This is a genomic window from Nitrosophilus kaiyonis, assembly GCF_027943725.1.
GTDB lineage: Bacteria > Campylobacterota > Campylobacteria > Campylobacterales > Nitratiruptoraceae > Nitrosophilus_A > Nitrosophilus_A kaiyonis.
This window is the reverse complement of record NZ_AP025696.1, coordinates 230,685-461,370: the sequence shown is the minus strand read 5'-3', so window position 1 is coordinate 461,370 and position 230,686 is coordinate 230,685. Positions and strand designations below refer to the sequence as shown.

Below are 230,686 nucleotides of genomic sequence, written 5' to 3'. Positions count from 1 at the left end.
AGAAGCTGTTTTTTAAAACTATCTTTATACTCTTCCCACTTTATCCCTTTTTGTTTTAGTATCTCTTTAAATTCATATAACGAAAGACCTTTTTTTTGTGCAAATTTTTCTATCTCATTTTCTAGTTCAAAATCATCAACAGTAATTCCCAGTTTTTTTATCTGTGCCTCTTGAAGTCTTTCATCAATTAAAAGCTCAGCTGCCTTTTTTTTGCTAATGTTTAAAGTCTTTGCAGTTTTTAATATCTCTATCATAGTTATTGGTTCATTGTTTACGATAATTGCTATACCATCAATTAAGCCAGCAAAAATAGTTGGTATAGTAAATATTAAAATAAATAATATTTTTTTCATAAATATGCCTTTTTTAAATCTCTAATTACTAAATCAAGATTTTACCAGCTTTTAACTAAGAATAGATTAAAATTAAAAAAAAATTTAAAGGGTTAAAATGGTTGTAACAAGATTCGCACCAAGTCCAACAGGGTTTTTACATATAGGAGGACTAAGAACAGCACTTTTTAACTGGCTTTGGGCAAGAAAAAATGGTGGAAAATTTATATTAAGAATTGAAGATACAGACCTTTCTAGAAATTCACAAGAGGCAACAGAAGCAATTTTAAAAGCTTTTGATTGGGTTGGATTAGATTATGATGGAGAGGTGGCATATCAATCAAAAAGATTTAATATTTATAAAAAATATATAAATAAGCTTTTAGATGAAGGAAAAGCATATTATTGCTATATGACTAAAGAGGAACTTGACAAATTAAGACAAGAGCAGCAAGAAAGGGGTGAGAGACCAAGATATGATAGAAGATATAGAGACTTTACAGGAACACCTCCTGAAGGTGTTAAGCCAGTTGTTAGGATAAAGGCTCCTCTTGAGGGAGATATCATATTTGAAGATGGTATAAAAGGAACTATAACTATTAGAGCAGAAGAGTTAGATGATTTTATTATTGCAAGAAGTGATGGAACACCTACATACAATTTTGTTGTTGCAATTGATGATGCTTTAATGGGAGTAACAGATATTATTAGAGGAGATGATCATCTTTATAATACACCAAAACAGATCATTGTTTATGAGGCTTTGGGTTTAAAATTGCCTAAATTTTATCATGTTCCAATGATTTTAAATGAGCAAGGAAAAAAACTTAGTAAGCGTGATGGTGCAATGGATGTGATGGAATATAAAAAAATGGGGTACCTTCCAGAGGCACTTTTAAATTTTCTTGTTAGGCTTGGATGGAGTTATAAAGATCAAGAGATATTTACTCTTGAGGAGATGTTAGAGCTTTTTGATCCTAAAGATATAAATAAATCTGCTTCAGCATATAATCTAAGCAAACTTGATTGGCTAAATTCTCACTATATAAAAAATAGTTCAAATGATAGACTTATAAAATTATTAGAAGATTATGATCTATTTTTGGAAAGCCATGATAAAAAAGAGATACTTCTTGATGCATTAAAAGAGCGAGCAAAAACAATAAAAGAGTTAGCCGATATGGCAAAAGAGATTTTAGAATCTCCAAAAGAGTATGATGAAAAAGCGGTAAAGAAAGCTTTAAAAGGTGAATATAAAGAGATTCTAAATCTCTTTTTAGATAAGCTAAAATCAATTGATGCTCATTTACCTGTAGATTTTCATAAAATAATAGAAGAAGTTGTAAAAGAGAAAAATATAGGATTTGGAAAAATAGGTCAGCCTTTAAGAGTTGCTTTGGTGGGAAAATTATCTGGTCCAGACCTTTCAGATATAATGGCAATAATAGGAAAAGATGAGACAATTAATAGAGTAGAAAAATTATTAGAAAACTTTTAAAGTTCCTTTAAATAAGAAGCAGAGACAAAGAATTTACAATATATGTAATTACATATAGATTTTGGTGTTTTTTAGTGCAAAAGTTTTTTATCTCTTTTAAAATATTTTCATAATTTTCTATCTCTGAAGATAGATATTTTTTAAAACTATTTTCAATATTTTCATCAGCTCTTGTATATACTAAAACTCTTTTTGCAAGTTTTACTACAAAAAATTGCAAGAGCTGTTCAAGCTGGAATTTTACCTTTTTTTCATATTCCAAAAGAGGTTTATACTCATTAATAATATTAAGAATCTCATTGATTTTGAAAAAATCTATAATTAAAAAGAAAAGTTTTGCAACATCTTTAAAACTGTGTGGAGTTTTCTCTTTAATCTCGATTGCTGCAGCTAAGAATTTTAAATATTCTAAATATGAATAAAAAAGATTTATTGATTTATTGTCTTTTATATACTCTTTTATTTTTATTCTTTTTTTGCCTCTTTCTAAAATTTCATTTAATTCATGTTTGTATCCTAAAATAAAAATAGGATCAATATTTTTTTGATGTTTTATCATCCAATTTACACTAAAATTTATAGAATTTTCTAATTCTAAAAGAAGTTTATATTGAATATTTGAGTCTATTTTTAAATCACTTCTATATAATTCAAATCTAATATCATTTGCATTTAGTAACTGATTTATAACAAGATATGATTCAATTTTTTTAACAAATTTTTCTTCTTTTAGGTTTTCAAAATCTACGATAAAACTGCTACCAGCAAAATTTATTATTTTATTTGCTATAACTGTTGCAGTTATCTCTCTTTTTAGTGGATGGTTTTCTATTTCATCTTCATATACAGATACAAAAGATTTTGGAAAATATTTAAATAGATAATGCCTAGCAAAAGCCGAATCTAAAAAATCACTTTTTAATAAAATCTGTTTTATAAAAATTTTAGAATAAGAAAGAAGTATTCCAAGTATTGGCCTAACAATTGCTCCATCTTTTGTTAGAATAGTTTCAAAATCTGTTGGTTTTGGTATAGAAAAGTCTCTTCTTTTAAATATTTTTATATTTTTTTCTAAAACCTCAACAGTTTTTATAAATTTCTCTAAATCCTCTTTTGACCTTTTCTCATCAAGAGTAATAGCAAGAGGTTGAAGGTAATTTGTCCAGTAAACAGAGTTTAAAACTTTATCTGTTAATGATTTTAGTGTATTTATTCTTTCATTTTCATCTATTATATTTTTATCTTTTAAGCTATTTAGAACTATTTTGAGATTTACTTCATGGTCAGATGTGTCAACACCTGCTGAATTGTCAATGCTATCAAGATTTATTTTTCCACCATTTCTTGCATACTCTATTCTTGCTTTTTGAGTAAATCCTAAATTTCCACCTTCACATACAGCAAAACATTTTAACTCATTTGCGTTTACTCTTACACCTTCATTCTCTTTATCACTTAGATATAGATTGATTTCATCGCTTGATTTTACATATGTTCCAACTCCACCGTTGTATAAAAGATCTACTTTTAAACAAAGAAGTTTTTTAGCTAACTCTTCTCCATTTAATTCGTTTTTATTTATATTTAAAAGTTTTTTTATTTGTGGTGTAAGGGTTATACTTTTTGCATCTCTTGAAAATACCCCTCCACCTTCGCTTATTTTACTTTTATCATACTCTCTCCAGTGTGCACCTTTTTTAAATAATCGAAGTCTCTCTTGAAAAGAAATTTTTGGATTTGGATCTGGATCTATAAAAATTTCATTATGACTTATGGCTCCTAATAGCTTTATGTTTGAATTTATGAGCATACCATTTCCAAATACATCCCCTCTCATTGAGCCAATTCCAACAACAGTAATGCTATCTTTATAGATATCTATATTTTTTTCTATGAAAAATCTTGAAACACTTTTCCATGCTCCCTTTGCAGTAACTCCAAGCTCTTTATGGTTATATCCTTTACTTCCTCCACTTGCAAATGCATCTTTTAGCCAAAAATCTCTTTTTATAGCGATTTCATTTGCAACATCACTCATAGATGAGGTCCCTTTATCAGGAGCAACAACAAAATAGAAATCATCTTTATCATAAGATATAATTTTTCTATTCTTTACAATTTTGTTATCTTTTTTATTATCAATTAGGTCTAATAAAGAGTCTATGAATAAAGAATAGAAGTTTTTAAATTCATCAAAACTAAGTTCGCTTTTTTCTTTATAAATAACAAATCCACCCTTTGCACCAGATGGAACGATGATTGCATTTTTTGCCTCTTGAGTGCTCATAAGAGATTTTATCTCTTCTCTATAATCATCATATCTATCGCTCCATCTTATTCCACCTCTACTTACTTTTCCCATTCTAAGATGTACACCATTAAATTTATTATGGTATACAAAAATTTCTATTGCTGGCTGGATTCCAAGAAGATAATTTTCTAAAGATTTTGTATCAATTTTTATACTGATTGTCTCTTTATTTAAAAAGAAGTTTGTTCTAAGAGAGTGGTCAACAATTCTATATAATATTCTAATAATTTTATCTTCATTTATATTTCTTATCTCTTTTAAAAGATTTTCAATCTCTTCTTTTTTATTTTTTATTCTGTTTTTTCTATTTTTAATTGTTGGGTCGAATTTAATAATAAATAGATCAACAAGTGCTTTTATAATAGAATGATTTTTTAAAACCGTTTTAGTGATAGCTGTTTCATTAAATTCAGTAACTATTTGATTTTCATATCTAATAAGTGCTCTAATTAATACTATCTCTTTTAAGTTTAGATTTTCTTTTAATGTTAAAGAGTATAGTTTGCATCTAAAAATAGTCTCTTTCTTTAAGGCTTTTTCAATTATTTCAGTAATATTTTCTTTTGCTTTTATTAGGTTTTCTTTATCTTTGATATCTAAAAGAAATCTAATAATAAAAATTTTTTTGTTGTCAATATCAATATCGTAAGTGACTTCATCAATTATTATAAATCCAATATCATGTAAAAGTGGAATAATTTCAGAAAGAATGAGAGGTTTTTGAGAGTATATTTTTAAGAAAAATTCATTATCTTTTTCGTAAAATGATGCTAAATATTTTTTTTCATTAAGTTCATTTAATATTTTATCTGAAATTTTTAAATCTTGTGATGAGAGAATCTCTTTACATGTACTTAAAAGTTTTTCTTGCATAATTCATCCTTAATTTCTGGGCAAGGCTTAGCCAAGTAAAATCCTTGTGCATAATCTATACCAAGCTCTTTTACTTTCTCTAAAACCTCTTTTGAATGAACAAACTCAGCTATTGTTTTAATATTTGCTTCATCAGCAAAATTTTTTATTGTTTTTACAATAAGCTCTGCATGAGGATTTTTGGAAATATCTTTAATTAATGACCCATCAATTTTGATATAGTCTATATTTAAATTTAAAATATGCTCAAAATTTGAAAAACCGCTTCCAAAATCATCTATTGCTATTTGTGATCCCATGCTTTTTACAATAGATACAAAATCTCTAACTGCATCATAATCAGTAATAGCAGCACTTTCCAAAATTTCAAAAGTTACTTTTTTTGCGATATCTGGATATTTGCTAAATAGATTTCCTAAAAATTTGAGCAGTGATGGATTTGATATATCTTCCATCGATATATTCAAAGAAAAAGGCAAATCTTTATTTTTAAAAAAATCAAAACTTTTTTCAAATATAACTTTTGTAAGATTTTCATAAAGCTTTGTCTCTTTAGCAATATCTAAATAAGGAAAAATTGACTCAATTTTATCTCCGTTTTTTATTCTCGCAAGAACTTCATATTTGATGATTTCATTTTTATATGGATCAAAAATAGGCTGAAAATATGTATAAATTTCATTGTTTTCCAAAGCATTTTTTAATATTTTTGTTTTTTTTATATTTTCTTCAATTTTTTGATAAAAGCCAATATGTTTGTTATATATAAAAAATGATCTTCTAATATCTTTTTTTATATATTTTAGTGCCATATCTGCTGTTTCTATAATTGGTCTTTCGTAAGTTATACCAATGCTAACAGACAGATGAATATCGATATTTTCATACATAATTTTATGATTTTTAAAATAGTTAATAATTTTTAGTGCAAGATCTTTTATATCTAAATGATCTTTTTCCATTAAAATTCCAAAATCATCTCCTCCTATTCTATAAAATTTTGGATTTAAATCTTTTGGTACAATCTTTTTTAGAGATTTTGCCACCTCTTTTAAAATAAAATCTCCAGCTTTAATTCCATAAAAGTCATTATAGTGCTTAAATCCATCAATATTTACTATTAAAAATAGTGGATTTTTTATTTTTTTCTTATCAATATCTAAAACTCTTCTATTTAATAATCCAGTAAGTGGATCAATTGTTGCCATTCTCTCTAATTTTCTTTGCATTCTTTTTAAAATAATATTTTCTTTATCAAGAATCATAATCAAATATATAATAGCTATAATTGAGCCGATATAAAAGATAATGAGAGCAATATATAAATTTGTTAAAAATTTTAACTTTTTATTGGCTGAATATAGAAATGATTTTATTGTTTCTTGAAGTTTTATTTTTGAATCACTATTTAATATATTTTGCAAAAAATTTGTGTAGTAGGGGAAATTTTTAATGAAAAGATTTAAATGTGAAAGAAAAACAGAGTGGAAATTTTTTATCTCTTCATCTTTAAATTTATATTTTTTTAGTTTTTCAAAATTGTTTTTAATCTCATTTAAAAAATCTTCATCAAAACTATTTTTTGCTAAAAATATGGACGATATTGTATTGATTACAAGTTTTTCATAATTTTCAAATTTTTGAGATTTTTTGTTATCTATAATTATTGGAATTTTACTAATAAGAGTTGAAAGATACATAGTTGAGTTTTTTATTGTTGAATTGATACTTTCAAAATCATTTATTAACTCTATTTTATGCTGTATGCTTTTTTTATAATCAAGCAATTTTTCATAAACTTCTGGGTGATTATTTTTTAGTTCTATATTATTAAGTAGTTTATTTAAGATATTTTCGATTTTTTTTTGAGTATTTGTAATTTTGTCAAAATTTTTATATAAAAAAAATGAACTCTCTAATACCTCATAATCTAAAGTGGTTTCTTGCATTTTTAGATTATTAAGATTAAACATAACTTCATTATTTTTAATAAAATAATCTCTTGTAAAATTTTCAAAAAATACTAAAAGAAAAATAGCTATTACTCCAAGAAATGAAGCAGTAACTATTTTTTTATTAGGTTTAATTTTCATCTATTTTCTTTCAGTATTTTTGGTTTTTCTCCAGTTAAGGTATTTAAAAAAGCAACTATTGCTTCTTTCTCTTCTTTGCTTAGTTTAAATCCTAGATTGTGATATGCCATTTTGTCTACCGCCTCTTCTAATGTTTTTGCACTTCCATCATGAAAGTATGGTGCAGTTAAAACAATGTTTCTTAAACTAGGTACTTTGTATCTATATCTATCAAACTCTTTTTTTGTTATTTCATATCTATCACCAACTGGTTTTTTAGGATATGGATTTATAGCCCCAATTTTTTGAAAAGAATTACCACCTATATTTATACCATTATGGCATGTTATGCATCCAAGTTGTTTAAAAAGCAGGTACCCCCTTTTTTCTAAAGGAGATAGTTTTATCTCTCCCCTTAAAAATCTATCAAATTTTGAATTTGGAGTAATCAAAGCTTTTTCAAATTCAGCAATTGCATCTAAAACCATTTCATATTTAATTTTATCAGTCTTATATACTTTTTTAAAAAGCTTTTTATAAAATTGATTAGAATTCAATCTCTTTTCAATCAATTTTTGATTCATGGCCATCTCATTTGGAGCATGGACAGGGCCATTTGCCTGATCTTTTAAATCTTTTGCTCTTCCATTCCAAAATTGCCTAAAATTAAAGTATGAATTGTACACAGTTGGAGCGTTAACTTTGCCTTTTTTACCTCCCACACCAATAGAGACTGGTCTTGGGTCAGCCCCTCCATGATTAAAATCATGACAGCTTGCACAGCTTATAGTTTTATCTTTTGAAAGAATTGGATCAAAAAAGAGATATTTTCCCAGTATTGCTTTATCTTTATTATATTTAATATTTTGAGGAATTGGAGATATAGGCTCTTTTGAGTATAAAATAGAAATTATAAAAAAAAATAGCAAAAAAAGTTTCCTCATAAATAGCCTTTGAATATATTTGAATCAGATATATTTTATCTTAGTTTGTTTTAACTCTTCTTGAAAGATAAATAAATTTTTTTAATGATTTTTCTGCTTTTTTATCAATTTTATACTCTATTAAAGATAAATAGTGAAGTATCTCTTTTTGAGAAAGGGAGCTTCTTTTTACATACTTTTTTAAAATATATTGAGGGATTTTTAAGTGAGAGTTTAAAAATTTTTTTTCAATTTTTTTATTGATTTTTGGATTTTTTTTATAACAAAGCCTTGCAAATACAAAGGGGAGTTTATATTTTTTATACCACTCTTTAGCTAAATCAACACATGAATTATCAATTTTTCTTCTTTTTAAAGCTTTATCACCTATTAAAACCTCGCCCTTTAAATTTAAAATTTTTGCCAATACATTTGATGTATTTGATTCAATATCATCTTTCTCTTTTCCATTGCAAACTATAACGCTTAATACCTCTTTTTTTGCAACTATGCCTAAGTTTGTACATTTTTGATTATATGAGTATATGCTTGAAATGAATGCTGCATCAACTCTATTGTTTTTGAAATCTTGATTTATTTTGGAAGGAACTCCTTTTTTATGAAAAAGTGCAGCTCTATCAGAAGGGTTTTTAAGATATCTTTTTAAAAAAACATAAAATGGTAAAAGGTTTATATAATCAATCTTGGCAAAAATCATGGGCAAATTATAGCATAATGCGTTTTGGGCATTGGACATTAGTTATTAGTTATTGGTAATTGGTATAATAGATATGATTTTTACCAATAACTAATAACCAATACACCAATTGCCATTTTCTAACCTACTAACCTATTTTTTTAAATCTCTTTTGATATAATAAAGCAAATTTTTTGGAGAGTGAAAATGGTTACAATAGAATTTTTGGGTCCTATAAAAAAAGAGCCTATAAAAGTGGAAGCAAAAAATCTAAAAGAGGTAGCAAAAAAATTGCAAAATGATGAAGAAGTTTCAAAATGGCTAAAAGAGTGTGCTGTTGCGGTAAATGATAAAATTGTACAAGATTTAGATGTGAATTTGAAAGATGGAGATAAAATATCGCTGTTGCCGCCGGTTTGTGGAGGATAATATGATAGAGTTATATGATGGACCATTAGATGTTGATGCTATTTTTAGTAGCTGGAGAAGATGGGGTGAAGATAAAAATTTTGGTGCATTTATAACTTTTGTTGGAACTGTAAGAGAAGAAAATGACATTGAAGCTTTAAGTTTTGATGTTTATAAGCCAATACTGAAAAGTTGGTTTGATAATTGGCAAGAAAAGGCACAAAAAAGAGGTGCTTTTTTAAAAATGGCTCACTCTATTGGTGATGTCCCTGTTCATACCTCAAGCTATATGGCTGCTGTTTTTAGCCCGAAAAGAAGAGTAGCACTTGAATTAATTGATGAGTTTGTAGAAGATTTTAAAGCAAATGCTCCTATTTGGAAATATGATGTTATTAACAAAAAAAGAGTTTATGCAAAAGATAGAAGCCAAAAGATAAAAGGGGCAGGTATATTAGACATTGGTCATTAGACATTAGAAATTAGTGGAATTGGGGTATAGCTCGATAGTGGAAGAGATAAGGATGAAGGGAGAAGGATTTAGTAATAGTGGATAGTAGTAGTTAACACTAACACCAATACTAATTCCTAATTTCCAATCCCTAATGACCAATGACTAATGTCAAATAAAGGAAAGTAATGATTAGTTTTGAAGAGTCTATGAAAATTTTAAACTCACTAAGTTTTAAAGAGGTTGGAGTTCAAAAACTATTTTTAACAGATACTTTAGATAGAGTTTTAGCTGAAGATATAGTTGCAACTTCAAACTCTCCTGAGTATGAAACAGCTGCTATGGATGGATATGCTATTAGATATGAAGACCAAAGTAAAAAAAGAATAAAAATCTTAGGTGACAATCCTGCAGGAAGTGAAAAAAAAGTTAAAATCAAAGAGGGAAAGTGTATAAAAACATTTACTGGTTCACTAATGCCAGAAGGAGCAGATACTCTTATTCCTATTGAAAATGTAGAAGTTAATGATAATGAGATTATTATAAAAGAGCCAGTAGACAAAGGTTTTAGTGTTAGAGAGGTTGGTGAGAATTACAAAAAGGGTGAAATTTTAATAAAAAAAGGCTCTCAAATAAGCTTTGCTGAAATTGGAGTTATGGCAAGTTTGAATATTGTTATGCCAAAAGTTTTTCAAAAACCAAAAGTTGCTATTTTAGCTACTGGTAGCGAAGTTTTAGAAATTGGACAAGAAAGAGAAAATAGAGCTCAAATTAGAAGTTCAAACAATTATACTTTGGAAGCTCTTGTAAAAATGCATGGAGGAGAGGTAATTGAGCTTGGAGCTGTAAAAGATGATAAAAAAAGCATTATTCAAGCTATGAAAGAAGCATTACAAAGTGCAGATATTGTTGTTACAACTGGAGGAGTAAGTGTTGGTGATTATGATTTTGTAAAAGATGTTGTAAAAGATGAAATTGGAGCTGATGTAGCCTTTAAAGGGGTAGTTATAAAACCAGGACAACATATTATGGTTGCGAAAAAAGAAAATAAGGCTATTATTGCACTTCCAGGATTTGCATATTCAAGCACTGTTACTTTTATGCTTTATGCCCTTCCAGTTTTATATAAGATGAAAGGAAGTGTTTATAAACCAAAAATAGTAAAAGCGACTCTAAAAGAAAATTTTGTAAAAAGAAGTAAAAAAACAGAGTTTACTGTTTGCAATATATATCTTGAAGATGGAGAATATTTTGCAGATTTTAAAGGTAAAAAGGTAGGAAGTAGTGCTATTTTAACCAATATGTTGGGAGATGTTGGATTAATAATTACATCTCCTGAAGAGAAAAATAAAGAGATAGGTGAAAAAGTTGATGTATGGCTTATCAAATAAAATAAAGGAGATTTAATGTTTAAAAAAATTTTATTGGCAACTATATTTTTAGTTACTCTAACTTACGCACAAAATGTAAAAAATTTTGTTTTATCAACAATGGAAGGTGAAAAAATTCATATTGAAGTAAACGATGATGGTATAAAGGTAAAAGAGTATCCAAAAAAGGTAATAATTTTAGATTTTTTTGGAAAAAATTGTCCTCCTTGTAGAGCAGAAATGCCAATACTTGGAAAAATTCAGAAAAAATATAAAAACACTCTTCAAATTATTGGTCTTCATGTTCAAGAACCTCTTGATATAAAAGATTATAGTATGATACAAAATAGAGGTGTTAATTTTCCTATAGCTGATTATATGCAAGGAAATCAAGAGTTTGTAGAGTATATATCTAAACTCACAGGTTGGAGAGGATCAATTCCTTATTTACTATTTTTCGATGTAAATGGTACATACAAAGGTTATCATCTTGGTATGATGGATGAGGCTACTATGGGAAAATTAATTGAGAAAATGAGTAAAAAATAATTGATATATTAGAAATTTGGAATTGAATGTTCTGAAAAATTACCAAATTTCACTCAGGCGAGTTGAAATTTTTAGTTAACTAACGCTTAAAAATTTTATTAAAAAGTGCAAACGCAAGCGCCCTTAGGGGTAAGTGCACTTTTTTGGCCTAAAGGCCAACATAAAATTTTCAAGCTAAAATTTCAAAGCCTTCGTTCAATTTGTAATTTTTCAGAGATCTCAATAATGTCTAATGCCTGATGTCAAATTAACTTTACTTTTTCAAAAACTCTTTTATTTCATTTTCATCAAGTTTTTCTTTATCATATTTAACAACAATAATTTTTTCTGTTTCATTTACATAAAAATCTGTAACTCCTTCCATAACTTTTAATCCAGGTAGCTTTTCCTTATCATATTCTTCAAAATTTAAAAAAAGATTTGCTCTGACTCCTGGATTTCTCATTCCTACTATCCAATATATCCAAAAAACACAAACAATTAAAACAGCTATAGCAACTGCTACTTCTTTTCCATATTGATACAAAATACCACCGATTGCACCACCTAAAAATATTCCTATATAAGCAAAAGTATTTGCTACTCCTAAAGCAGCTCCTTTTTGATGAACTTTGGCAAACTTACTAACAAAACTTTGAAGAAGTGGCTCAAACATATTAAAACCGATAAAGAAAAATACTGCACCTATTGTAAAAAGTAAAAATGAACTGCTAAATCCCATTAATGCAAATGATGCTGCAATAAATAAGATAGATACAATAAATACCTCTTTTCCTTTATGATATTTTTCCCCAAAAACTGCTGCTGGACCCATGGATAAAATACCAAATATTACTGCTGGCAGATATACTTTCCAGTAATGCTCAGCTCCCATATTAAATTTTTGTTTCATTAAAATTGGAATGATAAAAAATGCTATTGCCATAGTAGAAGAGTGAAATAGAAAAGTAATATACATTCTAACTAAATCTTTATCTTTAAAAACCTGTTTTATTTTTGCTTCCTCTTCAGAGTAGTGGTGAACTATTTTTGGTGGTTCAGGAACTGCGGTAAATAAAATAGTCAAAGCTAAAATAGCTAAAATAGCTGTAAGCCAAAATAGTGCACTTACACTATAAAGACCACCAATGATAGGTCCAATAATCATAGCCGCTGCAAAGCTCATAGCTATAACCATACCCATTACAGCCATTGCATGTGCTCTTTCATCTTCTCTAACATAATCTGCAATCATTGCAGTAACAACACTTCCTATTGCGCCTGATCCTTGTAAAAATCTTCCAAGAAGTAAAATATAGATATTATCTGCAACTGCACATATAACCGAACCTATTGCAAATAGCAAAAGTCCTATAAGGATGGTTTTTTTTCTGCCTATTTTATCGCTTAAAACACCAAAAGGAACCTGTAAGATTGCTTGAGTGAAAGCATATCCACCTACTGCAACCCCAGCTAAAAATGCAGTTCCTCCTTTTAGTGTAAGTGCATACTGACTTAAAACAGACAAAACTATAAACAGACCAAAAAATCTAAGAGCTACAATTAGACTTAAAGGTAGAACCTTTTTTGCAATCTCTTTCAATTACAATCCTTTATGATAGAATTTCGTTTTAGGATACTTCTAACGACTATTTATAGTTCATAGCTTTGTCAGCTTGTTCATAGGCAAGGCGCAGCTACGTAGGCTATGTAAAGCATAGTCAAGAAGCTGCAACACAGCATATGGATAAGCTGACAAAGCCCATAGAGAAGGCAAATATAGCACAATCTTTGGCGAAAAATTTTATCAATTTAGCTATTGCTAAACCTCAAAAATTTTTCATCCAAATCTTATAATATCTTTGCCTTCTATGAGCTATAAATAGTTATTAGATGTATCCTTTGTTATTTTACGACTAATTTTCAAATAAAAGGCAAAAAAATGAAAGTTATTTTAGCCACTTCAAATAAAGGAAAGATTAAAGAGATAAAAGAGATTTTGAATATTAAAAATATTATCCCATATAAAGATATTTTGGGAAATTTAGAAATTGAAGAAAATGGAAAAACATTTAAAGAGAATGCTCTAATAAAAGCAAGAACAATATATGAAAAAATAAAAGATAAATATCCGAATGCAATTGTTATATCTGATGATAGTGGTATAAGTGTTCCAGCTTTAAATAATGAGCCAGGAATTTATAGCGCAAGATATGCTGGAGCTAATGCTACAGATAAAGATAATCTATATAAACTTATAAATGAGCTTAAAAAAAGAGATATAAAAAAGACAAAAGCCTACTATACCGCAGCTGTTGCTATTGTTTCAAAAGTTGGAGAATTTGTTGTTCATGGCTGGATGCATGGATATGTAATAGATGAAGCAAGAGGGGATAAAGGTTTTGGATATGATCCAATGTTTATACCAAAAGGCTTTGATAAAACTCTTGGAGAGCTTGATAATGAGATAAAATCTAAAATTTCACATAGAGCAAAAGCTTTGAAGCTTGCAAAGATGATTTTAAAGGTCATTAGTAAAAGTGGAATAGGGGTATAGTTGTATAGTGGAGAAGATATAAGGTTGAAGGTTGAAGGCTGAAGGAAAAATCAATTCCTAATGACCAGTGACTAATGACTAATGTAAAACAAAAAGGAAATAATTTGAAAGAAAAGTTTTATAAAGATTTACAAAAACTGTATGAAATAGTAGAAAATGAGCAAAAAGAGTTAGAGAGATTTTATGATATTTTTGATACGAAAAAAAGCATAATTGATACAAAACTTATCGATCTTGAAATAGTTATTGATGAGTTTTTAACCCTTTTAAATCTTCCTATAGATAATCAATCAAGATTAGCTGCTGTTTATAGAATAGTAAATTTAAGAGAAGATAGTTTAACTATTGTTATGAAAGATAGTGGATTTGATGAGGAAGATATTATAAAAGCTAAAGAGAAAGCCTATCTTTGGGTAGCAGATTTTTATATAAAAAGATTTGAGAAAATTATAGAAAAAATAGAAAAAGAAAATCTTTTAACAAAATTTTATAGAGCTATAATTTATCATACCCATCAAGTTGGTAAAGAGATGAGCTCTTGGCAATCTTCTTGGATGGCTCAAATTGTAAATGGAGTTAATAGAGAGCTTTATAGACTTTTTAATGGAGATGAAGAAAAAATATTTGAACTTTTAAATGAAAAAAATCTATTGGATATGGGACATGAGGGTGAAATTGGTGATAGATCTTATTCTGTTTTGAGAATCAATAATGGCAAGTTTGAAAGACTCTCTTATGCAGAGGCTTTTGAAGATGAGGTTAAAAATGTAGTTAAAAGAATAGATGAATTTATATATGAGCTTAAAAAATTAAAAGATGAAATTTTTGGATTGGAAGATGAATGGGTAGATTATTTAATAAAAATGAAAGAAGCCTTTTTGGAAAAAGACCCAGATAAACTTATCCCTAAATGGGCTGAAGTTGATAGAGCTTGGATGAAGATAACCTCTCCTATACAGATAGGTCATCCTCTTGAATATTATGAGGATCATTATAGAAAAGCGGTAGCGTTAGAGTGGGATATAAGAATTATAAATCCAAAATTTAAAACAAATAAAAGAAAAAACTATATAGAGGCTGCTTTTAAAAAACTCTATCTTGATACAGATAAGCAAAATGAATCTATTTTTAAAAATAGTCTTGAAAATTTAAATCGTGTTCAGCTTTATATTGGAAGGCCACTATTTTGGTATGGAGCTGAATTTAATGGGCTGTTTAGCGCACAAGTTGTACCAAATGATGAAAAAGTCTCAAAGGAGTGTGGAAAAAAGATTTTTGCATATGCTGATATGATATATGAGAGCCAAAAATCCAAACCTCCAATGAAAATAACAAAAGAGGTATTTGGTAAAGAGTTAACAAAAAAATTTAGGCAGATTTTGAAAAATGAAGATATTTGGCATAAAGTATATGATATTACAACTATTGGTCATGAATATGGACATATTCTTTGGATGGATGAAAATAGTGAAGCTTTGATGAATAGATCCGGACAATTTAAAAATGTTGAAGAGTTTAAAGCAACAACAGGGGGACTTATATCATTTTTTATGTTTGAAGAGGAAGATTTATGGGAATATGTTCTTCAAGATAATATTCAAAGAGCAGTTTCACTTATATCTTGGAGAGAGACACCGGAGGTGTTGCCATATTATATTGAAGCGCTTTTGCATCTTCAAGCTCTTTTTGATACTAAAATTTTTGAATTTGATAAAAAATTAAAAGTTAATATTACAAAATCAAAATATGAAGATTTAAAAGAGTGGTATTTTTCAGTTTATAAAGAACTTGTAAGAGATTTTTATCTTGAAAAAAGAGACCCAAAAGATTTTTTGGATAGATTTGTGATTAAAAAAGGAAATTTTTATACATCAAAAGATAAAAAAGTTGCAATGTTTGTTGAATATTATTGGAATCTATACAAAAAGATAGGCAGAGTTATAGAAGAATAATTAAGTTTATAAAATATAATAAACTTGACAATAATAGACTAAACTTGATATAATTACATTGACTAAATTATAAAAAGGAGGTGACTATGTTACCAATGATTGATCCATTCAAAGAGTTAAGAGATATTGAAAAAAGAATCTCTAGTATGCTTGATTTAGAAAGAGCAGCAGTTCCAGCACCTACAAAAGAGACAGTTTGGGCTCCAGCAGTTAATGAAAAAGAGGATGAAAAAGCTTATTATGTAGAAGTTGATCTTCCTGGTGTTAAAAAAGAGGATATTAAAGTAGAAGTAAAAGACAATGTTTTATCAATTTCTGGTGAGAGAAAATTTAAAAAAGAGGAAAAAGATAAAGGTTATATAAGAACTGAAAGCTTCTTTGGTAAGTTTGAAAGAAGATTTACACTTCCAAATGATGCAGATGCTGAAAAAATAGAAGCAAAAGTTGAAGATGGTGTTTTACATCTAACAATTCCAAAAGTTGAAGAAAAAGAAAACGTTAAAAAAATTGAAGTTAAGTAAAGAGCTCTTGCTCTTTGCTTAACTTCCCACTTAACCTACTAACTTTTTAAATCTTCATAAACACAATTTAATCCTTCATTTGATATACTATCTTGCTTTATGTGTAATTTTTTTATTAAAAGGAAAAAAATATGCTTCTTTTTACACCAGGTCCTACTCCTGTTTTAGAAAATGTTAGAGCTGCAATGGCAAAAGAGACTATACACCATAGAACACCTGAATTTACAGAAATTTTTAAAAGCACAAGAGAACTGCTTTTTAATCTATTAAAAACAGATGAGGTTTTAATGTTTGCCTCAACTGGAACTGGGGCAATGGAAGCTTGTGTTACAAATCTATGTCATAAGAAAGCTTTAACAATTAATGCTGGTAAATTTGGTGAAAGATTTTCAAAAATATGTTCAGCTTTCAATATCCCTTTTAAAGAATTAACTTATGAGTGGGATACGCCAGCAGATGTAGGTGAAGTTGTAGAAGCAGTTAAAAATGATAGCAGTATTGATGCACTATTTGTTCAAATTTGTGAAAGCTCTGGAGGGCTTAGACATCCTATTGAAGATATTGCAAGAGAAGTAAAAGCAATTAGACCAGAGATTATGATAGTAGCTGATGGTATTACTGCAGTAGGAGTTGAGCCTATAGATGTAACAAATATTGATGCTTTAATTACTGGAAGCCAAAAAGCATTGATGCTACCACCAGGACTTTCAATTGTTGGATTAAGTAGCAGAGCTATTGAAAAAATAGGCAAAGGAAAAGGGTTTTATTTTAATATGGCAAGCGAATTAAAAAAACAAAGAGAAGGAACAACTGCCTATACAGCAGCAACTACATTAATAATTGGCCTAAAAGAGATGTTAAATAATATTTTTGAATTAGGTCTTGATACACTTTATGATTTAACTGATAGAAGAGCTACAGCTACAAGAGTAGCTTTAGAAGCTATTGGATTAAAAATATATCCTAAAAAGCCTGCAAATGCAATGACTGCTGTTATTGATGAGGATGCAGAAAAAATAAGAAAAATTTTAAAATCAAAATATGAAGTCAATATAGCTGGTGGCCAAGAACATTTAAAAGGAAAACTCTTTAGAATTAACCATATGGGAATAATTAAAGCATATGAAGCTGCTTGGGTAGTCAATGCTATTGAGTTAGCAATGAGTGAATTAGGAAGAATTGAATATACAGGCAAAGCAAATAAAATTTTTAATGAGCTATATTTTGGGGAATAATTTATGATTTATGAACATGAGATACCAAAAGGGAGTAGATTATATTTTGGTAAAAGTGCAAAATTAAAAAGAGATATAGAAAATAGAGCAAGTGAAATTTTATATAAAAATGGATATGAAGAGATAGTGACTCCAATCTTTTCTTATCATCAAAATTTTAGTATAGAAGATAAAAAAGAGCTTATTAGAATAAATGATGAGTTTAACAGAGATATCTCATTAAGAGCTGATTCAACAATAGATGTGATAAGAATCATAACAAAGAGACTTGGAAGAAGTACTACACATAAAAAATGGTTCTATATTCAAAGCGTTTTTAGATATCCAACATATGAATATAATCAAATAGGTGCTGAGCTTCTTGGAAGCTCAAAATCTCAAGAAATTTTAAAAATTGTACTCTCTTTGTTTGATGAGTTAAAAATCAAACCACTTTTGCAAATATCAAATATTAAAATTGCAAAAATATTAAATGAAGATTATAACATTCCTCTAGATGTTTTAAAAAGCGCAAATATTGAATATCTTTTGTCTGTTGGTGAGGAGTGGATAAAAAAACTAATATATATTAAAAAGCCAGACCAAATTGATGATTTAATAGGTGAAATTCCTCAAAAAATTGAGGATGAACTTTTAAAAATGAAAGAGCTTTGTGATTTTATAGAGTATGAAAAAATTATTATCGCACCTTTATATTATGCAAAAATGAGATATTATGATGATCTATTTTTTAGATTTATTGAAAAAAATATGACTCTTTGCAAAGGTGGAAACTATAAAAGTGAAAATTTAGAAGCTGCAGGTTTTGCGCTATATACAGATAATTTAATAGAAATTTTAGAGGATAAGGGCATTAAATGAAAGCAGATTTGATTGTTGGAATTCAATGGGGAGATGAGGGAAAAGGAAAAATTGTAGATCTACTTGCACAAGATTATGATATTGTATGTAGATATCAAGGTGGTCATAATGCAGGGCATACAATAGTTGTAAATGGGAAAAAAATAGCTTTACATCTTATACCATCTGGTATTTTAAATCCAAAAGCTACAAACATTATAGGAAATGGAGTTGTTGTAAGTCCAGAGGCACTTTTAAAAGAGATGGAGCAGTTTGATGATCTTGATGGAAGACTTTTGATAAGTGATAAAGCTCATATTATTTTTAAATATCATGAACTAATAGATAAAGCAAGAGAAAAACTCAGAGGCAAAAATGCTATTGGTACTACTGGCAGAGGTATTGGCCCAGCATATAGCGATAAAATCAGTAGAAATGGCCATAGAATTGGAGAATTAAAAGATATAGATAAACTTTTAGAAAAGATTGAAGACTATTTTAGGGCAAATGAAGCCTATTTTAAAGCTTTAGATATCAAAATTCCATCAAGTTTGGAATTAAAAAAAGAGTTAGAAGAGTATAGAGAAAAACTGTTGCCATATGTTGCAGATGTTACAAATTATTTATGGGAAATTATGGAGTTAGATGAGCATAAAATTTTATTAGAAGGTGCTCAAGGAAGCATGCTTGATATCGACCATGGAACTTATCCTTATGTTACAAGTTCAAATACTATTGCTGCTGGGGCTTGTAGTGGACTTGGATTATCTCCTAAAGATATAGGAAAAGTAATAGGTATAGCAAAAGCTTACTGTACAAGAGTTGGAAATGGGCCTTTCCCTACAGAAGATTTTACAGAAGATGGAGAAAAGTTAAGAAAACAAGGAGCTGAATTTGGTACAACTACAGGAAGAGCAAGAAGATGTGGCTGGTTTGATGCGGTGGCGGCAAAATATGCTTGTAGATTAAATGGTTGTGATGAATTAGCTATTATGAAACTAGATGTATTAGATGGCTTTGAAAAGATTAAAATATGCACAGAGTATGAGTATGAGGGTGAGAAAATAGATTTTGTTCCAAGTGATTTAGAAAATGTAAAACCAATTTATCAAGAATTAGATGGATGGGAGAGTGTTGAAGGTATAAAAGATTTTAAAGACCTGCCGATTGAAGCAAAAGAGTACATTGAAATTATAGAAGAGTTAACTCAAACTAAAGTTTCTATTATTTCAACAAGTCCAGATAGAAAAGATACTATTTTAAGATAAAAAATCTATTAAGGGCATTTCTAAATTAATATATAGGAGTTTTTATGAGACTTAGACTGCCTCATGCGCCATATGTAGCCAATAAAATTGCTATTGATTTAGCAAAAAGCGGTTTTGTAACTTTAACTAAAGGGGTTGAGCCAGTTGCAAAAGCCGCACAAGAAGTTATAGAAGAGGATCTTAAAAAAGAAAAAGCTTTAGAGGAGCATGTAAAAGAGATAATAGAAGAAAATGAAGATGAGATAGAATATATGCTTGCAGATCCAAAGCAGCTCTTTTGGATGATTAAAAAAAGATTGGCTCCAGAATATGATGTTATTTTAAATTTTGAGGATAGATTTAACCATTTGGCGCATAAAATATTGGATAAACTTTATGAAGAAGATCTTATTAGATACAATGTACCAGAAAATAAAGTTAAAAATATAATATATAATGCAATTGTTGATTATATAAAAATGTTTGAAGAGATAGAAGATATAGTACTTGAGAGAATTTCTCACTATAAAAGAAAACTTATTCCAGGTTCTGAAGAGTTTGAACTTGTATTTCAAAAGATGTATGAAGAGGAACTTAAAAAAAGAGGAATGCTGTGATTAAATTAAGTCATTAAGTCATTAGTAGGATTTAGCAAAAGTGTTACTTAAAAATTTAGCGCTTTACTAATGACTAATGACCAATGACTATTGACCAACATAACAAGAAAGGGTAAAAGTTGAAAAAAGTCTGGATATATCTTGAAAATGGAATCTTTTTAGAGGGAAAAAGTTTCGGAAGCATTGGAACTAAAGTTGGTGAGATTGTTTTTAATACTTCTATGACAGGATATCAAGAGATTATTACTGATCCAAGTTATGCAGGACAATTTGTTACTTTTACAATGCCAGAAATCGGTAATGTTGGTGTTAATGAAGAGGATATGGAAAGTGTCAGTGCATATGCAAAAGGAATCATAGTTAGAAATTATCAGAAAAGATTTTCAAATTTCAGAGGAAAAGAGAGTTTAGATGAACTATTAAAAAGATATGATGTTATGGGTATTTGTGATATTGATACAAGATTTTTAACAAAAGTATTAAGAGATAGTGGCAATCAGATGATGATAGCCTCAACTGAGATTAATGATAAAGAGGAGTTAAAAAAGATTTTAGAAAGCTCACCAAGAATAGAAGAGATAAATTATATAAAAGAGGTAAGTACTAAAAAGTCTTATATTCATAATCAAGGCATATATGATGCAAGAGTTTTTTCATACAATCCTGCTCCACCTTCAAAAGCTAAAATTGTGGCAATTGACTTTGGAGTAAAAAGAAATATTTTAAATAATCTTTGTGAAGCTGGTTTAGAAGTAGAAGTTATTCCACAAGATTTTGATGAAAAAGATTTAATAAAAAGGTATGAAAACAAAGAAATTGATGGAATTTTTTTATCAAATGGTCCAGGAGATCCACTAATATTAAAAGATATTCATGAAAAAATAAAAAAACTTATTGAAGCTAAAATACCAATGTTTGGTATCTGTTTAGGGCATCAGCTTTTATCAATCTCTCATGGATATCCAACATTTAAACTAAAATTTGGTCATCATGGGGGAAACCATCCAGTTAGAAATGAAAAAACAAAAAAAGTAGAAATAACAGCCCAAAACCATAATTATAATGTTCCCCAAGAGATAAGCCAAATTGCCGAAATTACACATAAAAATCTTTTTGATAATACAATTGAAGGATTAAAGTATAAAAATACTCCAATTTTTTCAGTTCAGCACCATCCAGAAGCAAGTCCTGGACCTCATGATAGTAGATATATCTTTAAAGAGTTTGTTGATATGATTTTAGAACATAGGAATAGATCATGAAAAATTTAAGAGTAAATTTTAACGAAAAACTAATATTGTCTGATGAGATGTTTAAACTTTATGATAGATTAAAGTTTCTTTTATCAAATTATGTTGAGATACTTTTATATAGATTGGAAGATTACAATATTGGCTTTAGTTTAGTTCTTGTTGAGTCAGAAAATCCTGATATGTTTTCTTTTTTGAAAGATAATAAAAGAGATACAGATATTTTAATGAGAGTTTATGATAACAAAAATCTTCATATTCTTATTTGTCAAGATACTGATATTGAAGGAGCTTTTGCATTTTCAGGAAGGCTTGTTAAATTGATTGAAAAAAATAGTATATTTGTTAATACATCAAAAGTATCTATAGTAAATTGTGAAAATTTTGAAGATGATACAAAAAAAGTTATATATAAACTTATGGATGAGTACCATAAATTAAAAAGTTCAAATACTAGTCGTTGGGTAACAATGGCAAAAATATAAGGAATAGTTATGCTTGAGTTTATTAGAAAAATGACAGAATGGGTATTAGAAAAAGAGGAAAAAGCTGCAAAAAATTGTGCTATACCTTTAGAGCAAATTGAAAAGCAGATAAAAATTTTACAAGAAAAAAAAGAGAATTTAAAAAAAGAGTGTGAAAAAAATATAAAAGAGCTAGAACTGCTTGAAGAGAGACTTCAAAATATAAAAAGCATAGAACTTCTTCGTTGCAAAAAAGATTAAATTCTACTTAAAAATTTAATTAATACATATTTAACACTCCTATGGAATAATTTTACAAATTATTTCTTAGGAGTGACTAATGAAAAAAGCTTTTTATCTTTCCCTTGTTTTATCTTCTTTTCTTTTAGCAGAAACAATACAGGTAGAAAAGGTTACTATAGAAGAAGAGATAAGAACAGAAGTGCCTAAAAGTAGCGAAGTTGACAAAAGTGAAGTAAAATTTACAAGACAGCAAGATTTAGGCGAGATTTTGTTTGAAAATATACCTGAAATCAATCTTGTTAGAGCAAGTGCTATTGGAAATGATTTGATTTTACGAGGATTTAAAAAAGATGATGTAAATGTTTTAATTGATGGAGCTAAAATTTATGGAGGATGTCCAAATAGAATGGATCCTCCAGCTATGCATATATCTGCTGCACAAATAGAAAAAGTTAGTATAAAAGAGGGGCCTTTTGATGTTGAAAATTTTGGAAGTATGGGTGGAAGTGTTGACGTTAAAACAAAAGATCCTAAAATTGGAAAAAGTGCAACATTTTCTTTGATAGGTGGAAGTTATGGCTATAAAAAGGCTAGCTTTATAGGTGAGGCTGGAGATGAAAAGATTAAAGCTTTAATAGGGATAAGTGGAGAGGAAAGTGACCAATATAAAGATGGTGATGGAAAAACATTAGTAGAGCAGCAGTGGGATCAACTATCACAGACAGATAAAAATAGATATAAAAAAGAGTACAAAGACAAAAAGGCATATGAAAGAAGAAGCTTATGGACAAAATTTTTAGTAAATCCTACAGATAATCAAGAATTAAGACTTAGTTTATATAAAGATAAAGCAACCGATGTGCTATATCCTGCATTTCAGATGGATGCACAGCTTGATGAAACAACTATGGCAAATTTAGAATATTCAATTTTAAATATTGCAAAATTTTCAAAAAAACTTACTTTAAAAACATACTATTCAGATGTTAAACATGATATGGGAACAGAATTTAGGGAAGCTTCAAATAATCCTATGCTTTATAGGACTCATAGAGTAAGAAGCAATATAAAAGGTATAAAACTTGAAAATAGTTTTAATGCAGCTGATATTTTATGGAAAGTTGGAATTGATGGAAGTCTAAGAAATTGGGATGGAAAATGTTTAAGAGAACCAGATGAGACAGTTAAGCAGGTCAGAATTCCAGATGTTGATACAAAAAATAGAGCCATTTTTGTAAAGGCAGTTAAAAAGATAGATAATTTAACTTTAAAATTTGGAGCAAGGTATGATAAAACTAATGTAAAAGCAAACAATTTAGATGATCCTACTATTGCTTCAAATGCAGCGATACAAAACTATTTTAAAGATAAAGATGAAAATGATTTTAATAATTTTAGTGCAAATATTGTTGCAAAATATATGATAGATGATGAATCATCTATCTATTTTGCTATTGGACAAGGTATAAGAGTACCAGATGCGCAAGAGCTTTATTTTATTGCATACAATCCTTCAAAAGGTGGTTGGGTAAGACAGGGAAATCCAGATTTAAAAGAGACAAAAAACAGAGAAGTAGATCTTGGATATGAAAGATTAATAGGTGATACATCTATTAAAATTACTGGATTTTATAGCGATTTAAAAGATTATATATATGCTTATAAAATATCTAATGGAGGTGGCGGGAGTAAATTAACATGGGCTAATATTGATGCACATATTTATGGTGGCGATATTTCAATAATGAGTATGTTAACTGATGAGTTTAGCTTAGAAGCAGGAGTAGCTTATCAAAGAGGCAAAAAAGATACTCAACCAACTGATACCCAAAAAGATAAAGATTTGGCACAAATACCGCCTCTTAAAGGTAGAGTTGCTTTAAATTATGATAATGGTGAATATTTTGCAAGAGTTGAAGTTTTGGCTTCAGCTAAATATAAAAACTATGATGAAGATAATGGTGAAAGAGAGATTGGAAGCTGGGGAGTTGTTAATTTAAAAGCTTCAAAAAGTTTAAAAGAAAATATAGATTTAAATATTGGAGTTGATAATCTTTTTGATAAAACTTATGCTGTTAATAATACATATGCAGGAAGGTCATTAATTGGGGGTGCAACTCCACTATTGATTAATGAACCTGGTAGATTTATATATGCTAATTTAGATTTTAGATTTTGATATAATAAAAGCGTTAAGTAGTTAAAAAGGTTAAAATAGTTGAGTAGTTGAGCTGTTAAACCACTCAACTACTTAACTAACTAACAACTTGACAACTTAACCACTCGACCACTTAACTTTTTTAACTAAGGATAAAACATAGAAACAATTGATGTTTTAAGTATTATAACTGTGGCTTTTTTAGGGAGTCTTGGTCATTGCATAGGTATGTGTGGAGGTTTTGTTATAGCTTATAGTACTGCTAAGATTGATTCTTCTTTTAATAAAACTACTCAGCTTATAGCTCATCTTGTTTATAACTTTGGTAGAATTTTTTCATATATGATTATTGGAGCAGTTTTTGGACTTTTAGGTTCAATATTACTAATTTCAAAAACTACTCATGGAAGTTTATATATTTTAGTTGGAATTTTTATGCTACTAATGGCAATTTCATTAACCGGTAATTCAAAATTTCTAACTTCGATAGAGATCTCATTAACAAAATTTCAATTTTTTAGAAATCTTTTTTCAAAATTAATTCACTCAAAAAGTTTACCAAGCTTTTTCTTTTTAGGTATGTTAAATGGTTTTTTGCCTTGTGGGCTTGTCTACTTTTTTGCAGCAAGTGCTGCAGCAACTGGTAGCCCTTTTTGGGGTGCAATAGTTATGCTTATTTTTGGGCTTTCAACTATGCCTGTACTTTTGGGTTTAGGAACAGTTGCTGGTTTTTTAAATAGTTCTACTTTTAGAAAATATATGGTTAAATTAGCTTCTTTTGTTATTGCATTATATGGTATATATATGATATATAAAGGATATTGGTTTATATTTGATCCAAATGCATCAATACATACATGTCATTAGAAATTAGTCATTAGTCATTGGACATTGGACATTAGACATTAGTATGTTAATAGTTGATAATGGATTAGTGAGATATGTGGTAAAGGGTGAGGCTGTAAAGCTGAGAATCTATGAAGTGAATGAGGTCAAAGCAAAGATTTTCGGTTAATTTTGAAGTTGAAGGAAAACTAGTTATCAATACCTAATGTCAAATTTACTTATCACTTATCTCGTATTACTAATTACGAATTACTAACTTTATGGCCAATGACTAATGACCAATGACTATTTTTAAAGAGCGTATCATGAAATTAGATAAAAGTTTTAATTATACAAACATAGGCAAAATAAAGTTTAAAAATCTTCCATTAAAAAAATTTTCTATTTTGTATGTTGAAAATTCATTGCTTGATCAAAAAAGATTAATACCTATATTGAAATTTTACTCTTCGCATCTTTACATTGCTTCTGATGGAAAAGAGGGGTTAGAGCTTTTTAAAAAATATAATCCAGATATTATTGTTACAGATACTAAAATGCCAGTTTTAGATGGTATTTCAATGTGTAAAGAGATTAAAAAAATTTGCAGCGATATACCTATAATAATAACAGGAGAAAAAAGTAGTGATTGCCTTTTAGAGGCTATTAATATTGGTGTTGAAAAATTTTTAATTAAACCAGTTGATAAAGAAAGATTAAAAAATGTATTGGATGAAGTTGAAACAAATCTTTTTTTAAAAAAAGCAAAAGAGTATAACATTTTTATGCTTCACCAATATAAAAACGCCATAGATAGTAGCAACATTGTTTCAAAAACTGATATAAATGGAATTATTACATATGTTAATGAGGAATTTTGTAAAATTTCTGGCTATACAAAAGATGAGCTTATTGGACAAAACCACAATATTGTAAGACATCCAGATGTTCCCAAAGAGACTTTTGAGAGATTTTGGAAAACTATTCTTGCTAAAAAAATATGGAAAGGCACAGTAAAAAATAGAGCAAAAAATGGTAAAACATTTTATGTAAATACCACTGTTATTCCTATTGTTGATTGGAATGGCAAAATTGTCGAATTTGTTGCTATAAGATATGATGTTACAAAAAGTGTTCTATTACAAGAAAAACTTCAAAGAAAAGAGAAAGAGTTAGAATCATTAAATAAAGATTTAGAAAGAAGAGTAGAAGAACAGACAAAAAAGTTAAGAGAGTTAAATCTCACATTAGAAAAAAGAGTAGAGAAAGAGGTTGAAAAAAATAGACAAAAAGATAGGATGATGTTTCAGCAGGCTCGTCTTGCTTCACTTGGAGAGATGCTTGGAAATATCGCTCATCAATGGAGGCAGCCTCTAATGGAGCTTGGAATTTTGTTTTATAAAATAAAAAAAGAGGCAAAAGATAATAAAAATATATTGGATATTTATAACATAGGAACTTCTATTTTAGAAAAAATGAGTCAAACAATATCTGATTTTCAAAGCTTTTTTAGACCAGATAAAGAAAAAGAGAAATTCAATATTTATGAAACTATTAAACAAAGTATATCTATTATTGAAGGAAGCTTGAAAAAAAGTGATATTGAAGTTATTTTATCAGATGGAAAAAGTTTAGAAGTTTATGGATATAAAAATGAGTTTTCACAAGTTATTTTAAATCTTATAAATAATGCAAAAGATGCTTTAAATCAAAATAGACTTTTTGACAAAAAGATATGGATAAATATCAAAAAAGAAAAAGATAATGTTTTGATTGAAGTCATTGATAATGGAGGAGGTATTAAAGATAATTTGATTGATAAAATATTTGAGCCTTATTTTACAACTAAACACTCTAAACAAGGAACCGGTCTTGGACTATATATGTCTAAGATGATAATTGAACAGAGTATGAGCGGGATTTTGGAAGTTCAAAATGTACAAGATGGAGCAAAATTTACCATAAAGCTACCTTTGTAAGTTAGATTAGTATGGTGAGTAAGAGAGTAAGAAAGTGAGAAAGTGAAAGAGTTAGAAAGTTAGGGGAAAAGAAGTGAAGTGGAATTCCCAATTCCTAATGTCCAATGTCTAATGCCCATTGTCCAAAATTAGGAGAAGTTTAAATGAGTAATTGTGAAAATATATTGAAAAATTTATCGATTTTATATGCTGAAGATGAAGATAGCATAAGAGAGATGCTAAAAGATGTATTAAAAAATGATTTTAAAAAATTTATAACTGCAAAAGATGGAGTTGAAGCACTTTCAAAATTTAAAGAATCAAAATTTGATATAGTAATTACAGATATTGAGATGCCTAAAATGGATGGTTTAGCTTTAGCAAGTGAGATAAAAAAAATATCAAAAAATACTCCAGTAATTCTTTTAACAGCTTATAGTGAAAAAGAGAGACTATTTAAAGCAATAGATGTTGGTATTACAAAATATCTTGTTAAGCCTTTTGCACCTGATAAGCTTATAGATATTATATGTGAAATTGCTAAGAAAGAGTTAGAGCTAGATAAAAAGCTAAAGCTAAATGAAAATCTTTACTATGATAAGATAAAAAAAGATGTTTTTACAAATGATGGTAAAAGAGTACATTTAACAAAAAAAGAGCTTCAATTTTTAGAACTTTTGATTAAAAATAGAAATAGAGTTGTTACTTTAGAAGAGATTGAAAATATTATATGGTCGGATGAAGCTTTTAGTGAAGCTGCTCTTAGAGCTTTGGTAAAAAGAGTAAGACAAAAAACCTCAAAAGAGCTTATCAAAAATTTTCCAGGTGTTGGATATCGTTTGGAAATAAAGAAATAGCTTCATAATTTATATATGCTTTCTTAATAAATCCTTAAATATAATTTGATAATTAAAAAATTATATCGTTTAAGGTTTATAACAACTTACATCTATTATAATTCATTTTTGTAGTAAAGTGTCAAAAGTGTGACAAAATCTTTAGGAGGTATTAAATGGCAAATTCTGCTATTGAGTATGATTATACCGTCGCAAAATGGTTTAGCTATTTAGCCATTTTGTTTGGTATTTTAGGTATGGGTATTGGCGTTTTAATTGCCTTTCAGTTAGCTTTTCCTGAGTTAAACTATATTGCTGGCCAATATAGTCTTTTTAGTAGGTTAAGACCAATTCATACAAATGTTGTAGCTTATGGATTTACATTAAGCGGTATCTGGGCTACTTGGTATTATGTTGGTCAAAGAGTTTTAAAAGTATCTTTAAAAGAGTCTCCATTTCTAAATGGTTTAGCAAAACTACATTTTTGGCTCTATTTTTTAACAGCTCTTTTAGCAGTTGTATCTTTACTTTTAAGATATACAACTTCAAAAGAGTATGCGCAATTTGAATGGCCACTTGATATTTTAGTTGTTCTTATCTGGGTTATTTGGGGGATCTCTATTTTTGGTCTTATAGGAATCAGAAGAGAGAAAACTCTTTATATATCTATGTGGTACTATATTGCTACTTTTCTTGGTGTTGCAATGTTATATCTTTTTAATAACATGGAAGTACCAACATATCTTGTAACTGGCATGGGCGATCCACTTCACTCAGTTAGTATGTATGCTGGAAGTAATGATGCATTAGTTCAATGGTGGTTTGGACACAATGCGGTTGCATTTGTTTTTACAGTTCCTATTATTGCAATGATTTACTATTATCTTCCAAAAGAGTCTGGCCAACCAGTTTATTCATATAAACTTTCACTTTTATCTTTCTGGGGATTAATGTTTGTTTATTTGTGGGCTGGTGGACACCATTTGATCTATTCAACTGTTCCTGATTGGATGCAAACAATGGGTTCAATCTTTAGTGTTATTTTGATTTTGCCTTCTTGGGGTAGTGCTCTAAACATGCTTCTTACAATGAAAGGTGAATGGGGACAATTAAAAGAGAACCCACTTATTAAATTTATGGTTCTTGCATCAACATTCTATATGCTAAGTACACTTGAAGGACCAATTCAATCAATCAAATCTGTAAATGCTCTTGCACACTTTACAGACTGGATTCCAGGACACGTACATGATGGTACTCTTGGTTGGGTTGGATTTATGATTATTGCTGCAATTATGCATATGGCACCAAGATTTTATAAAAGAGAAATTTACAGCAAAAAACTTCTAGAAATGCAATTCTGGCTTCAAACAACAGGAATTGTTCTTTATTTCTCAAGCATGTGGATTGCAGGTATTACACAAGGTATGATGTGGAGAGCAGTTGACCAATATGGTAACTTAGCTTATTCATTCATTGATACAGTAACAGTTCTACATCCATACTATACATTAAGAGGTATAGGTGGATTATTCTATTTTATAGGTCTATTTATGTGGGCATATAATTTTTATAAAACAATGACTGCGGCGAAAGAAATTGAGAAAGAACCTCAATTTACTTCACCGATGGCAGCGTAAGGAGGCGTGAATGTTTGGATGGTTAGAAAGAAACCCGTTTTTCTTTGCAGTCGGTGTATTTGTAGTGATTGCATTTGCAGGATTAATTGAAATAATTCCAGATTTTGCTCAAGCTTCAAGACCAGTTGTAGGTACTAAGCCTTATAGCCTTCTTGAGCTTGCTGGAAGACAAGTATATATAAAAGATAGCTGTAACGCTTGTCACTCACAGTTAATTAGACCTTTTAAAAGCGAAACAGATAGATATGGTATGTATAGTTTAACTGGTGAGTATGCATATGATAGACCATTTTTGTGGGGTTCAAAAAGAACAGGTCCAGATCTTCACAGAGTTGGTAACTATAGAACAAGTGATTGGCATGCAAACCATATGTGGGATCCAACAAGTGTAGTTCCAGGATCAATTATGCCAGCATATAAGCATATGTTTACAAATGTTGCTGATCTTGAGACTGCATATGCAGAAGCTTTGACTGTTAAAAAAGTATTTAATGTTCCTTATGATACAGATATTGATGGTGATGGAAAAATAGATGTTCCTCTTGGAAGTTTTGAAGAGGCTAAAAAAAGAGCACTTGATTATGCTTTAAAAGTTGCGAAAGAAACAAAAAGAGAAGACCTTGTAAATATGGTTAAAGAGGGTAAAATTCCTGAAATTGTTGCTCTTATAGCATATTTAAATAGGTTAAAATAATGGATATTAGAGAAGTACAAGGTTACCTTTACTTCTTTTTTATCGTTATATTAACTCTTGTTTTGTATGGTTATATCGTACATCTATATAGAAGCGAGAAAAAAGGGGAGAGGGATTATGAAAAATATGGCAAGATGGCTTTGGATGATGAGATAACATCCAAGCCAGTTGAGCCAATTGAAAAAGATGAAAATGCTAAAGAAAAAAAGGAGCAGTAAATGAATTGGTTAAGCGATAATGTAAACCAGCTCGCTTTGCTTGGTGCTGCTGCAATTTTGATCTTAACTATAGGTGTTGCAGCAAAATATTTTAAACAGATTAAAGAAGGAAAAAGCGAAGGTGAGCTGAAAGAGGAAAATTGGGATGGAATTGGTGAATATAAAAACAACTCCCCTATAGGATGGTCTTTAGCTTTTGTAGGAACTATTATTTGGGGTGTTTGGTACTGGTTTGCTGGATATCCATTGAATGCATACTCTCAAATAGGTGAGTATAATGAAGAAGTTGCTTCTCATGCTGCTAAATTTGAGAGCAAATGGGCAAATCCTACAAAAGAGGATCTACTTGGTATGGGTGAAGGTGTTTATCTTGTTCAATGCTCACCTTGTCACGGTATAGATGCTACTGGTATTGAAGGAAAAGCTCAAGATTTAACAAAAAGATTACTTAAAAAAACTGTTCTTGCTGTAATTGAGCAAGGTTCAGCTGCTCTAGGTGATAAAGCAATGGATGGAAAAGGAAGATTTGGTTATCAAATGGGAGAAATGCCTCCAGGATTAGTAAGTGGAGCAGATGCTGAAGCAGTTGCTGAATATGTAGCTAATGGCTTTAGCGGAAATGATAAAGGTGCTCAAATTTATGCAAATGCTTGTGCTAGTTGTCATGGACCAGATGGAAAAGGTATGGGAGGAATGGCTCCAAATTTAAGAGAATATGATGATGCTTTAATCAAAGCTGTTCTAAATAATGGTAAACAATCAGTTATTGGAACAATGCCGAGCTTTAAAGGAAGACTTACAGCAGTTCAAGAAAAAGCTGTAGCTACATATATACGCAGTTTGAGCGAATAAGGAGAGTGGTATGAATGAAAATAGAGCTCTTTGGGGATTACATGGATTAACAGGATATTTTATAGCTGTTGTTTTATTGTTATCAATACTTGCATTTTTAACTGCTGCAGCTATAAAAACACAAAGTGCAACAGCACATCAAGCATATGAGATAAAAAATCCTCAAGCAATCAAAAAATTTGGTCCAGATTTAGAAAATGAAAAACAGGTTGTAATATATGGTTCTCCAGTAGGTGGAGATAAATTGCACAAATATGAGTTCAAGCAAAAATAAGGAGCCATTATGGTAGATAAATTAGAAGCAATAATTGCCTGGATGCTGCTTGGAACAGCAATAATAACATTGTGGGCAGTAGCAACTCCTTTTCACGCATATGTTGGTTAATATAAAAAATAGGGGGCTAATTGCCCCTATTTTTCTTTTCTTTATATTTATAACTTCATTAAATGCTTCTTTTGTTATAAAAAATGACAATATTCTGCCCGAAAAGACAGTCAATAAAATAGAAGAATTAGGAAATGAGCTTTTTAAAAAAACTGGAGTTTCAGTATATTTAGCTGCTATTCACTCACTAAATGGAAAAACAATTAAAGAGTATGAAGAGAATTTGAGCAAAAACTTAAATAAACCTTTTATTTTATTAACTATATCTATAAATGATAAAAAAATAGATATTATAAATTCAAAAGAGTTAAATAATAAATTTGATAAAGAACAGGTTTTGAGTCCTTATCCTTGGAGTGGAACAATTTTACCTTTATTGACAGCAAAGAGTAAAAACCCAAAAGCAAACATTGAAGCTGCGTTATTAAACGGATATGCTGATATTGTAGAACAAGTTGCAAATTCATACAATGTTAAATTAAAATCAGCTATTGGAAGTCAAAACAAAATAGTTTATGAGATATTAAAAATCCTTTTTTATGGAATAATTCTTTTAGTTTTAGCAAAATATATGTATGGGAGAATAAAAAGAAAATGACAAAATCTAAAGAAAAAAATTATTGGCCTCATTTTATAGTTGCATTAGTCTTTTTTGCAATTGGATTGGGTGTTTGGACAATAAAAGCTGCAATAGATAATCCGGTAGAATTAGATAATAGTTATATGTTAAATTATCATGCAGTAGATGAAGATATAAATGATATATTAAAAAAACAGCATATTTTTGAAAAAAATTATGATTTAAATCTATTAACAAACAAAATAAATGTAGGGAAAAACAAACTTGAGATAGTTTTAAAAGATAAAAATGGCAAAGTTGTAAAAAATGCAAAAATAGATATTTTAGTTACAAGGCCAGATACTACAAAATATGATAAAAAAGTCACTGCTAAATTTGAAAATAGAAAATATGTTGCAGATGTAGATTTAGAGCATGAAGGTAGATGGAATATCATCATAAAAGCAAAAATAGATGATGCACAAGGTTTTAAAACATTTAAATTAACAACTCTTCAATGATTTTAAAAGTTTTTCCAACTGCAAGATCCCTTAGAAATTATAGAGATACTCTATTAAAAACAGACTCTTTTTTACCAAATCTATTAACAATTGGTGATTTTGAAAAAAAAGCAGTAGTTGTTAAAGATAGAGTTTTAATAGATGATGATACAAGAGTTGTTTTATTAAAAAATGCTGCAGATTTTAAAGAGTTCAAAAATTTAAAAATAGAGGATGAATTTTTCTCATTTATAAAAAATAGTGACTATTTTTTTAGATTTTTTGAGGAATTATCTCAAGAGAGAGTTGATATTGAAAAACTTTTTGAATTTGATGTATATGCAGAATATTATGAACATTTAACTATTTTAGAAAAACTTCAAAAAAGATATATAAAAGAGTTAGAAAAAAATGGCTTTTATGACAAGATTATATTACCGAAAATTTATAAAATAAATGAAAATTTTATAAAAAATTATGAAAGAATAGAGATTTTTGTAGAAGGGATTTTGACAAATTTTGAACTTGAGATATTGGAAAAAATTTCAAATATAACTGAACTCATTTTAATAGTAAAAACAAGCAAATATAATCAAAAAGCTATAAAAAGATTTGAAAAGTTTGGTTTTGAATTTGAAATTGATAAAGAGTATGAATTAAATATTACAAAAAAAGAGATAAAGGTTATTAAAGAGCTTTCTTCTCCAAAAGAGATAACTTCTATTAAACTATCAAATAGTGCTATGCAGGTATATTTCATTAAAAAAAAGATTTATGACTTTATAAATACTGGACTTCTTCCTGAGAAAATTGTTGTAATTATGCCAGATGAAAGTTTTAAAAACTATCTAAATCTGTTTGATGAGATAAACAATCTTAACTTTGCAATGGGGTTTGATTTTAAAAATAGAAAAATTTTTAAAATATTATCTCTATTTGAAAAATTCATATCAAATGATCATATAAGATACGGTTATGAAATAGAGAAATTTAATATAAATGAGCTATTTAATAAATGGAAAAAATATATATATGAACATATAGATTTTGAAACTTATACTAAATTTATTAATGATTTTAAAGAGTTTGGAGATGAAAAAGATATAGAAATAATAGATGAGAAACTATATGAATTTCAATATATATACAATTTTTTACATGATTATAGTTTTAAAAAAAAGTTACATCTATTTTTAAATAGATTAAAAGATGAAAAAATAGAAGACAATAGTGGGGGTAAAATTACTGTAATTGGTTCACTTGAGACAAGAGGTAGCCAATTCGATGGAGTAATTGTTGTTGATTTTAATGAGGGAAAAGTTCCAAAACCAAGTCAAAAAGATATATTTTTAGATTCTAATATTAGAAAAAAAGTGGGTTTACCAACTTCTAAAGATAGAGAAGATTTACAAAAATATTACTATTATGAACTATTTCGCAGTGCAAAAAAAGTATCTATCTGTTATATTGAAAATGATGTTGATACAAAAAGTAGATTTTTAGATGAGTTAGATGTAAAAAAAGAGGATTTTAATGAAGAGGGTATAAAAAGCTTTTTTATAAAAAAGTTTCAAAAAAAGGATAATTCTAAAGAGATTATTTTAGAGTATGATTTTAAAAAAACAAAGATATCTCCTACAAAACTAAAGGACTTTTTGGAGTGTAAAAGAAGATTTTATTATAAATATATTCAAAATATAGAGGATTTTGATATTCCATCATTGATTCCAAAAGAGAATGAGATTGGAAATATTATTCACAATATCTTACTAAAACTCTATAGCAAAAAAAGAAGATATTCTGACATAGAAACGATTCAAAAAAGTTTTTTTTCATTGATTGAAGATGAGAGTAAAAATAGAAATCTTTTTTTTAAACTTCATATGAATATATGGAATGAAAAGATAAAGAAAGTATTAGAAAATGATATAAAAAGATTCAATGAAGGCTTTAAAGTATATCAAGTAGAGAGAAAAAAAAGTATAAATTATAAAGGTTTTATACTTGAGGGGAAAATAGATAGAATAGATTTTAATGATGAATATTATCAAATTATTGATTATAAAACAGGAAAAATTGATAATAAAATAAAAAAAGATTTATCAAAAGTTAACGATTTTCAGCTTACATTTTATTATCTTTTATCAAAAGATTTAGGTGATATTGAAGGTGCTTATTATTATGATTTGAATGAAGCAGTTTTAAAAAAAGAGATGCAATTAGATGAAAAAATAGAAGAACTTGGAAAAATTCTAGAAAGTTTGAATAAAAAAAATATTAATTTTAGCAAATGTGAAGAGGAGAAATTTTGTAGATTTTGTCCATATAAGATTTTATGTGATAGAGATTGATAGGGGATTAGTGGAATAGGGGCATAGCGGGATAGTAGAGAAGGGATTAAGGTTGAAGGCAGAAGGTTGAAGGAAAACCAATTCCAATTTCCAATTACCAATGTCTAATATCCAATGTCCAATCAGATTTTTTAAAGGTTTTAAATGGAAAGACTCTTAGCTTATGAAGCAAGTGCTGGTACTGGGAAAACTTTTGCTCTTGTGGTTAGATATTTATCTCTTCTTTTTCTTGATGTAAATCCGTCAAATATTTTGGCTTTAACTTTTACAAATAAAGCTGCTAATGAGATGAGAGTAAAAATTTTAAATAGATTGAAAAATCTAAAAGATTCTGATGAACTAAAAATAATTTCTCAATTAACTAAAATAGAGACTAAAGATATTTTAAAAAAACAGCCACAAATTTATAAAAAACTTTTGGATTCGGATATAAAGATAACCACAATTGATAGCTTCTTTACAACAATTTTGAGAAAATTTGCAATGCATACAGGATTGTCTCCAGATTTTAGCATATCTTCCAAAGAGGATATAGAAAATCTCTATCTAAACTTTTTAAGTTTTGTATATAGATTTAATAAAGATAAAAATTTAGTTAATCTCTTTTTATTGGAAAGAAAAAAATTAAAAGATATCTTTTCTCTTTTTGAAAATCTTTATGAAAATATGGTTGAAATTGAGTTTGAAAGCAATGTTGTTTCATTAAAAGGATATGAAAAAGAGGTTTTTGCTTCATTTGAAAAAATAAAAGATTTTATTTTAAATTGTCCAAAAGCATCAAATAGAGCTCAAAAATCTGTTCTTTTAGAAAATATTGATGAAATTTTATCAAAGAAATGGCTTGAAAAAGATAGTTTAAGTGAATATTCAGATTTTAAAAAATGTTTTAGTGATGAACTCGATAGCTATTTTTTTGAACTGAAAAATGCTTTAAAGTCTTATATCTATGCAAAAGAGAGTATATATTTAAAAGAACTTTATGATCTATTTTTACTATTTAAAGAGGTAAATATTAAAATAAAAAAAGACAGTGACAGATTAACATTTAAAGATATTGCAGTTTTTGTTTATAGACTTTTACAAACTTCAGTTAACAAAGATTTTTTATATTTTAGATTAGATTCAAAAATAGATCATATTTTAATTGATGAATTTCAAGATACTTCAATTTTACAATATAAGTTATTGGAGCCTTTTATAGAGGAGATTGCATCTGGAGAGGGACAAAAAAAGAGTAGATCTTTTTTTTATGTTGGTGATGTGAAACAGTCTATTTATAGATTTAGAGGGGGATTTAAGGAACTTTTTTATTTTGTGGCAAATAGATTTCATATAAAAACAATCCCAATGGATACAAATTATAGAAGTGATATAAATATTGTTGAATTTGTCAATGAAATTTTTGAGCCAAAATATAAAGAGTTTTTTGGTCATTTTACAAAAGTTAAGCCAAATAGTAAAAAAAGCGGTTATGTAGAGGTAAGAAAATCTAAAGAGGTTTTAGATGATTTAGTTGATATGGTAAAAAAACTATTAAATGAAGGAGTCTTGCAAAGAGATATTGCAATTTTATGTTTTAAAAATGAAGAGATTTTGCAAGTCGAAGAAAAGTTAAAACAAAATATACAAAATATAAAGGTTGTAACTGAGACAAGTGCAAAACTATTAAATCAAAAAAATATATCCGCAATTGTAGAGTTTTTAAAATATATCTATTTTAAAAAAGATATCTTTTTGGAAAATTTTAGACATATTTTTGATATTAAAAATGAGATTGATATAGAAAACTATATATCTTTACAACACACTCCAGCTATTTTGGCAAAAAAAATTATAAAAGATTTTTCAATAGATTTAGATGAAAATATATTAAAACTGATCGATATTTTAAATGGTTATGAGAGTGTTGGAGAGTTTATTTTTGATCTGCAAAGAATTGATGAGAGTGTGATTTCATTTTATGAAGAGGGAATAAAAGTATTAACAATTCATAAATCAAAAGGTTTAGAATTTGATCATGTAATAGTTTTAGATAGATTAGGCGCACCTGGAGGTGGTGGAGGTAGTTTGGTTTATGATTATGATGGAATTGAATTAAAAAGAGTTTTTTTTAGAAAAAGTGGTAGAGAAAAGGTTGATAGTGAATATAGATTAGCATTAGAAAAAGAGAAAAAGTTACAAAAAGAGGATCTCTTAAATAGTTTATATGTAGCCTTTACAAGAGCAAAACACACTTTGATTGTTTTACAAAAGGAACAAAAAAGTGCATTTGAAATACTCAATTTAAAAGAGATTAAAACTGGAGAAATTGTTGCAAAAGAAGAAAAAAATAGTGAAAAATTGGATAAAAAATTTGATTTTGAAGAGAAATTTTATGGACTTCAAAATATAAGAACGAAAAAGAATAAAAAAATTTTTACAAAAGAGACACTATTTGGAGAATGCTTGCATTATATATTAGAAATGGTAGATTTTAGCAATCTTAACTCTATTGATAAAGCATTAAATGCTGCTTATAATAGATATGGAAGATTTTTAGAAAAAGAAGATTTTAAAGATTTAAAAAATAGAGTAGAAAATCTCTTAAAAAATGAACAATTTAAAAATTATATATCTTCGGCAAAAATATATAAAGAGATTCCTCTTTCATACAAAGAGGATATGAAAAGGTTAGACCTTTTAATCGAAAGAGATTTAAGAAATATCGTTATTGATTATAAAAGTTCAAAAGAAGGAATCTATTCTCATAAAAAACAGCTTAGAGAATATGTAGAGGCTGTAAAAAAAATAACAAAAAAAGATACTGATGGAATAATTTGTTATCTTCTTTTTGATAAAATTGAGTTTGAAAAGGTTTAATACTTAAAAAAAACTAAATTTAAGCTAACTTTAATAAAAAAATGAGTATCATCACACTCACTAAAAAGCTATAAAAGGTAGCCGAACATGAAATTTACAAGATCAATTAAACCTGAAGAGGTAAAAAGAGACTGGATTGTTATCGATGCCGAAGGGAAAACATTCGGTAGAGTTATAACTCAAATTGCAACTCTTTTAAGAGGAAAGCATAAACCTTACTATACTCCACATGTTGATTGTGGTGACTATGTTGTTGTAATCAATGCATCAAAAGTAAATGTAAGTGGAAATAAATTGCAAAATAAGATGTATCATAGACATACTGGTTATTTTGGAGGAGTTAAAAGCGAAAAGCTTGAAGAACTTCTAAATAAAAACCCAGAAAAACTTTTTAAACTTGCAACAAGAGGTATGCTTCCAAAAACAAAACTTGGAAGAAAAATGCTAAAAAAATTAAAAGTATATGCTGGAAGCGAACATCCGCATACAGCTCAAGTAAAGGGATAATAGATGGCTAAAGTATATGCAACTGGCAAAAGAAAAACATCAGTAGCCAAAGTTTGGCTAACAAATGGAAGTGGAAAAATAGTTGTTAACGGTATGAGTCTTGATGAGTGGCTCGGAGGGCATGAGGCTATTAAAAAAAGAGTTAAACTTCCACTTGCTTTAACAAAAATGGAAGGCAGTGTTGATATTGTTGCAAAAACTCTTGGTGGTGGTTATTCTGCTCAAGCTGACGCTTTAAAGCATGGAATATCAAAAGCTTTAGTAAGTTTTGATGAATCGCTAAGAGCTATCTTGAAGCCTCAAGGATTATTAACAAGAGATTCAAGAGTTGTTGAAAGAAAAAAATACGGAAAACACAAAGCAAGAAGATCTCCACAGTTCTCAAAAAGATAATTTTTCGGGCTTTTGCCCGCCCTTTCTTCAAGGAAAATCTATGAAAAGATTTTTAATACTACTATTTTTATTTTCAGGATTGCTAATGGCTGGTTTAAAAGATTTGACTCCAAAAGATGTTGAAAAACTAAAAAATGAAGGTGTTGTTATTATTGATATAAGAACTGCTCCAGAGTGGTCTCAAACTGGTATAATTGAGGGAAGCAAACTAATAACTTTTTTTGATATGTATGGAAATTATGATATTGATAAATTTATGAAAGAATTTTCAAAATATGTACCAACGAAAGATACAAAATTCATTCTGGTTTGCAGAACAGGAAGTAGAACAAAATCTGTTGGCGATTTTTTGGCAAATCAGCTCGGATATAAAAAAGCTATGCATTTAGCTGGCGGAATATATGCATGGATTAGGGAACAAAAGCCGGTAGTTAGGCATTAGTGTATTGGTTATTGGTGTATTAGTAATTGGTAATTTAATATTGGATATTGACTGTTTTTTTCTATACTTTTACTAATAACTAATTACCAATATACCAATAACTAAATTTAGGATTTTCAATGAAAAAAATTGCCCTTCTTTTAATAATTGCATTTTCTCTTTTTTCTTCTACCCTTCATTTATCTATAAGTGCAAATCCAAGTAGAATAAATCCTATTTTAGCAACAGATAGTGCAAGTGGAGAAATTTCAGGATGGATATTCAATTCATTAGTTAAATATGATAAAAATGGAAATATTGTTGGTGACCTTGCTAAAAATTTTAAATTTATAGATGATAAAACTTTAATTTTTAATCTAAGAAAAAACGTAAAATGGCACGATGGTGTAAAATTTAGTGCAAAAGATGTACTTTTTACCTATAAAACGATCACTTCTCCAAAAGTATTTACTCCATATGCAAGTGAATTTAGATATGTTAAAAATGTTGAAATTGTTGATGATTATACTATAAAAGTAACATATAAAAAGCCCTATTTTAAAGCTCTTGAGACTTGGATGATGGGGATATTGCCCGAACATCTATTAAAAAATGAAAAAGATATAATGACAAGCAGTTTCAATCAACATCCAATAGGTACTGGACCATATAAACTTAAAAAATTTAAAATTTCAGAAGATATTATTTTAGAGGCAAATGAAAATTATTTTGAGCATAAACCAAAAATTCAAAATATTGTTTACCATTTTATACCAGATCCATCTACCCAATTTCTTATGCTAAAATCAAAAAAGCTTGATGTTGGAGGACTCTCTCCGCTGCAATTAGAAAGGCAGATTGATAAAAGTTTTAAAGAGTATTATAAAATAATTGAACAACCATCTCATGGATATACATATCTTGGATTTAATTTAAAAAAGGAAAAATTTAAAGATAAAAGGGTTCGAGAAGCTATTAGCTTGGCAATAGATAGAAAAGAGCTTGTTGATATTTTGTTTTTCTCTCATGGAAAAGTTTGCACAGGCCCTTTTATGCCAAATACATTTGCATTTAATGAAAATATAAAAGCTCCAAAAAAAGATCTCAAAAGAGCAAAAAAGCTTTTAAAAGAGGCTGGATATGATAAAAATCATCCATTAGTTTTTGAAATAGCTACAAATTCCAATAATTCTATAAGACTTTATGCAGCACAAATTATTCAATATCAACTCTCAAAAATTGGTGTAAAAGTAAAAATAAAAGCTATGGAGTGGCAGGCCTTTTTAAATACAATAGTTCATCCAAGAAATTTTGATACTATTTTACTTGGATGGGGCCTTGGTTTAACTCCAGATGCATATCCACTCTGGCATAGCAAATCAGATAAGCCAGGAGGCTTTAATCTTGTAGGATATCATAATAAAAAGGTTGATAGATTAATAGAAAAAGCTGAAGTTACAGTAGATAGAAAAAAACTATCACAAATTTATAAAAAAATATTTGCAATAATTGCAGATGATCTTCCATATATATTTTTGTATATTCCAAACTCTATAACTGCTGTTAATAAAAATATAAAAAATGTAGAACCATCCATTGTAGGAATTTTTCATAATGAAATCGATTGGATTAAACCGTGAAAAAAACAACAATCCTTTTTGACCTTGATGGAACTCTTATTGATTCTACTGAGGCAATTTTAGAAAGTTTTGATTATGCATTTAAAAAAATTAATCTATCTACTCCATCAAAAGAGAAAATTTTATCTTTAATTGGCCATCCTTTAGATTTTATGTTTTTTCATCTTGGAATAAAAAAAGATATTGAAAAATTTGTAAAGGCATATAAAGAAAATTATAGAGTTATTTCAAAATTTAAAACAAAACTTTTGCCTTATGCAAAAGATAGTATTGAATATGCACACTCTTTTGCAAAGCTTGGAGTTGTTACAACAAAAACTGGTCTTTATTCAAAAGAACTATTAGAATATTTTGAAGTATCGAAATTTTTTGATGTTGTAATAGGAAGAGAAGATGTTATAAATCCAAAACCACATCCAGAACCAATTTTAAAAGCTATGCATTTTATGAACTCTTTAAAAGAGCATACATGGATGATAGGTGATACATGTTTAGATATTGAATCAGCAAATGCTGCTGATATTAAAAGCATAGCACTAACATGTGGATATGGCTCTTTAAATGAATTAAAAAGATGTGCAATCCATATTAAAAATGACTCATTTGAAGCAGTAAAGTTTGTAAAAAAGTGTGAAAAAAATTGAAAAAAATCTATATTAAATACACTTAACATACTACACTTATAACATAATAAAGCCTTATTTAAGAACAAAATGATTACAATTAAGCAACAAACTATATTTATTTTTTTATAAAAGAAGAGGAGTTATTATGTTAGAGATTAGATGGCATAGCCGCGCTGGACAAGGTGCTGTAACCGGAGCTAAAGGTCTTGCCGATGTTGTTGCAAATACGGGTAAATATGTACAAGCATTTGCGTTTTACGGTTCGGCAAAGCGTGGAGCAGCAATGACTGCATATAACAGGGTTGATGATAAACCAATATTAAACCATGAAAAATTTATGAGGCCAGATTATGTACTTGTTATAGATCCGGGTCTAACATATACTGCAGACATTACTGCAAATGAGAAAGATACAACCAAATATATAATCACAACACATTTAAGCAAAGAAGAGCTTATAAAGTCTCAACCAAAATTAGAGGGCAAAGATGTTTATGTTGTTGATTGTATGCAAATCTCTCTTGACACAATTGGAAGAGCAATTCCAAATGCTCCAATGCTTGGTGCTTTGATGAAAGTATCAGGTATGTTTGAACTTGATTATTTTCAAGATGCTATGAAAAAAGTTTTAAGTAAATTTCCTCAAAAAATAATAGATGCAAATATGGCTGCAATTGAGAGAGCCTATAACGAAGTTAAATAAAGGATAGAAAATGGCAAAAGATATTAAAGATTTAGGTTGGAATGAGCTAATTCCTGGAGCAGCTCTTTTCTCTTTTGAAGAGCCGGTAGAGGATGTTGTTGAGGTAAAACCTGAAGAGAGACCATATGCTCCAACAAACTCTCATGAATATAGTGTTGGTGATTGGAGGGTAGAAAAACCTGTTTTTAATAGAGATCTATGTATTGATTGTCAATTTTGCTGGGTTTTCTGTCCAGATATAGCAATACTTAGTAGAGATAAAAAAATGATAGGAATACAGTATGATCCATGTAAAGGGTGTGGTATTTGTGTTGAAGTTTGTCCAACAAATCCAAAATCTCTTTTAATGTTTCCAGAGCATATGGAAAATGAAGAGGCTTTAAAAAATTGGCCTAAAAAAGAAAAGAAATAAAGGAAAAGAAGATGGCAAAAAAGTATGAATTAAATGAAGTAGAGGTTTGGGATGGAAATATGGCTGCAGCTCAGGCACTTAGACAAGCTCAAGTTGATGTAGTTGCAGCATATCCTATTACTCCTTCTACACCGATAGTACAAAATTATTCAAAATTTTTAGCAGATGGTTATGTAGATGGTGATTTTATTATGGTTGAGAGTGAACACTCTGCTATGAGTGGTTGTGTTGCAGCAAGTGCTGCAGGAGCAAGGGCTGCTACTGCAACAAGTTCTCAAGGTTTTGCTTTAATGGTTGAAGTATTATACCAAGCAAGCGGTATGAGACTGCCTATAGTACTGACAGTGGTTAACAGAGCGCTTGCAGCTCCATTGAATGTTAATGGGGACCATTCAGATATGTATTTAGGTAGAGATGCTGGATGGATAAATCTTTGTTCATACAATCCTCAAGAAGCTTATGATTTAACTTTAATGGCTTTTAAAATTGGAGAGGATTTAGATGTTAGACTTCCAGTAATGGTACATCAAGATGGATTTATCTGTTCTCATACAGCACAAAATGTAAAACCTTTACAAGATGAGGATGCAGCAGCATTTATAGGTGAATACAAACCTGTAAATACGATGTTAGATGTTTCTAACCCTGTAACACATGGTGTTCAAACAGAAGAGGATTGGCATTTTGAACATAAAGCAAGACAGCATAATGATTTAATGAATTCAACAAAAGTGATAAAAAAAGTTTTTGAAGAGTTTAAAGATTTAACAGGTAGAGAGTATGATTTAGTGTATAAATATAAAATGGATGATGCAGATATTGCAATTTTTGCTCTTGGAACTACTGTTGAGAGTGCAGAAATTGCAGCTGACAAAATGAGAGAAAATGGAGTAAAAGCTGGTGTTGTAAGTCTTAGAGTTTTAAGACCTTTCCCATTTAAAGAAATAGCTGAGGCTCTATCAAATATTAAAGCAGTTGGTATTATGGATAGAAGTGCTCCAGGTGGAACTATGGGAGCAATGTTTAATGAAATAAGTGCAGCTATGCTTGCAACTGGAAAATCTCCAATTCTTTTAAATTATATTTATGGACTTGGCGGAAGAGATACAACAATTGAACAGTTGTTAGATATTTATAAACAGTTAGATGAATGTGCAAAAGCTGGTGAAGCTAAGTATCCATTACAGCAATTTATTGGGCTAAGAGGTCCAAAACTTAGCTTTTTTTAATCAAGCAAGGAGAATAAAATGACTAAAAAGATAAAAAATTTAAAAGAGTTTTCTCTTTCAAATGATAGATATGAAGGCGGGAACTTAATGTGTCCCGGGTGTTCGCACAATATTATAGTAAGAGAAGTATTAAATGCAACAAATGATCCTGTAATTGTTGCAACTGCAACGGGATGTTTAGAAGTTTGTACAGCTGTATATCCAAGAACAAGTTGGGATGTTAGTTGGATTCATATAGGGTTTGAAAATGCAGCAGTTGCTATTGCAACAGCAGAAGCAGCATATCAAGTATTAAAAAGAAAAGGAAGACTTCCTGAAGCTACAAAAAAGATGATAGAAGAGGGACGTGAGCCAAAATTTGTAGCATTTGGTGGTGATGGTGGAACATATGATATAGGATTTCAGAGTTTAAGTGGAGCATTTGAAAGAGGCCACAATTTTATGTATGTATGTTTAGATAATGAAGTATATGCAAATACTGGTGGTCAAAGAAGCTCTTCTACTCCTATTGGTGCAAGCACAACAACAAGTCCAGCTGGAACTGTCAGCTATGGTGAGAAGATGATGAAAAAAAGCATGGTTGAAATAATGGCTGACCATGGAGCTCCATATGTAGCACAAGTTAGTCCATCTAAATGGAAAGATTTAGTAAAAAAAGTTCAAAAAGGTTTTGAAGCAAAAGGGCCAGTTTATATTAATGCTCAAAGTGCTTGTACAACTGAGTGGAAACATGCTCCAGAAGATACTATAGAAGTTAGTGACCTTGGGGTTGAAAGCTGTGTATGGCCTCTTTATGAAATCATTAATGAAAGAGATGAGCATGGAATTATCTATAGTACAAAATTAAATATCACTTATAGACCTAAAAATAAAATACCTGTTGAAGAGTATCTTGCTGCTCAGCCAAGATTTAGACATCTATTTAAACCTGAAAATAGACATATTATTGACTTGTGGCAAAAAGCTGTTGATACAAGATGGGAAAATCTTCAAAGAAGAGAAGAGGCAGGAGTATAAAAATCGCAATAATGCGATTTGCCTCTTTTTTTATTTTAAATAAAAATTAATACTATTTCTTCATTTTCTGCAATCCTCGTTTTTTATTTATGATAAAATTTCAAAAAATATATAAGGATTAATTATGCCATTACTTGAGAGTTTTATGGTTGATCATACAAAAATGAATGCTCCTGGAGTAAGAGTAGCAAAGGATATGCAAACTCCTTGTGGAGATAATATAAGAGTTTATGATTTAAGATTTTGTAAACCAAATGTTGAAATCATGAGCGAAAAAGGAATTCATACTTTAGAGCATCTCTTTGCTGGTTTTATGAGAGATCATTTAAACAGTGAAACTGTAGAAATTATTGATATATCTCCAATGGGATGCAGAACTGGATTTTATATGAGCGTTATTGGAAAACCTACACAATTAGAAGTTGCACAAGCTTGGGAAAAAAGTATGAGAGATATTTTAGACCTAAAAGATATTAAAGATATTCCAGAGTTAAATATTTATCAATGTGGAAGTTGTTATATGCATTCATTAAATGGCGCTCAAAAAATAGCTAAACATATTATTGAAAAGGGTATAGGAATAATGGATAATAAAGAATTGGCTTTGGATTTAAGCAAGATTGATATCCATAAATGTGATGTAAATCCTGAAGAGATTATTGTAATAGGATAAAAATATGTTAGTTGTTATACCAGTTGATAAGAGTGATATAGAAGAGGCTAAGATAGTATCAATTAATAAAGCTAAAAGTTTTGCATTTATTGATACAGAAAGTGGCAAAATAAAAGATTATCAATTTAAAGATAGTTTTGAAAATGAGATGTTTGATTATATTATAGTTAACAGTAAAAATGAAGAGCTTGAGGATGTTTTTGAGCTTGGAGCGCGTGCACTTTTAGCAAGAGAAAATATGTATATAGAAGATATTATAGAAGCTTTAATGTTTGCAGAGCTTGATGAAATATTGTGAGGTGAAATATGGCAAAATACATTTTGTGGCATAATCCAAGATGTGCAAAAAGTAGAGAAGGATTTAAAATTTTAGAAGGTTTAGATGTAGAGGTTAGAAAATATTTAGATAATCCTCCAACTTGTGAAGAGTTACAAGAGGTATTGAAAAAATTAAATATGAAGCCAAGCGAATTGGTAAGAAAAAAAGAGAAACTTTTTCGTGAACTTGGACTCAAAGATGCTGACGAAGAGACAATTTTAAAGGCTATGTGCGAACATCCAAAACTAATTGAAAGGCCAATATTGATAAAAGGCGATAAAGCTGTTTTAGGTAGACCACCTGAAAAATTTAAAGAGCTTATTGATGAAAATAGTTAAAAGTTTAGATGGAACTTTTACAGCATACAGTGAAAATTTTGATGAGTGCTACCATAATATAAAAGATGGTGCACTTAGTGAATCATTAAAAAAGCATGTTGAAGTTGCATTTAAATTTTTTGAAAAAAAAGATGATATAACGATTTTAGATATATGTTTTGGTCTTGGTTACAACACTTTTTCTACTCTTTATTATCTAAAAAAAGAAAATATTAATAAAAAAATTCACATTATCTCTCCTGAAATGGATAAAGAACTGGTTCAATCATTAAAAAATTTTTCCTATCCAAAAGAGTTTGATTTTTTGAAAGATATTATTGAAAAAATAAGCAATGATTTTTATTATGAAGATGAAAATATTAAGATTGAAGTTAAAATAGGTAATGCAAGAGATATAATAAAAAAAATTGATAAAAAAATTGATATCGTTTATCAAGATCCATTTAGTCCTAAAAAAAATCCACTTTTATGGACGGTCGAATATTTTAAAGATATTTCAAAAATTTTAGATTATAATGCTCTTATAACAACATACTCTATTGCAACGCCAGTTAGACTTGCACTTTATGAAGCTGGATTTAGGGTATATGAAAGAGAAATAGAAGGGTTAAAAAAGCAGACTATTGCTTCTTTTAAATCTCTTCCTTTCAAAGAGATAAATATGAAAGAGAAAAAAAGAAGAAGCAGTTCTCAACCTTTAAGAGATAAAGATGTTAAAAAGATATAGTTTCTTATTTATACTTTTTACTATTTTTATAATTTTTGGATATGAAAATTTAAATAGTTTTACAAAAAACTTTGTAATCAACTCTTTTAGAACTGCAACAAAAGAGTTTGAAAACGAGATAGATAATAAATTAAAAAGTACCATGGCAATTAGCCTGACTTTAGCTAATGATCCACATTTATATGAAATTTTTAAAAATAAAAATTCTTTTCTAAATAAAATCAAAACTTTACCATCTCTTTATAAAAAATATACAAATTATAAAAATATATGGATTCAAATTTTTGATAAAAATGGTATCTCTATTTACAGAAGCTGGTCTAAAAGAAAAGGAGATAATCTATCTAATTGCAGAGATGATATAAAATATCTAATTGAAAATCCAAAATATTTAAAAACTATCTCTATTTGTAAATACACAATAGGTTTAAATGCTATCTCTCCTATTTATGAAAACAAAAAACTTCTTGGTTTTGTAGAGACAATTAGCCATTTTAACTCAATTGAAAAAAATATGAAAAAACTTGGATATGAAATAGTAATATTAGCCGATAAAAAATATAAAAACAGATTCAAATATCCAATATCAAAAAAATTTATTGATGGATATTATATTGCAAATTTTAATATAGATAATAATATTTTAAATACTATAAAAAATACAGATATTGAAAAAATTATAAAAAGTAGAAATTTTATAAAGAGCGAAAAATATTATATTTATAGCTATCCTATTAAAGATTTTCAAAAAAATATTGTAGGATGGGCTATTTTTTTAAAAGACAAAAATGATATTAAATCTGCTCTTTATCAAAATAGTATTTTTTTAAGAATTTTTATATTTTTTGCTGTTATTACAATTTTCATTGCTTTAATAATATTTATATATTCAAAAGATAAAGAGAGAGCATTAAAAGAGAGAAATATATACTACTTTAATATATTAGATTCTTTGCAAGAGATAATAATTTTAACAGATGGTAAAAAAATTAAATATGCAAATAGAAGATTTTTTGACTATTTTAAAGATTATAAAAATATTGAAGATTTTACCAAAAAACATAAATGCATATGTGATTTTTTTGTTGAGGAAGAAGGCTTTTTACCATCTAAAATTAATAATAAAAATTGGATAGATATTTTAATAGAAAATATAAATAGACCATATAAAGTAAAAATCGCTTATAACAATAAAAATTTTATTTTTTTAGTAAAAGCTTCAAAAATTAAAGAGAATGAATATGCAGTTATTTTTATAGATATTACAAAAAATTATAATTATGAACAAAAACTTCAAGAGATGGCAATAAAAGATAAATTAACAAACCTTTATAATAGGACTTTTTTTGAAAAAATTTCTAAAGAGCAAATAAAGATTGCTAAAGAAGAGAAAGAAGATTTATAGTTTGCCATTTTAGATATAGATAATTTTAAAAATATAAATGATACATATGGTCATCAAATAGGAGATATGGTTTTAAAAGAGTTTTCAAAAGTTTTAAAACATTCATTAAGAGGAAATGATCTTGTTTTTAGAATTGGTGGTGAAGAGTTTGCTATTATATTTTTAGGGCTTTCTAAAGATATAGTAGAAAATATTTTAAATAGAATCAAAGAAAACATTAAAAGGAAAAAATTTGATATTTTAAATAAATCAATTACTTTTAGTGCAGGAGTTGCAAAGCTAAAAGAAGAAGATGATTTTAAATCAATTTTTTCAAGAGCAGATAAACTGCTTTATGAAGCTAAAAAGAGTGGTAAAGATAAAATATTTTTAGAAAAGGAATAGTTATGGAAGAAAATCTAAAAAGAACTCTTTTAAATATTGCAAGAATTGCAATAAAAGAGGAATTTATTGGACACAAAGAGTTAAATGAGGATGTCAAAAAAAGACTTATTGATATGTTTCCTGAATTAAAAAAACCAGGTGCTGTATTTGTAACAATAAATGAAAGAAGCTCTCTTAGAGGATGTATCGGCTCTCTTGTGGCATATAGACCTTTAATTGATGATGTTATAGAAAATGCAAAGGCAGCAGCTTTTAGTGATCCAAGATTTCCTCCATTAGCTCCTGATGAATTTGACAAAATATCTATAGAGATATCTGTTTTAAGCGAGCCAAAACCTCTTGAATATAAAGATATTCAAGATTTAAAGAGCAAAATTAGGCCAAATATTGATGGTGTTGTTTTAAAATTGGATGGATATCAAGCAACTTTTTTACCACAAGTTTGGGAGGAATTGAGTGATTTTGATCAGTTTTTTGCACATCTATGTTTAAAAGCTGGCCTTAGACCAAACTGTTTAGAACTTCATCCTGAAATTTTTACATATCAAGTGGAAAAATTTAGTGAAGAGGATTTTAAATAAAATGAATTGCAAGCCAAAGAGTGCCTTCTTTGGTTTTTAGTAGTTTATGAGGAGTATTTGAAGGAATAAAAATATATTCGCCTTTTTTTATATTATATTTTTTATTATTCATTTCTATTTCAGCTTCACCCTTTAATAAAATCACCCATTCATTCTCTTTTTGCAAAAACTCTTTAGGTGTATCAATATTACTTGATACTATTCTTTGAATTTTTATATTTTTATTTTCAAATAAAGTGTCAAAATTTTCATCAATTATTGGTGTTTCGTAATCAAAAAAATTCATTTAAAACTCTTTTATTATAGAATATTTAGGACCTTTTGGTGTGAGTTCACTTTTAATTAGAGCTAACTTTAAATGAAGAACACCAAGTTTTCTATTTTTATATTTTTCAACCATTTCCAAAAATTTTTTTATTCCTTTTACTTTTTTTATTCTAATTAAAGTAATATGAGAGATAAAATTATCATCTATATCAAGATGTAGTTTTTTACATAATTTTTCATATAGCTTTTTTATCTCTTTATCATTTATATTTGCATATAAAATTTTTGGAGGTCTTCCAAAATATCCTAATCCTCTTATATTGATACTCTTTTTTTTAAATTTAATATCTTTTAATTTTAAAATAATCTCTTTTGGATCTTCTACATTTCCCAAAAATATATAGGTTAAATGAATATTTTCATCTTCTACCCATTTCCCTTCAATAATATTTGAAAAATCTTTTTTTATATTTTCAAACCCTTCAATTTTTGCAAAAGTTCCAAGAAAAAGTCGCATCTGTTTCCTTTTGTAATTTGGAATTAGGAATTAGTGTTTTTATATATCTTTTACTAATTCCTAATTACCAATTCCTAATATCAAAAAATAGCCTGTATTCTCTCAATCTCTTCCCAACTAATTTTTTTCTCTTTTTTAAACATATAATATAGATATCTAGCAAACATATCTGTTTCAATATTTACTCTTCTTTTTATTTTATATTTTCCAAAAAGAGTCTCTTTCATTGTTAATGGAATAATTGTTAATCTAAAACTATCTTCAAAAACATCATTTACAGTCAAGCTTACTCCATCGACTGCTATACTTCCTTTTGGTATTACAAATTTTATATAACTTTTTGGTATTTTTATATAAAAATCGTATGAATTAATTTTTTTTTCAATTTTTTCTATTACGCCAACACAATCGATATGACCTTGAACAATATGTCCTTCTAATCTATCGCTAAGTTTCATAGCTGGTTCAATATGAACTAAATCTTTATAATTTTCTAAAGCAACGATCTTTCTTGTTTCATCACTAACTTCAACTTCAAATCCATTATCAAAAATTTTAGTTACACTTAAACATGCTCCATTTATAGCTATAGAGTCACCTAAATTTGGTCTATATTTTGCTTTTAATCTTAAAAATTTACCATTAAAACTTTCAACTTTTGCAATCTCTCTTATAAGTCCTGTGAACATTTTATACCTTGATTTTTATCTTTAACTATTGTATAAATAGCATAAAATTATAGCCTAAAGAGGATTGAAATGAAATATGATGTAATTGTTATTGGAGGTGGACACGCCGGTATTGAAGCCAGTTTAGCTGCTGCAAGAATGGGGCTGAAAACATTAATGATAACAATTTTAGCTGAACAAATTGGTGCTGCGAGTTGTAACCCAGCTATTGGAGGTCTTGCAAAAGGGCATCTTGTAAAAGAGATAGATGCTCTTGGTGGGCAGATGGGGCTTACAACTGATAAAACAGGTATTCAATTTAGAATATTAAATGCTTCAAAAGGGCCCGCAGTTAGAGGAAGCAGGGCTCAAATTGATATGGATAGATATAGAATTTATATGAGAACAGTTGTTTTAAATACTCCAAATCTTGAAGTTTCTCAAGAGATGGTTGATGAAATTTTGGTAAAAAATTCAAAAGTTATAGGAGTTTTAACAAATCTTAAAAATGTATATCATGCAAAAAAAGTTATTGTAACAACAGGAACATTTTTAAAGGGGCTTGTTCATATAGGTGAGATAAAGCAAGAGGCTGGACGAGCAGGTGAGTTTCCATCAAAAAAACTTAGTGAATGTTTAAAAAGTTTTGGTTTAAAAATGGGAAGGCTTAAAACAGGGACTTGTGCAAGAATCGATGCAAAAAGTATAGATTTTTCAAAAATGGAGATTCAAAGTGGAGATGAAAATCCAATCCCATTTAGTTTTAGGACTGATAGAAAAAATTTTAATCCTACACAGCTTCCTTGTTATGTAACATATACAAATGAAAGAACTCACGAAATAATTGAGTCAAATTTTAGTAGAGCCCCTCTTTTCACAGGTCAAATTGAAGGAGTGGGGCCAAGATATTGTCCAAGCATTGAGGATAAAATATATAGATTTAGGGATAAAGAGAGACACCATATTTTTGTTGAGCCTCAAACATTAGAGGCAACAGAATATTATATAAATGGAATGAGTACTTCTTTGCCCCCAGATGTTCAAAGGGATATGATAAGAAGTGTAAAAGGTTTAGAAAAAGCTGAAATTGTAAGATATGGATATGCAATAGAGTATGACTGGGTTGATCCAACTGAACTTAAACACACATTAGAAACTAAAAAAATTGAGGGCCTCTATTTAGCAGGTCAGATAAATGGAACAACTGGATATGAAGAAGCAGCTGCACAAGGGCTTATGGCTGGAATAAATGCAAGTTTGGCTATAAAAGAAAAAGAGCCACTTATTCTAAGAAGAGATGAAGCATATATTGGGGTTTTAATTGATGATTTGGTAACAAAAGGTACAAAAGAGCCTTATAGAATGTTTACAAGTAGAGCAGAATACAGACTTTTATTAAGAGAAGATAATGCAGATTTAAGACTTATGCACTATGGTCATAAAATAGGACTTATTGATGAAGATACATACTCTAAAATGCTAAAGAAAAAAGAGGAAATTGAAAAAGGTTTAAAATATTTAGAAGAAAACTATTTAACTCCAACTAAAGAGACTCTGAAATTTTTAGAAAGTATAAGCGAAGAAAAAATTACAGATAAAACAAGTTTGAAAAATATTGCATCAAGAAGTAGTTTTACTATAGAAAAGTTAGAAAAATTGGCTCCAATTATAAAAGATTTTAGCCCTGAAGCTAAAGAGCAGATATTAATTGAATCAAAATATCATCAATATATTCAAAAGCAAAAAAGCCAAATTGATAGAATGAAAGAGTTAATGAATATAAAAATCCCACAAGATTTAGATATAGATAGTATTAGTGGTTTATCAAATGAGGTAAAAGAAAAACTTAAAAAATTTAAACCTCCAACACTATTTGCAGCAAGTGAAATAAGTGGAATAACACCAGCTGCTATAGAGATACTTCATATTTACATTAAGATGAGAGAAAAGAAGAAGAGTAGTTAGTGAGAAAAAGGTAATTGGTATATTGGTTATTAGTTATTGGTAAAAAATTATATATCTAATATACCAATACACTAATAACTAATACACCAATATCTAATGACTAATGTCAAAAAAACATTTAAAGGAATTTTATGAATCTATATTTTTATGCAAAAACGGGGCATAGAATAGGTCTTGATAGATTAAGAAGAACAGTTGCATTAATGAAAGAGTTTGATGAATATAATCCTCTTTTAATGGTTCAAGATTTTAGAGCAGCAAGTTATGCAAAAAGTGATTTAGGAGTTAAAAGAAGCGTAGGTATAGATGATGTAAGAAATATGGCGAATATATGCCAAAGGGGAGATATTATTATTTTTGATAGTGATGAATATAATGATTTGATGCATCAAGATATGATAGATTTTTTTGGAAAATTTATAAGAATTAGCGATAATCCTAAAGATAAACCAAAAAAAGGAGAGATTTTAATATCTCCTTATCTAAAAGGAGAAAATATAATAAACTCTATTCTTGTTGATAAAAAATATTTTGGAGATTTTGAAAAAAATATTGATAAAACCTTCTTTTTTGGTGATGATGATTATGAAAAAGATTTACTTAAGGTTTCAAATATATTTGAAGATTTAAATATGAATTTATTAGAAGGTTTTTATTTTTTTATAAATTACTCTGATGAATTAAAAAAATATTATAAAAATATATTTGAGATTGAAGATTATGAAGAAGTGATAAAAAAAACTAAACTATTTATATCTTCATCTGCTCAGAGTTCTTTAGAAGCAATAGCATCTGGTGCAGATGTTATATATATTCAAAGAGAAGACAAAGATTCAAATTTAATTCCTCTTTTTTCTTCCTTAGGTGTAAAAGTTATTGAAAAATTTGATAAAAATCTTGTAAAAAATGCAATAGAAACTGAATTTATTCTTAATAAAAATATTTTATATGAAAAAAATGTGACAATTACTGCAACAAATTTGAAAAATAATCTTTTTTTATGATTTTTTAATTTCTATTATATTAGAATAAGCTCGACTATTTAATTAAAAAATGAAAGGACGTCATATGGCAGATCAAAAAAGACGCGACTTTTTAGGAATGGTCTTTGGTGGGTTTGCAGCTGCTGGTGGAGTTGCAGCTCTTTATGCCATGAAAAGAACTTGGGATCCATTACCAAGTGTTATGGCAGCAGGATTTACTACAGTTGATCTTTCACCAATGAAACCAGGTGAATTTAGAACTGTTACTTGGAGAGGTAAACCTATTTTTATACTAAAAAAAGATCATACTGATCTAAAAAAGTGTGATAATGCAGATGTGAAAGTAGGCGAAGGCGACTATTTGGTAAGAATTGGCCTATGTACACACCTAGGATGTATTCCTGCTTGGGAACCTGATAAAAAGATATTCAAATGTGCTTGCCACGGTGGTGAATTTGATGCTTGTGGGACTAATACATTTGGACCTCCTCCAAGACCTTTTGATATTCCTCCATTTAAGATAGAAGGAACTAAGTTGGTATTGGGAGAAGAGGGACCTGAGTATAAAAAATTAGTTGGTAAAGCGTAAGGAGCAAGATATGGCACATTTTGAAAAGGCGAATAGCATAGGAGAATGGTTAGACCAAAGACTTGCTACCAAAACTCTTTGGAAAGTTTTGGCTGCTGAGTATTGGGTACCAAAAAATATCAATTTTCTTTGGGCAATGGGTGTTGTATTGATGACAATGTTCACTATACTTGTTATCAGTGGTATTTTTCTTTTAATGTATTATAAGCCAGATACAAAGCTTGCATTTGATAGTGTAAACTATACTATTATGCAAGAGGTATGGTATGGATGGCTTTGGAGACACATGCATGGTGTTGCAGCCTCTGTTGTATTTTTAGTTATTTATATACATATGTTTACAGGTATATATTATGGCTCGTATAAAAGGGGCCGTGAAATGATATGGATTTCAGGTATGCTACTTTTTGTGACTTTTTCTGCTGAAGCTTTCAGTGGTTATATGCTTCCTTGGGGACAAATGAGTTACTGGGCAGCTCAAGTTATTACAAACCTATTTGGTGGTATTCCTTTTATTGGTGATGAACTAGTAATCTGGATTAGAGGTAACTTTTATGTTGCAGATGCAACATTAACTAGATTTTTTATGCTCCATGTATTATTATTGCCATTAATTATTATGATGATAATTGGTCTTCACTTTTATTCATTAAGAATTCCTCATGTTAATAACCAAGAGGGTGAAGATATAGATTTTGACGCAGAAGCAGAAAAATATAAAGCTGGAAGAAAAGCTGAATCAAAAGTTATACCATTTTGGCCAGTTTTTATTAGTAAAGACCTTTTTGTAGTTGGTGTATTTATGATTTTCTATTTTTATCTTGTTTTTTATCATTACAATTTTGCAATGGACCCAATTAACTTTGATCCAGCAAATCCAATGAAAACTCCACCACATATCTATCCAGAATGGTATTTCTTATGGAGTTATGAGGTTCTTAGAGGATTTTTCTTTGATGTAGGGCCACTTTCTGCAATGGATATTGGTCTTATGGCATTTGGAATTGCAAATGTTATATTCTTTTTAATGCCTTGGTTAGATAGAAGTGATGTTGTAGCCCCAGCTCATAAAAGAGGTGCATTTAATATTTGGTTTTGGATTCTTTTAGTGGATATGATTGTTCTTACTATCTGGGGAAAACTCCCTCCAACAGGTGCAAATGCTTGGATAGGCTTTTTTGCATCTATTACATTTTTAATTCTTTTATTGATAGTTCTTCCTATCATTACAAAAAGGGAAGCTAAGAGAGCAGGAGGTGTGCTATGAGAGAGATTAAAATATTAATTGTTGTAGTTATATTTACTCTTATAACATATTGGGGAGTAGAACCATTTGCACATTCTCAAATGCATGCACACCATGAGCCTGCTACTTTTAAATATGAAGATCTTCCTGCTCTAGCTAAAAAAGGAAATGCACAAAAGGGTGCAGAGGTTTTTATGAATGCTGGATGTGTAGGATGTCACTCTGTAAAATCTCAAGGAATGCCTGCTCCAATGGATCCTGTTGCAGCTAGTGCTAGCTATGGTGTTAATCCACCAGATTTAAGTACAGCAGGAGCATTGTATGATGAGAAATTTCTTGCAGCAATTATAAAAAATCCAGCTCATGCTATGAAACTTACACATAAATTTAATGACAAAAGACCTTTTCCAATGCCTAACTTTTATGGAACTGGTGGTGATTTAGAACAAGAGGTTGCTGATATAGTTGCTTATCTAAAATCTATTGCACCAAAAGAAGTGAGTGCAAAAGAAGCATTTGTTAACGCTTGTGGTAGATGCCACGATATGAAATATGATAATTGGTATGTAATTGGTGAAAAGCCTAAAATGGATACAGAACTTCAAAAAGCTGAATTTAATAAAAAACATGCTGAATATCAGGCTAATCTTAAAAAATATCTTGGTACTAATCCACCAGATTTAAGCATGTATATAAGATCAAGAGGCCATGAATATATTAGAGATTTTGTAGAAGATCCTCAAAAAATTCTTCATGGAACAGCAATGCCAAGAGTTGGTTTGACTGAAGCTTCAACTCATAAAGTTATTGAATACATGGAAAAAGTTGGAGATAGAAAAAAAGATAAAAGAAACTCTCTTGGACCGTGGATTCTTCTTTATTTTGTTATCTTTTCTCTTCTTGCTTATGCATGGAAAAAGAAAATCTGGAGAGATTTACATTAATAATTTCGAGAGGCTTTTGCCTCTTGAATTTAAAAATTTGACCTACTTCATTTACTCACCTTCTTCTTTTAGGTAAAATCTTGTATTATTAGATTTAAGTGTTAAGAGCTAAGAATTAAATAAATAAAAAGTGATAACTGTGAAGCAGAGAAGCTGTGAAGTGGCTAATATTCAATTTAATTTAACTCTTAATTCTTAATACTTAAATCTTAATTCTTAATTCTTAATCCTTAACTCTAAAAAAGAGGTAGATATGCTAATTGATGGACATGGAAGAGAAGTTAACTATTTAAGAGTATCTTTGACTGAGAGATGCAATTTTAGATGTCAATATTGTATGCCAGAAAAACCGTTTTCATGGGTTCCAAAAGAAAATCTTCTAAGTTTTGAAGATCTTTTTAAATTTATAAAAGCTGCTATTGATGAGGGAATCACAAAGATAAGATTAACTGGTGGAGAGCCAACATTAAGAGCAGATTTAGATAAATTTATAAAGATGATATATGATTATAAAAATGATATAGATTTAGCTATGACAACTAATGGATATCTATTAAAATCTATTGCAAAAGATTTAAAAGAAGCAGGTCTTAAAAGATTAAATATCTCTCTTGATAGTCTAAAGCCAGAGGTTGCAGCTAAAATTGCTGGAAAAGATGTTTTACGAAATGTTCTGGATGGAATTGAAGAGGCTTTAAAAGTTGGATTAAAAGTAAAAATAAATATGGTTCCATTAAAAGGTGTTAATGAGGATGAGATAGTTGATATTTTGGATTTTTGTAAAGATAGAGGTATGCAGGTAAGGTTTATAGAGTATATGGAAAATGTCCATGCCCATAGTAGTTTAAAAGGTATGCAGGGAAAAGAGATATTAAATAAGATTAAAGAGAAATATGAAATTGAAAAAATTGGCAGAAAAGGCAGCTCACCTGCATTTTTATACAAAATAAAAAATGAAGATTACATTTTTGGACTTATAGATCCTCATAAACACGATTTTTGCGAAACATGTAATCGAATTAGACTTACCGCTGAAGGATATTTGATTCCTTGTTTATATTTTGATGAAGCTATGAGTATCAAAGATGCAGTTCAAGCAGGAGATATAGACAGAGCAGTTGAAATTTTAAAAGAAGTTTTAAGAAATAAACCAAAAGAGAATCGCTGGAGTGAAGAAGAGAGTGAAGCTTCAAATAGGGCTTTTTATGAGACAGGGGGATGATTTTTAATTAGTAATTTGTAATTTGGAATTGGTAATTTAATGTTCTGAAAAATTATCAAATTTCACTTAGGCGAGTTGAAATTTTTAGTTTACTAACGCTTAAAAATTTTATTAAAAAGTGCAAACGCAAGCGCCCTTACGGGTGAGTGCACTTTTTTGGCCTAAAGGCCAACATAAAATTTTCTAGGTGTCCGAGCCGAAGGCGACAACCCCGCAGCAAAGCGAGGACAAAATACAAAGCCTTCGTTCAATTTGTAATTTTTTAAGGTCTTAATGACTAATGACTAATGTATTACATCAAAAGGAAATAAATGCTGTATCTTGTCGAACACTTCTATAGTATACAAGGAGAGGGTAAATTTGTTGGAACACCAAGTATATTTTTCCGATTTGGTGGATGTAATTTAAAATGCCCATCTTTTGGTGAATATTTTGTAAAGGGTAAAATTGTATATGGATGTGATACTATTAGAGCTGTTAAAAGAGATTTGTTTCAAAAAGAGTGGAAAGAGATTAAAGATTATAAAGAGTTAATAGAAATTTTAAATGATTATTTAGAAAATTTAGATTTTAAACCTCATATTGTTTTAACTGGTGGAGAGCCCCTGCTTTATGCAACAGATAAGTCATTTTATGAATTTGTTAAATATTTAATAGAAAATGGTTTTATAGTTACAATTGAGACAAATACAACTATAGAAATAGATTTTGAAAAATATAGTGCATATAAAGATGTTATTTTTGCAATGGCGGTAAAATTAAGTAACTGTGGCGATCCTTATGAAAAAAGAGTCAATAAAAAAGCAATTGATAAAATTGTAAAAAATACAAAATTCTCTTTTTTTAAATTTACTCTTGATAGAGGATTGATTGAAACTCGTGCCATTGATGAAATAGTTGATATTGTAGAACCTTATCCTGAAGTTGAAATTTTTTGTATGCCTCTTGGAGATAAAATCGATATTTTAAAAAAGCATGATAAAGCTGTTGCTGAATTTTGTTTAATATATGGATTTATTTATAGTGACAGACTTCATGTTAGACTTTGGAATAGGGAGATAAGAAGGTAAGTGAGCGAGGGCAAAGCGAAGCTTTAGAACGATAACTGCTTATCGTTAGTGCCCGAGCGAAAGCCTTGAGTATATGTGAGTCCGAAAAACAAGGTTTTTCGTGCCGAACATACGAGAGGCTGGTTTACCTTGAAGCAAACGAAGTTGAGCAAAGCGAAACAAGTTTGCGGTTAGATTTGGGTGGTAAGGTGGTAAGGGAGGAAGATGAGAAGTTTTAATTTCCAATGTTAAAAAGAGGAAAAGATGATAATAAGAAAACTATTTAAGTTTGAAAATGCCCATATTGTTAGAAATTGTATATCAAAAAGATGTTCCCAAAGTATTCATGGGCATTCATATAAAGTGGAGCTTTTTTTTAAATCAGACACTCTTGATAGAGGGCAGATGGTTTATGATTTTGGACTTACAAAACTTACAATAAAAGAGTTAATTGATTCATTTGATCATGCTATTACATTATGGAGTAAAGATAATCCTGAATATTTAAAGGATATGAAAAAATGGAGTAGAAGATGGATAGAGATTCCAGTAAATCCAAGTGCAGAGCAGTTTGCTAGAATTTTTTTTGTTATGGTTGATCATGTATTAAATCAAACTATTATGGTAAATGAAGAAAAAAATGTTACAATAGATAGTGTAATCGTTCATGAAACAGATACCGGTTATGCAAAATGTGATAGATTTGATGCATATAATGAAAAAATGATTCCAATTGATTTAAAAGAGATCATTTTTTCTGAAGGTATTAAAGAGGAGTGGACCGATAGTTTAATGTGGGATAAACTTTTAAAAGGTGAAATGTTTATTAATCCAAAAGAGATATAAAGGAGGGGAAATGAAAAAGTTTCTATTAATTTCAGTCGTAACAGCAGGTTTATTATTTGTAGGATGTGGCGAAAAGCCAAAAGAAGAGGCTAAAAAAAGTGTTGAGGTAAAAAAAGAGCAGGTTCAAAAGGTAGAAAAAAAGATTGAAAAGCCTAAAGAAGCACCTCAAGAAAAATCTGAAAAAGCCCAATCTCCAGTAGAAAAGGTTAAAGAAGATATTGAACAAAAGGTAGAAGAAACAAAAAAAGAGATTAATGCAGTATCTTTATATGCTAAATGCGCAGGATGTCATGGAAGCAAAGGTGAAAAAAAGGCTCTTGGTAAATCTGCTCCTATTGGTGGAATGGATAAAGCAAAACTTACTAAATTGATAAAAGGGTATAAAGAAGGCACTTTAAATCAATATGGTATGGGACCTCTTATGAAAGGTCAAGTTGGAAGCCTAAGTGATGAAGAGATAGAAGCTTTAAGTGAATATATTTCAAAACTAAAATAGTTGAGTAGTGAGTAGGTGGATTTACCTACTCACTATATGTATAAAAGTCTTTCAATTTATCAGTAAAAAAGTCAAATTTTATAGGTATAAATTTTACAAATCTATCTTTTTTTAAAACTTCAACATCTTTATCTAAAATGATATATCCATTTGATTCACTTAATGGGCTAACCATTCCAGGGCCTCTTTTTTTGGAAGGAGTAAAATATTCTCCATCAAAAAAGCCAGGTATTACAACATTTCTTCCGGGCTTATTTTTTAAATCTAGGCTCAATTTACATAATATAAAATTTTGAAAAACTCTATTTTTATGTGATAAGAGATTTATAATAAATCTTCCAAATATCTCAAAGTTTAATGCAGCAGCCAAAGGATTTCCCGGAAGATTTAGAAAAAAAGAGTTTTGAATTTTTCCGAAAGTTGTTGGTTTTCCAGGTTTTATTTCAACTTTATCAAAGAAAATCTCTCCCCCAAGTTCTAAAAATGACTCTTTTGTAAAATCAGCTTCTCCAACACTAACTCCACCACTTGTTATGATTAAGTCTTGATCTAATGAACTTAAGATAAGCTCTTTAATAGACTCTTTATTATCATCACATCTACCTAAAAAAGTTACTTCACATCCAAGTTCTTTTGCTCTTGTTAAAAATGTTGGAGTATTTGAATTATATATTTGATGAGGTTTTATTTTTTCAAAATGAAGTTTTAGCTCCTTCCCTGTAGCAAAAATACCTACTTTTACTTTTTTAAAAACTTCTATATGTGAATATCCTTGGCTTGCAAGAACTCCTATTTTATATCCATCAAGAATATCTCCTTCTTTTATAATTAATTCATCTTTTTTAATATCTTCACCACTAAATCTTATATTTGCATATTTTTTTATATTTTTAGGAAGTAAAATTTTATTTTCTTTAATTATCTGTACATCTTCAAAAGGAACTATAGCTTCAGTGCCTTTTGGAATTTTTGCTCCAGTCATAATTTTGATAGCAAAGCCATTTTTAACTTCAATTTCACATATTTCTCCAGCAAGAACTGTTTTTATTACTTCTACCTCTTTGCCTGCATCATCAATTTTTATAGCATATCCATCCATAGCAGAATTATCAAATCTTGGAAGATTAAAATTTGCATAATAATCTTTTGCACAAACTCTTTTTTTTACAAATTCTATTGGCAAAACTTCAATTCTTTTTAAAAATTTTTGATTTTTAATGATTTTAAGTGCCTCATTTATAGTAACTTTCATTAGCTTCCTTTTGATATAATTTTATAAAAATAAGGAGTTACTTTTGGAACAGATGGTTAAAATGTCTATCCATATACATATGAGTGTTGCTATTTTGTTGATTTTATCACAATTAGCTTTTTTTGCTATAAAAAATGAGGAAAATTTTATAATTTTTTCAAAAAGGTTTAGATTTTTACTTCTAATTCAAAATATTATTTTCGGAATGACTGCATTTACTGGCATTGTTGTTATGGCTGTTACACAATTTACATTGTGGAATATTGAAATTTTTTTGATGATATTTTTAGCAGTTGCAATTTTAGTTCATCAAATTTTATTATATAAAAAAGTAAGACCTATTAAATCTACAGAAAAAGATTTACAAAATAGTTTTAAAAGTTATGCTTCAAAGATATATTTAAGCGAAGCATTGGCAGGAGTGGTTGTATATATTCTTGCAAGGATTTTAGATTAATGCAGTTTGTGTATCATTCTCAAAGTGGCATAGATATTTTAAAAATTGAAAAAGATATATATAACTATCTTTTTAAGGTAAGAAGGGAAAAAGTAGGAGAAACTATTCCATTTAGAAATTTAAAGGATTCATATATTTATTATTATAGAATTGATGATGTATCAAAAAGATATGCAATTTTATCTTTAAGAGAAAAGATAAAAAAAGAGGTTTTGCCAAAAAGATATCTTCATATTGGATGGTGCGTAATTGAGCCAAAAACTATAGAAAAGAGTATCCATTTTCTAAATGAGATTGGTGTTAGCAAAATATCTTTTATCTATTGTGATAGAAGTCAGAAAAATTTTAAGATAAATTTAGATAAACTACATAAAATAAATATTTCATCATCACAGCAATGTGGCAGAAGTTCTTTAATAGAGTTTGAAATATTAAAAAATATAGAAGAGTTTATTGCAAAATATAAAGATTTTGTTTTGATTAACTTTAGCCAAAAAAAATTGGAAAACAAAAAACCACAAAGAGTATTGATAGGGTGTGAGGGAGGTTTTTCAGATAAGGAGTTGGAAATTTTGAAAAATTTTGAAACATTAGGATTTGATACTCAGATGGTACTAAAAAGCGAAACAGCTGCTATAGCTATGTCATCTAAAATATTGATATAAAGAGAAAAAGTGAAGTATTTAGTTAGAATAAAAAAAGATGGATACTCTATCTTAGAAGCTAACGTAAAAAAAGAAAATTTTGAAATTAAATTTGAACAATTTTTCCAAGAAACTAATGAGTTTACAAATTATATAAAAAACAAAAAAAATATATATATCTCTTTTTTACCTTCAGAAATAATCAGTAAAGATTTTCCTATAAATAGCGCAATAAAAAATGAAAAAACTATTGAAAAAATATTGGAATTTAATCTAAAAAAAGAGTATAAAGAAGATTTTGTATTTAATTACTATCTATCTGAAAAAAATGAAGCAAACAATCAAAATATTTATCACATAGAAGCTATTAAAAAGAGCGAAATTTTAGAAAAAATCTCTTCTATAGATAAAAAAGAAAATATAAAAATAATTACTACAGATTATCATGCTTTAAAAGCGGCTACAAAAAAAACTACTAATTTAAATACATTTATTTCAGTTTTTATAGAAAACAATCATATAATTTATGTGGCTACATATGAAGATAAAGTTTTATATCGAAGAGAGAGTTTTATATATATAGAAAATCCTCTGCTTAGACCTGAAAATATTGCAAGTGATATATCAAGAACAGTGATGTTTATAAAACAGCAATATAGAAATATTGACTTTAAAAATATAGTTTTTGCAGGTGATTTAAAAGATTTGGAAGGTGTTTTTGAAAATCTTTCATTGCATGGATTTTTGTTATCTATGCCTTATGCAAAAGTATTTTCAAAAAGTATAACTGTTGATAATTTTTTAAAAAATTTTATCAATTTAGGATTGTTAAATGATAAAGATATAATAAATTTTGAGCCCATTGAATTAAAATCACAAAAGCAGTTTAATAAATTTTACTATTTTGTTCTATCTGTTATTGTATTAATAGGATTATATTTTGGATATGAAGATTTTAATCTTTTTACTGACTTATTAAAAAAACAAGATATTATTGATGAAAAAATAGAAACTATAAAAAGATTAAAACAAAATACAAAAATTTTAGATTCAAAAGATTTAGAATTTTATATAAATTATTTTCAAAATCAAAACTTATCTATAAAGAGTGAATTTTTAAATGATTTTGCAATAATAGAGCCGATTTTAAGGATAATAAAACCTGAAAAAATTGGTGCAAATGATGCAATAATAAAAGTTGAGATTTATAAAAAATTCAATAGATTGCAAAACTTAATGAATCTTAATAAAAAATTTAAAAATGAGATAGAAAAAATAAAGCAAAAAGCGGAATTGATAGAAAAAACAGAATTAGATTTTGAAAATCTTGTTTTTAAATCTATATTGATTTTAAAACGGAAAAAGCAATGATAAAAAAAATAGTTATTTTGACCTTTTTTACATTAATAGGAATATTTTTATATGAGTATCAACAATTTTTAATACAAAAAAATTTCCAGCTTGACAGGAAGATAAACAAGTATAATACATACATAAATAAAATGAGAGAGGTATCAAAAATAAACAGTAAGCTTTTTTCAATAGTTAACAAAGATAATATAAAAATCTTTGATAAAGAAAAAGCAGAGGAAAAGATTGTAAAAATTTTTGATAAATACAAAGATATTTTTGGATTTAAAATAGAAAATTATGGTTTTGATAATAATAGAATATTTATGAATATAAAAATGGAAAAATATCTCAAATCATATAAAGATATAAAAAATATTGCAGATTTTTATGAGAAAAATAGTCTTGAAAATGCACTAATAACATATAAAGAGTTTAATTATATTCCAGGAGAAATAAAATCCAATTTTGAACTGTCAATCATTTATAGGAACAATAAATGAAAATATATATAAATCAAAAACAAATATTTATCCTTTTATTGCCGATAATATTTTGGATTTTATTTTATTTTTCAAAAGATTATTATCAAGATGACATATTTAACTATTTTAAACAAGAAAAAAAAGATGATTTAAAAATAGAACAAGAGATTGCAAAAGACTATTTTTTATTAAATAGAGAGCTAATAAAATATGAAAATTTAAAAAAAGAAGATTATGACCAATCAGATATTTTAAAAACAATTTTAAAGCCAAAAACTTTAAATACTTTCAAAAATTATAAAAAAATAGAAAAAAAATGGAGATTAAAATTTACAATAATTACAAAAAATAAAAAAATTGCATATTTAAATGGAAAAATTGTGCATATAGGTGATAAAGTTTTTGATGCAAAAATTCTTGATATTAGAAAAAATAGAGTAAAAATAAAAACAGATGAAGGTGTAAAATGGATAAGTATATTAGAGTAGTAGTATATTTTTTGGCTTTTTTATTTTTAACAGGATGTGCTACAAAACAGCCAGAGATAAAAAGCAAAAGTTTAAATATTGATTTTCAAAAAGAGAGAAAAATTGTTCAAAAAGAAAATGCTCCTCCACCTCTTATTTTGCCAACTCCATATAAAAAGCCATCTGTGTTTGAAGGCAGATATTTTACATTTTCAGCAGTAAATGCACCTTTGTCTAAACTTTTATATTCCATTGCTAAAAGCGCTAATTTAAATCTTGTAATTGACAAAGATATTGATGTAAATATGCCAATAACCATTACTCTTGATAATGCCCCGCTTAAAAAAGCATTAGATACTGTAATGGACCTATCTGGATACTATTATGAAATAAAAGGAAATATTTTACATGTTAAATCTACAATGACTAAAATTTTTAAATTGCCATATATTCATACAAATTCATCTTTTAAATCAAAACTGGGTGGAGATGTACTTGGTTCAAATGATACATCAAGTGGGGGTGGAAATTCAGGCTCTTCTGGTGGAACACAAAATTTAAGTGGAGATTTCTCTTTAAAATATGACAATCCAAAAGAGTCTAATGATTTTTATAAACAGATAGAAGAAAATATAAAAGCTTTAATTTCTGATAAAGGAAAATATACCCTTAATAAGTTTACTGGTACTCTAATCGTTTATGATAAAAAAGAGAATATTCAAAGAATTGAAAAATTTATAGATACTATTTTGCATCAATCAAGCAAAGGGGTATTGATAGAAGCAAAAATTTTAGAGGTTATTTTAAATAAAGGTCATCAGCTTGGAATTGACTGGAATTATGTTTTTAACAATTTTGCTCATGAAGGAACGCTTGAATTTGCACAAACACTTGGTTTAAGTGGAGCAGTTGCAGGAAGTGTTAGATTCACAGGAGATAATTTAAGATTTTTGCTTCAAGCATTAAAAACATCTGGAGATGTTCAAACACTTTCAAATCCTAGGATAAGAGTTTTAAGTGGTCAAAGTGCTCTTATATTATCAGGGGATATTGTTCCATTTTGGGAAAAAGAGGTTGAATATACTGCTGTAACATCTGGATCAAATACATCAGTAGTTCCAGAAGTAACATATAATAGAAGAGATGTCTTAGAAGGTATCTCAATGGGGGTTACACCTATAGTAAAAGATGATGGAACTATTCTTTTAAATATAGTACCAGTTTCTACATATATTGAAGATGTTATTACATTTGAAGATAATGGAGAAGTAGTAGCGAAAGCTCCAAAGCTTAATATAAAAGAGGCAGGAACTGTAGTCAAAGCAAAAGATGATGATCTTATAATTATTGGTGGACTTATAAGTGATATCGATATAAAAACTACTCAAGAAGTCCCAGGTTTTTCTAATATGCCGCTTTTAGGGAAAATGTTTACAAAACAGGAAAACTCTAAAACAAAAAAAGAGCTTGTAATACTTTTAAGGCTAAAAGTTGTCAATAATGATTAGAATATTAACTATTTTTATTTTGGCTTTAAATCTATTTGGAAATTCGCAGGTTGATATTAAAGAAAAGAAAGATATTTTAAATATAAAAAATAGTTATGGATACTCTATACAGATATATACATCAAAAGCTTTGCCGCCTGCTTTAAAATTTATAAAAACTACTCCTTTAAAGATTCAAAAAGATAGTTTTATTGTTAAAATAGGAAACTATTATGTTGTTAGATATCTTTTCAAGCCAAGTTTTATACAAGTTAAAAAATTTTTAGAAGATGTAAAAAACATTGGTTTTCAGGATGCTTTTATTGTAAAAATGACTAAAGAAAAAATAATAAAATCTATAAAATTAAAAAAAATTAAAAAAAATATAAATAAAAAGCCAGTTGATTATGCTACTATTTTATCTAAAGCAGATAGATATTTTGAACAAGGTAAATATCAAAAGAGTTTAAATGAATATTTAAAACTGTATAATCAAAATAAAAAAACAGATATAATGCTAATAAACATCTCTTATCTTATGGGAAGAACAAAAAATATTAAAAATTTTCAAAATTTATTAAAAAGTGAAGATGAAAAAGAGATACCTCTTTATGCTTTTGGAATCGGAAGTATAGAGATTGATGAAGATATAATTGCTAAAGATATTTTGATAAAGAATTTAAAATACTCTCAAGAGGGATATTTAGATCTACTTTTGGGATATATATATGAAAAGAATGGTGATATCTTAAAAGCTTTAAATTTTTATAAAAACGCCTATTTAAAAAATAGTAAAAATATATATTTTATATATGCATATGCAAGAGCTTTAGATATTCAAAAAAAATATCAAAAAGCGTATAAATATTATAAAAAAATCTTAGAATATGCCGATAATAAAAAAAATAATAATATAATAATATACACCAAAAAAAGAGTTGAACAATTAAGGAAATAACTTGAGAAAAGCTTTTACTCTTATAGAGCTTGCTATTGTTTTAGTAATTATTGGTTTACTTCTTGGTGGGGGCATGGGAATATTTTCTATGCTTGTAAAAAGAAGCAAGGTTATTGAGACAAAGGATAATTTACAAGCAAATATAGAAGCTATTATAAGTTATGCTACAAGCAATGATAAACTTCCAAACTATTCAAATTATAAAAATATATTAAAAACAGAAAAAGATTCTTGGGGCAAAGATTTTGTTTATTATGCTGATGCAAATCTTTTAAATGATAATTCTATTTGTGAGAGAAAAACAACAAATTTAATAATAAAAAAATGTAAAGATAGCACATGTTCAAATGTTTCTCAACAGATTGATAATATTGCTTTTGTTATTTTGAGTTCTGGAGGCAATTATAATAATCAAACTAGCTTAGATACCTCTTCCAATCCAAATGTTATCAAGATATATGAGCCGGGAGTTAAAGTTGATGACAATAGCTCTGATTTTTCAAGAGTAGAAGATTATGACGATATTGTTGGTTGGGTAACATTAAATGAATTAAGAGTAAAAATAGGCTGTCAAGGCTCTCAAATAAAAATAGTCAATAACGAGCTTCCGTATGGCTATGTAAATAGTGACTATAATGCTACAATTTTTGCTGATGGCGGTGTACCATTTTCAAGTGGCGGAAAATATAAATGGTGCTATGAAGGCGATATACCGCCTGGACTTAATGCAACTCCAGCATATAAATCAAATAACTGCATAGGAGATGATGAGTCTTTATGGGAGCAAAGTGATTCTTTTTCAATTTCTGGGATACCTTCATCTCAAGGTACATATAATTTAAAAGTTTATGTAAGAGATGATAATGATCCATCAAGCAATAATGACAATATAGTCTCAAAATCTTTTGTTATCACTATCAATCCGCAAACAGCAAGCAGCTCTTCAAATAGTGGACCAACAGGGGCACAAGTCAGTTTTGCTAATAATATAGATGATTTTAATACTGTTGAAAATAAGAATGAAGCAATAAGTGTTGATAGTTCAACCAATATCCTATATTTAGGAGGAAATACAAATAGTACTAGAGGTTGTTTTTGGTTTCCAACCTCCCAAAAATTAAAAAATAAAACAATGAGAGCCTATTTTGAATTTACTTTTTTAAGTGAAGATACAAGCAATGATAGTAGAGGGAAAGCTGATGGATTTACTTTTGCATTGATGAGTGATAAAAATGATATTGATACATGTGGATGGGCAGGTGGTGGACTTGGCTATGGCGGTATTGATAAAAGCTTGGCAATAGAATATGATGTTTATCCAAATAATTATTACCCAGTATATGATCCGTCAAATAATCATATTGCCCTGGATACAGATGGAAATATAAAACATATTTCGCCAAATCCATCTGCAGAAGATGAAGGTAGGTATATAGGTCATCCTGCAACATGGTTAGAGGATGGGAAAAAACATATAGCTAGAATTGAAATACTTCCAAATTATGATAAAAATTGTAATCAAAAAAAAAATGGAAAATATATAAAAGTAAAAGTATGGGTTGATTGTAAAAATTGTAATGATTTGACAAAAGATTTTAATAATATTTCCAATTTTGAATACTGTATACAATTGAAAAAAGATTTAGAAAATGTCTATTTTGGCTTTACTGAGGGGACAGGAGGAAAAACACAAGATATAAAAATTGAAAATTTTGGTATAGGATTTTATTAAGAAAAGGTATGTAATAATTCTAAATTATCATAAAAGGAGTAAATATGAGAAGACGTGGTTTTACATTGGTTGAGTTGGCTATAGTGCTAGTTATCATAGGAATAATTTTAGGTGGAGTTTTGAAAGGGAAAGAACTTATAAATAATGCTAAAGCAAAAAGAGCATTAAATGATTTAAAGAGTATGGAAGTTTTAGCTTTGTCATTTTACGATAGATATAACAGATTACCTGGAGATGGGGATAAAGATGGTATTTTAGATGGAAATAATTTAAATTGGAGTTTAGATAATAATTTCGATGATAATCCTTCAAATACTTTTTTAACTAGTGCAAATGGTGATCCAGATGCACCTTATGCTGAATTAGAAAGAGCACAATTAATTCCAGTTGCACCACATAGAACTACGGCTAGACATGCATTTAATGGGGGCTTTTTCTTTATGGCTCATGATATAAATGGTGATAATACTAGAGATAATGTAATTTTAGTTGAACATATACCTTGTTTCGCTGCAAGAATTATAGATTCAGCTATTGACAACACTCAAGATGCAAGTGCTGGAAGAATTATTGAAACTACCGGAGGGCAAGTTAGTCAGAATGCGGCTTGGAGTTGTACTAATGAAAACGACTTTGTAGAATTTGTTTATTTACTAGATTAAAATAATGACAAATAAACCAATTGGTAAGCTTTTAGAAGAGCTAGGGTTTATAAATGAAGAGCAGATAAAAGTTGCTTTGGATGTGCAAAAAGCGCATCCAAAGTTATTGGGTGAAATTCTACAAGAGCTTGATTTTGTAACTTCTGATGAGATTGCAAGAGCAATAGCGCTTCAAAGCAAGCTTGAATATATCGATTTAGATACAGTTGTACCAGATAACAATGCATTAAAACTTGTTCCTAAAGATTTTGCCTTATCATCTTTAACTCTTCCTTTAAAAATTGAAAATGACTCTGTTTTAATTATAGCTGTTGAAAATCCAAATGATTTAAATGTTTATGATTATCTAACAAGAACAACTAAAAAACAGATAAAATTTGTAATATCTGATAAAAATAAAATTGCTAAATATACACAGCTTTTTTATTATCAATTGGAAAATCCAATTGAAGCTAGAATAGAAAAGATGATAAAAGAGACCGCATCTGGGAGAGAGATTGATGTTGTCTCTTTTGTTGATCTTGTTTTGCAAAATGGGGTAAAAGATAGAGCTACTGACATTCATATTACTCCTGAGGAAAATACAACACATATTTTTTATAGAATTGATGGAGTCTTAAATCACTATTTTGCAATCCCTTCTTTTTTACATCCTTCAATAGTTTCAAGGATAAAAATTCTTTCATCTTTAAATATTGCAGAACAAAGAATACCCCAAGATGGTGGATTTGCTTTTAACTTTTTAGAAACAGATTATGATGTGAGAGTATCAACTTTACCTACCAATTATGGTGAAAATATTGTTATGAGAATGCTTACTAAGAATGCTTCTCTTTTTAATATTAATAATCTTGGTTTTGAAGAGGATTATGTTAAAAAAATTGAATACTATTTTTCAAAACCTTTTGGCATAATATTGGTAACTGGTCCAACTGGAAGTGGAAAAACTACTACATTATATTCAGCTCTTAGAAAAATAAATACCTTAGAAAAAAATGTATTAAGTGTTGAAGATCCAATTGAGTATCGATTTACATTTATAAAGCAATCACAAGTAAATGTTAAAGCAGGATATACATTTGCAACAGCTATAAAAACATTTATGAGACAAGATCCTGATGTAATGCTTGTGGGTGAAATTAGAGATGAAGAGACTGCAGAACTTGCTATTAGAGCCTCTATTACTGGTCATTTAGTTTTATCTACTTTACATACAAATGATGCAGTAAGTACAGTTTCAAGAATGGAAGATTTAGGTTTAAAATCATATATGATAGCAGAAGGTCTTTTACTTGTAATATCTCAAAGACTTGTTAGAAAACTTTGTAACTATTGCAAAAAAGAGATTGAAATCTCAAAAAAGGATTTATTAAATTATGGCTTTAGTGAAAAAGATATAGAAAATTTAGATGATAATTTAAAAATATATGAAAAAGTTGGATGTGAACATTGTAGATTTACAGGATATAATGGGAGGATATCAATTGCTGAGTTTTTAGAAATCGATAAAGATATAAAAGAGATGATAGTTTCTGGAAAAAGCTCTTTAGAGATAGAAAGCAAAGCAAGAGAAAAGGGTATGAGGCCTTTAAGAATGGATGCTCTTATTAAGGTTTTAAAAGGTATCACAACACTTGAAGAGATTAAACGGGTAGTTGGATAATGTTCTATATAGTTGAAAAGATTGATACTAATGGGAAAAAGATAAAAGAGGTTGTAAAATCATCAAATATTGAAGAGGTATTAAAAAAGATAGAAAATGAAAATGCAATTCCATTAAATATTTTTGAACTTCCAGCATTTTTATCTTTTTTTGAGCTTCTGTTTTCAAGAAAAAAGATAAAAAAAGAAGATATTATCGAGATATTGGAAAATCTGCACCTCATTATAAAATCGGGAATGCCTATACAAGCTGGTTTGGAAGATATGGCAAAAGAGTCTTCCAATAAAGATTTAAAAGATATGCTTATTGATATATCAACAAGTATAAAAGAGGGAAACTCTTTGTCTAATTCTATTAGAAAATATGAAAAATATTTTTCTCCTACCATAATAAATCTTGTAAAAATTGGAGAGGCTACAGGCGAGCTTCAGTCAACACTCAAAAAAGGAGCAGATTTCTTATCTAGAATAGAAAATATTAAAAAAAAGGCAAAACAGGCAATGATATATCCATCTTTTGCTTTTTTTGCAATATTTTCAGCAATGCTTGTATGGATTTTGTATGTGTTGCCTAAAATAATTGATGCTTTTAAAGAGATGGATGTTGAACTTCCTTGGATCACAAAAGCGGTTATAAGTTTTTCAAATTTTATGCAAGAATATTTTTTTTGGATTTTATTATTTTTCATAATAGCTATATCAGGTTTTATTATATTTTTAAAGAAAAATTATAAATTTCGATATAAAATGAGTCAGCTTCTTTTGAAAACTCCTGTTGTTTCAAAATTTATTATATTTTTCAATATCGCTTTTTTTTCTGAATATTTAAGACTTTCTGTTGTATCTGGACTGCCTATTTTTGATGCATTAAAAACATTGCAAGAAAATATTAAAAATGAAGTTTTTAAAAAACATATAGAAAATGCTATTGAAAAAATTGCAAAAGGCAGCAGAATTTCAGATGCGCTTAAGGAAAGTAATCTATATACACCATTTACTATTAGAATGATAGCAATGGGAGAAGATAGTGGTGCATTAGAAGAACAACTACAGCATATTTCAGATTATTATTATGAAAAAGTCGATTATATGGCACAAAATGTAGCAAAATTTATTGAACCTATCGTTATTATAGTACTTGGAATATTTATGGCAGTTATAATGTTGGCACTATTTGGGCCAGTATATGACTTAGTTTCCAAAGTTACAACTTAAAAAGCATTATTAAATTGAAATAAAAATATTTTTTTGATATAATGCTTATTCCCCTCCCCCTATGTAGCAGCAGGCTCATTTTCGAGTCTGCTGTGATTTAAAAAATTAATTTGTAATTTTTATTGAAATAAAAAAAAATAGCTGGTATTATTACGCTCCAAAATTAAAATCTAATAAATTTAAGGAAAAGATAATGAAAAAAGGTATCCATCCAGAATATGTAGAGTGCGAAGTAACTTGCGCATGTGGTAATCATTTTGTAGTTTATTCAAATAAACCTAAATTAAAAATTGATATATGCAATAAATGTCATCCATTTTTCACTGGAAGTGAAAAAATTGTTGACACTACTGGTAGAGTAGAAAAATTTAAGAAAAAATTTGGCATGAAATAGTTTGCTTCAATTAATCCCTACTCCAATAGGTAATCTTGAAGATATCAGCATAAGAGCTTTAAAAGCTTTTGAAAATGCTGATATTTTTCTTTGTGAAGATACAAGAGTAACAAAAAAGCTTCTAAATCTTTTAAAAAATAGATTTAATATAAATATAAAATCTTCAAAATTTATCTCTTTTCATGAACACAATCAAAAAAATTTTTTAAAAAATATAGATAAAGATTTTTTTTCTCAAAATGTAGTTTATGTAAGTGATGCAGGGATGCCTGGGATTAGTGATCCAGGAGCCTTGCTTGTAAAATTTTGCCAAGAAAATGATATTGAGTATGATGTATTACCTGGCCCTACAGCTTTGACAACTGCATATGCAGCAAGTGGATTTGAAAGTAGTGAATTTTCTTTTTATGCTTTTTTGTCTCATAAATCTCAAGAAAGAGTTAAAAAACTATCACAAATTATGCAAAATTCTCATCCATCAATTCTTTATGAAGCTCCCCATAGGTTAATAAAGTTATTAGAGGAAATTGTAAATATAGATCCACAAAGAGAGCTCTTTTTAGCAAAAGAGATAACAAAAAAGCATCAAAAATTTTTTAAAAATAGAGCATATGAGCTTTTAGAGATACTAAAAAATGAAAATATAAAAGGTGAATGGGTTGTTATAATTTCACCTTCGAAAGAAAAAACTGCTATTACAAATTTAGATATTAATGATATATTGAATTTAGATATATCAAAAAAAGAAAAAGCCAAACTTTTGTCAAAAATAACAGATAAAAGTGTTAAAGAGTGGTATCAGGAGTTAATTAAAGGTGAGTAGGGTTAGTATGGTGAGTTAGGAGATTAGGGAGATAAGGCAGTAAAATGATAAGGGATGAAGTGGAAAAGCAGTAAAGTTGTGAAGCTACCAATAAACCAATTACCAATAACTTATATCAAATCTCTAATATTTTTTAACCTTTCAATAAGTATTAAAAAGATAAAATCAGCTTATGATAGTATATGGAAAACAGATATTTTTTTATATTTTAGATAAACATCCAGAACTTATAAAAAAAGTAATTTTTTCAAAAAAAGTAGATGAAAAAATTTTCAAAAGAGTTCAAAAACTTGGTAAAGAGATTTTAAATATTGATAATAAAAAGGCTCAAAGTCTATGTCATGGAGGAAATCATCAAGGTTTCTTGCTTGAAATTGAAGAGTATAGTTTTTATGATTTAAATGATGTTAAAGATAAAAATTTTATTGTCGTCTTGTATGGTGTAACAGATGTGGGCAATATAGGATCAATTGTAAGATCCGCTTATGCTTTAGGTGCAGATGCTTTAGTTATTTCAAATATAAAAAATATAAAAATGGAAGGCATTATAAGAGTAAGTAGCGGTGCAGCTCTTGATCTTCCAATAATAAAATATTTTAATATTTATGATCTTATAAATGAGCTTAAAATGAATGGATTTGAAATAAGTGTAGCCTCGTTAAATGGAGTTGATGTAAGAAAAGTTTCATTTAATAAGAAAAGAGTTCTTATTCTTGGAAGTGAAGGGGAAGGTATACCTTTAAGATTAGAGCAAAAAAGCGATAAAAAGATTAAAATAGTTATGGAAAGAGAATTTGATTCATTAAATGTTAGTGCTGCAGCGGCGATTCTCATAGATAGGATGAGATAATGAGTGATTTAGATAAACTTAAAGAAAAAGATATTGAAGAGATATACCACAAAACATATATTGCTAGAAAATATATTAAAGCTCTTTTGGATAAAGATTTTTCAAAGTTTGATAGATTAAAAGCTCTTGGTTTTGTAAAAATAATAGAAAGAGAATTTAATTATGACCTTAGCGATTTAAAAAAAGAGATTGATGAATATTTTGCAAAAAAAAGTCTTATAAAACCAAAAGATGAAGATCAAAATTTAGAAACTATTAATGAAACTGATAATAATAAAAAAGAAAATAAAAAATATTTAATTTTAATAATTCTAATAATTATTTTAATTGCTTTATTCTTTATAATATTTAATGGAAAAAAAGAGACTAAAAAAGAAAAAGTAGAAAATAAACAAAAAGTAAAAAAAGAGAAATTTTTTAGCAATGAAAAAAATGAATCAGAAACCAAAACTCAATCTATACAAGAGAGTGAATCTGAAGAAAATGTAACAATATCTGATGAAGTAAATAAAACAGTTTCAAAAGAGATAAAAACTGAAGCTATCTTGCCTACAATTGCAATCATTCCAAAACAAAAGGTTTGGATAGGTATTATATATCTTGATGATTATTCAAGAAAAAATTATATAACTTCTTTTCCTATTGAGTTAAATAGTTCAAGAGACCAGCTCATTGTAACTGGACATGGAAATATAAAAATAGATATTGATGGAAATATAACCGATTATAACAGTAAAGGAAAACTAAGATTTTTATATAGAGCTGGTGAGCTTGAAAAAATTGATAAAGAGACTTTCATAAGATTTAATAGAGGTAAAAATTGGTAAGAGTTTTTATATTACTGATTTTTGCTTTTTCTTTACTGTTTGGCGACCCTTTAGAAGAAAGTATTAAAAATTTGGTTAGTGAAAATGTTTACCAAAAACATTTTAGACTTATAAATAAAATCTTTCAAAACAAAGAGCAGTACTATTTAACTGATGAAAAAGTAGATATATTAAAAGTTATAAAAACTCTTAAAGAAAATGGGTTGTTAAATCTTTTTTTTCAATCTCCAAAAGAGAATATTATTACATTTAAAACTAATTCAAATCCTATATTTTTTATGAAAATAATTCAAGATAATTTAAACAATTTAGGATTTTTATTTACTTTTACACAAGAGGTTGATTTTGATGATAATCTTTTTATTTGGAAAATAAAATTTGATTCAGAATATACATTAGATCCTGAAATATTTAGTTCATTTTTAATAAAAAATGGTTGTGATATACTAGAAATCACAAGAAAAAGTGAAAGTAAATGGGAATATTTTATAAATGTAGATAGAGCAACTCTAAATGCTAAAAAGCTTGTTTTAAAAGAAAGAACAAGATTAAAAAAACCTCTTAGCGATTATTGGCTAAATATTGAAGGTGGTTCTAAAATATCTATTGCTAGTTTTGGTGGTAATAGATGGTATCCAAAAATTGTAATTTACGATAAAAATTTGCATATATTAAAAGTTTACAAAAAAGATGAAAAAACAGATTGGCTTGTTATATATTTGCCACCAAGTTCATATTATATTAAAATTTCAGATTCATATACATTAAATAATTTAAAATATGGGCTTAGAGTAACTTTGGAATAAAACTTAGTTGAGTGTGATGAGTTAGAAAAGTGTAATTGGTTTATTGGTTATTGGTATATTTAATATATAAATATTTTTTTGCTAATAACTAATAACCAATACACTAATATACTAAATAATATTAATCAAGGAAAAAGATGTTTGAAGAGATAAGATTTAATAAAATTGAAAGACTTCCAAAATATGTTTTTGCTGCGGTTAATGAGATTAAAATGGCTGCTAGAAGAGCAGGAGAAGATATTATCGATTTTAGTATGGGAAATCCAGATGGCCCTGCTCCAAAACCAATCATAGATAAACTAATAGAAGCAGCAAAAAAACCTAAAAATCATGGATATAGTGCAAGTAAAGGTATTTATAAATTAAGACTTGCTATTTGTAACTGGTATGAAAGAAGATATGGAGTTGCTTTAGACCCAGAAACAGAAGCGGTTGCAACAATGGGAAGTAAAGAGGGGTATGTACATCTTGTACATGCTGTTACAAATCCTGGTGATGTTGCCATAGTTCCTGGACCGACATATCCTATTCATTCATATGCATTTATATTAGCTGGTGGTAGTGTGCATAATTTTAAATTGGATTTTGATGAATATTATGAGGTTGATGAGGAGAAATTTTTTAAAAATCTTCATTCTGCGCTTAATGAAGCTTTTCCAAAACCTAAATTTTTGGTAGTAAATTTTCCTCACAATCCTTCAACGGCAACAGTAACTCCAGAATTTTACAAAGAGCTTGTAAAAATAGCGAAAAAAGAGAGATTTTATATCATTAGTGATATAGCATATGCAGATTTAACTTATGATGGATACAAAACTCCTTCTATTTTAGAAGTTGATGGTGCAAAAGATGTTGCAGTTGAGAGTTTTACTCTATCTAAAAGCTACAATATGGCAGGTTGGCGTGTTGGTTTTATGGTAGGAAATGAAAGATTAATAGGTGCTCTTCAAAAAATAAAAAGCTGGATAGATTATGGTATGTTTACTCCTATTCAGATTGCTGCAACTGTTGCTTTAGATTATCATGAAGATGAGGTTGAAAAGATAAGATTAAAATACGAAAAAAGAAGAGATGTTTTAGTTGAAAGTTTTAATAAAGCTGGATGGGAGATAGTAAAACCAAAAGCAACAATGTTTGTATGGGCAAAAATTCCAAAAGAGTTTGAACATCTAGGAAGCTTAGAATTTAGTAAAAAACTCTTAACCGATGCAAAAGTAGCCGTAAGTCCTGGTGTTGGATTTGGCGAATTTGGCGAAGGATGGGTTAGAATAGCTTTGATTGAAAATGAAAAAAGAATAAGACAAGCTGCAAGAAATATAAAAAAATTTTTAAATAATAGGTAAGCAAGGTGAGTAAGTTTAGTATGGTGAGTAATAAATAAAATTTTTTAAATTACTTAATATTTTATAATTTAATTATATACCTCACTAACCACACTTATCTTACTCAACTAATTTTGACTTTTTACAAAAGGATGAAAATGATAAAAGTAGGAATAGTTGGAGTTGGAACAGTAGGAGAAAGTGTAGTAAAAATTTTAGAAAAAAACAGAGATATTATTAATGCAAGAAGTGGAAAAGAGATAGTTGTTGCTAAAGGAGCAGTTAGAAACTTAAATAAAAAAAGAGATGTAAATATCCCTTTAACTACCGATCCTTATGAAATTGTTAATGAGCCTCAAATAGATATAGTTGTTGAGCTTATGGGCGGAGTTGATGAAGCATATAATGTAGTTAAAAAGGCGCTACTGAATAAAAAAGCTGTTGTCACTGCAAATAAAGCTCTGCTTGCATATCATAGGTATGAGCTGCAAAATTTAGCTGGTGATATACCTTTTGAGTTTGAGGCAAGTGTAGCAGGTGGAATTCCAATTATTAAAGCATTAAGAGAAGGGCTTAGTGCTAACCATATAGAAGCTATTAAGGGTATAATGAATGGAACATGCAACTTTATCTTGACTAAAATGGAAAAAGAGAGCGTAGATTTTGATTTAGTTTTAAAAGAGGCTCAAGACCTTGGCTATGCAGAGGCTGATCCTACATTTGATATAGAAGGATTTGATGCAGCACATAAGCTTTTGATTTTAGCAAGTATTGCTTATGGAATAGATGCTAAACCAGAAGATATTTTAATTGAAGGAATAACCAAAATCACTTCATTGGATTTTTCATTTGCAAATGAGTTTGGATATTCTATAAAACTTCTTGGAATTGCAAAAAAAATCAATAATCATGTTGAATTAAGAGTTCATCCAACACTTATTTCTAAAGAACAGATGATTGCAAAAGTAGATGGAGTGATGAATGGAATTAGTGTTATAGGTGATTTTGTAGGTGAGACAATGTATTATGGGCCAGGAGCTGGTGGTGATGCAACTGCAAGTGCTGTAGTATCGAATATTATAGATATTGCAAGAGGTGGAAAATGCTCACCAATGCTTGGATTTAAAAAACCTTTAGAGAGTGGTATGAAACTATTAAATATTGATGATATAAAATCAAAATATTACTTAAGAGTTCTTGTTGAAGATAGACCCGGAGTATTAGCAAAAATAGCTGAACTCTTTGGAAATCTTAATATATCAATAGAGTCTATGCTTCAAAAACCAAAAGAGAAATCTAAAGCAAATCTTCTGCTTTCAACTCATGAATGTTATGAAAAAGATATCCAAAAAGCTTTAAAAGAGTTAGAGAAGTTAGATTTTATTGATGGCAAACCTTTTATGATGAGAATCGAATAAAATTAAAATATTTTTTTAGATGATAATAATTTTTGAGTTGGTAATATTTGGTGAAATAGCAGAGAAGCTGTGAAGCAGTGAAGCGGGAAAGCGGAAAATATACCAATTCCCAATTACGAATTACGAATTACGATTCACGAATATTTAATGTCCAACACACCAAATTTTGGAGTTATTGTGAAAATTATAGATTCTGTATGCACCTATTGTGGTGTAGGTTGTGATATTGCAGCAGTTGTAGAAAATGAAAAGATTACAAAAATTTTTGCAAAAAGTGATGGTGTAGTAAGCAGAGGAAAACTTTGCATAAAAGGAAAATATGGATATGAATATCTTTATAGTGAAAATAGACTAAAAAATGCTTTAATAAAAAAAAGTTTTTTTCAAAAAAATCCTAAACTTTATGATGAATTTAAAGAAAAATTGGAAAATTTTGATGTAGATCATTATAAATTGGATTATGATTTAGCTTACAGGCTTGTTGCAAAAAAATTAAAAGAGATAAAATCTTTTGATCCAGAATCTTTTGCTGCAATAGGTGGAGCTAGAACAAATTGTGAAAGTGGCTATATTTTTCAAAAATTTGCTAGAGAAATTATTGGCTCTCCTCATGTTGATAACTGTGCAAGAGTATGTCACTCTCCAAGTTTAAAAGGTATGAGAGCAACTATAGGAGAGGGTGCGGCTACAAACCCTTTCGATGATATATATGAATGTGAAAATATAGTTGTAATTGGATCAAATACAACTGAAGCTCATCCTATTGTTGCAAATAGGATTTTAGAAGTTGTAAAAAAAGGTGTAAATCTATCTGTAATAGATGTAAGAGAGATTGCCCTTTCAAAATTTGCTCAAAACCATTTAACTATTCCCTATGAATCAAATCTTTTGATATTAAATATGATTGCTAGAGTGATTTTAGAAAATGGATGGGAAAATAAAGATTTTATTGAAAAAAGAACAAAAAATTTTAAAGAGTATAAAGAAAATATATTAAATGACAAATTTGCTGATCCAGATTTTTTTTCACATATTAGAGGGTATGAAGAGCTACCCCAAAAAATAAAAAAATTAGCTTATGATATATCTCATAAAAAAACTTTAATACTTTGGGGCCTTGGCGTAACTGAACATATTGATGGAAGTTATGCTGTTATGGCAATTACACATCTTGCTCTTTTAACAGGCAATATTGGAAAGGTTGGTGCTGGTTTGATGCCATTAAGAGGTCAGAATAATGTTCAAGGTACTTGCGATATGGGAATGCTGCCCTATTATTTACCAGATTATAAAAAACCTAAAAAAATTGGCTTAATGACTCCAGATATTATTGAAGCAATAATGGTTGGCAAAATAAAAGCTATTTTTAATATGGGAGAGGATTTGGCCCATATACATCCAAATCAAAATAAAATTCATAAAGCTTTAAAAAAGCTCGATTTTTTAGTAGTGAATGAAATTTTTCCAAATGAGATAACAAAATATGCAGATGTTATTTTTGGTGTAAAAAGCGCTTATGAAAAAGTTGGAGTTTATGTTAATGCTGAAAGAAGACTCCATTTATCAACTCCTTTAATCAAATCAAATTTGCCAGATGATTGGGAAGTTATAGCAAATATTTCAAAATATCTTGGTAGTGATTTAAGGTATAAAAGCTCTAAAGAGATTTGGGATGAGGTAAGAGAAGTAGCAAAAGAGAGATTTAGTGGAGCTACATATGAAAAACTTCAAAAAGATCCACTAAAAGGTCTTCAATGGCCAGTTTTTGAAAAAGATACTCCAATTCTTCATGAAAAAGAGTTTAGAACAGAAGATGGATTTGGATATTTTAGATATAAGCAGTATGAATTAAGGGGTATGGTAAAAGAGCTTATAAATAAAAAAGATCCGCATTTTTATCTCACTACTGGTAGAATTATAACCCATTATAATAATTCAGCTCAAACAAAAGAGTGTGAGACTCTTTATAAAAGACATAAAGAGGATATTTTGCTTGTAAGTATAAAAGATAAAGCCTTTTTTGAAAACAAAGAAAAAGTGATTCTTACATCAAAATATGGAAGAAGCAAGCCTTTAAAGATTAAATTTTCCAAAAGTTTAAAAAGAGGCACAATGTATGTCTCATTTCACCATTCAAAAAGTCATATTAATTATCTTTTTGGTGATGAATCTGATGAATTTGTAAAAACTGCAAGATTTAAATCTGTAAAGGTAAAGGTAGAATAGCGGAGAAGGATGAAGTGAGCGAGGGTAAAGCGATGCTTTAGAACAACAACTACTTGTTGTCCGTGCCCTAGCGAAAGCTGAGAGTATATGCGAGGCCGAAATTCAAGGAATTTCGTGTCTGAGCATGCGAATAGCTGGATTACCTAAAGCAAACGAAGTAGAGCAAAGCGAAACAAGTTTGCGGTTAGATTTGGGTGAATGAGGTGATAAGGGGATAAGGTGGTAAGGGGGTAGCGGAGAAGCAGTGAAGCGGCCAATTCCTAATTCCTAATGACTAATGGCTAATGTCCAATTAATACTAAGGATAAATTTTGAGCAAAAAGAAAGGAAACATTGCAGAGGATTTAGCTTGTGAATTTTTAGAAAATAATGGATTTAAAATTGTGGAGAGAAATTTTTATTCAAAATTTGGTGAAATAGATATCATTGTTCAAAAAGATAAAGTTTTACATTTTATAGAGGTAAAAAGTGGCGAAAATTTTGAACCAATATATAATATAACTTTTAAAAAATTGGAAAAAATAATAAAAACTATCAACTATTTTTTAATGATTAAAAATATTACTATGCCTTATCAAATTGATGCTGTTATAGTAAATGAAAAAATAGAAATAGTTGAGAATATAACCTTTTAAATTTATATAATACAAGTTAAAGAATTTAATTTGTATAATATTAACCGTTTACAATATGTGTAAACAAATAGTAAGGGTATAATTTTTTGCTCTTTAAAAACTATTTATTATTTAAAGGAGAAGATATGGGAAAATATATAGAGTTAAATGCATCAAATTTTGATGAAACTATCAAAGAGGGTGTTGTACTAGTTGATTTTTGGGCTCCATGGTGTGGACCTTGTAGAATGATTGCTCCAGTTATTGATGAGTTAGCTGAAGAATATGAAGGCAAAGCAAAAATATGTAAAGTTAATACTGATGAAGAGCAAGATATAGCTATTAGATATGGAATAAGATCAATTCCAACTATTTTATTTTTCAAAGATGGACAATTAGTTGATCAGATGATTGGTGCTGCAAGCAAAGATGCATTTAAACAAAAACTTGATGCTCTTTTAAGCTAATCTTTCGCGGGCTTTGCCCGCAATATATAAAGTTATAAAGTGAGAAAGTTAGATAGTTAGAAAGTAAATAGCCAAAAAACTCTCTCGCTTTCTCACTCTCTAACTTTTTACTTTCTAACTATCTCACTTTAAGGAAATATAATGTTGGATTTAGCCATAGTTGGTGGAGGACCTGCTGGACTTACTGCTGGACTTTATGCAACAAGAGGCGGACTTAAAAATGTTGTAATGTTTGAAAAAGGATTGCCTGGAGGACAGATAACTCAATCAAGTGAAGTTGAAAACTATCCTGGTGTTTGCAATGTAGTTACCGGTATGGAACTTATGGAGTGCTGGCCTAAGCAGTGTATGAAATTTGGTCTTAAGCATGAAATGGAAGAGGTAACAAGAGTAAAAAGAGAGTGTAATGGAATATTTACATTAGAGCTTTTGAGTGGAAAAAAAGTAGAGTCAAAAGCTGTTATAGTTGCAACAGGAAGTACCCCAAAAAGAGCAGGTTTTGATGGCGAAGAAGAGTTTTTTGGCAAAGGTGTAAGCACTTGTGCAACCTGTGATGGATTTTTTTATAAAGATAAGGAGGTTGCAGTTTTAGGAGGGGGAGATACAGCATTAGAAGAGGCTATATATTTATCAAATATATGCTCAAAAGTTTATCTAATACATAGAAGAGACAGATTTAGAGCAGCTCCTGCAACTATTGAGAGAGTAAAAAACAATCCTAAAATTGAATTGATTTTAAATGCAACTATTAAAAAAGCCTATGGCGATAATATGGGATTACAAGGTGTTTTAATTGATCAAAAAGGAAAAGAGATAGACTTAAAAGTTCCAGGGATTTTTGTATTTGTTGGTATGAATGTAAATAATGAAGTTTTAAAACAAGAAGATGGAACTTTTTTATGCAGCGTAAATCATTGGGGCGAAGTTATAGTTGATTTAAGAATGAGAACAGATATTCCGGGCCTTTTTGCAGCAGGCGATATAAGAGAGTTTGCTTCAAAACAGGTGGTTTGTGCTGCTGGTGATGGGGCAACTGCTGCAATAAATGCGATAGATTATATAGAAAAAATAGGAGAGTTAAAACCATGTTAAATGTTGGTATTTACGGAGGTAGTGGAAGAGTAGGTACTCTTTTGATAAAAAATTTGAAAGATGATAAGGAAGCAAAAATTTCTTGTGTTCATGTTTTGGAAGGTATAGAGTTAGATGTAAAAGGAGCAATTGTTACAAATGATACTGATACTCTTTTAAAAAATTGTGATGTGGTTATTGATTTTACTTTACCTGAAGGGACTGAAGCTCTTTTAAAAAGAGCACTTGAAAATCCTAAACCAATAGTAAGTGGAACAACTGGTTTAAATGAGCATCAGATAAATTTAATGAAAGAGGCATCAAAAAAGATGCCAATACTCTATGCTACAAATATGTCTATGGGAATAGCTGTTTTAAATAGGCTTGTAGAGATTGCTTCTAAAAAACTTAGAGATTTTGATATTGAGATTGTAGAGATGCATCATAGATATAAAAAAGATGCTCCAAGTGGTACTGCTTTAACTCTTGGTGAATTTGCTGCAAAAGCAAGAGGTTTGGATCTTGATAAAGTTAGAGTTAGTGGCAGAAATGGTAATATTGGTGAAAGAAGTAAAGATGAGATTGGAATATTTGCCTTAAGAGGTGGTGATATTGTAGGAAGACATACTGTTGGATTTTATAATGATGGTGAATATTTAGAATTAAATCACACAGCTACAAGCAGAGACACATTTGCAAAAGGTGCTATTAAAGCGGCAAAATGGATAATTTCACAAGAGGCAGGTTTTTATAGCATATATGATTGTCTTGGGATTTAGTTGAGTGGTTGAACAGTTAAGTAGTTGAGTGGTTGTAACTACTTAATCATTTTAACTTTTTTAACCACTCAACTAAGAATAACTACTCAACCATTTTAACCTTTTTAACTATTTTAACAAACAAATAAAGGATGGAAATTGTTTTCATTAAATGAAAAATGCTCAGTAGTAGGTGTTTTTAATGTAAAAGATGCTTCTAAATATGCATATTTTTCGCTATTTTCATTACAACATAGAGGACAAGAGGCTGCAGGAATTGCTTCAAGCGATGGAGAAAGGATTTATATAACAAAAGATAGAGGTCTTGTAACACAGGTATTTGATGAGAAAAAACTTAAAAAATTAATAGGAGATAGTGCAGTAGGTCATACAAGATACTCAACAGCAGGGGAAGAATCTGTTCTTGATGCTCAGCCAATTTTTGCAAGATATGATTTAGGCCAAATTGCTGTTGTACATAATGGAAATCTTACCAATTCTAAAGAGGTACGAAAAAAGCTTATAAAAGAGGGAGCAATTTTTCAAACTTTTATGGATACTGAAAATTTGATTCATTTAATTGCAAGAAGTGAAAAAGAGCATCTTTATGATAGGATAATAGATTCTGTTAAGCAGATAGAGGGTGCTTATTCTATGATTTTTTTAAGTAGAAAAAAGATGTTTGCAATAAGGGATCCTTATGGATTTAGGCCTTTGTCTTTAGCAAAGCTTGATAATGGATATGTTGTTGCTAGTGAAACTTGTGCTTTTGATTTGATAGGTGCTCAATATATTAGAGATATTAAACCTGGTGAAATGTTAGTATTTGAAAAGAATAAAGAGCCAAAAAGTATACAAGTTTTTGAGCCAAAGCCTCATAAATGTATATTTGAGTTTATCTATTTTGCAAGACCTGATAGCTATATTTTTGGAAAGAGTGTTTATAAAGCAAGAAAAGCTATGGGAAGAGAGCTTGCAAGAGAGTTTCCAGTTGAAGCAGATATGGTAGTTCCAGTACCAGATAGTGGTCTTGCTGCAGCAATTGGATATAGTGAGGAAAGTGGTATTCCTTTTGAACTTGGAATCATCAGAAACCATTATGTTGGCCGAACTTTTATAGAGCCAACTCAAGAGATAAGAGATTTAAAAGTAAAAATGAAATTAAATCCTATAAAAGAGCTTATTAAAGGGAAAAGACTTGTTGTTATCGATGATAGTATTGTAAGAGGTACAACAAGTAGAAAAATAGTAAATATTTTAAAAGAGGCAGGAGCAAAAGAGGTTCATATGAGAATAAGCTCACCTCCAACAACTGGTCCATGTTTTTATGGAGTTGATACTCCAACGAAAGAGGAGTTGATTGCTTCACATATGAATACAGAACAGATTAGAGAGTATATAGGGGCTGATACATTGGCTTATCTTTCAATTGATGGCTTGTTAAGAAGTGTTGGTAATGATTTAAGTTATTGTATGGGCTGTTTTGATGGGAACTATCCAGTTGAAAATAAGAATGTTTAATATTGACAAATTTTATTAAAAATGTTATTTTCCCTAAAATTTTTATGGGGAAGGGTGTTTTTTGAAAGAGATTTTAACCTTTGGAAGATACTATAAAAAGAAAATAAAAAAAAGAGTAAAAAAAATACCTTTGGGAATTTCTGGATTTACATGTCCAAATATTGATGGAACTGTTGCAAAGGGCGGATGTAGTTTTTGTGAAAATGAATCATTTAGTCCAAATCTTGCAAAAAATAGTAAAAAATTCTTTCTAAATCCAGATTCAAAAGAAAATCCTATTTTGCAAAAGCAACTTTTAGAGGTTCAATTTCAATATAATGCAACAAGAGATAGATATAAATCATTAGGATATGAGAAATTTTTAGCCTATTTTCAAGCTTTTACAAATACTTATGCTCCTCTTGATACCCTAAAAGCTCTTTATGAAAAAGCTTTGATTCAAAAAGATTGTATAGGGCTTAGTATTGGAACAAGAAGTGATAGTGTAAATGAAGATATTTTGAATTATTTAAAAGATTTAGATAAAAATTATGATATATGGGTGGAATATGGTATTCAATCAATTTTTGATGAAACCTTAAAAAAGATAAATAGAGGACATGATAGTAAAAATATTGAAACTTGGATCAAAAAGACAAAAGATAAAGGTTTAAAAGTTTGTGGTCATATAATTTTTGGCCTTCCTGATGAAAATCAAGAGATGATGCTAAAAACTGTAGAAAAATCGATTGAGTGGGGGATAGATTCAATCAAATTTCACCCTTTATATGTTGTTAAAAATACTATGTTAGCAGTTGAATATAAGAAGGGGGAATTTAAGCCAATCTCAAAAGAGTTATATATTGATACTTTAGTTAAAGCTATAAAGATGCTTCCAAAAGATATGTTTGTTCAAAGAGTAACAGCTGGAATAGACGATGAAACTTTGCTTGCTCCAAATTGGTGCAAAAATAAAAATGCCTTATTAAAAGAGATAAGGGAGGCTTTAAGAAAAGAGGGATATATCTATTAGCGTGCTATTTTTCCTATTTTACAGCCTATAGATATAGGTTTTGCTTTGTATATGAGATCAAAAAGAGGCGTAATTGGTGTTATTTTCCCTTCTAATTTGATACGAAGTTCTGTTAAATATCCTTTTTTACATATAAATTTTATATTTTTTCCATTTCCAAACTCTTTTTTAAAAAGATTCCTTATTTTAATTGTCTGAACTCTTTTTCCTCTATTTTTTAAAAAGAAATCCTTTATTTTTGAATTGTTTAGTTGTGATATTAAATTTATAGAATTTAAATAGTACTCTTCGGCAGTTTTACTCATACAACTTCCATGTTTAATCCATTCATGCTTATGAAGACCGGAGAGATAACCTGGCATATACATAACTAAAACTTGAGCAAGACTTGGTGAAATTTTTGTACTAATATTTTTCCAATCCCCTTTTTTATCTAAAATTTTATCTCTTGGTGATACTTTGCAATAAGTCTTTTTAGGCCATAAACCATGAAGGGTAAAATTTTCTCTCCAAAAGGGATAATCAATTTTACACTCTTTATAATTTTTTACTTTACACACAGAAGGAAACCACTGAATTGCTAATATATACTCATTTGCTAATGCTGCGATTGTTAGTAGCAATGATACTAATAGCTTTTTCATTACATACCTTTTGTGATAAGTAAATTGTACATCAGACATTGGTCATTGGTAATTAGGAATTAGGAATTGGTAATTAGTGTTAGTCTATTATTATCACTATCCACTATCAATAAATCCTTCTACCTTTAACCTTCAACCTTACTAAGTTCTCCACTATCCCGCTTAAAACTAACCGAAAATCTTTGCTTGCTTCGCTAGCTTGATTTTCTTCAAGGTAAACCAGCCTTTCGTATATTTGTCACGAAAAATATTGTTTTTCGGACTCACATATACTCAAGGCTTTCGCTCAGGCACGGACAACAAGCAGTTATTGTCCTAAAGCCTTTGCTTTGCCTTTGCTCACTTCACTCCTTATCCCCTTACCACCTTGTCACCTATGCCCCTATTTTATTTCCTACTCTTCTTCTCCTCAATACCACTTATACCAAATCTTCTTTTTAGCTCTTTTCTAATAAGCTCTGGGGATATATCTTTATATGCAAGAGCTACTAAAGAGTGATAAACTAAATCTGCACATTCATAAATTATCTCTTCTTTTTTGTTATCTTTAATAGCAAAACAGAACTCTCCTGCCTCTTCTATTACTTTTTTTAAGATTGTGTTTTCACCTTTGCTAAAAAGTTTTGCGGTCCAAGATATATTTGGGTCTGAATCCTTTTTTTCTTGTATTGTATGATAAAGAGTATCTATAACATTTTCATACATTTCATTAGGATTTTTTATTGGTTCACTTATAATTTCTCCACCTTTAATATCCTTATAAAAGCAGCTTTTTCTTCCTGTATGGCAAGCTGGCCCAGTTTGTTTTACTTTTAAAAGAAGTGTATCGCTGTCACAATCTAATAAAATCTCTTTAACCTCTTGAATATTCCCGCTTGTTTCACCTTTTTTCCAAAGCTTTTCTCTACTTCTTGAAAAGTAGTGTGCATATCCTGTATATAATGTTTTCTCAAAAGCCTCTTTATTCATATATGCAAGCATTAAAACTTCATTACTTTCGATATCTTGAACAATGACTGGTATTAATGAATTTTTTTCCCAATTTATATCAAACTTCATTTATAAACCTTAAAATGGGAATAGTTATCTTCCCACTGATGTTGCTTTTTGTTTATCTTTTGTATCTACCCAAATATTTGGAACTGCTCCACCTGGAGTAAGGAAAATTTTTGCATCTTTATTTGCTTTTAGAGCCTCATTAAATTTTCCTTGAACTTCAATCTGCTTTAATTGAAGTAACTCTGGAGTTATACTTTTACCAATCACTATATTTGCTTGAGCTTGTGCTTTCGCTTCAATCATTATTCTATCTGCTTCACCTTGCGCTTTAATCTTTTTAGCTTCAGCTTCACCTCTTGCAAGAGCTGCTCTTTTTTCAGCCTCTTGTCTTGCTCTTTCTACCTCATATTTTACTCGTTCAGCCTCTTGTTTTGCTATTTGAACTCTCTCAATCTGCTCTTTTATTTTAGGTGGAAGTGAGATTTCTCTAAGTTGAACAGCGACTAAAGTAACTGGTTTATTTGGTAAAGAGCTTATCTTTTCTCTTATTTGAGACTCTATAAGTTTTGCAATCTCATTTCTTTTTATAGGTAGCTCTTCAGCTTTATATCTTCCAACAACATTTCTAACCACTTCCCTAACAACTGCATTTATAATTTTTTCTTCCCAAGTTAAGCCCCAAGTTGCAATGGTTTGTGGAGCGCCTTGAGGATTAAGTTTATATTGGACTGTTATATCTATAGAAACTGGAAGACCTCTTGCATCCAAAACTTCTATAGCTGGTTTTTCAATAATGCCTTCTCTTAGTGCTCCAAAACTTGGAGCCTCTTTTTCGGCTTTATAGTTAATGATTCTAACTTTTGTATCAACTTTTATAATTTTTTGTATACCAGGAATATAAAAATGGATTCCTGGTTCAAGGGGAATTGGGTCATATTTACCTGCAGTAACTTTTATACCCACTTCACCAGAATTTATAATCTCATAAGGTTTTGCAATAATTAATAATATTACCAAAACAATAATTACATATATATATGTTGCTTTTTTGCCAAAATCTTTCATAAATTCAGGCATATTAGAGCCCTCTTCTTCATCTTTTCTTTTTTTAAAAAAATCATTCAAATCCGCTGGCATAATTCTCCTTTTTTAGTTTGGTTGAGTAAGATGAGTAAGTTGAGTTAGGTGAGTAAGACAAAATAACTTACTTACTCACTCTACTTATCATACTCAACTTACTCATCTAAATATAAGTTAACATATGTTCAAAATCTTTATCTCTTCCATATACAACATCAAAATAGGCACTTTGAAGCTCTTTTGTCATCTCTCCTCTTTTACCATTTCCTATAACTCTTCCATCAACCTCTTTAATAGGTGTAACTTCAGCTGCTGTCCCTGTAAAAAAAGCTTCATCACAAATATACACTTCATCTCTTGTTATTCTTCTTCGTTCTATTTTTATGCCTTTTTTTTCAGCTATTTTTAAAACAGTATCTTGAGTGATAGACTCTAAAGAGTTATCATTTGGTGGAGTTATTAAAACTCCATCTCTTACTATAAAAAAGCACTCTCCACTTCCCTCTGCAATAAAACCCTCTTCATCAAGAAGCAAGGCTTCTTCATATCCAGCCTCAATTGCTTCATATTTTGCCATCTGTGAATTTAGATAGTTTGCAACAGCCTTTGCTTTTCCCATAGTTGATTTTACAGAATTTCTTGTAAATGAGCTTATTTTTACTCTAATACCATTTTCCAAACCTTCATCACCAAGATAACTTCCCCACTCCCAAGCAGCGATTGCTACATTTACAGGAGCATTTACATGATAAAGTCCCATTATTCCGTAACCAAGATAGATTAAAGGTCTTATATAAACATTTGATTTAAAATCATTTTTTCTTAAAAGTTCAATTTGTGCTTCTTCTAACTCTTCAAGTGAATAAGGAGTTTTAATAACAGTAATTTTTGCTGAGTTTAAAAGCCTTTTTGTATGGTCTCTTAATCTAAAAATTGCTAAACCTTTATCTGTTTTATATGCTCTTGTTCCTTCAAATACTCCATTGCCATAATGAAGAGTATGAGTTAATATATGAACTTTTGCATTATCCCAATCAACAAACTCTCCATCCATCCAAATATATTTAGCTTTTTCCATATATTGCTCCATAAAATTTTATCTTTTTAAAAATGCCTTAAGTCTATCAAAATATAGTTTAAATTATAATATAGAGTTAAGTATTAAGAATTTAGGATTAAGAAACTATTTAAATTTTAATTTAGAAGGATAAAGAATGAATGAAGCAAGACTCTATTTTGGCTCAACTCCAGCAATAAAAGAAAAAATTGGTGAGATAAAAAGTCCATTCAATGATAAAGTTGTATCTATATTTCCAATATGTAATGCAGATGATGCAAAAAAAGCCTTAAAAATTGCAAAAGAAGCATTTGAAAAATCTAAAGAGTTTCCACTCTCAAGAAGAGTTGAGTGGATTAAAGATGTAGCTAAAAAGATAAAAGAAAACAAAGAAGAGTTTGCTCTATCAATTACAAAAGAGGTAGGAAAACCCATAAGTTTTAGTAGAGTAGAAGTTGATAGATGTATAGAGACTTTAGAATTAAGTGCTCAAGCTGCAATAGGTTTAGTTGGTGAAACAATTAATACAGATGCAACATTAAGTGGGAAAAAGACTCAAGCTTTTTATAAAAGAGTCCCATTAGGTGTTGTAGTTGCAATAACTCCATTTAATTTTCCACTAAACCTTGCAGCTCATAAATTAGGCCCTGCTCTTGTTGCTGGAAATAGTGTTGTATTTAAGCCAACACCTGAGGCTCCATATACCGGATATCTGCTTGCAAAAACTTTTATTGAAAGTGAATATGCCATTCCTGATATGTTAAGTGTAGTGTATGGAGATGCAGAAGTTGGAAATGCTCTTGTTAGCAGTGATATACCAAGAAAAATAAGTTTTACCGGAAGTGTTGCTGTTGGAAAAATTATAATGAAAAATGCTGGAATTAAAAAAGTTAGTTTAGAACTTGGTGGAAATGCAGCAACTTTTATAGATAAAAGTGCAGACTTAGATATGGCTGCAAGTAGATGCTCAGTTGGAGCTTTTGTAAATAGTGGTCAAGTATGTATAAGTTTGCAAAGAATATATGTTCATGAAGATGTTTATGAAGAGTTTGCAAAAAAACTTGCAGAAGATACTCATAGATTAAAAGTTGGAGACCCTTATGAACCAGATACCTTTATGGGACCTCTTATTAATGAAGAAGCTGCCATTAGAGCTCAAAATTGGGTAGAAAGTGCTATAAAAGCTGGTGCAAGAGCTATACTTCCACCAAAAAGAGAAGGGAGATATTTCTATCCAGCTATATTGGCAGATGTTACGCCTGATATGAAAATTGTTTGTGAAGAGGTATTTGCACCAATTGTTAGTCTTGTAAAAGTTAAAAGTTATGATGAAGCTATAAAAATGATGAATGATTCGCCTTATGGACTACAATTTTCTATTTTTACAAATGATTTAAATATTACAAAAAGATTTATAGATGATGCAGAGGCTGGTGGAGTAGTGATAAATGATATTCCAACATTAAGATTTGATATTCAGCCTTATGGTGGCGTGAAACTATCTGGTATTGGAAGAGAGGGACCAAAATTTGCAATAGAAGAGTTTACTGAGATTAAATCTGTGGTTATTTGCTAATGGTTGCGGTAAGTGCATGTTTGCTTGGATTAAATTGTAGATATGATGGTAAAAATAAACGAAATGAAGATTTATTGCATAAATTAAAATGTTATGAAGTTGTTCCTTTTTGTCCTGAAGTAAATATTCTTGGTTCACCGAGAGAGACAATAGATCTTTTTTTGATAGAAAATGAAATTTTAGCAATAGGAAGTGATAGCAAAAGGGATTTTACAAAACTATTGGAAAATGAGGCACAAAGATTTTATAACTCTTTTTCAGAAGTTGATATCTTTTATTTTAAATCAAAATCCCCAAGCTGTGCATTAAAAAGTGCAAAAATTTATGATAAAGATTATAATTTGTGCAATGAAAAAGGAATGGGAATTTTTGCAAAAAAGATAAAAGAGCTATATAGTGAGGCAAAGTTTGTAGAAGTAAGGTGAGTATGGTGAGTTAGAATTAAGATTTAAGAGCTAAGAGTTTAGGTTTAAAGTTTAGTGATAATTTAAAAACTTAGCACTTAACTCTTAATACTTAACACTAAGTTTTAATATCTAATGTCAAAATTAAAAAGGAGAACCATGTTAGAGATAGGTAAAAAAGCGCCTGAGTTTTGTTTAAAAAATCAAGATGAAGTTGAGATATGTTTGAAAGATTTAAAAGGTAAATGGGTTGTTTTATATTTTTATCCAAAAGATAATACTCCTGGATGTACAACTGAAGCTTGCGATTTTACAAGTGAATTAGAAGAGTTTGAAAAACTTGATGCTGTGATTTTAGGAGTTAGTCCAGATAGTTGTGAAAGCCACAGAAAATTTATAGAAAAGAAAAATCTAAAAATTACTCTTTTATGTGATGAAAATCGAGAAGTACTTAAAGCTTATGGCGCATGGGGAATAAAAAAGATGTATGGCAAAGAGTATGAAGGTGTTATAAGATCTACTTTTTTGATTGATCCTGATGGAAATATTGCTTTTATTTGGCCAAAAGTTAGAGTAAAAGGGCATGTTGAAAAAGTTAAAGAGAAATTAAAAGAGTTACAATCTTAATGTTTGATGCTATAAAACTTGCTAATGAGACTAAAAATATTGTTTGTAAAAATTTAGGAAGAAAATATTATAGATTTAGAGCTGCAAAATTTTATGGTGGTATTGCAACAGCAGATTGTGTTGGTTGTGATTTAAGATGTCTTTTTTGTTGGGCTTGGAAAGAGATAACAAATCCTAAAAAATATGGGAGATTTTATTCTCCCGATGAGGTAGTTGATAAACTTTTAAAAATTGCAAATAGACATGGAATTAATAAATTAAGAATAAGTGGAAATGAACCTACCATATGTAAAGAGCATCTTATAAAAGTTTTAGAATTGATTCCAAAAGATTTTCTTTTTATATTAGAAACAAATGGAATTTTGATAGGGTATGATGAAAAATATGCAAAATCTTTATCCTCTTTTGATAATCTACATGTAAGAGTAAGCATAAAAGCTGCAACATCAAAAGATTTTTCGAAAATTACAGGAGCTAAAGAGGATATTTTTTATTATCAGTTAAAAGCTTTAGAAAATCTATCTAAATATAATATCTCTTTTCATCCTTCAATTATGGTGAGCTTTTCAGAGAAAAAAGATATAGAAAAACTTAAAAGAAGAGTTGAAAAAATTTCAAATAGCAGATATTTAGAATATGAAAGTGTAATACTTTATCCACCAGTTGAAAAAAGATTGAAAAAAGCAAACCTATTTCCTAAATATTAAAAAAAGCTAAAATTAAGCTATATTTTAGTAAAATCTGCGAGCCTTTTATTACACACGCAGTAATCCTTGAAGGGTTGCGGCAATGGCCGTTGATGACTGCGGAGGCAAAACCTAAATTTATCAAGGAGTAAACATGGTAACTATGAAGGACTTATTGGAGTGTGGTGTACACTTTGGACACCAAACAAGAAGATGGAATCCAAAGATGAAACCTTATATCTTTGGTGTAAGAAAAAATATCCATATTATCGACCTACAAAAGACTCTTAGATTTTTCAGATACACTTACAATATTGTAAGAGATGCTGCAAAAGAGGGACAAACTATTCTTTTTGTAGGAACAAAAAAACAGGCTCAAAATGCTATCGAAGAGTATGCAAAAAAATGTGGTATGCCATATGTAAATTCAAGATGGCTTGGTGGAACATTAACAAACTTTAATACTATTAAAAAATCTATTAGAAAACTTGAAGTAATTGAAGAGATGGAAAAAAGTGGTCAAATGGACCTTTTAACAAAAAAAGAAGCTTTGATGCTTAGAAGAAGAAAAGAAAAACTTGAAAATTTTCTTGGCGGTATTAGAGATATGAAAAGATTGCCTGATATGCTTTTTGTTATTGATGCTGTAAGAGAGCATATCGCTGTACAAGAAGCAAATAAATTAGGAATTCCTGTTGTTGCGCCACTTGATACAAATTGTGACCCAGATGTTATAGATTATCCAATTCCTGGAAATGATGATGCTATTAGAAGTATACAACTTTTCTGTAAAGAGATGGCTGAAGCTATTATAGAAGGAAAAGAGTTAAGAGAGCAAGAAATGGCTGAAGAAGAAGCTGAGGAAAAAGAAGAGGTTACACAAGAAGAGATTGAAGAGGTAAAAGAAGAAGCTAAAGAAGAGGCTGCAAAAGAGGAGGAAGAATAATGAATATTAGTGCTGCAGATGTTAAAAAGCTAAGAGTAGCTACTGGTGCTGGAATGATGGATTGTAAAAAGGCACTTATTGAAGCAGAAGGTGATTTTGATAAAGCTGTTGAAATATTAAGAAAAAAAGGTATGGCTAAAGCTGCTAAAAAAGCTGATAGAGTTGCAAGTGAAGGTGCAATAACTGTAGAGATTAGCCCAGATTACAAATGTGCTACTATAAGTGAAATAAACTCTGAAACTGACTTTGTTGCGCAAAATGATAATTTTAAAGAGTTAGTAAAAAAAGCAACAAAGCATATTCATGTTAGTGAAGTTGACTCAGTTGAGGATCTACTTCAGACTGAGATTGATGGCGTTAAATTTGAAGAGTTTATGAAAGCTCAAATTGCTAAAATTGGTGAAAATATTTTAGTTAGAAGATTTGACAAAATTTGTGTTGAAGGTAATGGTGTAGTTAACGGTTATGTTCATATGGGTGGAAAAATTGGGGTTATTGTGGCTGCAACATGTGATAAAGAAGAGGTTTGCGAGTCAATAAAAGATCTTTTAAAAGATATAGCTATGCATATAGCAGCAATGAATCCTAAATATCTTGATGAGAGTGCAATTCCAGAATCTGTTATAGAAAAAGAGAAAGAGATTGCAAGAGCTCAACTTGAAAAAGAGGGAAAACCTGCAAACATTATAGAAAAAATTATTCCTGGAAAAATTAAAAAATTTGTAGAGGAAAATACTCTTCTTGGACAAAAATTTGTTAAAGATGACAAAAAAAGTGTTAAACAAGTATTAGATGAGGCTGCAAAAGCAGCAGGTGGAACTGCTAAAATTATTGAATTTGTAAGATATGAGCTTGGTGAAGGAATTGAGAAAAAACAAGATGATTTTGCTGCAGAAGTTGCTGCTCAAATGAAATAATAAGCTGGAAAGCGGAGAAGGTGAGAAGCTGTGAAGGAAAGAAGTGGAGAAAATATAGACACTTTTCCTTCGCACCTTCACTCTTTCACTCCTTCACAACTTTTAAAAGCTATAAATATCTCTCACTCTTTTGATTATCCTCTTTTTAACAATGTTAATTTAACTTTAAATGAAAATGACTCAATTGCTGTTGTTGGTGTTAGTGGAAGCGGAAAATCAACACTTTTGCATATTTTATCAACTCTATTAAAACCAAATAGTGGAGAAGTTTATCTATTTGGAAAAGAGATTTATTCTATAAAACCAAAAGAGGTATTAAAAATTAGAAGAGAAAAAATTGGAATAATTTTTCAATCTCACTATCTTTTTAAAGGTTTTAGTGCCTATGAAAATATAATGGTAGCTTCTTTGCTTGCAAAAGAGAAAATAGATGAAGAGATAATAAAAAAATTTAAAATAGAAAAAGTTATAAACAAAAAAGTGACTGAGCTAAGTGGCGGAGAGCAGCAAAGAGTATCAATAGCAAGAGTTTTGACAAAAAAACCAAAAATTATATTTGCTGATGAACCTACAGGCAATCTTGACAAAAAAACCGCAAATGAAGTTATGGACAAAGTTTTTGAATATATAAAAGAGGAAAATGCAGCTCTTTTTTTAGTTACACATGACTTAGAACTTGCAAAAAGATGCAATAGAGTTTATAGATTGGAAAACGGATCATTAGTTTTAGGTGAGTGAGGTGAGTGAGAAAGTGAGAAAGTGGGAAAATGAGAAAATGAGAGAGAAAGAAAGTTAAAGATGGGCAAGCTGTAAAGAAGCTAATGTCCAATGATAAATTAGTTTCAAGTAATAAATTCCAAAATCCAAATTACGATTCACGAATTACGGTTCACGATTCACGAACAAAATGTCCGATGTCAATACTCCTCTGCTTCTTTTAAAATTCTATCAAAATATATTTCACTCTTTTTTGCTAATCTTAAATCATCATCAAAATATAAAATTTCATAATTTTTATAAAAGGCTGAATAGGAGTAGTTAGCTGATCCTAAAACAATTTTTTTATTATCAATTATCATAAGTTTTATATGCATTTTCCCAAAACTATTTTTATCTTTATATGGTTTACCTTTAATATAGTAAAGATAGATATTTTTATATTTTGCCAAATATCCAATTTGAGAATATCTATCTTTTAAATTTGTCTTTTCATCAAAAATTATTCTAATTTTTACTCCCCTTTTTGCAGCATTTTTTAATCTTTTGGCAATTACTTCATTTGTAAAACTAAAAATTAATATATCTATTTTGTTTTTAGCAAGATCAATTGATTTTAAAAGATGATTTAAAGCCTTTTTTGATTCATAAGGCATAAAATATAGATTTTTCCCAAAAAGAGTTATTGCCAAAACAAAAATTAGCAAAATTTTTTTCATTATTCTCCCTTTAATAAGAACCTTAATATAATTAAAGCAAAAAAATTATAAAATATAGCAAAATATAAATTGGAGTCGTTATGAAACTGCTACTTATAAATAAAAATCCTGTAGTATCAAGGATGTTAAAATTAAGTGCTCCAAAAGCCGGGTTTGAAGTTGAAGAGTGTGATAATGTTTATAATCTTCCAAATGGCGAAGTAGATGTTGTTTTTATAGATGATGAGATGTATGATGAGAATTTTTTAAAAGAGATTAGAAAAAATATTAAGTTTTCTCAAATAGGTCTTATTACCTCTTCAAAAGATGAACAGTTTGAAGAATTTGATTTTACTCTGACAAAACCTTTTTTACCAACAGATTTAATAGAATTATTAAGAGGATTAAAATCTAAAATAGCATATATAAAAGAGCATGAAGAAAAAAAACAAGAAGAAATAAGTTATGAAGAAAAAGAAGAGACTCCAACAGATATACTCTCTTTAAATGAAATTCCGGAAATAGAAGATAAAAAAATAGAAGAAAATTTACCAGAACCATTGGAATTAGAAGAAAACATTGAAAGAGAAAAAATAGTTGAGTTTGAAGAGGAAGAGGAAGAGGAACCTTTTATACCAGAAAATGAATTGGAAGAGAGTGGAGTTTTAGATAAAAATGAGCTTGAAAAGGTACAAGAACTTCTAGAAGAGGAAAAACCTCAAGAGATATTGACAAAAGAAGCGAATCTAGAGCAAGAGACTCAAGAAGAAAAAGAGGAATTAGAAGAGCAAAAAGAGCCAGCTATTTTAGAAAAACTTAATAATTATAAAAATGAAAAAGAGTCTAAGCCTGAGCCAATGAGCAGTGAAGAGAAGATTAAAGCTTTAATGGGAGCTTTAGATTTATATACGATTAGAGAACTTTTAGATGGTATGGAAATTACAATAAAAATAAACTTCAATAAGAAAAAAAAGAAAAAGAAATGATAAAGAAAGGTAGTCTTTTAGTAGTTTCTGGTCCAAGTGGAGCGGGGAAAAGTTCACTTATAAAAGTGATTTTAGAAAATTTAGATAATGTATATTTTAGTATTTCTACTACCACTAGGCCAAAAAGAGAAGGGGAAATTGAAGGAGTCAATTACTATTTTGTTTCAAAAGATGAGTTTGAAGAGGATATAAAAAAAGGGCTTTTTTTAGAGTGGGCTAATGTTCACGGGCACTATTATGGTACATCCTTAAAGCCCGTTTTTGATGCTTTAGAAAAAGAAAAATTGGTTATTTTTGATATTGATGTACAAGGGCATGAATCTATTAGAAAAAAATTTAATGATATTACAACATCTGTTTTTGTAACAACTCCAAATTTAAATGTATTAAAAAAAAGATTAGAATTAAGAGGGACAGATTCTAAAGAAGTTATTGAAAAAAGATTAGAAAATGCGAAAGAGGAGTTAAAAAGAGTAAAAGAGTTTGACTTTTTATTGATAAATGACATATTTGAGGAGGCTAAAAAAGAGATTTTGGCTGTAGCAAAAGCAGCTAAATTAAAATATTCAAATAAAGAATTGGAAAGTTTTATTAAAGAGTGGTCTGATTAATATTTTTTATACTTTTATTAGATTAAAAAATGTAATATTATAAGATTAGTTATAGTTAAAATTGTTTGGTAGTTATTTATAAAAGTTATTCTTAACAATTTTAACTTTTTAACTGAGAACAAAATTTGAAGGAGAACTTATGGGTATGCCAAGTATGCCAGAACTTTTAGTTATATTAGCAATTGTAGTTTTACTTTTTGGTGCAAAGAAAATCCCAGAACTTGCAAAAGGTTTAGGAAGCGGAATCAAAAACTTTAAAAAAGCTATGAAAGAGGATGAGGAAGAAACTACAACTGCAAAAACAGAAACAAAAAAAGAGATAGAAGGTACAGAACAAACTTCTGAAACTTCACAAACTTCACAAAAGAAAGAAGCATAATTTAGAATTAAGTGTTAAGTGTTAAGAATTAAGATGTTATTACTTAACACTTAGCTCTTATAACTTAATACTCATAAAGGATAAACTTTGAAAAAAAAAGTTTTATCAATACTTTCAAAACATATTGAAAAAAAAATAGTATTAGAAAAACCAAAAGATAAAAATTTTGGTCATTATGCTACTCCTATTGCTTTTTCTATGGCAAAAGAGCTTAGAAAATCTCCTATGATTATAGCTGATGAATTAGCAGATATCTTTAAAAAAGAGGATATTTTTGAAAGTGTAGAGGCTGTAAAAGGGTATATAAATTTTAAATTAAGTGAAAAATTTTTAAATGATTATGCAACTTGGGCTCTAAATAATGAAAAAGACTTTGGAAAAGATGAAAAAGATGAATCTATTTTATTAGAGTTTGTAAGTGCAAATCCTACAGGACCTCTGCATATTGGACATGCAAGAGGGGCAGTTATAGGAGATGCAATAGCTAGAATAGGCTCACATTTGGGTTATAAAATAACAAAAGAGTATTATATAAATGATGCTGGAAATCAGATATATCTTTTGGGACTCTCTATTTTTTTATCTGGAAAAGAGAAGATATTAAAAGAAGAGGTAAAATGGCCTGATGAGTTTTATAGAGGAGAATATATAGTTGATTTGGCAAAAGAGGCGGCTAAAATTTTTGGGAATGAGATTTTTGTAGATGAGGCTTTTATTCCAAAGCTTGCCGATTGGGCTAAAGATAAAATGATGGAGCTAATAAAAAAAGATTTAAAAGATGTTGGTATTGAATTTGATAACTTTGTTAGTGAAAAAAAACTTTATGATGAGTGGCCAAAAGTTATGGAAATTTTGGAAAAAAGAGATGCCCTTTATCATAAAGATGGAAAAATTTGGCTCAAATCTACACAATTTGGAGATGAAAAAGATAGAGTTGTTGTAAGAGAAGATGGAAGACCAACATATCTTGCAGGAGATATTATTTATCATTATGATAAGTTTAAAAGAGGATATGATCATTATATAAATATTTGGGGAGCTGACCATCACGGATATATTGCAAGAGTAAAAGCAGCAATAAAATTTTTAGGATTTGATCCTGATAAATTAGAGATAATTTTATCTCAAATGGTGTCTTTATTAAAAGGTGGTGAACCTTATAAAATGAGTAAAAGGGCTGGAAATTTTATATTGATGAGTGATGTGGTTGAAGATATTGGTGCTGATGCTTTAAGATTTATATTTTTGAGTAAAAAGGCTGATACTCATCTTGAGTTTGATGTTGAAGATTTGAAAAAAGAGGATGCATCAAATCCAGTATATTATATAAATTATGCACATGCAAGAATAAATTCTGTATTTGAAAAGTCTGGTAAAAGTGTAGAAGATATTTTAGATGTAAAGCTTTATGATTTAAATGAGGATGCTAAAAATCTACTTTTTATCTCTTTACTACTTCCAGAAGTTATAGAAGATGCATTTGAAAAAAGAGAGTTGCAAAAAGTAACAGATTATTTAAAAGCTCTTGCTGCTCAATTTCATAGATTTTATAATGCAAATAAAGTTTTAGGAACACAAAACAAAGATAAATATTTAAAACTTTTTGCTGTAGTTGCTATGAGTATTAGAGTTGGTCTTAGACTTCTTGGAATAGAAGCAAAATATAGAATGTAGGAAGATAAATGAAAAATATTGAAAAAAGAGTTCAAAGAATAAAAGAGCTTTTAGAAGAGAAAAAAGCTGAAGATGTACAAATATTTGATCTAAGAGATAAAGGATATTTTGTAGATTTTGTAGTTATTGCCACATCTTTAGGTGATAAACATACATTAGCACTTCTTGATTTTCTAAAAGAGAAGTTAAAACCAGAAGGCGAACAGTTTTTAAAAATTCAAAGCAGTGAAGATTGGGTTGTTATAGACCTTGGTGATATAATAGTTCATATAATGACTGAAGCATATAGAAAAAGATATAATATTGAAGAGTTTCTTGAAGAGATAAAAGAGCAAGAGTAAAACAAAGTCTTAGGACAACAAATATTTGTTGTCCATGCTCGAAGCGAATTAAGATTTAAGAGCTAAATAAGTACAATTTAGTTGAAAACTTAACACTTAATACTATTTCCCAATTACTAATGACAAATGACCAATGTCTAATGTCTAATGACAATGCTCATAAAATCTAATTATTTCATTAGCTACAATTTTTGGTAAAAATTTTTTTATCGGTTTCTTTCTAAGTTCTGTTGCACTAATGGGAACATTCACATTTAAAACTTTATATTTTGAAGGAACTTTTATTCTTGATCTTTTTGCAACTACAAATTCAACTTCATTTTTTAGTTTTTTAAAATTGTGCCATTTATGAAGATCTTTTATATTATCAGCACCTATTATTAAGTATATTTTTGTTGGATGATATTTTTTCTTAAGATACTCTATAGTTTCAATCATATATGTTGGTCTTTGATTTTTTATCTCAAATAAAGATATATCAACTTTTTTATAAGGAAAAAGAGCAATCTTAAGCCATTTGGCTCTTAGTTTTGGAGGAGCTGCAAATTTTGATTTGAATGGATTTAAATAGGTTGGCACTACTATAAGTTTATCAATATCTAAATTTTTTAAAGCCTCTTGGATTATTTTTATATGCCCTAAATGAATAGGATCAAAACTTCCTCCAAAAACCGCTATTTTCATTATATTCCTTATATTTAGTCATTAGTCATTAGCTACTTAATTCGTAATTCGTAATTAAGAATTAGTGCTAAGTAATAAGAGTTAAGTATTAAGTTATTATATACCACTATCCACAATCACTATCACTGTCACTAAATTCTGCTTACTTAAATCTTAACTCTTAATTCTTAAATCTAACTCATCTCACTCACCATTAATAGTTACCAAAATTTTATCTTTTTTTAGATAAAATAATCAAAATTTTTATAAAGGCGAATATTGGGGATAAATGTTGCTATTAATGGTTTTGGACGTATAGGAAGAGCATTAGCAAGAAATATTTTAAATGATAATACTTTAAATCTGATTGCTATAAATGATATTATGCCTGTTCAAAATGCAGCATATCTATTGCATTATGATAGTGTCCACTCAAAATTTAATGAAAAAGTAGATTTTGATGATAAAAATTTATATATAAATGATAAAAAGATAAAATTTTTTAATGAAAAAGATCCAAAAAATCTTCATTTTGAAGCCGATATTGTATTTGAATGCAGTGGCCTTTTTTTATCAAAACTAGATACAAAACACCATTTAGAGAAAAATGCCAAAAAAGTAATCATATCTGCTCCAGCTAATGATGATACACCTACATATGTTTTAGGTGTAAATCACAATGAATATAAAGGTGAAAATATAATATCAAATGCAAGCTGTACAACTAACTGTCTAGCTCCAATAGCAAAAATTCTTGATAAACATTTTGGAATAGAAAAAGGATTTATAACAACTGTTCATAGCTATACTTATGATCAAAATCTGTTAGATAATTCACACAGAAAGGATTTAAGAAGAAGCAGAGCAGCAGCTATAAATCTTATACCAACTACAACAGGAGCTGCAAAGGCAATAGACAAAGTTTTACCAAATTTAAGAGGCAAACTTGATGGCAGAAGCGTTAGAGTTCCAGTAGCTGATGTGTCTTTGCTTGATTTTGATGTGGTTTTATCTAAAAAAACTACAAAAGATGAGATAAATGAACTTTTTTTACACTACTCTCAAAATGAGTTAAAAGGTATTTTAGGTATAGATGAGGAATTTAGAGTTTCTCAAGATTTTATAAATGATTCTCATAGCTGTATAGTTGCTTTAGATCTTACACAAATTATTGATGGAAATTTTGTAAAAATTATGAGTTGGTATGATAATGAATGGGGATATGCAAATAGACTTGTAGATATGGCTAAATATATTAGTATTAAGAGTTAAGTGTTAAGTAGTAAGTAATAAGAGTGATAATCAAATATCTTAAATATCTTAAATCTTTACTCTTAACACTTAATTCTAAAAAGGAGGTTCAGTGCATATTAAATCTATAAAAGAGTTAGAATTATCAGGCAGTTCAGTATTTATTAGATGTGATTTTAATGTTCCTATGGATGAATTTGGAAATATAACTGACGATAGAAGAATTAGATCTGCACTTCAAACTATAAGATACTGCCTAGATCACGACTGTAAAATTGTTTTGGCAAGTCATCTTGGAAGACCAAAAGGATATGATGAAAAATATTCATTAAAACCAGTAGCTAAAAGGCTCCATACTCTTTTAAAACAAGATATCATCATGGCAAAAGATGTAATTGGTGAAGATGCAAAGAAAAAATATGAAAATTTAAAAAATGGTGAAATTTTGCTTTTGGAAAATTTAAGATTTGAAAAGGGTGAAACAAAAAATGATCCAGAATTTGCAAAAGAGCTAAGTAAATTTGGAGAATTTTATATCAATGATGCATTTGGAGTAAGCCACAGAGCACACGCTTCTGTAGAAGCGATTACTCACTATTATGACCAAGATCATAAAGGAGCAGGATTTTTGTTATTAAAAGAGATACAATTTTTTCATCATCTATTAAAAAGACCTACAAGACCTTTTGTTGCAGTTGTTGGAGGAAGTAAAGTTTCAAGTAAACTAAAAGCTCTAATAAATCTTTTGCCAAAAGTTGATAAAATGCTTATCGGCGGCGGTATGGCTTTTACATTTTTAAAAGCTCTTGGAGAAGAGGTAGGAAACTCTATAGTAGAAGATGATTTAATTCAAGATGCATTAAATATCATTGATGAAGCAAAAAAACTTGGAGTAAAGCTATATCTTCCAGTTGATTTTGTTGTATCTCAAACTTTTAGTGAAGATACTCCTATAAAATATGTCACTTACAAAGAGATACCAAAAGGATGGATGGGGCTTGATATTGGTCCAGCAACTGTTAGACTATTTAGAGAAGCATTAAATGATGCACAAACTATTCTTTGGAACGGGCCTATGGGTGTTTATGAGATGGATAAGTTTGCAAGAGGAAGTTTTCAACTTTCTCATTTTATAGCTCAAAGCTATGCTACAAAAGTTATTGGTGGGGGAGATACTGCCGATTTAGTCCAAAGAGCAGGTGACGATGAAGAGATGACATTTATCTCAACTGGCGGCGGAGCAAGCTTAGAGTTAATTGAAGGCAAAACACTTCCAGGTGTCGCTGCTTTGATAGTAGAAAATGGAGATTAAGATGATACTTGCAGCAAATTTTAAAACTAATCACACAAGAAAATCAACAAAAGAATATATTGAAAGATTAAATAATTTTTTAAATTCAAAAAATCCAGATACTGATATTTTTATCTTTCCTCCATTTACAGCTTTAGATAACTATAAATCAAAAGCTACTATTGGAGTTCAAAATGCTTATCCAGCTGAAAAAGGCTCGTTTACTGGAGAGATTGGATTAGAGCAGTTAAATGAGTTTAATATAAAAACTATTATTATAGGTCATAGTGAAAGAAGACATATTTTGGGCGAAAATCAAGAGTTTATTGCAAAAAAGTTTCAATTTTTTAAAGAGAATAATTTTACTATTTTTTATTGTATAGGCGAGACAATAGAAGTTAGAGAAAGCTCAAAAGAGCTAATATTTTCTTATCTTGATATGCAACTTGAAGGGATAGATTTAGATTATGAAAATTTAATTATTGCATATGAGCCTGTATGGGCTATAGGTACTGGAAAAAGCGCTAAATATGAAGATATCAAAGAGGTTTTAGAATTTCTAAGATCAAAAACAAAAGCCCCACTTTTATACGGCGGTAGTGTAAAACCATCAAATATAAAAGAGATTATCTCTATATCTAACTGCGACGGAGCATTGATAGGAACTGCCAGCTGGAATGTTGATAGTTTTTGTGAAATGGTAGATTTAAGTACTAAGAATTAAGATTTAAGTTAGGTGATTTGATGAAATGTGAAAATTTAGATGTATGGAAAAGAAGCTGTAGATTATGTGTTGAAATTTATGAAAAATTTAAAAATATAGATGATTTTGGATTTAAAAATCAAATAACAAAAAGTTCTCTATCTATAGCAAGTAATATTGCTGAAGGAATGGAAAAAGAATCATTAAAAGAAAGAAAAAGATTTATTGATATTTCAAAAGGTTCTTCAGCTGAATTAATTACACAAATTTATATATGAATAGAAATAGGATATATTGATAAAAATATAGGTTTTAAATGGATTAAAGAAATTAATGAAATATTAAAAATGTTAAGTGGCTTAAAAAATTATCTTAGCTCTTAATGCTTAATACTTAACACTTAAAAGGAGTTTTTATGATTATGCAAGGCAAAAAAGGACTTATAGTTGGAGTTGCAAACAACAAATCGATTGCTTACGGTATAGCAAAAGCTTGTAGAGCTCAAGGTGCAGAGCTTGCTTTTACATATCTAAATGATGCACTTAAAAAAAGAGTAGAGCCAATTGCAAAAGAGCTTGGAAGCGATAAGGTGTATCCTCTCGATGTAAGTAAGCCAGAAGAGCTTGAGGCTTTAAAAGACTCACTTGAAAAAGATTTTGGAAATATTGATTTTATAGTTCATTCTGTTGCTTATGCTCCAAAAGAAGCACTTGATGGAAGATTTGTAAACACTTCTAAAGAGGCTTTTAATATTGCTATGGAGATTTCTGTATTTAGTCTTATTGATCTAACAAGAGCTCTTTTACCACTTATGAATGAGGGTGGATCAATTTTGACTTTAAGCTATTATGGAGCAGAAAAATATATCCCTCACTATAATGTTATGGGGGTTGCTAAAGCGGCTCTTGAAGCAAGTGTTAGATATCTTGCTGCTGATCTTGGTCCACAAAATATAAGAGTAAATGCAATTAGCGCAGGCCCGATAAAAACTTTGGCAGCAAGTGGTATAGGTGATTTTAGAATGATTTTAAAATGGAATGAAGCAAACTCTCCTCTTAGAAGAAATGTCACTATTGATGAGGTGGGAAATAGCGGAATGTATCTTTTAAGCGACCTTGCAAGTGGTGTAACAGGCGAAGTTCATCATGTTGATGCAGGATATAATATCATGGGACTTGCAGAGGTTGAAGAGATAGAAGGTAAAACCGTTATGGTTTGGGATAGGATAAATAGAGGAAGTTGAGTAGATAAGTAAGAGCTAAGATTTAAGAGTTAAGTAAATAGGATTTAGTATAGCTAAGTGATAATGTTTAGCTTTTAGCTTAACTCTTAATATTAATGTCCAATGTCCAATAAGGTTGAAGGTAGAATACTGAAAGGTTATGGGATAAGGATTAGGTAAGTTAGGAGTTTTTAGTTTATAGTCTGTAGTAACATACTAATACCTAATTCCTAATTCCCAATGACTAATAACTAATGACTAATGACTATCGACTTATATTTATTTTTGCTACAAATATTTGTTTTTGTTAAAAAAATCATAAAAAAATTAACTATTTATAAAATATTTTTAAGAATTAAATGTTATAATTCTCGTTGTTATCCCAAAAAAATGGAAACTTATCAATTAAAAGGAGTAAGAATGAAGTTGACTAAACTAAGTTTAGCGGCAATTATGGCGTTAGGATTTACTAGTGCAGCTATGGCGGATGTGGATGTTCAGTTTGGAGGACAAGCGGTACTTTATTATCAAACACATGATTATGATTATAAAGACGCACCAGATATGTTTAACAAAGAAGTGTCACAAGGAAATGTTGGTTTACAAATAGCTTCAAAAGCAGATCTTGGAAATGATTTTCAAGCAGGAGTTACTGTAAATATTATAGGAACTTTAGGACTTGAAGGCAACCTTGTAAGTGGTGTAATGCAAAGAGCTACTGATACTAATGATGATTTAGATGGATTTTGGATTCCAGAAGCTTATGTAGCTAAAACTTTTGGAAATACTACATTAAAACTTGGTAGACAATATCTAAACACTCCATTTGCATTTAGTGAAACATGGAATGTTTTCAAAAACAGCTACGAAGCAGCAGTTTTAGTAAATAAAGACCTTCCAGATACAACTGTAGTACTTGCAATGGTAAATAAAGCAAATTATAATGCTCCTGGTGCTCCGATGGATGTATTTATGTCATTTAATGAAGATATGAGTACTTTTCATGATGATGCTTCAGTGTATGCATTAGGGGTTGTTAATAATAGTATAGAAAATTTAAATCTTAATGTTTGGGCTTATAATGTAACAGGCGATGCAAATGCATATTGGGCAGATTTAAGTTATAAACTTAATGCAGGAGATTTTCCTTTAACTGTAGCTTTACAAGGTGCTATTATAGATATAACTAATGATGAATTAAAAGATGCAGCAGATGCTGGAGGCTATGATGACAAAACAAATGCTTGGGGCGCAAAAATTGCTACAAATATTCAAGATTGGGGATTGTCTGTTGCTTATGACAGTGTAAATGATGGTTATATTTCTATGTTTAATGCAGGTGGAGTTAAAACAAAACTATTTGTACAACAAACTCTAAATCAAAATGCAATTAGACAAGATGCAGATACTTGGCAAATAAAAGTTAAAACTCCAAAATTTTATGGAGTTAATTTAACAGCTGCATATTCAATGACAGATGCTGGCAAAAAGAATCTAAATAAAGATTATAATGGAAAAGGAAACGATTTCAATGAGCTTGATTTGATAGCTTCTACAAAAGTTTCTGGAATTGATCTTCAAGTTAAATATGTTATGCAAGACTATGATAAAGATGCAATTATAAAAGGTCAAAAAGATAGTAAAGATGATAATGTATTCAGAGTTGTTGCAAGATATAGATTCTAATTTTGCAATTTCTTAAAATATTTGTTGAGTGGGTTTTCCCCACTCAATTTTATATAGTATATTCTTTTAAATCTTTCAACATCACTACAAAATCATTTTAAATTCAATTTATTCTACATTTTTTACTTCTTAACAATCTCTTTATATTATATTTGGTAAAATCTTTTTTAATTATTTTTTCAAAAATTACAAATACATAACTTATAAAAGGATTTTCATGTTAAGAAAAGTTGTATTGTCTATTGGATTGGCTGCACTATTAATGGCGGCAGAAATTGTTGTACTACCAAATGGAAAAACAGCTCTTATAAAGCCTGATGGAACTTGGGAAGATGTAACTTTGGCTAAAATGGGTGGAAAAACTATTGCTCTTAAAAAAGATGGCACTTGGGTAGAGGTAACTGGACAGTTAAAAACTCTAAAACCTGCTGTTCAAAGTGAGCAAATTGGAGTTGAGGGTGGAAACACAGAATTTGTAAAACCTCAAAAAAGTGCTCTTCCAGAGTTTGCAAAAGCATTAATAGGGCATTGGTCAACAGATGATGGAAGTTTACAGTATATTTTCAAAGATAACTTTAAAATGACACTTATCAAAGATGGTGAAAAAGAGGATATGGATTTTACTGTTGCTGGATATGATGAAGAAAAGAGAATTATAAGAATAGGTCTTGGGAAAAGATTTAAAATAGGTCCTGCTTCATTTGGAGGAAAGATAATAAAACTAAGATTAAGTGAAGATGGAACAAAACTATATGATTTGACAAACTCCATAGAAGAGATGAAAGAGATAAAACTTAAAAAAATCAGTCAAGCAAAAAATTTGCAATTTCAAGAAGTTGAAAAAAAACCAGAATCAGAAAAAAAAGAGGAAGGTTTTTTTGATAGATGGAAAAACAAAGTTAAAAGCTGGGTGGAATAGATATAATTGAGTATGGTGAGTTAGGTGAGCGAGAAAATGAGAAAGTGGAATAGGGGCATAGTGGAATAGGTGAATAAGGTGAGTTAGAGCTAAGAGCTAAGATTTAAGAGTTAAGATTTGAATTGGTATGATTTAGTGATATGTAATAACTTAGCACTTAGCAATAATTCTGAATTACCTTTCACGATTCACGAATTACGATTTACGAAAAAGTTGCCAATGTCCAATGTCTAATGACAAAAAGGGAAAGCTTGAGGAAAATAATACTAAAAAAGCTTTTATACATCATCTTAATGCTTTTTATTATCTCCATTATCTCTTTTATTGCTATACATCTAGCTCCAAATAGCTTTTTTAGTGCAGGTGAGTTAAATCCAAATATTACTAAAGAGTCTTTAGAACATCTTAAAAAAATTTATGGTCTTGATAAGCCTTTGTGGGAGCAATATATCTCTTGGATATGGGCTATGCTTCATTTTGATTTTGGTATATCTTTTGCAAGTGGAAAAAGCGTAACAAAAGAGATAATGGATAGAATTGGCATAACTTTAGGTATAAATCTAACTTCCATGGTTATCGTATTTTTATTATCTATTTATGTTGGCATAAAAGCTGCAATAAATCAAGATAGATTTTTTGATAGAACAATTAAGCAGTTTTCTCTTATAAGCTTTTCAATGCCATCATTTTATCTTGCTTTGCTTTTGATTATAGTTTTTGCTGTTAATTTAAAGCTTTTTCCAATTGGAGGATTATATTCTATAGAGCCAAAAGAGGGGATGTTTAGATTTTTTGATCTGGTTTGGCATCTTGTTTTGCCTTTGAGTGTGATAATATTTGTTAGTTTTGGATCTTTTGCAATGTATATAAGATCATTAACTTTAGAGATATTAAAGAGTGATTATATCTTTTTTGCTAAGGCAAGAGGCGCAGATGAAAAAACTATAATAAAAAAGTTTATTTTACCAAATCTATCTCCACCACTTATCACAATCCTTGGATTATCACTTCCTGGACTCATAGGTGGCAGTGTAATACTTGAATCAATATTTTCTATAAATGGAATGGGGCTTCTATTTTATCAAGCTGCACTTTCAAGAGACTATCCAGTTATCATGGGAATATTGATAATAACTGCTTTTTTAACACTTCTTGGAAATGTTATTGCTGATTTAATTTTATTAAAACTCAATCCTTTTTTTAAACGTGGCTAATGCACTCAACAAAAGAGCAAATTTTTAAAACTCTAAAAAGCTAAAAATCGTAAATACAAGTACCCAAACGGGTTAAGTGCAATTTTTTTAACGCTTTTTTACGTTAAAATTTGCAATTGCTTCGCTCTATTAAATCAGTGCAGAATATAAAATCAATTTGACAATTATAAAATATTAGTATATACTAAAATATATACATTTGTATGATAAGGATTTAAAAATGGAAAAAATGATCGAAGCTAAAGTATTTAAAAGTGGAAATTCTCAAGCTATTAGGATTCCTAAAGAGTTTAGAGTAGATAGTGATATAGTTATAATTGAAAAAGAGGATGATAAACTTATCATTACACCAATAAAGAAAAATCCAAGAGAGGGTTGGGAAGAAAAATTTTCCAAATCTCAAGAGTTATTGATAGATGATGCTTTAGATATTCAAGAGTGGCAAGATTTATGAGATATAAGCAGTATGAAGTTATTTTAGTAAATTTAGATCCCACAATTGGAGCTGAAATTAAAAAAACACGGCCTTGTGTTATTATTTCTCCAGATGAGATGAATTTTAGTAATGTTATAGTTGCTCCTATGACTTCAAAATATAAAGATTACCCTACAAGAGTAAAAATAGATGAAAATAGTTATATAGTATTAGATCAAATTAGAACTATTTCTATTAAAAGAATTATAAAAAAATTGGATATAAAACTATCACCTGAAGATATAAAAGAGATAAAAAAAATTATTAAAATAATGTTAGTTGATTAAATTCTTATATGATAACTAATAATTTATTACTTGCAATTTAAGTTTAATTTAAATATAATATCATAACTTCTTAAAGCTCCAAATCGATTTTAAATCAATAAGAAAAATTTATAATTAAGGAAAGAGATGGAAAAGATATTAGATATTATAGACTCTATTGCGCATGAAAAAAATTTAGATGTTGAAGATGTAACAAATGCGATAAAAACTGCAATTATAAGAACTGCAAAAAGAGTACTTGGGGAAGAGCTTGATTTTGATGTTGAGATTGATAAATCTACAAAAAAAGCAAATGTTTTTCAAAAAGTTACTGTAGTAGCAGATGATGATGAGAGGGCAAAAGAGGAAAGCGAAAAATATATTACATTAACTGAAGCAAAAGAGATAGACCCAGATGTAGAAATCGGTGATGAGCTTAGATATCCTATCGATTTTGAAGGACTTGGAAGGACTGCAGCTTTGCATTTACAAAGAGAGATAGAGTATCATATCCAAAGGCTTGTAGAACAAAAGCTTTTTCAAAAATATAAAAATAGAGTAGGAAAAATTATAAGTGGAACAGTTACAAGAGTGGATAGTGAAGAAAATACCTATGTTGAAATAGATGAAGTTAGAGCCATCCTTCCTATGAGATATAGAATCAAAGGAGAATCTTTTAAAACAGGTGATGTTGTAAAAGCGATTCTTAGAAAAGTTGTTATTGATAAAGTACATGGAATATATCTTGAATTATCAAGAACAACTCCAAAATTTTTAGAAGAGCTTTTAAGACTTGAAGTTCCAGAGATTAAAGATGGGCTTGTAATAGTTGAAAAAGTAGCTAGGATTCCTGGTGAGAGGGCAAAAGTTGCTCTAACTTCAACATCTCCGCAAATTGATCCAGTTGGAGCTTGTGTTGGTGTTAAGGGAGTTAGAATAAATGCAGTGAGCAAAGAGTTAAATGGCGAAAGTATAGATTGTATTGAGTATTCTCCTGTTCCAGAGATTTTTGTTGCTAGAAGTCTTAGTCCAGCTATTATAACAAGCGTTAAAATTGAAGAAAACAGAGCAATAGTAACTCTTCCTATAGATCAAAAATCTAAAGCGATAGGTAAAAGCGGTATAAATATTAGACTTGCTTCAATGATTACAGGATATGAGATAGAGCTTGTTGAAAAAGCTGGAGTTGCTGGAGTTACAACCGAAGAAGCAATTAGTGAAGAAGAAAAACCAAAAATTACTTTGGAAGATCTTTTTAAGAAGTAGTAGAATAGAGATATAGTGGGATAGGTGGTAAGGAGATAAGGGGATAAGGCGGTAAGTGAGCGAGGGCAAAGCGAAGCTTTAAGACAACAACTGCTTGTTGTCTGTGCCCGAGCGAAAGCTGTGAGTATATGCGAAGCCGAAATTCAAGGAATTTTGTGTCTGAGCATACGAACAGATGGTTTACCTTAAAGAAAATCAAATGAGCGAAGCGAATGATGATTTTCGGTTAAATTTGAGCTTGAAGGAAAACCAATTCCTTATTACTAATATCCAATGTCAAATGTCTAATGACAAAATATATTTGATATAATACGAAAAATTAATTAAAGGGTAGGTATGGAATTAAAACTTGCAAGAAATGAACTTAAAATTAAGCCAAAACCTATATCTTTGGAAAAAATAGAAGAGGAAGTTGAAAAAGATGGTGATAAAATATTCTATTTTGATAGAGAAAATGCTCATAAAGATCTTGTTGAGCTTGTAGAGCATTTTGAAAATAAAGGATATAGTGTTTATTTAAGAGAAGTAAAATATGGTCTCGATGACAATGACTATCTATATGAGGTACATATATTAAAATAAAGTTGAGTAGTTGAGCGGTTGAGTAGAGAAGTTAGAAGGAGTGAAGCGGGGAAGGGATAAGTGATAAGGGATAATACCTCCATACTCCTTACTCCCCACTCTATATCACTCAACTATTTTAACCATTTTAACTACTTAACTAAAGATAAAGGATGATATATTGACAAAAAAGCTCTATATTGAGACTCTTGGTTGTGCAATGAATGTTAGAGATAGTGAGCATATCATTGCAGAACTTACAAACAAAGAGAATTTCAATCTTACTGATAACATAAAAGAGGCTGATTTGATCCTTATTAATACCTGTTCAGTTAGAGAAAAGCCTGTACATAAGCTATTTAGTGAGATTGGATACTTCAATAAAATAAAAAAAGATGGAGCAAAGATTGGCGTTTGCGGATGTACAGCAAGTCATCTTGGTGAAGAGATAATAAAAAAGGCTCCATATGTTAGCTTTGTTTTAGGTGCAAGAAATGTATCAAAAATAACTGAAGTTATCCATAAAGAAAAAGCTGTTGAAGTTGATATTGATTATGATGAGAGTACTTATGCATTTAGTGATTTTAGAAGCTCACCATATAAAGCTTTTATCAATATATCTATAGGATGTGATAAAAAGTGTACCTTTTGTATAGTTCCAAATACAAGGGGTGAAGAGATATCAATTCCTCCTGAACTTATTTTGCAAGAGGTTGAAAAAGCTGCTAAAAGTGGAGCAAAAGAGATATTTTTACTTGGTCAAAATGTAAATAATTATGGAAGAAGATTTTCTGGATATGATAAAAAGATAAATTTTACTGAGCTTCTTAGACTTGTTAGTGAAGTTGATGGTGTTGAGAGGATAAGATTTACATCTCCACATCCTTTGCATATGGATGATGAGTTTTTAGAGGAGTTTGCAAAAAATCCAAAAATTTGTAAATCAATGCATATGCCTTTGCAAAGCGGCAGTACAAAAGTTTTAAGAGATATGAAAAGAGGCTATACAAAAGAGTGGTTTTTAGATAGAGCTATGAAATTAAGAGAGATGGTACCTGATGTTCATATATCAACAGATATTATTGTGGGATTTCCAGGTGAGAGTGAAGAAGATTTTGAAGATACAATTGATGTTGTAAAAAAAGTAAAATTTGAGCAGATTTTTAGTTTCAAATACTCACCTCGTCCTTTAACACCTGCAAAAGATTATGAAAATCAAGTACCTGATGAAGTTGCAAGCAAGAGACTAAGTAGGCTTCAAAATTTACATTTTGAAATATTAGATGAGATAAGTAAAAATGAACTTGGAAAAGTTTATAAGGTATATTTTGAAGAGCTAAAACCTGGTGGATATGTTGCAGGAAGAAGCGATAATAACTGGATTGTAAAAGTAAAGGGAAGTGAAGAGTTTCTTGGAAAATTTGTAGATGTGAAAATCACAAAAACAGGAAGATTAGCGTTAGAAGGAGAGGTTATTGGTTAATAGTTATTGGTATATTGGTTATTTTCCAATATACTAATATACCAATACACCAATATACTAAAGCATGAAAAAAGAGACAAAAAGAAAAATTTTATCATTTATTCTACCTCCAATTGGTGCTTTTTTGATAAGAGCTATCTATTTGACATGCAAAAAAGAATATAAACTTCCAAAAAATATTCCAAATGAGCCTTTTATTGTTGCTTTTTGGCATGGGAATCTTTTAATGCAGCCCTATTTATATAAAAAAATTAGAAAAAATCACAAAATTGCAGTAATGATAAGTGAGCATTTTGATGGAGAGATAATTGCAAAGACTATTAAAAGTTTTGGTTTTGAATCTATTAGAGGCTCAACTAAAAAAGGTGCAGCAAAAGTTTTGCTTCAAGCAATTAGAAAATTAAAAGATGGTTATGATATAGCAATAACTCCAGATGGACCAAGAGGGCCTATTTTTAGTATAGCTGATGGTATTGTAGCAATTTCTCAAAAACAAGATGTATATATTATCCCATTTTATTATAAAGCGTCAAAATTTTGGCAATTAAAAAGTTGGGATAGATTTATCATACCAAAGCCCTTCTCTAAACTTACATTTATAGCTAAAGAGCCTTTTAAAGTAACAGATATGGATAAAGAGAGTGCAAAGAATTTTATAAAGACACAAATGATACAATATTAGTATCTTTTTTAAAAGGTTCTAAGTGGCAGAATATGATGATATAAAAAAAAGTTGCGAACTTGCAAATGATTATAAACAGATTGCAATTTGTAATGAAAAAGAGATTAAATTAGACCAAAATTACTTCTATATTGATATATCATCAAAATTTAAAATAGCTTTTTTAAAAAAAGATTTAGAAAAATTTACAAAATATTATCTTGTTTCTCCTTTTCTTATTTTATACCATTTTTATCTAAAAGAAAAAAATGATAAAGCTCTTTATATTTTTAATCAAAAAGATTTTATAACTTTTACAATTTTTAAAGAGAACTCTTTAATTTTTGGAAAACATATTAAAAAAGATGAAAATTTTGCTTTTGATCAGTTTGTAATTGATAGTATTAAAGAGTTTTATGAAAATGAGTGCTGCTATTTTATAGAAGATATTAAGATTTATGATGCTGATTTTATTGATGAGAATATTTTAGAAAAATTATATGAAAATATTCTTTTAGAGATAGATCATGAAAAAATAGAGATCGATAAACTTTTAGATGAGATTTGTAAAAATGAAAAGTATTTAGGTTGGTTTTATAAAAAAGAGAAAAAGAAAAAAGAGTTTATATTTCCTAAATGGCTTACTATTGCAGCAGCTGTAATATTTTCCATTATGATTTTGGCTGATATTTATATAAGATTTCAAAATAGTGTTTTAGAAGAGAAAATGATAAATCTTCAAAATGAAAAAATTGATTTACAAGATAAAATTGAAGAGTTAAGAAGTGAAACAAAAGAGTTAAAAGAGATAATTCCCTTTGCACAAGAGATTAAAAGTAAAAACACTCTAATTGTTTCGAATATAAAAAATATTTTTGATTTAGTACCAGATGAAATAGTTTTAACTAAAGCAGAGTTTACAAAAAATTCTTTAATATTAATGGGATTTACTCCAAAAAAGAGATATTTTGAAGAGTTTATAAATAAAGCTTTAAAAAATTTTTATCAAAAAAGAGAGGTTAAATATAAAAAGATAGAAAATGGATATATTTTTATTTCAAAAAAATCAAGAGTTAATTAGGCATAAAAAATGAGTTCAAAACAAAAAATAAAATTTTTATCTATAATCATTGCAATTCTGTTTCTTTTTTATTTTATAGGTACTTTTTTGATAATTCCAGATATTAAAAAAAATACACAAAATCAAGAAAATATTGAAAATTTAAAACAAGAGATTAAAAATTTGCAAAATATAAAAGAAAATCTTGATGACATTTATGCTTCTATGAGAGGCTATAATAAATATCTAAGGTATATGCATGAAAATCTTGACAAAATAGACCTTGAAAATCTTTTTTCTTTATATGCAAAAAGTGTTGTTATTGAAAAGCTTTATACAAAAAGCAAAGAAGATTTAATAGAAAAATCATATATAGTTGATATGAAAATTGATACACCTAAAAAATTGTATGATCTCATAAAATATATAAATGAAAACTCTATGCCAATAAAATTTGAATATCCAATTATTTTTGAAAAAAATGATCATTTAATAGATCTAAAATTTACAGCTGTTGTATATTTTCTTGAATAGTTTTTAGATCAATTTTTTCTTTATAGATATATCCTCTTATATTTGGAGGGATTTTTAAAACTCTACATTTTTCTCTAAACTCTTTTTCCATTTTTGTTTTTATAAAAGGAGAGATAAATATAAATTTATCATTTAAAGAGATAGAAAATTTCGAGCCAATAACTATATTTTTTTGTTTTAATATCTCATCTTTTTGATTTTTTGAGAGAATATATCCAAGTTTTTTTAATATTTTATCAATAATTCTAATATTTTTAATATCACTATTTTGATTTTTTGCAATAAAAAGATTATCAATTTTTACAAATTTAAGATCTTTAACTAAAATCTCTTTATCTTGATGAAGATATAAAAAACTTTTTTTTATCCCCTCTTTATATTTTTTTATGAGTTTATCTGAAAACTCTTTTCTAAAATAGTTTCTTGTAATGTTTATATCTTCATTTGAAACATCTATAAAATATTTTATTTTTTTATTATCAAGATAATTCTTTAACTCCTCTTTTGATATATAAAGTAAAGGGCGGATAAGGCTATAATTTTCAAATCTTACAATTTTTTCCATTCCAAGTATTTCCACAAGTCCAGCACCTTTTGTAAGTTGCATCAATAACCACTCAAGCTGATCATTTAACTGATGAGCAGTTAAAAGATTTTCATATGAGTATTTATCTATTATCTCTTTGAAAAATTGATATCTTATATCTCTTGCTTTTTTTTCAATAGAAGGAGGAGTTATTGGAGCTGTTTTTATGAATATTTTTTTATTAAATTTTTCTGCTAAATCTTTTGCATATTCAACTTCAAGTTTTGACTCTTTTCTTAATTGATAATCTACTATTGCTATATCAAATTCAATACCTTTTTCCTGCAGTAGAAAAAAAAGAGCAGTAGAGTCAACTCCTGCCGAAAATGCTAAAAGATTTTTTCTATTTTTTAAAATATTTATGATATCTTTTTCTAAAAACTCTTTATCCATTAGCGATAATTTTACCTATTAATTTATTATCAACAATATCATTTATTAAAACTTTATATCTATTTCCAACTTTTAAATCTTTTATTTCGCTCTCATTAATTAAAATTTCTCCATCAACTTCTGGGGCCCAATTAGTTTTTCTTGCACTTAATAAAAGCTCACTTTCCCCACTTGTTCCTTCTAAAATCACTTCAATTTCTCTATTTAAATCTTTTTTTAAACTTTTTTCAACCTTTTTATCAATAATTTCTTGGATGATAGAGAGTCTTTCTTCAATTATATCTTTTGGTATTTTCTCTTTCATTTCATATGCTTTTGTTCCCTCTTCATCTGAATATGCAAATACATTTATCCTATCAAAATCAAACTCTTCTAAAAATTTACAAAGTTCATTAAAATCTTCATCTGTTTCTCCTGGATGACCAACTATTATAGATGTTCTTAAAAATGAATTTTCAACTTTTCTCATTTTTTCAAGAAGATCTAGCGTTCTTTTTTTACCAGCGCCTCTTTTCATAATTTTTAACATTTTATCACTGATATGCTGTATAGGCATCTCAAAATAGTTATATACTGTTTTTGAGTTAGCTATTTTTTCTATAAGTTCTGGTGTAGTTGTTGATGGATAAAGATATAATATCCTTGCATTTATATCTTCAATCTCTTCAACTTTTTCAACAAGTTTAATAAGACCATTTTGGATTTTAAAATCTCTCAAATATGAGCTGCTATCTTGTGAAACAAATGTAAAATCGTTAAAACCTTTCTCTTTTAATCTTTTTATCTCATTATAGATTTGAACAATTTCTCTTGATTGCAGTTTTCCTTTGAAAGATGGTATAGCACAAAAACTACATGTTTGATTGCATCCTTCACTTAATTTTATATATGCATGAAAATTTGAACCTGTAATAATTCTTTCTTCATCTTTTATAAGATATGGTTTTTGGCTGAAACTATTTTTTTTCTCTTTTATTAATTTATCTATTTTGCTATAGTCTCCAACTCCTGTGAAAATATCAACCTCTTTTAACTCTTTTTGAAGCTCCTCTTTGTATCTTTCACTTAAACATCCTGCCATTACTAAAATAGAGTCTTTTTTTCTTTGATTATGAAGTTCAAAAATTGTTTGCAGGCTTTCTTCTTTTGCAGCATTTATAAATCCGCATGTATTTACTATAATAACATCAGAATCTTTTACATTTGAGCAAACTTCATAATCTTTAAGTTTTGCAAGCATTACTTCTGTATCAACAAGATTTTTAGTGCATCCAAGTGAGACAACAAATAGCTTTTTTTTCATAAATTATTAACCTTTGATAAAAATTTTTTATAATTTTATCATAAACTTAAGATTTTTTAAGAAAGAGGGCAAAAGCCCTAAGAAGTCTAATCAATAGCCACTACGCAGTTTTTGCCCATTTTTTTAGCATCATATAAAGCTTTATCTACTCTATCAAAAATAGATTCTAAAGTATCTGTTTTTTTGGCTTGTGTAACTCCAAAGCTTGCAGTAACTTTTAAATTACTATGATCAAAAGTTCTATTTTCTATAGCTCTTCTTAATCTTTGAGCAATGTGTTCGGCTTCTTCAAGTTCAGATCCTGGCAAAATCACTGCAAACTCTTCTCCACCAATTCTTGAAGGAATAGCATTTGCTCTTAAAAAAGTTTTTAAAATAGTAGCTATTTCTTGTAAAACTGTATCTCCAACAGGGTGACCGTATGTATCGTTTATGAGTTTAAAATCATCAATATCTAATAACAACAAAGAAAATGGATAATCTTTTGTTTGAAGATCATTTAATAATTCAAGCAGAGCTCTTTCAAATCTTCTTCTATTAACAAGCCCAGTTAGAAAATCAATTTCAGCTTCTGTTTTTGCAATTTTTAGCTCTTCTTGAAGTAAAATTACATCATTATGATATCTTTTTAGCTCTTGAGTCAATGATCTGTTTTCCTCTTTTAAATCATTTAATTCTTGAATAATTTTATTAACAGATTCCATAATTTTTTCATGATCAATTTCAGATGAATTTTCTATAATAGATTCTGTATGAGATTCTATATTATCATTATGTTTATCAATACTGTTTATAATTTCAAGAAGCTTTTTATCGATAGCCTCTGCAATTTTATTAAGTTTTTTTACAAAGCCTTTAGGAGCTACAGCCTCTTTTTCTTCTCTTTTTTCTTTTACTTCATCATACGGCTCATCATAAATCTCTTTAAATAGACCAAGAATCTCTAAATCATTTAGCTCTTGTTTTGATTCTACGATATAGCAAAACACATAAAACCATCTTTCATAATTATTTGGAGTTATTAAAATATTATTTCGTATCATAAAATTCATCTCTTGTCTAACAATATTCATTATAGTTTTTACATCTTCTTTTGTAAATTTTTCTCCACTTTTTAATTTTTGGGTTATTGTACAGCTCTTTTTTTCCATTGCTGTTCCTTTATTTTTTAAAAATATTTATTCACATAAAAACGAATTCTATCACAAATCCATTAATATTATTATCGGATAAAATTTAAAAATTATTAATCTGTAAAAAAATCAAATTTTTGATAAATATTTATATATGGATTTTTATATAAAACTTATATGAAGTGGTCTAAAATATATGTGTAGGAATAATAGGTAAAAAATATTAAACTTAAATCTTTTTAAAATTCTTTGGAGTTTTGTTTTTTCTGGGGTTTTGAGAGTGGTGGCCAGGGGCGGAATCGAACCGCCGACACAGGGATTTTCAGTCCCTTGCTCTACCGACTGAGCTACCTGGCCTTGAATGTGGATTGAAATTATATGAAAAAAAATATTAAATTTGACTTAATACAAATTTTTTAAATTTTTCTCCTCTTTCTTTATAAGAACTAAATTGGTCTAAACTTGCACAAGCTGGAGAAAGCAGTGCAACTTCATCTTTTTTTAAAAGATTTTTTATTTTTTTAACAGCATTTTCAAGGAAAATAGTATTTTCACACTCAATTTTATATTTTTTTGAGAGATTTTCAATATTTTTACCTTCTTTTCCTATAGCATATATTCTAATATTTAAATCTTTTAAAATTTTAAAAAGAGGCTTTAAATCAGCCCCCTTTGCATCTCCTCCTAAAATGAGATATATTTTTTTATTTTTATATCTTTGCAGTGCCCATATTGTAGCATCAATATTTGTTGCTTTACTATCATCTACCCAAAGCCTATTTTGCAAATCATAAAACTCTTCAAGTTTATGAGGAGCCATTTTGAAGCTATTAATTTTTTCAAAATTCTCTTCATCAAATAATATCTTTGATACTGAAAGTGAAAGTAAAGCATCAAGTAAAAAAGGCTCTTTAAATTCTATTTTTTTTATATCAAAATTAAAAAAGTTTGCAATATCCTCTGAATTTTCATATATGATTTTATATCCATAACTGCTTATATCTTTAAACTCTTTAGGTATGATACAAACTTCTCCCTCATTTAGCATTTTTATAGGTTTTGTTTTCGCATCTTTGTATTCACTATAGCTTCCATGCCAAGAGATATGGTCTTCACTAACAGGAAGAAGAATATAAAGATTGGGTTTTGCATATTTTGTATAATGAATGGTAAACGAGCTTGTTTCAAGTATCCATATTTTTGCATCTCTATCCAACATAGCTAAAGGGGTTCCAATATTTCCACCACTCATTGCATTTTTATCTTTTAAAATATGTTCAATCATTTGGGTTGTAGTAGTTTTTCCATTTGTTCCACTAATCCATATAGTAAAAGGTTTTTTATCAAAAAGATTTAAAGGATCATATAAAAAAAGGTCATATTCACTGATAAGATTTTTTGCTTTTTTAATTGCAAAATGACTTGGTGGAATACCTGGACTTGGAATTTCTAATGAAGATGAGTTTGGATCAAAACAATTAAAAGGTTTATGAAGTATGCCATTTTCATCTACAAACTCTTTTTCAATATTATCATAAATTACTGTTTTGATATTTTTCTCTTTTAAGAAAATAGCAATAGATTTTGTTGTTTTTCCATATCCAAATAAAGAGACCATATCTTACCTGATTTTCAAAGTTATAAGTGCTATTATATTTGAAATTAGAGCAATTATCCAAAATCTAACAATTATTTTGCTCTCTTTCCAGTTTTTTTGCTCAAAATGGTGATGTATTGGTGCCATCAAAAATACTCTTTTTTTTCTTAACTTATAACTTCCAACTTGAAGTATTACTGACATTGCTTCCAAAACAAAAACAAAGCCTATTATTATAAGAAGTATTTCACTTTTTGAAATAATTGCCATATATGCCAAAAAAGCGCCAATTGATAAGCTACCGCTATCTCCCATAAAAACCTCTGCTGGATGGCAGTTATACCATAAAAATCCTATTAATGCTCCAGCAAGTGCAGCAGCAATTATTGTTACCTCTCCAACGCCAGTAACTTTTGGTAGTAATAGATAGCTACTTAGAACTGCATGTCCTGTAATATAAACTAATATTCCTAAACTTGCAAGAGCAAAAATAGAAGGAACTGTTGCTAGTCCATCAAGTCCATCAGTTAAATTTACAGCATTTGAAGTTGCAACTATTACAAGTGTCCAAAAAAGAATTGAAAAGATTTTCATATCAAAGAGTGGATATTTATAAAATGGAATATAAAATGATGTTGGCAGTGAAGATAAAAAATATAATAATCCAGAAATAAAAATAGCTGAAATTGTCTGTAATATTATTTTTGTTTTTGGAGATAGACCAGATTGATTCTCTTTTTTAACAATTTTTGAAATATCATCTTTTATTCCAATAAAAGCAAATAGCATTAAAGTTAAAATTGCTCCTATTACATAAATATTATTAAGCTTAACTGTTAAGATTGAAGCAATGATTGTAGTAAAAAGAAAAACAAGCCCACCCATTGTAGGTGTATTTGCTTTAGTTTTATGACTGCTTGGAGCAAGAGAATATATAGGTTGGCTTGCATTTTTTTCTTGAGCCCATTTTATAAATTTTGGCATTAAAATGAGTGTTAAAATAAATGCTATAAAAAAAGCAAATCCAGCCCTTACTGTTATATATTGAAAAAGATTTATATCAAGATGTCTATAAAACCAATATAACATAACGCTCCATTTTAAATTTGTTAATTAGACATTGGACACTTTGTTTCGTGATTCGTAATTCATGAATCGTAATTTGGATTTTGGAATTAGAAATTTATTTATTACTTGAAACTTCAAACTTGAAACTTGAAGTTTTTGACATTGGCTACTTCACAGCTTCTCTGCTTCTCCGCTTATAATCTATTCTACCTGCTATGCTCCTATTCCACTAATCCACTATCACTAAATCTTACCAATGACTAATGACCAATTGTCACCTAATCTTTAATAAAGTGAAATATTACTAAAATTTCACTGATAAATTTATAAGTATAAATTTTATATATTTGAAGGTTATTTATATGAATTCTAAAAATGTGAATAAGACAGTTTTAGTTATTACTGATGGTATAGGATATAACCCAAGCAAAGAGTATAATGCTTTTGAAAATGCAAAAAAAGAGGCATATAAGTATCTATTTGAAAATGTTCCATACTCTTTGATAAAAACTTATGGAATGAGTGTTGGGCTTCCAGAAGGCCAGATGGGGAATAGTGAAGTAGGCCATATGACAATTGGCAGTGGGAGGATTTTATATCAAGATTTAGTTAGGATATCTCTTGCATTAGAAGATGGCTCTTTTGAGAAAGATGAAACTTTTCAAAATCTTTTAAAAAAATCTAAAAGATTGCATATTGTAGGTCTTTTAAGCGATGGTGGAGTTCATTCTCATATCGATCATTTTATCGCGATAGCAAATATTGCATCAAAATATAAAGAGGTTATTTTACATCCAATAACTGATGGAAGAGATGTGGATCCTAAAAGTGCATTAAAATATGTAAAACAGTTAAAAGATAATGTAAAAAATGCACAAATAGCATCAGTTAGTGGCAGATTTTATACAATGGATAGAGATAAAAGATGGGATAGAGTAGAAAAAGGATATCGTGCAATTGTTGAGGCAAAGCCAAAAACTAAACTATCAATTGAGGATTATATAAAAGAGCAGTATGATAAAAATACAACTGATGAGTTTATAGAACCAGTTGCTTTTGATTGGTATAATGGTATGGAAGATAATGATGGAGTTTTATTTATAAATTTTAGAAGTGATAGAATGAGAGAGATTGTTAGGGCTTTAGGTGATGAAGATTTTAATGAGTTTGAAAGAAAAAAATTAAATTTAAATATCACAACAATAGTTGAATATGATGAAACTTTTCCTTATCCAGTGATTTTTAAGAAAACTGTTCCAAAAAATACATTGGCTGAGGTTATAAGCAGAGCTGGATTTGATCAATTTCATACAGCCGAAACTGAAAAATATGCACATGTGACATTTTTCTTCAATGGTGGTATTGAAGAGCCATATATTAATGAGACAAGGGTTTTGATTCCAAGTCCAAATGTAAAAACATATGATGAAAAACCACAAATGTCTGCTCCAGAAGTAGGTAAATCAGTATTAAAAGCAATGGATGAAGGATATGAATTTATAGTAGTAAATTTTGCAAATGGGGATATGGTTGGACATACTGGAAATTATGAAGCAGCAATTAAAGCAGTTGAAGCCGTTGATAAAGAGCTTATGAAAATTATAAAAAAAGCAAAAGATAAAGAGTATAATTTAGTAATAACAAGTGACCATGGTAATTGTGAGAAAATGAGAGATGAAAATGGAAATATTCTTACAAATCATACTGTTGGTGATGTTTGGTGCTTTGTAATGGCAGATGGAGTGGAAGAGGTAAAACCTGGAGGATTAAGTAACATCGCTCCAACTGTTTTAAAGTTAATGGGACTAGAAATTCCAAAAGAGATGGATAAACCATTAATTTAAGGAGTGAAGTAGAGAAGCTGTGAAGTGGGGAAGGTGTGAAGTAGGGAAGCGGGATAGCGGAGAAGAGGCCACTTCCTAATTACCAATTACCAATGACTAATTACTAATGACTAATGTTCAATAAACCAAATTAGGAGTAAACATGAAATTTAGTGGAAAAAATGTTTTAGTTACTGGCGCAAGTAGGGGAATAGGGGCTGAAATAGCCAAAGTTTTGGCTGGATATGGACTTAAAGTTTGGATAAATTATAGATCAAATGCAGAAGCTGCAGACAAAATAAAAGAAGAGATAGAAGCAAATGGGGGAGAAGCTGCAGTAATAGGATTTGATGTAAGTGATGAAAAAGCTTTTGTTGAAGGTATAAAGACGATAATTGATAGTGATGGTGAACTTAGTTATCTTGTGAATAATGCAGGTATTACAAAAGATAAACTTGCAATAAGAATGAGTGTAGAAGATTTTGAAGATGTTATAAAAGCTAACTTAACATCTGCTTTTATAGGATGTAGAGAAGCTTTAAAAGCTATGAGTAAAAAAAGATTTGGATGTGTTGTTAATATCTCTTCAATAGTTGGTGAAACCGGAAATGCTGGACAGGTAAATTATAGTGCAAGCAAAGGTGGTATGATAACTATGACAAAATCTTTTGCACTTGAGGGAGCTGCAAGAGGTATTAGATTTAACTGCATTACACCTGGATTTATTGCAACAGACATGACAAAAGAGTTAAAAGAGGATATTAAAAAAGCATATATTGAAAAAATACCTCTTAGAAGATTTGGTGATCCAAAAGAGGTGGCTGAAGCAGTTGCATTTTTATTAAGCGATCATTCAAGCTATATAACAGGAGAGATCATCAAAGTAAACGGCGGAATGTATATGTGAGCGAGGGTAAAGCGAAGCTTTAGGACAACAACTGCTTGGCAACTGGTGTAAGCTATGCAATCTCTTTGCTTTGCATAAACACTTTGCCGTGCGAAGCTACAAACGACAAGCAGTTGGCGTTTGCTTAACGCTTCTCCTGTACCTGAGCGAAAGCTTTGAGTATAAAAATTAACCGCAAATTTTGTTTTAACAAACTAAAATTTGCTCTAAGGTAAACTAAGTTTTTGTATGCTCGCCACTATATTGTAAGCAATATAGGGCTTGCATAAACAAAAACTTCTCACAAAGGTACGGAGTTAAAGCAGTTTAACTCCTATTGCTTACGCAATACCTTTGTTCGCTTGAAGAAAATCAAGCGAGCGAAGAAAGTGAAGATTTTTGGTTAGATTTAGATAAGTAAGGTGTTAAATAGATAAGCGGGGAAGCAGAGAAACTGTGAAGTAGCTAATATCAAAAACTTCAAGTTTGAAGTTTCAAGTAATAAATAAATTTCTAATTCCAAAATCCAGATTACGATTCACGAATTACGGATTACGAAACAAAGTGTCCAATGTCTAATGTCCACTTAATCCATTTTTTGTTAAAATTAGTCGATTTAAAAATTTCAAAGGAGTTAAAATGGCACTTTTTGATGAAGTAAAAGAGGTTGTAGTTGAGCAGTTAAATGCTAATCCAGATGAAGTTAAAGAGGATTCAAAATTTGTAGAAGATTTAGGTGCAGATAGTCTTGATGTAGTTGAACTTGTTATGGCTCTTGAAGAGAAATTTGGTATTGAAATTCCTGATGAAGATGCAGAAAAAATCCAAACTGTAGGTGATGCAGTTAAATATATAGAAGAACATAAATCTTAAAAAAAGCAGGCTTTTTGCCTGCTTAGATGAGTAGTTAAGTGGTTAAGTAGTTAATTTGTTAAATGGCTGTTGCTTTAAAGGTAAAATTAATTCAACTACTCAACAACTTAACTACTTAACTATTTAACTAAAAGGAATAATAGTGAGAAGAGTTGTAATAACTGGTATTGGTATGATTAACTCTTTAGGACATGATAAAGAGAGTTCTTTTGAAGCTATTGTAAATGGTGAATGTGGTATTGATACAATAACATCATTTGATGCTTCAAATCAAAGTGTGAAAATTGCAGCTGAGATTAAAGATTTTGATCCAAAGACTATTATGGATCCAAAAGATGTAAAAAAAGCTGATAGATTTATCCATCTTGGTATAAAAGCAGCAAAAGAAGCAATGGAAGACTCTGGTATTGATGAAAATATACCAAGAGAAAAGTTTGGAATAAGCTCAGCTTCTGGGATAGGTGGACTTATCAATATCGAAAAAAATTCAGTTATCTGTGAAACTAGAGGCCCAAGAAGAATCAGCCCATTTTTTATTCCATCAGCATTAGTAAATATGCTTGGTGGTTTTGTCTCAATTGAACATAAATTAAAAGGACCAAATCTATCAAGTGTTACTGCCTGTGCAGCTGGAACTCATGCAATAACTGAGGCATTTAAAACAATTGTTTTAGGCGGTGCTGATAGAATGCTTGTAGTGGGGGCAGAAGCTGCGATTTGTCCAATTGGTATAGGTGGCTTTGCAGCAATGAAAGCACTTTCAACAAGAAATGATGATCCAAAACATGCCTCTCGTCCTTTTGATGCTGATAGAAATGGATTTGTGATGGGAGAGGGATCAGGTGCACTTGTATTAGAAGAGTATGAAGCTGCTAAAAAAAGAGGAGCTAAAATTTATGCTGAAATTATAGGTTTTGGTGAGAGTGGCGATGCAAGTCATATCACAACACCAGCACCAGAGGGCGAAGGTGCATATAGAGCAATGAAAGCAGCTTTTGAGATGGCTGGATGTCCTAAAATTGATTATATAAATGCTCATGGTACAAGTACAAAATATAATGATATGTATGAAACCATGGCAATAAAAAGACTTTTTGGCTCAAAAGAGGCTTGTCCACCAGTTAGCTCAACAAAAGGTCAAATTGCTCACTGTCTTGGAGCTGCAGGAGCATTAGAAGCAGTAATAAGCTTAATGGCAATGGAAAAAGGAGTTATTCCTCCAACAATTAATTATGAAACACCTGATCCAGATTGTGATCTTGATTATGTTCCTAATGTTGCAAGAGAAGCAGATTTAAATATTGTTATGAGTAACTCTTTTGGGTTTGGTGGAACTAACGGGGTTGTTATTTTTAAAAAAATTTAAGGATTGATTTTGGCAACCTATTTAGATTTTGAACAAAAAATTAAACAAATAGAAGAGCAAATTGACTCTGCAAAAGCACGGGGCGATGATGCTGCTGTTGAGATATTGAAAAAAGATTTGGAAAAAGAGGTTGCAAAAACATATAAAAATCTTTCTGATTATCAAAAACTTCAGCTTGCAAGACATCCAGATCGTCCTTATGCTCTTGATTATGTCAGACTTTTGATGGAAGATCCTATAGAGATACATGGAGATAGAAGTTATAGAGATGACCCCGCAATAATTTGCTATCTTGGATATATTGACGGACAAAGAACAATGCTCATAGGAGAGCAAAAGGGTAGAGGAACCAAAAATAAAATAAAAAGAAATTTTGGTATGCCTCATCCAGAAGGTTATAGAAAAGCTTTAAGAGTTGCAAAACTTGCAGAAAAATTTGGTATACCTATTTTAATGCTTATTGATACTCCGGGGGCTTATCCAGGAGTTGGAGCAGAAGAGAGAGGACAAAGCGAAGCAATTGCAAGAAATCTTTTAGAATTAAGCAGACTTGATACAATTACAGTATCTATTGTGATTGGTGAAGGCGGAAGTGGTGGAGCTTTAGCTATAGGTGTGGCTGATAAACTAGCTATGATGAGATATTCTGTTTTTAGTGTAATTTCGCCTGAGGGATGTGCAGCAATTCTATGGAATGATCCAAGCAAAGTTGAGCAAGCTACAAAAGCTTTAAAAATAACTTCACAAGATTTAAAAGATTTAAATTTAATTGATGATATTGTAGATGAGCCATTAATTGGAGCTCATAGAGATAAAGAGGGAGCTGCTAAAGCCTTAAAAGAGTATTATCTAAATGCCATAGAAGAACTTTCTAAAATATCTTCAAAAGAAAGAATAAGTGCGAGATATGAAAAACTTATAAGCAAAGGAGCCTTTAAAGAATAGACTCCTCGCTTATTCCGTTTTCTTGTAAAAAATGTTTTAGTTTTACAATTTCATCTTTGCTATTTATTTCATGACCATGAACTATTAAAACAAGTTCTTGCCCACTATTCGATTTGATTTTCATATGATTTTTTTTAGTATTTTCTATCTTAAATCCTTTATGTTCTAAAAGATTTTCTATATTTTTCCATTCAATGTTTGTAGGAATAGGATGAGAAAAAATCTGTTTTAATGTTTTTTTGATTTTATGCTCCCCCATTATTTTAATCCTTTTTCTTTCATATATTTATTTAAAATATAGTATGCTTCATCTTTTAATTTTAATTTTTCAAGCTTTATTTTTTCCAATTCTAAATCATCCATATGTTCACGGCCCTCTTCAACTTCAGTAACCAATTTATCAAGCTCATCATGTTTTGTTATGATTGCATCAAAATGGTTGTCTTTATTTCTAAGTTCATCTACAATCTCTTTTGGAAACTCTTCTAACATTTTTTTCTCCTTTAATTTGTTTGTGAGTGCTCAGTAAATGGTAATAAGTAATCAGAGATAGGTGATAATTTAAAATATAATTATTTATTATTTTCACTCATCACTGCTTACTAATTATTACTTATGTTCTATATTCTGCATTTATTTTAACATATTCATAGCCTAAATCACAGCCATAAGCTTTAAAATATCCAGTGCCAATACCTAAATCACACTTTATTGTAAACTCATCTTTTTTCATAATTTTATGAGCTTTTTCTTCAACCTCTTTAGTAAATAGTATTTCACCTTTATTATAAACCAAAACATCTTCAAAACTAATTTTTAAACTATTTTCATTGCATTCAATTCCACTTGCACCTATAGTTGAAGCTATTCTTCCCCAATTTGGATCTTCTCCAAAAATAGCTGTTTTTACAAGTAAAGAGTTAGATAAAGCTTTTGCTGCAATTTTTGCTTCATCATCATTTTTTGCACCACTTATTTCAAATCCTACAAGTTTTTTTGCGCCTTCTCCATCTTTTACAATTTCAAGAGCTAAATGGTGCATAATTTTATTTAAAGCAAAGTCAAAAGCCTCTTTATTATAAACTTTACTTTTTTTATTTGATAATAAAAACACAGAATCATTAGTTGATCTATCTCCATCTACACTTATAGCATTAAAAGTTTTATCAACATTTTTCAGTAGGAGTTCTCTCATATCATCTTTTGGAATATCAGCATCTGTTACTATAAAACAAAGCATAGTTGCCATCGCAGGATTTATCATGCCTGCACCTTTAGCAACTCCTGCAATTTTAAAACTTTTATTCTCTTTCAATACAACTTCAAAAGCGATCTCTTTTTCATAAGTATCAGTAGTCATTATAGATTTAGCAAAATTGTTTGATTCTTTTTTTGATAGATCAAAATTTTCAATTGCATTTTTTATCTTTTCTTTTGGAATAAAAACTCCTATTACTCCAGTTGAACTCATTATAGGATTTTTTATTTGAGGAAATTTTTCCTTGGCAAATTCCAAAATCTCTTCTATATCTTCAATTCCCATTTTTCCAGTCATTGCATTTGCATTTTTGGAATTTGCAAGAATGAAGTTTGTTTTTTGAATATTATGCTTTTTAAAATGTTTTATTGGGGCTGCTTGAAATCTATTTTTTGTAAAAATTGCCTCTACATCACATAATTTGTCTGAATATATAAATCCAACATCTAAACCTTGCTTCTTTAAACCTGCATTTACACCTGAGGCATAAAATCCATCTACTGATGTTATTCCATTTTTTATAGAAAAGATTTCAAACATTTATATCCTTATTTAATTTAAGGAGGAGAAGAGGAAAAAAAGAAAAACCGCTTTATATAAGCGATTTTTTCTTCATAGTTCTAAGAGTTGATGCTGCCACTTTTATCTTTTTTCTAGTACCATCTGGTAAAGTTATTCTTACTGTTCTTAGATTTGGTAAAAATCTTCTTTTCGTTTTATTGTTAGCGTGACTTACATTGTGTCCGCTCATAGGACCTTTTCCAGTAATTGAACATTTTCTAGACATTTTTTTACCCTCTCATAGGAATTTAGCTTTGAATTTTACCTATTTTAAACTTAAAAACAGATGAATTTAAACTTTATTTCAGTTTTAATATTTTTGATATAATTATACTCTATTTGTCTTAAAAAGGAAGAAAATGCTTGTAGCACCTAGTATTTTAAGTGCCGATTTTGGTAAATTAGCAGATGAAGTAAAAGAGATTTGTGAAAATGGAGCTGATTTAGTTCATGTTGATGTAATGGATGGCCATTTTGTACCAAATATGACAATTGGACCAGTAGTTGTTGAGGCTGTGGCAAAAGCTGCTACAAAACCTCTTGATATCCATTTAATGGTAGAAAATAATAGCTTTTTTGTTGATCTTTTTGCTAAATTTAATCCTGAATATATATCTTTTCATATAGAGAGTGAAAATCATCCACATAGATTAATTCAAAAAATAAGAGATTATGGGATTAAACCAGCAATAGTTTTAAATCCTGGAACTACACCAAAATTGATAGAGTATTTGATTGAATATGTTGATATGATTTTGCTTATGAGTGTAAATCCCGGATTTGGAGGTCAAAAATTTATTCCAATTTATGAAAAAATTGCTGAAGTTAAAGAGATGGTTAATTTATATAATCCTGACTGCTTGATAGAGGTCGATGGTGGGGTTAATGATAAAAATATAAGAGATTTAAAAACTGCTGGAGTTGATATTGCAGTTGCAGGAAGTTATATTTTTAAACAAAAAGATAGAAAAGCATCTATAGATAGTTTAAAGGTATAGATTGAGAGTAAAAATTTGTGGAATAACCAATCTTGAAGATGCACTAATTGCAATAGATGCTGGGGCAGATGCTTTAGGATTTGTATTTTATGAAAAATCGCCAAGATTTATATCGCCTCAAAAAGCAAAAGAGATAATAAAAGAGCTACCTCCATTTATAGAAAGAGTAGGTTTATTTGTAAATGAAACTAAAAAAAATATAGAGGATATTTATAAATATACAAATATTTCACTTGCACAACTACATTTTGATATAGATAAAGATTTTTTAGAGAGTTTTGAAATAAAAGTTTTACCTGTAGTAAGAGCTAAGAAAAAAGAGGATATTTTAAAATTTAAAAATTATTATAGACTTGTTGATGCATATGTTGAAGAATTTGGAGGAAGTGGAAAAAGAGTAGCACTTGATTGGTTTAAAGATGTTGATTGCTCTAAAGTAATATTGGCTGGTGGATTAAGCCCTAAAAATATAGAAGAGGTAAAAAAATATGGGTTTTATGGGGTAGATGTAAGTAGTGGAGTAGAAGCTTACAAAGGTAAAAAAGATCCAAATAAAGTAAAAGAGTTTATAAAAAAGGCAAAATCGATTGAATAATTTGGAAAAGATTGTTAAAAAATTAAAAAAACAAAATTTAAAAAAAGATGATTTTAAAAATATTTTACTTGCAATTTATGGAATGTTTGGAGATTCAGAGCTTTTATATCAAACATTAAAAGCAAGAGGTTTTCCTATTGAAGAAGAAGACAACAAAGTTTTTTTAAAAACAGCAAAAACTTTATATAAAAATCAAGAATTTGTCATTGTAGATATTGAAACAAGTGGAAGTAAACCTCATAACTCACAAATAATCGAAATAGGCGCCATAAAATATAAAAATGGGAAAATATTAGATAGATTTGAAAGTTTTGTGCATGCAAAGGAGCTTCCAGAATATATAACAAAATTAACTGGTATAACAGTTGAGGATTTAATTTATGCACCAACACAAAAAGAGGTTTTAGCAAAATTTAAAGAGTTTTTAGGTGATAGTGTATTTGTAGCACATAATGTAAAATTTGATTATAACTTTATTTCTGATAAATTAAATGAGCTTGGATTTGAAAAACTTGCAAATAGAAAGCTTTGTACTATTGATTTGGCAAGAAGAACAATAGTAAGTGAAAAGTATGGGCTTGGTTTTTTAAATGAATCATTAGGAATAAATAGTTTAATTCATCATAGAGCTTATGCAGATGCTCTAACAGCTTTAAGAGTTTTAGAAATCTCTTTTTCAAATATTCCAAAATATGTAAAAACTACAGAAGATTTAATTGAATTTAGCAAAAGAGGCAAAAAAGTTACAAATGAAAAGAAAAATATAGCTGAAAAAAGTAGTTAAGTTTTATTTATCAATTGATTGATAATTTTTGCTCCAATCAGATCGCCCCATACATTAATACTTGTTCTAAACATATCTAAAAATCTATCAACTGTTATTATTAATGCTATATATTCAGCTGAAAGACCAACACTATCAAGTATCATCGTCATCATAATAAGTCCAGCACCTGGAATTCCAGCAGCACCAATTGAAGCAAAAGTAGCCATTATAAAGATAGTAATCTGTTGAGTTAAACTAAGTTCAACCCCACTAATATTTGCTATAAACATAACTGCAATTGACTCATAAAGAGCTGTTCCATCCATATTTATAGTTGCTCCAAGAGGCAAAACAAATCCAGCTACTTTTTTATCAATTTTTGCTTTTAACTCTGCTATCTCTATAGAGACAGGAAGAGTAGCAGAACTTGAAGCAGTAGAAAATGCAACCATAAGAGCCTCTTTTACTTGAGAAAAATATGTAAATGGATTGATTTTTCCAAAAAAATATAAAATTATTCCCAGTGTAAAAAAAGCGTGTGTAAAGAGGGCTAAAATAACTGTTAAAAAGTAGCTATAAAGTTCCATTATTGGTTCAATTCCATTTTTAGCAACAGTAAAAGCAATAAGAAAAAATACACCAATTGGAGTTAGGTTTATTATCCATTTTGCTAAAATCATAAAAGAGTCATTTATTGAATCAAAGAAGTTATATAAAAACTCTTTTTTATTTTTTTCTATAAACATTGCACTTATTGCAAAAATGATAGCAAAAAAGATTATTGGTAAAATTTTTCCATTTGATAAAGAGTTAAATATATTTGTTGGAATAAAAGAGAGTAAAAAATCACTAATTGAGACCTCTTTTGGGGTAATTGTATGGGTTAAATCTTTTGTTAACTCATAATTTGAGCCAGGATTTATTATATTAACTACTAAAAGCCCTAAAATAACAGCTAGTGCGGTTGTTGATATATAATATAAAAAAGCTTTTATTCCAATAGATTTTAATTCATTTTTGTTTTTTAATCCAACAATTGCTATAAAAATTGAGGCAAAAACTAAAGGAATGATGAGCATTTTAAGTAAAGAGATATAGATATCTCCTATTACTTTAAGATTTAATGCTAAATCTTTAAAAAAATATCCAAAAAATAAGCCTAATATAATTGCTATGAAAGTTATATTTTCAAGTTTTAAAAGTTTTTTTTTCATTTACTAAAAAATAAAATTAAGTAAAAATATTCCTATGGTTAAACTACCCCAAATCAAAGCATTACCAATTGCATTAGCACCTTGGCAGCTGGTGCAGTTTTTGTACTTTTTTGTTTCATAATTAGCATAATATAGATAAAAAACAATAGCTAAAATATTTAAAATTGACCAATAGCTTATTATTGATGAGTTTATAGATTTTATGAAAAAAGTTGCTAAAAAAGTTAAAAATTCTAAAATAACAGAGATTTTAACAGCTAATAAAATCTTATCTTTAACAAAAGTTGTTGGACAAGCCTCTCCACTTCCATACTCTTTTATAAACTTTTTAGCCTCTTTTTTTGGAAGTTTATTTATAGGGAGTCCGCCAAAAGTAAAATCTATCTTTCTTTGAAGCCAAATCGCATCCTCTCCATCTACTGTTAAAAAATGCTGTTTATTATATCTATCAACATAAGATATTTTTATCTCTTTATATCTTTTTATATCAAATTTATGTCCAGGGATAGATTCATCCTCTTCTTGTGAATCTACAAGACCTTTATTAAAAAAGATAGTAGGGTTAATGAGTTCTATAAAATCATTATCTTTTTTATAAACTATAACTTTGAGTGGTATGCCAATTTGAATAGCAGCCAATCCTTTTAAATTGTTAGCTTTGCTAATTTTTTTCATCTCATCTAACAATTTAAAAAGATTTTCATCAAATTCTCTAACAACTCCACTTATTCGTAATAACTTGCTATCTGGATAAGTTAATATCTTTGAATCCATCATTTCCTTTCAAAATATGACAAAAAGCAAACGCTTTTTGTCAAAAATTAATGGTGGCTTTTTGCCACAACTTTTAACATTTTAAGATTTATAATAATAAATCTAATAAATTGATAAATTTTACAAGTTCTTAAAAATCTTTGAAACGGACCAGGAGCCATTGTTTCAAAAGTTTTACTATCATATGGTTTTATATTTTTCATTACATCTTCATATCCACTCATCATCTCTCCTTTATAAATTTATACGAAAATCTTATTCTGGTATTAATGTCCAACCTGGCTTAAGCTGTGCTTTCCACATAAACATATAATGTAAAATATGTTTAATCCAGTGTCCAGCAAGACCAATTTCACCAAATGTATATTCTGGGTCTCTACCAGTTCCTGGGTATTTTTCATAATCTGGTACAACAGGATATACTGTTAATGCTGCTGCTGTACCGCTCCAAGCACTCTTACCTGTACTTGCTACACAAGCTGCTCCCATTTCAGCCATTGAAGCATGATGACCTTTTGTTTTAACTTCATCAAGACTATATTTTCCTTGAATAACTTCAACAATTGTTTGTGCAACAGTTTTACCTATAATACCAGAAGGCATACCAGTTCTTGGAGGAGCTGGTGTTATAACAGTTCCATTAACAGATTTCATAGGTTTACTTATTGGATGAGGCGGAGCAAAAGCAATACCTACAGCAAATATATTATTATAATCTGGGTTTTGATAATATTTTGGCCAATCACTTGCTTTCCACTCTTCAAAAGGTTTTGCATTATAATCTGCATCAACTTTTAAAAATCCATTTGGAGCAAAAAGCTTACTTGTAATATCTTCGCCATTTTTATCATAAGCTTTTAATCCAACACCACTAAATGGAGGAATAAGCATCGCAAAATCAAAATCAAGTTCTCCTTCACTTCCATCAAGAAGTTCATAGTATGCTTTTCCAGGTTCCACTTTTTTAACAGCTGCGCCAGTTATCCAGTCAACTCCTCTTTCAAGAAATAGTGATTCAGCCATAATTTTACTTGAAGTTAAATATCCACCAAATGTGATATGAACACCAGCAACACCAAAATCACCTAAAAATTGCTCATTTGAGATCCACTGAATATCTGCTTTATCTCTGACTCCAGCTTTTCTTAGATTAAATTCTAGGTTAAAAATATATTCAAATGCAGCACCTTGACAAGTACATGTTCCATGTCCAGTACCTACTAAAAACTTTTGTCTTTCACCTTTTTTCATCTTTTCAATAGCTACTTGAAAAGCATCATTTGCTTGAGCAGCATGTTGATATGTACAAACAGAAAGTGTATGACCACCATCCGGTCCAAGCCCTTCAGTAGCACCAAAATTTAGTTTTGGTCCAGTTGCATTAATAAGATAATCATATGTAATCTCTTCAGTTTGGCCTTTTTTTGAAGGATCAGTATATTCAATAGTTACATATGGCTTCTCGCTTCCCTCTTTTCCCTCTGGATGGATCGATACAGCTTTTGCTTGTCTAAAATCTATTCCAGCTTTTTGATATACTGGAGCTAATTCAAAAATAACATCTTCTGGCTTCATTTCGCCAACGCCAACCCAAATGTTTGATGGAATCCAGTTCCATTTACTATTTGGAGATACAACTACAACTTCATGAGCATCACCTAGCCAATGTTTAGCAAAAGTTGCAGCAGTATGTCCAGATACGCCTGCACCAAGTACAACTAATCTTGCCATCTATACCCCTTTAAAATTTAAATTCGATAATTATTATATTCCTTTTATCTTTAAATAATTATTATAAAAACTAATGTCAAATTTATAATAATTATAAGTAAAAATTAAATAAATAGTTTATGAGATAAAGTTTATATAATCATTTTTGAAAGTAACATATCTATTTGCGGAATTATAAAGTTCTTGTACCTCTTCATCACTTAAGCTTCTTACAACTTTTGCTGGACTTCCCAAGATTAAACTTCTTGGCGGAAATTTTTTCCCGCCTGTTACCAAACTTCCTGCGCCAACTATTGATTCTTTTCCTATAACTGCTCCATCAAGTATTGTAGAGTTCATACCAATTAAACATGCATCTTCAATAATACATCCATGAAGCATTACTCTATGACCTACGGTCACATCATTGCCAATTATTGTTGGATATCCATCACTCATATCAGGATTTTTATAATGTGTGACATGAATCATAGATAAGTCTTGAATATTTGTTCTATCTCCAATTTTTATATAATGAACATCACCTCTAATAACACATCCAAACCAAATGGAGCTATCTTTTCCAATTTCTACATTTCCAATCACTGTAGAATCTGGTGCAATCCAAGCATTTTCTTTTATTTTCGGAAACCAATTTTTGTATCTTAATAGCATTTTTATCCTTTAATATTTAGTCATTGGACATTAGACATTAGACATTAGTAATTAGTAATTAGTCATTGGTCATTAGGAATTAGGAATTAGGAATTGGCCGCTTCACCTCTTACTTCCTATTCCACTTAAAACTAACCGAAAATCTTCGCTTGCATAGCTTACTTGATTTTCTTCAATGTAAACCAGCCTCTCAAATATTCGTCACGAAAAACCTTGTTTTTCGGACTCACATATATTCAAGGCTTTCGCTCGGGCGCAGAAGGCAAGCAGTTGCCTTCTTAAGCCTTTGGCTTGCCCTCGTTCACTTCTCCGCTATCCCGCTTCACAGCTTCACTCCTTATCACCTTCTCTACTACTTTATAGCTTTCTTACCTTCTAACTCTCTCTTTCTCACTAAAAATTTCTTACTTACCTTACTTTAACCACAAATCTTCATTCGCTCTTTGCTCATTTGATTTGTTTTTCGGTATACCAGCTGTTCGTATGCTTATCACTAAAATCCTTGATTTTAGGATTCGCATAAACTCACAGCTTGCGCTTGGGTACGCAAAACAAGCAGTTGTTTTGCTAAAGCTTCGCTTTACCCTCGCTAACTCTCCTTCAAAAGTCTTCTTGCAAGTTTTTTAGCTCTACTGACATTTGTTTTTTTATGGGTAGAGTAAAGCATATTTGTATACTCTTCCATAACAAGTTGTGAATTTATAGGTGTTTTTCCTTCTCTTTTTATATTGATATATTCTCCATTTTCTTGAAGTTCTCTGGCTAAAACATTATCATTTATTTGAAGATTTAATATTTCAAATAACTTTTCAGATATTTCATTATCATAAATAGGGGTCATTAACTCTATTCTTCTCTCTAAATTTCTTGGCATCCAATCAGCACTTGAGATGAATATTTGTGGTTTTGAGTGTTTAAAATAAAAAATCCTTGCATGTTCTAAATATTTTCCAACTATAGATATAACCCTTATGTTTTCACTAATATCTTTTACTTTTGGTCTAAGACAACATATTCCTCTAACTATTAGATCAATTTTTACACCTGCTCTTGAAGCTTTATAAAGTGCCACTATGACATCAGGATCAACTAATGAGTTCATTTTAGCTATTATTTTTCCTTCATTTCCTTTTTTAGTTTCATTTTCTATTAAGCTTAAAAGTTTTGGTTTTATTTGTGTTGGAGACATAAATAGTGTGTTTAATTTTCCTTTTTTTGAAAATCCTGTTAGATAATGAAAAAATCTAGTTGCATCATCAGTTATCTCTTTTTTTGAAGTAAAAAAGCTAGCATCTGTATATATTCTTGCAGTAGATGGATTGTAGTTACCTGTTGATAGATGAACAAACTGTTTTAATTTATCTCCCTCTTTTTTAATAATTTGAGCTATTTTTGCATGTACTTTAAATCCAGGTATTCCAAATATAACATGAGCTCCAGCATCTTCTAATGCTTTTGCCCAGATTAGATTATTTTCTTCATCAAATCTTGCTTTTAATTCAACCATTGCAGTTACTTGTTTACCGCTTTCAGCTGCTTCTATTAAAGCTTTTACAATAGGCGAATCTTTTCCTACTCTATATAGGGTCATTCTTATAGCTAAAACATTTGGATCTTTACTCGCCTCTTCTATAAATTTTACAACTGGATCAAAACTCTCATAAGGATGATATAAAAGAATATCTTCATGCTCAACTATACTAAAAATATCTTCTTGGTCAAGAGGTGGCAGTGTTTTTGGAGTAAATGGCTCAAATAGAAGATGGGCAAAACTTTTGTTTGAAACTATTTGCCAAAGACTGCCCATATTTAGAGGCATTTTATATTTGTATATATCATCTTTAAAGACTTGTATATGAGAATTTAAAAAATCAAGCAGATCTTCATCAACACTCTCTCCAATTTCAAGCCTTACAATTTCGCCTTTTCTTCTAAGTTTTAGTCCCTCTTCCAAAAGCTCCATAAAATCATCGGCTTCCTCTTCTTCTATCTCGATGTCGGCATTTCTTGTTACTCTAAAAGGTGCACTTGAAATAAGTTTATATCCCGGGAATAGGGAGCTTATATGTTCTTGAACAACAGATTCAATAGGAACATATGTATTGTCAATTTGTATAAATCTTGGTAAAACTCTTGGAATTCTAATAAGAGCATATTTTATATCATTTTCATTTTGAATATCTGCAAGTTTTATAGCAAGAGCAAAACTTAGATTGTTTAAATGAGGAAAAGGGTGTGTTGCGTCAACTGCAATAGGAATAATAACAGGATATAGTTGATTGAAAAAGTATTTATCTATCTCTTTTTTTGTATTATTATCTAAATCTTTATAATTTTTAATATAAAGTCCCTCTTTATTTAACTGCTCGATTATTTCAAAAAATGTTTTTTCAACTATCTCTTTTTCATTATGAAGATAGGCCCTTATTGCTTTTAATTGTGAAAGAGGAGACATCTTATCTGGGCCAGTAACTGAGACTCTTGATTTAAATAACTGCTTTAATCCAGCAACTCTTATCATATAAAATTCATCTAAATTTGTTCCATAAATTGCTATAAATTTTAATCTCTCAAGTAAAGGGTTTTCTTTTTTTTGGGCTTCTTCTAAAACTCTTGTATTAAATCTTAGCCAGGATAGTTCTCTGTTTATAAATAGTTTAGGATCTTTTAAATTTATCATTTTTAGATATCCTTATTTAGGTTTATTTAAAATTTTATCAAATTAAAGATAAAATTTTGTTATGAGATAAAAAGATAAGTTGTAAAAGTGTGAAGCGGTCAATTCTTAATTCCTAATGACCAATGTCCAATACAAAAGGAAATCTTATGAATATACATAATCTCATAGAAAAACATAAAAAATTTAAAGAGTTAGAGTTTAAAAAACATGAAAAACTTTTTATAGATTTAGCAAAAAAGGGTCAAAATCCAAAAACTCTATTTATTGGATGTAGTGATTCTAGAGTCATACCAAATCTTATAACAGGAAGTAAACCAGGAGATCTCTTTGTGCTTAGAAATGTAGGGAACTTTGTACCTCCATTTAAACCAGATTTTGATTTTCATGCTACTGCAGCAGCAATAGAGTACGCTGTTAGCGTTTTAGAAGTCAAAGATATTATAGTTTGTGGACATAGCTATTGTGGAGCATGTGAGAGTTTATATAAAGATATACCAGATTCTTTGGAACTTATCCATACAAAAAAATGGTTAGAAATTGGTAAACCAGCAAAAGAGGCAGCACTTGCAGAAGCAAAAAATGAAGATAAAGATGAGCTATTAAGAGCTACTGAAAAACTATCAATTTTAGTTCAACTGGAAAATCTTTTAACCTATCCAGAAGTAAAAAAGAGAGTAAAAGAAGAAAGACTTTTTCTTCATGGATGGTATTATAAAATAGAGTCTGGTGAAATAGAGTATTATGATAGTGAAGAAAAAGATTTTTTTCCTTTGGGATAAATTGCGTGTGATAAATGATAAGTTGATAGCTAAGAATTTAAAGGTAATAGATGTTTGAAAATATTATTTTAGCACTCTCTGGTCTTGGACTGTTTTTATATGCAATGATTCTTCTTGAAGAAGCAATGAGAGAGGCTGCTGGAAGAAGTTTTAAAAGAATTTTACAAGAATCTACAGGAACAATTTTCAAATCAATTCTTGTTGGAACAGTAACTACAGCTATTGTTCAAAGCAGCTCAATTGTCTCACTTATAGTTTTATCGTTAGTTGGCGCAGGACTTATGAACCTAAGAAGTGGAATTGGTGTAATATTTGGAGCAAATATAGGAACAACTTTTACTGCATGGCTTGTAGCGCTTTTGGGATTTAAATTAAATGTTGAAAGTTTTGCGCTTCCTATGGCAGGAATTGGTGGCTTTTTACTTCTGTTTTTTCAAGATCAAAAAAAACTTGCTGCATTAGCAAAGCTTTTAATTGCTCTTGGGATTTTGTTTTTAGGTCTTAATTTTATGAAAGAGAGTATGGATATATTTGCAAAAAGTTTTGATTTAAAAGAGTATGCAAATTATCCTATATATATAATGGTTATTATTGGTTTTGTTTTAACTGCCATTATTCAATCAAGTTCAGCTTCAACTGCTATATTTTTAACAGCCCTTCATTCAAATATTATAACTTTTGAGATGGCAGCAGCACTTACAATTGGTGCCAATGTGGGAACAACTATTACTGCAATGCTTGGAGCGATTGGAGGAACGCCAGATAAGAAAAGAATAGCAGCAGCACATTTTATATTTAATGTAGGAACAGCAATTTTAGCACTTCCTATATTATCTTTAATGGATAGATTTATTCTTGATATTTTAGGTTTGAGAAATGATTTAACTACTGGGTTAGCACTTTTTCATACACTTTTTAATGTTTTGGGAGTATTAATATTTTCACCATTTATTCCATATCTTTCAAAACTATTAAACAGATTTTTTACAAAAGTTGATGAGCCATTAGCAAAATATATAACAAAAGTTCCAACTGATATTCCAGAAGTTGCTATTGAAGCTTTGAAGAATGAAGCAGTACATCTATTTTATAATGTTTTAGAATTTGGTCTTTTTATTTTTAATGTTCGTCCAAAAGATGTACTTGTTGATAAGTTAAAAACTAAAGAGGTTTTAGAAAAAAATAGCGATATTTTAGATATTAACTATATAAAACTATATAAAAATTTAAAAAAATTGGAGATTTTAATAATTTCATATGCAAATGATATAAAATCAAAAGAGTTAAAAGAGGATGAGGTAAAAGCAGTAAATGATATAGTCTATTCTGTTGAGAGAATGATTTTTGCAGCAAAAACTCTAAAAGATATTAAAGATGATATTGATAATTTTGCATCTTCAGTTAATGAAAATGAGTATAGAATGTATCAGCATTTTAGAAAAAGAGTTGTAAAACTTTTTAAAAATTTAGAAAGAGTTTATGAAGGAGAAATTGAAAGAGCGGAAAAAATAGTACAGATTTATCATCAAATTTTAAATGATAATGAAGAGGCCTTGACTTCTATTGCACTATGGATAAAAGAGTATGACCTTGATGAAGAGACTGCAGCGACAATTTTAAATGTGAATAGAGCAATTTATCAAGCCTCAAAAAATCTCTTACAAAGTGCTGATAGACTCTTTTTACCAAATATTAATATTGTTGAAGAATAAAAAGTGGAATAGCAAGACAGGGTATAGGGTATAAGCGGAGAAAGTGTTAAGTTGTGAAGCAGTGAAATGGATAATGTCTAATAAGTTTTAGCTTCAAGTGATAAATTTCTAATTGAATGTTCTGAAAAATTACCAAATTTCACTCAGGCGAGTTGAAATTTTTAGTTGATTAACGCTTAAAAATTTTATTAAAAAGTGCAAACGCAAGCGCCCTTAGGGGTGAGTGCACTTTTTTGGCCTAAAGGCCAACATAAAATTTTCAAGCTGTCCGAGCCAAAGGCGACAACCCCGCAGCAAAGCGAGGACAAAATACAAAGCCTTTGTTCAATTTGTAATTTTTCAGAGGTTTCAATTCCAAATTACAATTCACGAATCACGAATTACGGATCACGAAATAAAGTGGCCAATTTCTAATGACTAATGACTATTGACTAATGACTAACCTCTTCTAAAGTCCCTTAATTTTCTCAATCTCATCTCTTAGTCTTGCAGCCTCTTCAAATTCAAGTTTTTTTGCAGCTTCATGCATAAGGCGTCTTAACTCTTTTATGATTTTTTCTTTCTCTTGTGGTGGGAGTTTTTCCATTTTTTTCTTTTTCTCATATAAAAAGTCTAAATCTTCTATTTTTAGATTTTCATCAAGTTTTCTTTTTACAGTTTTTGGAATAATTCCATGCTCTTTATTGTATGCTTTTTGTTTTTTTCTTCTATAAATAGTTGTTTTTATTGCATTATACATAGATTTTGTGATTTTATCTTTTAAATTTTCTAAAATATTTTCATCATCTACAACAATTTTTTCATCAATATTGTCAGCAAACATTAAAACTCTTCCATTGACATTTCTTGCTGCTCTTCCCATTGTTTGAATTAAAGATGTTTCACTTCTTAAAAACCCTTCCTTATCAGCATCTAATATTGCAACCATGCTAACTTCAGGAAGATCAAGTCCTTCTCTTAAAAGGTTTATACCTATTAAAACATCAAACTCACCTAGTCTTAGCCCTCTAATAAGCTGATTTCTCTCAATTGCATCAATTTCTGAGTGCATATATCTAACTTTCAATCCTAAATCTGCATAATATTTTGTTAGCTCTTCAGCCATCTTTTTGGTTAATGTTGTAACTAAGACTCTATTTTCTTTTTCTATCTCTTTTTTTATTTCATCATAAAGTGATTCAACTTGATATTTTGAAGGATAGAGTTCAACGATTGGGTCAAGAAGTCCTGTTGGTCTAATAATTTGTTCAGCTATTACTGAACTTAGTTTAATTTCTGTTTCTGCTGGAGTTGCAGATACAAAAAGATAGTGAGGTGCTTTATTGATAAACTCTTCAAATTTTAAAGGTCTGTTATCAAGTGCACTTGGAAGTCTAAATCCATACTCAACTAAAACCTCTTTTCTGCTTCTATCTCCTGCATACATACCTCTAAATTGGGGCAAACTTACATGAGACTCATCAACTATTAATAAAAAATCTCCCTTTTCTTGAAAATAATCAAGTAAAGAGTAAGGAGTCTCTCCTGGTTTTTTACCTGTTAAATGTCTTGCATAATTTTCTATTCCTTTGCATGTTCCTGTGGTTTCAAGCATCTCAAGATCAAACTCTGTTCTTTGTTTTAATCTTTGATACTCAAGTAGTCTATTTTCTTTTTTAAAAAACTCTAGTCTTTCTTCAAGCTCTTTTTCTATAGATTTTATAGCTTGGGCTAATCTATTTTGACCAACGATAAACTGATTTGCTGCATAAATAGTTATAGAATTTACATCTTTTAATTTTTTATTTGTTAATGTATCAAAATAGTAAATTGACTCTATCTCATCTCCAAAAAACTCAACTCTAATAGCTTCTTCTTCACTATAAGCTGGATATATATCAATTACATCTCCATTTACTCTAAAATCGCCTCTATCAAAAAATTTATCGTTTCTTTTATATCCCATCTCTACAAGGCGATAAAGTAGTGTTTTTTGATCTATTTCATGACCAATTTCAAGTTTTTGAACCATTTTTCTATATTCACTTGGATTTCCAAGTCCATAATTTGCACTAACACTTGCCACAACTATAACATCATCAAATTCAAGCAGACTTGCAGTTGCTGATAGTCTAAGACGCTCTAACTCATCATTTATAGAACTATCCTTTTCAATAAATAGATCTTGTCTTGGTAGATATGCCTCAGGTTGATAATAATCATAATAACTTATAAAATATTCCACATGATTTTTAGGGAAAAATCCTTTAAATTCACTATATAGCTGTGCTGCTAAAGTTTTATTGTGTGTCATTATAAGTGTTGGAAGCTGTAAATTTTCAATGATTTTTGCCATAGTAAAAGTTTTACCACTACCAGTAACTCCAAGAAGAGTTTGGTATCTATTGCCACTTTTTATAGATAATGTTAGTTTTTCTATTGCTTGAGGCTGGTCTCCAGATGGTTTAAAACTGCTTATAAGTTCAAATTTTGCCAATTTTTTCCTCTTTTAAAAAAATATTAACTAAAAATTGATAGAATTATAGCAAAGTTGAAAAAAACCTTAAAGAGCAAAAGGAAATATAGTGGAAAATGAAAATCTTTTAGAAAAACTAAATCAAAAAATTGAAGAGCTTTTGAAAAATTATCAGAGATTAAAAGAGGAAAATGAAAATTTAAGAAGGGAGCTTGTTACATGCAAAGCAAGCAATGAGGCCAAAGATGCTCAGATACAAAAACTGCAAGAAGATATTAATCTAAAAGATTTAGAGCTTGAAGAGATTGTTGAAAAAGTAGAAAAGATTTTAGGGCAATGAAAAAGATTTCAATAACAATATCTGGTAAAACATATGATATAAATGTTGATGATGCTTTTGCCAATCTTCTTGAAAATGCTATAAAAGAGGACCTAAATATTGAAGGAAACAACTCTGTTAAAACTCTTCTTGAAGCCTATCTCAAAAAAAATTATGAATGCTTTAAGTTGAAAAAAAAACTCACAGAACTTCTAAAAAAATTTGAAAAATCATCATTTCAGTAAAAATTTATCAAAAATATCCGATAATGTTTTTGACGGGAAGACCCGTTTAAAAATCATTACATAAAGGAGATGCGATGCGTAAGGCGTTTACTATGATCGAGCTGATCTTTGTGATCGTGATCATCGGGATTTTGGCTGCAGTTGCTTTACCAAGGTTAGCTGGTGTGCAAGATGATGCACTAATTTCTAGTGAAAAGAGTGGGATAGGGTCTGCAAGAAGTGCAGTTATTGCTATTAGAGGTAGAGCTCTTGCAAGAGGAACTGATTTTAATATAACAGTTGTTGATAAAGATGGAGATCAAGCGAATGTTTTGGTTGATTATGATTTTAATGGAACTGCTCCTGGAACTACAAATGTAGAGCTTTCATCAACAAAATATCCAATTCAATTAAGTACAACTAGTGCAGATTTTACAGATGGTGGTACTGCAAATGCAACACAAACTGCTGAAGGTTTAGATGGCGCGGCTTTAGCAATTGTTCTTGAACCAGATGGGAGAGAAAGATATAAAACTAAACAAGCTGATACAAATAGTACAGACACAAAAATAGTTGGTCCAGCTTCTACTACTGTTCAAGATAATACTGCTGAAATCAATGTAAATAAACATTGGCTATATAACGCAGCAAATGGTACATTCTCTTTACAAAATTCAGCATATTAATATAATATAAAAGTTAGAAGGATTTTTCCTTCTAACTTCAAAGTAGATTTATCATGAAAAAATCATTTACAATAATTGAACTGGTTTTTGTAATTGTTATCATTGGTATATTGGCTGCTATGGCTTTGCCGCGTTTTGTAGGAGTACAAAATGATGCGCTTGTTTCAGTTGAAAAGTCTGCAATAGGTGCTGCAAGGCAATCTCTTATATCCTTTAATGGATGGGCTATTTTACATCCAAAAGAGAGTAATATAACAGTAGAGATATATGATGAAAGAAATCAACCATATAATTGTGCTGTTATATTTTCAGATGAGAGATATCCTATAACAGTTACAGCAAAACAAAAAGGTGTTGATACAGATAATAATTGTACAATAGGTTCATCTACTCATATAGGTGAGTATAGAACACTTGCTCCATTAATGCTTGATCCATCAACTATTAAAGATTGGAATTCAACCAGAGTTGATGCAAGATTTGAAAATCTTAATGGCCCTGCTTCAAATTTTGTAGATGATGAACTATCAGAAATTCATCAAGGAATGTATTGGAGATATGACAATACAAATGGTTTTTTAGTAATAAAAAAATAACTTCTGCTATAATATCTCAAAAAATTTTGAGGTCTTTATGATACTTCTTGGTCACAATGGCGCTGGGAAAAGTACATTTATAAACTATCTACTTGGATTTTATGTTGATATAAAAGATCATCCATTTTTAGTAAATTTTAAAGATCATCTTTTAGATATAGATAAAAAAGATCTAGGATATGCGCCAGAAGCGGCTTTGCTTGATCTAAATATGAGCGCACAAGATTATTTTAATATGATGGCAAAACTAAGAGAAGTAAAAGAGTTTGATCCAATTGAGCTTTTAAAAAGTGTTGCTTTAGAGGTTGAACTTGATATGCCAATCAAAAAATATTCAAAAGGTATGAAACAGAGGCTTCTTTTAGCAATTGCTCTTCTTGGAAAGCCAAAAACTCTTGTTTTAGATGAGCCAACAAGTGGGCTTGACCCATTTGGAAGGCTAGAAATTGAAAAACTTTTGATAAAACTAAAAAACTCTCACGATTTTATTATATCAACACATTCACTTGATTTAGCTATGGCTCTAGAAGATGAAGTTTGGATACTTAAAGAGGGCAAAATTGAGTATAAAGGTTATCCAAAAGATATAGATGAGCTTGAAGAGCTTTTATTGATGTACAGACCAAAGAGGATACAATGAATAAGATATTTAGCATTATAAAATTTTTCTCAAAATCACTATTTAAAGAAAAAGCTACTATTTTATTTGTTATATTAGCAGTTGTTATGATAGTTATTGCCTTTGGACTTAGTGATATTGATATTGCAAGAAAATATAAACTTTTAGAAGATGTTCTTTTAACTTCACAGATGTTTTTGCTTCATATTGCAGCTCTGTTTTATAGTTTTGAGTTTTTACAAAAAGAGAGATCTCTTGGACTTTTTGTTTTACCGCTATCTACTGGGCTATCAAGGCAATATTATTTGATTTCAGTTTTTTTAACACTTCTTTTTATGGTTTTTTCTATTTTTTTATCTTTTTTTGTTATTGATACTATTTTATTATGGATATTAGAAAAAAAATTTGTTTTTGAAGTGTTATGGCAACTGTTTTTATACTCTTTATCATCAATAGTTTTATCTTTTTTAATTATAATGTTTTCAAATTTTGTATCTTTGATGAATTCAATCATTTATAGTGTTGCTCTATTTTTTATTGGAAATGGTTTGGATGAATTTTATATATATTCACACTATATAAAAAAAGAGAAAATATTAGAAAATTTATCATCTTTTTTTTATTATATTTTTCCAAATTTTTCTATTTTTGATAAGCAAGCTATTGTTGTAAATAGAGGATATATAGATTTTGGAGATTTTTTTGTTTATCCAGTTATATATTTTTCTATATTGAGTCTTATAATCTTTTCAATAACTCTATTAAAATATAAAAAGAGGGTTTTGCGTTTTGGTGAATAAGAAATTTTTCATTTTGCTTTTTATCATTTTTTTGATTTTTAACTATCTTTATCCAAAACCAAAAAAAGAGAAAATTGTTGTTAATGATATACTTTTTGCAAAGCCGCTTTTTTTTAGAGCACTGACAAACTATACTCATACATTAAGTGCTGATAAACTTTGGCTTTTGTCAAATACAGTTGGAGAAGTGGCTACTGGAAATAGTTTTGATGTTGATGAAATGGAGGTTTATGAGGCTTTTAAAACTATAATATTTATGGATCCATATTTTTATCCAGCTATAAATTATGCTGCAACATATCTTGCATCAATTAAAAAAAGAGTCGATTTAGCAACAGATTTGATAAAAAAGGCAAGACTTTTTAATAAAAATGATTTTAAGCTCTATTTTTTAGAGCTTATTTTGATTTTGACTTATGAAGATGAAAAAAATATTGACGATGATTATATTGTTAAATTAGCAAAAGAGGCTTCTCTTTTACCCGATAGTCAAAAGATTTTGGGTCGGATAGTAGTTAAAGATTGGGTAGAGGATATGCTAATTTATGCAAGAAATAAAAAAGGAAAAAGAGCTCAAGCTATAGAGGATTTAAAATGGCTTTTGAAAAACACAAAAGAGCCTGTGAAAAAGGCTGAGATAAAAAGGAAGTTAGAAGAGTTGAAAAGAAGCTGTGAAGCAGTAAAGGGGTAAAGCTGTGAAGCGGAAAAGGATGAAGGATGAAGGATGAAGGTATAAGGGTTTAGTGATGGTGGATAGTGATAGTTTAACATTAACACTATCACTATCACTAATTCCCAATGTCTAATGTCCAATGACCAATGTCAAAATATGGAGATACATTTGCAAAAAAAATATTATGAAATTGCTATTGCTTCAAAACCTTTAAAATTTACATATTATTCTTATAAAGATTTAAAAGAGGGAGATTTAGTTGAGATAAAAATAAAATCAAAAATATATAAAGGTTATATATTAAAAAAAACTACTAAGCCAGATTTTGAGTGTAAAGAGATTGAAAATATTACAGATTTTTATCTTCCAAATGATTATATAGAGATTGCTAAATTTATATCAACATACTATTTTTGCTCGATAGGTGAAGCGTTAGGTCTTTTTGTTCCATTTAAAAAAATAAAAAAAATAAAAGAAAATTCCTTCAACCTTCAACCTTCAACCTTCAACCTATCAATTAAACAAGAAGAGGCTCTAAATTTTTTAAAATTACATCAAACATCTCTTCTTTTTGGAGATACAGGAAGCGGTAAGACTGAAATATATATAGAATATTTTAAAGAGATTATAAATAGTGGAAAAAGTGCGATATTTTTAATGCCTGAAATTTCATTGACTCCTCAAATGGAAGAGAGATTAAAAAAACATTTTAAAAATAGTGTTGCAATTTGGCATAGTAAAATATCAAAAAATAAAAAAGAGAAAATTTTAGAAGATATTTATAGTGGAAAGATTAAACTTATTGCAGGGCCAAGAAGTGCTCTTTTTTTACCAATGGAAAATTTAGGACTTATAATAGTTGATGAAGAGCATGATGATAGCTATAAAGCTCACAATAGACCAAGATATAATGCAAAAGATTTGGCTGTTTATTTTGGGAAAAAATTAAATATAAATGTTGTTTTAGGAAGTGCCACACCATCGCTATCTTCATATAAAAATTATCCTCGTTTTAGGTTAAAGGGGAGCTTTTATAAAGGAAAAAAAGATTTTATTTGGGATAACTCAACTTTTACCCTATCACCTATAGTATTAGAAAATATAGAAAAAACATTGAAAGCGAAAAAACAAGCTATCATATTTTTGCCAACAAGAGGAAATTTTAAATATCTAATATGCCAAGATTGTGGTGAGAGTGTTAAATGTCCATTTTGTGATGTTGGGATGAGTCTGCATTTTGATAAGAATGCTCTTGTTTGTCACTATTGCAATTTTGCCCAAAGAATTCCAAAAGAGTGTCCAAAGTGCCACTCACCAAATCTTCAAACATGTAGAATAGGGACTACTGAGATTAAAGAGGAGCTTGAAAAGATTTTTCCAGAGGCAAAAATAGAAAAATTTGATAAAGATGTGATAACTACTCAAAAAAAATTGGAAAAAATTTTAAAAGAGTTTTCTCAAAAAAAGATTGATATTTTAGTTGGAACTCAGATGCTCTCAAAAGGGCATGATTATCCTGATGTATCACTTTCTGTGATTTTGGGAATCGATTATATTTTAAATATGGCTGATTTTAGAGCGAGAGAGCGAGCAGTTAACCTTTTTATTCAGATTGCTGGAAGAAGTGGTAGAAAAGAGGAGGGAAAAGTTATCATTCAGACAAAAAATAGAGATTTCTTTGAAAAATATCTTGATTTTGAAGATTTTATAAAAGATGAGTTAAAATTTAGAGAAGATTTTTATCCGCCTTTTAAAAGATTGGCACTTATAAATTTTTCACATAAGAATAGAGAATTTGCAAAAGAGAATATGCAAAATATGCTAAACAGTCTAAAAAAATTTAAAGATATTGAGATAGTTGGTTTTGGTGAAGCTCCTATTGAAAAAATTGCTAATAGATTTAGATTCAATATACTTCTTAGAAGCTCTTCTGCAAAAGCTTTGATAGTTGCTATAAATGTTTCGAAAACTTCTTTAGCTGAAGTTGATATGGATCCAGTTAATATTATTTGATATAATAACCTTAAAAAAATTTTAAACTTTTAGAGGTATAGATGGAAAATAGATATCCAACAAAAAAGATATATGTAGGAGATGTTGCAATTGGAGGGGATGCTCCAATTTCTGTTCAATCAATGACTTTCTCTAAAACAAGAGAGGTAAAGGAGACAGTGGAACAGATTAAAAGGCTTCATTTTGCAGGATGTGATATTGTAAGAGTTGCTGTACCTGAAATGGAAGATGCCTTGGCTTTAAAAGAGATAAAAAAGCAGATAAGCCTTCCTCTTGTTGCTGATATCCATTTTAATTATCGCCTTGCTTTAATAGCTGCTGAGGTTGTTGACTGTATTAGGATAAATCCTGGAAACATTGGAAATAGAGAGAGGATTAAAGAGGTCGTAAAAGCTTGTAAAGAAAGAAACATTCCTATTAGAATAGGAGTAAATGCAGGAAGTTTAGAAAAAGAGATAGAAGAAAAATATGGACCAACAAGTGAAGCTATGGTTCAAAGCGCACTTTATCATATAAAACTTTTAGAGGATTTAGATTTTACAAATATAAAAGTTTCAATGAAAGCAAGCGATGTTGAGAGGACTGTTGAAGCTTATAGAAAATTAAGACCATTGGTACCTTATCCATTTCATCTTGGAGTAACTGAGGCTGGAACAATTTTTCATGCAACTATAAAATCTGCTATAGGAATTGGCTCACTTTTGCTTGATGGAATTGGAGATACTATAAGAGTTTCTATCACGGGGGAGCTTGAAAAAGAGGTTGAGGTTGCAAGAGCTATAATAAAAGATACTGGAAGAAGCCAAGAGGGAGTAAATATCATATCTTGTCCAACATGTGGAAGAATTGAAGCTGATTTAGTAAAAGCTGTAGCTGAAGTTGAAGAGAAAACAAAACATATAAAAAAGCCTTTAAATATATCGGTAATGGGATGTGTTGTTAATGCGATAGGTGAAGCAAAACATGCTGATGTAGCTATAGCATATGGAAAGGGAAGCGGGCTTGTTATGGTAAAAGGAGAAGTAGTAGCAAAACTGCCAGAAAACGAGCTTGTTGATAGATTTTTACAAGAAGTGGAAAAGATGGCTAAAGGAGAGAGTTAAAAAGTGAGAGAGTCATTAGTCATTGGTCATTAGTCATTAGTAAAAAATTTCATAGAAAATAGTGATAGTAGTATAAGAATAGGTGAGTAAGATTTAATAATTTTGCTATAGTTACAATTTATAACTTAACACACTAATTCTTAATTCCCAATTCCTAATGACTAATGTCCAATATCTAATATGCTATAATAAAATAAAAACTAAAGAGGATTTATTTGGAAGCGCATTTGTATAATTTAAATATTGAAAGAGCAGTTTTAAGCTCTATAATTTTTGACCCCTCTTTATATGAGGAGATAGCTGCAGTTTTAAAACCTCAAGATTTTTACCACCCTTTTCATAAAAATATTTTTGCTGCAATGGAGGAGTTATTTAGAGAGGATCAGCCAATTGATGAAGAGTTTTTAAAAGAAAAATTAATATACAAAAAGCAGTTTGATGAAAATGAGTTTTTAGAGATTTTAGCAGCAAATCCTCTATCAAACACCTCAGCATATGTAAAAGAGATAAAAGAAAAAGCTACTAAAAGAGAGCTTGTTCATTTAACTACTGAGATAAAAAAACTAACCATTGAGCAAGATCTCCCAGCTACCGATGTTATAGATGAAGTTCAAAGTAAATTATATAAAATTACACAAGAGACAAGTGCAAAAGATTTTAAAGAATCTCTTGAAGTTGTAAAAGATACCCTAAATCATATATTAAAAATGAAAGAGAAAGGCAACTCTATACTTGTGGGCCTTGATACTGGATTTTATGAGTTAAATCTAAAAACTGCTGGATTTAGTCCTGGTGATTTGATAATAATCGCTGCTAGGCCTTCTATGGGGAAAACTGCCTTTTCTTTAAATATTGCTCAAAATGTTTTAGACCACGATAAAGGTGTTGCAATATTTTCTCTTGAGATGCCAGCAGAACAGTTGCTTTTAAGAATGCTTAGTGCTAAAGCTGCAATACCTCTGCAAAGACTTAGAGTTGGAAATTTAACTGATCAAGAGTGGAGTGAGATAAGTAGAGTTAGCGATTATATGGCAAGTAGAAAACTTTTTATTGATGATGAGGGTCTTATTAATGTTCATCAATTAAGAGCAAAACTAAGAAAACTAAAATCGACTCATCCAGATATTGAGCTTGCAATAATTGATTATCTACAACTTATGAGTGGAGGAAGTAATAAGGAAAGACATCTTGAGATAAGTGAGATTTCAAGAAGCTTAAAACTTCTTGCAAGAGAACTGGAGATCCCTATAATTGCTCTATCTCAGTTAAATAGATCACTTGAGAGTAGAACAGATAAAAGACCAATGCTAAGTGACTTAAGAGAGTCTGGAGCAATTGAGCAGGATGCTGATGTTATTTTATTTGTTTATAGAGACGATGTATATAAAATAAAAGAGATGAAAGAAAAGGCTAAAGAGGCTGCAAAAAAAGGCGAAAAAGTTGATATTACTATTCCTGAAAAAAAGGTTGAAGAGGCTGAAATTATTATTGGTAAACAAAGAAATGGCCCAACTGGAATAGTGAAACTATATTTTCATAAAGATTATGTAAAATTTGCTGAAGAAGCTACTGAAACTATAAGAGAATATGAGATGAAGGAGTCTCATATAGAGATGCCTGAAATTTAACAAAACAGGAAAAGTTTTGGAAAAAATTTTTAAAAATATCTATATTTTTTTAAAAAAAGTATATGATGAAAATATTACATTATATGCTTCATCTTTAAGCTTTCATACAATATTTTCTATTATACCTCTATTATTGGTATCTTTTTCTTTATTTATAAAGATGCCAACATTTAGTAAATATTATGAAAAGATAAAAGGGTTTATTTTTTCAAATCTTATGCCAACACATCAAGAGACAGTTTCAAAATATCTTGAGAGTTTTTTACAAAATAGTGAAAAACTTGGAATTATAGGGTTTGTTTTTGTGATTTTTGCATCATTGATGTTTTTTCAAAATTATGAATTTATAGTTAACAAAATTTTTAAAACAAAACAAAGAAGCATTTGGCAATCGATAACAACATATTGGACTTTAGTAACTTTAGGACCAATTGCTTTAGCTTTATCATTTTATCTATCAAGTGAAATTCAAAAACTTTTAAATCTTTTTGAATATACAAGTTGGATAAACTTTTTATCTATTTTCCCATATTTGATAATTTGGGGGCTATTTTTTATAACTTATATCATATCAGCTAACACAAAAATTACAACAAAAGCAGCTGGTTTATCTTCATTTTTTGCTTCGTTAATTTGGTATATAAGCAAATCTTTGTTTGTTTATTATGTTATTTATAGTAAAACATATCTAACTATCTATGGCTCATCAAGTGTTGTTTTGTTTTTCTTTTTATGGATATATATATCTTGGATTATTTTTTTATATGGATTGAAGGTTTGCTATATTATAAATAAAAAAGGCAAAACTCATGAGTATTGTGAAGAAAAAGATCCTCTTTTTATAGATTGAAAATAGCGATAAAAGTAAATAGAGAGCAAAAAACCAAAAAGGTGTTTTAAAAGCATATTTTGTAAACTCTATATTGAAAAGATTATTAAGTATACTATCAAAAATATCTCCAAATCCAAAAATATGAAATATTAAAGATAATGGATAAAAAATAGTAAATATTATCGTCATTATTGGAGAAAATAGCTGAATATAAGAGAAATTTTCAAAAAAGTAATGAATTATAGGTAGCATCATAAAATAGATATAGATATTTAAAAATATAAAAATTTGCCACTTTTTTAAATTTGAAAAAGATTTTATAAATAGAAAAATATAAAATACTCCAATTACTGAAAACCAAAATCCAAGTGAAAATAGAAATTTTGAAAAAATAGATAAAATTAGCAACATAACCCAAAAAAGAGTTTCAAAAGATAAAATTTTTATATGCTTAAAAATAAAAAAATATCCAACTATTAGCATAAAAAAAGCTCTCCAAACTGAAGCAACTTCTCCTAAAAAGAGTGCATAAAAAAATGTAACTATAGAAATAAAATAGATACTATCTGCTATTTTGTTTCTATATGGAAAAAATCTATAATGAAAAAAGCTATAAAAAGATATAAAGATTATAAAAACAAAAAAGGCAATTAGACTAAAATGAAAGCCACTTATCGCAATAAGATGGCTAAGCCCAAAGAAAGAGATTTTCTCCATTATCTCTTTTGAGATAGGAGTGGCTAAAAATAGAGCAGAATATATTGATGAAATATTTTTGTTTGTATGTTGAGAATTTATAAAATTTGAAATTTTTCTTTTCAAAGATATATCTGGCAGAACCTTTTTTATGTAAGTTACATAATAGAAATTTTTTAAATATTGTAAAAAAGAGATTTTTCTATCTGTTTTAATAAGCAAAATTTCTACATCTCTTCCTTGAAGGTTTTTAAGATCCTCTTTGGATGTTGTATAAAATGTAAATCCATCATAACTCTTAAGTTTTAAAACATGGTGATTGTTTTTAAGATACTGATTTAATACATTAGCTTTTGTTTCATAAAATTTAACAGAAGTAATTTTAGAAAATTTATAATATTCATATGAAAGATTTAAAGAAAATATCAAAAGTATAAAAATAGATACAAAAAGCCTCTCTTTAAAATTTATAAAGAGAGGTACTTTTAGAGTATCCAAATTTTTAGTACCTAATTTTTATAATCCCATCTTTCCAGGATTTAATATATTGTTTGGATCAAAGGCTTTTTTTATTGCTCTAAATAGATTCATCTCCTCTTGACTAAAAGCCAATTTCATAAAAGGAGCTTTGCTAAGTCCTATTCCATGTTCTCCACTAAGTGTTCCACCAATCTCTATAGTCATCTTAAAGATATCTTCAATTGCTTTATGTCCAATTTCAACCTGTTTTGGATCATTTCCATCAACCATAACATTTGTATGAACATTTCCATCACCAGTATGACCAAAACATGGTATTTTAACACCATATTTTTTAGAAATTTTTTCTACCTCTTCAAGATATTTTGGCAACATACTTCTTGGTACAGTAATGTCTTCATTTATCTTTTTACTTCCATAAATGGTTATACTTTGACTTGCATTACGTCTTGCAAACCATATATCAGCAGCCTCTTTTTCATCTTTAGCGATCTTAAACTCTCTACATCCATTCTCTTTAAAAAATTTTTCCAGTAGTTTGATTTGATAATCTATCTCTTCTTCAACATTTCCATCAATATCGCTTATAAGTATTGCTCCTGCATCTGTTGGCAAACCTTTATGAAATTTTTCCTCAACTGCTTTAATTGTTAAATTGTCTAAAAACTCCATTGCAACTGGATTTGCCCCTCCAGCAAGCGATCTGTATACTGCATTCATCGCATCTTTTACACTATTAAAAACTCCCATAACAGTTTTTGTAAGTTTTGGTTTGCTTAAAAGTTTTAGTGTAATTTCTGTAATTACTGCCAATGTTCCTTCGCTTCCAACTAAAATCCCAGCTAAGTTATATCCAGCTACATCTTTTATAGTTTTTTTACCAGCTCTTATGATATCTCCATTTGGAAGTACTGCTCTTAAAGCCATAACATAATCTTTAGTTATTCCATATTTTGCAGCTCTCATTCCGCCTGCATTTTCTGCAACATTTCCACCAATTGTAGAATACTCTTGACTTGCAGGATCTGGTGGATAAAATAGGCCAACTTTTTCAACCTCTCTTTGAAGCTCTTTATTTATAACTCCAGGCTGAACTACTGCTACCATATTTTCCATATCTATTTCTAATATTTTATTCATATATTTTTCAACAGCAAGTACTATTCCTCCATGTGATGGAAGAGCCCCGCCTGTAAATCCACTTCCGGCTCCTCTTGGAACAATAGGAATTAAATTTTCATTGCAATATCTTAAAATTTTACTTACATCTTCTTCATTTTTTGGAAAAACAACTAAATCAGGTTTATAGTGCTCTCTTGTTGCATCGTAAGAGTAAGCTAAAAGGTGAGGCTTGTCTGATTTTACATTCTCTTTTCCGATTAATTTTTCAAGATTATTAATATGTTTTTTATCTATCATTTTGACTCCAATAGATTTGTATAATAGTTTGTATAATCTCTTACTTCACTTGCTCCATAAAAATTAAACCAACTGCTTTGGATCTCTTTTATTCTGGAATAAAAAGGGAGCTTTATCTCACCTTTTTGAGCTGATATGTTTTCATATCCAACTTTTTTAAAACTATAACAATCTACATAATATCCTCTATTTTTAATAGCAAAATAGATAAGGCCTACTGAGTATTTATTGCAAAAATTTTTAAAATCCTCTCTGTTTGGTGCTGGATTTTTTGATATTGAAAGCTGAGCTGCAAAAAGGTCTGGATGTAGCCACTCAATATCTGGATGGGAATTTTTTATATTTTCATATGTTTTAAAGTTGGGAGCAATTATTAAGGCCCTATCATATAAATAATTAAGAATTACTTTATCACCATTTTTTGGCAAAATTTTTGGAGTTGGAAGAGCTTTTTGTTTTAATGCGTCAAAAACTCTATAAGCAATTTTATCATTTTCTATAAGTTCGGCTCTTGCAACAATTGTAGAATGGATTTTATCAAAATAGTGAACAACTACGCCACTGCTTCCAATAGGTGCATCTAAATTTTTTATCGTAGCTCCATTACTATATGATTTTATTATTGTAGTCGTTTTATTTGGTGTAATATCAGCGAATATTGATATGGCAAATATGGCTAAAAATAGTGCTATCTTTTTCACTTTATCTCCTATAAAATAGTTTTAGGTGATTATATCAAAAAATGATTAAATTGCTATTTTGCAACTAAAGTAACAGAGGTTTAAGTACTTTTTTGATAAAATAGAAGCCTTTTAAAATTTTTTGGAGTAAGAACTTGATAAGATTTTTAATAATTTTTCTATTGTTTATTTTTTATCTTAGTGGAGCTGAACTTATTGAAGATAGATGGAAAAGTGGTGAAACGCTTTTGACTTTTTTAAAGAAAAATTCACTTCCTCAAAAACTTTATTATGATCTAGATAGAGAAACAAAAGAGTTAGCTGATGAAATAATCGCTGGTGTTAGATATTATATTTTAAAAGACAGTAATGAAATTAAACAGGTTTTAATACCTATAAATGAAGAGCTACAGATTCATATATACCAAAAAAATAAAAAATATGCTTTTGAACTTATTCCTATTGTATATCAAAAAATAAAAGACTCTTTTGTTATAGAAATAGAAAAATCTCCTTATCAAGATATTGTGGAAAAAACGCACAACAAAAAATTGGCAAATGAGTTTGTAAGCGCTTTTAAAAATAGTATTGATTTTAGAAGATCCCTTAGAAAAGGGGATAAGATCGCAATTGTTTATAATGAAAAAATAAGAATGGGAAAAATTTTTGGAAACCCTGTTATTGAAGCTGCAATGGTTGAAACAAATGGCAAAAAGCATTATATATATCTTTTTGAGGGAAGATATTATGATGAAAAAGGAAGAGAAATTGAAGGATTTTTGCTGAAAAGACCAGTTAGACATGCAAGAATTACCTCAAGATTTACTCTAAGAAGATGGCATCCGATACTGCATAAATATAGAGCCCATTTGGGAGTTGATTTTGGAGCAAGACGTGGAACTCCAGTTATGGCAGCTGGAAGTGGTAGAGTAATATTTGCAGGAAGAAAAGGCGGATATGGAAATGTCATCATTATCAAGCATAAAGATGGATATAAAACTTTGTATGCGCATCTTTCTAAATTTAGAAGAGGTATAAGAAGAGGAAAATATGTTAAGCAAGGACAAGTTATAGGATATGTTGGAAGTACAGGATTAAGTACTGGCCCACATCTTCATTTTGGTTTATATAAAAATAATAGACCTATAAATCCACTAAGTGTAGTAAAGATTACAAAAAGTAAACTTTATGGGAAAAAAAGAAAGAAATTTTTAGCATTAGTTTCAAAATATAAAAAAGAACTACAAGAAACTATTAAAATTGCTCATTTGCCAAAAACATATGAGGAGTTTGAGTATGCAGTATATTTAAAAAAAGAGAATAATCCATCATAAAGGAGGAAAGTGATGGATAAATTTAAATTTTATGAAATTAGTCAAAAGGTAAAAAATATTATAAAAAACAGAGAAACTTCTGAACTCTCTTCTTCTGAAATTGCAGATTATCTAAAAAAGATAAAAAAAGAGGATAAAAAATCTTTTTATGAATATTTAAAAAAGCTTCCTAATGAGTTATTGGGTGAAGTTATTCTTGAACTTCCAGAATCATTAAAAGAGGATGCAATAAAGCATCTAGATGCAAAAAAGTTAACAGATGCAGTTGAAGAGCTTGAATCTGATGATGCTACAGATTTGATTAAAGATATTGAAGAGGTTGATGAAAATTTAGAGAAAAAAGTATATGAAAATTTAAGTGAAGAACATAAAGAAGATATAAATAAATTAAGTATTTATGAAGAAAATCAAGCTGGTGCATATATGCAGCTTGAAGTATTTGAGGCAAATTTAGATGAAAAAATTGAAGATGCAATAAATAGATTAAGAAAATTAAAAAAGAAAGGTGAACTTGAAAATATTCAACAAGTTTATGTAGTTGATAATGACAGACATTTAAAAGCCATTATTCCTTTGGGCGATTTAATTATATATGATTTTAATAAAAAATTTAAAGATATTGCTTATGATGAAAGATATAAGCCTATTACTGTAAGAGCAAGAGAAGATATAAAAGATGTTATAAAAAAGTTTGAAGATTATGATTTACCAGTTATTGCAGTAGTTGATGATCAGGGAAAACTTCTTGGAAGAATTACATCAGATGATATTATTGATTTAATAGAAGAGCAAGCAACAGAACAGATATATAATTTAGCAGGTGTCCAAGAGGAAGCTGAAGAGGAAGATGATATAAAAATTGTTACGAAAAAGAGAGCTTGGTGGCTTTTTATAAATCTTTGGACTGCGATTTTAGCTTCAGTTGTAATTGGGCTGTTTGATGAGACAATACAAAAATATGTAGCATTAGCTGTTCTTATGCCTATTGTTGCTTCCATGGGTGGAAATGCTGGAACGCAAACCTTAACAGTTGTTGTTAGAAAATTGGCTCTCGGAGAGATTAGTTGGGAAAATGCAAAAGAGGCTCTATTTAAAGAGAGTGCGATTGCATTGATAAATGGAATGATTTTTGCAGTAATTATGGGTGTTATAGCTTGGATATGGTTTAATGATCATATGTTAGGTTTTGTTATTGCTTTAGCTATGGTTATAAATCTTTTAGTAGCAGGTTTTTTTGGTGCAGTCATTCCACTTGTTTTAAAAAAGATTGGTGCAGATCCAGCAGTTGGAAGCAGTGTTGTATTAACTACTGTAACTGATGTAGTTGGTTTTTTTGCATTTTTAGGATTAGCAAAACTAATTTTGGTAAGTTAAATGATAAAAAATATAAATGAATTAAAAAATCCAAGATATATCAAACCTGTTGAAATAATTTATGAACAAAATGGAATAATTAAAAAATGGGAAGCTATAAAAGCTCACGATAGTGTAGCAATTTTGATTTTTCATAAAGAGAAAAGTTCATTTATTTTAGTAAAGCAGTTTAGACCTGCTCTTTATCTTCAGCAAAATATTGATTTTTCATATGAGCTTTGTGCAGGAATTGTCGATAAAGATAAGTCATTAAAAGAGATTGCAAAAGAGGAGATTTTAGAAGAGACTGGATTTGATGTTGAACTAAAAGATATTTACAAAATCACCTCTTTTTATACTTCTGTAGGATTTGCTGGAAGTAAACAGACTCTTTATTATTGTGAAGTTGAAGAAAATGATAAAATCCATAATGGTGGTGGTATAGATGATGAAGATATTGAGGTTGTTTATATTCCAATAAATAAAGCTAAAGAGTTTATGTTTGATGAAAAAAAGCCTAAAACTCCAGGATTATTGTTTGCTTTTTGCTGGTGGTTTGAAAATTATTCTAATAATTTATAAAAAATTGGAATAGTCAAAAAAGAAAAAATTACTCCAAATCCAACACTTCCTACAGCTAAATTGCTATCAAGTTTTGCTTTCATTACCATTATTGAAGCTAAAACCATAGGAGGCATAGCTATCTCAAATAGAACAGCTTTTGATTCGATATTGATGCCAAATAAAAATTTTAAAAGATATAAAGATATTAATGGAATCAAAATCATTTTTAAAATTAGAGAGAAAAATATTGGCAACTTTATCTTTTTTAGTTTTGAAAAATCAATTTTTGCTCCTACAGAAAAAAGAGCTAATGGGGTAACTGTTTGTCCTATCTTTTCAAATATTTCTAAAAAAGAGTTATCAATTTGAAAATTTTTTAATAAATAAGAGAATATCAAAACTAAAAAAGGAGGAAAAGTAAAAATCTTTTTCAAATCGATTTTTTTATCTTTTGAATTAAAAGAGAGTAAAAATGCTCCAATAGTAACAACAGGTAAAAAAGATGCAAAATTATCATAAATTATTGCATAACCTAATGCCTCATTTCCCAAAAATGTCTCAACATAAGGATATCCTACAAAAGCTGTATTTGCAAAGGCGCTTACCATTATAAATGATAAAAGAGAATTTAATGGAAGTTTTAAAAGATATTTTCCTGCCAAAAAAGATAAAAATATTGCAAAAATTGTAATAAACCAACCAAAAGCTATATATTTCAAAAAAGATATATCGATATTTAATTTATATATATGTGAAATTATTAAAGATGGCAAGGATATATAGATAATAAAATCAATAAGTGCATCGATATTTTTCTCAAATTTTTTTTGTAACAAAATCCCTAAAAAGAAGAGCAGAAAAAGATATAAAATATTTTCTATCAATCACAAAACCTTTTTAATAAACATTGATAGCTATCAACTCTTCTATCTCTTAAAAATGGCCAAATTCTTCTTATATCTTCGCTTCTTTTTTTATCAATATCAACTATTAAAACCTCCTCTTTATCAGATGATGCTCTTGCTAAAAATTCGCCTTGAGGACCCACAGCAAATGAGTTTCCCCAAAACCTAATTCCATTTAAACATCCGCTAATATCCTCTTCAAAACCAACTCTATTTACAGCAACAAGAGGAAGTCCATTTGCTATTGCATGTCCTCTTTGGACTGTTATCCAAGCTTCAAGCTGTCTATCTTTTTCCTCTTGATTATCTTCATCAAACCATCCAATTGCAGTAGGATAGATGAGAATTTCAGCACCTTTCAAAGCCATTATCCTTGCAGCTTCTGGATACCATTGATCCCAGCAGATTAAAACTCCAAGTTTTCCAACTGAAGTCTCAATTGGCTCAAATCCTAAATCTCCAGGAGTAAAATAGAACTTTTCATAAAAACCAGGATCATCTGGAATATGCATCTTTCTATAAGTTCCAGCAATTTTTCCTTTATCAAAAACTACTGCAGTGTTATGATAAACTCCTATAGCTCTTTTTTCAAATAAAGATGTAACAAGGACAATATCCTCTTTTTTTGAAATATCTCTCCAAAACTCTTTATCTTTTTCAAAATCTTCAGCCAAATCAAAAAAGTTAACATCTTCGCTTTGGCAAAAATATGCTCCTTGATGAAGCTCTTGTAAAACAATAAGCTCAGCACCTTTATCTTTTGCCTCTCTTATCATCTCTACACTTTTTTCAATAGTTGCCTCTTTGGTAATATGAAATTTTTGCTGAATTAGTGCTATTTTCATTTTTTCCCTTTTAAAAAGATGATTATAAAAAGTGCTGCAAGAGTTAATATTATTGATGCAGTTGCAGAGATATTAAATATATATGAGATATAAAGACCAAAAATAATAAAAACAAATGAAATAATTGAAGATAATAAAATCATACTTTTTAAAGATATAGTAAACTTTTCTGCGATAAATGGTGGAATACTAAAAAGAGCGATGATCAAAATAAGACCGACACTTCTTATGCTCATAACTACTGTTAAAGCTATAAGTATAAGTAGAAGATAATGAAAAAATTCTACATTTACTCCTCTTAATTTTAAAAAATCTCTATCATAAGCAATTGCTAAAAATATATTGTAAAAAAGTATAATAGATATAATTAAGATAATATCAACAAATCCCATATAAAAAAGATCCTCTTTTGGAACCATTAAAATATCACCAAACAAAAAGCTAAGCAGATCAACATTATATCCGGGTGTCAAATCAACAAAAACTATTCCTATACTCATCCCAACAGCCCAAATTGTTCCAATTAAAACATCTTTTCTTTGAGGATATTTTGATGTAATAAAAGCAATAAATAATGCAAGTATTAGAGCAAAAAGTGTAGCTCCAAGCAAAATAGAGATTCCAAAATATAAAGCAAGACCAATTCCACCATAACTTCCATGAGCAATACTTGCTGCAAGATAGTTATATCTATTTATAAGCATAAGTGAGCCAATGATTCCAATAGCAATACTTAAAAGTGCTCCAGCAATTATTGAATTTGAAAAAAGTTCAATCCATTCAAACATTGCAACTCTTTAAATAATCAAATAGCTCCATCTCACAAAAATGCTCCTCTTTTGGATGAATAGATAATTTTGGATTTTCATGAACAAAAAGATTTCTATTGATATAAAAGACTTTATCAACACCTTCAAAAAGTATCTTTATATCATGACTAACAACAATTTTTGTCAATTTTAAATTTTTTAAAATCTCATAAATCTCTTTTTGCCCCTTTATATCAATTGAAGCTGTTGGCTCATCTAAAATCAAAATCTTAGGCTCACTAACAAGTGCGCGGGATAATAAAACCTTTTGTCTTTGTCCACCTGAAAGCTCAGATATTTTTTTATTTTCTAAATTTTCTATATTTAGCTTTTTTAAAATCTCATCACACTTTTTAAAATCTTCTTTGTTATAAAAAAGCTTATTTTTTTTCAATCTTCCTTGCAAAACAATATCTTTAACTTTTATTGGAAGGTCTAAATTAAAATTTATCTGTTGAGGTAGATAGCCTATATACTCTTTCATATCTTGAACATTTTTGCCAAATATTTTAATCTCTCCCTTATTTGGTTTTAATAAACCAACTATTAGTTTTAAAAATGTACTTTTCCCACCGCCATTTGGCCCTATAATAGCAATATACTCATTCTTTTTAATTTTTAGATTTATATCTTCTAAAACATAATCTTTATAATATTTAAAATAGAGATTTTTAACCTCAATTGCTATTTGCTCTTTCAATTGCCTCTACCACCTTCAAAATATTTTTATCCCAATTTTCATTTAAAGGATCAATCTCTAAAACCTCTCCACCTATTTTAGAAGCTATAAATTTTGCACTCTTTTTTGAAAATTGAGGCTCAACAAAAACAACTTTTATATTTTTCTTTTTAGCAATATCTATAACTCTTTTTAGATATTTTATCGTTGGCTCTTTTCCCTCTTTTTCAATAGCTATCTGCTTTAGATTATAACTTCTTGCAAAATATCCAAAAGATGGATGATATACAATAAATTCTCTTTTTTTTAGATTGAAAAGCTTTTTAAAAATTTTTGTATCTAAGTTAGTTAATTCATTTGAAAATTTTTGATAATTTTTTAAATAGAAATCTTTATTTTTTGGATCGATTTTACAAATCTCTTCTAAAATTACTCTTGCTTGCAAAATAACAAGTGGTGGAGATAACCAAATATGAGGGTCTAATATCTTTTCATGTTCGTGATGATGTTCATGTTCACCTTCATGATGATGCTCTTGCATAGGAAATTTTTTTATATATTTTCCTATATCTACAATTTTTAAACTTTTATTTGCACTTTTGAATCTTTTAAGCCAAGCTTTTTCAAAAGGAACGCCGGTACTAAAGTAGATTTTTGCCTTTTTTAGACTTAGTAGCTGCTGAGGTTTAACACTATATGTTGCAGGTGAGCTTCCTGGTGGAACCATAACTTCTATGTCAAATCTATCTTCAACTATCTTTTTTACAAAAAATTTTTGAGGCAAAATGGAAACTGCTATCATATCTTTTGCAAAAAGGGAGCCCAAAAATAGTAAAAAAATCAAAAAAAATCTCATTTATCTCCTTTAAAATATATTCATGCAACTGCAATGAATCGAGCCATGCTCTTTTATAAGAGTAGATGAATCAAGTCCAATAATATCTCTATTTGAAAAAAGTTTTTTAAAAATTTTTAATGCTTCTTTATCGTTTGTATCATTATATGTTGGTACAATTACTGCTGAGTTTATTATAACAAAATTGGCATAACTTGCTGGAAGTCTTTTATTATTAAAATATTTAGGGCTAACAAATGGCAAAGGGATTAAATCAAACCCATATCTTTTTAACTCTTTTTCCATCTTTTTTAACTCATCATAATGAATATCATCTTTATCATCGCAAGTGATATAAACTATTTTATTTGGAGCAACAAATCTTGCAAGCATATCAATATGACTATCTGTATCATCTCCTTCTAAAAAGCCATGATTTAGCCAAAGAACTTTTTTTAGTCCAAAAAAATTTTTTAGCTTAGTTTCAATTTCCTCTTTTGATAGATGAGGATTTCTATTTTCTTCAAGCAGACATTTTGAAGTTGTAAGCAAAACTCCTTCTCCATTGCTATCAATACTTCCGCCTTCTAAAACAAATCCAATCTTTTTTGTATGAAAAACTCTTCTATTAACTAAATTATCATAATTTGCACTATATTTTAACCCCCATCCATTAAATGTAAAATCTTTTAGTTCGAAGTCGGACTTCGAAATTTCAACAGAGATTGGACCATAGTCTCTTACCCAAGTATCATTTGTCTTTACTTTTATGATTTTAACTTCGAAGTCGGACTTCGAAGTTTTTATATTTAGAGGCTCGGGAGATAAAATGATTAGATTTTGATATTTTTTAACAATGTTTATAAACTCATCATAAAACTCTCTAATCTCATTTAAATATGGCTGCCAGTCGCTATTTTCATGAGGATAAGATATCAAAAGAGCTTTTTGCTTCTCCCACTCTGCAGGTAGTCTCACATAAATCCTTTTTTTGATAGAATTCTACTATGGGTTTTATAAAATTATATAAAAATGCATTTATAAATAATCTAAATATTATTGTTAAAAAAGCTGGTGGAATTGAAAAAGTTGCCATTGTTTTAAAAGATAATGCCTATGGTCATGGTCTTTTAGAGATTGCAAAATTAGCAAATGGGTATGGTATAAAAAGAGCAGTTGTAAGAAACATAGAAGAAGCTAAAAGAGTAGAAAATCTTTTTGATTATATATTGGTTTTAGCTGATATTCCAAAAGAAAAAGATAAATTTCACTATACGATAAATTGTTTAGAAGATTTGAAAAAATTTCCAAATGGCTCAAATATAGAGTTAAAAGTTGATACAGGAATGCATAGAAACGGTATAGATATAGAGGGGCTTGATAGAGCCTTTGAAGTTATAAAAGATAAAAATTTAAAATTATGCGGTATTTTCACCCATTTTAGAAGCGCAGATGAGCTAAGCAGTGAGCTTTTTTGGCAAGATAGAAATTTTGATGAGGTCAAAAAGAGAAGTTTAGAGCTTGTAAAAAGATATGATTTTAAAAAACCTCTCTTTCACTCTTGCAATTCTGCAGCTCTTTTTAGATTTAAAAAGATAAAAGATGATTTTGTAAGAGTTGGAATTGCTGCATATGGATATTTGGAAATTGATGATGTTTTTGATTATCCTCCATTAAAGCCTGTTTTGTCACTTTGGGGAGAAAAATTATCAACAAGGGTTTTGAAAAAAGGTCAAAGAGTGGGATATGGAGGAGTGTTTGAAGCAGATAAGGATATGGTTATCTCAACATATGATATTGGTTATGGAGATGGGATTTTTAGAGGTATGAAATTTGTAAAAGATAAAAATATTTTAGGAAGAGTAAGTATGGATAGTTTTAGTGTTAAAGGAAATAAAGAGGAAATTTGTATATTTGATGATGCAAAAAAAGTTGCAAAAAGTTTAAATACGATAAGTTATGAAATATTGGTAAAATTAAATCCCAATTTAAAAAGGATAATTTGTTAAAAATACCCCGTCAATTTCTGCTTCAATAGCATTTTCAATAAGTCTTTCATCAATTAAAGCAATAACTTTTGAATCAAAAAGATAATTTTGAGCAATTGTTTGAACATCTTTTGCCAATGGGAATTTACATATTAAAAAGTAAGCATCTAAAGAGTTTGCATATACAGCCTCTTTTATATTTGATATATTTACTGCACTTTTTATTTCATTACTTTTGCAAAAATTTAAAATATCAAAATCAAAATCAAACCATACTATTGAATTTGAAGGAGTACTTTTTATATCATCAATAGATGAGATTTTATATAGTTTTGGGGCCTCAATTTTAGGATGGTTTAATATAAGCATTAATTTACTCCTGCACACTCTTTAGAGCAGTAATATTTTCCATTTTTTATAATAGCTTCTTTTGAGCTAACATAAGTTTTGCATTTTTCGCACTCAACCATAATATCTTCACTATCTTTTTTACTCTTTTCTTTTTTAGTTTTATATTCTATAGGTTTTGATTTTATAAAAAAGTAGTATACTCCCGCTATTAAAGCAATTAAAATAATAATCTTAAATAACATCTTTTCCCTTTATAATTAGATATTTTCTTTTTTCAAATTCAACGATTTTGCATTTTAGATTTTTTATCTCATTTTCTACATTTTCACCTTTGTAAAAAATGATAGTTGTATCTTCTTTTATAAAATCTTTTACAAGATTTAAAAGATCTTTTGTTTTCATAACAGCTCTTGAAGTTATAAGATCAACTTTAAATGGTTTAATCTCTTCTATTCTTTTTTTTAAAATTTGAATATTTTTTAAATTTAGAATTGTTTTTATATAGTTTAAAAAAGCTGCTCTTTTATTTCTTGGTTCAACCAAAAACCATTTTGTATCTGGCATAGCCATTGCCAAAATGAGACCAGGAAAGCCTGCCCCTGTACCTATATCTAAAGCTGTTTTTATATCTTTTTTTAAAAAATTTAAAGGATATAGCGAATCAATAATATTTTTTTCAATCTCCTCTTTTGTTTTAGCTCCTGTTAGATTATGAATCTTATTCCACTCAAGTAGTTTCTCTATAAAAACCTCTTTTTTCTTACTCTCTAACTTTCTCACTCTCTCACTTTCTAATTTTCTCACTCTAAAGCAGATGCCCCATTTTTTCTTTTTTTATTTTTAGATAATCTTTATTATGTGGGTTTGGTTCAACTTTGACTGGAATTCTTTCAACTATTTGAATATCTTTTAAACTCTCTATCTTTTTTGGATTATTTGTTAAAAGTTTTATTTTTTTAATATTAAAATGGTTTAATATATATTCAACCATCTCATATGTTCTCTCATCTGCACTAAATCCAAGTTGATGATTTGCTTCAATTGTATCAAAGCCTTTATCTTGCAGAGCATAAGCATTTACTTTGTTTAAAAGTCCAATATTTCTTCCCTCTTGTCTAAGATATATAACCATACCTCCATTTTTTGCAATATATTTTAGGGCAAATTCAAGCTGTTCTCCACAATCACACTTTTTACTGCCAAGAGTATCACCAGTTAGACATTCAGAATGTACTCTAACAACTGGAATTTCTGGAAGATTTTGCGTAAAAATAACAAGATGTTCTTTATGGTTTTCTTTAAAACATTGAATCTTAAAATTTCCATATTTTGTTGGAAGATTTGCAATTTCAGAGATTTTTACCTTCATTTTCCTCTTCTTTTGGTAAAATTGTATTGAATTATAGCATAGTTGATTGGATGAGAGGTTGAGAAGATAAGTAGTTGAGTGGTTGAGTGGCTTTATTCTATTACTACTCAACCATTTTAACCTTTTTAACAACTCAACAAAATTCCCAATTACCATACTAACCTAATGTAAAAAGGAAAAGAATGTTTAAAAGATTTAGAAGGCTTAGAATAAATCCAGTTTTAAGAGATTTAGTTCAAGAGGTTCATTTAAGTGTAAATGATTTTATATATCCTCTGTTTGTAAAAGCAGGGGAAGATTATAAAAAAGAGATTGATTCAATGCCTGGTGTATACCAAATGAGTATTGAACATATTTTAAAAGAGTGTGAAAATTTAAAAGATCTTGGTATAAAAGCTATTATTTTATTTGGTATTCCAGAAGTTAAAGATAGTATTGGAAGTGATGCATTATGTGAACATGGTGTAATAGCAAATGCAGTTAGAGAAATTAAAAAAGCTCATCCAGATATGTTTGTTGTGACAGATCTGTGTTTTTGTGAATATACAGAGCATGGACATTGTGGTATTTTAGATCCTGTATTAAAAACGGTTGATAATGATGCAACTTTAAAAATACTTGGTGAGCAGGCAATTATTCATGCAAAGGCTGGTGCAGATATGATTGCTCCAAGTGGAATGATGGATGGTATGATAACTGCTATTAGAGATGCTTTAGATAAAGCAGGATTTGTAAATCTTCCTATAATGAGTTACTCTACAAAATTTGCAAGTAGCTATTATGGACCTTTTAGGGATGTTGCTGAATCTGCTCCAAGTTTTGGAGATAGAAGAAGCTATCAAATGAATCCAGCAAATAGAAGAGAAGCGATTTTAGAAAGTTTAGAAGATGAGATTGAAGGTGCAGATATTTTGATGGTAAAACCAGCCCTTGCCTATCTTGATATTGTAAGAGATATAAGAGAAAATACAAAACTGCCTTTGGCTGTTTATAATGTAAGTGGAGAATATTCAATGCTTAAAATGGCAGCAAAGGCCGGTGTAATTGATTATGAAAAAGTTATGATGGAGACAATGATTAGTTTTAAAAGGGCAGGTGCTGATATAATTATCAGTTATCATGCGAAAGAAGTTGCCAAGTTATTAAAGTAGTGGAAAGGGGGTAAGTGAGCTAGGGCAAAGCTAAGCTTTGAGCAAGCAAACTGCTTTGCTTGCGTCCCGAAGCGAAAGCTGAGAGTATATGTGAAGCTGAAATTCAAGGAATTTCGTGCCTGAGCATACGAACAGCTGGTTTACCTTAAAGCAAATGAAGTTAAGCAAAGCGAAACAAGTTTGCGGTTAAATTTGAGGATGAATAGTGAAGGATGAAGGGAATAAGTGGAAGGAGAAAAGCTGTGAAGCAGTGAAGCTGTGAAACAGTGAAGTGGGAAAGTGTAGAATTTCCTAATTCCCAATTACCAATGTCAAATGACCAATGACCAATTTTTAAGATATAATTTTATTTTCATTTTTTGCAAAGGATAGGATTTGCGACATTTTTTAACACTCAAAAGTTTTTCAAAAGAAGAGATTTTAGAGATTATAAAAATAGCCCAAAATATAAAAGCTGAAACAAAAAGAGGCGAGTTTGTTCCATATCTTGAAGGTCAGACTCTTGCAATGATTTTTGAAAAAAGCTCAACAAGAACACGTGTTAGTTTTGAAGTTGGAATATATCAGCTTGGAGGAATTGGACTTTTTTTAAGTAAAAATGATATTCAGATGGGCAGAGGAGAGCCTATAAAAGATACAGCAAGAGTAATTTCAAGAATGTGTGATATGGTTATGATTAGAACTTATGAGCAAGAAAAGATTGAAGAGTTTGCAAAATATAGTAAAGTTCCTGTGATAAATGGTTTAACTGATGATTATCATCCGGTTCAATTAATGGCTGATTATTTAACAATGATTGAATATGGCAAAAGCGAAAACCCTATAGTTGCTTATATTGGTGATGGAAATAATATGGCTCATTCTTGGCTAATATTAGCAAGTAAGCTTGGATTTGAACTTAGAGTTGCAACTCCTAAAGGTTATGAACCAAAAGAAGAAATTGTAAATGATGCACTTTCTTTTGCAAAGGAAAGCGGAGCTAAAATAGTTTTATTAAATGATCCAAAAGAGGCTGTTAAAGATGCAGATGTAGTTACAACTGATACTTGGATTAGTATGGGACAAGAGGATGAAAAAGAGAAAAGAGTAAAAGATTTTCAAGGATATATGGTTGATAAAAATTTGATGAATTTAGCAAAAAAAGATGCAATTTTTCTTCACTGCCTTCCAGCATATAGAGGCTATGAAGTAAGTGAAGAGGTTTTTGAAGAGCATGCAAATGAGATATTTGATGAGGCTGAAAATAGACTGCATGCTCAAAAGGGTATAATGGTTTGGTTGGATAAACATAAAATAATTTAATGGAGGGGATGTGCAGTTAAAAAATTTAAATGGAGAAAATCTTTTACAAAATATAAATAAAATGGCAAATGAACTTGGTATTCCAAGCCCAGAAAATATAACTGTAGTTAAAATAAGTAATACTCAAGATCCAGATAAAAAAACTTTAGAACTTATTCAAGGAGCTTGGGACTCAAAAGCACCTTGGTTTGTAATAGGAGATGATAATAAAGTATATGTTTTATCCTCAATTGAATCTATTATGGAACTTATAAACTCATTAAAAAAGACAAAATATGAAAATTTTAATTTAAAGCTTGAAAAAGCTATTTTAGAAAACTTGCCAGTTGATTTTAATGATGTTTGGGTTGTTGCAATGCAAGAGATACAAAATAGATTAGCAAAAAGCAAAAACAAGCATCTTTTAGATATTGATATTAAAAAACTTATAAAAGATATTAAAAAAAATCATCCAAATCTATTCTTAAAACTTAAAGATTTAGGCTTTTCTCAGCAAAATGAATAGATAAAAACCTATTTATTATTTAACTAAACATTGAAACTAAATATACTTTTTTTATCACTCCTTTATACTTTTATAGTAAAATATCTCAAAATAAAATTAGGAAAATTTTATGATAGATTTTAAAAAGTATGTAAAATATGCAAAACCTGGTCCAAGATATACAAGTTATCCAACAGCAGTTGAGTTTAGTGAAAAATTTACTTATGATAGATATATTCAAAAATTAAAATCTCAAAATCCTAAAAGGCCTCTATCGCTATATTTTCATCTTCCATTTTGTAGAAGTGCTTGTTATTTTTGTGGATGCAATGTTGTTTTTACCTCAAAAGAGGAGAAAAAAGATAGATATATAAAATATCTAAAAAAAGAGATGGATATTTTAAAAAGATTTTTAAAAACAGATAGAGAGGTTATTCAGCTTCATTTTGGTGGAGGAACACCAACATTTTTTAGTGCAGAGCAGTTAAAAGAGATAATAGATTATATAAAAAAGACTTTCCCAAATTTTAGTAAAGATGCTGAAATTAGTTGTGAAATAGATCCAAGATTTTTAACTAAAGAGCAGATGGATATATTAGTAGAAGGCGGATTTAATAGGGTTAGTTTTGGTGTACAAGATTTTAATGAAATGGTTCAAGAAGCAGTTCATAGAAAGCAGAGCTTTGAAATAACAAAAAAAGCAGTTGATTTAGCAAGAGAAGCAGGAATAAGAAGTATAAATATAGATCTTATTTATGGTCTTCCTTATCAAACATTAGATAGTTTTAAAGAGACTCTAGAGCTTACTTTAAAGCTTGATCCAGATAGACTAGCTATTTTTAATTATGCTCATGTTCCTTGGCTTAAAAAGACAATGAGAAAAATTGATGAAACAACTCTTCCATCTCCTGAAGAGAAATTAAAAATTTTAAAATATATTATTGATTTTTGGACAAGCCATGGATATAAGATGATTGGAATGGATCATTTTGCAAAACCTGAAGATGAGCTTTTTAAAGCAATAGAAAAAGGCGAGCTTCATAGAAATTTCCAAGGTTATACAACAAAAGGTGGAGCTGATTTGATTGGTATTGGTCTAACAAGTATTGGTGAAGGCGAAGATTATTATGCACAAAATTTTAAAGATATGAAATATTATGAAAATGCTATAGATGAAGATAAGCTTCCTTATTGGAGAGGAGTTGAATTAAGCGAAGATGATAGAATAAGAAAAGCTGTTATTATGGAGCTCATGGCAAATTTTAAGCTTGATATTAAAAAAATTGAAAAAGATTTTCATATAAATTTCAAAGAGTATTTTAAAGACTCTCTAAAAGAGTTAGAAGAGTTTGAAAAAGAAGAGCTTTTAAAAATAACTGATAATGCTATAGAAGTTAGTCAAACAGGGGCTATGCTTATTAGAAATATAGCTATGGCTTTTGATGCTTATCTTAAAAAACATGGTGAAGGTAAGAAGGTATTTAGTAAGACTGTTTAGTTATTAGTATATTAGTTATTAGTTATTGGAAAAAATCAAATCACCAATATACCAATACACCAATTACCAATTATCAACCTAAAGGAGCAATTTGTTTAACTTTACTAAAATAAGTGATGAATGTATAAAGTGTGGTAAATGTATTCCAACTTGTACTATTCACCAGGTAAATCCAGATGAAGTTACAAGTCCAAGGGGATTTATTGAACTTCTTGGAGATTATCAAAAAGGTGAATTAGAGCTTGATAAAAATGCAAAAAATATTTTTGAGAGCTGTTTTTTATGTACAAATTGTGTTGATGTTTGTCCAAATTCTCTCCCTACAGATATGGTTATTGAAGAAGTTAGGGCTGATATCGCAAAAAAGTATGGAATAGCTTGGTATAAAAGAGCATTTTTTTGGCTTTTAAGACATAGATGGGCTATGGATTTAGCAAGTAAGCTAGGGTATGTTTTTAAAAGTTGTGCAGTTAAAGAGGATAAAAAAAGAAGAGGGCTTATTCCAAGATTTAATCTTCCAATGATAAAAAAAGATAGACTTCTCCCATCTATTTCAAGTAAAAGCTTTTTAAATAGCTATCCAGAAGTTGTTCGAAATCCGAACTCGAACAAAAGAGTAGCAATTTTTATTGGCTGTTTGGCAAATTATAACTATACAGAGATTGGCGATTCTTTAGTTTATATTTTAAAAGAGTTGGGATATGAGATATTTATTCCAAAAAAACAGAAATGTTGTGCAGCTCCTGCATATTTTACAGGAGATTTTGATACTGTAGAATATTTAACTAAAAAAAATATAGAGTATTTTGAGAGTTTTATAGATGATGTAGAAGCGATAATTGTTCCAGAAGCTACATGTAGCGCTATGATCAAACATGATTGGGAAGTGTTTTTTAAAAATAGAGAAATGCTAGATTGGGCTGAAAGAGCAAAAAAATTAAATAAAAAAATATTTATGGCTACAGAATGGCTTTATAAATATACAAATTTAGAAAATATCTTAAAAGAAAAAGGTGCAAATCTTGATATTAGCGTTACATATCACGATCCTTGTCATGCAAGAAAAGTTCAAGGGATTTATAAAGAGCCAAGAGAGCTTTTAAATAAAAATTTTAAACTTATTGAGATGAGTGATTCAAACAGATGTTGTGGATTTGGAGGAGTTACTATTCAAAGTGAAAAATTTCATTTAGCCCAAGCTGCGGGGAAGCCAAAAGCCGCTATGATTAAAGATACCAAAGCTGAGATTGTTGCAGCAGAGTGCAGTGCTTGTAGAGTGCAACTAAGCAATGCTTTATATCAAAATGGAGTTGATACAGTTTTTAAAAATCCACTTGAATTAATAGCTAAATCTTTGAAAAGGGGTAATAATGAATAAAAAATTTTTAATTGGTTTAGGATGTTTTATATCTTTATTATATGCTGATATAAATCAAGTAGCTATAAATGCTACAAAATCGGTTCAACAAAGAATCAATCATTCTCATTGGAGTTACAGTGGAGATAGTGGTCCAGAATATTGGGGAGATTTAAAAGATGAATATTTTATGTGTAAAGAGGGAAAAAATCAATCCCCAATTAATTTAAATAATATGGTTGAAGCAAATCTTCCTAAATTAAATATTAACTATTCTGGTAATGCAGAAAGCATAATAAATAATGGACATACAATTCAAGTAAATACTTTGGGTAAAAATAGTATTATCATGGATGGTATAAAATTTACATTAAAACAGTTTCATTTTCATACGCCAAGTGAAAATAAAATAGATGGTAAACAATATCCTATGGAAGCCCATTTTGTTCATGCAGATAAAAATGGAAATCTTTTAGTTTTAGCTTTAATGTATGAAGAGGGTGAAGAAGAAAATAGAGGATTAAAAAAAGTAATAGAACAGCTTCCAAAAGAAAAACATCATAAAGAGGCTTTAAAAGAGATGTTTAATCCTGGAGATTTGCTTCCAAAAAAACTTGATTATTATAGATTTAATGGTTCTTTAACAACTCCTCCATGTAGTGAAGGCGTTAGATGGATAGTTATTAAAAAACCTGTAATAGCAACTAAAGCACAATTAGATGTGATGAGAAAAATTTTAGGTAAAAACAATAGACCAATTCAGCCATTAAATGCAAGGGTTATCTTAAAATAGATGGAGTTTTGGCAGCATATTTATGAACATTTTGATCCAATAGCATTTTATATATTTAATTATCCCGTACATTGGTATGGGATAATGTATGTATTAGCTCTTTTAACTGCACTCTTTTTTGCTGAATATATTGTTAAAAAAGATAGATTTCCTATATCAAAAAAAGAGTTGGAAAGCTATTTTGTTTATGTAGAAATTGGAGTTATATTTGGAGCAAGGCTTGGATATATCATTTTTTATGATACACATACATACTATTATCTAACACACCCTTGGCAAATTTTCAATCCATTTATGGATGGAGTTTTTGTAGGCATTAGAGGTATGAGTTATCATGGAGCATTAATTGGATTTTTAATTGCTACTTATTTATACTCTCGAAAATTTAAAAAAGATTTTTGGCTTTTAATGGATTTGGTTGCAATATCTGTGCCACTAGGATATATTTTTGGAAGAATTGGTAACTTTTTAAATCAAGAATTAATAGGGAGAGTAACTGATGTACCTTGGGGAATATATGTAAATGGAACTCTAAGACATCCATCACAACTATATGAGGCACTTTTAGAAGGTTTTTTAACATTTTTGATAATTTACCTGTATAGAAAGAGAAAACGTTTTAATGGTGAACTTATTTTATTGTATGGATTTTTATACGGATTTTTTAGATTTATAGCTGAATTTTTCAGAGCCCCAGATATTCAGCTTGGATTTATATGTTGTGGATGGATGACAATGGGACAGGTTTTATCTTTGCTTATGATAATTGTTTCAATAATTTTGTATATTATTTTATATAGAAAAAGTGTTTTAAGGAGGAAAAATGGATAATAATGTTCATATGATTGGTGCTTATGCAACATTTATTTTTATGATTTTTTTAGCTGTAATGCCATATTTTGTTATAAAGTATGTTAAGAAAAAGGGAAGAAAAACTCCTACTGAAAAAGATGTAAATTAGCATTTATTATTTTCACTCTTACTTATCTCTGGATATATATTTATAATAGATATAAAAAGAGTTAAAACAGCAGGTCCGATAATCATACCCCAAAATCCGTAACTTGCAAGGCCAGCAACAATAGCAAAAAATACCAAAAGCTCATTAATAAAAACCTCTTTTTTAATCAAAATAGTATCAATATATTTTATAATTATTGGTTTTATAAATGTGTCTGCAATTATTGATATTATAACGATAGAGTAAATTGCAATAATAATTGCAGCTGAAGTATTTCCTATTGCAAATTGATGTATTGACAGAGGAAGCCACATTAAAATCCCACCAATAACAGGGATTAATGATGCAAATCCATAAAGTATTCCAAACATTAATCCATCATATCCATAAATTTGTGCAATAATTCCAAATAACACACCTTCAAAAAATGCAGTTGCAAGAATAGAGCTAAAAACAACTCCCATTACATTTGCTAATGATTCAAATATTTTTGTACTTTCATATTTACTAAGTGGCATAATTTTTTGAAAATATAAAAGAACATCTTTCCCATACATATTAGCAAAGAAGTAAAAAATAAGTATCAAAACTATATCTTTTAAAAATTTTGCACTTTTTGCAGCTAAAAAAGATGCTATATTTACAAGTTTATTTACAGCTGCATTTAAATCAATTTTTTCAAGATATTCAGTAATATTTGTGTTTTTAAGATATTCATTTTTTGAAATAAATTCATTTATCCAGTTGTAAATATTATGATAAATATCTTTTATATTATCTATATCCATATGTGCTATTGTAGTAGCAGCTGTTGTAATAAGATATACTATAGGAGCAAAAAATAAAATCGCAATAAGAATGGTGCTTAAGGTTGCAGAAAAAGTTTTATTTTTAAATTTTTCAAGAAAATAAAAATTTATTTTATATGTAGCAATAGAAAGAAGTACTGCGATAACTATAGTTTCTAAAAAAGGATAAAAAACTTTGTATGTAAAATATCCAGTTATAAGAGTTAATATTCCTAAAAAATGTATAGGTTTCATATCTTCCTCAAAAAAGAGTATCTTGAATTTTTGGTGAAAGTTTCAAAAGCTCATAAGTCTTAATAGTTGCAACTCTTCCTCTAGCTGTTCTTTCAATATAGCCATTTGCTAAAAGATAAGGCTCAATTACATCTTCAATGGTCCCCTCATCTTCGCTCAATGCAGCAGCAATAGTACTAAGTCCTAAAGGTCTTCCTTTAGATGATGCAAGAAGTTTTAAAAGCTTTATATCGAGTTCATCAAAACCTTTTTCATTTACTCCAAGTTCATTTAAAGCAATCTTTGTTCTATCTATCTTTATAATATCTTCATTTTCAACTTCAGCAAAATCTCTTACTCTTTTTAAAAGTCTAAGAGCCACTCTTGGGGTACCTCTACTTCTTTTTGCAATTTCTAAAGCAGCATCTTCTTCTATAGTTTTATTTAGTTTCAAACAGGCATTGCTTATAATTTTTGCAAGCTCATTAGGTGAATAAAATTGCATTCTAAAATGCATACCAAATCTATCTCTTAAAGGGTTGCTTAACATTCCAGCTCTTGTTGTTGCACCAATTAATGTAAATCTTGGAATATCTATTTTTATAGTCTGTGCTGCAGGACCGCTTCCTATTATGATATCAAGTCTAAAATCTTCCATAGCAGGATAAAGGATCTCTTCTATTGCTGGAGAGAGTCTATGTATCTCATCAATAAAAAGAATATCTCCCTCTTCCAAATTTGTTAAAATTGCAGCTAAATCTCCACTTTTTTCTATCATAGGAGCTGCTGTTATTTTTATATTGGATTGCATCTCTTGAGCTATTATATGAGCTAATGTTGTTTTTCCAAGCCCTGGAGGTCCAAAAAATAGAATATGATCTAAAGCTTCTTCTCTTTTTTTACTAGCTTTTATGAAAACTTGCAGATTTTTTTTGATCTTTTCTTGACCTATATATTCATCCCATCTTGAAGGTCTAAGAGAGCTTTCAAATCCTCCCTCATCACTAAATTTTTCAATCTCTACTATTCTTTCCATTTATCCTCTTTGCTTATAGATAGTGTATTAGTTAAAATTGTTGAGTGGTTATAATGGTTAAACTACTCAACTACTTAACTAATATTCATACTCTTCACTTGGAAATTCTTTGTTTTTTACTTCATCTGCATATTTTTTTATAGCTTCTTTAACCAATTCGGCTCCATTTAAATACTGTTTTACAAATTTTGGTTTAAACTCTTCAAAAAATCCAAGCATATCAGACCATACTAAAACCTGACCATCAGTATCTTTTCCTGCTCCTATACCAATTACTGGAATATTAACATGCTTTGTAACTATTTTTGCAGCTTCAGATTTTACTCCTTCTATTACAATACAAAAAGCTCCTGCATCTTCTATAGCTTTTGCATCTTTTAGAAGATTTTCAATTTCGGCCTCATTTTTTCCTTTTATTTTATAACCACCTTCAGCCCTTACAAATTGAGGAAGTAATCCTATATGGCCCATTACTGCGATGCCATTTTGAGTTAGATATTTTATAGTTTCAGCTTTTTCAACGCCACCTTCTATTTTTACAGCATCGGCTTTAGTTTCTTGGTATATTTTGATAGCATTTTTTAAAGCCTCTTTTTTATCTATATATGTTCCATAGGGCATATCACATACAACAAAGCTCTTTTTTGCTCCATTGCATACTGCATTTGTATGATAAATCATTTGATCAAGTGTTGTTGATAGAGTATCACTTTTTCCAAGAAAACTCATATTTAGACTATCACCAACTAAAATTATGTCTGCATACTCTTCAAAAAGTCTTGCAAAAAGCGCATCATAAGCAGTTATCATGACAATTGGCTCTTTGCCTTTTATACTTTTTAAAGTAGATATTGTATGTTTTTTCATAATCTTCCTGAATATATTATATTTAAGTTAAATTCATTTTATCAAAAAATAGGTATAATTTTGATAAAAATTTTTTAAAGGATAACTTTGAAAAAATTAGTAGCTTATATAACATCGGCCCTTCCAGATAGAGAATTTACAATAGATTTAGCTTTGGCTATGAAAGAAAATGGAGTAGACTCTATTGAGCTAGGCATTCCATTTTCAGACCCTGTTGCTGATGGTCCTATAATTGAAGAAGCAAATGTTAGAGCATTGAAAAATGGATTTAGAATAAAAGATACTTTATATATAAGTGAAAAAATTGCTAACAAAATTGATACTTTATGGATGGGATATTTTAACCCTTTTTACCATAAAGGAGTTGATTATTTTATAAATGAAGCTAAAAAACTTGGAGTTAGTGGTTTTATTATTCCAGATTTGCCTTATGAAGAGTCTTTAAGCTATAGAGCTTTATTTGATGAAGCAAATATAGCATTGATTGGTTTTGTAGCTCCAACAGATGATGAAGATAGAATCAAAACTATTGTAAAAGATTCAAAAAAATTTATCTATCTTGTTGCGTATGCTGGAATAACAGGAAGTGAAAAAAAAGAGGATATTTCTGAAGTTATAGAAAATATTAAAAAACACACCTCAACTCCAGTTTTCATAGGTTTTGGAGTTAATGAAAAAACAGCAAAAGAAAAAGCTAAAAATGTAGATGGTGTTATTGTTGGAAGTGCATTTGTTAAGATTTTGTTACAAGATTTGACAAATAAAGAAAAAATTGATAAAATATGCAAGCTTTCAGAAAAGATTAAGGAACTGATAAACTCCTAAATTAAGAGCTAAGCCCCGTAATGGGGGTGACTTGGCTTCGACAGGAGCAGTCGGTATTAGGCTGCATGCCGGCTTGAGGAATGCCGTAAAAACTCCTCAAAAAAATAGACGCAAACAATACAGATTATAGACCAGCTTACGCTGTAGCTGCGTAAGTTTAACGAATTTTGGTCCCTCGCACCTAACTCTGCCCTCTGAGTTAGGATTTTGCGGGGTCACAAAATAGAGGGCTTGGATAAGCAGTTGCCTAGCTGCTTATCGACACCTTTAGGCTGGATTTACAAAGGCTTTGGGCGCTGAGCCTTTGTAAATCGAGATTAATCAGCGCTACTAAGCATGTAGAGGCCTAATATCGGTTGTTTCTGGACTCGGGTTCGATTCCCGACACCTCCACCAATTAAAAAATCTCAAAAATCTTCTATAAAATAGGACTTAATAGGGCTTTTTAAGGAAATAAATAAAGTAGTTTTGCTACCCTATTGCTACCCATTATTGGAAATTAAAGTTATATCATTACATAAATAGTATTTATTATAGTATTTTTTTATGAAGTTTGAATAATAGCAGTGGGATACGAACTAATTACACTATTTATTGACATAAGGAATACAATCTAACTTATGATTATATTTGCTACTTATTATTAAAATAAATATTGTTTCTGTCAGAACAAATAACTAATATTTCTTCCTAACAACTTTTTTTTCGCTAAAATGATATATATTTAAAAATTTTATAAAATTTTAATTAAAAGGAACCAAAATGATGATATGTCAAATATTAAACTATTTTAATCTTGCATAATTTTCACAGCCTTCTTCTACTTTTAAATCACATGCATTTCCGTAGTACATAATAGCTTTCGAAATATCTTTCTTTACTCCTATACCAAATTCATACATAAGAGCAAGATTATAGCATCCTTCTCCATTCCAAAGATTACAAGCTTTTTGGAAAAGTTTCACAGCTTTAAAAGGGTCTTTTTTTACTACTTTCCCATCTAAATACATAACACCAAGATTACTACATCCTTGTCCATTCCAAAGTTTACATGCTTTTTCAAAAAGTTCAACGGCTTTAAAAGGGTTTCTTTTAACCCCTCTACCTATTTCATATAAACGTCCAAGTCCATAGCATCCTCCTCCATTTTTCAAATTACAAGCCTTATGATAAAATTTTGCAGCTTTAAAGGGATTTTTTTTGACTCCTTTGCCTAGCTCATACATGACTCCAAGATTGTTGCATCCTCGTCCATTTTTAAGATTACATGCTTTTTTATAAAATTCAACAGCTTTAAAAGAATCTCTTTTAACTCCTTTGCCTTTAAAATACATGTACCCAATTTCATTGCATCCTAATCCATCTCTAATATCGCATGCTTTTTTAAAAAATTTAAAAGCATTATTGTAGTCCCTAGCTTCTAATGCTTTTATTCCATCATCAATAAAATCGGCTAATGAGTTACTAGCTACAAATATTATTGCAAAAAGAGATATTTTTTTGAGTATAGAAGAAAAATCCATAAGTTATTCCTTATGTTTTTTTTATAATACAAAATTTTAATTACTTAAGTCAAAAAATAGTAAAATGACTTGAAAAATTAGATGATTGAAAAGTATTTACATAAAATTTATCAAATAAATTGAACAATAAAGCGACATCATAAAAAAAGGCTTATGATATTAAAGATTATACAACCATTCAATAAGCAATAAAACTTATTTAGCTTTATGATGAGAGGATGTTATTAGTAAATTGGATTTAATTCAATTTAGATACAAATTTATTTGATTTTTTAATATCTCTATTTTTTCTTGATATCTTTTTATTTTCTCAATCACATTGAAAAATATCTTTTAAATCAATTTTATAATATTTTAAAAACACTTTTTTATAATTTGAAACTCTTTAGACTCTATATATTGAATTTACTATATCTTTTAAATATATATCTTCATTAATTTTTGCATCTTTTAAGTTAGTTTTAAAAAGTTTTTAAACACTAATAAACAAAAAATTGTGCTTAATATCATTTCATATGAGGAATAGATTTGTATAGAGGTAAAAAATTAGGTAATATTAAATTAGAAAATATTTTTTAAAAAGATATCAAAGGTAATTGTTATGTTTTCTAATAAAATATTACTTTTTTTATTTTCAATAATCATATTAATAATTTTTAATGGATGTACAAGACATGCAAGATTATATAATTTAAATACAGGTAATGTTTTGACTGCTTCTTTTAAAGACTATGGAATTGGACATGGTGAAATTACTTTAAAGATGTCAAATGGAACAGTACTTAAAGGAGAATATTCTACCATAAACGATACTAATTATAATTATGCATTGATTAATGGAAGTGCTGCATCTAATGACAATCAATATGCATGGGCAATAGCACAAGGTTTTTCATTTAATCAACCAGGAAAACAATTTGGGAGCGCTATAGTTTCAGGAGAAGGAATAATAATTGATATTGTTTATGTAGTAGATCCATGGACAGGTCATGGTTATGGAGTAGGAAAAGATAACAAAGGTAATAAATATAAAATTCAGTTTTAGGATTAGTTCAATTGTGTTTTGTATCTTTGTATTTTAATAGAGGCAGGATTTGAATATTTAATTCTAATATTTATAAAAAGTTATCTTTATTAAACAAAATTGTTTGATTTTAATAATTAAGCAATAGTTTTGTTTTTAATTATAGAAAACTGCTATCATAATATTGTCAAATTATTTAAAAAAGCAGGTATTAAAGAGTAAAAAATACTAAGGTCAAATAATAAATAATATCGACAGAAAATATGCCAATATAAATCTTTATTAAACAAAAAGAGATAAAGAATGAAAAAGAATATTCAGCCTAAATTGTATAAACATTTAATCTAAATGGCTTTTTCATGAATTTTACTTTACAAATAGGAATTGTAAATAAAATACTTACTCGTTATTCAAAAATATCTGTAGATGATAACTATCTTACTATGGTACCTATTAAATCTGGAAGTATTAAAAGATATCCTATAAAAGAAATAAGAAAAGTATTTCCAATAGGTAACATCTGGGGTTTTTGGAATGAAATAAAAATAGAGCTAAATAATGAAAGAATAATTAAGATTGAATGGTTAGCAAAAGATGATGCGAGAAAACTATATAATGCTCTGACATCAGTTTTATCTCAAAAATATCTTGAAGAAAATATTCATATAGCAAAAAATTTATTCAATCAAATATTTCAAGAAATAGATAATAAATACTTACAACAGAAAAAACTAGAAGATAAAAAAAAATTAATATTACAAAAATTGCCAGAGATAAACCACATAAATGAACTACCAAAATCTTTATCTAATAGTTCAATTTTTGAAAATTTATTTCAAATTGTTCATAATAGTGAAAGATATAGAAGAGAGCATAATAAAAACTTCATAGATAAAGAACTAATCACTTATAAAAAATACTTTGATTCTATAGAGAAAAACCGTTTAACTAAGAATCAGAGATTAGCAGTTATTACAAACGAAGAAAATAACCTTGTTATTGCTGGAGCAGGATCTGGAAAAACTAGTGTAATAGTTGCAAAAATAGGCTATTTAATTCAAAAATATAATTTCAAACCAAATGAAATACTTGTAATGGCTTTTAATAATAAAGCATCGGAAGAATTAAAAGAAAGAGTGAAAAAAAGATTAAATTTGGACAATATGTCAATTTCTACATTTCATTCACTTGGTATGAATATAATTACTAAAGTTGAAGATGTGAAACCTTCAGTTGCAAAATGGGCAGAAGATGACTCTTTAAAAGCAAAAGTAATTGAAGAAATTATTAAATATTTATTAAAAACAAATAATGGGTTTTATAAAAATTTTATGAGCTTTTTTTATAGGCCTTTTGCAAACTATATCAGTAAATATGAATTTAAATCAGAAAATGAATATCAAAACTATCTAAAAAATAATGATATCGTTACATTGAATAATGAAAAAGTTAAAAGCTATGAAGAGTGCGAAATAGCGAATTTTCTTTATCTTAATCAAATTAAATACATTTATGAATATTCTTATAAATTTAATACTGCTAATAGACAATATAGACAATATAGACCAGATTTCTATCTTCCTGAATATGATATTTATATAGAACATTTTGGTATTGATGAAAATAATAATCCAGCCCCTTATATCGATAAAGAAAAATATATCAAAGGAATTGAATGGAAAAGAAAAATACACCAAAAATATAATACTATTATGATAGAAACATACAGTTATGAAAAGAAATATAATCAGCTTCTAAAGAACTTATATAATAAATTGAAAAACTACAATGTAAAATTTAAACCAATTAGCTTTAAACAGGCACTCAAAACTCTCAATAAAAGAGGATTAGTAAATGAACTATCAAAAAACATAGCGACTTTCATAACACATTATAAATCTTCGCATATTGGGAAAAATGAATTGGAAAAAAGAGCAAAAAACGATGATAGGCTCAAAGCTTTTATAAAAATAATCTTCCTTATAATGGAACAGTATGAAGAAAAAAACAAAAGAGAAAATGTTATAGATTTTGAGGATATGATTAACAAGGCAGTAGAGTATGTAGAATCTGGAAAATACATATCAACATACAGAGCTATACTTGTTGACGAATTTCAGGATATTTCTGTAGCAAGAGCGAAACTAGTTAAAGCATTAAAAAACAAGACAGACACTATATTTACAGCAGTTGGAGATGATTGGCAAGCAATAAATAGATATGCTGGAGGTGATATTTCCATTTTTTACAATTTTTTAGACTTTTTTGGCAATACTGAAAAAATCACTTTAGACTGTACTTTTCGATTCAATAATAAAATTAATGAGGTAGCACAAAAATTTATACAAAAAAATCCTTATCAAATAAAAAAGAACATTCAAACAATAAAAAAAACAGATAAACCCAAAATTTTTATCTGGTGGTTTGATGATATCGAAAATTCAGAAAGCAATATATCGTTTATTTTAGATAATATTGAAATTGATAAATATAAAAGCTGTTTGATATTAGGAAGAAATAAATACTCTTATAATGTTAATTTATCTGACATTAAAAAAAAATACCAACATATCAAATTCAGACCAATGTCTGTTCATAAAGCTAAAGGTTTAGAGTCAGATATTGTAATTATAAATAGAGTTATTCATGATATATTAGGTTTTCCTTCTATGATAAGCAATGACCCAATTGTTACACTTGCAATGTCTAATATAGAAGATTATCCGTTTGCAGAAGAGAGAAGACTTTTTTATGTGGCTCTCACAAGGGCAAAAGATGAAGTACATATTGTTACTAACAAGAATAACCCATCTATTTTTATTAAAGAGTTTCTAAATGACCATTATGAAGTAGAAAATAAGTATTTAAATAATGAAAAAGTTTTATTATGTCCTAAATGCGGTGGAATATTAGTTAAAAGAAAAAACAGACACGGAGAGATTTTTTATGGCTGTGAAAATTTTAAAAGTCATAGGTGTACATATACTACATCCATTCCAGAACAATTTCAAAAAAAGAAAAATAAAAAAACTGTTAAAAACAATGTAACCAGTAATGAAACAAGAAGTAATTTAAATCAAAAATCCATAGATAATGAATTAAAATTGAAATTGTTTGATTTAAAAGAAAAAATTACAAAAGAATTATCATTAGATAAAAGTACGCTTTTATCTGATGAAATGATAGATATTTTTATTGAGAAAAAACCTATAAAAAGATCTGATTTTTTTAAAATACCTTTAAAGCTTAGAGAAAAAATTAATTACAAAGAAGCAAAATATTTGGAAGAAATTTTCGAAGTAATAAAAATTACTAAAAACTCTTGATTTCATTATAATTCTTACCAATTGTTAATGCCGAATATTTTTCAGCTTTTATATTTTGAATTAGAAGTAAAATAAAATATATAATGATTCAAAATAAAATAAAATTTTGGTTACCTATGGGTTATTTTTTTATTTGAAGTCAAACCTTAAATCTCTTTTGAAATTGCTTTGAAGATTCGATTTTATAGAATTATGAGAGTGGAAGCCATGGGCGGAATCGAACAATAAAGCACATCATAAAAAAAGACTTATGATATTAAGATTATACAGCTTTTCAACAAGCAATAAAATTTATTGAATTTTATGATTACTAATAATATTAATAAATTTAATTCAATTCAGACATAAATTTATTTGCTTTTTCAGTATCTCTATTTTTTCTTGGTATCTTTTTATTTTCTCAAACTTCTCTTTTGCATTGGTAAATATATATTTTGGAATAATCAGAGTCTCTAGCAGATCTTTATTTAATGCTTTATTTGGAGCTTCATCATACAGTTTTTGAAGCTCTTTTTTCCCTTTTTCTGATTGCAGATACAGATACAAACCATAAGCATCATATATATTTTTTAACCTTATAACCATAATTCCAGAATTTGGAATCAATAATTTATCTGTTTTACCTACAATCCCTATAACATTTGCCCCTTTTCTTAAAGGAATTAAAATATCATTTTTTTTCAATGCAAATTTTAATACCTTCTTTTTATCTCCTTTTCTAATATTGTTGCATTCTATGATATAGTTATATTTAGGAATATCTTTTAAACCAATTTCACAATATTTTAAAAAATCTTTTTTATAATTTGAAACTCTTTGGACTCTATATATTGAATCTGCTATATCTTTTAAATATATTTCTTCATCACTTTTTTTATCTTTTAAATAATATGAAGGAGATAAAGATAGCGGAGATATTTTATTAATAGGAACATTTAAAGTGAAATCTTTTTTATATCTGTTTAAAACAATATCTTTTAATTCATCTATTCTATAAATTGTATTTCTTTTTCCTACTCTTTTAATAAAATATGGTCTGTTTGCATCTACAAAAAATATCTCTTTATTATTTCTTGACAAAATACATAATGCTAAATTCTCTTTTATATAAGGGATAATTCCTTTTGGAAGTAGAACAATTGCTTCAATTAATCCTTCATATGCTATTTTTGTTCTTATTTTTGCTTCTTTAGAGCCTCTTTGCAGTAAAGATTCTCTAATTAAAATAACAGCTTTTTTCTTCATTGTTGATAAAATATGCTCAACAAAAAGAAATTCAGAAGCATTTAGTGAAGGAATACCAAAGTATCTAAATCTAAAATCATCTTTTATTATATCTGGAGAAAATGGAGCATTAACTGGAGGGTTGCATATTACCTTATCAAACTTTTTACATTCATTTTTATTGCACCAATATGAATTTGTAATAACATTGCCTACTTTTAAATTGCATTTTTTAATACCTGCCAGCTGAGCGGTAAGACCTGCAATTACTCTATTTATACCTTCATAATCTTCGCCATATATTGAAACATTTTTATTTGATTTAGATATATTTAAAAAAAATCCTCCTATACCAAATGCAGGATTATAAATAGTTTCATTCTCTTTTATATCAAGTATATCAACCATTAACTTTTTTAATTCAATAGGAGTAGAATATTTGTAAATATCGTTTGATTTTTTCTCAATTGTAAATTTTTCTATAAACTCTTGTATATTTTTAAAATCTATTTTTGCATCTATTAAATATTTTACTATTTTATCTATAGGAAAATTTTCTTCTATCTCAGTTATTTTATGAGGCAGATTTAACTCATAATATCCTTTATTTAATATTACTGATAGCTTCTTTTTATCTTTTTCTTTTTTTAAATCATCAATAATTTGGGGCAAATACTTTTTTATTATTGCAAGCTCTAATGTATATAAAAGAGCATGTAAGCTAGACCCTAGATATTTTTTTAATAATAAAGCTATATCATATAAACTTTTCATGTTAGCCTTTATTTAAATACATAATGTATTCATAATTATATCAAACTTTAAAATTAAAATATCTCCTATAATATTTCAAAATAAATATGAAAGGAAAAAAAATGGCCGATAAAATTTTATTTACAAGCGAAAGTGTAAGTCCTGGACATTCAGATAAAGTAGCAGATATTATTTCTGATGCTATTGTTGATGCATATCTATCAAAAGATAAAAACAGCAGAGTGGCATGTGAGACTATGATTGCTGGAAACAAAGTAATTCTAGGAGGAGAAATAAATTCTAGTATAACTTTATCAGATGATGAAATAAAAAAAATTGTAATTAATACAATACGACAAATTGGTTATTCAGAAGATTATCCTTTTCCCAAAGAAGATTCTTTAAAGCTTCCTTATATAGATGTAGAGATAAATCTTAGGCCACAAAGTCCTGAGATTGCAGAAGGTGTTGATAAGTGGAAAAGAGCTTTAGCTAAAAGTGAGCCATACAATGAATCCTCTGGTTATAAAAAACCTGTATATGCAAATGAAGAGATGTATGATCCTTTTTATTATCTGCGCAAAAGTGAAGAGGAATATAGGATTTCAGTTGGTATAGAAAAAGGAGGTGGGGCAATTGGAGCAGGAGATCAAGGCATCATGTTTGGATATGCTGAAGATAATGAAGATACTGAGTATTTGCCAGTTTCTATATATTTAGCAAGAAGCCTTGCTAAATATTTTTATGAGCTGGATAGAAAAGATAAAAGATATAGAATATTTGGTATTGATATAAAAACACAAGTTACAGTTGTGCAGGATAGTCAAACTGGAGAAGTTACAGGAATAGATGCAATTGTAGTATCAATTCCAACACTGTTTAAAGAAATCAATAAACCAGCTATTGAAAAAATAATAGTTGAATCTGGAATATTTAATAAATATGATTTAAAAAAGGCAAAAATATTTATAAATCCTGCAGGAAGTTATATTAAGCATTCACCGCTTTATGATTGCGGATTAACAGGAAGAAAACTTATTGTAGATAGTTATGGGGGAGCTGCAAGAATAGGTGGAGGCGCTCAAAGCGGTAAAGATTATACAAAAGTTGATAGAAGTGCAATGTATATGGCAAGATGGATAGCAAAACATATTGTAAAAGCAGGACTGGCAAAAAGAGCAGAAGTTCAATTATCATATGCTATTGGAGTATCTCAGCCAATCTCTTTTACTCTTTATACATTTGGAACAGAGAGTGTAGATAGAAAAAGAATAGAAGAGTTTATTTTAGATAATATAGATATGTCTCCAGAAGGAATAATTAAAAAGTTTCATTTAGATGATCCAAAGAAAGTAAAATATATTGAGACTGCAAAGTTTGGACAAGTGGGAAATCCCAAATTTCCATGGGAGATATTTGATGATGAGTTTTTGGAAAAGTTAGAGCAATTAAGAGAGTATAAGACAGAATTGAAGTCACTAGACGACTTAGAAAGGGAATATCCAGATGTATATGCGGAATTGATGGCAGGTGTTACCTTTCATCAATCGCCAGAATATACAAAGAAACGGATGAAGGAGATAGAAAAATCAAAAAAAAGATAGATAAGAAAATAATTTTCCGAATAAGAAAGATAAATAATAAGTAACATTTAAAATGGAGTAATACAAAAATCAGAAATTGGAGCGAAATTTATCCTAAGCTTTGTATATTTTCAGTGAAATTTTGCAAAAATATACAAGATGAATTTCAAAGGGTTTTTAGTGGTTAACACAGTTTATTTAATACTCTCTATAGGAAGATTATTATGAGTGATACGGATCAATTTATTATATTAATAATAATATTATTGTTCATTATTATTAAGCCATTAAGAATATTAGTTCTTGGATTGATAGGTATAGCATTATTTTTAACTGCAATTTCATCAGTATTTGCATTAATATCAAGTTTATTTTATTTTCAGATATTACAAGCTATGGGTTTTTTATTTTTAGCTGTTATTTTATTTCCAATATCCTTATTGATTTTAGGTTATTGTTTTGAAGCTTTATCTAATGAAAAAGACAATGATGATACAGATAATTACAAAACGAAAGACTCATCAGACATAATTAAAATATACTAAGAAAAAATTAATGGCTAAGAATATAAGTAATATTTCATACTTTACCAGAATATATGAAGAAATGCAGAAGTGAAAGAAAATTAAAAATAGTCAAAAATAGAAAAATATCTAAATAAAACATTACAATCTGAAAATGAGAAAATTTTAGAGAATAATAAATAAAAAAAATAATTAAAAATCTTGATTCATTTTAAGTGGAGTACCATGTGCGGCAGATATACCTTTTACAACACAAAAACAATTATAGAAGAACTAAAAAGAGTAGGAAAACCTTTAAAAGATGATGTAAGCGCAAATTTTACCCCAAGCTACAATATCTATCCCCAATCAGATATTGCAACTGCTTTAGGACTTGAGAGTTTTAATCATTATAGATATACAAGATGGGGACTGATACCGTTTTGGACTGATGATATCACAATGGGAAATAAAATGATAAACGCAAGAGCAGAAAACCTTGAAGATAGACCAGCCTTTAGAAAACCATTTAAAAGACAAAGATGTATTATCCCAGCAAATGGATTTTATGAATGGCAAAGAATTCCAAAATCAAGAAAAAAGATTCCCTACTATTACAAACCAAAAGATACAGATACATTTGCATTCGCAGGACTTTTTGATTACTGGAATGTACCACAAAGCAATGAAGTTATAATATCTTCTACAATAATAACAGTTAATGCAAATGAGCTTATAAAAGAAGTGCATGATAGAATGCCAGCAATATTAGATTTTAATGATATAAATGTTTGGCTTGATTCAGATTATAAAAATTATGATTATCTTAAATCTCTTCTAAAACCATATCCATCAAATAAAATGGAAGGATATATGGTTTCAGATTATGTCAACAATCCAAACAATAATGATGAAAAATGTATTGAGCCTGTTAAATCTTTATTTTAAAAAGTTAACAAAATATTAATTTTTTATATATTTTTTCATATTCATTTATAATTATTGTATGGAAAAAAGAAAAAAAACTGTTGAAGAGTTTTTAGATAAAGTAAGCGATTTAACATTCTCAAAAACTGCTCCATATAAATATGCAAAACATATCAATTATGGTAGCGAAAAATATAAAAAAGGAGTTGTTAAATCTTTAACATGGGTATCAGACCTTTCTGCATACTATTTAACACAAATCAAAAAGATAAAACAAGAATTTTTAGAACAGATTGATAAAAAAGAAAAAGAGTTAAAAAATTTAAAAGATAGCGAACTTAAAAAAGGAATATTTGATGGTTTTAAAATGGCAAAAGAGATTATTGAGTTTATAGAAAAGTCAAATAAATAGCTTCTTTATAAGCCATATGATTTGGACTAATGTATTTCCTGAAGTTTATTCATATATTATCTAAAGTATTAGTAATAAAAAGGTATATATTTAAAATTTTCCACACTTCTATAAGGTGAAAATTATAGGAAACATAGGATTTGTTGGAATTGTGGGATTTGTCCATAAAACCGAACGTTTCCCACAATTGTTATATTGAATGATATTGTAGAGTTAAAATAAAAAAAATCTTCTTTACTGACACTGACTAAGGTTAATAAAATACCCATAATATGGTTCATTTAGTGTCGGTAATAAAAAGGTTGACACTCATTGATACAGTTGACACTTTTCATATTGATTCTAACCATTTCAATATGTCAACTTATTGTCAACCTTTAAAGGTTGACAATAAAACTTCCATAAAATCTTTATTATTATGATATTTGTCGATGTCAACCTAATTTTTTACTTCAAAGGCATTATTCTTTTGTTCTTTGACTATGAAGCTTTGTCCATCTTTTTCAATTATGTAATAAGGCTCAAGTATTTGTAAAGCTTCCTTTTTGCTAACTCCTTTTAAAGGACGATAAATATCTCTTAACTTAATTGGCAGTTTCTGTTTCAATGTATAGCTTAAAACTCTATTGCGTTTCTTTTCAAAATCAATCTCTTTTTTCTCTTCTAAATGGATAGCAATATGTGATGCCTCAATAGCTTGATAGATGTAGAATTTGGTTATCTCTATGGCTCTGTTCATTATGTCTGCATTAATATAGTTATTTTCTTTTGGTTCATTTATAGCTTCTATGGTATGCAGTAGCAAAGCCAAAGAGCCTAAAAGCTTATCACTTTTGCTCAAAAATCCTCTTAAAAGCGGATATTCTTGAGATAGTTCATTGTTAAGTCCTTCCATAAAGGACTTAAATATCTTTTTTGCTTCATCTGTTAGCTTCAGATAATAAAGGTCTTCTATATATGGATATTCTTTTGCTTTTGTATAGTTTTCCAGTTTCATATCTATAAGAGTATCTACAAGCTTTTTAAACTCATTATAGATAATTTCATTTTGCTCTTTATCGGTTATTTGGTATTTAAAATCTTTCACCACATAAAGTAGCTGAAACCTATCATTAAAACCACTTGCAATATTATCTTCTTGGGCTAAAACAAGCTGTTTATATAGTTCTGGCTGTATTCCCCCAAATAATCCAATAGTAAGCTTTTCAATGTTTACATCGCCTCTGTTTATTCTGCCTATAGTATGTTTGCTTGCACCACTCCAGCTTTCAAGTATTAGGCTTCTCATCTCTGGGTCTTTTACAAAACTATAAATAATTCTTGTAATCTCATCTTGAAAAATCAAAATGCCTTGAGAGTTTGTAGATAATACATCTGTAAGTTTTTCCTTAGTGGTATCTGTTAATATAAGATAGCGGCTTTTTGGCTTATTCTTTGTCTTTTTTTCGAGGTTATGAATGGCTTCTTTCATCTCTTCAATCTTTTCATCATTATTCTCGGCTTCTGCTTTAATTAATGCTTTTCTTTTGCTTTCAAGGGCTTTTATTCTCATCTCATAGCGTTCTTGCTCTTCTTTGAATATTTCAACATATCTAAAATGTTTTTGATAAATAGGATTAGAAAAAGCTTGAAAAAGCGGTGTTTTTCTCGTTCCTTTTTCAGCTATGATACATCCCCAAAGGTTTGGAATTATTTTATATGATATATCATTAGTTGGTATTAAGCATAATTTATCTGTTATTAGGTTGGACAAAAATGCAAAACCTGCTGTAGCTACTTCTTCAAAGGGTAGGTATAATCGTTGGCTTACATCCTTAAAATACTCCTTTATAGGATATGGTAGTAATTCGGGGTCAATAACACTGCTAATATATTTTTCAACCTTTTTATCCATTTCATTTTGTGCTATACTTTTACTAGTTATCTCGCTTGTTGGCTCAAGGGTTTTTGCCCCTTGTGCCTCTAATTCTTTCAATGTATTTTTAATTATTTCTGCCATTATTTTCCCCCTATAATTAATTTAATTTCATTTGATAAATATTTTAAAATTGCTTCTTTTACTTTTGTAGGATTAGGCAAATTGCCATTTTCTCTTATTTCTCTTGCTATTTGATTGCAAAAGTCTCTAAAGTCATAACCTTTTGGCAACTCTTTACCCAAAATATTTTCAAAATCTATAGGATACACTTTGCAGCTTTTAAAATGTTCTTTTAAATACTCTAATGTTTTCTTGCAGCTATCATCATTATCAAGCAGTGCAAATATGTATCTATCTTTAATATCTGGCGTATATGGATTAATAGCAAGATTAAAAGCTATGCTATCGCTTTGAAGTATCATATAATTTAATTCTAGCAGCTCCAGCAATAAAAACTCTCCTATTCCATATCCTACAAATAAGCTTAGGTCATCTTCATCAAAAATCCTATAAGGAATAAATCTCTTACTTCCATATGTTTTCCATTTTATAGGATTTCCTTCTTTGTCTATTGCTTCTCTTATACAAATTGTCTTAACCTCATCATCTTTAAATAATGAGATAGTTAAGCTTTCATATTTACTGCTATATCCCAAATATCTATCTTTAACATCTTTTCCTCTTGGTAGTCTCCAAATATCCCTATCTATTAGCTCATACATCAAGCTTGTGGTATTTACAAAGCCTTCTGGCAATTCAATATATTTTCTTGCAGTCTTTTCTTGTTGTTTCAATGCTTTTTTAAAATTAATATGCCATTCATTTAGATTAAAGCTTTGCTTTTCCTCTTTATTGGTATAATTTTGTCTCGGTAGTGAGTTATGCAGCGGTTGGGATAGGTTAATGGGATTAGGTAGATTATTCATATCTTATCCCTAAGCATTGTGCTACCCAAAGAGTAGCTTCTTTTAACGGTGTGTTATGGTGTTCGTGGATAAATGCAACTATATCGCCTCCCCATCCGCTGCCAAAGTCTTTAATATATCCATCTGTTCTAATAGAGGCTGATGGTGTTCTCTCGTCTCTAATTTTAAACATATAATTACTGCTGATTTTATAACCTAAATATTCTAGTAGAGTTTTTGTCATATCTCTATTTACGCTTTGCTTTATCTGATTTCTAATTTTTTGTAGATTCATTGTTCACCCCTTATTTAATTTTTGTCCTTTACATTGTTTTGATGGTTTGAGATAAGAAGTTTGCTACATCAACAATATTAAATATTACTCGTGCATTGTGCGCGGCTCCAAGCTTTTTATATGGTGGTATTCCATAGCCTCTACTGATATAATTATCAATGGTAGATATGGATACTCCTAGCTCTTTAGCTAGTTCCTTTTTTCCTATAACTGTTCTACCGTATCGATTTTTGAGATCTTCGTAGATCAACTTTGTGGTATTTTCCATGTTTCACCTCCATTTTAGATTATTTTAGATTTATATATGAGATTATGCAATAATTAAAAAATTCATGATTAAAGATAGTATTATCAGTATAAGTATTAATGAAAGTATTGTATGAATTTCAGAATTTATATAATTTATACAAATAGTCTATAAAATAGTACATTTCCAACATTTCTATGCATATTTTCCCTTTTAAAGGATAACTTTATCAATATAATTTTTGCGCCACTTGAGCATGTAGGAGATTTAAAAAGATGCAAATACTTATCCTTTATATAAGTATTATATGTTGCATAATATATTTATTTTTAGTAAAAAAGTTTTTTTTTACAATACAAGTACATTGACCTTTACTAAATTTCATTGAAAGATATTCGTGAGATGTATTTGCATAATATTAACTGCATTTATCTACATTATTTCTATATTCTTTCTACATTAATTTTTTATGGAGTTGTAAGTAGTATGTGGACAGATGTAGATTATTTTTAATTATCTATTCATAATTAATCTTTATATGTCCATATATCAAAGTATTTTTATAGCCGTGTAAGCAGTAGAAAATAATTTATGAGTATAAATTATTTACTGCTTTACGTCCACTATCTGGAGCAAGCTTAGCATATCTCAAAGTCATATTTATATCTTTATGGTTCATAAGTTTTTGGATGGTATAAATAGGCGTTCCATTAATAGCTAAATGGCTTGCGAAAGTGTGGCGAAGAGTATGAATAACTACTCTATTTTTTCTATCGTTCGGCTGCAGTCCTTGATTGAAGAGTCGATCTAGTATTGGTTTAAGAGGTGATTGAATCTGCCTAGAGGTTAGAGGTGTGCTATTATTACTCAATATATAATCGTTTGTTTTTAATTTTGGCAACAAATCTGATAGCAAAGCGTGTAGAATATTATTTATAAAACCCGTATAAGTACTATTGTTTTTAAAGTCTTTGAGCTTTATTGTTCCATTATCTAAATCTATATCTTTTTTTTGAATTGCTAATATTGTTTCAAGTCGTCCGCCTGTTGATAATGCAAGATTGCAAAAAAGATAAAGAGTAGGATTGCCTTTTACTGTATCAAGCAATAGTTTAATTTCATCTACATTTAAAAAGCGTTCTCTTGCATTATCTACTTTGAGGCGTTTAACTTTTTTAGCTGGATTATTTCCCTTATATAGTCCATATTCTATAGCTACGTTAATAATTGTAGATAATAGGTTGATTATATGATTTACAGTTTTATAGCTATATCCGCTATTTATTTTTTGCTTTTGTAGTTTTTGTATAGCTTCTGGAGTTATAGATGCAATTGGAATCGATCCGAATGTCGGTTTAATGTGGTTATTATATCTAGCTATCTCATTATGCAAAGATTTATTATGCAGTTCTCTATCTTTGATATAGAGTTCAAATGCTTCATTCAACAGTTTACTTTTGCGTAATTTTTTCACTTCTAGTGGGTCTTCTCCAAGTTTAACCTTATTGATATATTCATTTCTTTTGTTGTAAGTATATTTCTCAGTTATTCCAGCTGATTTTTTACCCACATTGACCCATTTCTTTTTGCCGTTTTCATCTTTATAAGTGAATGAGTAGCTAATATCTCCATTTGATAACTTATTGAGGTATACTCCTGTATATTTTTTGCTCTTTATTCTTGCCAATCTGTCCCCTTCAAGATTTATATCTTTTTATTTTGCTACCCTATTGCTACCCAAAATATAAATTACTTACTAAAATTATAGAAAACTTTATATAATAGAAAGATTAGCGAAATACTTTATATTGGGGAACATTAGAAATTAATAGATAACATTAAGAAAATTTAAAATATTATTAATATAAGGTTCGATTCCCGACACCTCCACCAATTATCTACATTTTTTTAAAATCTCTTCTAAAGTACTTTTATATATTTTTGAATTTTTTTTATCTAAATTCATTGCTTTAAAAATTGCTTCTTTTGCATTGTTGCATTCTCTTAGATTTAAATATGTTAGTGCAAGGTTATTATAAACTAAAGGGTCATTTTCGATATTAATAATTTTTAGATAAATATTTTTTGCTTTTTTATACTTTTTAGATAGAAAATAGCAGTTTGCTAGGCCAAATAGTAGATCTTTATCATTAGGATATTTTTTTAAAAAATTAAGATATGCTTTGATTGCAAGAGCGTATTTTTTTGCATTTTCAAGCTCTACTGCAGTTCTTAAAAAATCTTTTTTTGAGATAAAATCCAAATCAAAATCATTTGGTACTATAAAAAGTGTCCAAAAATTAGCTTTTTTATGAAGATTATAAAAATTGTAAAAACTTAAAACTTCATATTTTTTTCTAGAATGCAGATAAATCTCTCTTTTTCTTAAATCATATCCACTTACCACTGCATAGTGCCACATTGGGTAGTTTTCAAAGGCAAGATTTAAAAGAACTAAAACAGGAATATTTTTATCTACTGCTTTTAATATTTCATCAATATTGGTTTTTTTTTCAAAATATAAAAGATTATAATCTCTTATAGCTGATTTTATCTCAATCTGATAAGCCCCTTTTTTAGAAGGAACATAGAGCCTTTTTATAATTTCATCATATTTTGGAATATCTTTAATATCTCCTTTTTTATGCCAATATTTTAATATCATTAAAACCGAAGCTGGTCCACAAAAATACTCTTTTTGAGAAACATAAGGAACATTAAGTATTTTTTTATTTTCTATATTTTTAGGAAGATTTGGAAGTTTATTTGAACATGATATAAAAAGGATGGGAATAAGAATTAAAAACCATCCTTTTTTTAGCATAATTTATTGAATAGGTTTTGTAAATGTAAATACTTTTGTGTATCCCAAAATATCTGTAATCAAAAGAACCAAAAATATTAAAACAATAGCACCAATTATTGCATTACCGCCAGCTGGCATATTATCTATATTTTTTGAAATCTTTTCAATCTCTTCATCACTCAAAGATGCAACTCTTTTTTGAGCATCTTTTGGATCAATTCCCATTGCTTCAAATTTTTTAATAACATCTTTTCTTTGCATAAATGCTTTTATTTTTTCTCTTTTTTGCTCTATATTAAAAAGATTTTTTTCAACAACTGCTTGCGTAGATACAAAGGAAGCATAAGTGGTATTTGTAAAAATAGATAAACCAATCATAGCTGATAAAACAATTTTTGAGAATTTGCTTTTCATATTAAATCCTTTATTTAGATTTTATAGATAAATGTTATCATATAAATAGTTAAAAATATTTAAAGGATTTATAATGCAAAATGTTTATGAATCTACCCATCCTCTTATAAAAGACCTGGTAAATAAAATAAGAGATATAAATTTAGATAGTAATCTTTTTAGAAAATATGTTGGAGCAATTGCGAAAATATTGCTATTTGAAGCATTAAAAAGTGAAAAGCTTGAAACAAGAGAGATTGAAACTTGGATAGGAAAAAAAGAGTTTGGATTTTTGCCAGAAGAAAATTATGTTTTTATACCTATACTTAGAGCTGGACTGCCTATGCTTGATGGAATTATAGAGATTATGCCTTTATCAAAGGCTGGTTTTTTAGCAATGAAAAGGGATGAAACAACATTTAAATCTATTTTATATTATAAAAGAGTACCAAATCTTGAAGGAAAAACTGCCATAATTTTAGATCCAATGGTGGCAACTGGTGGATCACTTCATGATGCTGTAGCAGAGATAAAAAAGGAAAAGCCAAAAAAAATTATAACTTTAAATGTTGTTGGTGTAAAAGAGGGGCTTTATTATGTCTCAAAATCACATCCTGATATTGATATTTATATCGCTCAAATTGATGAGAAATTAAATGATAAAAAATATATTATTCCAGGGATTGGAGATGCAGGAGATAGGGCTTTCAATACAGTTTAATTAAATTGGTATAAACATTAAGATATAATAAATAAAAAATAGATAAAAGAGGTTTTTTTGGAAAATAAAAAATTAAACTATCTTCTAAATATATTAAAAAATTCTAATGACCATATATTTATATTAAAACCTGATTTTACAATACTCTCTTTAAGTGAAAAAGTAAAAAATTTATTGGGATATTCTGCTGAGAATATTGTTAGAAAAAGTTTTTTAAATTTTTTAGATAAAAATAATAAATCCAAAATTGAAATTTGCTTAGATAAAATTGTAAAAAGTGATAATATAGTTGAATGCAATGTCAATTTTAAATTACAAAATGGAGCAAAAATAGAGACTCAAATAGAATCAATAAGATTTAAATTAAATTCGGAATGTTTGATTCTCATGAGAATTAAAAATGGCAAAAAAGATCTTAAAAATTTAATTGAAAAATCTATGCAACAAGAATTAGGAATAGAAGACTTTACCAAAAAAATAGAACAATATTTTAAGCTTATTCAAAAAGAAGCAAAAATCGGCATATGGGAGATAAGACTGGAAGATATGAAGGTGTACTGGAGTGATGAGATGTTTGAGATTTTAGGTCTAGATAAAAGAAAAGACACTCCAGAAATTCTTCCAAAAAGTGATATGGTAGCAATAGAGGATAAGATTTTTGTATCACATGTATTTGATAATTCAATAAAAGAAAAAGAAAATTATAAAATTACATATAGAATAAAAAAACCTAATGGAGAAACAAAATATCTTGATGAACATGCTATATACATTGATGATGAGGATGGTGCATATTTATTAGGTTTTGATATAGATGTAACAGATAGAGAAAAGTATCAAAAAAAACTATTAAAACAGAAAAGAATTGCTGAAGAGCTTAAAGCAAAAGCAGAACAAGCAAAAAAAGAGGCAGAAGAGGCAAATAGAGCAAGAAGTATATTTTTATCTAATATTTCACATGAAATTAGAACACTTTTAAATGCGATTTTAGGTTATTCTCAAATTTTAAAAAATGAAAGCTCACTTAATGATAGACAAAAAAGAATGGTTGAATCCATACTTATTGCAGGCGGTCATCTACTTGATTTGATAAATGATATTCTTGATATTACAAAAATGGAAATGGGAAAAAATAAAGTAAATTTAGTTGAGTTTAATTTAACAAATATGTTTAAAAGTCTTTTTCAAATTTTTAAAGTAAGAGCTGAAAATAAAAACATTGGCTGGAAAATTAAAGGTATGCCAAAAGAAGAACTTGTTGTTTATACTGATAAAACAAAACTTTTTCATATTTTATTAAATCTCATAGGCAATGCGATAAAGTTTACAGAGAAAGGAAAAGTGGAGCTTATTTTTAAATATAAAAATAATAATATTTGCTATTTTGAAGTAAAAGATACTGGAATTGGTATAGAAAAAGAGCTTTTAGAAAAGATTTTTGAGCCATTTATTCAAAATGAAGAGGGTTATAAAAGAGGAGGTACAGGGCTTGGTCTTGCGATAGCAAATAGTAATGTTAAGCTATTAGGAGGAAATTTAACAGTAGAATCAAAAGTAGGCGAAGGTACAAGATTTTTCTTTGAAATTCCTTGTGGAGAAATAAAAAAAGTAAAATTATTATCTGATGAGTCTTTTGATAATGGTTTAAATTTAAAAAATGGAAAAAAATTAAAAGTTTTAATTGCTGATGATATAGAAGATAATAGAATCGTACTAAAAGATATTTTAGAGCAAAAAGGTATAGAAGTTATTGAAGCAAAAGATGGAAATGAAGCAGTAGAGCTTTTTGAAAAAAATAGGCCAGATTTAATCTTCATGGATATAAAAATGCCAAATAAAAATGGTGTGGAAGCGGCTAAAGATATAAAAAATATCGATAAAAATGCTAAAATAGTTTCATTGTCCGCTTCTTCATTCTTTTATAAAAATAGCTATCTATATAATGTTTTTAATGATGATATAACCAAGCCTTTTCAAATATCTGATCTTGATAAAGTCTTTTTAAAATATTTTCCAGACCTTTTTGCAAAAGAGACAAAAAAAATTGGAAAAAAAGAGAAAAGCTTTGAAAAAATTGATGAAAATCTAAAAAATCAAATCATTTCATTAGCTCAGATAGGAAATATTTCTGAACTTAGAAAGTTAATAGATGAGATTGGAAATGATGAAATAAAAGAGACTTTAAGTAGATATCTTAGAAATTTTGAACTTGATAAAATTATTAAAGAATTAAAAAATGAAAGGCAAAAATGAATGAAAATGTACAGATAAAGCCAAAAATATTGCTGGTTGATGATACACCCGAAAACTTGGCACTTTTAATGGAAACTTTAGAACCTGTAGGGTATCAGATATTTGTTGCAACTTCAGGAGAAAAAGCCCTTGAAATAGCCCCAAAGATAAAGCCAGATTTGATTTTACTTGATATAATGATGCCAGGCATTGATGGCTATGAAACTTGTAAAAAAATCAAAGAAAATGTTGAACTTAAGGATATTCCAATTATTTTTCTATCTGCATTAAATAGTCCAGAAGATAAAGTTAAAGCTTTTGAAATTGGAGGAGTTGATTATATAAGTAAGCCTTTTAACCATTTGGAAGTTTTAGCAAGAGTAAAAACTCATCTTCATACAAGTAAAATGATACTTGCTATGAATGATTTGATAAAAAAAGCTTTTCATGAGATATATACTCCTTTAAGTGTTATAGATACTGCAGTTGAAATGCAGATTTTAGAATATGGCGATACAGAATATCTACAAAGTATTAAAGCTGCATCTCGCTCATTGCATACAGTTTATGAAGATATATACTATTCATTAAAAAAAGAGATATATAGTTTTGAACCAGAGCCTGTAAATATAAAAAATATGATAGAAAATAGAATTAAATATTTTAATGTTATTGCTAAAACAAAAGAGATGAATTTTAAAACAAAATATAATTCTAAAAATCCAGTTATTTATATAAATCCTACCGAATTACAAAGAATCTTAGATAATACAATCTCTAACGCATTAAAATATGGTGATGAAAAAAGTACTATAGATATAGAGCTTTTTGATAAAGATGATAGGGTATGCATATCTGTAACTGATAAAGGAAAAACTATAAAAAATCTTGATAAAATATTTAATATGCTATATAGAGAAGATGATAATGAGATTGGATTAGGTTTAGGTTTAGACATAGTTAGAATGATATGTAAAAAAAATGATGTATTAGTTGATGTAGATTCTCAAAATGGTTTAACTACTTTTGAATACTGTTTTAAAAGAGAAACTGAATGAGAATACTTTTGTTAGAAGATGACCATCTTTTAAGAAAACATATAAAAAAATATTTTGAATTAAAAGGTTATAAAGTTGATGCTTTTGCTGATGGAGAAGAGCTTTTAGATAACGCAAATCTTTATGATTATGATTTTTTTATATTGGATATAAATGTGCCAAATTATAATGGTTATGAGATTTTAGAGTATATAAAAAGCAAACATATAAATACCCCTGTTATTTTTATAAGTGCTTATTCAGATATTGAAAATATAAAAAAAGCTTTTAAAATGGGGGCAAGTGATTATATCAAAAAGCCCTTTGAGCTTGCCGAGTTAGAACTTAGAATGGAAAATATTTTATCAAAATTTCATAAAGAAGATAACATTAAAATAGATGAAGAGTGTGAATACAATTTTGATTCAAGAACTCTTTTTAAAAATAAAGAACCAGTTATTCTTTCAAAAAAACAGAATGATATTTTATATATTCTTTTAAAAAATAGAGGAAATGTTGTAACTTTTGACACAATTGCTGACTTTGTATATGGAGATGAATTAATTGATTATAAAACCATCTCGAGCCATATTAGAGATATTAGAAAAAAAATAGGTAATAAAATTATCCAAAATGTCAGAGGAGTAGGATATATTATAAAATAAGTTAAAAAAGATAATCATCTTCTATATTTGAAAAATTTTTATTTTTTGCTTTTTTTAATGCAAATAATGCTCTATTTATTATATTCCCCATATTTTCATCACTGCAAGATAATCCTCCATAAACAGTTGTAGTTATATTTTTTTCAAGGTAATGGATAAGATTTTCAGCTGCTTTATGGCCACCATTTTTAATATCTATATATCTAAATATAATTCCATAAAGATTTTTGTTTAGTTTTATAGAAGTGTCTGTTTTTCTAATATGAGCTTTTATTAAATGTAAGCAGTTTTTTTCTCTACACTCAATTATCAATAAACAAAAAGGGATTTTATATCTATAAAATTTATAATTTTCTATTTCCAAAATATCTTTTAATTTAGTAAAAATACTTTTTTCTTTTTCTAAAATCAGCATCATTTCTCCTTTATGCTATTTAAAAAAAGTATCAAATTTTCTAAATCAAAGCTATTAATATATTCAAAAAGCCTATTTTTTAAATTTTGATTTTCTATATTGGTTATCTCTTTTTTAAGATTTGTTATATTTCCCATTTTTGCTAAATTTATAATTTTTTCTTTTAATTTTTTTTCTATGGTAAATTTATTTGAAATATTTTCAATATTTTGTTTTTTATAATTTTCTTCACTCTTTTTAATTTCTTGTTTTTTTTCTATTGATGGTTTTAGTTTTATTTCAAAATAGAATTTGCTTCCTTTTCTTGGCTCAGATTCAAGTTTTAACTCCCCACCCATTAATTTTATATATTTGTATGCTATTGATAAACCAAGACCTTTACCTCCTCTTTCTTGCCCAGATTTTGCTTGTGTAAATATTTCAAATATGTTTTTTTGTTCCTCTTTTTCTATACCAATACCTGTATCAATTATAGAAAACTCATACACATTATTTTCTTTAGGAGTGATTATTAATTTTATCTCTCCAGAATCTGTATATTTAAAAGCATTACTTAAAAGATTTATCAAAACTCTAAAAAGTTTTTTCTTATCACCTTTAACAAAAGTCTCTTTTTTGGGTATTCCTATTACGTCCCATTTAAGTCCTTTTGATTTTGCTTTATCCTCATACATTTCCTTAATATTTTCTAAAAATTTTTTAAGATCAAAATTTTCTTCATTTATACCAATTTTCCCAGTTTCTATTTTTGATATTTCTATAATATCATCTAAAAGTTCAAGCAGATAGTTTCCATGTTTTAATATTTTATTTATTTTCTCTTTTTGAATCTCATCTAAATTTACATCTTTATTAAGAATTTGTGCATAACCAAGTATAGCATTTAAAGGTGTTCTTATATCATGGGATATATTTGAAATAAATATAGTTTTTGCTTTACTTGCAGCTTGTGCTTGCTTCTCTTTCTCTTTTAACTCTTCATTCAATTTTTCAAGTCTTTTTGTTCTATACTCTATCTTTTTTCTATAATTTTCAAAAATTGCATTAAGTTTATTAGAAAAAGCTAATGATAATAAAAGAGCAAGTAAAGAAAAGGATCCAAATATAAAAAGAAGTATTTTTATTTTCTCATTTAACTCTTTTTCAAGTTCTTTTTGTTTATCCAAAATCTTTTTTTGCAAATCATCCAGATAAATTCCTGCATAAACTATCCATCCCCAATCTTTTATAGATTTTGTGTATGTAAGTTTTTTTGCAATTTTGTTTGATGTTAATTTTCTGAAGTCATATGTCAAAAAACCACCTTGTTTGCCTATTTCTATAAGTTTTTCACCAATTTTTTTATACTTTTTATTGTCTGTTTTTAATATATTTGTACCTCTTTTTATAAAAGGATGACATAAAATATTTCCTTCAAAATCTATTACACCAAAATAACCCTCTTTGTTAAATCTCATATAATAAACTCTTTTTAAAATCTCTTGTTTTATATCTTTTTCTATATCATTTAAGGTTTCGCCAGTTCCTATTATCCAATTGAAAGGTTTAAAAAGTTTTACAAAGGCTATTTGCTCAAAAAGCTCTTTTTTATTTGGAGGAGTAACAAATATTTTTGTTATATATCCTTCATTTTGATTTAAAACAATATTTTTTGCCTCTTTTAATATATATCTTCCATTTGCATCTTTATAATCAATAATATTTTGATTTTCAATATTTGGATTAATTGGAAAAAGTACAGCAGTTCCATTTGTATCAACTATCCATAAGTAACTATAACCATTTCGCCATCTAATAGGAAGTAATGCATCTTTTATTCTTGATTTTATTTTTTTTGAATCTTCTAAATTTTTATATTTGTTGTATATATATGTGGCAATATCATTGGCTTGATAAACTCTATTTTTTATCTCATTTTTTAGTCTATATTCAGTTTGAGATTTATAGTAGTTTATATAGTCAACAACCCTATCAACTTCTGTTTTTAATCTTTTTCTATACTCTTCTTTAAATTCATTTTCTATATTTTTCGATTTGATTTTAAAATCGTTATACTCTTTTATTATTAAAATATATCCTATGGATATCATTAATAAAAATATAATAAATATATTACTTATAAAATTTAAAAGAGGAAGTTTTTCCTCATTAAAATATTTCATTTTATCCTCTAATTTTTATTTTATAAATGATATCCTATTTTTTCCCTCTTTTTTTGATTTATATAAAGCATTATCAGCTCTTTTAAAAAAATCTGTAAAATTTTCATTTTTTTTATACTCAGCCACCCCAAAACTACAGCTAATTTTCTCTTTTATATTTTTAATTTTTATTTTTTCAATATCACTATTTAATTTTCTTGCAAGATTGATTGAATTTTCAATATTTGTATTTGGAACAATTATTGCAAATTCATCACCACCGATTCTAGATAGGATATCAATTTTTCTAATATTAGACTTTACCGAATCAATTATTGATTTTAATACAATATCTCCTGTTAAATGCCCATATTTATCGTTTATATTTTTAAAATTATCTATATCGAATAAGATTAAAGATAAAGGTTCATTATATCTTTTTGCTCTTTCTATCTCTTTTTCTAATATGTTATTGAATTTTCTTTTGTTATATACTTGAGTTAATGGGTCTATCATTGATAAGTTTTCAAAAATTGTACATCTTTTTTTTAGGTATTCATTTAATTCTAACAAATCATCTACTTTTCTTTTAAATTCTGTTCTATCTTCGATGATTCCAGCAATACCTATAAGAATATTATCTTTTTTTATAGGAACAATTTTTATATGATAAAATTTATCTAAATAGTTATAATCAAATAATGCAGGTGTTTTATTTAAAACAACATATCTTTCAGTTTTTTTTAATTTGTATGCAAAATCATAATCAAAAATATCAAAATCATCTATTTTTTTAATATCTGATACTTTTTCTAAAAAAATTTTTTTAAATTTATTATTGAACCATATATATCTAAAATTTAAATCTTTTATATAAATAAGCTCATTACAAAAATCAAATATCTCCATAAAAACTTCACTATTCAAAAGTTCATTTTTAGAAATAGGAGCGGTTTTTTTCTTTGTCATTTGCCCATTTTTTGTAAAAGAATCAGGAGGTCTTTTAAAAGAGAGCCTTTGAAAGAAGTATCGGATTTCATCCAGAAGAGAATTGCCAAGATTTTGGCTGTTTGTTATAGAAGAGTTTGTGAAATGGGCAAATTGTTCCATAACCGCTCCTTTAATCGTATATTTAATTGTAAATAAAAAGATTGCAGATAAATTGCAGAAAATTTTGTATATACATTAAAATAAATAATATATTTTTTACAAAAAAAATAATTTTTAAAAATTAATTTGAAAAATATATATTTCTGCAATTTATCTGCAATCTTCTTTGCAATAATTTCAATGTGAGGGTTGAAAGACCTAAAAAACAGAAGGAGGATGAGATGAGAGGAAGAAAGATTTTAGCGGCTGCATTATTAGCTGGAATGGTATCTTCACCAATGGTAATGGCGGAAGTATTAAGCGATGATGCATTAGGTGGAGTTAGTGCTCAAGGTTTTCAAGTTGCTGCTCAAGTAGCTGGTGGAAGTGAACAAAATATAAATAATGACTCAGTTCAATTAAACGATAATGCTCAAATTGGTGCAGCTGGAATGGCTGTAACAAACAGTGCTTCAAGTGCAGTTAACGTTGGACAAAATGTTGCAGGTGTTACAGATACTTTTAGTTGGGGTGAAATAAGCCAGACTAACAGACAAAATGCTGAAAATTCTGAGGCAAGCGGTCAATTAGCTGGACAGCTTGATGTTGATTACAGCTTATGGTTTGGTATTTTAGCTGATGTACAAAATATCAATAACGGATCAGCTCAGTTAAATGACAATGCACAAGAGAGTGTTGCTGGAATGGCTGTAACAAATGCAGCAAGCAGTGCGGCAAATGTTGGACAAAATGTTGCTGGATTAGTTAATAGCACTGATGTTATGGATACTCATGATGTAACACAAGTAAATTCTCAAACTGCTGTTCAAGATGGAGTAAATGGTCAACTTGCTCTTCAAGCTGATGTAGATGTAAATATAGATACATGGTGGTGGGGAAGTTATGATTTTGATAGACAAAATATAAATAATGGATCAGTTCAATTAAATGACAATGCACAAGCATTTGCAAGAGGAATGGCTCTTACAAATAGCGCTTCAAGTGCTGCTAATGTTGGTCAAAATGTTCTTGGTGTTGTTGATAGCAGCGTAGATGATATAGAACAAAGAAACAGACAATATGCTGAAAACAATGGAATTAATGCTCAATTAGCTGCTCAAGGCGATGTTGATGTACAAGTATATGCTTTCAATGTTGATTTAGATAGACAAAATATCAATAATGGTTCTACTCAATTAAATGATAATGCTCAATTTAATGCAGCTGGAATGGCAATAACAAATGCAGCAAGCAGTGCGGCAAATGTTGGACAAAATGTTGTTGGAGTAGTTGATTCTACAACTCAAGCTATTCCAAATGATATAACTCAAAAAAATCATCAAGAAGCTGTAAATTATGGAGTTAACGGTCAAGGTGGATTACAAGTTGACCTTGATGTTGATGACCCAGGTATAAGCATTGATATTGATAGACAAAATATGAATAACGGATCTGTTCAATTAAATGATGCTGCACAAATGTTTGTTAGAGGAATGGCTGTAACAAACAGTGCTTCAAGTGCAGTTAACGTTGGACAAAATGTTGCAGGCATTATCGATAGCAGTGGTGGTGATGTTACTCAAGTAAATAATCAATATGCAGAAGATGGAAGCATAAATGGACAACTTGGACTTGAGATAAATGTTGATACAGATATCTTGTTTGATCTAAATTATGGCGAAGTTCATGCAAATAATGGTTCTGTTCAACTAAATGATAATGCACAAGCAAATGCAATGGGAATGGCTCTAACAAATGCGGCTGGATCTGCAGTTAATGTTGGTCAAAATGTTATGGGATTAGTAAATGGATATAGCGGAACATTGACTCAAACAAATATCCAAACTGCAGTTAACTATTAATAGCTAAGGGGACTCCCCTTGGCTCAAAGGAGGGAAAACATGAGAAAGCTAATAGCCTCCATAATAACTGCAGCAATATGTATAATAGGTGCAAATGCTGGCAGTATAGAATTGGCAAATGATAATGAGCTAGAGAGTGTTTCAGCTCAAGGTTTTGTTATGAATTTTCAAACAATAGATAGTGCTATAAATAGTGCTTCTTTGCCAAGTAGTAATGGTGGAGTAAGTACAGATTTTGTACAGATAAATGCAAGACATTTTAATATGCTAGATTCGCTAATGATAAGCGGGAATGCACAACAAAATGCATTTGTACCAGTAAATGCTGTCAATTCTGCAGTGAATGTTCCTATAAATATAGTTATAGTATTAAATTCACATTTAGGTGGCGGCATAAATGTAAACAATATACTAAATGCTGCAGTTAAATAATAAAGCAGAAGTCCTATCTTCTGCTTTATATCTTCATTTAACTTCATTTTAAAATTCTTAAAATTTAATATCAAAATACTTATTTCTATTCTTACTTCCATTATTTAAATTAATTTATAAACTGCAATTTATCTGCAATCTTCTTTGCAATAATTTCAATGTGAGGGTTGAAAGACCTAAAAAACAGAAGGAGGATGAGATGAGAGGAAGAAAGATTTTAGCGGCTGCATTATTAGCTGGAATGGTATCTTCACCAATGGTAATGGCGGAAGTATTAAGCGATGATGCATTAGGTGGAGTTAGTGCTCAAGGTTTTCAAGTTGCTGCTCAAGTAGCTGGTGGAAGTGAACAAAATATAAATAATGACTCAGTTCAATTAAACGATAATGCTCAAATTGGTGCAGCTGGAATGGCTGTAACAAACAGTGCTTCAAGTGCAGTTAACGTTGGACAAAATGTTGCAGGTGTTACAGATACTTTTAGTTGGGGTGAAATAAGCCAGACTAACAGACAAAATGCTGAAAATTCTGAGGCAAGCGGTCAATTAGCTGGACAGCTTGATGTTGATTACAGCTTATGGTTTGGTATTTTAGCTGATGTACAAAATATCAATAACGGATCAGCTCAGTTAAATGACAATGCACAAGAGAGTGTTGCTGGAATGGCTGTAACAAATGCAGCAAGCAGTGCGGCAAATGTTGGACAAAATGTTGCTGGATTAGTTAATAGCACTGATGTTATGGATACTCATGATGTAACACAAGTAAATTCTCAAACTGCTGTTCAAGATGGAGTAAATGGTCAACTTGCTCTTCAAGCTGATGTAGATGTAAATATAGATACATGGTGGTGGGGAAGTTATGATTTTGATAGACAAAATATAAATAATGGATCAGTTCAATTAAATGACAATGCACAAGCATTTGCAAGAGGAATGGCTCTTACAAATAGCGCTTCAAGTGCTGCTAATGTTGGTCAAAATGTTCTTGGTGTTGTTGATAGCAGCGTAGATGATATAGAACAAAGAAACAGACAATATGCTGAAAACAATGGAATTAATGCTCAATTAGCTGCTCAAGGCGATGTTGATGTACAAGTATATGCTTTCAATGTTGATTTAGATAGACAAAATATCAATAATGGTTCTACTCAATTAAATGATAATGCTCAATTTAATGCAGCTGGAATGGCAATAACAAATGCAGCAAGCAGTGCGGCAAATGTTGGACAAAATGTTGTTGGAGTAGTTGATTCTACAACTCAAGCTATTCCAAATGATATAACTCAAAAAAATCATCAAGAAGCTGTAAATTATGGAGTTAACGGTCAAGGTGGATTACAAGTTGACCTTGATGTTGATGACCCAGGTATAAGCATTGATATTGATAGACAAAATATGAATAACGGATCTGTTCAATTAAATGATGCTGCACAAATGTTTGTTAGAGGAATGGCTGTAACAAACAGTGCTTCAAGTGCAGTTAACGTTGGACAAAATGTTGCAGGCATTATCGATAGCAGTGGTGGTGATGTTACTCAAGTAAATAATCAATATGCAGAAGATGGAAGCATAAATGGACAACTTGGACTTGAGATAAATGTTGATACAGATATCTTGTTTGATCTAAATTATGGCGAAGTTCATGCAAATAATGGTTCTGTTCAACTAAATGATAATGCACAAGCAAATGCAATGGGAATGGCTCTAACAAATGCGGCTGGATCTGCAGTTAATGTTGGTCAAAATGTTATGGGATTAGTAAATGGATATAGCGGAACATTGACTCAAACAAATATCCAAACTGCAGTTAACTATTAATAGCTAAGGGGACTCCCCTTGGCTTTATAAGGAGATAAATATGCTCAGATTTCTAAAACTAATTTTATTTTTAGCTATTTTAACAGGTAGTATTAATGCATCTACTAAATATTTTGCTGTTTCATTTGGTAATGGTGGATTTACATCCTATAAAGTAATAGATAATATATGTTATGGATATTTGATCAAAATCAAAAATAAAAAAGATGTTATGAAAGTTTTAAACAGAGCCTTAACTGCTTCTATTCAAAAAGTTAGAAAAGTTTATTCTAAAAAAGCTGACGGATATATAAATATTAGATTTAAATGGGGCAATTATGAAAAAGGTGTGATTTTATATCAAGTTTGTGGAGATGTTGTTAAATCTTCAAAAAAATAAAGGTATGACATGAGAAAGCTAATAGCCTCCATAATAACTGCAGCAATATGTATAATAGGTGCAAATGCTGGCAGTATAGAGTTGGCAAATGATAATGAGCTAGAGAGTATTTCAGCTCAAGGTTTTGTTATGAATTTTCAAACAATAGATAGTGCTATAAATAGTGCTTCTTTGCCAAGTAGTAATGGTGGAGTAAGTACAGATTTTGTACAGATAAATGCAAGACATTTTAATATGCTAGATTCGCTAATGATAAGCGGGAATGCACAACAAAATGCATTTGTACCAGTAAATGCTGTCAATTCTGCAGTGAATGTTCCTATAAATATAGTTATAGTATTAAATTCACATTTAGGTGGCGGCATAAATGTAAATAATATACTAAATGCTGCAGTTAAATGATAAAGCAGAAGTCCTATCTTCTGCAATATTTCTGCATTTTTTATGTATATAATATAAAAAAATAAAAGGTGGCCATTATGAGAGAATTTTTAAAGGCTATTATAATACTCTTTTTCATTATAAACATAGGAAATGCAGAAAATAAAAAACTTAAACATGCAACAGTACCAGTTTACATAAATACAGGTTTTGGCTCAATAATGATAAGGCCAAAAGTTAAATCTCAAGATGAGATAAAATCAAAAAATGTTATAAAACAGAAATTTGATTTTAGCTGCGGTTCTGCCACTTGCGCTACACTTTTTAATTTTTACCTAAATGATCCAATAAGTGAAAAAGAAGCAGTTGAAGGATTGTTTAAATATGGAAATAAGAGAAATATTATAAAAAATAGAGGATTTTCTCTTTTAGATATTAAAAAATTTGCTAATGCGAAAGGTTATAAAGTTTTAGGATATAAAACAGATATTGAGGGCCTTGTTGAACTTGGAAAACCAGCTATAGTAGCAATAGTACTTGGGAAATATAAACATTTTGTTGTCTTTAGAGGAGTATATAAAGGTAGAGTTTTTTTAGCTGATCCAGCTTTAGGAAATACTATAGTATCAATAAGTGAATTTAAAAAAATATGGTTTAGAAATATTGCACTTATAATAGAACCAAAAAGTAAAAAAATAGATAATAAACTTAAAATAAGTAAAGAAGATGAAATAATGGTCAATTCAGAAAAATTAAGAAGTTTACTATTAAATCAGCAGATTCAAATGTTTAGGTCCCCTAAAGAGTTTTAATTTAAGAATTAAAAAATTTTATTTAGGTTAAAATATGTAAAATCTTAATTAAGGGAGATTATATGGGGATAAAAAAGTTTGCAGTTATATTAGTTTCATCTTTATTGCTCACTAGTTCTTTATTTGCTTCGGAACCAACTAAAAAAGAGCTAAAAGAGGCATTAAAAAAAGAGTCTCAGCCAAAAGAGGTTTTAAGCCAGTTTGAAAGAGACTATATACTATTAAAAAAGGGTCAAAAAGAGTTTGAAAATAACTTCTCTTGGACATATAACTCTGCAAATCAGATTTTTCTAGCAAGTTTTGCAATACTTGATCCAGTATTTTTAACAGTTGGTGAATTTGGTGTAGAAAATATTAGAAGACACATTTTTAGTGACACTATGACACTAAGATATGGATTTTTGGATAATCTTCAAGGTGAGATATCTGTACCTATAATATATAGACATGATAGATATTCAAAAATTGGTACAACAGGTTCTGGTAATGAAGAAGAGGAAAAAACACAAGATCAATTTGGTCTGGGTGATATTAGTGTAGGACTTAGTTATCAGCCAATAAGAGAAACAGATACTAGACCTGCAGTTATTACAAATTTGAGTTTTAAATTTAAAAATGGAAAAAGCCCATTTGATATCGATGTTGATGAAAATGGTGAGATGCAAGATCTCCCTTTAGGAAGCGGTTATTATGCAGTCAAGTTTGGTGTAAATCTTGCAAAAACAATAGATCCAGTTGTTGTTTTTGGTGGTATTTCTTATGCATATAATATAAAAGAGAATGTTGATAAAACATATTATATAGATGATGATAAAAATGCTTCTACCCCACCTAAAAAACATGGGTTAGAAAAAGTTGATGCTGGCGATACCATCTCTATAGTTATGGGATTTTCTTATGCGGTTTCTTACAATTTTTCTCTTGGCTTTCAATTTCAAGATGATTTGACAATGTCAACTTATATTTGGACTGCTGAAGAGGGGAAAAAGAAAGTTACAAATACAAACTTAAATTCTGGTATATTTAAATTAACAGCTGGTTGGGCACTATCTGAAAATAGTTCATTAAACTTCAATCTTGGAATGGGTCTAACTTCGGATGCACCAGATTTTGTATTTGAAGTGAGATATCCTATAAGATTTTAATCGGCTTTTGCCGGTTAAATCGGTATATAAACCTTATCTATCATCTCTTTATATTCATCTATTAAATTGCTATCTATTGTTATCCCGCCTCCGCTCTTATAAATGTATCCAGCTTTATCTTTTTCAATATATCTTATCATAACAGCACTATCAAGATTTTCTCCATCATATATGCCAAAAACTCCTGTAAAAAAGCCTCTTTTATATCCTTCAACCTCTTTTATAATTTCTACTGTTTTTCTTTTTGGTGTTCCGCTGATACTTCCAGCAGGCAGTAGTTTTTTAAGTAAACTCCCAAGATTTTCTCTCCAGTTTTTTTGAAGCTCTCCTTCTATTTCACTACTAACTTGTAAAAGCTCTTTTTCACCAGCTTTTATCTTTTCAATATATCTAAATCTTTTAACTTTTACATTTTTTGAAACCATAGATAGATCATTTCTAAGCAGATCTACAACCATTATATGCTCTGCCATCTCTTTTTCATTGTTTAAAATCTTTTTTTTGGCATTTGGTAGTTTTGCATCTATTGTTCCTTTCATAGGATATGTATAAATTTTGTTATTTTCTATTTTTATAAATCTCTCTGGAGAGAAGCAGACAAATCTATCTTTAAAATATAATTTAAATCTTGCTTTTGAAGCATAAAATATATCTAAAAGATCTGCATTTATCTTAATTTTTGTTGGAAAGGTGAGATTTAATAGATATGTATTTCCCTTTTTTATCTCTTCTTGAACTTTGAAAAAAGCTTTTTTATATTTTTCACAATCTATTGACTCTTTTTTTAAAATTTTTGGTTTTGTTTTAATATTTTTTGATGAGAAATTTTTAATATCTTCTATTTGAAAATAGATATCTTTTAAAGAGTCTATCTCTTCAGCAAAAATATTTTTACCTTCAAAATCAATAACAAATAAAAAAGGTATCTTTTTTGAAGCTAAAAAAGAGATCTTATCCATTTTCCATTATTAGCTTTTTCAAAACTGCCATTCTAACTGCAACACCATTTTTTACCTGTTCTAATACTTTGCATCTAGGATCAGCCAAAACCTCATCGCTAATATCAATGTTTCTGTGAACAGGTCCAGGATGAAGGATAATAATATCTTTATCTTTTATTAAATCTTTTGTTATACAAAAATCGCTTGCATAATCTTTCAAACTTGCATAAAAAGGGAGTTTATGTCTTTCTGTTTGAGTTCTAAGACTCATAATCACATCCACTTCATCTATAATTTTTTTTAAAGAGTAGCTCATCTTTACATCATCTCTTTTTGGCAGAAAATGAGGCGGTGCTACCAGTGTTATATCCATACCAAATCTTTTAAGTAAAGATATATTAGAGTTTGCAACTCGAGAATTTTTAATATCTCCAACTATAGCTATTTTTCTGTTTTTTACATCGCCTAAATATTTTTTTATTGTAAAAAGATCTAAAAGAGCCTGAGTTGGATGAGCATGAGCTCCATCACCGCCATTAATCAAAGAACAGTTTACATACTTTGCCAAAATATTTGGAACTCCAGCATGAGCATGTCTCACAACTATTGCATTTGGTCCCATTGCATCAAGATTTGCTGCAGTATCATATAAAGTTTCTCCTTTTTTTGTAGAGCTTCTTGATACATCCAAACTTACAACTTCAGCTCCAAGCCTTTTTGCTGCCACTTCAAAAGAGCTTCTTGTTCTTGTAGAGCTTTCAAAAAATATAGTAATTATAAGCTTGTTTTTTAATAAGCTTTTTGGTTTTTTAATAAGAAAATCTTTTGCATCATCAAATATCTCTTCAATCTCTTCTTTTGTTAGATCTCCCGTTTGTAAAAGATGTTTTGCCAAAAATTACTCCTGTTTGGAAATTGCAATATTTTATAATAAAATATGTTAAATATAGTTTACCAAAAGGAGCTCAAATGAAAAAGTTTGCTTTAATGGTTATGATGATATTTGCAGTATCTAGTTTTGCTGAAATATTTTCATATACTGAATATCTCCCTGTATATAAAAGTGAAAAAATATATAGAATCATAACAAAAAGAGTTCCTTATCAAGAGTGCTGGGAAGAAGAAGTTCCTGTATCTGAAAGTGGCAATGAGGGAACAGTTGGAGCATTAATAGGTGGCGTTGCTGGAGGGATTTTAGGTCATCAGATAGGAAAAGGAAGTGGAAAAACTGCTGCAACTATAGGTGGTGCTATTGTTGGAACAATTGTTGGGAAATCTTTGGCTGAAAGACAGGCAAGACCAGGCTATCAGATAGTTAAAAGATGTAGAACAAGATATCAAGAGAGCAAAGAGAGAATAATTGAATATAAAAATTATGCAACATTTAATGGACAAGAGATAGTAAAATATAGCTCAACTCCGCTAAAAGAGATAAAAGTAAGAGTAACTATTGAATATTAATTGAGTAGTTGAGTAGTTTAACTACTCAACTATTTTAACCACTCAACTATTTTAACTACTCAACAATCTCTCCAATATCTTTTTTCTATCATTTTGCAATATTAAAATTTCTTCAAAATAGTCTTTATAAAAAGGGAAAGTAACTTCATAAAAACTATCTTTATCTTCATATAAATTTACACACCATTCAAAATTGATATCCCTTCTTTTTAATGCCTCTATAGATAATAAAGTATCATTAATACAGCCAAGACGGCTTGGAGTTACCAAAAGAGTAGTTGAATCAAATATTTTTATTAAATCAATCATAAAAATATCTTTTTCTACAGGTACCATTAATCCACCAGCGCCTTCAATAAATAAAACATCGCACTCTTTTTCTAAAATGTCTATTTTTTCAAGTAAAAAATCTATGTCAATTTTGATATCTTTTTTAGCCACATATGGGGCTGCTGGAAGAGTAAATCTATATGGAACTATGTCCCCTACCATAAATTTCCTAAAATTATTATTAAACTCTTGACATTTTTCTAAAAGTTTGGTACCATCATTACAAATTTGCGCTACTCCCGTTTCGATTGGCTTAAAAACTCCGGCTTTGATACCTAAAGTTTCACACTCTTGTAAAAGAGATAATGTGGTAAATGTTTTACCAATGCCGGTGTTTGTAGCTGTAATAAAAACTCTTTTGCTCATATTAGACCTTTGCCTTTTTATGGAATTTTAACAAAATAGGTGGCAAATAGTTTTAAAGTATGCTATTATAAAATAATAAATATTGAGTATAGAGGTTAAAATTGGCAGTAAAAAAAGATACACAAACAAAAGAGATAACAAAAACAAAGGAGCCAAAACTCTATAAAGTATTTTTATTAAATGATGATTATACAACTATGGATTTTGTAGTAGAGATTTTATGCGATATTTTTCATAAAAGTTATGAAGAAGCTGTACAGATTATGTTACTTGTTCATAAAAACGGCAAAGGTCTTTGCGGAGTATATACATATGAAATAGCGGAAACAAAGATTGATGAGGTTCATAGACGAGCCCGTGCAAACGATTTTCCGTTAAAGGCAATAATGGAGGAATTATGATGATAAGTAATGAATTAAACACAATTTTTAAAGAAGCAGTAAAACTTGCTAAACAAAACAGACATGAATATTTAACTGTTGAACATATCTTTTTAGCACTTCTCTCAAATAAAGAGGGGCAAAGAATATTGAAAAATGTTGGTGCAAATATTGAAATTTTAAAAGAAAAATTAGAAGAGCATTTAAAAAATACACTTAAGCCTTTGCCAGCCGATGTTGTTAGAGAGCCATTTGAGACAGTTGCTCTATCACGTGTTATAGAAAATATGATTAGACACATTCAAAGTGCAGAAAAGAAAGAGGCAACAGTTGGTGATCTGTTAGCAGCTATTTTTGATGAGGAGCACTCATATAGTGTATATCTTTTAAAAGAGCAAGGTATTAAAAAAGTTGATATTTTAGAAGCTATTTCTCATCCTGTACATGAGGGTGAAGTTGTTGAACAAGAGGAAGAGGAAGAAGAAACATATCTTGGAAAATTTACACAAAACCTTGTAAAAGAAGCAAAAAAAGGAAAAATTGATCCAGTTATTGGAAGAGATAAAGAGATTGAAAGAGTATTGCAAATTTTATGTAGAAGAAAGAAAAACAATCCTCTTTTAGTGGGTGAGCCAGGAGTTGGAAAAACAGCAATTGCAGAGGGGATAGCTATAAAAATTGCAAATAATGAGATACCAGATGTTTTAAGAGGAGCAACACTTTACTCTCTTGATATGGGCTCACTTCTTGCAGGAACAAAATATAGAGGTGATTTTGAGAAAAGATTGAAAGGTGTTTTAGAGGAGTTAAAGCAGAAAAAAAACTCGATTGTTTTTATTGACGAGATTCATACTCTTGTGGGAGCAGGTGCAACTCAAGGTGGAAGTATGGATGCATCAAACCTGTTAAAACCAGCTCTGGCAAGCGGAGCGATAAAATGTATTGGTGCAACTACATACTCTGAATTTAGAAACTTTTTGGAAAAAGATAGAGCTTTGAGCCGAAGATTTGCAAAAGTTGATGTGAAAGAGCCAGACCTTGAGACAAGTTTTAAAATATTAAAAGGTTTAAAAGAAAAATATGAAAAACATCATAATGTGAGATATACGATAAATGCTTTGAGAAGCGCAGTTGAACTGTCAGATAAATATATCAATGATAGACAGCTACCTGATAAAGCAATAGATCTTATAGATGAGGTGGGAGCGAGTTTTCATCTAAGAAAGAAAAAAAGAAGTGTTGTAACTTCAAATGATATTGAAGATGTAATAGCGAGAATGCTAAATCTTCCACCAGCTAGAGTTACAAAAGATGATATTGAAATTTTGGAAAATCTTGAAGAAAGATTACAAAAAGGTGTTCTTGGACAAAAAGAGGCAATTGATAGAATATCAATGGCTATAAAAAGAAGTAGAGCTGGACTAAATCCTCCAAATAAACCAATTGGTTCATTTTTATTTGTTGGACCAACTGGTGTTGGAAAAACTGAATTAGCACGTGAGTTGGCAAGAACACTTGGTGTTCATTTTGAAAGATTTGATATGAGTGAATATATGGAAAAACATGCTGTATCAAGACTAATAGGTGCGCCTCCTGGATATGTGGGCTATGAAGAAGGTGGATTATTAACTGAAACAATTAGAAAGCATCCTCATACAGTATTGCTTTTAGATGAGATTGAAAAAGCTCATCCAGATCTTATAAATATTTTGTTGCAGGTAATGGATAATGCAACACTTACTGATAATTATGGAAATGTTGCAGATTTTAAACATGTAATTCTTATAATGACATCAAATGTTGGTGCAACTGAAGCAAATGTTATGGGATTTAAAAAAGAGTCTGTAAGCAAATTTGATGAGGCTTTGAAACAGTTTTTTACACCTGAATTTAGAAATAGACTTGATGCAATAATTAGATTTAAGCCATTGAGCTTGGATATTGTTGAAGGAATAGTTGATAAATTTATAAATGAGCTAAATGAGCAGCTTGAATCAAAAAATATAGTTATAAAATTGACAAAAAGAGCAAAAAAATATCTTGCTCAAAAAGGATATAGCGAAGAGCTTGGTGCAAGACCTCTTGCAAGACTAATAAGTGATGAGATAAAAACTCCGCTGACAAATGAGATACTATTTGGTAAATTAAAACATGGCGGAGAAGTTACTATAGATACAAAAAAAGAAAAACTTGAATTTAAAATCAAATGAGAGAATTGATAATATCAAAAATTGATAAATACTCCTATATTTTCCCCGATCCAAGATACTCCTCCAAAGAAGGCCTTGTAGCCTTTGGAGGAGATTTAAGCCCCAATAGATTACTAAGTGCATATAAAAAAGGAATTTTTCCTTGGTATAGTGAAGGCGATCCAATTCTATGGTGGTCTCCAGATCCAAGATTTGTTTTATATCCAGATAGTCTTAAAATATCAAGAAGTCTTAAAAAAACTCTCAAAAAAAATATTTTTGAAATAAAAGTTGATACGAATTTTTATGAGGTTATTAAAAACTGCTCTCAGATTAAAAGAAAAAATCAAGAAGGAACATGGATATTACCTGAAATCATTGAAGCTTTTGTAAATCTTCATGAGATGGGTTTTGCTCACTCCATTGAAGTTTATAAAGATAGTGAGTTAGTTGGAGGGCTTTATGGAATTAGTCTTGGGGCTGCTTTTTTTGGAGAATCCATGTTTAGCAAAGTGAGTGATGCAAGCAAAGTTGCTCTTGTAAAACTTGTAGAGATTTCAAAAAAGTTTGAATTTGATTTTATTGATTGTCAAATACCAAGTGATCATCTAAAAAGAATGGGTGCTATTGAAATAGATAGAAATAGATTTTTAGATGAACTTGAAATTGCAATGCAAAAACCCGGAAAAGTAGGGAAATGGAATTAGTCATTAGTCATTGGTATATTAGTTATTAGTTATTGGGAAAAAGCAGGTAAGCAGCGAAGCTGTGAAGCTGTAAATGAGCGTAGGCAAAGCGAGTGAAGATTTTTGGTTAATTTTGAAGTAGAAGGAAAACTATTTCCCAATATTCAATGTTAATTTAAGTTTGAAGTTTTCAATGTCTAACGACTAGCGACTAAATACTAAAGACTAATATCAAATTAAAGGAGTAAAATGTATTTAAAAGATATAAGATTTTCAATTTGGGCAGATTTTATAGAGAGAGATTTTTTAGATAATGAGTTTAAAGAATTAATAGAAAAAAATATTGTTAATGGAGCTACAAGTAATCCAGCAATTTTTAAAAATGCTATATTAAATTCTTCAGCTTATAAAGAACAATTAAAAAAATTAAGTGATAAGACTCCTAAAGAAAAATATGAAGCTTTAGCTATATATGATATAAAAAAAGCAGCAGATATTTTGGAGCCTTTATATAAAAAAAATGATGATGGATTTGTGAGCATTGAAGTAGATCCTCATTTTGCAAATGATACAGAAAAGACAATAAAAGAGGCAAAAAAATTATGGAATGAGATAGATAGAAAAAATCTAATGATCAAAGTTCCAGCAACAGATGAAGGTTGCGAAGCTATAAAAGAGCTTGTAAAAGATGGGATAAATATAAATGCCACTTTAATATTTGATCCAAAATATGCTCAAAAATGTTTAGATGCAATAGAAGAGGGTCTAAAAAATTCAAAAGAAAATCCAAATATAGTTTTGAGTATATTTGTAAGCAGATTTGATAGAAAACTTGACAAGATTTTGGAAGAAAAAGGAATTGAAAAAGGAAAAGTTGGTATTTTAAATGCAGCAAAAATTTACAATATCATTCAAAAAAGAGCTCTTCCAAATGTAAGAGCTCTTTTTGCTAGCACTGGAGTAAAAGGAGATGATTATCCTCCATATTATTATATTTCAGAACTTATTGCTCCAAATAGTATCAATACTGCTCCAATTGAAACTATAAAATCTTTTGTAAAATATGGTAAAAAAGATGTAAAACTTCCGATAATGGAAGAAGAGATTGATAATTTTTTTGAAAATCTCAAAAATAGTGGTATCGATATGCAAAAAGTTTATGATGAACTATTAAAAGATGGATTAGTTGCGTTTAAAGATGCCTTTGATGAGATTATGAAAGAATTGGAGTAGATTATGGAAAATTTTTCTATTGAAGAACTTACTTTTGAGACAACAAATAAAATAAGAAAATATCTTAAAAAACTTGTATATATGGGTGGAAGTGATTTACATATAAAAGCTAATTCAATTATTAGAGCTAGAATAAATGGCGATATAGTACCTTTTTCTGGCGAAGTTATCTCAAAAGATGAGGCATTAATTCTTGCAAAAGAGTTACTTAGAAGCAGATTTAAAGAGTTGGTTGAATATAAAGATGTGGATTTAGTATATATTTATGATGAGAATACAAGATTTAGGGTAAATATATTTTTTCAAATGGATGGAGTATCTGCTGTATTTCGTACAATACCTGTGAAAATAAAATCAATTGATGAACTTATGCTTCCAGCATCTATCCATAAGCTTACTCAGATTCCAAGAGGGCTTGTTTTAGTAACAGGTGTTACAGGAAGTGGTAAATCTACAACTCTTGCAGCAATAATTGATGAGATAAATAAAAATAGAAGAGAACATATAATTACTATAGAAGATCCAGTAGAATTTGTACATAAAGATAAAAAATGTATAGTTAATCAAAGAAGTTTAGGACAAGACACTATAAGTTTTTCAAGAGCACTTAGGTCTGCTCTAAGGGAAGACCCTGATATTATCCTTGTTGGCGAGATGAGAGATCTTGAAACTATTGAGATGGCTTTACATGCAGCTGAAACTGGGCATCTTGTTTTTTCAACCCTTCATACATTGGATGTTAAAGAAACAATAAATAGGGTTATAAGTATGTTTCCTTCTGAAGAACAAAATAGAATTAGAATAGTTTTAGCCTCAGTTTTAGAGGCAGTTGTATCACAAAGACTTGTTAAAAGAAAAGATGAAGGTCGAATTGCAGCAGTTGAATTGATGTTTAAAACAAAGAGAATCGAAACAATGATAGAAGAGGGTAGAGAAATAGAGATAACAGATGCCATAGAAGAGGGTAAAATTTATGGTATGCAAACATTTGATCAAGCATTATTAGATCTATATAAAAAAGGTCTAATAGATGAAGAAGAGGCAATGAATAATGCAACTAGTAGAGCAGATATGAAACTGAAAATTGAAGGTTTTTCAGATAAAACAGTTAACGCAAAAGATAATTTTGTTGGAGAATCAGATAGTGATGTTATAGATTTGAAAATTTAATTTAACTTAAAATTTTTTTTAGTATAATACGCCTCCAATTCAAATAAAAGGAAGAGTAATGTTAGAAGGCATAATTAGAGAGAGTATCGGCAAAAAAGAGTCAAAAAAGCTTCGCCGAGATGGTTATCTAATTGCCAATATTTATGGGAAAGGCTTTGAAAATATCAATGCAGCTTTTAAAAAGGGTGATTTTATAAGAGCTGTGAGAAATAAAGAAAAATTGGCATTCCCTGTAAAAGTTGGTGATAAAGAGTTAAATGTTGTTGTGCAAGATTATCAAAAAGATCCAGTGACATATGATCTTTTACATGTTGATTTAATGGTTGCACAACCTGGTGTAGTTACTTACTATATGGTTCCAATAAAAACTGTTGGTACACCTAAAGGTTTGAAAAATAAAGGTGTGCTTGTAGTTTCAAAAAGAAGAATCAAAGTAAAAGGTGCAATTGAAAATATTCCAGACTCAATAACTCTTGATGTTACGGACTTAGATGTTGGTGATGCAATACTTATAAGAGATATTGAGTTGCCAGAAGGTGTTACTCATATGATACCTGATAGAGTTGCAGTAGTAGGTGTTGTAAAAGCTAAATAATGTTTTTAGTTGTAGGTCTTGGAAATCCTGGGCCAAAATATAAAAACAATAGACACAATATTGGATTTATGGTGGTTGACTATCTGGTCAACCATCTAAATCCTATTCCAATTTCAAAAAAAGATTTTAAAGGCGAACTTTATAAGTTAAAAGATATCCTTCTTCTAAAACCCTCAACTTTTATGAATCTCTCAGGCGAAAGTGTTAAAGCTGTAAAAAATTTTTATAAGATTAAAAATAGTAATATAATTGTAATACATGATGATTTAGATCTTCCTTTTGGAGCTATTAGATTTAAAAAAGGTGGAAGCAGTGGCGGACATAATGGCTTAAAATCTATAGATAATCATATAGGAAATGATTATATTAGAGTACGAATTGGGATAGGTAGACCAAAAGATAAATCACAAGTAGTAAATTTTGTATTGAATGATTTTAATGAAGAGGAAAAAAAATATTTAGATGATATTATAAAGAAAGCTTCTCTTGCTGTTATTGAGTTAACGAAAGAGGATTTGGATAAAGTTAGAAGCAGGTTTAGTCAAAAAGGAATAGTTTTAAAGAGGAATAATGTTAAATAGATATCTATCTTTTTTATATATTAAATATTTTTTTATTATTTTATCTGCTTTAATTATTTTTTTTGTTGGTTTAGATTTTTTGCAAAATGCAAAATCTTTACCAAACTCAGCAAACTTACAGATTTTATATATTTTGTATAAAAGTTTTTATGCTATAGATATTTTATTGCCTATTACAATTGTTTTTGCAATGATCTCTACAAAGATTTCATTAATTAGATCCAATGAACTTGTAGCAATTTATTCAATTGGCTATGATAAAAAAAGTGTTATAAAACCTCTATTTGTTTTATCATTTTTAATAACATTATTTTATATTTTATTACATACAACATCTTTTTCTTATGCTAATGAAAATGCAGATAATATAAAAAAACATAAATTTCTAACTAGTGCTACACAAAATCTATTTTTTAAATATAATAATTATTATATATATTTTAAAAAACTATATCCTTTTAGAAAAGAGGCTAAAGATATTAAAATATTTCTTATGAAAGATCATAAATTAGAAGAGATAATCAGGGCAAAAAGTGCTTTTTTTAAAAATAATAGCTGGAAAATAGAAAATGCAACTATTGTTAAAAAAATAGATAATAAAAATCCAAAATTAAAAATTTTAAAAAGCAAAAATATAGATATTTTACAAGGATTTAAACCAAAAATTTTAGATAGAGTATATGAAGGAAAAACAAGTTTTAGTATTATAGATGCAATTTTGGCTATAAAACTTTTAAAAGAGCAAAATATTAATATACAAAAAATAAAAGCTGTTCTTTATTCTCAAATAATATATCCTTTTTTTGCTCCTTTTTTAATGGTTATACTTTTTTATTTTGTACCAATTACACAAAGAATTGCAAGTATAACAATTTTTAGTTTTGGTGCAATAATTTTTTCATTATCAATATGGGGAGTTTTATATGCTCTTGTTAGACTCTCATTTACAGGAGTTTTGATTCCAGAAATTACTACTTTACTTCCTATATCTACTCTTTTTATCATATCTTTACTTTTTTATAAAAAATATTAATCCACTTTTTGGTAAAATAGCCCACCACTATATTTTTATTTAATTAAAGGGACCTCTAAATAAGGAAATTTTATGATAGATTTTAAAAACTTAGCAAAAAAATATGATACACCATTATATGTATATGATTTTGATTTGATAGAGAACAATTTTAAAGATTTAAAAGAGGCTTTTAAAGCAAGAAAATCTTTAATATGTTATGCAGTTAAAGCAAATTCAAATCTTTCTGTTTTAAAAAAACTTAACTCATTAGGCAGTGGAGCAGATTGTGTTTCAATTGGTGAAATAAAAAGGGCACTTCTAGCTGGTATCCCTAAATATAAAATAGTTTTTAGTGGGGTAGGTAAAAAAGATAGTGAGATTGAAGAGGCTTTAAAGCTGGATATTTTATTTATTAATCTTGAAAGTGAAGCAGAAATGCTTCGTGTAGAAGAGATTGCAAGAAAGCTTGGAAAGAAAGCAAGAATAAGTATAAGAGTAAATCCAAATATTGATCCAAAAACTCATCCTTATATCTCAACTGGTCTTCATGAAAATAAGTTTGGCGTTGAAATTGATGTTGCAAAAAGAATGTATTTAAAAGCTCATAGAAGTTCCTTTTTAGAGCCAGTTGGTATTCATTTTCATATAGGAAGCCAACTAACTGAACTTGAGCCAATCAAAGAAGCAAGTCAGATAGTAGCTGATTTGACAAAAAGTCTTATAAAAATAGGAATAGATATAAAATTTTTTGATGTTGGTGGTGGTCTTGGTATAAAATATAAAGATGAAAAAACGATAAAACCTTATGATTATGCTCAAGCAATTTTTTCTACTCTAAAAGGTCTTGATGTAACAGTTGTTTGTGAACCAGGTAGATTTTTGGTTGGTAATGCTGGCTATTTCTTAACAAAAGTTTTATATGAAAAAATAAGTGGTAAAAAAAGATTTATAATAGTTGATGGTGGAATGAATGATCTTCTTAGGCCATCTTTATATAATGCGTATCATAGGGTTGAAGTTGTTGGCAAAAAAGGTGATGAAAGTTTAGCTGATGTTGTGGGCCCTGTTTGCGAAAGTGGAGATTTTTTTGCAAAAGATAGGCTTTTGCCAAAAACAGAGCATAATGATTTAATTGTTATATATAGTGCAGGAGCATATGGATTTGTTATGAGTAGCAACTACAATTCAAGACCAAGAGTTGCTGAAGTTGCAATAGAAAATAAAAATGATAGAATAATTAGACAAAGAGAAAGCTTTGAGGATTTAATTGCAAAAGAGGTTGATTTTATATGATCTATTTTATTGATGTTCAAGGAACATTGATAGATGATAAAGATAAAAAGCCAATACCAGGTGCTATTGAATTTATAAATGATTTAAATAGTAGAAAAATTCCATATATTGTTGTAACAAATAATACAAAAAGAGACTCAATAGATTTCATAAACTATTTAAATAATATTGGATTTAATTTAAATGAAAAAAATTATATAGATCCTTTAATGATTTTAAATGAAATAATTAAAGAGAAAAATATAGCAGTTTATGGAACAGAAGAGTTTTTAAAAATTGTAGATACTCTTGGATATAAAAAAGATTTTAAAAATCCAGAAGCTGTATTAGTTAGCATCAAAGATGATTATAAATTTGATGAATTTGCTCAAATAATAGATTTTTTATTAAATGGAGCAAAACTTTACGGTATGCATAAAACTGCCATATATGCTAAAAATTCAAAAAGATATCCAGGTGTTGGTGCAATTTTAGAGATGTTAAAATTTGCTACTAAAAAAGAGTATAAAGTTATTGGGAAGCCTAGTGATATTTTTTTTAAAAAAGCTTTAGATAAATTAAAAAAGAGTATAAAAAAGGATATATCTTTTAAAGATATAACAATTATAAGTGATGATGTTATAGGAGATTTGATAGAAGCTAAAAATCTTGGAATGAAGACTGTATTTGTATTGAGTGGCAAATTTAGAGATGAAAAAGAGATATTGCCATATTTAAAAAAAGAAGAAAAACCAGATATGACTGTAAAAAGTATTGGTTATATCCAAAAGATGGGGGTAATATGAATCTTAATGAATTAAGAAAAAAAATTGACTCTATCGATGATGAAATTTTAGAGTTATTAAATAAAAGAATGGAAATAGTAAAAAAAGTTGGAGAATTAAAAAACAAAACTGGCGCTCCAATATATAGGCCAGAGCGCGAACAAGAGATTTTAAATAGACTGAAAAAAGAAAATAGAGGACCCCTAAATGATTCAGCGATAGATGCAATATTTTTAGAAATTTTTGCAGTAGCAAGAAATCTTGAAAGACCAGAGCGTGTTGCATATCTTGGACCTATTGGAAGTTTTACCCATCAAGCTGCTGAAGCAAAATTTGGAGCTATGAGTGATTATCTATCAATGAATTCTATAAATGCGGTTTTTAAAGCAGTTGAGACAAAAAGAGCAAAATATGGAGTGGTTCCTATAGAAAACTCTATAGATGGCGTTGTTGGAGAGACTTTAGACCTGCTTGGAAGAAGCGATCTTTTAATAGTAGCTGAAAGCTATATGCCAATTCATCATACTTTTGCTACATTGGAAGATGATTTAAGCAAGATAAAAAAAATCTATTCAAAAGATATTGCTTTTGGACAGTGTAGAAATTTTTTAATTGAGCATGAATTGGAAGATGTTGAATTAATACCTGTAGAATCTACTGCAAAAGCAGCAAAACTTGCAGCAAAAGAGAAAGGCAGTGCTGCAATTTGCTCTCATATAGCAGCAAAACTCTATAATTTACCAATTCTATTTGAAAATATCGAAGATCTACATACAAATAAAACTAGATTTATTGTTATTAGTGATTTTAAAAATGAAAAAAGCGGAAATGACAAAACATCTATTCTTGCAAAGTTAGAGGATAAACCAGGAGCTTTAGTTAAATTTTTGGAAGATTTTGATAAAGAAAAGATAAATCTAACAAAAATAGAGAGTAGACCTGCAGCTGATAAGGAGTTTAGTTACTGGTTCTATATAGATTTTGATGGGCATGTAGATGATGAAAATGTTCAAAAGATTTTTAAAAAGCATAAAAAAGAGATTAAGTGGCTTGGAAGTTATGTAAAAGCTATAAGTAGTAAGGATTGATATGAGATTTAATGAAGAGTTAAAAAATATCAAAACATATGAAGCTGGTAAGCCTATCGAGTTAGTTGTTAGAGATTTTGGAATTAATGAAAAAGATATCATAAAGTTAGCATCAAATGAAAATCCTTATGGTACAAGCCAAAAGGTTATTGAAGCTGTAAAAAATATAGCAGACAAAATGTATATGTATCCAGATGATAGTATGTATGATTTAAAAAACCTATTATCTAAAAAATTTAATGTAAATAGCAATGAGATAATAATTGGTGCTGGTAGCGATCAAGTTTTAGAGTTTGCTTCAAGAGCTGTGCTTAATAATAAAAGTAAAGTTTTAATGAGTAAAATCACTTTTGCTATGTATGAGATTTATGCAATGCAGCAAGGTGCAAAAATTATAAGAAGTTCATGTTATAGGCATGATTTAGATGAATTTTATGAACTTTATAAAAAAGAAAATCCTGATATTATTTTTATTTGTACCCCAAATAATCCAACAGGAGATGCAATAGATAAAGATTATCTATTTGAGTTTTTGAAAAAAGTAGATGAACCTTTAATAATTGTTGATGGTGCGTATATGGAATATGCCTCTTTTAAAGATAAAAATAAAAAAATTTCTCCTAAAGAGTTAATAGAAAATTTTGAAAATGTTTTATATCTTGGTACTTTTTCAAAAGCTTATGGACTTGGAGGTATGAGAGTAGGCTATGGAATAGCAAATAGAAAAATTATTGAAAATTTGTATAAATTAAGACCTCCGTTTAATATTACAACTTTAAGTCTAAAAGCTGCTACCGAAGCACTAAAAGATGAAGAATTTGTAAAAAATAGTATTGAAAAAAACTTTTCTCAAATGGAAAGATATGTAAATTATGCTTTAAAAAAAGGTTTTGAATTTATAGATAGTTATACAAATTTTATAACTTATATCTTACCAAAAGATATTAATTCAAAAGATATATCAAATAGATTAATGAAAAAAGGTATCATTATTAGAGATTTAAATAGTTATGGAATGAATGCTATTAGAATTACAATAGGTACAAAAGAGCAAAATAGTATATTTTTTGAGAAATTTGATGAGGTTTTAAATGAATATTAAAGATTATACTCTGCCTCAGCTTGAAGAGCTTTGTGAAAAGATTAGAAATAGAATTTTAGAAGTTGTTAGCAAAAATGGAGGCCATCTTAGCTCTACTTTAGGAGCAGTAGAGTTAATTGTTGCTATGCATTATGTTTTTGATGTAGAAAAAGATCCATTTATATTTGATGTGAGTCATCAAGCTTATGCACATAAACTATTAACAGATAGATGGGAAAAATTTGATACATTAAGGCAATTTGGCGGAATTAGTGGTTATACAAAACCAAGTGAATCTAAATATGATTATTATGTTGCTGGACATAGTTCAACTTCTATCTCTTTAGCTGTTGGAGCTGCAAAAGCTATTAGACTTAAAAATGAAGATAGATTACCTGTTGTTTTAATTGGCGATGGGGCTATGAGTGCAGGTATGGTTTATGAAGCATTAAATGAGCTTGGTGATAAAAAATATCCTGTTGTTATAATATTAAATGATAATGAGATGAGTATATCTAAACCTATTGGTGCAATTAGTAAATATTTGAGCCAAAAAATGGCAAGCCCTCTTTATCAAAATATAAAAAAAAGAACAGAAAAGCTTCTCTCTCATTTACCAGAATCTGCAACATATTTAGCAAAAAGATTTGAAGAGTCTCTAAGACTCATAACACCTGGTATTTTATTTGAAGAACTTGGAATAGAGTATATTGGCCCAATAGATGGACATGATTTAGAAGGATTGATTCAAACTTATAAAATCGCAAAAGAGTTAAATAAGCCTGTAATTATCCATACCCAAACTTTAAAAGGAAAAGGGTATAAAATAGCAGAAGGCTATTTTGAGCATTGGCATGGAGTTGGGCCATTTGATATAAGCACAGGAAAGCCATTAAAAAAAAGCAGTAAACCAAGTGCAACATCTTTGTTTAGTAAAGCTTTAATGGAAGTTGCACAAAAAGATGAAAAAGTTGTTGGTGTTACTGCAGCAATGCCAAGCGGAACAGGATTAAAGCCATTAATAGAAAAGTTTCCAGATAGATTTTGGGATGTAGGCATTGCAGAACAGCATGCAGTTACTTCAATGGGACCTTTGGCTAAAGAGGGTTTTAAACCTTTTGTAGCAATCTATTCAACATTTTTACAAAGAGGTTATGACCAAGTTATTCACGATATTGCTCTTATGAATATACCTGTAGTTTTTGCTATAGATAGAGCAGGAATTGTGGGAGAAGATGGTGAAACACATCAAGGGGCATTTGATATAAGTTATTTAAGAGCTATACCAAATATTACTCTTTTTGCGCCAAGAGATGAAAAAAGTATGAAAAGAGCAGTTGAATTTGCTTATACAATGAAAACACCATGTGCCTTTAGATATCCAAGGGGTCCTTTTATGCTTGATGAAGAATTTGAAGATATTCCATTTGAGATAGGAAAAGCTCAAATGTTAATTGAAAAAGATAGTGATATCTTATTTATTGGATATGGAAATGGTGTCGGAAGAGCATATGAGACTATGAAGCTTTTAGATTATAATATATCTTTATTGGATCTTCGTTTTGTAAAACCACTTGATGAAGATTTATTAAAATCACTTATGAAAAAATATAATAAGATTTTTGTTTTTAGTGATGGTGTAAAAATGGGAGGTGTTGCAAGTGCGATAGAAGAGTTTTTAATGAAAGAAAAAATTGTAAATAAAGAGATTTATTCATTTGAGTATGATGATATATTTATTCCACATGGAAAAACAGAAGATGTGGAAGAGTTTTTAAAAATTAGACCAAATCAGATAGCTTTAAAAATTGAAAATATTTTAAAAGGATAGATATGGGAGAAATTATCGAAATTTTAAAAGAGAAAAAATTAAAAGCTACACCACAAAGACTTGCAATATTAAATATTTTAAATGGACATACTCATCCTACAATAGAAGAGATCTATGAAGAGATTAAAAAGATTTTTCCTTCAATATCTCTTGCAACAATATACAAAAATATAAATACATTAAAAGATGTGGATTTAATTACTGAATTAAATCCTGGTGGAAAATTAAAGTATGATATCAATTTAAAGCCACATTTTCATGGAGTATGTAAAAATTGCGGAAAAATTATCGATTTTTATGATGAAGATTTAATAAAAGAGTGCAAAAAAACAATAGAGAAAAAGATTGATAAGGAAGTTTTTGATTTAAATATTTCTGTTTCTATTTTATGTGAAGATTGTGCCAAAGCCTAAGTAGGCTTTGGCTAAAAATTATAATTCATCTGCATGTTTAGCAAGATATTCTGCAACACCTTCTGGAGTTGGTTTCATAGCCTCTTTTCCTTTTTCCCATTCGGCAGGACAAACTTCACCATGTTCATTAGCAAATTCCATAGCATCTACCATTCTTATCATCTCATCAATGTTTCTACCAAGTGGTAGGTCATTTATAACAGCATGTCTGATAGTACCATCTTTATCAATTAAAAAGCTTCCTCTTAATGCAACACCTGCTTCTTCAAGTAAAACATCATAATCTTTTGAAATCTGTTTTGTTAAATCTGCTACTAAAGGATATTTAATTTGACCAATTCCACCTTTTTCTACTGGAGTATTTCTCCAAGCAAGGTGAGTATAATGACTATCAACTGAACATCCTATAACATTAATTCCTCTTTTATTGAATTCTTCAATTCTATGGTCAAATGCTATGATTTCACTTGGACAAACAAATGTAAAATCTAATGGATAGAAAAATAGTACTGCTCCTTTTTCTCCAATATTTTCATAAAGATTGAAATCTTCAACAATTGTGTTGTCTGGCATAACAGCTGGAGCCGTA

Annotated in this window: 236 protein-coding genes, 1 tRNA gene, 1 other RNA gene and 1 pseudogene (2 of these 239 only partly in view); 173 read left to right on the top strand and 66 right to left on the bottom strand. The window is 28.9% G+C overall.

What is annotated here, in order from left to right; genetic code table 11:
* A protein-coding gene (locus tag QML81_RS02360; RefSeq protein ID WP_281951591.1) for a peptidylprolyl isomerase crosses the window boundary here: on the bottom strand, positions 1-353 show its start. Its footprint begins 478 nt before the window's first position; the window shows 353 of its 831 coding nt (coding positions 1-353); it begins with the start codon at positions 351-353; its stop codon lies beyond the left edge, outside the window.
* Between the two features lie 97 nt (positions 354-450).
* Here QML81_RS02360 and gltX point away from each other — a divergent pair, with 97 nt between their 5' ends.
* Entirely contained in the window at positions 451-1,830 is a 1,380-nt protein-coding gene (gltX, locus tag QML81_RS02355; RefSeq protein WP_281951590.1) for a glutamate--tRNA ligase, read from the top strand.
* 7 nt (positions 1,831-1,837) lie between these two features.
* Here gltX and QML81_RS02350 read toward each other — a convergent pair whose 3' ends face one another.
* The 4 genes from QML81_RS02350 to QML81_RS02335 are packed head-to-tail and all read right to left on the bottom strand — an operon-like array spanning position 1,838 to position 8,727.
* Positions 1,838-5,014, bottom strand: a complete 3,177-nt coding sequence (locus QML81_RS02350) for an NAD-glutamate dehydrogenase domain-containing protein (protein ID WP_281951589.1) — start codon at positions 5,012-5,014, stop codon at positions 1,838-1,840.
* Positions 4,996-7,107: an EAL domain-containing protein gene (locus tag QML81_RS02345; protein WP_281951588.1), complete on the bottom strand. Its 2,112-nt coding sequence runs from the start codon at positions 7,105-7,107 to the stop codon at positions 4,996-4,998. Before QML81_RS02345 ends, QML81_RS02350 begins: the two co-directional genes overlap by 19 nt.
* Positions 7,104-8,030, bottom strand: coding sequence for a cytochrome-c peroxidase (locus QML81_RS02340; protein WP_281951587.1), 927 nt, complete (start codon positions 8,028-8,030; stop codon positions 7,104-7,106). Before QML81_RS02340 ends, QML81_RS02345 begins: the two co-directional genes overlap by 4 nt.
* Positions 8,031-8,070: 40 nt before the next feature.
* Positions 8,071-8,727, bottom strand: a complete 657-nt coding sequence (locus tag QML81_RS02335) for an MqnA/MqnD/SBP family protein (protein ID WP_281951586.1) — start codon at positions 8,725-8,727, stop codon at positions 8,071-8,073.
* 186 nt (positions 8,728-8,913) lie between these two features.
* Between QML81_RS02335 and QML81_RS02330 the strand changes: the two genes are divergently transcribed.
* The 4 genes from QML81_RS02330 (at position 8,914) to QML81_RS02315 (ending at position 11,481) form a co-directional block, all read left to right on the top strand.
* A complete protein-coding gene (locus tag QML81_RS02330) occupies positions 8,914-9,135 on the top strand; it encodes a MoaD/ThiS family protein (RefSeq protein WP_281951585.1) in 222 nt (73 codons plus the stop codon).
* Position 9,136: 1 nt separating this feature from the next.
* Positions 9,137-9,583 (top strand): molybdopterin synthase catalytic subunit, encoded by a 447-nt coding sequence (locus tag QML81_RS02325; RefSeq protein ID WP_281951584.1) that lies wholly within the window; start codon positions 9,137-9,139, stop codon positions 9,581-9,583.
* 167 nt (positions 9,584-9,750) lie between these two features.
* Positions 9,751-10,953 carry a molybdopterin molybdotransferase MoeA gene (locus QML81_RS02320; RefSeq protein WP_281951583.1) on the top strand — a complete coding sequence of 401 codons (1,203 nt, stop codon included), beginning with the start codon at positions 9,751-9,753 and terminating at the stop codon, positions 10,951-10,953.
* A gap of 15 nt (positions 10,954-10,968) precedes the next feature.
* Positions 10,969-11,481: a TlpA family protein disulfide reductase gene (locus QML81_RS02315; protein ID WP_281951582.1), complete on the top strand. Its 513-nt coding sequence runs from the start codon at positions 10,969-10,971 to the stop codon at positions 11,479-11,481.
* A gap of 253 nt (positions 11,482-11,734) precedes the next feature.
* Here QML81_RS02315 and QML81_RS02310 read toward each other — a convergent pair whose 3' ends face one another.
* Entirely contained in the window at positions 11,735-13,054 is a 1,320-nt protein-coding gene (locus QML81_RS02310; RefSeq protein WP_345741153.1) for an MFS transporter, read from the bottom strand.
* 348 nt (positions 13,055-13,402) lie between these two features.
* Between QML81_RS02310 and rdgB the strand changes: the two genes are divergently transcribed.
* The 39 genes from rdgB (at position 13,403) to amrA (ending at position 49,596) form a co-directional block, all read left to right on the top strand.
* Entirely contained in the window at positions 13,403-14,017 is a 615-nt protein-coding gene (rdgB, locus tag QML81_RS02305; RefSeq protein ID WP_281951580.1) for an RdgB/HAM1 family non-canonical purine NTP pyrophosphatase, read from the top strand.
* Between the two features lie 104 nt (positions 14,018-14,121).
* Complete coding sequence (ciaB, locus tag QML81_RS02300) at positions 14,122-15,969, top strand: invasion protein CiaB (protein ID WP_281951579.1); 1,848 nt, start codon at positions 14,122-14,124, stop codon at positions 15,967-15,969.
* Positions 15,970-16,055: 86 nt separating this feature from the next.
* Positions 16,056-16,490, top strand: a complete 435-nt coding sequence (locus tag QML81_RS02295; protein WP_281951578.1) for an Hsp20/alpha crystallin family protein — start codon at positions 16,056-16,058, stop codon at positions 16,488-16,490.
* Between the two features lie 131 nt (positions 16,491-16,621).
* Positions 16,622-17,725: a pyridoxal-phosphate-dependent aminotransferase family protein gene (locus tag QML81_RS02290; protein ID WP_281951577.1), complete on the top strand. Its 1,104-nt coding sequence runs from the start codon at positions 16,622-16,624 to the stop codon at positions 17,723-17,725.
* Between the two features lie 3 nt (positions 17,726-17,728).
* Positions 17,729-18,586, top strand: coding sequence for an ATP phosphoribosyltransferase regulatory subunit (locus QML81_RS02285; RefSeq protein WP_281951576.1), 858 nt, complete (start codon positions 17,729-17,731; stop codon positions 18,584-18,586).
* Positions 18,583-19,833: an adenylosuccinate synthase gene (locus tag QML81_RS02280; protein WP_281951575.1), complete on the top strand. Its 1,251-nt coding sequence runs from the start codon at positions 18,583-18,585 to the stop codon at positions 19,831-19,833. Before QML81_RS02285 ends, QML81_RS02280 begins: the two co-directional genes overlap by 4 nt.
* 44 nt (positions 19,834-19,877) lie before the next feature.
* Positions 19,878-20,429: a DUF507 family protein gene (locus QML81_RS02275; protein ID WP_281951574.1), complete on the top strand. Its 552-nt coding sequence runs from the start codon at positions 19,878-19,880 to the stop codon at positions 20,427-20,429.
* A 119-nt stretch (positions 20,430-20,548) separates the two neighbouring features.
* Complete coding sequence (gene carA / locus QML81_RS02270) at positions 20,549-21,691, top strand: glutamine-hydrolyzing carbamoyl-phosphate synthase small subunit (RefSeq protein ID WP_281951573.1); 1,143 nt, start codon at positions 20,549-20,551, stop codon at positions 21,689-21,691.
* Complete coding sequence (locus QML81_RS02265; protein ID WP_281951572.1) at positions 21,688-22,164, top strand: hypothetical protein; 477 nt, start codon at positions 21,688-21,690, stop codon at positions 22,162-22,164. Before carA ends, QML81_RS02265 begins: the two co-directional genes overlap by 4 nt.
* A gap of 9 nt (positions 22,165-22,173) precedes the next feature.
* Positions 22,174-22,404 (top strand): hypothetical protein, encoded by a 231-nt coding sequence (locus QML81_RS02260; protein WP_281951571.1) that lies wholly within the window; start codon positions 22,174-22,176, stop codon positions 22,402-22,404.
* A 79-nt stretch (positions 22,405-22,483) separates the two neighbouring features.
* Positions 22,484-24,565 carry a TonB-dependent receptor gene (locus QML81_RS02255; protein ID WP_281951570.1) on the top strand — a complete coding sequence of 694 codons (2,082 nt, stop codon included), beginning with the start codon at positions 22,484-22,486 and terminating at the stop codon, positions 24,563-24,565.
* Positions 24,566-24,736: 171 nt separating this feature from the next.
* A complete protein-coding gene (locus QML81_RS02250) occupies positions 24,737-25,411 on the top strand; it encodes a sulfite exporter TauE/SafE family protein (protein ID WP_281951569.1) in 675 nt (224 codons plus the stop codon).
* A gap of 284 nt (positions 25,412-25,695) precedes the next feature.
* On the top strand, positions 25,696-27,348 hold the full coding sequence (locus QML81_RS02245) for a PAS domain S-box protein (protein ID WP_281951568.1): 1,653 nt from the start codon (positions 25,696-25,698) through the stop codon (positions 27,346-27,348).
* Between the two features lie 143 nt (positions 27,349-27,491).
* Positions 27,492-28,184 carry a response regulator transcription factor gene (locus QML81_RS02240; protein ID WP_281951567.1) on the top strand — a complete coding sequence of 231 codons (693 nt, stop codon included), beginning with the start codon at positions 27,492-27,494 and terminating at the stop codon, positions 28,182-28,184.
* Between the two features lie 155 nt (positions 28,185-28,339).
* The gene (gene ccoN / locus QML81_RS02235; RefSeq protein ID WP_281951566.1) at positions 28,340-29,803 is read left to right on the top strand and encodes a cytochrome-c oxidase, cbb3-type subunit I; all 1,464 of its coding nucleotides are present in this window, start codon (positions 28,340-28,342) and stop codon (positions 29,801-29,803) included.
* Between the two features lie 10 nt (positions 29,804-29,813).
* Positions 29,814-30,497, top strand: a complete 684-nt coding sequence (ccoO, locus tag QML81_RS02230) for a cytochrome-c oxidase, cbb3-type subunit II (RefSeq protein ID WP_281951565.1) — start codon at positions 29,814-29,816, stop codon at positions 30,495-30,497.
* Complete coding sequence (locus QML81_RS02225) at positions 30,497-30,715, top strand: cytochrome c oxidase, cbb3-type, CcoQ subunit (protein ID WP_281951564.1); 219 nt, start codon at positions 30,497-30,499, stop codon at positions 30,713-30,715. Before ccoO ends, QML81_RS02225 begins: the two co-directional genes overlap by 1 nt.
* Complete coding sequence (locus QML81_RS02220; RefSeq protein WP_281951563.1) at positions 30,716-31,567, top strand: c-type cytochrome; 852 nt, start codon at positions 30,716-30,718, stop codon at positions 31,565-31,567.
* Positions 31,568-31,577: 10 nt separating this feature from the next.
* Positions 31,578-31,841, top strand: coding sequence for a DUF4006 family protein (locus tag QML81_RS02215; protein WP_281951562.1), 264 nt, complete (start codon positions 31,578-31,580; stop codon positions 31,839-31,841).
* A gap of 103 nt (positions 31,842-31,944) precedes the next feature.
* Entirely contained in the window at positions 31,945-32,550 is a 606-nt protein-coding gene (locus QML81_RS02210; RefSeq protein ID WP_281951561.1) for a TPM domain-containing protein, read from the top strand.
* Positions 32,547-33,032: a FixH family protein gene (locus QML81_RS02205; RefSeq protein ID WP_281951560.1), complete on the top strand. Its 486-nt coding sequence runs from the start codon at positions 32,547-32,549 to the stop codon at positions 33,030-33,032. Before QML81_RS02210 ends, QML81_RS02205 begins: the two co-directional genes overlap by 4 nt.
* Positions 33,029-35,362 carry a PD-(D/E)XK nuclease family protein gene (locus tag QML81_RS02200; RefSeq protein WP_281951559.1) on the top strand — a complete coding sequence of 778 codons (2,334 nt, stop codon included), beginning with the start codon at positions 33,029-33,031 and terminating at the stop codon, positions 35,360-35,362. Before QML81_RS02205 ends, QML81_RS02200 begins: the two co-directional genes overlap by 4 nt.
* Before the next feature lie 144 nt (positions 35,363-35,506).
* Entirely contained in the window at positions 35,507-38,221 is a 2,715-nt protein-coding gene (locus QML81_RS02195) for a RecB-like helicase (protein ID WP_281951558.1), read from the top strand.
* A gap of 87 nt (positions 38,222-38,308) precedes the next feature.
* Entirely contained in the window at positions 38,309-38,728 is a 420-nt protein-coding gene (gene rplM, locus QML81_RS02190; protein WP_281951557.1) for a 50S ribosomal protein L13, read from the top strand.
* A 3-nt stretch (positions 38,729-38,731) separates the two neighbouring features.
* On the top strand, positions 38,732-39,121 hold the full coding sequence (gene rpsI, locus QML81_RS02185; protein WP_281951556.1) for a 30S ribosomal protein S9: 390 nt from the start codon (positions 38,732-38,734) through the stop codon (positions 39,119-39,121).
* 40 nt (positions 39,122-39,161) lie between these two features.
* Positions 39,162-39,563 carry a rhodanese-like domain-containing protein gene (locus QML81_RS02180; RefSeq protein ID WP_281951555.1) on the top strand — a complete coding sequence of 134 codons (402 nt, stop codon included), beginning with the start codon at positions 39,162-39,164 and terminating at the stop codon, positions 39,561-39,563.
* Between the two features lie 119 nt (positions 39,564-39,682).
* Positions 39,683-41,182 carry a peptide-binding protein gene (locus QML81_RS02175; RefSeq protein ID WP_281951554.1) on the top strand — a complete coding sequence of 500 codons (1,500 nt, stop codon included), beginning with the start codon at positions 39,683-39,685 and terminating at the stop codon, positions 41,180-41,182.
* A complete protein-coding gene (locus tag QML81_RS02170; protein WP_281951553.1) occupies positions 41,179-41,826 on the top strand; it encodes an HAD family hydrolase in 648 nt (215 codons plus the stop codon). The genes QML81_RS02175 and QML81_RS02170 overlap by 4 nt, the downstream gene beginning before the upstream one ends.
* A gap of 127 nt (positions 41,827-41,953) precedes the next feature.
* Positions 41,954-42,511 (top strand): pyruvate flavodoxin oxidoreductase subunit gamma, encoded by a 558-nt coding sequence (locus tag QML81_RS02165; protein WP_281951552.1) that lies wholly within the window; start codon positions 41,954-41,956, stop codon positions 42,509-42,511.
* Between the two features lie 10 nt (positions 42,512-42,521).
* On the top strand, positions 42,522-42,923 hold the full coding sequence (locus tag QML81_RS02160) for a 4Fe-4S dicluster-binding protein (protein WP_281951551.1): 402 nt from the start codon (positions 42,522-42,524) through the stop codon (positions 42,921-42,923).
* A gap of 11 nt (positions 42,924-42,934) precedes the next feature.
* A complete protein-coding gene (locus QML81_RS02155) occupies positions 42,935-44,152 on the top strand; it encodes a 2-oxoacid:ferredoxin oxidoreductase subunit alpha (protein WP_281951550.1) in 1,218 nt (405 codons plus the stop codon).
* Positions 44,153-44,170: 18 nt separating this feature from the next.
* Positions 44,171-45,169 carry a thiamine pyrophosphate-dependent enzyme gene (locus QML81_RS02150; protein ID WP_281951549.1) on the top strand — a complete coding sequence of 333 codons (999 nt, stop codon included), beginning with the start codon at positions 44,171-44,173 and terminating at the stop codon, positions 45,167-45,169.
* 124 nt (positions 45,170-45,293) lie between these two features.
* The gene (gene luxS / locus QML81_RS02145) at positions 45,294-45,842 is read left to right on the top strand and encodes an S-ribosylhomocysteine lyase (protein WP_281951548.1); all 549 of its coding nucleotides are present in this window, start codon (positions 45,294-45,296) and stop codon (positions 45,840-45,842) included.
* Positions 45,843-45,846: 4 nt separating this feature from the next.
* Positions 45,847-46,140 carry a hypothetical protein gene (locus QML81_RS02140; protein WP_281951547.1) on the top strand — a complete coding sequence of 98 codons (294 nt, stop codon included), beginning with the start codon at positions 45,847-45,849 and terminating at the stop codon, positions 46,138-46,140.
* An 8-nt stretch (positions 46,141-46,148) separates the two neighbouring features.
* Positions 46,149-46,499: an arsenate reductase (glutaredoxin) gene (gene arsC, locus QML81_RS02135; protein ID WP_281951546.1), complete on the top strand. Its 351-nt coding sequence runs from the start codon at positions 46,149-46,151 to the stop codon at positions 46,497-46,499.
* Positions 46,486-47,226 (top strand): tRNA (5-methylaminomethyl-2-thiouridine)(34)-methyltransferase MnmD, encoded by a 741-nt coding sequence (locus QML81_RS02130; protein ID WP_281951545.1) that lies wholly within the window; start codon positions 46,486-46,488, stop codon positions 47,224-47,226. The genes arsC and QML81_RS02130 overlap by 14 nt, the downstream gene beginning before the upstream one ends.
* Entirely contained in the window at positions 47,210-48,631 is a 1,422-nt protein-coding gene (locus tag QML81_RS02125; RefSeq protein ID WP_281951544.1) for a cache domain-containing protein, read from the top strand. Before QML81_RS02130 ends, QML81_RS02125 begins: the two co-directional genes overlap by 17 nt.
* Before the next feature lie 6 nt (positions 48,632-48,637).
* On the top strand, positions 48,638-49,015 hold the full coding sequence (locus QML81_RS02120; RefSeq protein ID WP_345741152.1) for a GGDEF domain-containing protein: 378 nt from the start codon (positions 48,638-48,640) through the stop codon (positions 49,013-49,015).
* A gap of 2 nt (positions 49,016-49,017) precedes the next feature.
* Positions 49,018-49,596 (top strand): AmmeMemoRadiSam system protein A, encoded by a 579-nt coding sequence (gene amrA, locus QML81_RS02115; protein ID WP_281951543.1) that lies wholly within the window; start codon positions 49,018-49,020, stop codon positions 49,594-49,596.
* Here the strand turns inward: amrA and QML81_RS02110 are convergent.
* From QML81_RS02110 to ribE, 3 genes are all read right to left on the bottom strand, one after another.
* Positions 49,589-49,882, bottom strand: coding sequence for a cupin domain-containing protein (locus tag QML81_RS02110; RefSeq protein WP_281951542.1), 294 nt, complete (start codon positions 49,880-49,882; stop codon positions 49,589-49,591). The two genes, amrA and QML81_RS02110, sit on opposite strands and share 8 nt — an antisense overlap.
* Entirely contained in the window at positions 49,883-50,380 is a 498-nt protein-coding gene (gene thpR / locus QML81_RS02105) for an RNA 2',3'-cyclic phosphodiesterase (RefSeq protein WP_281951541.1), read from the bottom strand.
* A gap of 80 nt (positions 50,381-50,460) precedes the next feature.
* Positions 50,461-51,069 carry a riboflavin synthase gene (ribE, locus tag QML81_RS02100; RefSeq protein ID WP_281951540.1) on the bottom strand — a complete coding sequence of 203 codons (609 nt, stop codon included), beginning with the start codon at positions 51,067-51,069 and terminating at the stop codon, positions 50,461-50,463.
* A 69-nt stretch (positions 51,070-51,138) separates the two neighbouring features.
* On the opposite strand from ribE, the gene mnmG reads away from it, so the two are divergent.
* From mnmG to QML81_RS02055, 9 genes are all read left to right on the top strand, one after another.
* The gene (mnmG, locus tag QML81_RS02095; protein WP_281951539.1) at positions 51,139-53,013 is read left to right on the top strand and encodes a tRNA uridine-5-carboxymethylaminomethyl(34) synthesis enzyme MnmG; all 1,875 of its coding nucleotides are present in this window, start codon (positions 51,139-51,141) and stop codon (positions 53,011-53,013) included.
* 131 nt (positions 53,014-53,144) lie between these two features.
* Entirely contained in the window at positions 53,145-54,017 is an 873-nt protein-coding gene (locus QML81_RS02090; protein ID WP_281951538.1) for a hypothetical protein, read from the top strand.
* A gap of 64 nt (positions 54,018-54,081) precedes the next feature.
* A complete protein-coding gene (locus QML81_RS02085; RefSeq protein ID WP_281951537.1) occupies positions 54,082-54,585 on the top strand; it encodes a Rieske 2Fe-2S domain-containing protein in 504 nt (167 codons plus the stop codon).
* 10 nt (positions 54,586-54,595) lie between these two features.
* Positions 54,596-55,852, top strand: a complete 1,257-nt coding sequence (locus QML81_RS02080) for a cytochrome b (protein WP_281951536.1) — start codon at positions 54,596-54,598, stop codon at positions 55,850-55,852.
* Entirely contained in the window at positions 55,849-56,775 is a 927-nt protein-coding gene (locus QML81_RS02075) for a c-type cytochrome (RefSeq protein ID WP_281951535.1), read from the top strand. The genes QML81_RS02080 and QML81_RS02075 overlap by 4 nt, the downstream gene beginning before the upstream one ends.
* Before the next feature lie 253 nt (positions 56,776-57,028).
* Entirely contained in the window at positions 57,029-57,997 is a 969-nt protein-coding gene (moaA, locus tag QML81_RS02070) for a GTP 3',8-cyclase MoaA (protein WP_281951534.1), read from the top strand.
* Positions 57,998-58,308: 311 nt separating this feature from the next.
* Positions 58,309-59,067 carry a 7-carboxy-7-deazaguanine synthase QueE gene (locus QML81_RS02065; RefSeq protein WP_281951533.1) on the top strand — a complete coding sequence of 253 codons (759 nt, stop codon included), beginning with the start codon at positions 58,309-58,311 and terminating at the stop codon, positions 59,065-59,067.
* A gap of 243 nt (positions 59,068-59,310) precedes the next feature.
* A complete protein-coding gene (locus tag QML81_RS02060) occupies positions 59,311-59,892 on the top strand; it encodes a 6-pyruvoyl trahydropterin synthase family protein (RefSeq protein WP_281951532.1) in 582 nt (193 codons plus the stop codon).
* Positions 59,893-59,902: 10 nt separating this feature from the next.
* Entirely contained in the window at positions 59,903-60,388 is a 486-nt protein-coding gene (locus QML81_RS02055) for a c-type cytochrome (RefSeq protein WP_281951531.1), read from the top strand.
* 25 nt (positions 60,389-60,413) lie between these two features.
* On the opposite strand, the gene QML81_RS02050 is transcribed toward QML81_RS02055, so the two are convergent.
* Positions 60,414-61,640 (bottom strand): molybdopterin molybdotransferase MoeA, encoded by a 1,227-nt coding sequence (locus tag QML81_RS02050; RefSeq protein WP_281951530.1) that lies wholly within the window; start codon positions 61,638-61,640, stop codon positions 60,414-60,416.
* A gap of 43 nt (positions 61,641-61,683) precedes the next feature.
* Between QML81_RS02050 and QML81_RS02045 the strand changes: the two genes are divergently transcribed.
* The 25 genes from QML81_RS02045 to mnmL all read left to right on the top strand — a co-directional run bounded on the left by QML81_RS02045 (position 61,684) and on the right by mnmL (position 86,868).
* On the top strand, positions 61,684-62,097 hold the full coding sequence (locus QML81_RS02045; protein ID WP_281951529.1) for a hypothetical protein: 414 nt from the start codon (positions 61,684-61,686) through the stop codon (positions 62,095-62,097).
* Positions 62,097-62,762 (top strand): 16S rRNA (uracil(1498)-N(3))-methyltransferase, encoded by a 666-nt coding sequence (locus QML81_RS02040; protein WP_281951528.1) that lies wholly within the window; start codon positions 62,097-62,099, stop codon positions 62,760-62,762. Before QML81_RS02045 ends, QML81_RS02040 begins: the two co-directional genes overlap by 1 nt.
* Before the next feature lie 9 nt (positions 62,763-62,771).
* Positions 62,772-64,112, top strand: coding sequence for a hypothetical protein (locus QML81_RS02035; protein WP_281951527.1), 1,341 nt, complete (start codon positions 62,772-62,774; stop codon positions 64,110-64,112).
* Positions 64,109-64,594: a hypothetical protein gene (locus QML81_RS02030; RefSeq protein ID WP_281951526.1), complete on the top strand. Its 486-nt coding sequence runs from the start codon at positions 64,109-64,111 to the stop codon at positions 64,592-64,594. The genes QML81_RS02035 and QML81_RS02030 overlap by 4 nt, the downstream gene beginning before the upstream one ends.
* Complete coding sequence (locus QML81_RS02025; protein ID WP_281951525.1) at positions 64,591-65,064, top strand: hypothetical protein; 474 nt, start codon at positions 64,591-64,593, stop codon at positions 65,062-65,064. Before QML81_RS02030 ends, QML81_RS02025 begins: the two co-directional genes overlap by 4 nt.
* Entirely contained in the window at positions 65,043-66,551 is a 1,509-nt protein-coding gene (locus tag QML81_RS02020) for a type II secretion system protein GspD (RefSeq protein ID WP_281951524.1), read from the top strand. Before QML81_RS02025 ends, QML81_RS02020 begins: the two co-directional genes overlap by 22 nt.
* On the top strand, positions 66,535-67,488 hold the full coding sequence (locus QML81_RS02015) for a tetratricopeptide repeat protein (protein WP_281951523.1): 954 nt from the start codon (positions 66,535-66,537) through the stop codon (positions 67,486-67,488). The genes QML81_RS02020 and QML81_RS02015 overlap by 17 nt, the downstream gene beginning before the upstream one ends.
* 1 nt (position 67,489) lies before the next feature.
* Entirely contained in the window at positions 67,490-69,220 is a 1,731-nt protein-coding gene (locus QML81_RS02010; RefSeq protein WP_281951522.1) for a prepilin-type N-terminal cleavage/methylation domain-containing protein, read from the top strand.
* A gap of 44 nt (positions 69,221-69,264) precedes the next feature.
* Positions 69,265-69,882 carry a prepilin-type N-terminal cleavage/methylation domain-containing protein gene (locus QML81_RS02005; RefSeq protein ID WP_281951521.1) on the top strand — a complete coding sequence of 206 codons (618 nt, stop codon included), beginning with the start codon at positions 69,265-69,267 and terminating at the stop codon, positions 69,880-69,882.
* Between the two features lie 4 nt (positions 69,883-69,886).
* A complete protein-coding gene (locus tag QML81_RS02000) occupies positions 69,887-71,545 on the top strand; it encodes a GspE/PulE family protein (protein ID WP_281951520.1) in 1,659 nt (552 codons plus the stop codon).
* A complete protein-coding gene (locus QML81_RS01995; protein ID WP_281951519.1) occupies positions 71,545-72,759 on the top strand; it encodes a type II secretion system F family protein in 1,215 nt (404 codons plus the stop codon). The genes QML81_RS02000 and QML81_RS01995 overlap by 1 nt, the downstream gene beginning before the upstream one ends.
* A 193-nt stretch (positions 72,760-72,952) precedes the next feature.
* Positions 72,953-73,153, top strand: coding sequence for a 50S ribosomal protein L31 (gene rpmE, locus QML81_RS01990; RefSeq protein WP_281951518.1), 201 nt, complete (start codon positions 72,953-72,955; stop codon positions 73,151-73,153).
* Position 73,154: 1 nt separating this feature from the next.
* Entirely contained in the window at positions 73,155-73,976 is an 822-nt protein-coding gene (gene rsmI / locus QML81_RS01985; protein ID WP_281951517.1) for a 16S rRNA (cytidine(1402)-2'-O)-methyltransferase, read from the top strand.
* A 172-nt stretch (positions 73,977-74,148) separates the two neighbouring features.
* Positions 74,149-74,826 carry a 23S rRNA (guanosine(2251)-2'-O)-methyltransferase RlmB gene (gene rlmB, locus QML81_RS01980; RefSeq protein ID WP_281951516.1) on the top strand — a complete coding sequence of 226 codons (678 nt, stop codon included), beginning with the start codon at positions 74,149-74,151 and terminating at the stop codon, positions 74,824-74,826.
* Positions 74,826-75,653: a hypothetical protein gene (locus tag QML81_RS01975; RefSeq protein WP_281951515.1), complete on the top strand. Its 828-nt coding sequence runs from the start codon at positions 74,826-74,828 to the stop codon at positions 75,651-75,653. The genes rlmB and QML81_RS01975 overlap by 1 nt, the downstream gene beginning before the upstream one ends.
* Positions 75,647-76,459 carry a hypothetical protein gene (locus QML81_RS01970; protein WP_281951514.1) on the top strand — a complete coding sequence of 271 codons (813 nt, stop codon included), beginning with the start codon at positions 75,647-75,649 and terminating at the stop codon, positions 76,457-76,459. Before QML81_RS01975 ends, QML81_RS01970 begins: the two co-directional genes overlap by 7 nt.
* Before the next feature lie 137 nt (positions 76,460-76,596).
* Positions 76,597-77,802 carry an LL-diaminopimelate aminotransferase gene (locus QML81_RS01965; RefSeq protein WP_281951513.1) on the top strand — a complete coding sequence of 402 codons (1,206 nt, stop codon included), beginning with the start codon at positions 76,597-76,599 and terminating at the stop codon, positions 77,800-77,802.
* A gap of 137 nt (positions 77,803-77,939) precedes the next feature.
* Positions 77,940-79,199 (top strand): homoserine dehydrogenase, encoded by a 1,260-nt coding sequence (locus tag QML81_RS01960; protein WP_281951512.1) that lies wholly within the window; start codon positions 77,940-77,942, stop codon positions 79,197-79,199.
* 177 nt (positions 79,200-79,376) lie between these two features.
* Positions 79,377-81,425: a molybdopterin oxidoreductase family protein gene (locus QML81_RS01955; RefSeq protein WP_281951511.1), complete on the top strand. Its 2,049-nt coding sequence runs from the start codon at positions 79,377-79,379 to the stop codon at positions 81,423-81,425.
* 311 nt (positions 81,426-81,736) lie between these two features.
* Positions 81,737-82,060: a YraN family protein gene (locus QML81_RS01950; protein ID WP_281951510.1), complete on the top strand. Its 324-nt coding sequence runs from the start codon at positions 81,737-81,739 to the stop codon at positions 82,058-82,060.
* Between the two features lie 125 nt (positions 82,061-82,185).
* Complete coding sequence (trxA, locus tag QML81_RS01945; RefSeq protein ID WP_281951509.1) at positions 82,186-82,506, top strand: thioredoxin; 321 nt, start codon at positions 82,186-82,188, stop codon at positions 82,504-82,506.
* A 141-nt stretch (positions 82,507-82,647) separates the two neighbouring features.
* Entirely contained in the window at positions 82,648-83,598 is a 951-nt protein-coding gene (gene trxB / locus QML81_RS01940; RefSeq protein WP_281951508.1) for a thioredoxin-disulfide reductase, read from the top strand.
* The gene (gene dapB / locus QML81_RS01935) at positions 83,592-84,356 is read left to right on the top strand and encodes a 4-hydroxy-tetrahydrodipicolinate reductase (RefSeq protein ID WP_281951507.1); all 765 of its coding nucleotides are present in this window, start codon (positions 83,592-83,594) and stop codon (positions 84,354-84,356) included. Before trxB ends, dapB begins: the two co-directional genes overlap by 7 nt.
* A gap of 138 nt (positions 84,357-84,494) precedes the next feature.
* Entirely contained in the window at positions 84,495-85,856 is a 1,362-nt protein-coding gene (purF, locus tag QML81_RS01930) for an amidophosphoribosyltransferase (RefSeq protein ID WP_281951506.1), read from the top strand.
* A gap of 61 nt (positions 85,857-85,917) precedes the next feature.
* Positions 85,918-86,868 carry a tRNA modification radical SAM protein MnmL/YtqA gene (mnmL, locus tag QML81_RS01925; RefSeq protein WP_281951505.1) on the top strand — a complete coding sequence of 317 codons (951 nt, stop codon included), beginning with the start codon at positions 85,918-85,920 and terminating at the stop codon, positions 86,866-86,868.
* On the opposite strand, the gene QML81_RS01920 is transcribed toward mnmL, so the two are convergent.
* From QML81_RS01920 to ilvE, 4 genes are all read right to left on the bottom strand, one after another.
* A complete protein-coding gene (locus tag QML81_RS01920) occupies positions 86,865-87,512 on the bottom strand; it encodes a ribonuclease T2 family protein (protein WP_281951504.1) in 648 nt (215 codons plus the stop codon). The two genes, mnmL and QML81_RS01920, sit on opposite strands and share 4 nt — an antisense overlap.
* Positions 87,513-87,899: 387 nt before the next feature.
* On the bottom strand, positions 87,900-88,571 hold the full coding sequence (gene hisIE, locus QML81_RS01915) for a bifunctional phosphoribosyl-AMP cyclohydrolase/phosphoribosyl-ATP diphosphatase HisIE (RefSeq protein WP_281951503.1): 672 nt from the start codon (positions 88,569-88,571) through the stop codon (positions 87,900-87,902).
* A gap of 24 nt (positions 88,572-88,595) precedes the next feature.
* The gene (locus QML81_RS01910; RefSeq protein ID WP_281951502.1) at positions 88,596-89,648 is read right to left on the bottom strand and encodes a prohibitin family protein; all 1,053 of its coding nucleotides are present in this window, start codon (positions 89,646-89,648) and stop codon (positions 88,596-88,598) included.
* A 106-nt stretch (positions 89,649-89,754) separates the two neighbouring features.
* A complete protein-coding gene (gene ilvE, locus QML81_RS01905; protein ID WP_281951501.1) occupies positions 89,755-90,669 on the bottom strand; it encodes a branched-chain-amino-acid transaminase in 915 nt (304 codons plus the stop codon).
* Positions 90,670-90,805: 136 nt separating this feature from the next.
* On the opposite strand from ilvE, the gene QML81_RS01900 reads away from it, so the two are divergent.
* From QML81_RS01900 to QML81_RS01870, 7 genes are all read left to right on the top strand, one after another.
* Entirely contained in the window at positions 90,806-92,224 is a 1,419-nt protein-coding gene (locus tag QML81_RS01900) for an aldehyde dehydrogenase family protein (protein WP_281951500.1), read from the top strand.
* Positions 92,224-92,649 carry a 2-thiouracil desulfurase family protein gene (locus tag QML81_RS01895; RefSeq protein ID WP_281951499.1) on the top strand — a complete coding sequence of 142 codons (426 nt, stop codon included), beginning with the start codon at positions 92,224-92,226 and terminating at the stop codon, positions 92,647-92,649. Before QML81_RS01900 ends, QML81_RS01895 begins: the two co-directional genes overlap by 1 nt.
* Before the next feature lie 138 nt (positions 92,650-92,787).
* Entirely contained in the window at positions 92,788-93,255 is a 468-nt protein-coding gene (gene bcp, locus QML81_RS01890) for a thioredoxin-dependent thiol peroxidase (RefSeq protein WP_281951498.1), read from the top strand.
* Positions 93,255-93,962: a radical SAM protein gene (locus tag QML81_RS01885; RefSeq protein ID WP_281951497.1), complete on the top strand. Its 708-nt coding sequence runs from the start codon at positions 93,255-93,257 to the stop codon at positions 93,960-93,962. The genes bcp and QML81_RS01885 overlap by 1 nt, the downstream gene beginning before the upstream one ends.
* Positions 93,963-94,095: 133 nt before the next feature.
* Entirely contained in the window at positions 94,096-94,887 is a 792-nt protein-coding gene (gene rpsB / locus QML81_RS01880; RefSeq protein ID WP_281951496.1) for a 30S ribosomal protein S2, read from the top strand.
* Positions 94,887-95,804, top strand: coding sequence for a translation elongation factor Ts (tsf, locus tag QML81_RS01875; protein ID WP_281951495.1), 918 nt, complete (start codon positions 94,887-94,889; stop codon positions 95,802-95,804). Before rpsB ends, tsf begins: the two co-directional genes overlap by 1 nt.
* 54 nt (positions 95,805-95,858) lie before the next feature.
* A complete protein-coding gene (locus tag QML81_RS01870; RefSeq protein ID WP_281952028.1) occupies positions 95,859-96,542 on the top strand; it encodes an ABC transporter ATP-binding protein in 684 nt (227 codons plus the stop codon).
* Between the two features lie 179 nt (positions 96,543-96,721).
* Here QML81_RS01870 and QML81_RS01865 read toward each other — a convergent pair whose 3' ends face one another.
* On the bottom strand, positions 96,722-97,240 hold the full coding sequence (locus QML81_RS01865; RefSeq protein WP_281951494.1) for a phospholipase D-like domain-containing protein: 519 nt from the start codon (positions 97,238-97,240) through the stop codon (positions 96,722-96,724).
* 80 nt (positions 97,241-97,320) lie between these two features.
* On the opposite strand from QML81_RS01865, the gene QML81_RS01860 reads away from it, so the two are divergent.
* The 5 genes from QML81_RS01860 (at position 97,321) to rsfS (ending at position 101,210) form a co-directional block, all read left to right on the top strand.
* Entirely contained in the window at positions 97,321-98,205 is an 885-nt protein-coding gene (locus QML81_RS01860) for a hypothetical protein (RefSeq protein WP_281951493.1), read from the top strand.
* Positions 98,202-98,816: a guanylate kinase gene (gmk, locus tag QML81_RS01855; RefSeq protein ID WP_281951492.1), complete on the top strand. Its 615-nt coding sequence runs from the start codon at positions 98,202-98,204 to the stop codon at positions 98,814-98,816. Before QML81_RS01860 ends, gmk begins: the two co-directional genes overlap by 4 nt.
* Positions 98,817-98,955: 139 nt before the next feature.
* Positions 98,956-99,195 (top strand): Sec-independent protein translocase subunit TatA/TatB, encoded by a 240-nt coding sequence (locus tag QML81_RS01850; protein WP_281951491.1) that lies wholly within the window; start codon positions 98,956-98,958, stop codon positions 99,193-99,195.
* 87 nt (positions 99,196-99,282) lie between these two features.
* Positions 99,283-100,869, top strand: coding sequence for an arginine--tRNA ligase (gene argS / locus QML81_RS01845; RefSeq protein ID WP_281951490.1), 1,587 nt, complete (start codon positions 99,283-99,285; stop codon positions 100,867-100,869).
* A 17-nt stretch (positions 100,870-100,886) separates the two neighbouring features.
* Entirely contained in the window at positions 100,887-101,210 is a 324-nt protein-coding gene (gene rsfS / locus QML81_RS01840) for a ribosome silencing factor (protein WP_345741151.1), read from the top strand.
* A gap of 144 nt (positions 101,211-101,354) precedes the next feature.
* Here the strand turns inward: rsfS and nadD are convergent, their stop codons facing one another.
* Positions 101,355-101,894: a nicotinate (nicotinamide) nucleotide adenylyltransferase gene (nadD, locus tag QML81_RS01835; RefSeq protein WP_281951488.1), complete on the bottom strand. Its 540-nt coding sequence runs from the start codon at positions 101,892-101,894 to the stop codon at positions 101,355-101,357.
* Between the two features lie 258 nt (positions 101,895-102,152).
* Between nadD and gap the strand changes: the two genes are divergently transcribed.
* The 16 genes and pseudogenes from gap (at position 102,153) to QML81_RS01755 (ending at position 116,465) form a co-directional block, all read left to right on the top strand.
* Positions 102,153-103,145, top strand: a complete 993-nt coding sequence (gap, locus tag QML81_RS01830; RefSeq protein WP_281951487.1) for a type I glyceraldehyde-3-phosphate dehydrogenase — start codon at positions 102,153-102,155, stop codon at positions 103,143-103,145.
* A 91-nt stretch (positions 103,146-103,236) separates the two neighbouring features.
* Positions 103,237-104,436, top strand: a complete 1,200-nt coding sequence (locus tag QML81_RS01825; RefSeq protein ID WP_281951486.1) for a phosphoglycerate kinase — start codon at positions 103,237-103,239, stop codon at positions 104,434-104,436.
* Between the two features lies 1 nt (position 104,437).
* A complete protein-coding gene (locus QML81_RS01820) occupies positions 104,438-105,139 on the top strand; it encodes a triose-phosphate isomerase (protein WP_281951485.1) in 702 nt (233 codons plus the stop codon).
* Positions 105,140-105,159: 20 nt separating this feature from the next.
* A pseudogene (locus QML81_RS01815) lies at positions 105,160-105,501 on the top strand (four helix bundle protein).
* Between the two features lie 32 nt (positions 105,502-105,533).
* Complete coding sequence (gene fabI, locus QML81_RS01810) at positions 105,534-106,361, top strand: enoyl-ACP reductase FabI (protein WP_281951483.1); 828 nt, start codon at positions 105,534-105,536, stop codon at positions 106,359-106,361.
* 399 nt (positions 106,362-106,760) lie between these two features.
* A complete protein-coding gene (locus QML81_RS01805; protein WP_281951482.1) occupies positions 106,761-108,026 on the top strand; it encodes a porin in 1,266 nt (421 codons plus the stop codon).
* A 217-nt stretch (positions 108,027-108,243) separates the two neighbouring features.
* Positions 108,244-108,945 carry a hypothetical protein gene (locus QML81_RS01800; RefSeq protein WP_281951481.1) on the top strand — a complete coding sequence of 234 codons (702 nt, stop codon included), beginning with the start codon at positions 108,244-108,246 and terminating at the stop codon, positions 108,943-108,945.
* Positions 108,946-109,196: 251 nt separating this feature from the next.
* The gene (locus tag QML81_RS01795) at positions 109,197-110,159 is read left to right on the top strand and encodes an ABC transporter permease (RefSeq protein ID WP_281951480.1); all 963 of its coding nucleotides are present in this window, start codon (positions 109,197-109,199) and stop codon (positions 110,157-110,159) included.
* 220 nt (positions 110,160-110,379) lie between these two features.
* Positions 110,380-110,613, top strand: coding sequence for an antitoxin (locus tag QML81_RS01790; RefSeq protein WP_281951479.1), 234 nt, complete (start codon positions 110,380-110,382; stop codon positions 110,611-110,613).
* On the top strand, positions 110,610-110,921 hold the full coding sequence (locus QML81_RS01785; RefSeq protein ID WP_281951478.1) for a type II toxin-antitoxin system PemK/MazF family toxin: 312 nt from the start codon (positions 110,610-110,612) through the stop codon (positions 110,919-110,921). Before QML81_RS01790 ends, QML81_RS01785 begins: the two co-directional genes overlap by 4 nt.
* Positions 110,922-111,047: 126 nt before the next feature.
* Positions 111,048-112,166: a transcription termination factor NusA gene (nusA, locus tag QML81_RS01780; protein ID WP_281951477.1), complete on the top strand. Its 1,119-nt coding sequence runs from the start codon at positions 111,048-111,050 to the stop codon at positions 112,164-112,166.
* Between the two features lie 336 nt (positions 112,167-112,502).
* Positions 112,503-112,748 (top strand): HP0268 family nuclease, encoded by a 246-nt coding sequence (locus QML81_RS01775; RefSeq protein ID WP_281951476.1) that lies wholly within the window; start codon positions 112,503-112,505, stop codon positions 112,746-112,748.
* A gap of 157 nt (positions 112,749-112,905) precedes the next feature.
* Positions 112,906-114,210, top strand: coding sequence for a tRNA (N6-isopentenyl adenosine(37)-C2)-methylthiotransferase MiaB (gene miaB, locus QML81_RS01770; RefSeq protein WP_345741150.1), 1,305 nt, complete (start codon positions 112,906-112,908; stop codon positions 114,208-114,210).
* A 64-nt stretch (positions 114,211-114,274) separates the two neighbouring features.
* Positions 114,275-114,892 (top strand): lysophospholipid acyltransferase family protein, encoded by a 618-nt coding sequence (locus QML81_RS01765; RefSeq protein ID WP_281951474.1) that lies wholly within the window; start codon positions 114,275-114,277, stop codon positions 114,890-114,892.
* Positions 114,893-114,914: 22 nt separating this feature from the next.
* Entirely contained in the window at positions 114,915-115,952 is a 1,038-nt protein-coding gene (locus tag QML81_RS01760) for a hypothetical protein (protein WP_281951473.1), read from the top strand.
* A 9-nt stretch (positions 115,953-115,961) separates the two neighbouring features.
* Positions 115,962-116,465 (top strand): hypothetical protein, encoded by a 504-nt coding sequence (locus QML81_RS01755; RefSeq protein ID WP_281951472.1) that lies wholly within the window; start codon positions 115,962-115,964, stop codon positions 116,463-116,465.
* Here QML81_RS01755 and tilS read toward each other — a convergent pair.
* The 6 genes from tilS to mraY form a co-directional block, all read right to left on the bottom strand.
* Entirely contained in the window at positions 116,437-117,444 is a 1,008-nt protein-coding gene (gene tilS, locus QML81_RS01750; protein ID WP_281951471.1) for a tRNA lysidine(34) synthetase TilS, read from the bottom strand. The two genes, QML81_RS01755 and tilS, sit on opposite strands and share 29 nt — an antisense overlap.
* Positions 117,437-118,747: a 30S ribosomal protein S12 methylthiotransferase RimO gene (gene rimO / locus QML81_RS01745; RefSeq protein WP_281951470.1), complete on the bottom strand. Its 1,311-nt coding sequence runs from the start codon at positions 118,745-118,747 to the stop codon at positions 117,437-117,439. The genes tilS and rimO overlap by 8 nt, the downstream gene beginning before the upstream one ends.
* A gap of 86 nt (positions 118,748-118,833) precedes the next feature.
* Complete coding sequence (locus tag QML81_RS01740; RefSeq protein WP_281951469.1) at positions 118,834-119,898, bottom strand: GGDEF domain-containing protein; 1,065 nt, start codon at positions 119,896-119,898, stop codon at positions 118,834-118,836.
* Positions 119,899-120,161: 263 nt separating this feature from the next.
* Positions 120,162-120,237: transfer RNA gene (locus QML81_RS01735), tRNA-Phe, on the bottom strand.
* Between the two features lie 34 nt (positions 120,238-120,271).
* Positions 120,272-121,498 carry a UDP-N-acetylmuramoyl-L-alanine--D-glutamate ligase gene (gene murD / locus QML81_RS01730; RefSeq protein WP_281951468.1) on the bottom strand — a complete coding sequence of 409 codons (1,227 nt, stop codon included), beginning with the start codon at positions 121,496-121,498 and terminating at the stop codon, positions 120,272-120,274.
* A gap of 3 nt (positions 121,499-121,501) precedes the next feature.
* Positions 121,502-122,566 (bottom strand): phospho-N-acetylmuramoyl-pentapeptide-transferase, encoded by a 1,065-nt coding sequence (gene mraY, locus QML81_RS01725; protein WP_281951467.1) that lies wholly within the window; start codon positions 122,564-122,566, stop codon positions 121,502-121,504.
* 341 nt (positions 122,567-122,907) lie between these two features.
* On the opposite strand from mraY, the gene gpmI reads away from it, so the two are divergent.
* The 5 genes from gpmI to accA all read left to right on the top strand — a co-directional run bounded on the left by gpmI (position 122,908) and on the right by accA (position 128,438).
* Complete coding sequence (gene gpmI / locus QML81_RS01720) at positions 122,908-124,389, top strand: 2,3-bisphosphoglycerate-independent phosphoglycerate mutase (protein ID WP_281951466.1); 1,482 nt, start codon at positions 122,908-122,910, stop codon at positions 124,387-124,389.
* Between the two features lie 142 nt (positions 124,390-124,531).
* On the top strand, positions 124,532-125,275 hold the full coding sequence (gene fabG, locus QML81_RS01715) for a 3-oxoacyl-ACP reductase FabG (RefSeq protein ID WP_281951465.1): 744 nt from the start codon (positions 124,532-124,534) through the stop codon (positions 125,273-125,275).
* A 618-nt stretch (positions 125,276-125,893) separates the two neighbouring features.
* Positions 125,894-126,127 carry an acyl carrier protein gene (acpP, locus tag QML81_RS01710; RefSeq protein WP_187647305.1) on the top strand — a complete coding sequence of 78 codons (234 nt, stop codon included), beginning with the start codon at positions 125,894-125,896 and terminating at the stop codon, positions 126,125-126,127.
* Between the two features lie 142 nt (positions 126,128-126,269).
* The gene (locus QML81_RS01705) at positions 126,270-127,493 is read left to right on the top strand and encodes a beta-ketoacyl-ACP synthase II (protein ID WP_281951464.1); all 1,224 of its coding nucleotides are present in this window, start codon (positions 126,270-126,272) and stop codon (positions 127,491-127,493) included.
* A gap of 9 nt (positions 127,494-127,502) precedes the next feature.
* On the top strand, positions 127,503-128,438 hold the full coding sequence (gene accA, locus QML81_RS01700) for an acetyl-CoA carboxylase carboxyl transferase subunit alpha (RefSeq protein WP_281951463.1): 936 nt from the start codon (positions 127,503-127,505) through the stop codon (positions 128,436-128,438).
* Here the strand turns inward: accA and QML81_RS01695 are convergent.
* From QML81_RS01695 to rpmB, 4 genes are all read right to left on the bottom strand, one after another.
* Complete coding sequence (locus tag QML81_RS01695; protein WP_281951462.1) at positions 128,428-128,697, bottom strand: hypothetical protein; 270 nt, start codon at positions 128,695-128,697, stop codon at positions 128,428-128,430. The genes accA and QML81_RS01695 overlap by 11 nt on opposite strands.
* Positions 128,697-128,930: a DUF465 domain-containing protein gene (locus tag QML81_RS01690; RefSeq protein WP_281951461.1), complete on the bottom strand. Its 234-nt coding sequence runs from the start codon at positions 128,928-128,930 to the stop codon at positions 128,697-128,699. The genes QML81_RS01695 and QML81_RS01690 overlap by 1 nt, the downstream gene beginning before the upstream one ends.
* Positions 128,931-129,051: 121 nt before the next feature.
* A complete protein-coding gene (gene argJ, locus QML81_RS01685) occupies positions 129,052-130,236 on the bottom strand; it encodes a bifunctional glutamate N-acetyltransferase/amino-acid acetyltransferase ArgJ (protein ID WP_281951460.1) in 1,185 nt (394 codons plus the stop codon).
* Positions 130,237-130,288: 52 nt separating this feature from the next.
* On the bottom strand, positions 130,289-130,483 hold the full coding sequence (rpmB, locus tag QML81_RS01680; RefSeq protein ID WP_281951459.1) for a 50S ribosomal protein L28: 195 nt from the start codon (positions 130,481-130,483) through the stop codon (positions 130,289-130,291).
* 133 nt (positions 130,484-130,616) lie between these two features.
* Between rpmB and rpe the strand changes: the two genes are divergently transcribed.
* The 3 genes from rpe to QML81_RS01665 are packed head-to-tail and all read left to right on the top strand — an operon-like array spanning position 130,617 to position 132,634.
* The gene (gene rpe / locus QML81_RS01675) at positions 130,617-131,255 is read left to right on the top strand and encodes a ribulose-phosphate 3-epimerase (protein WP_281951458.1); all 639 of its coding nucleotides are present in this window, start codon (positions 130,617-130,619) and stop codon (positions 131,253-131,255) included.
* A 1-nt stretch (position 131,256) separates the two neighbouring features.
* Positions 131,257-131,850 carry a phosphoribosylanthranilate isomerase gene (locus QML81_RS01670; protein ID WP_281951457.1) on the top strand — a complete coding sequence of 198 codons (594 nt, stop codon included), beginning with the start codon at positions 131,257-131,259 and terminating at the stop codon, positions 131,848-131,850.
* Positions 131,843-132,634, top strand: coding sequence for a 3'-5' exonuclease (locus QML81_RS01665; protein ID WP_281951456.1), 792 nt, complete (start codon positions 131,843-131,845; stop codon positions 132,632-132,634). Before QML81_RS01670 ends, QML81_RS01665 begins: the two co-directional genes overlap by 8 nt.
* Here the strand turns inward: QML81_RS01665 and QML81_RS01660 are convergent.
* The 6 genes from QML81_RS01660 to QML81_RS01635 all read right to left on the bottom strand — a co-directional run bounded on the left by QML81_RS01660 (position 132,631) and on the right by QML81_RS01635 (position 139,669).
* A complete protein-coding gene (locus QML81_RS01660; protein WP_281951455.1) occupies positions 132,631-133,830 on the bottom strand; it encodes a dicarboxylate/amino acid:cation symporter in 1,200 nt (399 codons plus the stop codon). The two genes, QML81_RS01665 and QML81_RS01660, sit on opposite strands and share 4 nt — an antisense overlap.
* A gap of 3 nt (positions 133,831-133,833) precedes the next feature.
* Positions 133,834-134,604, bottom strand: a complete 771-nt coding sequence (locus QML81_RS01655; RefSeq protein ID WP_281951454.1) for a peptide deformylase — start codon at positions 134,602-134,604, stop codon at positions 133,834-133,836.
* A 47-nt stretch (positions 134,605-134,651) separates the two neighbouring features.
* The gene (locus QML81_RS01650; RefSeq protein ID WP_281951453.1) at positions 134,652-134,828 is read right to left on the bottom strand and encodes a hypothetical protein; all 177 of its coding nucleotides are present in this window, start codon (positions 134,826-134,828) and stop codon (positions 134,652-134,654) included.
* A 31-nt stretch (positions 134,829-134,859) separates the two neighbouring features.
* Positions 134,860-136,335, bottom strand: a complete 1,476-nt coding sequence (locus QML81_RS01645) for an NAD(P)/FAD-dependent oxidoreductase (RefSeq protein WP_281951452.1) — start codon at positions 136,333-136,335, stop codon at positions 134,860-134,862.
* 117 nt (positions 136,336-136,452) lie between these two features.
* Positions 136,453-136,989: a gamma carbonic anhydrase family protein gene (locus tag QML81_RS01640; protein WP_281951451.1), complete on the bottom strand. Its 537-nt coding sequence runs from the start codon at positions 136,987-136,989 to the stop codon at positions 136,453-136,455.
* Positions 136,990-137,578: 589 nt separating this feature from the next.
* A complete protein-coding gene (locus tag QML81_RS01635; protein ID WP_281951450.1) occupies positions 137,579-139,669 on the bottom strand; it encodes an RNA degradosome polyphosphate kinase in 2,091 nt (696 codons plus the stop codon).
* A gap of 146 nt (positions 139,670-139,815) precedes the next feature.
* Between QML81_RS01635 and QML81_RS01630 the strand changes: the two genes are divergently transcribed.
* Entirely contained in the window at positions 139,816-140,448 is a 633-nt protein-coding gene (locus tag QML81_RS01630; RefSeq protein ID WP_281951449.1) for a carbonic anhydrase, read from the top strand.
* A 50-nt stretch (positions 140,449-140,498) separates the two neighbouring features.
* Positions 140,499-142,160, top strand: coding sequence for a Na/Pi cotransporter family protein (locus QML81_RS01625; protein ID WP_281951448.1), 1,662 nt, complete (start codon positions 140,499-140,501; stop codon positions 142,158-142,160).
* Between the two features lie 448 nt (positions 142,161-142,608).
* On the opposite strand, the gene uvrB is transcribed toward QML81_RS01625, so the two are convergent.
* Positions 142,609-144,636 carry an excinuclease ABC subunit UvrB gene (uvrB, locus tag QML81_RS01620; protein ID WP_281951447.1) on the bottom strand — a complete coding sequence of 676 codons (2,028 nt, stop codon included), beginning with the start codon at positions 144,634-144,636 and terminating at the stop codon, positions 142,609-142,611.
* Positions 144,637-144,724: 88 nt separating this feature from the next.
* On the opposite strand from uvrB, the gene QML81_RS01615 reads away from it, so the two are divergent.
* The 11 genes from QML81_RS01615 (at position 144,725) to QML81_RS01565 (ending at position 154,126) form a co-directional block, all read left to right on the top strand.
* The gene (locus QML81_RS01615) at positions 144,725-144,955 is read left to right on the top strand and encodes a hypothetical protein (protein ID WP_281951446.1); all 231 of its coding nucleotides are present in this window, start codon (positions 144,725-144,727) and stop codon (positions 144,953-144,955) included.
* On the top strand, positions 144,952-145,179 hold the full coding sequence (locus tag QML81_RS01610; RefSeq protein ID WP_281951445.1) for a hypothetical protein: 228 nt from the start codon (positions 144,952-144,954) through the stop codon (positions 145,177-145,179). Before QML81_RS01615 ends, QML81_RS01610 begins: the two co-directional genes overlap by 4 nt.
* Before the next feature lie 92 nt (positions 145,180-145,271).
* A complete protein-coding gene (locus tag QML81_RS01605) occupies positions 145,272-145,844 on the top strand; it encodes a type II secretion system protein (RefSeq protein WP_425596322.1) in 573 nt (190 codons plus the stop codon).
* Positions 145,845-145,897: 53 nt separating this feature from the next.
* Entirely contained in the window at positions 145,898-146,440 is a 543-nt protein-coding gene (locus QML81_RS01600; protein WP_281951443.1) for a type II secretion system protein, read from the top strand.
* Between the two features lie 37 nt (positions 146,441-146,477).
* Complete coding sequence (locus QML81_RS01595) at positions 146,478-147,080, top strand: ATP-binding cassette domain-containing protein (RefSeq protein WP_281951442.1); 603 nt, start codon at positions 146,478-146,480, stop codon at positions 147,078-147,080.
* Positions 147,077-147,859: a hypothetical protein gene (locus tag QML81_RS01590; RefSeq protein ID WP_281951441.1), complete on the top strand. Its 783-nt coding sequence runs from the start codon at positions 147,077-147,079 to the stop codon at positions 147,857-147,859. The genes QML81_RS01595 and QML81_RS01590 overlap by 4 nt, the downstream gene beginning before the upstream one ends.
* Positions 147,852-148,550, top strand: a complete 699-nt coding sequence (locus QML81_RS01585; RefSeq protein WP_281951440.1) for a hypothetical protein — start codon at positions 147,852-147,854, stop codon at positions 148,548-148,550. Before QML81_RS01590 ends, QML81_RS01585 begins: the two co-directional genes overlap by 8 nt.
* Before the next feature lie 150 nt (positions 148,551-148,700).
* Positions 148,701-150,545: a primosomal protein N' gene (locus QML81_RS01580; RefSeq protein WP_281951439.1), complete on the top strand. Its 1,845-nt coding sequence runs from the start codon at positions 148,701-148,703 to the stop codon at positions 150,543-150,545.
* Positions 150,546-150,586: 41 nt separating this feature from the next.
* A complete protein-coding gene (gene ispG, locus QML81_RS01575; protein ID WP_281951438.1) occupies positions 150,587-151,648 on the top strand; it encodes a flavodoxin-dependent (E)-4-hydroxy-3-methylbut-2-enyl-diphosphate synthase in 1,062 nt (353 codons plus the stop codon).
* Positions 151,649-151,863: 215 nt separating this feature from the next.
* Complete coding sequence (locus QML81_RS01570; protein WP_281951437.1) at positions 151,864-153,276, top strand: replicative DNA helicase; 1,413 nt, start codon at positions 151,864-151,866, stop codon at positions 153,274-153,276.
* Between the two features lie 16 nt (positions 153,277-153,292).
* A complete protein-coding gene (locus QML81_RS01565; protein ID WP_281951436.1) occupies positions 153,293-154,126 on the top strand; it encodes a YihY family inner membrane protein in 834 nt (277 codons plus the stop codon).
* Here the strand turns inward: QML81_RS01565 and QML81_RS01560 are convergent.
* From QML81_RS01560 to QML81_RS01550, 3 genes are read right to left on the bottom strand one after another with little or no spacing between them, the layout of a single operon-like run.
* Positions 154,037-155,302, bottom strand: coding sequence for a ComEC/Rec2 family competence protein (locus tag QML81_RS01560; RefSeq protein WP_281951435.1), 1,266 nt, complete (start codon positions 155,300-155,302; stop codon positions 154,037-154,039). The genes QML81_RS01565 and QML81_RS01560 overlap by 90 nt on opposite strands.
* Positions 155,303-155,320: 18 nt before the next feature.
* A complete protein-coding gene (gene glcD / locus QML81_RS01555; protein WP_281951434.1) occupies positions 155,321-156,703 on the bottom strand; it encodes a glycolate oxidase subunit GlcD in 1,383 nt (460 codons plus the stop codon).
* Positions 156,700-157,404, bottom strand: a complete 705-nt coding sequence (locus tag QML81_RS01550) for a plasminogen-binding N-terminal domain-containing protein (protein ID WP_281951433.1) — start codon at positions 157,402-157,404, stop codon at positions 156,700-156,702. The genes glcD and QML81_RS01550 overlap by 4 nt, the downstream gene beginning before the upstream one ends.
* 134 nt (positions 157,405-157,538) lie before the next feature.
* On the opposite strand from QML81_RS01550, the gene QML81_RS01545 reads away from it, so the two are divergent.
* The 3 genes from QML81_RS01545 to QML81_RS01535 are packed head-to-tail and all read left to right on the top strand — an operon-like array spanning position 157,539 to position 160,652.
* Positions 157,539-158,717, top strand: coding sequence for a peptidoglycan DD-metalloendopeptidase family protein (locus tag QML81_RS01545; protein ID WP_281951432.1), 1,179 nt, complete (start codon positions 157,539-157,541; stop codon positions 158,715-158,717).
* A 12-nt stretch (positions 158,718-158,729) separates the two neighbouring features.
* The gene (gene mgtE / locus QML81_RS01540; protein WP_281952027.1) at positions 158,730-160,091 is read left to right on the top strand and encodes a magnesium transporter; all 1,362 of its coding nucleotides are present in this window, start codon (positions 158,730-158,732) and stop codon (positions 160,089-160,091) included.
* Positions 160,092-160,652, top strand: coding sequence for an NUDIX domain-containing protein (locus QML81_RS01535; RefSeq protein ID WP_281951431.1), 561 nt, complete (start codon positions 160,092-160,094; stop codon positions 160,650-160,652).
* On the opposite strand, the gene QML81_RS01530 is transcribed toward QML81_RS01535, so the two are convergent.
* Genes QML81_RS01530 through QML81_RS01505 form a run of 6 tightly spaced genes read right to left on the bottom strand, consistent with a single transcriptional unit; the run spans position 160,634 to position 165,685 of the window.
* Positions 160,634-161,518 carry an AEC family transporter gene (locus QML81_RS01530; protein WP_281951430.1) on the bottom strand — a complete coding sequence of 295 codons (885 nt, stop codon included), beginning with the start codon at positions 161,516-161,518 and terminating at the stop codon, positions 160,634-160,636. The genes QML81_RS01535 and QML81_RS01530 overlap by 19 nt on opposite strands.
* Positions 161,515-162,384: a carbon-nitrogen hydrolase gene (locus tag QML81_RS01525; protein ID WP_281951429.1), complete on the bottom strand. Its 870-nt coding sequence runs from the start codon at positions 162,382-162,384 to the stop codon at positions 161,515-161,517. The genes QML81_RS01530 and QML81_RS01525 overlap by 4 nt, the downstream gene beginning before the upstream one ends.
* Positions 162,381-163,172, bottom strand: coding sequence for a metal ABC transporter permease (locus tag QML81_RS01520; RefSeq protein ID WP_281951428.1), 792 nt, complete (start codon positions 163,170-163,172; stop codon positions 162,381-162,383). The genes QML81_RS01525 and QML81_RS01520 overlap by 4 nt, the downstream gene beginning before the upstream one ends.
* A complete protein-coding gene (locus QML81_RS01515) occupies positions 163,165-163,893 on the bottom strand; it encodes a metal ABC transporter ATP-binding protein (protein WP_281951427.1) in 729 nt (242 codons plus the stop codon). Before QML81_RS01515 ends, QML81_RS01520 begins: the two co-directional genes overlap by 8 nt.
* Positions 163,871-164,728: a metal ABC transporter solute-binding protein, Zn/Mn family gene (locus tag QML81_RS01510; RefSeq protein ID WP_281951426.1), complete on the bottom strand. Its 858-nt coding sequence runs from the start codon at positions 164,726-164,728 to the stop codon at positions 163,871-163,873. The genes QML81_RS01515 and QML81_RS01510 overlap by 23 nt, the downstream gene beginning before the upstream one ends.
* A gap of 9 nt (positions 164,729-164,737) precedes the next feature.
* Entirely contained in the window at positions 164,738-165,685 is a 948-nt protein-coding gene (locus QML81_RS01505; protein ID WP_281951425.1) for an agmatine deiminase family protein, read from the bottom strand.
* 29 nt (positions 165,686-165,714) lie between these two features.
* Here QML81_RS01505 and QML81_RS01500 point away from each other — a divergent pair, with 29 nt between their 5' ends.
* A complete protein-coding gene (locus QML81_RS01500; protein ID WP_281951424.1) occupies positions 165,715-166,716 on the top strand; it encodes an alanine racemase in 1,002 nt (333 codons plus the stop codon).
* Here the strand turns inward: QML81_RS01500 and QML81_RS01495 are convergent.
* From QML81_RS01495 to ribA, 4 genes are read right to left on the bottom strand one after another with little or no spacing between them, the layout of a single operon-like run.
* Positions 166,696-167,064 carry a hypothetical protein gene (locus tag QML81_RS01495; protein WP_281951423.1) on the bottom strand — a complete coding sequence of 123 codons (369 nt, stop codon included), beginning with the start codon at positions 167,062-167,064 and terminating at the stop codon, positions 166,696-166,698. The genes QML81_RS01500 and QML81_RS01495 overlap by 21 nt on opposite strands.
* Entirely contained in the window at positions 167,064-167,288 is a 225-nt protein-coding gene (locus QML81_RS01490) for a PP0621 family protein (RefSeq protein ID WP_281951422.1), read from the bottom strand. The genes QML81_RS01495 and QML81_RS01490 overlap by 1 nt, the downstream gene beginning before the upstream one ends.
* Positions 167,278-167,826, bottom strand: a complete 549-nt coding sequence (gene rsmG, locus QML81_RS01485) for a 16S rRNA (guanine(527)-N(7))-methyltransferase RsmG (protein WP_281951421.1) — start codon at positions 167,824-167,826, stop codon at positions 167,278-167,280. The genes QML81_RS01490 and rsmG overlap by 11 nt, the downstream gene beginning before the upstream one ends.
* Positions 167,827-167,851: 25 nt before the next feature.
* The gene (gene ribA, locus QML81_RS01480; protein WP_281951420.1) at positions 167,852-168,415 is read right to left on the bottom strand and encodes a GTP cyclohydrolase II; all 564 of its coding nucleotides are present in this window, start codon (positions 168,413-168,415) and stop codon (positions 167,852-167,854) included.
* Between the two features lie 182 nt (positions 168,416-168,597).
* On the opposite strand from ribA, the gene hemB reads away from it, so the two are divergent.
* The 8 genes from hemB (at position 168,598) to QML81_RS01440 (ending at position 175,961) form a co-directional block, all read left to right on the top strand.
* Entirely contained in the window at positions 168,598-169,566 is a 969-nt protein-coding gene (gene hemB, locus QML81_RS01475; protein ID WP_281951419.1) for a porphobilinogen synthase, read from the top strand.
* Between the two features lie 375 nt (positions 169,567-169,941).
* Positions 169,942-170,868, top strand: coding sequence for an ornithine carbamoyltransferase (argF, locus tag QML81_RS01470; protein WP_281951418.1), 927 nt, complete (start codon positions 169,942-169,944; stop codon positions 170,866-170,868).
* Between the two features lie 10 nt (positions 170,869-170,878).
* A complete protein-coding gene (locus QML81_RS01465; RefSeq protein ID WP_281951417.1) occupies positions 170,879-171,373 on the top strand; it encodes a DUF2603 domain-containing protein in 495 nt (164 codons plus the stop codon).
* A gap of 109 nt (positions 171,374-171,482) precedes the next feature.
* A complete protein-coding gene (hemN, locus tag QML81_RS01460) occupies positions 171,483-172,850 on the top strand; it encodes an oxygen-independent coproporphyrinogen III oxidase (protein WP_281951416.1) in 1,368 nt (455 codons plus the stop codon).
* 91 nt (positions 172,851-172,941) lie between these two features.
* Positions 172,942-174,228, top strand: a complete 1,287-nt coding sequence (locus QML81_RS01455; RefSeq protein WP_281951415.1) for a (Fe-S)-binding protein — start codon at positions 172,942-172,944, stop codon at positions 174,226-174,228.
* Complete coding sequence (locus QML81_RS01450) at positions 174,221-175,000, top strand: carbonic anhydrase (RefSeq protein ID WP_281951414.1); 780 nt, start codon at positions 174,221-174,223, stop codon at positions 174,998-175,000. The genes QML81_RS01455 and QML81_RS01450 overlap by 8 nt, the downstream gene beginning before the upstream one ends.
* Positions 175,001-175,831: a prolipoprotein diacylglyceryl transferase gene (lgt, locus tag QML81_RS01445; protein WP_281951413.1), complete on the top strand. Its 831-nt coding sequence runs from the start codon at positions 175,001-175,003 to the stop codon at positions 175,829-175,831. It begins immediately after the preceding gene.
* Positions 175,824-175,961, top strand: a complete 138-nt coding sequence (locus tag QML81_RS01440) for a hypothetical protein (RefSeq protein WP_281951412.1) — start codon at positions 175,824-175,826, stop codon at positions 175,959-175,961. Before lgt ends, QML81_RS01440 begins: the two co-directional genes overlap by 8 nt.
* On the opposite strand, the gene QML81_RS01435 is transcribed toward QML81_RS01440, so the two are convergent.
* The 3 genes from QML81_RS01435 to panB form a co-directional block, all read right to left on the bottom strand.
* Complete coding sequence (locus tag QML81_RS01435) at positions 175,958-177,004, bottom strand: AI-2E family transporter (protein ID WP_281951411.1); 1,047 nt, start codon at positions 177,002-177,004, stop codon at positions 175,958-175,960. The genes QML81_RS01440 and QML81_RS01435 overlap by 4 nt on opposite strands.
* A gap of 7 nt (positions 177,005-177,011) precedes the next feature.
* A complete protein-coding gene (gene ruvB / locus QML81_RS01430) occupies positions 177,012-178,019 on the bottom strand; it encodes a Holliday junction branch migration DNA helicase RuvB (RefSeq protein ID WP_281951410.1) in 1,008 nt (335 codons plus the stop codon).
* Positions 178,020-178,097: 78 nt separating this feature from the next.
* Entirely contained in the window at positions 178,098-178,886 is a 789-nt protein-coding gene (gene panB / locus QML81_RS01425; protein WP_281951409.1) for a 3-methyl-2-oxobutanoate hydroxymethyltransferase, read from the bottom strand.
* An 87-nt stretch (positions 178,887-178,973) separates the two neighbouring features.
* Here panB and trpA point away from each other — a divergent pair, with 87 nt between their 5' ends.
* Positions 178,974-179,711, top strand: coding sequence for a tryptophan synthase subunit alpha (gene trpA, locus QML81_RS01420; RefSeq protein ID WP_281951408.1), 738 nt, complete (start codon positions 178,974-178,976; stop codon positions 179,709-179,711).
* Positions 179,712-179,733: 22 nt separating this feature from the next.
* Positions 179,734-180,107, top strand: a transfer-messenger RNA (tmRNA) gene (ssrA, locus tag QML81_RS01415).
* Between the two features lie 389 nt (positions 180,108-180,496).
* On the opposite strand, the gene QML81_RS01410 is transcribed toward ssrA, so the two are convergent.
* Complete coding sequence (locus tag QML81_RS01410) at positions 180,497-181,234, bottom strand: tetratricopeptide repeat protein (RefSeq protein WP_281951407.1); 738 nt, start codon at positions 181,232-181,234, stop codon at positions 180,497-180,499.
* A 601-nt stretch (positions 181,235-181,835) separates the two neighbouring features.
* Between QML81_RS01410 and QML81_RS01405 the strand changes: the two genes are divergently transcribed.
* Together QML81_RS01405 and QML81_RS01400 are read left to right on the top strand one after the other, a co-directional pair.
* Positions 181,836-182,279, top strand: coding sequence for a hypothetical protein (locus QML81_RS01405; RefSeq protein ID WP_281951406.1), 444 nt, complete (start codon positions 181,836-181,838; stop codon positions 182,277-182,279).
* A gap of 338 nt (positions 182,280-182,617) precedes the next feature.
* Complete coding sequence (locus QML81_RS01400) at positions 182,618-185,584, top strand: UvrD-helicase domain-containing protein (protein WP_281951405.1); 2,967 nt, start codon at positions 182,618-182,620, stop codon at positions 185,582-185,584.
* Positions 185,585-185,917: 333 nt separating this feature from the next.
* On the opposite strand, the gene QML81_RS01395 is transcribed toward QML81_RS01400, so the two are convergent.
* Positions 185,918-187,582 carry an N-6 DNA methylase gene (locus tag QML81_RS01395; RefSeq protein ID WP_281951404.1) on the bottom strand — a complete coding sequence of 555 codons (1,665 nt, stop codon included), beginning with the start codon at positions 187,580-187,582 and terminating at the stop codon, positions 185,918-185,920.
* Between the two features lie 101 nt (positions 187,583-187,683).
* Here QML81_RS01395 and QML81_RS01390 point away from each other — a divergent pair, with 101 nt between their 5' ends.
* The 4 genes from QML81_RS01390 (at position 187,684) to QML81_RS01375 (ending at position 190,986) form a co-directional block, all read left to right on the top strand.
* Complete coding sequence (locus QML81_RS01390; RefSeq protein WP_281951403.1) at positions 187,684-189,165, top strand: methionine adenosyltransferase domain-containing protein; 1,482 nt, start codon at positions 187,684-187,686, stop codon at positions 189,163-189,165.
* A 203-nt stretch (positions 189,166-189,368) separates the two neighbouring features.
* Positions 189,369-189,689: a hypothetical protein gene (locus QML81_RS01385; RefSeq protein ID WP_281951402.1), complete on the top strand. Its 321-nt coding sequence runs from the start codon at positions 189,369-189,371 to the stop codon at positions 189,687-189,689.
* Positions 189,690-189,893: 204 nt separating this feature from the next.
* Complete coding sequence (locus QML81_RS01380; protein ID WP_281951401.1) at positions 189,894-190,595, top strand: SOS response-associated peptidase; 702 nt, start codon at positions 189,894-189,896, stop codon at positions 190,593-190,595.
* A 58-nt stretch (positions 190,596-190,653) separates the two neighbouring features.
* Complete coding sequence (locus QML81_RS01375; protein WP_281951400.1) at positions 190,654-190,986, top strand: hypothetical protein; 333 nt, start codon at positions 190,654-190,656, stop codon at positions 190,984-190,986.
* 439 nt (positions 190,987-191,425) lie between these two features.
* Here QML81_RS01375 and QML81_RS01370 read toward each other — a convergent pair whose 3' ends face one another.
* From QML81_RS01370 to QML81_RS01335, 8 genes are all read right to left on the bottom strand, one after another.
* Positions 191,426-192,985, bottom strand: coding sequence for a DUF3987 domain-containing protein (locus QML81_RS01370; RefSeq protein WP_281951399.1), 1,560 nt, complete (start codon positions 192,983-192,985; stop codon positions 191,426-191,428).
* Positions 192,985-193,830, bottom strand: coding sequence for a hypothetical protein (locus QML81_RS01365; RefSeq protein ID WP_281951398.1), 846 nt, complete (start codon positions 193,828-193,830; stop codon positions 192,985-192,987). Before QML81_RS01365 ends, QML81_RS01370 begins: the two co-directional genes overlap by 1 nt.
* Entirely contained in the window at positions 193,823-194,104 is a 282-nt protein-coding gene (locus QML81_RS01360) for a hypothetical protein (RefSeq protein WP_281951397.1), read from the bottom strand. The genes QML81_RS01365 and QML81_RS01360 overlap by 8 nt, the downstream gene beginning before the upstream one ends.
* 28 nt (positions 194,105-194,132) lie before the next feature.
* A complete protein-coding gene (locus QML81_RS01355) occupies positions 194,133-194,372 on the bottom strand; it encodes a helix-turn-helix transcriptional regulator (RefSeq protein WP_281951396.1) in 240 nt (79 codons plus the stop codon).
* A 134-nt stretch (positions 194,373-194,506) separates the two neighbouring features.
* Positions 194,507-194,632, bottom strand: a complete 126-nt coding sequence (locus QML81_RS01350; protein ID WP_281951395.1) for a hypothetical protein — start codon at positions 194,630-194,632, stop codon at positions 194,507-194,509.
* 308 nt (positions 194,633-194,940) lie between these two features.
* On the bottom strand, positions 194,941-196,038 hold the full coding sequence (locus tag QML81_RS01345; protein WP_281951394.1) for a tyrosine-type recombinase/integrase: 1,098 nt from the start codon (positions 196,036-196,038) through the stop codon (positions 194,941-194,943).
* A 207-nt stretch (positions 196,039-196,245) separates the two neighbouring features.
* Complete coding sequence (locus QML81_RS01340) at positions 196,246-197,175, bottom strand: PA2778 family cysteine peptidase (protein WP_281951393.1); 930 nt, start codon at positions 197,173-197,175, stop codon at positions 196,246-196,248.
* A 3-nt stretch (positions 197,176-197,178) separates the two neighbouring features.
* On the bottom strand, positions 197,179-197,571 hold the full coding sequence (locus QML81_RS01335; RefSeq protein ID WP_281951392.1) for a PA2779 family protein: 393 nt from the start codon (positions 197,569-197,571) through the stop codon (positions 197,179-197,181).
* Positions 197,572-197,644: 73 nt separating this feature from the next.
* Between QML81_RS01335 and upp the strand changes: the two genes are divergently transcribed.
* Genes upp through QML81_RS01315 form a run of 4 tightly spaced genes read left to right on the top strand, consistent with a single transcriptional unit; the run spans position 197,645 to position 202,205 of the window.
* Entirely contained in the window at positions 197,645-198,271 is a 627-nt protein-coding gene (upp, locus tag QML81_RS01330) for a uracil phosphoribosyltransferase (RefSeq protein WP_281951391.1), read from the top strand.
* 57 nt (positions 198,272-198,328) lie between these two features.
* Positions 198,329-200,524 carry a PAS domain-containing hybrid sensor histidine kinase/response regulator gene (locus tag QML81_RS01325; protein WP_281951390.1) on the top strand — a complete coding sequence of 732 codons (2,196 nt, stop codon included), beginning with the start codon at positions 198,329-198,331 and terminating at the stop codon, positions 200,522-200,524.
* Entirely contained in the window at positions 200,521-201,561 is a 1,041-nt protein-coding gene (locus QML81_RS01320) for an ATP-binding response regulator (RefSeq protein WP_281951389.1), read from the top strand. The genes QML81_RS01325 and QML81_RS01320 overlap by 4 nt, the downstream gene beginning before the upstream one ends.
* The gene (locus QML81_RS01315) at positions 201,558-202,205 is read left to right on the top strand and encodes a response regulator transcription factor (RefSeq protein ID WP_281951388.1); all 648 of its coding nucleotides are present in this window, start codon (positions 201,558-201,560) and stop codon (positions 202,203-202,205) included. The genes QML81_RS01320 and QML81_RS01315 overlap by 4 nt, the downstream gene beginning before the upstream one ends.
* A 1-nt stretch (position 202,206) precedes the next feature.
* Here the strand turns inward: QML81_RS01315 and QML81_RS01310 are convergent, their stop codons facing one another.
* Genes QML81_RS01310 through QML81_RS01300 form a run of 3 tightly spaced genes read right to left on the bottom strand, consistent with a single transcriptional unit; the run spans position 202,207 to position 205,871 of the window.
* Positions 202,207-202,620 (bottom strand): hypothetical protein, encoded by a 414-nt coding sequence (locus tag QML81_RS01310; protein ID WP_281951387.1) that lies wholly within the window; start codon positions 202,618-202,620, stop codon positions 202,207-202,209.
* On the bottom strand, positions 202,620-204,782 hold the full coding sequence (locus QML81_RS01305) for a cache domain-containing protein (protein WP_281951386.1): 2,163 nt from the start codon (positions 204,780-204,782) through the stop codon (positions 202,620-202,622). Before QML81_RS01305 ends, QML81_RS01310 begins: the two co-directional genes overlap by 1 nt.
* Before the next feature lie 15 nt (positions 204,783-204,797).
* Positions 204,798-205,871 (bottom strand): sensor domain-containing diguanylate cyclase, encoded by a 1,074-nt coding sequence (locus QML81_RS01300; protein WP_281951385.1) that lies wholly within the window; start codon positions 205,869-205,871, stop codon positions 204,798-204,800.
* A 221-nt stretch (positions 205,872-206,092) separates the two neighbouring features.
* Here QML81_RS01300 and QML81_RS01295 point away from each other — a divergent pair, with 221 nt between their 5' ends.
* The 7 genes from QML81_RS01295 to QML81_RS01265 all read left to right on the top strand — a co-directional run bounded on the left by QML81_RS01295 (position 206,093) and on the right by QML81_RS01265 (position 212,680).
* On the top strand, positions 206,093-207,712 hold the full coding sequence (locus tag QML81_RS01295; RefSeq protein ID WP_281951383.1) for a hypothetical protein: 1,620 nt from the start codon (positions 206,093-206,095) through the stop codon (positions 207,710-207,712).
* A gap of 39 nt (positions 207,713-207,751) precedes the next feature.
* Positions 207,752-208,144 carry a hypothetical protein gene (locus tag QML81_RS01290; RefSeq protein WP_281951384.1) on the top strand — a complete coding sequence of 131 codons (393 nt, stop codon included), beginning with the start codon at positions 207,752-207,754 and terminating at the stop codon, positions 208,142-208,144.
* A 199-nt stretch (positions 208,145-208,343) separates the two neighbouring features.
* Positions 208,344-209,963: a hypothetical protein gene (locus tag QML81_RS01285; protein WP_281951383.1), complete on the top strand. Its 1,620-nt coding sequence runs from the start codon at positions 208,344-208,346 to the stop codon at positions 209,961-209,963.
* A 40-nt stretch (positions 209,964-210,003) separates the two neighbouring features.
* Positions 210,004-210,342 carry a hypothetical protein gene (locus tag QML81_RS01280; RefSeq protein ID WP_281951382.1) on the top strand — a complete coding sequence of 113 codons (339 nt, stop codon included), beginning with the start codon at positions 210,004-210,006 and terminating at the stop codon, positions 210,340-210,342.
* Between the two features lie 9 nt (positions 210,343-210,351).
* Positions 210,352-210,744, top strand: coding sequence for a hypothetical protein (locus QML81_RS01275; RefSeq protein WP_281951381.1), 393 nt, complete (start codon positions 210,352-210,354; stop codon positions 210,742-210,744).
* Positions 210,745-210,821: 77 nt separating this feature from the next.
* Positions 210,822-211,535 carry a C39 family peptidase gene (locus tag QML81_RS01270; RefSeq protein ID WP_281951380.1) on the top strand — a complete coding sequence of 238 codons (714 nt, stop codon included), beginning with the start codon at positions 210,822-210,824 and terminating at the stop codon, positions 211,533-211,535.
* 62 nt (positions 211,536-211,597) lie between these two features.
* Entirely contained in the window at positions 211,598-212,680 is a 1,083-nt protein-coding gene (locus QML81_RS01265) for a transporter (RefSeq protein ID WP_281951379.1), read from the top strand.
* A gap of 14 nt (positions 212,681-212,694) precedes the next feature.
* Here the strand turns inward: QML81_RS01265 and QML81_RS01260 are convergent, their stop codons facing one another.
* Entirely contained in the window at positions 212,695-213,639 is a 945-nt protein-coding gene (locus QML81_RS01260; protein ID WP_281951378.1) for an aminodeoxychorismate synthase component I, read from the bottom strand.
* Entirely contained in the window at positions 213,632-214,516 is an 885-nt protein-coding gene (locus tag QML81_RS01255) for an aspartate carbamoyltransferase catalytic subunit (RefSeq protein WP_281951377.1), read from the bottom strand. Before QML81_RS01255 ends, QML81_RS01260 begins: the two co-directional genes overlap by 8 nt.
* Before the next feature lie 74 nt (positions 214,517-214,590).
* On the opposite strand from QML81_RS01255, the gene QML81_RS01250 reads away from it, so the two are divergent.
* Positions 214,591-215,082, top strand: a complete 492-nt coding sequence (locus QML81_RS01250; RefSeq protein ID WP_281951376.1) for a glycine zipper 2TM domain-containing protein — start codon at positions 214,591-214,593, stop codon at positions 215,080-215,082.
* A gap of 51 nt (positions 215,083-215,133) precedes the next feature.
* Here QML81_RS01250 and bioD read toward each other — a convergent pair whose 3' ends face one another.
* On the bottom strand, positions 215,134-215,778 hold the full coding sequence (gene bioD, locus QML81_RS01245; RefSeq protein ID WP_281951375.1) for a dethiobiotin synthase: 645 nt from the start codon (positions 215,776-215,778) through the stop codon (positions 215,134-215,136).
* 101 nt (positions 215,779-215,879) lie between these two features.
* On the opposite strand from bioD, the gene clpS reads away from it, so the two are divergent.
* From clpS to QML81_RS01175, 14 genes are all read left to right on the top strand, one after another.
* A complete protein-coding gene (gene clpS / locus QML81_RS01240; RefSeq protein WP_281951374.1) occupies positions 215,880-216,179 on the top strand; it encodes an ATP-dependent Clp protease adapter ClpS in 300 nt (99 codons plus the stop codon).
* Positions 216,179-218,368 carry an ATP-dependent Clp protease ATP-binding subunit ClpA gene (gene clpA / locus QML81_RS01235; protein ID WP_345741149.1) on the top strand — a complete coding sequence of 730 codons (2,190 nt, stop codon included), beginning with the start codon at positions 216,179-216,181 and terminating at the stop codon, positions 218,366-218,368. Before clpS ends, clpA begins: the two co-directional genes overlap by 1 nt.
* Positions 218,365-219,054, top strand: coding sequence for a leucyl/phenylalanyl-tRNA--protein transferase (gene aat, locus QML81_RS01230; RefSeq protein WP_345741144.1), 690 nt, complete (start codon positions 218,365-218,367; stop codon positions 219,052-219,054). The genes clpA and aat overlap by 4 nt, the downstream gene beginning before the upstream one ends.
* A 228-nt stretch (positions 219,055-219,282) precedes the next feature.
* Complete coding sequence (locus QML81_RS01225) at positions 219,283-220,266, top strand: transaldolase (RefSeq protein WP_281951371.1); 984 nt, start codon at positions 219,283-219,285, stop codon at positions 220,264-220,266.
* A 3-nt stretch (positions 220,267-220,269) separates the two neighbouring features.
* On the top strand, positions 220,270-221,436 hold the full coding sequence (locus QML81_RS01220) for a type IV pilus twitching motility protein PilT (protein ID WP_281951370.1): 1,167 nt from the start codon (positions 220,270-220,272) through the stop codon (positions 221,434-221,436).
* Positions 221,437-221,494: 58 nt separating this feature from the next.
* A complete protein-coding gene (locus QML81_RS01215; RefSeq protein WP_281951369.1) occupies positions 221,495-222,031 on the top strand; it encodes a 50S ribosomal protein L25/general stress protein Ctc in 537 nt (178 codons plus the stop codon).
* A complete protein-coding gene (gene pth / locus QML81_RS01210) occupies positions 222,031-222,612 on the top strand; it encodes an aminoacyl-tRNA hydrolase (protein ID WP_281951368.1) in 582 nt (193 codons plus the stop codon). Before QML81_RS01215 ends, pth begins: the two co-directional genes overlap by 1 nt.
* Positions 222,602-223,645, top strand: coding sequence for an LptF/LptG family permease (locus QML81_RS01205; protein WP_281951367.1), 1,044 nt, complete (start codon positions 222,602-222,604; stop codon positions 223,643-223,645). Before pth ends, QML81_RS01205 begins: the two co-directional genes overlap by 11 nt.
* Positions 223,646-223,717: 72 nt before the next feature.
* Complete coding sequence (gene lysA / locus QML81_RS01200; RefSeq protein ID WP_281951366.1) at positions 223,718-224,920, top strand: diaminopimelate decarboxylase; 1,203 nt, start codon at positions 223,718-223,720, stop codon at positions 224,918-224,920.
* Entirely contained in the window at positions 224,917-225,705 is a 789-nt protein-coding gene (locus QML81_RS01195) for an HAD-IIA family hydrolase (RefSeq protein WP_281951365.1), read from the top strand. The genes lysA and QML81_RS01195 overlap by 4 nt, the downstream gene beginning before the upstream one ends.
* The gene (gene pheA, locus QML81_RS01190; protein ID WP_281951364.1) at positions 225,702-226,772 is read left to right on the top strand and encodes a prephenate dehydratase; all 1,071 of its coding nucleotides are present in this window, start codon (positions 225,702-225,704) and stop codon (positions 226,770-226,772) included. The genes QML81_RS01195 and pheA overlap by 4 nt, the downstream gene beginning before the upstream one ends.
* A 1-nt stretch (position 226,773) precedes the next feature.
* Positions 226,774-227,874: a histidinol-phosphate transaminase gene (gene hisC, locus QML81_RS01185; RefSeq protein WP_281951363.1), complete on the top strand. Its 1,101-nt coding sequence runs from the start codon at positions 226,774-226,776 to the stop codon at positions 227,872-227,874.
* Complete coding sequence (gene dxs / locus QML81_RS01180; protein WP_281951362.1) at positions 227,864-229,684, top strand: 1-deoxy-D-xylulose-5-phosphate synthase; 1,821 nt, start codon at positions 227,864-227,866, stop codon at positions 229,682-229,684. The genes hisC and dxs overlap by 11 nt, the downstream gene beginning before the upstream one ends.
* A gap of 2 nt (positions 229,685-229,686) precedes the next feature.
* Positions 229,687-230,097: a Fur family transcriptional regulator gene (locus QML81_RS01175; RefSeq protein ID WP_281951361.1), complete on the top strand. Its 411-nt coding sequence runs from the start codon at positions 229,687-229,689 to the stop codon at positions 230,095-230,097.
* A gap of 18 nt (positions 230,098-230,115) precedes the next feature.
* Here QML81_RS01175 and QML81_RS01170 read toward each other — a convergent pair whose 3' ends face one another.
* On the bottom strand, positions 230,116-230,686 hold the 3' portion of the coding sequence (locus tag QML81_RS01170; protein WP_281951360.1) for a peroxiredoxin. Its footprint extends 29 nt past the window's final position; the window shows 571 of its 600 coding nt (coding positions 30-600); the start codon falls outside the window, past its right edge; its stop codon occupies positions 230,116-230,118.

Coding starts and splice junctions, on each gene's coding strand:
- rplM (WP_281951557.1), top strand. CDS start 38,309: ATGAAATTTACAAGATCAATTAAACCTGAAGAGGTAAAAAGAGACTGG.
- mnmG (WP_281951539.1), top strand. CDS start 51,139: ATGAAATATGATGTAATTGTTATTGGAGGTGGACACGCCGGTATTGAA.
- QML81_RS01535 (WP_281951431.1), top strand. CDS start 160,092: ATGATAAAAAATATAAATGAATTAAAAAATCCAAGATATATCAAACCT.
- QML81_RS02040 (WP_281951528.1), top strand. CDS start 62,097: ATGCAGTTTGTGTATCATTCTCAAAGTGGCATAGATATTTTAAAAATT.
- QML81_RS02245 (WP_281951568.1), top strand. CDS start 25,696: ATGAAATTAGATAAAAGTTTTAATTATACAAACATAGGCAAAATAAAG.
- QML81_RS02295 (WP_281951578.1), top strand. CDS start 16,056: ATGTTACCAATGATTGATCCATTCAAAGAGTTAAGAGATATTGAAAAA.
- QML81_RS02005 (WP_281951521.1), top strand. CDS start 69,265: ATGAGAAGACGTGGTTTTACATTGGTTGAGTTGGCTATAGTGCTAGTT.
- rpmB (WP_281951459.1), bottom strand. CDS start 130,483: ATGTCTAGAAAATGTTCAATTACTGGAAAAGGTCCTATGAGCGGACAC.
- QML81_RS01400 (WP_281951405.1), top strand. CDS start 182,618: ATGAATTTTACTTTACAAATAGGAATTGTAAATAAAATACTTACTCGT.
- QML81_RS01375 (WP_281951400.1), top strand. CDS start 190,654: ATGGAAAAAAGAAAAAAAACTGTTGAAGAGTTTTTAGATAAAGTAAGC.
- QML81_RS01650 (WP_281951453.1), bottom strand. CDS start 134,828: ATGAGTGGATATGAAGATGTAATGAAAAATATAAAACCATATGATAGT.
- ccoN (WP_281951566.1), top strand. CDS start 28,340: ATGGCAAATTCTGCTATTGAGTATGATTATACCGTCGCAAAATGGTTT.
- QML81_RS01275 (WP_281951381.1), top strand. CDS start 210,352: ATGAGAAAGCTAATAGCCTCCATAATAACTGCAGCAATATGTATAATA.
- rpsI (WP_281951556.1), top strand. CDS start 38,732: ATGGCTAAAGTATATGCAACTGGCAAAAGAAAAACATCAGTAGCCAAA.
- QML81_RS02290 (WP_281951577.1), top strand. CDS start 16,622: ATGCTTCTTTTTACACCAGGTCCTACTCCTGTTTTAGAAAATGTTAGA.
- hemN (WP_281951416.1), top strand. CDS start 171,483: ATGATAGATTTTAAAAAGTATGTAAAATATGCAAAACCTGGTCCAAGA.
- QML81_RS02090 (WP_281951538.1), top strand. CDS start 53,145: ATGAATCTATATTTTTATGCAAAAACGGGGCATAGAATAGGTCTTGAT.
- trxB (WP_281951508.1), top strand. CDS start 82,648: ATGTTGGATTTAGCCATAGTTGGTGGAGGACCTGCTGGACTTACTGCT.
- QML81_RS02155 (WP_281951550.1), top strand. CDS start 42,935: ATGGCAAAAAAGTATGAATTAAATGAAGTAGAGGTTTGGGATGGAAAT.
- QML81_RS01435 (WP_281951411.1), bottom strand. CDS start 177,004: ATGAAACCTATACATTTTTTAGGAATATTAACTCTTATAACTGGATAT.
- QML81_RS02150 (WP_281951549.1), top strand. CDS start 44,171: ATGACTAAAAAGATAAAAAATTTAAAAGAGTTTTCTCTTTCAAATGAT.
- QML81_RS01290 (WP_281951384.1), top strand. CDS start 207,752: ATGAGAAAGCTAATAGCCTCCATAATAACTGCAGCAATATGTATAATA.
- QML81_RS01370 (WP_281951399.1), bottom strand. CDS start 192,985: ATGGCAGAAATAATTAAAAATACATTGAAAGAATTAGAGGCACAAGGG.
- QML81_RS02140 (WP_281951547.1), top strand. CDS start 45,847: ATGTTAGTTGTTATACCAGTTGATAAGAGTGATATAGAAGAGGCTAAG.
- QML81_RS02225 (WP_281951564.1), top strand. CDS start 30,497: ATGGATATTAGAGAAGTACAAGGTTACCTTTACTTCTTTTTTATCGTT.
- QML81_RS01645 (WP_281951452.1), bottom strand. CDS start 136,335: ATGGCAAGATTAGTTGTACTTGGTGCAGGCGTATCTGGACATACTGCT.
- QML81_RS01205 (WP_281951367.1), top strand. CDS start 222,602: ATGTTAAATAGATATCTATCTTTTTTATATATTAAATATTTTTTTATT.
- QML81_RS01410 (WP_281951407.1), bottom strand. CDS start 181,234: ATGGATTTTTCTTCTATACTCAAAAAAATATCTCTTTTTGCAATAATA.
- trxA (WP_281951509.1), top strand. CDS start 82,186: ATGGGAAAATATATAGAGTTAAATGCATCAAATTTTGATGAAACTATC.
- QML81_RS01525 (WP_281951429.1), bottom strand. CDS start 162,384: ATGAAAATAGCACTAATTCAGCAAAAATTTCATATTACCAAAGAGGCA.
- ispG (WP_281951438.1), top strand. CDS start 150,587: ATGGAAAATAGATATCCAACAAAAAAGATATATGTAGGAGATGTTGCA.
- argJ (WP_281951460.1), bottom strand. CDS start 130,236: ATGTTTGAAATCTTTTCTATAAAAAATGGAATAACATCAGTAGATGGA.
- QML81_RS02075 (WP_281951535.1), top strand. CDS start 55,849: ATGAGAGAGATTAAAATATTAATTGTTGTAGTTATATTTACTCTTATA.
- QML81_RS01900 (WP_281951500.1), top strand. CDS start 90,806: ATGAATGAAGCAAGACTCTATTTTGGCTCAACTCCAGCAATAAAAGAA.
- QML81_RS01265 (WP_281951379.1), top strand. CDS start 211,598: ATGGGGATAAAAAAGTTTGCAGTTATATTAGTTTCATCTTTATTGCTC.
- QML81_RS01195 (WP_281951365.1), top strand. CDS start 224,917: ATGATCTATTTTATTGATGTTCAAGGAACATTGATAGATGATAAAGAT.
- thpR (WP_281951541.1), bottom strand. CDS start 50,380: ATGCGACTTTTTCTTGGAACTTTTGCAAAAATTGAAGGGTTTGAAAAT.
- QML81_RS01660 (WP_281951455.1), bottom strand. CDS start 133,830: ATGAAAAAAAAACTTTTAAAACTTGAAAATATAACTTTCATAGCAATT.
- QML81_RS01785 (WP_281951478.1), top strand. CDS start 110,610: ATGAGATATAAGCAGTATGAAGTTATTTTAGTAAATTTAGATCCCACA.
- QML81_RS02025 (WP_281951525.1), top strand. CDS start 64,591: ATGAAAATATATATAAATCAAAAACAAATATTTATCCTTTTATTGCCG.
- QML81_RS01590 (WP_281951441.1), top strand. CDS start 147,077: ATGAATAAGATATTTAGCATTATAAAATTTTTCTCAAAATCACTATTT.
- upp (WP_281951391.1), top strand. CDS start 197,645: ATGCAAAATGTTTATGAATCTACCCATCCTCTTATAAAAGACCTGGTA.
- pth (WP_281951368.1), top strand. CDS start 222,031: ATGTTTTTAGTTGTAGGTCTTGGAAATCCTGGGCCAAAATATAAAAAC.
- moaA (WP_281951534.1), top strand. CDS start 57,029: ATGCTAATTGATGGACATGGAAGAGAAGTTAACTATTTAAGAGTATCT.
- luxS (WP_281951548.1), top strand. CDS start 45,294: ATGCCATTACTTGAGAGTTTTATGGTTGATCATACAAAAATGAATGCT.
- QML81_RS01285 (WP_281951383.1), top strand. CDS start 208,344: ATGAGAGGAAGAAAGATTTTAGCGGCTGCATTATTAGCTGGAATGGTA.
- QML81_RS01655 (WP_281951454.1), bottom strand. CDS start 134,604: ATGGATTCAAAGATATTAACTTATCCAGATAGCAAGTTATTACGAATA.
- QML81_RS02165 (WP_281951552.1), top strand. CDS start 41,954: ATGTTAGAGATTAGATGGCATAGCCGCGCTGGACAAGGTGCTGTAACC.
- mgtE (WP_281952027.1), top strand. CDS start 158,730: ATGGATAAATTTAAATTTTATGAAATTAGTCAAAAGGTAAAAAATATT.
- QML81_RS02285 (WP_281951576.1), top strand. CDS start 17,729: ATGATTTATGAACATGAGATACCAAAAGGGAGTAGATTATATTTTGGT.
- QML81_RS01315 (WP_281951388.1), top strand. CDS start 201,558: ATGAGAATACTTTTGTTAGAAGATGACCATCTTTTAAGAAAACATATA.
- QML81_RS02240 (WP_281951567.1), top strand. CDS start 27,492: ATGAGTAATTGTGAAAATATATTGAAAAATTTATCGATTTTATATGCT.
- QML81_RS02000 (WP_281951520.1), top strand. CDS start 69,887: ATGACAAATAAACCAATTGGTAAGCTTTTAGAAGAGCTAGGGTTTATA.
- QML81_RS01380 (WP_281951401.1), top strand. CDS start 189,894: ATGTGCGGCAGATATACCTTTTACAACACAAAAACAATTATAGAAGAA.
- aat (WP_345741144.1), top strand. CDS start 218,365: ATGAGAGAATTGATAATATCAAAAATTGATAAATACTCCTATATTTTC.
- bcp (WP_281951498.1), top strand. CDS start 92,788: ATGTTAGAGATAGGTAAAAAAGCGCCTGAGTTTTGTTTAAAAAATCAA.
- QML81_RS02130 (WP_281951545.1), top strand. CDS start 46,486: ATGAAAATAGTTAAAAGTTTAGATGGAACTTTTACAGCATACAGTGAA.
- gltX (WP_281951590.1), top strand. CDS start 451: ATGGTTGTAACAAGATTCGCACCAAGTCCAACAGGGTTTTTACATATA.
- QML81_RS02275 (WP_281951574.1), top strand. CDS start 19,878: ATGAGACTTAGACTGCCTCATGCGCCATATGTAGCCAATAAAATTGCT.
- dapB (WP_281951507.1), top strand. CDS start 83,592: ATGTTAAATGTTGGTATTTACGGAGGTAGTGGAAGAGTAGGTACTCTT.
- QML81_RS01910 (WP_281951502.1), bottom strand. CDS start 89,648: ATGCCAGCGGATTTGAATGATTTTTTTAAAAAAAGAAAAGATGAAGAA.
- rlmB (WP_281951516.1), top strand. CDS start 74,149: ATGATAGTATATGGAAAACAGATATTTTTTTATATTTTAGATAAACAT.
- QML81_RS01605 (WP_425596322.1), top strand. CDS start 145,272: ATGATCGAGCTGATCTTTGTGATCGTGATCATCGGGATTTTGGCTGCA.
- QML81_RS02330 (WP_281951585.1), top strand. CDS start 8,914: ATGGTTACAATAGAATTTTTGGGTCCTATAAAAAAAGAGCCTATAAAA.
- QML81_RS01385 (WP_281951402.1), top strand. CDS start 189,369: ATGAGTGATACGGATCAATTTATTATATTAATAATAATATTATTGTTC.
- QML81_RS01220 (WP_281951370.1), top strand. CDS start 220,270: ATGGAAAATTTTTCTATTGAAGAACTTACTTTTGAGACAACAAATAAA.
- QML81_RS01175 (WP_281951361.1), top strand. CDS start 229,687: ATGGGAGAAATTATCGAAATTTTAAAAGAGAAAAAATTAAAAGCTACA.
- QML81_RS01610 (WP_281951445.1), top strand. CDS start 144,952: ATGAAAAAGATTTCAATAACAATATCTGGTAAAACATATGATATAAAT.
- QML81_RS02080 (WP_281951536.1), top strand. CDS start 54,596: ATGGCACATTTTGAAAAGGCGAATAGCATAGGAGAATGGTTAGACCAA.
- amrA (WP_281951543.1), top strand. CDS start 49,018: ATGGAAGAAAATCTAAAAAGAACTCTTTTAAATATTGCAAGAATTGCA.
- QML81_RS01595 (WP_281951442.1), top strand. CDS start 146,478: ATGATACTTCTTGGTCACAATGGCGCTGGGAAAAGTACATTTATAAAC.
- QML81_RS02060 (WP_281951532.1), top strand. CDS start 59,311: ATGATAATAAGAAAACTATTTAAGTTTGAAAATGCCCATATTGTTAGA.
- QML81_RS02205 (WP_281951560.1), top strand. CDS start 32,547: ATGACAAAATCTAAAGAAAAAAATTATTGGCCTCATTTTATAGTTGCA.
- QML81_RS01850 (WP_281951491.1), top strand. CDS start 98,956: ATGGGTATGCCAAGTATGCCAGAACTTTTAGTTATATTAGCAATTGTA.
- QML81_RS01800 (WP_281951481.1), top strand. CDS start 108,244: ATGTTAAGAAAAGTTGTATTGTCTATTGGATTGGCTGCACTATTAATG.
- QML81_RS02110 (WP_281951542.1), bottom strand. CDS start 49,882: ATGAATTTTTTTGATTACGAAACACCAATAATTGATGAAAATTTTGAC.
- QML81_RS01280 (WP_281951382.1), top strand. CDS start 210,004: ATGCTCAGATTTCTAAAACTAATTTTATTTTTAGCTATTTTAACAGGT.
- QML81_RS01215 (WP_281951369.1), top strand. CDS start 221,495: ATGTTAGAAGGCATAATTAGAGAGAGTATCGGCAAAAAAGAGTCAAAA.
- lysA (WP_281951366.1), top strand. CDS start 223,718: ATGATAGATTTTAAAAACTTAGCAAAAAAATATGATACACCATTATAT.
- QML81_RS02320 (WP_281951583.1), top strand. CDS start 9,751: ATGATTAGTTTTGAAGAGTCTATGAAAATTTTAAACTCACTAAGTTTT.
- QML81_RS01775 (WP_281951476.1), top strand. CDS start 112,503: ATGGAATTAAAACTTGCAAGAAATGAACTTAAAATTAAGCCAAAACCT.
- QML81_RS01260 (WP_281951378.1), bottom strand. CDS start 213,639: ATGGATAAGATCTCTTTTTTAGCTTCAAAAAAGATACCTTTTTTATTT.
- QML81_RS02020 (WP_281951524.1), top strand. CDS start 65,043: ATGGATAAGTATATTAGAGTAGTAGTATATTTTTTGGCTTTTTTATTT.
- ribE (WP_281951540.1), bottom strand. CDS start 51,069: ATGTTCACAGGACTTATAAGAGAGATTGCAAAAGTTGAAAGTTTTAAT.
- QML81_RS01320 (WP_281951389.1), top strand. CDS start 200,521: ATGAATGAAAATGTACAGATAAAGCCAAAAATATTGCTGGTTGATGAT.
- QML81_RS01340 (WP_281951393.1), bottom strand. CDS start 197,175: ATGCTAAAAAAAGGATGGTTTTTAATTCTTATTCCCATCCTTTTTATA.
- QML81_RS02260 (WP_281951571.1), top strand. CDS start 22,174: ATGCTTGAGTTTATTAGAAAAATGACAGAATGGGTATTAGAAAAAGAG.
- hisC (WP_281951363.1), top strand. CDS start 226,774: ATGAGATTTAATGAAGAGTTAAAAAATATCAAAACATATGAAGCTGGT.
- rpmE (WP_281951518.1), top strand. CDS start 72,953: ATGAAAAAAGGTATCCATCCAGAATATGTAGAGTGCGAAGTAACTTGC.
- QML81_RS01365 (WP_281951398.1), bottom strand. CDS start 193,830: ATGAATAATCTACCTAATCCCATTAACCTATCCCAACCGCTGCATAAC.
- QML81_RS01640 (WP_281951451.1), bottom strand. CDS start 136,989: ATGCTATTAAGATACAAAAATTGGTTTCCGAAAATAAAAGAAAATGCT.
- QML81_RS02055 (WP_281951531.1), top strand. CDS start 59,903: ATGAAAAAGTTTCTATTAATTTCAGTCGTAACAGCAGGTTTATTATTT.
- QML81_RS02065 (WP_281951533.1), top strand. CDS start 58,309: ATGCTGTATCTTGTCGAACACTTCTATAGTATACAAGGAGAGGGTAAA.
- QML81_RS01490 (WP_281951422.1), bottom strand. CDS start 167,288: ATGTTATTTAAGATTATTATTTTAATTGCTTTAATAGCGGGAGTATAC.
- QML81_RS02350 (WP_281951589.1), bottom strand. CDS start 5,014: ATGCAAGAAAAACTTTTAAGTACATGTAAAGAGATTCTCTCATCACAA.
- hisIE (WP_281951503.1), bottom strand. CDS start 88,571: ATGAAGTTTGATATAAATTGGGAAAAAAATTCATTAATACCAGTCATT.
- QML81_RS01805 (WP_281951482.1), top strand. CDS start 106,761: ATGAAGTTGACTAAACTAAGTTTAGCGGCAATTATGGCGTTAGGATTT.
- QML81_RS01790 (WP_281951479.1), top strand. CDS start 110,380: ATGGAAAAAATGATCGAAGCTAAAGTATTTAAAAGTGGAAATTCTCAA.
- QML81_RS01450 (WP_281951414.1), top strand. CDS start 174,221: ATGAATAAAAAATTTTTAATTGGTTTAGGATGTTTTATATCTTTATTA.
- ccoO (WP_281951565.1), top strand. CDS start 29,814: ATGTTTGGATGGTTAGAAAGAAACCCGTTTTTCTTTGCAGTCGGTGTA.
- QML81_RS01405 (WP_281951406.1), top strand. CDS start 181,836: ATGTTTTCTAATAAAATATTACTTTTTTTATTTTCAATAATCATATTA.
- QML81_RS01520 (WP_281951428.1), bottom strand. CDS start 163,172: ATGTTTGAATGGATTGAACTTTTTTCAAATTCAATAATTGCTGGAGCA.
- ilvE (WP_281951501.1), bottom strand. CDS start 90,669: ATGGAAAAAGCTAAATATATTTGGATGGATGGAGAGTTTGTTGATTGG.
- rimO (WP_281951470.1), bottom strand. CDS start 118,747: ATGAAAAAAAAGCTATTTGTTGTCTCACTTGGATGCACTAAAAATCTT.
- QML81_RS02265 (WP_281951572.1), top strand. CDS start 21,688: ATGAAAAATTTAAGAGTAAATTTTAACGAAAAACTAATATTGTCTGAT.
- mraY (WP_281951467.1), bottom strand. CDS start 122,566: ATGTTATATTGGTTTTATAGACATCTTGATATAAATCTTTTTCAATAT.
- QML81_RS02180 (WP_281951555.1), top strand. CDS start 39,162: ATGAAAAGATTTTTAATACTACTATTTTTATTTTCAGGATTGCTAATG.
- nadD (WP_281951488.1), bottom strand. CDS start 101,894: ATGAAAATAGCGGTTTTTGGAGGAAGTTTTGATCCTATTCATTTAGGG.
- bioD (WP_281951375.1), bottom strand. CDS start 215,778: ATGAGCAAAAGAGTTTTTATTACAGCTACAAACACCGGCATTGGTAAA.
- QML81_RS01690 (WP_281951461.1), bottom strand. CDS start 128,930: ATGTTAGAAGAGTTTCCAAAAGAGATTGTAGATGAACTTAGAAATAAA.
- QML81_RS01355 (WP_281951396.1), bottom strand. CDS start 194,372: ATGGAAAATACCACAAAGTTGATCTACGAAGATCTCAAAAATCGATAC.
- QML81_RS01310 (WP_281951387.1), bottom strand. CDS start 202,620: ATGCTGATTTTAGAAAAAGAAAAAAGTATTTTTACTAAATTAAAAGAT.
- QML81_RS01895 (WP_281951499.1), top strand. CDS start 92,224: ATGGTTGCGGTAAGTGCATGTTTGCTTGGATTAAATTGTAGATATGAT.
- ruvB (WP_281951410.1), bottom strand. CDS start 178,019: ATGGAAAGAATAGTAGAGATTGAAAAATTTAGTGATGAGGGAGGATTT.
- QML81_RS01975 (WP_281951515.1), top strand. CDS start 74,826: ATGAGTGATTTAGATAAACTTAAAGAAAAAGATATTGAAGAGATATAC.
- QML81_RS02200 (WP_281951559.1), top strand. CDS start 33,029: ATGATTTTAAAAGTTTTTCCAACTGCAAGATCCCTTAGAAATTATAGA.
- QML81_RS01600 (WP_281951443.1), top strand. CDS start 145,898: ATGAAAAAATCATTTACAATAATTGAACTGGTTTTTGTAATTGTTATC.
- QML81_RS01740 (WP_281951469.1), bottom strand. CDS start 119,898: ATGGAAAAAAAGAGCTGTACAATAACCCAAAAATTAAAAAGTGGAGAA.
- acpP (WP_187647305.1), top strand. CDS start 125,894: ATGGCACTTTTTGATGAAGTAAAAGAGGTTGTAGTTGAGCAGTTAAAT.
- pheA (WP_281951364.1), top strand. CDS start 225,702: ATGAATCTTAATGAATTAAGAAAAAAAATTGACTCTATCGATGATGAA.
- dxs (WP_281951362.1), top strand. CDS start 227,864: ATGAATATTAAAGATTATACTCTGCCTCAGCTTGAAGAGCTTTGTGAA.
- rpsB (WP_281951496.1), top strand. CDS start 94,096: ATGGTAACTATGAAGGACTTATTGGAGTGTGGTGTACACTTTGGACAC.
- QML81_RS02050 (WP_281951530.1), bottom strand. CDS start 61,640: ATGAAAGTTACTATAAATGAGGCACTTAAAATCATTAAAAATCAAAAA.
- QML81_RS01225 (WP_281951371.1), top strand. CDS start 219,283: ATGTATTTAAAAGATATAAGATTTTCAATTTGGGCAGATTTTATAGAG.
- QML81_RS01885 (WP_281951497.1), top strand. CDS start 93,255: ATGTTTGATGCTATAAAACTTGCTAATGAGACTAAAAATATTGTTTGT.
- QML81_RS02340 (WP_281951587.1), bottom strand. CDS start 8,030: ATGAGGAAACTTTTTTTGCTATTTTTTTTTATAATTTCTATTTTATAC.
- QML81_RS01495 (WP_281951423.1), bottom strand. CDS start 167,064: ATGCTTATATTAAACCATCCTAAAATTGAGGCCCCAAAACTATATAAA.
- QML81_RS01360 (WP_281951397.1), bottom strand. CDS start 194,104: ATGAATCTACAAAAAATTAGAAATCAGATAAAGCAAAGCGTAAATAGA.
- QML81_RS01695 (WP_281951462.1), bottom strand. CDS start 128,697: ATGGGGGAGCATAAAATCAAAAAAACATTAAAACAGATTTTTTCTCAT.
- QML81_RS01625 (WP_281951448.1), top strand. CDS start 140,499: ATGTTTGAAAATATTATTTTAGCACTCTCTGGTCTTGGACTGTTTTTA.
- rdgB (WP_281951580.1), top strand. CDS start 13,403: ATGAAAGTTATTTTAGCCACTTCAAATAAAGGAAAGATTAAAGAGATA.
- QML81_RS01960 (WP_281951512.1), top strand. CDS start 77,940: ATGATAAAAGTAGGAATAGTTGGAGTTGGAACAGTAGGAGAAAGTGTA.
- QML81_RS02220 (WP_281951563.1), top strand. CDS start 30,716: ATGAATTGGTTAAGCGATAATGTAAACCAGCTCGCTTTGCTTGGTGCT.
- tilS (WP_281951471.1), bottom strand. CDS start 117,444: ATGGATAAAGAGTTTTTAGAAAAAGATATCATAAATATTTTAAAAAAT.
- QML81_RS01630 (WP_281951449.1), top strand. CDS start 139,816: ATGAATATACATAATCTCATAGAAAAACATAAAAAATTTAAAGAGTTA.
- QML81_RS01755 (WP_281951472.1), top strand. CDS start 115,962: ATGAGTTCAAAACAAAAAATAAAATTTTTATCTATAATCATTGCAATT.
- QML81_RS01865 (WP_281951494.1), bottom strand. CDS start 97,240: ATGAAAAAAATTTTGCTAATTTTTGTTTTGGCAATAACTCTTTTTGGG.
- QML81_RS02125 (WP_281951544.1), top strand. CDS start 47,210: ATGTTAAAAAGATATAGTTTCTTATTTATACTTTTTACTATTTTTATA.
- QML81_RS01295 (WP_281951383.1), top strand. CDS start 206,093: ATGAGAGGAAGAAAGATTTTAGCGGCTGCATTATTAGCTGGAATGGTA.
- nusA (WP_281951477.1), top strand. CDS start 111,048: ATGGAAAAGATATTAGATATTATAGACTCTATTGCGCATGAAAAAAAT.
- QML81_RS01765 (WP_281951474.1), top strand. CDS start 114,275: ATGAAAAAAGAGACAAAAAGAAAAATTTTATCATTTATTCTACCTCCA.
- QML81_RS01920 (WP_281951504.1), bottom strand. CDS start 87,512: ATGAAAAAGCTATTAGTATCATTGCTACTAACAATCGCAGCATTAGCA.
- ribA (WP_281951420.1), bottom strand. CDS start 168,415: ATGAAGGTAAAAATCTCTGAAATTGCAAATCTTCCAACAAAATATGGA.
- QML81_RS02315 (WP_281951582.1), top strand. CDS start 10,969: ATGTTTAAAAAAATTTTATTGGCAACTATATTTTTAGTTACTCTAACT.
- QML81_RS01995 (WP_281951519.1), top strand. CDS start 71,545: ATGTTCTATATAGTTGAAAAGATTGATACTAATGGGAAAAAGATAAAA.
- QML81_RS02195 (WP_281951558.1), top strand. CDS start 35,507: ATGGAAAGACTCTTAGCTTATGAAGCAAGTGCTGGTACTGGGAAAACT.
- QML81_RS01510 (WP_281951426.1), bottom strand. CDS start 164,728: ATGAGATTTTTTTTGATTTTTTTACTATTTTTGGGCTCCCTTTTTGCA.
- QML81_RS01395 (WP_281951404.1), bottom strand. CDS start 187,582: ATGAAAAGTTTATATGATATAGCTTTATTATTAAAAAAATATCTAGGG.
- QML81_RS02175 (WP_281951554.1), top strand. CDS start 39,683: ATGAAAAAAATTGCCCTTCTTTTAATAATTGCATTTTCTCTTTTTTCT.
- QML81_RS02030 (WP_281951526.1), top strand. CDS start 64,109: ATGATAAAAAAAATAGTTATTTTGACCTTTTTTACATTAATAGGAATA.
- QML81_RS02345 (WP_281951588.1), bottom strand. CDS start 7,107: ATGAAAATTAAACCTAATAAAAAAATAGTTACTGCTTCATTTCTTGGA.
- QML81_RS01635 (WP_281951450.1), bottom strand. CDS start 139,669: ATGATAAATTTAAAAGATCCTAAACTATTTATAAACAGAGAACTATCC.
- QML81_RS01335 (WP_281951392.1), bottom strand. CDS start 197,571: ATGAAAAGCAAATTCTCAAAAATTGTTTTATCAGCTATGATTGGTTTA.
- murD (WP_281951468.1), bottom strand. CDS start 121,498: ATGGTCTCTTTATTTGGATATGGAAAAACAACAAAATCTATTGCTATT.
- panB (WP_281951409.1), bottom strand. CDS start 178,886: ATGAAAAAACATACAATATCTACTTTAAAAAGTATAAAAGGCAAAGAG.
- arsC (WP_281951546.1), top strand. CDS start 46,149: ATGGCAAAATACATTTTGTGGCATAATCCAAGATGTGCAAAAAGTAGA.
- gpmI (WP_281951466.1), top strand. CDS start 122,908: ATGAATTCTAAAAATGTGAATAAGACAGTTTTAGTTATTACTGATGGT.
- QML81_RS02335 (WP_281951586.1), bottom strand. CDS start 8,727: ATGATTTTTGCCAAGATTGATTATATAAACCTTTTACCATTTTATGTT.
- QML81_RS01390 (WP_281951403.1), top strand. CDS start 187,684: ATGGCCGATAAAATTTTATTTACAAGCGAAAGTGTAAGTCCTGGACAT.
- QML81_RS02160 (WP_281951551.1), top strand. CDS start 42,522: ATGGCAAAAGATATTAAAGATTTAGGTTGGAATGAGCTAATTCCTGGA.
- QML81_RS02215 (WP_281951562.1), top strand. CDS start 31,578: ATGAATGAAAATAGAGCTCTTTGGGGATTACATGGATTAACAGGATAT.
- QML81_RS01305 (WP_281951386.1), bottom strand. CDS start 204,782: ATGAAATATTTTAATGAGGAAAAACTTCCTCTTTTAAATTTTATAAGT.
- QML81_RS02255 (WP_281951570.1), top strand. CDS start 22,484: ATGAAAAAAGCTTTTTATCTTTCCCTTGTTTTATCTTCTTTTCTTTTA.
- lgt (WP_281951413.1), top strand. CDS start 175,001: ATGGAGTTTTGGCAGCATATTTATGAACATTTTGATCCAATAGCATTT.
- glcD (WP_281951434.1), bottom strand. CDS start 156,703: ATGATAGATAAAAAACATATTAATAATCTTGAAAAATTAATCGGAAAA.
- QML81_RS01860 (WP_281951493.1), top strand. CDS start 97,321: ATGAAACTGCTACTTATAAATAAAAATCCTGTAGTATCAAGGATGTTA.
- QML81_RS01300 (WP_281951385.1), bottom strand. CDS start 205,871: ATGGAACAATTTGCCCATTTCACAAACTCTTCTATAACAAACAGCCAA.
- fabI (WP_281951483.1), top strand. CDS start 105,534: ATGATTATGCAAGGCAAAAAAGGACTTATAGTTGGAGTTGCAAACAAC.
- rpe (WP_281951458.1), top strand. CDS start 130,617: ATGCTTGTAGCACCTAGTATTTTAAGTGCCGATTTTGGTAAATTAGCA.
- QML81_RS01250 (WP_281951376.1), top strand. CDS start 214,591: ATGAAAAAGTTTGCTTTAATGGTTATGATGATATTTGCAGTATCTAGT.
- QML81_RS01500 (WP_281951424.1), top strand. CDS start 165,715: ATGGGTTTTATAAAATTATATAAAAATGCATTTATAAATAATCTAAAT.
- QML81_RS02280 (WP_281951575.1), top strand. CDS start 18,583: ATGAAAGCAGATTTGATTGTTGGAATTCAATGGGGAGATGAGGGAAAA.
- gmk (WP_281951492.1), top strand. CDS start 98,202: ATGATAAAGAAAGGTAGTCTTTTAGTAGTTTCTGGTCCAAGTGGAGCG.
- QML81_RS01820 (WP_281951485.1), top strand. CDS start 104,438: ATGATACTTGCAGCAAATTTTAAAACTAATCACACAAGAAAATCAACA.
- fabG (WP_281951465.1), top strand. CDS start 124,532: ATGAAATTTAGTGGAAAAAATGTTTTAGTTACTGGCGCAAGTAGGGGA.
- QML81_RS01270 (WP_281951380.1), top strand. CDS start 210,822: ATGAGAGAATTTTTAAAGGCTATTATAATACTCTTTTTCATTATAAAC.
- clpA (WP_345741149.1), top strand. CDS start 216,179: ATGATAAGTAATGAATTAAACACAATTTTTAAAGAAGCAGTAAAACTT.
- QML81_RS02085 (WP_281951537.1), top strand. CDS start 54,082: ATGGCAGATCAAAAAAGACGCGACTTTTTAGGAATGGTCTTTGGTGGG.
- QML81_RS02325 (WP_281951584.1), top strand. CDS start 9,137: ATGATAGAGTTATATGATGGACCATTAGATGTTGATGCTATTTTTAGT.
- QML81_RS01440 (WP_281951412.1), top strand. CDS start 175,824: ATGGATAATAATGTTCATATGATTGGTGCTTATGCAACATTTATTTTT.
- hemB (WP_281951419.1), top strand. CDS start 168,598: ATGTTTAAAAGATTTAGAAGGCTTAGAATAAATCCAGTTTTAAGAGAT.
- QML81_RS01965 (WP_281951513.1), top strand. CDS start 76,597: ATGTTTGAAGAGATAAGATTTAATAAAATTGAAAGACTTCCAAAATAT.
- tsf (WP_281951495.1), top strand. CDS start 94,887: ATGAATATTAGTGCTGCAGATGTTAAAAAGCTAAGAGTAGCTACTGGT.